Genomic DNA, 227380 nt, shown 5'->3' on the forward strand with positions numbered 1-227380 from the left:
GGAGGGCGGGCTGGTAGTAGTAGGCGCCGGAGCGGAAGAGGGCTTCGGCGCGGTTGAGGCCCAACGCCTCGACCCGGACGGCCACTTGGCCGGGGCCGGGAGCGGGCACCAGTACGTCCTCGATGGTCAGTACCTCGGGTCCGCCGATTTCATGAAAGAGCACGGTACGTGCGGTAGTTGGCATGGTGTCCACGCTAGGAGCCCCGGACGAGACGATCCATGTCTGCTGATCTCCGTTTCCTGTCTCAGCGTCTCTCCCCTCCAACTCCCGGCTACGGTGGTGGACATGGACGTACTCAGCGACGCGATCGCCGCGATGCGCACCGGGCGCCCGCACTCGGGGCGGCGGGACAAGTACGCGCCCTGGGGAATGCGGATCGAGGACTCGGAGGGCGCCGGGTTCCATGTGGTGCTGCGGGGGTCGGCCTGGCTGTTGCCCTCGGCGGGCGAGCCGGTGGCGCTCGCGCCGGGCGACGTGGTGTTCCTGGCGCACGGACGGGGGTACGCGCTGACCAGCGGTCCGGACGTGGAGCCGACGATCGTGAGGTTCCAGCCGGACGCGCCCCCGTCCCCGCCCCCGCCTCCCGTACGGGACGCCGCGCCGGACACGGTGCTGCTGTGCGGTGCCTACTGGCTGGACCGCAGCCGGGCACACCCCCTGCTCACCGAGCTGCCGGAGGTCGTGCATCTGCCCGCCACGGTCGGCGCCCACCGGTCTCTGCGGGCGACCGTGGAGCTGCTGGGCAGCGAGCTGGAGGAGCCGCGGCCGGGGTCGGACGCCATCGTCGCAGCGCTCCTGGACACCCTGCTGCTCTACATCCTGCGCGCCTGGTGGCAGGGCGAGGCCCGCACCGACCGGCATCCCACGGGCTGGGCGGCGGCGCTCGCCGACCCCGCGGTGACGGCGGCGCTGCAAGCCGTCCACGCCGCGCCGGACCACCCCTGGACGGTCGAGGAACTCGGCGCCCACGGCGGTCTGTCCCGGGCGGCGTTCGCCCGGCGGTTCACCACGCTGGTGGGGCGGCCGCCGCTCGCGTATCTGACGTGGTGGCGCATGACGACGGCCGGCCGGCTGCTGCGCGAGGCGGACCTGCCGCTCCGCCAGGTCGCCCAACGCACCGGCTACACATCGGAGTTCGCCTTCGCCAAGGCGTTCAAGCGGGAGTACGGGGTGGCGCCGGGACAGTACCGCAGACACGCTTCCTAAGCCGCGAAGGGGTCCTCCAGCTCGGCCCGCACCACCTCCGCCGCCGCCTCCGCGTCGCCGTCCGCGACCGCCCGCACCAGCGCCTCATGGGCCTCGTCGGCCGTGTTGGGGTCGTGGGTGCGCAGGCCGGTCAGGGTCAGGAGTTCGAGGAGGCCCTGTCTGAGGACCGGGGTGAACTCCGTGAACAGATCGGCGAGTACGGGGTTGTGGGCGGCCCCCACCACCGCCGCGTGGAAGGCGATGTCGGCGTCGATGAACGCCTCGTCGTCCAGGAGGGAAGCCGCCCTGCGGCCCCGCAGCGCCAGCTCCATGGCCGCCACGTCCTCCGGTGTCCGGCGCCGGGCGGCGAGGCGGGCGGCGTGCACTTCCAGCCCCATCCGCACCTCGTAGACATCCGTCACCGCGGCCCGCCGCAGCCGGGTCGGCCAGTCCGCCGTCGGTTCCGTGGCGAGGACGAACACCCCGGCGCCCTGCCGGGGTTGGACCAGCCCCGCGCCGGCCAGGGCGCGCAGGGCCTCGCGGACCGTGGAGCGGCCCACGCCCAACTCCTTGGCGAGGGTGGTCTCGCCGGGCAGCTTGCCGCCGACCGCCCAGTGGCCGGCGGCGATCTGCGCGCGCAGGCGTTCGGCGGCCTGTTCCACCAGCGGGCTGGGCCGGAGGGGGCCCAGGGGTGATGACGACGTACTCATTTCACGTTTCCCACTTGTCTGAGGACCTGAGGAGTGGCTAGCGTACTCCCATGATCTTCCGTGGTCTCCTTCTTCTCGGCTGCCGCGGCGGGGCCTGACGCGACCGGCACCCCGCCGCGGGCGCCGTGCTGCCGCCGGTCTCTTCCGACCGAGCCGAAGGAAACGCCGAAGCCATGACCAGCGTCTGGAATCCGCAGCGCCCGAGTCCCATGCCGTACCACCGCTACCGCCCGTACGACGAGCGGGTGAACGTCCCCGTGGCCGACCGGAGTTGGCCCTGCGCCCGTATCGAGCGCGCCCCGCTCTGGGTCCCCGTGGACCTGCGCGACGGCAACCAGGCGCTGGCCGAGCCGATGGACACCCCGCGCAAGCGCCGCCTGTACGACCTGCTGGTCGCGACCGGGTTCAAGGAGATCGAGGTGGGCTATCCGTCCGCCAGCCGCGCCGACTTCGACTTCGTCCGGCATCTGGTGACCAGCGACGCCGTGCCCGACGACGTCACGCCGGTCGTCTTCACTCCGGCCAGGGCCGATCTCATCGACCGGACCTTCGAGTCGATCGAGGGGCTGCCGAGGGCAGTCGTCCATCTGTACATCGCCACGTCACCGGTGTGGCGCGAGGTCGTCCTCGGCCGCGACCGGGCGGACATCCGGCGGACCGTACGGGAGGCCGCCGAGCGGATGGCCCGGCTCGGACAACACCCCGGTGTCCGCTTCCAGTTCTCCCCCGAGACCTTCAACCTCACCGAGCCGGACCTCGTCCTGGAACTGTGCGACATGCTGACCGTGCTGTGGGACGCGAGCCCCGACCGCCCGGTCACCCACAACCTCCCGGCGACGGTGGAGATCGCGACCCCGAACGTGTACGCCGACCAGATCGAGTACGTCCACCGCAATCTGTCCCGACGTGACTCGGTCATCCTCTCCGTGCACCCCCACAACGATCGCGGCACCGGCGTCGCCTGCGCCGAACTGGCGGTCCTGGCGGGCGCGCAGCGCGTCGAGGGCTGCCTGTTCGGCAACGGCGAGCGCACCGGCAACGTCGACCTGGTGACCCTCGCCATGAACCTGTACGCCCAGGGTGTGGACCCCATGGTCGATTTCAGCGACATCGACCACGTCAAGGAGACCGTCGAGCACTGCAATCGCCTGCCGGTACACCCGCGCCACCCCTACGCCGGTGACCTGGTCCACACCGCGTTCTCCGGCACCCATCAGGACGCGATCAGCAAGGGTTTCGCGCATCGGGCCGCGCACCCGGACGAGCACTGGAGCGTCCCGTACCTGCCGATCGACCCGGCCGACATCGGCCGCTCCTACGAGGCGGTGATCCGGGTGAACTCCCAGTCGGGCAAGGGCGGCATGGCGTACCTGCTGAAGACCCACCACGGCGTCGACCTGCCGCCGCGCATGCGCCCGGACTTCTCCCGCGTCGTGCAGGCGGCCACGGACGACAGCGGGCGGGAGATGACGCCGAAGGAGCTGTACGACCTGTTCCGCTCGACGTATGTCGTCGCGGACGGCGAGGTGGCGCTGGAGACCTGGTCCGTCCACCAGGACGGTCCGGACGCGCACCGTTTCGTCTGCACCCTGCGCACCGGTGACCGGGCCGGTGACTACGAGGGCACGGGCGCGGGCCCGGTGTCCGCCTTCGTCGACGCCCTCGCCGGCGCCGGGTTCACGGTCCGCGTCCTGGACTTCACCGAGGACGCCGACCGGACCGCCTACGCCGAGGTCGAGGTGAACGGCCGCACCGCGTGGGGCGCCGGGGAGAGCGCGACGGCGGCGGTGCTGTCCGCGGTGAACCGGGGGCTGCGGTGACGGAGGTGCTGCGCGCGGAAGGCGTGGATGTCGTACGGGAGGGGCGGCCGATCCTCCAGGAGGTGAGCCTGACCGTCCGGGCCGGCGAGCACTGGGCGCTCCTCGGCGCCAACGGGGCGGGCAAGTCGACCCTGCTGAGCCTGCTGGGCGCCGTGGTCCATCCCACGCGCGGGACGGTGGAGGTGCTCGGGCGCCGCCTGGGCCGGGTCGACCTGCGGGAACTGCGGGCGTACGTGGGTCATGTCGATCCGCGTCATCCGCTCACGCGGCCGCTGCGCACCCGGGACGTGGTCCTGACGGGGCTGACCAATTCCGTTGCCCCGCTGCCGCGTTGGCGTCCGACTCCCGCGCAGGAGGAACGGGCGGACCGGCTCATCGCCACCCTCGGTCTCGCCGACCTCCGCGACGCCCGCTGGCCCACGCTGTCGCAGGGGCAGCGCGGGCGCACGCTGATCGCGCGGGCGCTGATGCCGCAACCGCGCCTGCTGCTCCTGGACGAACCGGCGACCGGCCTCGATCTGCCGGGCCGGGAGCAGCTGATCGCGGCGCTGGACGAGCTGCGCCGGGAGCATCCGACGCTGGCGACGGTCCTGGTCACCCACCATCTGGAAGAGCTACCGGGCGGCACCACCCACGCCCTGCTGCTGCGCGAGGGCCGGGTCCTCGCGCGGGGTCCGGCCGCCGAGGTCCTCACCGGTGACCAGGTGGGCAAGTGCTTCGACCTGCCCCTGGTGCTGGACCGGCGGGACGGCCGCTGGAGCGTGCGCCGGGCATGACGAAGGGGGCGCCCCTGGAAGCCTCTCCCAGCTTCTCGGGCGCCCCCTTCCGCGTGCGTCACTTGCTCAGGTAGGCCCAGAACTCGTCGAAGGAGAGCACCTTGTCGCCGTTGAGGTCACGGGTCTTGATGATCACCTCGGCGACCGACTCGGTGACGTTCCAGTCGCCTTCCTGGGCGAGGGCGGTCTTGAACTCAGCGGCGGTGATGAAGCCGTCACCGTCCGTGTCGATCCGCTCGAAGTCCTTGCGTGCCTCGTCGATGTTCGCCACCGATCCGCCCCTTTTCGTCGTACCTTGCTGGCTTGTTGCCGGAGGTCAGGTTAACCGGCGGCCCGAACACGCAGTGCGGCGACCACCCACGCGAACTCCTCCTCGTACGCCGCCTGCGGCCCGAGCCCCTTCACCGTCGCCCACAACTGGCGATACCGGGCCACCCGCACGTTGGAGCCCGCCTCCAGCCGGGTCAGCACCTCGGCCGGGTCCGCGTCACCGAGCAGCCCGCGCAGCAGGTCGGCGGCCTCGGGCGCCTCGGGTGCGACACCCCGCTCCAGCGCCTCCCCCGCGAGCTGCACCAGGCGGCTCATGAACCACAGCGAGGTGCCCGCGGGCACGTCCGGGCCGCGGTCCGCCGCGTTGAACTCGATCATCCTGCGCATCAGCGTCCGGAACTCGGGGTCCTGCATCATCTCGGCGAGCTCGACCCACGCGTCCACCTGCTCGGGCGTCGGGTCGTCCGGCAGGTCGGCCGGGGCGAACCGCAGCCGCCTGCGGATGTCGGGGTCGGCGGTGTCGAGTCCCTCGAAGATCTCTGTCGTGAAGTCCTCGACGATCCGGGCCCGTTCGGCCGCCGACAGCCGTGCCAGCTTGTTCATCAGGGTCATCTCCTCTGCGGTCGAACCGCGTCGCGCCACGGTCGACAGCACCGCCCGGGTCACCCTCAGCTGCCGGATCTGCGCGTCCAGCGCCGTGACATGCGCCGCCGCCACCTCCGCGACGGTCCGCTCCCCGTCCAGCACCTTGCGTACGTCGTCCAGGCCGAGGCCCAGCTCGCGCAGGGTGCGGATCAGTTCCAGGCGGGCGGCGCACGAGGTGTCGTACAGCCGGTAGCCGCCCGTCGAGCGGGTCACCGGTTCCAGGACCCCCTCGTCCGACCAGTAGCGGATGGTGCGCACGGTCAGTCCGGTGGCCCGGGCCAGCTCGCCGATGGTGAAAAGTCCGGTGCCGTCGTCGATCATGTGTGTGAGTCTGGGCCTTCCAGTGGGTGGAGACTCAAGGGCGGGTGCGGTGGAGACTCTTCGGCACGTTCTCGACGCGGCGGCCCGCGGTGTCTTCCCGCCGGCGGACGGCCGTACGACGGTCGTACCGCAGGCGTCACCCCGGGACGCCGGGGTCCTCGCCTTCACCGCGCACTCCGTCGTCTTCACCGACGAGGACCCGGACTGGGTGTACGCGACGCTGCGCGGCCTCGACTGCGACCCTCTCGCCGCGAGCATGAACCCACGCTTCCTGGCGGCCTTCCTGGCGCGGACGGGGCGTACGGCCGAGACCATCGACACGATGCTGGTCGGCCCGCCCCTGCCCGGCGAGCCGCCGCTCGCGCTGCGGGAGATCGAGGACGCCGGTCATCCGCGGATCGTCTACGCCCGCGGGCGCCGCGACGACGTGCGGGCCTGGACGGCGGACGGCGGGGTGCTGGTCATGGGACGCGGGATCGGTGGACGCCTGGAGGTCTCGGTCGAGGTCGACGAGGACGTACGGCACCGGGGGCTGGGGCGGCGGCTGGTGACCGCCGCCCGGCAGCTCGTCGCCGAGCCGCTGTGGGCGCAGGTCGCGCCGGGGAACGCCCGCAGCGCGCGGGCGTTCCAGGCGGCCGGTTACCGGCCGGTGGGGGCGGAGTTGCTGCTGCTCAGTGCCACGCCTCGTAATGCGGGTTGCTCTGACAGCCGCTCATGATCTCGACCTTGGTGGTCTTGTTCACCGGACAGACACCGATGATGTACTTCCGGGCGATGCCACCGGGGAAGGCCACCTCGACCTGGTCGGCCCATTTGTGGGTGTCGCCGATGGTCTTGTTGACGTCCACGCCGCCCGGGGCGTCGATGTAGTAGTTGTAGCCGGACTTCCACCACGTCTTGTACAGGTCGTGGTCGTAGGTCGTGGAGACGTACGGGGAGGGCTGGTTGACCAGGACGTACTTCTCGATGTCGTACTGGCCGTCGACGACGTCCCTGGGCTTGAAGCCCTCCGCGAAGACGATCTCCGGGCCGCGGCCGTCGCTGCGGTAGAGGGTGCCGCAGCTCTTGCGCCAGACCGGCTCGGGGGTGATGCGGCTGACGTCGACGGTGCGGTCGGCGGCGGCCTTGACGGGGTCGTCGTACTGGACCTTGCAGTCGGGGGTCGCAGGGGCCTTCGAGGGGACGGTGGCCGCCGTGGTGGCGAAGACGGCGGCGAGGGACAGAGCGGCGGCAGCGACACGCCGCCGCAGGCGAGTGGTGATCATGGGAGCACCCTCCCGGCCCGGCCGGGGTGGGTCGGGGATCTTCACTCGTGCGGCGGCGTGTCAACTGACCGAAGATCAGCGGAAGATGCCGGTGTGGCCCAGTGAGTAGCGTCCGGGCTGCGGGTAGACGGCGAGTCCGTGCGGTCCGCTGCCGACCTTGACGCGGGCCAGCTGGGTGCCGGTGCGGGTGTCGATGGCGTACACCTCGGCGTCGTACCGCCCCGACAGCCACAACACCTTGCCGTCGGCCGAGACGCCGCCCATGTCGGGGCTGCCTCCCTGGGGCAGATGCCACTTCTTCGTCACCTTGTCCTTGGCGAAGTCCCAGACGGAGATGGTGCCCTCGCCCCGGTTGGAGACGTACATCTCGCGTGAGTCGCGGCTGACGTAGAGACCGTGGGTGCCCTTGCCGGTGGGGATGAGCTTCGGCTTGTCGAACTTGTCGCCGTCCAGGACCCACATGCCGTCGGCCATCATGTCGGCGACGTAGAAGCGCTTGCCGTCGGGCGAGATCTTCACGTCCTGCGGCATGGCCCCGTCGAAGGGGAGTTTCTGCTGTCCGACGACCTTCATCTTCTCGGTGTCGACCTTGAGCAGCTCGCCGCTGAACTCGCAGGACACGATGAAGTACCGGCCGTCGAGCGAGAAGTCGGCGTGGTTGACGCCGTAACAGGTGACCGGGACGGTCTTCTTGCGCTCCATGGTGTGCGGGTCGCGGAAGACGAGCTCGCGGTCGAGGGAGGCCATGACGACGGCGTACTTGCCGTTGGGCGTGAAGTAGAGGTTGTACGGGTCGTGCACCTCGACCGGCTTGCCCGCCTTCCCGGTCCTCGGGTCGATGGGGGTGAGGGTGTGGCCACGGTTGTTGTTGACCCACAGCGTCTTCATGTCCCAGGAGGGGACGACGTGTTGGGGCTGACGGCCGACACGGATCGTCTCGATGATCCTGTACGTCTTCGGGTCGATGACGGAGACCGTGTCGGACTCGGTGTTGGGGACGTACACCCGCGACGGGAAGTCCTTGACCACCGGGGAGAGCTTGCCCGGGCGGTCGGCGGCGTACACGTCCTGCGGATCGAGGACCGGCGGCATGCCGGGCAGGCCCTGGACGGGCTTCTTCTTCGGCGGCGCGGGGACGGCCGCCCGGGTCGGGGTGTGCTCGGGCGCGGCATGGTCATGGGTCTCGGTGCCGCAGGCGGCGAGGGCGGCGAGGACGGCCCCCGCGGCCAGGGTCTGCTTCACAAGGCGGTGCATCAGCTGAACAGCTCCGTGGTGGTCACCGCGGACAGGCCGCGGCGGTCGAGTGCTTCCAGTACGGCGGGGAGGGCGGCGACCGTGTCGGCGTACCCGAAGTGCAGGCTCACCACGGACCCGTTCCGGACCTCGCCGAGCACCTTGCGGGTGATCGCGGGGGCGCCGGGCGAGGTGAAGTCCAGGGAGTCGACGTCGTACGACAGGACGTGCGGGTAGCCGACGCGGTGGGCCAGCCGTTCGACGAGCGGCGAGGCCCGGGCGGCACGCGAGGGCCGGAACCAGCTGCCGATGGAGCCGGTGAGTCGGCGCAGCCGGTCGGCGCAGCCCTCGATCTCGGCGAGCGCGTCGGCCTCGGACATGTCGTTGACGCCGAGGTGGTGCAGGGTGTGGTTGCCGAGGTCATGGCCGCCGTCGAGGATGCGGCGGGCGAGCTCGGGGTGCTCGTCGAGCCAGGTGCCGACGGCCAGGACGGTGATGCGGGCGCCGTGTTCCTCGGCTGCGGAGAGCAGTGCCCTGGCGGTGGCGGGGTCGCCGTTGCCGTGGAAGGTGAGGGCGACGCGGGGGTGGGTGCGGGGGCCGTGGGTGAGTTGGGCGGGGCGGCCGGGGAATCGGCGGGGGCCGGGGGCGGGGGGTCCGGCCGAGGGGCCGGCGGACCGGGAGGGGGCCGGATGAGCGACGGCACCATGGGTGGCGCACCCGGCGGTGAACGCGAGCCCGGCGGTGGCGCGGAGCACTGTCCGACGATCGGTAGTGGTCACTCGCCCCATTTAAGGGCGGTTTGCCCTGGCTACCGGTCAGCGACCCGCATCTCTACCGATCGGCGACCCGCATCTCGAACCACGTCGTCTTCCCCCGCGGCAGCAGATCGACGCCCCAGCGGTCGGACAGCTTGTCCACCAGGAACAGCCCCCGCCCGCTGATGTCCATCTCCTGCACCGGCATCAGACACGGCAGCCCGCGCGAGGGGTCGCGCACCTCGACGCGGATCCAGCCCCGCCGCCGGCGCATCCGGAGCCCGAACACCCGCGCGCCCGTGTGCCGGACCGCGTTGCCCACGAGTTCGGAGACGAGTAAAACGGCATCCTCGGTCATCTTCGGGGTGAGCCCCCACTGGCGGAGGACGACGACCTGGGTCAGCCGGCGGGCCGTGGCCGCGGACTCGGGGCGGGACGGAAGCGGAACCTCCGCCTCGGTGGGATCTCCGAACAACTCCAGCGCCTTCTGCGCGTGTTCGTCCTCGACCGTGGGCGACCAGCGCGCCGCGGTCGCACGGCCGTGTCCCCGCGGCTGTTCGATACCCTCCAGCCCCGCCATGCCCCCATCATGGCCGCAGCGGACGCCCGCCGGGGCCGTTCCTGCCGAATACGCCCCCCGGAATCCACCATTCCGCTGTTTCCGATCGGCATATGCCAGCGGCAGTTCGGGGCCGTCGACAGCCTCGCTGACCTGCGGCGGAGGCTCGGTTGGTGGCAATCGACGGTCCCCCTCGACAAGGCAGACTTAAGGTTGCGTTAAGGCTCCCATAAACCGCCCCATCGAGGGACCCGGATCAGACATCGCGTCAATTGCAAGTGGTTCAGGGAAGTTTCACCACCGGCTTCCCCACCCCGGTTCTCAGAGGAACTTCGCCTTCCCGGGGCCCTCCTCGACGAAGCTGCGCATACCGATCTCACGGTCGGCGGTGGCGAACAGGCCCGCGAACCAGTTCCGTTCGACGGCGAGCCCGGTGTCGATGTCCGTCTCCAGACCCGTGTCGATCGACTCCTTCGCGGCCCGCAGCGCGATCGCCGGACCCTGCGCGAGCTTCGCCGCCCACGCCCGCGCCTCGCTGTACACCTCGGCGGCCGGGACGACCCGGTCCACCAGACCCAGCCGCTCCGCCTCGTCGGCCTTGACCATCCGGCCGGTGAAGATGAGGTCCTTCGCCTTGGACGGGCCGATGAGCCGGGCCAGGCGCTGGGTGCCGCCGGCGCCCGGGATCAGACCGAGCAGGATCTCGGGCTGGCCCAGCTTGGCGTTGTCGGCGGCGATCCGGAAGTCCGCGCACAGCGCCAGCTCGCAACCGCCGCCCAGCGCATAGCCGGTGACGGCCGCGACGACCGGCTTGGGGATGCGGGCCACGGCCGTGAACGAGTCCTGGAGGGCGCGGGCGCGCAGGACCATCGCGGTGTGGTCCATGGCCTGCATCTCCTTGATGTCCGCGCCGGCCGCGAACACCTTCTCCCCGCCGTAGACCACCACGGCCCGCACATCGTCACGGCGCGTGGCCTCCTCGGCGAGCTCCTTGAGCCGGTCCTGGGTGGCGACGTCCAGCGCGTTCATGGGCGGACGGTCGAGAAGAATGGTGCCGACGCCGTCGGCCACTTCGAGAGTCACGGTCATGCAGGCAGGTTAACGGTGACTAACGGCGATGGGCCAAGGTGCGGTCGGTCACACCCGGCCGGGGGTCTGGGGGTTGCCCCCAGGCAGACACAGCACGGGGACCAACGGCGATGGGCCAAGGTGCCGTCGGTCACACCCGGCCGGCAGACACAGCAAGGGGACCAACGACAACGGCCCCGGTGGAGTAGCTCACACCGGGGCCGGGCCGTACGCGATACGGGCGTGCTACTTCTTCCACTCCGCCCAGGACATGTTCCAGCCGTTGTAGCCGTTGTCCGGGGCCACCGTGGCGTCGTTGGAGTGCTTCACGACCACCACGTCGCCGATGATCGAGTGGTCGAAGAACCACGCGGCCGGCGCGGAGCGGTCGCCGCCGCCGCGGTTGTCGCGCAGGCCCACACAGCCGTGGCTGGCGTTGTAGTTGCCGAAGGCGTCGCCGCCCCAGTAGTTGCCGTGGATGAAGGTGCCCGAGTTGGTCAGGCGCATGGCGTCGGGGACGTCCTTGATGTCGTACTCGCCGCCGTAGCCGACCGTCTCGCCGTTCATGCGGGTCACCCGGAGCCGCTCGCTGATGACCATCTGGCCGTTCCAGGTGTCGTAGCCGGGCTTGCCGGTGGTGACCGGGAGGGTCTTGACGACCTTGCCGTCCTGCATGACCTTCATCGTGTGCTTCTTGGCGTCCACGACGGAGACCTGGTTGCGGCCGATGGTGAAGGAGACCGTCTTGGCCTGCTTGCCGTAGACACCGTCACGGCCCTCGACGCCGTCGAGGTTGAGGTCGACGGTGACCTTGGTGCCCTCGGCCCAGTACTCCTCAGGGCGGAAGTCGAGGCGGTCGTTGCCGAACCAGTGGCCCTCGACGTCGACGGCCGGCTCGGTCTTGATGCTGATGGCCTTCTCGACGTCGTCCGGGTTGGTGATGCCCCGGGTGAAGCGGATCGAGAAGGGCATTCCGACGCCGACCTTCGAGCCGTCCTCCGGCGTGAAGTTGCCGACGAAGGTGTTCTTCGGCGTCAGAGTGGTGAAGCTGGAGTCCTCGGCGGCCTCACGGCCCTCGGAGTCCTTCGCGACCGCGTGCACCGCGTAGGTGGTGGCACCGGCCAGGTGGGTGGACGGCGTCCAGGAGGCGCCGTCGGCGGATATCTTCCCGTCGACCTTGTCACCCTTGGCGGTCTTGACCTCGACCGTCGTCAGCTTGCCCTTGGTGGCGCTCACCTTGAGGGCGCCACTGGTCTCCACGGACTTCGCGCCGTCCTTGGGCGCGATGGCGACGACGGCCGCCGACTGCTTGCTCTCCGTGGCGCTCGCGTCCTCGCCCTTGCCCGCCCCGGCCTTGCCGTCCGAGTCCCCGCCGCCACCACCGCACGCGGTGACGGCGACCAGCATCACTCCGGACACCACGGCCATCCAGCCCTTGCGTCGCCGCACGCGTGCGTCAACCGACGCCCCCGATATCGGTCGCACGTTCAAGTCCTTCTCCCCTCGCCGGGCCCGGTCCAGGCCCGCAACCCCCTGCGCGTCCCGCGCACTCGGCGCATATTAACCGCAAGATCCCGGCCGTCGGCGGGGTGTGATTGTCACCGTTCGGTCCCAACCGTGACCCCCCGCCCCGCCCGTCAACCCGGCCCCCCACCTGGTTACTTCACCGCACTGCCCGCCTTCCACTCCTTCCATCCCATATTCCATCCTCCGAGCCCGTTGTCGGGAGCGACCTTTTTGTCATCACTGTGGACGACCTCGACGACGTCACCGATGAGGCTGCGGTCGAAGAACCAGCCCGCGGGGGTGTCCGAACCGCCCCCCTTCACATCCCGCAGACCGACACAGCCGTGGCTGACATTGACCTTGCCGGGGGCGTCCGGCGCCCAGTAGTTGCCATGCAGGAAGGTGCCGGAGTCGGTGAGCCGCAGGGCGTGCGGGACGTCGGGGATGTCGTACTCGCCGCCGAAGCCGACCGTGCGGCTGTTCATACGCGTCACTTCGAGCATCTCGGTGATGACCATCTTGCCGTTGTAGGTGGTGGTGCGGGGTGCCCCGGCCGTGATCGGCACCGTGGCCAGCAGCTCGTCGTCCCGTCTGACCTGCATGGTGTGCTTGGCGGCGTCGACCAGGGAGACCTGGCTGCGGCCGACGGTGAAGGAGAACGTCTTGTACTGCAAACCGTAGACACCGGGGGCGCCCTCGATGTCCCGGAGGCGGAGCGAGACCGTCACCTGGGTGCCGGGCTTCCAGTAGTGCTCGGGGCGGAAGTCGAGGCGGCCCTTGTCGAACCAGTGCGGGCGGATCTCGACGGGCGGCTTGGCGGTGACGTGGACGGCGCGTTCGACGGCCGCCCGGTTCTCGATGTCGCGGTTGAAGCCCAGCGAGACGATCATCCCGGTGCCGACCGTGGAGCGGTTCTCCGGGGTGACGTAGCCGATGAAGCGTTCGTCGGGGACGTAGGTGGTGAACGTGGTGTGCCGGGCGGAGCGGCGGCCGTGGCCGTCGAGGGCGACGGCGTCGACGGTGTACTTCGCGGCGAGGGCGAGCCGCCCGTCGTCCGGCTCCCACCTCAGCCCGTCCTCGGAGATATGACCGGGCACCGGGGTGTCCTGCGCGTCCTGGTACTTCACCACCCTCACCGATTCGAGCCGCCCGCTGGGCACACGCACCCGCAGCCGGCTGTCCTGCTCCACGCCCTTGGTGCCGTCGTCCGGGGTGACCCGGATGACCTCCTGCGGTGCGGGCGGTTTCCCGAGCCCGCCGAGGTCGAGCCCGCCCGACTCCGAAGTGCAGCCGGCCAGCAGTCCTGCCCATGTCAGTACGGCGGCCAGAGCGGCCCCTGCGCGCCGAGCGCGCCCATGTACATGCCTCACAGGGGGCCCAACGACGGGGCCCGCCCTGGGGAAACGTGAGTGCGAGCCTAGGTCTGGGCAGAACAGTGGGGAGGACGACGCGACGGGGAGCCGGGGCCGGGACGCCGTGCGCTCATTTTCGCGTCGTTCCGCGAGCCGTGGGAGGCCTGAGGTGTCCAGCGCAGCCGAGCAGGAGGCGGTGGCCGACGACGTACGTCCGGCTGTCGTGAACGGTGCGCGGCGCACGCCGTCGGCGCCGGCCGTGCCCGTGTGGCCGGGTGCGCCCGTGCCGTTGGGGGCCCGGTTCCGGGTGGGTCCGGACGGGGTCGCGGGCACCAACTTCGCGTTGTGGGCGGGCGGTGCGGAGGGCGTCGAGCTGTGTCTCTTCGACGAGCACGGCAAGGAGACCCGGGCCCGGCTGACCGAGCTGACGCACGAGATCTGGCACGGGTTCGTGCCGGGCGTCATGCCGGGTCAGCGGTACGGCTATCGGGTGCACGGGCGCTGGGACCCCTGGACCGGCGGGCGCTGGAACCCGGCGAAGCTGCTCCTCGACCCGTACGCCCGTGCCGTGGACGGCGACTTCAGTCTGCCGCCCGAGGTGTACGGGCATGTCCGCGACTGGCCCCAGCAGCAGGTCGCCGACACCGTGCGCGACGACCGGGACTCGGCGCCGTTCGTCCCCAAGGGCGTGGTCGTCCACGACGACGCCCCCGACGACGAGTGGGCGGACGACCGCCGCCCGAAGACACCGTGGGCGGACTCGGTCATCTACGAGCTGCATGTACGGGGCTTCACCAAGCTGCACCCCGGCATTCCCGAGGAACTGCGCGGAACCTACGCGGGGTTGGCGCATCCCGCCGCCATCGAGCACCTCACCAAGCTCGGTGTCACGGCCGTCGAGCTGCTGCCCGTCCACCAGTTCGCGCACGAGGACCATCTGCTGCGCCGCGGCCTGAAGAACTACTGGGGCTACAACTCCATCGGCTACTTCGCCCCGCACGCCGCCTACGCCGCCTCCGGCACCACCGGCCAGCAGGTCGGCGAGTTCCGCGCCATGGTGCGCGCACTGCACGAGGCCGGGATCGAGGTCATCCTCGACGTGGTCTACAACCACACTGCGGAAGCGGGGGAGTTGGGCCCGACGCTGTCGTTGAAGGGCATCGACAACCGGGGCTACTACCGACTCCAGTCGGACGCCCGCAGGTACGCCGACTACACCGGCTGCGGCAACACCCTGCACGTCGTACAGCCGCACGTCCTGCGCCTCATCACCGACTCGCTGCGCTACTGGGTCACCGAGATGGGCGTCGACGGCTTCCGCTTCGACCTGGCCGCGGCGCTGGCGCGCTCGATGCACGACGTCGACATGCTGTCCCCGTTTCTCGCGGTGATCGCCCAGGACCCGGTGCTGCGGCGGGTGAAGCTGATCGCCGAGCCGTGGGACGTGGGGTCGGGCGGGTATCAGGTGGGCGCCTTTCCCCCGCTGTGGACGGAGTGGAACGACCGCTATCGCAACGCCGTACGGGACTTCTGGCGCGGTGCGCTGCCGGACGTACGGGACCTGGGGTACCGGCTGTCGGGGTCGAGCGACCTGTACGCGTGGGGCGGGCGACGCCCGTACGCGTCGGTCAACTTCATCACCGCGCACGACGGTTTCACGCTGCGCGACATGGTGTCGTACGAACGCAAGCACAACGAGGCCAACGGCGAGGGCAACCGGGACGGTTCGAACGACAACCGGTCGTGGAACTGCGGCGCCGAGGGCGAGACGGACGAGGAGCGTGTACGGGCGCTGCGGCGGCGGCAGTTGCGCAATCTGCTCACCACGCTGCTGCTGTCGACGGGCGTGCCGATGCTGGTCGCGGGTGACGAGTTGGGCCGGACCCAGCGCGGGAACAACAACGCCTACTGCCAGGACAACGAGATCAGCTGGCTGGACTGGGGGCTGCTGGAACAGCCGGGCTGGAAGGCGCTGTTCGAGCTGACGTCCCGGCTGATCGCGCTCCGGCACCAGCACCCGGTGCTGCGTCGGCGGGCCTTCTTCTCCGGGCGGGCGCACTCCGCCGACGGGCTGCGCGATCTGGCGTGGTTCACCGCGCGGGGAGCGGAGATGACGGAACGCGACTGGTACGCGCCGGCCGCCACGCTCGGCATGTACCTCTCCGGGCGGGACATCCCGGGCCGCGACGAGCGCGGGGACGCCGTCCTCGACGACAGCTTCCTCGCCGTGCTGCACGCCGGGGACCGTCCGGCGAGCTTCGTGCTGCCGGGTCCGCCGTGGGCGGAACGGTACGAGGTCGTCGTCGACACCTCGCGGGAGGAGCAGGGGACGGCGCCGGAGGTCGTGCACCGGGCGGGGGCGGCGATCACGGTTCCGGCGCGGGCGGTTCTGCTGCTGCGCGTGGGGTAAGAGTCGGCGGTGACCAACGGGAACACGTACTTCCTGCGGAACAACGACCGGTCGCCGCGCGGGCGACAGGACCGTGCCGTGGGGCGGCGGCTGATCGCCGTCGGGTGGGTGCTGCGGGTGGGCGGGGCCGTCCTGGGGCTGGGGAGCGTCTTTGTCGCCCAGGCCTGTGTCCGGCACCTTCTCGAAGGCACCTCGCACCAGGGCGGGTGGCTGCTGGCGCTGCTGGTGTGCGTCCCCGTCTTCTTCCTCGGCTGGTGCGGGTTCGCCCTCGGCCGGGTCTGGGCGCAGAGCGGCCGACGGCACACCGCCGAGATCCTCGACCCGCTGCGGGCGGCCCACTCGGCCGGGCACGTGCTGTATCTGCGCCCCTTCGATCTCGACCAGGTCATGTCCGCCATGCCCCTGGAACTCTCCGGCGGCGGGGCGGGCGCCGCCAACCTCTTCTTCCTCTCCGGACGCACACAGGAGGAGGACATGGTCCGGCGCTTCCGGCGGCTCGGCCGGGTCCTCGCGATCGGCCGCCCCGGGGAGGTGCTGCCGGAGGCCGGCGCCGAGCGCATGTACGTGGCCGACGACGAGTGGCAGCGGGTGGTGAGCGGGCTCATCGCGCGGGCGGGGGTGGTGACGCTGTCGGTGGGCACGGGGCGGGGCACGGTGTGGGAGTTCATGGAGTCCCTGCGCGTACTGCCGCCCGAGCGGCTGGTGCTGTTGATCTACTGCGACCGGACGGCCTACGACGAGTTCCGTGCCGTCGTGGCGGAGCAGTGCGCCCTGCCCGAGTACCCGCCGCCCGCCCGTCCGGAGCGGCCCCGGTGGGAGGTCCTGATGAACGGCGGCCGCAAACGGCTGCTCTGGGACTTCGCGTTGAAGGGCGTGATCGTCTTCGGTCCGGACTGGCAGCCGCGGTTCGTGCGCTTCGATCCGTCGACGCTGCGGGTGCCGAGCGTGTTCTCGGTGCGCAAGCTGCTGAGGCGTGAGCTGGACCCGGTGCTGGACCGGCTGAAGGCTCTCCCGGCCCGCCGCTGAGGACCGCGTTGCGGGACCGTTGCAGCCCCATGAACTCCGCCTGTGATCCCTGGCCAGGTCACCTGTCCGGCGATCAGACTCGGCCGTATGCCGAAGATCTCCCGCCGTACGTTCGGTGGTCTCGTCGGCGGCGGTGCCGTGACCGCTGTCGCCGGTACGACCACCGCCGCCGAGGCCGCCGAAGCCGAACCCGCCCCCGCCGAGCGCCCGTTCAAGGCGCGGTCCGGTTCCCCTGGCCGGCGCCCCAACATCCTCGTCATCCTCGGTGACGACCTCGGCTGGGCCGACCTCTCCTCGTACGGCGCCCCGCACATCAAGACGCCGCACCTCGACCGCCTGGCCCGGCAGGGCGTGCGGTTCACGGACGCGTACTCGGGGTCGGCGACCTGCTCACCGACCCGGTTCAGCCTGTACACCGGCCGCTATCCGGGCCGTACGCCGGGCGGGCTCGCCGAGCCGATCGGCAACCGGACGCAGGGCCTCGACCCGAACCACCCCACTCTCGCCTCCCTGCTGAAGAAGGCCGGTTACGCCACCGCCCTCATCGGCAAATGGCACTGCGGCTGGCTGCCCGACTACAGCCCCACCAAGTCGGGCTGGGACGAGTTCTTCGGCAACCACGGAGGCGTGCTGGAGTACTTCTCCAAGCTCGGCCAGCTCGGCGACTACGACCTCTACGAGGGCGACGCCACCTACAAGGACCTGCGCTACTACACGGAGGTCCTGACCGAGCGGGCCGTCGAGTACGTGGGCCGGAAACACGACAGGCCCTGGCTGCTGAACCTCAACTTCACCACCCCGCACTGGCCCTGGCTCGCGGAGGGCGACGAGGAGACCGGCGCCGAGATCGAGGCGAAGATCCGCGCCGCCACGTCCCAGGCGGAGGTCGTGGCCGCGCTCAACCACTACGACGGCGGCTCGGTCGAGAAGTACGCGGAGATGGTGGAGTCCCTGGACGCGGCCGTCGGCGAGGTGCTCGCCGCGCTGCGCCGCTCCGGGCAGGAGGAGAACACGGTCGTGGTGTTCGCCAGCGACAACGGCGGCGAGCGCTACTCCTACAACTGGCCGCTCAGCGGCGAGAAGTTCGTCCTCCTGGAGGGCGGTATCCGCGTCCCGACGATCCTGCGCTGGCCCGCCCGTGTCGACGGCCACCAGGTCAGCCACGAGCCGAACTTCTCCCCCGACTGGACGGCGACCCTGCTGGAGTTCGGCGGCGCCCGCCCCGACCCGGCGTACCCCCTGGACGGCACGAGCCTCGCGGGCTATCTCCTGCGCGGCGAGGAGCTGCCGGAGCGCGACCTGTTCTGGCGGGTGCGGGCCAACCGGGCGCTACGGCGCGGCGACTGGAAGTACTACCGGGACGCCGACAACGACGACCACCTCTACAACCTGGCCGCCGACTCCCGCGAACAGGCCGATCTCGCCCCGGACAAGCCGGAGTTGCTGGCCGAGCTGAAGGCGGCGTGGGAGAAGACCGCGGCCGGCCTTCTGCCCTACCCCGACTAGCCGAGAATCCCCCGCTGGTACGCCGTCGCGACCGCCGCCGCGCGGTCCTTGACGCCCAACTTGGCGTACAGGTGGGTGAGATGGGTCTTCACGGTCGCCTCGCTGATGAAGAGTTCACGGGCGATCTCGCGGTTGGACGTGCCCTTGGCGACGAGTGCCAGCACCTCGCGTTCGCGGGCGGAGAGCGGCTCGTTGCCGGGAGCCCCGGGCGTCCTGACCGCTGACACCAGGCGGGAGGCGACCGCCGGGGACAGGACCGTGCGGCCCTCCGCCGCCGCGCGGACCGCGGTGAACAGCTCGTCGCGCGGGGCGTCCTTGAGCAGATAGCCCGTCGCACCCGCCTCGATGGCGGGCAGGGTGTCGGAGTCGGTGTCGTACGTCGTCAGGACCAGGACCTTGGCGCGGGCGGCGCGGCGGGTCAGCTCGCGGATGGCGTCGACTCCCCCGCCGCCCGGCATCCGCAGGTCCATCAGGATCACGTCCGGGTCGAGGGCGGCGGCGCGCTCCAGCGCCTCGACGCCGTTGGACGCCTCGCCGAGGACCCGGAAGCCGGGGGCGTTCTCGAACATGCCGCGCAGACCGTCCCGTACGACGGGATGGTCGTCGACGATCAGCAAGGAGACCTGGTCGTTCAGGGCGGAGTCAGTCATGGCGGACCAACGGTACGCGAGCCGACAGGGCCGTGCCGTGCCCCGGCTCCGACTCCACGGTGAGGGAACCGGCGATGCGTTCGGCGCGAGCGCGCATGCCGTCGAGGCCGAAGCCTGCGGTGCGGGTGCGTTCGGGGACGGTGGCGGGGTCGAAGCCCCGGCCGTCGTCGCGGATGTCGAGGATGACCTCGTCGCCGAGGTAGGTCAGGGTGACGCCGACCCGGTCGGCCCGGGCGTGCCGGGCCGCGTTGGACAGGGCCTCCTGGACGATCCTCAGCAGGGTCGCCGAGACCTCGTCGTGGAGTTGCTCGGCGGTGCCGGTGACGGTGAACTCGGCGCGTACGCCGGTCCGTTCGCCCCAGTCGGCGACCGTCTTCTTCAGGGCCTCGGCGAGACCGGCGTTCTCCAGCGCCACCGGGGCGAGGTTGTGCACGGAGCGGCGGGCCTCGCCGAGGCTGTGCCGGGCCAGGTCGGAGGCGCGGGCCAGATGGGTGCGGGCGATGTCCAGGTCGGGGGCGTTCGCGACGACCTGGAGCTGGGCGATGATGCCGGTCAGGCCCTGGGCGATGGTGTCGTGGATCTCGGCGGCGAGCCGTCGGCGCTCGTCGGCGACGCCCGCTTCCCGCGCCTGGACGAGGAGTTGGGAGTGCAGCGAGGCGTTCTCGTCGAGCGCCTGGCGCAACGCCTCGATGGTGGCCGCCCGTTCCCGGGACCGCTGTTCCTCCTGGTAGGTGAGGTGGGCGACGGCCATCAGCAGCGCGTTGTTGGCGACCAGCAGTCCGCAGAACACCGCGACCTGGGCCCAGCTGCGGAACGGCAGCCCGCCGGACTGGGAGCCCGCCACCACGATCGAGGTGGCGAACAGCCCGAGCCGCTGCCGTCGTACGCCCGGGATGACCTCGTCGGCGTCGAAGTAGCCGGTGACCGCGTAGAACGCGAAGAACGGGTTGATCCAGGTGAGGACGAAGGCGATGGCCCAGCGCAGGACGTAGTAGACGACCCCGCGCCGGGACGGGACGCGGCGGCCCCGGCGGGGTCCGTGCCACAGCTGGAGCACGAGGGCGGCGATCACCAGGGCCCCGGCCGCGTACCACTCGGCGGGCCCCATCATCAGGTCGCCGGTGACGGCCGAGAGGAAGGTGCCGATGGCGAGCAGCCCGTAGGCGCCCCAGGTGTGGAACTGGTTCCAGCGCCGCTCGATCTGCTCGTCCACCGCGGTCATCTCCCCAGTCTGCACGGTGGACCGCCTACTCCCAGCGGAACCAGCGCGCGGCGCCGGCCGTCAGCAGGACCGTCCAGGCGACGAGGACGCCCAGATGGGTCCAGCCGATCCAGTCGCCCGCCGCGGCCCGGTTCAGCGCCTCGGCCGCCGCGCCGAACGGGGTGTAGCCGACGATCCGGGCGAGGACGTCCGGCATGGTCTGCACCGGCGCCCACAGTCCCGCGCAGAACATCGCCGGGAAGAACACGGCGGAGCCGATGGCACCGGCGATCTTCGTGGTCCGGGACAGCGCGCAGACCACCGCGCCGAGGGCGAGGGCGACGAGCACGGCCAGGACCAGGGCGAGGAGATAGCCGAGGGGCTGCTCGGGCAGGCGTACGTCGAAGGCGAGCCGGCCGACGGCGAGGGCCAGCAGCGCGGAGGCCAGGGCCGCCCCGGCGAACACCGTCATCTGGGCGGTGAGCAGGGCGGAGGGGCGGACCGGAGTGGTGGACATCCGGCGCAGGATGCCGCGCTCGCGGTAGCCGGTGAGGGTCTGTGGCATCGCCTGCAATCCGCTCACGATCAGACCGAGCAGGACGGCCACGGGCACGTAGACGTCGATGGTCCGCAGCCCGCCGAGGTCGGCCTCCGCGTGCCGGAAGGACGGGACCGAGCCCAGGATCACCAGCAGCAGGGTCGGGAAGAGCAGGATCCAGAAGAGGGCGCCGGGTTCACGGCGGAAGAGGCGGATCTCGGTGCGCAGGACAGCGGTGTTCATGCCGCGGCTCCCCTTCGGTACGGCGGCGGTGCTCATGCCGCTGCCTCCTTCGTCAGGTCGAGGAACGCGTCGTCGAGGGTGGCCTCGGTGACGCGGAGCTGGTGGGCGGTGATGTGGAGCCGGGCGAGGAGCGTCAGTACGGCGCTGACCGTCTCGTCCGTGCCGGACAGGGTGACGCGGCCGTCGTGGTGCGCGCGGGAGGCCAGCCCCGGGAGGCTGTTCAGGTCACGGTCGTCCAGCGGCGCGGACGGGGTGAAGCTGATCACCGTGGCGCCCGCCGAGCGGCGGATGAGACCGGCCGGGGTGTCCAGGGCGGCGACCCGCCCCTTGTCGATCACCGCGATCCGGTCGCACAGCCGCTGCGCCTCCTCCATGAAGTGGGTGACGAGCAGGACGGTGACGCCGCCGGCGCGGACGTCCTCGATGAGTTCCCAGGTGTCGCGGCGGGCGCGGGGATCGAGGCCGGTGGTGAGTTCGTCGAGGACGACGATCCGGGGGTCGCCGATGAGCGCGAGCGCGATGAGCAGGCGCTGTTTCTGCCCGCCGGACAGCTTGGCGAACCGGGTGGTGAGTTTCCCGGTGAGGCCGAGGCGTTCGGCGAGGGGCCGCCAGTCGGCGGGGCGGACGTGGAAGGAGGCGTACAGCTCCAGGGCCTCGCGGACGGTGAGCTTGGCCTGGAGTTCGCTCTGCTGGAGCTGGGCGCCCAGGACGCGGGCGACCTTCTCGTGGTCGGCGACCGGGTCGAGGCCGGTGACCCGGACCCGGCCGGCGTCGGGGACCCGCAGGCCCTCGACGCACTCGACGGTGGTGGTCTTGCCGGCTCCGTTGGGGCCGAGGACGCCGAAGATCTCGCCCTCCTCGACGGCGAAGGAGACACCGTCGACGACGGGTCGGCCGTCGTAGGCCTTGCGCAGTTCGCTGACTTCGATGACGGACATGACCTCAGCGTCGCGGGGAGCGGGGTGCGGGCACATCGGCCGTCGCGCTCGAACGGGCATCAACCGATCGGTTGATGCCGCGGTACGACCCCTCGAACACGCAGGTCGTAGGACCAACGCCCGACCCCGGTCCGGCCAAAACCCGGTGGGCGTTGTCAGTGCCGATCCGTAGGCTCGCTGCTGATGCCCACGACACGTGCAACTACCAGGAAACGCTCCGCAGTCAGGACTCTGCTGCGCCTTTGGCCGTACGTCAGACCGGTGCGGGCGCGGCTGTTCACCGCCGCGTTCGTCGCGGTCCTCGCCTCCTGTACCGGCCTGGTGATCCCGCTCGTCCTGAAGTGGATGGTGGACGGCCCGGTCGCCGACCGGGACCCGGCGGGTGTGTGGCTCGGCGCGCTGTTCCTGTTGTTGCTGGGCTTCGGGGAGGCGTTGCTGTTCGGGCTGCGGCGGTGGCTGGTGGCCCGGCCGCTGTCGCATGTCGAGGCGGAGATGAGAGCGCATCTCTACCGGCATCTGCAACGGCTGCCGGTGGCCTTCCACGACCGCTGGGCGTCCGGCCAGCTGCTGTCGCGGGGCACGACCGATCTGATGCTGCTGCGTATGTTCCTCGCGTTCCCGTTGACGTTCCTGCTGGTCAACAGCGTGACGATCCTGGCGGGCGTGATCATCATGCTGATCCAGGACTGGACGCTCGGGCTGGTGATCCTGGGGCCCGCGCTCCCGGTGATCGTCTCCTGTCTGCTCTTCGAGCAGCGGTACTCCTCCGTGGCCCGGCAGGCCCAGGACCAGGTCGGCGATCTGACGACCGTCGTCGAGGAGAGCGTCCTCGGCATCCGCATCATCAAGGGGTTCGGCCGGCATCGCAGCCAGGCGCGGGCGTTCTGGGAACTGTCCCGGACGCTGCGCGGGACGGAGCTGCGCAAGGCGCGGCTGCTCGCGGCGATCCTGACCGTCATCGTGACGCTGCCGGAGGTGGCGATCGGGGCGGCGCTGGTCCTTGGGTCGGTGCAGGTGGCGGACGGGGAGCTGTCGGCGGGGACGCTGGTGGCGTTCCTGTCGACGGCGCTGGCACTGCGGTGGCCGATCGACTCCATCGGCTTCCTGCTGGCGATGAGCCAGGACGCGGCGAGTGCGACGGAGCGGTACTTCGAGGTGATGGACGAGGCGCCGGAGGACACCGTCGTCTCCGGCGCGCGTGCCAAGAGCGCCCAGAGCACCGGCCTCCGGTTCCACAACGTCCGCTTCCGCTACCCCGACGCCGCCCCGGACTCCGCGCCCACCCTCGACCTCGTCGACCTCCACATCCGCCCCGGCGAGTCCATGGCCCTGGTCGGCGCGACCGGCAGCGGCAAGACCACCCTCACCGCCCTCGTCCCCCGCCTCCACGAGCTGACGGAGGGCCGCATCACCCTCGACGGCGTGGACATCGCCGCCATGTCCCGCGAAGAGCTGCGCTCCCTGGTCTCCATGGCCTTCGAGGAACCCACTCTCTTCTCGGCCGGCGTCGGCGAGAACGTCCTGATGGGCGCCGCCGACCATGAACTGGACCGTGCCCTGTCCATCGCGCAGGCCGACTTCGCGCACGCCCTCCCCCAGGGCACCGACACCCGGATCGGCGAGCAGGGCCTGAGCCTTTCCGGCGGCCAGCGCCAGCGCCTCGCACTGGCCCGCGCGGTCGTCGGCAGGCCCAGGTTCCTCGTCCTGGACGACCCGCTGTCCGCGCTGGACGTGCACACGGAGGCCGCGGTCGAGGCCGCCCTGCGCGAGGTGCTCGCGGACACCACCGCCCTGATCGTGGCCCACCGACCGTCGACCGTGCTGCTCGCCGACCGGGTGGCGCTGCTGTCGAAGGGCCGTATCACCGCCGTCGGCACCCACCACGAACTGCTGCGGACCAACGCCGAGTACGCCCATCTCATGTCGGGCTCCGAGGGGCTTGTCAGGTCGGCTTCCGACGATCCCCTCATGTCCGGCTCCGAGGAAACGGAGGACGCCCGATGACCGCGCCGACGACGGCCGCGCCCGCCCCCGCCGACGACGAGGAACCGGAAGTCCCGAAGAACGCGGGCGGCGGCGACCCCTTCGACCGTGACGTCCTGCCCACCCCGCCCCGCGCGACCTCCCTCCTCCTGCGCTCCCTGCTCGCGCCGATGAGGGCCCGGGTGATCGGCACGACCCTTCTGCTGCTGCTCCAGCAGGCGGCGGTGCAGGCGGGCCCGCTGCTGGTGGCGTACGCGATCGACCGTGCCGTACCGGCGTTCCGGGAGGACCGGCACGGGCCGCTGATGGCGGTCGGCGTGGCCTATCTGCTGTGCTCGGTGGCGTCCGGGGGCTTGCAGTACGCGTTCATCCGCGCCTCGGCCCGGATCAACCAGGACGTCCTCCTCGACCTGCGCGGCCGGATCTTCCGCCATGCCCAGGCGCTCAGCGTCGACTTCCACGAGCGCTACACCTCGGGCCGGCTGATCTCCCGCTCCACCACGGACGTCGAGTCGCTGCGCGAACTCCTCAGCGAGGGCCTCCAGGAGCTGATCACGGTCATCCTGTCCTTCGTCTACATCTCCGCGCTGCTGCTCTGGCTGGACCTCGGCCTCGGCGCGGTCGCGGTGGCGTCGTTCGCGCCGCTCTACCTTCTGGTACGGCGGTACCGGCAGCGCGCGGGCCGTGTGTACACGCTGCGGTCCACGGCCATCGCCGCCGTGATCGTGAAGTTCGTTGAGACGATGAACGGCATCCGCCCGGTGCGGGCGTTCAGGCGCGAGGCCGCCAACGACGCCGACTTCGCCGTACTGAACAAGCGTCACGAACGCACCAACGGCGACGCGCTGCTGGAGATGGCCCGCTATGTCGTCGGATCCCGGCTGGTCGCCAACACGGCGGTCGCGCTGATCGTGCTGTGGGGCGCCTACCGGGTGGCGGGCGGCTCGCTGGAGCTGGGGGTGCTGGCGGCGGCGGTGCTGTATCTGCGCCGGCTGTACGACCCGATCGACCGCCTGGGCATGTTCCTCAACTCCTACCAGTCGGCGGCGGCCTCGCTGGAGAAGATCGCGGGCCTGCTGGCACAGACCCCGTCGGTCCCCGAGCCGGCCACGCCCCGCGAACTCCCGCCCCTGGAGTCCGAGCACCCTGGCCGCGAGGTCGTCTTCGACGACGTCCGCTTCGCCTACCGCACCGGCGGCGAGGTCCTCCCCTCCTTCGACCTCACGCTCCCGGCCGGGCAGACGGTGGCGGTCGTCGGCTCCACGGGCGCCGGCAAGTCGACTCTCGCCAAGCTCCTCGCCCGCTTCTACGACCCCACCGAGGGCCGGGTCCTGCTCGACGGTGTCGACCTGCGCGACCTGTCCGTGCCCGAACTGCGGCGCGGGGTCGTCATGGTGACGCAGGAGGCCTTCCTCTTCTCCGGCACGGTCGCCGACAACATCGCCATCGGCCGCCCCGACGCCTCCCGCGAGGAGATCGAGCGGGCCGCGAAGGCGATCGGCGCCCACGAGTTCATCAGCGCCCTGCCCGACGGCTACGACACGGACGTACGCAAGCGCGGCGGCCGTATCTCGGCGGGTCAGCGTCAACTGGTGGCCTTCGCGCGGGCGTTGCTCGCCGATCCGGCGGTGCTGATCCTCGACGAGGCGACCAGCTCCCTCGACATCCCCGGCGAACGGGCGGTGCAGCGCGCCATGTCGACGGTGCTGCACGGCCGGACGGCGGTCGTCATCGCGCACCGGCTGTCCACGGTGGAGATCGCCGACCGGGTCCTGGTGATGGAGCACGGCCGGATCGTCGAGGACGGCTCTCCGGCCGAACTCATCGCGGGCACGGGCCGGTTCGCGGATCTGCACCGGGCGTGGCGGGACAGCCTGGCGTGACGCTCCTCGCCAGAGGTCGGATCACCGTTTTGACCGCGGGCGGATTTACCTAACCTTTTCCTCCGCCAGGGCGGGGGGTTACATAGGGCTTTACCCCTTTCAAGGGTGCCCGTTTTGACGCGAGTTCACCTTTCTGGGAGCGAATCCGCCGCTATTTATCGCCGTTGACTCGGCGATCGTTGAAGCGCTTCGATCCAGTGTTCGGATGGCAGTCACCTTCTCCTCCGGACCCAGGAGCACTCTTGAGGCTGAGACGTAGAGCACATCCGTCCCTCGTACTGACGGCCGCGGCCCTGACGGTGTTCGGCCTCGTACCGGCCGCCACGCCGGCACTCGCCGCCGAGACGACACCGCCCTCGTCACCGGAACCGTCCGCCTCGTCCGCGCCGCCCGCGGCCGGTGTCGACGATCCGGGCAAGACGCTCGGCACAGGCTGGAAGGCGTCCAAGGACCGGGCGGTGACCAGCGCAGCCGACACCGACGGCCTGAAGATCCTGGTCGCCGACTCGTCGAAGGCGTACGCCTGGAAGACCGTCGCCTCCCTGGCGGAGCCGACGCTGACGGCGGACACCTGGATCGGCAACCAGTGCGTCATGGACGCCGGTCATGTCGCCGTCGTGTACGCGCCGCGCACCTTCACCAACAAGCCCGACCTGATGCAGGGCGGCGCGTTCGCGGCCGTCGTCAACACCTCCACCGGCGCGGTGGTGAAGCTGCCGTTCACCGCGTCGCTCGCGTACTTCGACCCGTCCTGCAACACGGTCACGCACACGGCCGCGTTCACCGCCTTCCGCGACATGAACGACCCGGCGAAGACGAAGAGCCGGGTGGTCACGGTCGACACCGCCGGGAAGACGGTCGGTTCGGCCGTGGCCAAGGGCGAGATCACCAGCGCGGTGCCCGTCGAGGACGGGGCGATCGGCGCACGCGGCGACCAACTGGTCCATCTCGATGAGAAGGGCCGGGCGACGACGCTCGCCACCGCCGACAGCCCGCCCTTCGACATCCGGCCCACCGGCGACGGGCACGTCGCCTTCCTCGACCGCCAGGGCGACTCCACCGCACGCGCCAAGCTGTGGCGCGGGCAGGGCAACCCCTCCGTGATCGCCTCCGGCAAGCTCGGCGACATGGATCTGCGCCAGGGCGTCGAGGGCCGGGTCTTCCTGACCGGGAAGCCCGCCGGCACCCGGCTGAAGGACACCGGCGTCACCCTCCTGGACGCCCCCGCCCACACAGAGGTCTCCACCCTGGGACGGCTCGCCGTCGACCCCGTCCTCACCCCCGGCGTCCGCCACGGCCTGACCCGGATCAAGGACGCGGGCAAGGGCTTCGCGCAGAGCGGCTCCGCGTCGGAGAGCACCACGGAGGGCGCACCGGACACCGTGGCCGACGGCGAGCCGACCACCGTGACGTCCACCGCCACCACCACGGGCGAGGAGATCACCCAGTCGGTGGCGCAGACCACGGCGGACAGCGGCGACACCTCCGTGTCCCCCGCCCTCACCGGCACCGCCGCCTCCGCCGGCCTCACCGCCGCCGACTCCCGGGCGAACGACCCGATCGACACCGACCGCTGGTGCTCGGTCCCCCGCAACGACGTCAACTCCCAGGCCCTTCAGCCCACTCCGAACCAGGTCGAGTGGGCCGTCGACATGGCCGTACGCTACGAACTGCGCGCGAGCCGGATCACCCAGGGCGGCTGGCGTGACCAGATCGGGATCGGCACCATCGACCCGCAGGGCCTCTTCCCCCGCCCGACCCTGAACGGCACCAGCGGCCGTATCCCGGCGAACGTGCTGCTCGGCGTGATGGCCCAGGAGTCGAACCTGTGGCAGGCCGAACCGGGCTCGATCCCGGGCCAGATGGGCAACCCGCTGGCCTCCTACGCCGGCTTCTACGGCCACAAGGGCGACGACCCGGCGTCGTACTGGAAGATCAACTGGGCGAACTCCGACTGCGGTTACGGCGTCGGACAGGTCACCGACGGCATGCGGCTGGCGGGCCACGAGAAGGACGGCGAGACCGCCCTGCCCGCCTCCACCCAGCGCGCGGTCGCCCTGGACTACACGGTGAACGTCGCCGCCTCGCTGTACATCCTCGCGGACAAATGGAACGAGCTCCACGAGTCGAACCAGACGATCACCGTCAACAACGACGACCCGGCCAAGCCCGAGAACTGGTTCGCCGCCCTGTGGAACTACAACCTCGGCTTCAATCCCCGCTCCGCCGAGACCCAGAACGGCAACTGGGGCCTGGGCTGGTACAACAACCCCGCCAACCCGGCGTACCCGCCGGACCGCGACCCGTTCATGGACATGTCGGTGGACCCGGGCAACTGGCCCTGGGACGCCGCCCATCCGCAGTACTGGCCCTACGAGGAGAAGGTGCTGGGCTGGTCCGCCTGGTCGATCGACACCGGCTTCTCCTACGCCACCTCCGGCCGCCAGGACTGGCCGGGTGAGACCGGCTACTCCTCGGCGGGCTTCCGCCCCGCCTGGTGGGCCACCGAGGCCGACCGCAGCCGCATCAAGCCGCCCCTGAGCACCTTCTGCAACTCCGCCAACAACTGCGACTCCGACAACCCGCCCGACTGCCCGGACGCCGACTGCTACACGCAGTACTGGTGGCACCAGTCCAACGTGACCTGGAAAGACGACTGCATCTCGACCTGTGGCAACGAGAACATCAAATACCAGACCCTGGTCTCCGAACCGGGCCGCGGCTACCGGCTCCAGTACGGCACCCCGACCTGCGCCGGCGACAGCGCCAACAAACTGCCCTCGGGCGCGCTGATCGTGAACTCCGTAGCCGACAACACGAACACCTACAGCACCTGCGGATCGACCGGCACCGACGACGGAAGCTTCCAGTTCACCTTCAACAACGACGGCTCGGTCGGGCCCGGTCTCGGGCAGTACGAGGCGAAGGGCGACCTGTACCAGATCGGCGGCGGCTACGACGGCCACTTCTGGTACGCCCACACCCGTAACAGCGCCCACCTCGGCGGCGACACCGGGGTGATGACCGTCAAGGGCACCTGGACCCTCGGCCAGAACCTGAACGGCTGGGCCCGGGTGTTCGTGCATCTGCCCGACACCGGCGCCCACACCCAGCAGGCCCACTACACCATCCACGGCGTGGCGGGCGGCGACCGGCAGCGCTACCTCAACACCCACTACGGCGAGAACACCTGGGCCGAACTCGGCGTGTACCACTTCACCGGAACACCCCAGGTGGAACTCACGAACACCACCGACGACGGCACCGCCGACGAGGATGTGGCGTTCACCTCGGTCGCCTTCCAATCGCTCCCGGGCAAACCGCAGGACATGGTGGTCGCCATGGGCGACTCCTACACCTCCGGCGAGGGCTCGGGGGACTACTACCCCGTCAGCGACCGCGATCACGGCGAGACCAGCTGGAACGCCTGCCGGCGCAGCCCGAACGCCTGGCCGCGCAAGGTGACCCTGCCGAACCAGACGCAGACCGTCGCGGCGCTCGCGGACAGCTACGACGCCAGTCTCGACTTCCAGTTCGTCGCCTGTTCCGGAGCCAAGACATGGCAGGCGGCGTCGGGCTCACCGATAGACAGCAGCACGGGGAAGGAGACCTGGGGCTTCGACGGCAACTTCCACGAGAAGTTGCAGCTCGACTCGGGGGTGCTCAGCTCGGACACGACCCTGGTGATGCTGACCATCGGCGGCAACGACGCCCAGTTCGACAGGAAGATCCAGGCCTGTGTGGAGAGCGGATGTCCCTCCGAGGCCTCGATGCAGGCGGACATCGACGCGACCGTGGCGAAGACCGCGACCTTGCTGAGCGACATCCATGCCGCGGCGCCGAACGCGTCGATCTCCCTGATGGGGTACCCGCTGCTCTTCAGTCGCACGGAGGCCTGCTCCACCCTGGTGAGTGCGTCGCAGCGTGTCATCCTCAACGACATGGCCCAGTACTTCGAGGACAAGCAGAGCGCGCTCGCGGCCTCCATGTCCGCGGAGAACGTGCACTACCGGTCCCCGCAGTCCGCGTTCGAGGGCAAGCGCATCTGCGACGCGACGGAAGGCATCAACGGGGTGGTGGCCGGGCCGAACGGTGACGGCGACTTCCACCATGACGACCCCAAGACGCCACTGTGCTGGTGGTTCTGGGGGGACAGCTGCCTCAGCAGGGAGAGCTACCACCCGAACAAGACCGGCACCAGCGCCTACGCGCAGGCGTTCATGACGCTGGGTCCCGCCTCGCTCAGACGAGAGAACCAGTGAGTCGGGCTCTCTCTTCCGCCGGTACCCCGTCGCGGCCCCACCGCGGCGGGGTGCCGGCCCCCGGTTGCCTGGTGGCCCTGATGGCGCCTTTCGTCCTCGTGCTGCTCGCGGCGGGGACGCTCATGATCATGGCTCACCGGCAGAACAGCGCCACCGAGCGCCATGAGAAACAGGCACTGGAGCAGCTGGCCCGGCACGTGGAGTCCTACGAGGACGTGGTGCGGGGCGAGCTGCGGACCGGCGACCCGAGCCGGCCGTGGACGCGAACCGTCGCCCAGCGGAACTACGGCACCCTCGTCTCCTATGTGCGGTCGGACCGGTCGCTGACCACCCTCGTCGAGTTCTTCGCGACCTACGAGGAGACCAGCTTCTTCGGCACCTCGACCGCACGCGCCTACCGCTGCTACTCCTTCCGATTCCAGGAAGGCGCCGAGGGCGGACCGGACAGGACGGCGCTTCCCCTTCAGCAGTGCAATCCCATCTGACCGGACACGACGGAAGAGGAATTTTGAAGAAGGCCCACATATCTCTCGCGGTGCTGGCGTGCACGCTCCTGGCCACCTCGTGCGGGGGAAGTGGCGCACCCGTCGACACGTCCCGTCTGACGGACCGGGAGAAGGAATGGGTGGAGTTCTCCTATGCGCACGAGAAGAACGAGGACGTCAAACGGACATGGGAAGACCTGACCGCTGACGGTGTCAAGGCCTACCTCGACCGGCAGCGTTCCGTCGTGTGCGGCGACACGGCGTCACTGATGCAGAGCCTGAAGGAGGCGGGCTGGGAGGCGGGCGACATGCAGGAGTACAAGGAGAAGTCCGACACACTGATCTGCTCCCCCATCTAGGCGGACCGCCGCGAAGGCAGGTCCCCGCCGACCTCGGCAGGGACCTACGCTCGCTCGATGGGCCGGCCGCCTTCCCTACGCCACCGCACCTCCGAGGATCCTCAGCGAGTACCTGTCGTACGCCCGGTGCAGAATCATCGTCACCGGCCCCGAGACGAACACGCCGCTGACGACGTACTCCTTCTTGTTTCCGGTCTCGGCAACCCTCTTCTTGTACAGGGAATCGGTCTCCCGCTTCGCCTGCTCAAGCCATGAGGACGCCTTTCCGTGGTCGACTCCCGACACGTCGATCCGGGTGCAGGCCGCCAGGAAGTCGACACCGCCGGATTGGTCCGTGCCGGTTCTGCACAGGAGCGAGGACATGTCCTCGTGATCGGCGTATCCCGCCGAGAGCGTCATTGCGTTCCCGCGATGTCCGTGGACGTAGGTTCTCTTCTTTCCGTCGGGCATCTCCTCCTCGACGGGTTTGTCCAGCTTCAGCTTCCAGTCCTTCGAGAGTCCGGCGAGGAAATCCTTTCCGGAGTATCCGGCGGCCATCGTGTCCGCCTCGCCGAAGCTGGGCTGCTGGTCGCTCGTCACCGCGTGCTTGGGCAGCTCGGCGGCCCGCGGCGCGGTCCGCGACGGGGACGGCTCGGCCCGGGGCGCCGCGGCCGTGGTGCGCTCGGACGCTGCCGGCTCGGGGGTGCTCCGGCTGCACGAGACGGCTCCCGCCGTGCCGATGACGACGGTCATCAGCACGACGGGAACACGCAGGGCCGCGCGCATCACACGCCACCGTCGACGAGGTTGCACGGGCCGGGATCGGCGGTGGTGAACGGAACGAAGGCGATCGCGTCGAACACCACGTTGTCGTCCCCGGTGCCGGCGGAGTGGAGGTTGTCCGCCTCGATCCGGCCGCCCTTCCAGAAGCTGAACGTGCCCATCTCGAACCAGGTCTCCTGGCCGTTGCTTCGGGTCCCCTGGTTGACGTTGCAGTAGTCCGGCTTGGCACCGGCCGTGTTGTCGCCCGGGATGAAGTTGTAGCGGACGACCGCTTCGGCGCCGTGGCTGGGCAGATGGACGAAGACCTTGTAGCGCTGCCCGAAGTCGTCTCCGGCGGGGAGCTTGTTCGGGTTGACCTGCCACCGGCCGGTCACCTTGTGGAAGTAGTCGGTGTCCGGGTAGTTGTGCGTGAAGTAGACGTGGTGGTCGTACCCGGCGCCGAGCTGGTGCAGGTCGATGGGGGCGATGTAGGGGGTCGCGCGGTAGGAGCCGTTGTCCCGCTGCGTCGTGATGTTGTCACCGACCTGGAGGGTGAACTTGCCGTCCCAGGCTCCCTCGAAGTCCCCGCAGCCGTAGGTGTCCTCGTGCTCACCGAGGTCATCGACGATGATCGCGTTGGTGTAGACGCTCGGGTGGTCGATGCACGGCCCGTGACCGTACTTGCTCTGGAGTTCGGGCTCGCCCGAGCCGAGGGAGTAACGGAGGGTCTCGGTAGTGGAGTTGGCGGTGCTCTGCGAACCCATCCAGTCCACGCTGCTGTCCCAGTAGCACGCCGCGTCCCAGCTCGGGCAGGGATCGGCCGCGTCCGGGTTGCACGCGTTGACGGACGGGGAGCAGAACGCGTCGAGCGGGGCGACCGTGATGACGTCGAACGGCATGTCCGGTTTGACGTACGACGCCACGCCGTCCCAGGTCATCTGCGGGACTTCCGCCCAGCCCAGGATCTTCTCCTGGTAGCTCCAGTCGCCGGGGTGGGAGGCGTCGTCATAGCTGTAGCGCAGGAAGGGGTCGCGGTCGGCCGGGTACTCGGGCTTGATCGGGTTGTTGAAGTAGCCCAGACCGACGGAACCTGAGGTGTAGACGCCGGAGTTGTAGCCCCACAGCGCCATGTACCAGTTCTCGATGTAGGCGGGGTCGCCGGTGTTGGCGTTCATGCCCAGGGCCTTGAGCTGGTTCCACTTCTCGCCCAGGATCTCCAGGCCGGCGGCGATGTTGGCCGCGTAGTCGGTCGTGATGGCACCGGAGTGCAGGGCGTCGTACTGCTCGGTGTCCTTCTCGGACATACGGGTCGTCACCTGGGCGATGCCGTAGCCGCAGTCGGCTGAGGCCCGGTCGGGGTAGTAGTGGATGCCGTTTCCGTTGCCGAACCAGTCGGACTTGGTGACATTGCCCGAGTCACCGTTCACGGAGTGCCAGGACGCCTGCTTGAAGTTGGACTCCTGGGCGAGGACACCCAGCATGATCTGTGCGGGAATCTCACCTCCACCGGTCAGTTTCGGCTTCGGGAACAGGCCCTGCGGGGTGTAGGCGCCCAGACCGGTGTCGTGCCAGTCCGCGGGGCGGGACATCGTCAGCTCTCCGTGCACGGCCTGGTCGACCGCCCACTCGACCATGTTCGCGCTGGCCTGGAGCGCCTGGCGCTTGGGGTCGTTGCGCTTGACGATGCAGGGGGTCTCCATGTCCGCGATTCTGCCGTGGACCTCCGCTCCGGATCCGGACAGGCACTGCGATTCCGGGCCGCCCTCACCGCAGGTGAGAGGGTCGGTGTCATCGGGGCCGTCCATGACGAACGCGGCCGGGTCCATCGACGACGAGGAATCCGGCTTCGGCCGTTTCCGGTCGGCGTCCACGAGTGTCGTCGCCTTGGCGCCGGTCCTGAGCGCGGTCGCCTTGACGGACAGTGATCCGGCGCCCTTGGCCGAGGGCGAGCCGATCGTGGTGGTGATGCCCTTCATCTGCTCGGAGAACACCGAGTTGGTCACCAGGTGCCCCTGCCGGGAGATCCCGGCCACACGGCCGCTCACCGCGTGCTTGGCGAGCCCCGGTGCCTCGCTGGTGTCGATGCCCGCCACATCGCCGACGACGGCGTCGCCGTCGGCCACCGGGAGGAGTTTCACCTTCCCCTTGGGGGCGCGGCCGAGTTCGGTGAAGTCCTTTCCGTCGAAGCGGGAGATGACGCTGCTCTCGCCGTCGACGGTGCCGATGTCCACGGTGCCGTTCTTCGAGGCGGTCAGGGCGAACATCGGGCCCGGCACCGCGGCGAGTTTGCGGGCGGACAGCTTCTTGCCGTCGCCCTTCAGGTCGACGAGGTCGCTCCCGAGCACGCCGACGGTGCCCTTCTGTGTGGGCGTGACGTGCGTCAGATGGCCCTTGATCGTGCGGCGGGAGGACACGGATCCGGTGGCCGCGTCGACCGTTGTCACGGTCGTCGAGCCGATGGTCCGGTCGGTGGCCGAACTGGAGGTGAAGGCCACCTGGTCGCCGGCTCCGCAGCCGGGTGCGTAGTAGGCCAGTTGCACCCGGTCGGGAATCTCGGTGACCTTGCCGTCGGAGAGCCGGATCACCGCGGCGAACGCGCCGCTCTCGTACGCACCGGGCTCGTTGGACCAGGCCGACGGCGCGTAGACCGCCGCCGCGTAGTTCCCCGATGCCGTGGTGCAGACGTAGCCGGTCCACGGTCCGACCTCGGACAGTTCCTTGCGGTCGAGCCGGGCGATCTCGTAGAAGGAGAACCCGTCGCTCTCCCGCGCCGCGAGGATGTGCAGTCCCTCGGCGTCACCGGTCGCCTGCACGATCTCGTCCGAGGACGAGGCGTAGCCCGAACCCAATTCCTTGCCGGGTGCGGAGAACAGGCGAGGCGTCGTGCCGTCCGCGGCGGTGGGGGCCGTCCGCACGGCGGGGTCCGAGGAGGCCAGGGGGACCAGGGTGGCCGATGCCGCCACCACGCTCAGGGCCAGCAGGGGGTTCGCGGAGAAGTATCTCCTGAGACGTCTGTTGCGCATCTTCTCCCCTACATCCAGTCCGTGCATGAGCCGTGCAGGAGCGGAAGGCTGGCGTCGTTGTTGTTCTTGATGTACCGCAGCGGCGCGGGGTCGAACTGGGCATCGACGTCGTTCCAGCACGCCTTCGCCGTCGTGGCCTTCCAGTTCTGCATCTTGGTGTAGGCACCCGCCACACCGTCGCCGAGAAGGCCGGTCGTGTCGTACTCCTGGATGCCGCCGTCGGGAGCGCGGGTCGTCCACAGCGTCCCGTAGACGTAGTCGGGAGACGTGTCGAGATCGCGTGAGATCTTCGCCCACACCCCCTGGCAGAGCGGCGACCACATCAGCCGCACGGCGACCGACTCGTCCGCCTCGGTCACCTGCTGAAGCAGCTCGGCGTCGTCGTCACACCCCATCGCGATGGGGTCCTTGCCCGCACAGGTGGCCCGGAAGCAGTCGACCGCCGCCGCCGGCGTGGCCTGAATCCCCTGGAAAGCTCCGGCCAGCAGCGACAGAGCTGCCGCTGCCGGCCCCCATCTGCGTATGCCGTGCACACACATCACCTCAGACCCTTCGTCAATTGACCAATACATGACATGTTCGACCGTGGCCTCCACCGACCGACCAACAAGATCCCACAGGAACACCCACACTGGTGGTGGGTTCATCAAGTCGTCCACAAGTCGTGGTCCGGACCCGTGCATTGCCCGCGCAACCGTGCGGTTGACGTATCGGCAGCGACGAAACGGCAGTACGACGCCAGGGGGACGAGTGATCGACGCGTACGAGGATCCCGGCACACCCGACCGCCGGGGCGGCTGGCACTTCCTGTGGTGGCTCGTGCGCTGCCAGCCGGGCCGCTCCGCCCTCGGGGCGCTGATCGCCAGCACCTGGATGGTGCTGCTGGCGGCGACGCCGTACCTGATGGCGAAGGCGATCGACGAGGGCCTGGAGCCGGGCGACCTCGGCCTGCTCACCGCCTGGTCGGCCGCGCTGTTCCTGGTCGGCGCCTTCAACGCGTGGCTGAGCATCATGCGGCACCGCACGATGACCCGGGTCCGGATGGACGCCAACTTCCGTACGGTGAAGGTGGTCGTGGGCCACGCGGTCCGGCTGGGCGCCGCGCTCTCCCGCCGGGCGGGCGCCGGGGAGGTCGTCACCATCGGGGTGGGCGACGTACAGACGATCGCCTCCGCGCTGACCGTGGTCGGCCCAGGCGTCGGGGCGGTGATCGCCTATCTCGCGGTCGCCGGACTCCTCGTCTCGGTCTCACCGCTGATCGCCGTGGTCGTCCTGCTCGGCATGCCGCTGATCGTCGGCGTGGTCGGCCCGCTCCTCACCCGCCTCCAGGGCACCGAGACCGAGTACCGCGAACGCCAGGGCATCCTCACCGCCCGCATCGCCGACCTCGCGGGCGGCCTGCGCGTCCTCAACGGCCTCGGCGGCAAGGGCCTGTTCGCCGACGCCTTCCGGCGCGACTCCGGGCGGCTGCGCGAACAGGGCTACCGGGTCGGCGCGGTGACCAGCTGGGTCCAGGCCCTCGGCGTCGGCCTTCCGACGCTCTTCCTCGCGGTGGTGACCTGGCTGGCGGCCCGCCTGGCCGCCCAGGGGCACATCAGCATCGGCGAGTTGGTGTCCGTGTACGGCTATGTCGCCGTCCTGGTGGGCCCGGTGGCGTTCTGGGTCGAGTGCGGTTACATGCTGAGCCGGGGTGTGGTGGCGGCACGCAGGGTCGTACGTTTCCTGAACCTGGAGCCGATGGAGGACAGGGGCACGCGAGACGCCCCGGCAGAACCCTCACCCCTGCACGACCCGGAGTCGGGGGTACGGATCCTGCCGGGCCGGTTGACGGCCTTGGCGGGGGCCGTTCCTGCGGACGCAGCGGCGGTCATGGACCGCTTGGGCCGATATGTGGCGTCGAGGGCGACGTGGGGCGAAGTACCGCTGGACGAAATCGTCTTGGCACAGATCAGACAGCGCATCCTGGTGGCGGACCACGAGGCGGACGTGTTCGCAGGCACCCTGCACGAGGTGATCGGCGGTGCGTACAGGGCTTTCAGGGGCGCGGGGCTGTATCGATCTGCGGCTCCGCCGCGGGGCGCGACAAACCACGACGGCGCCGCACCCGCCACCCCACCCCACGAGGCACCCCCTGAGGCGCACACAACCCAAGCCCTCCACACAGCCGCGGCGGAAGACATCGTCCAGTCCCTCCCCGACGCCCTCGACTCCCCCATAGACGCGAACGCCCGCAACCTCTCCGGCGGCCAACGCCAACGCATCCGCCTCGCAAGAGCCCTCGCCGCCGACCCAGAGGTACTCCTCGCCATAGAACCCACCTCGGCCCTGGACGCCCACACAGAGGCCCGAGTAGCCACCCGCCTCAAAGCAGCCCGCACCGGCCGCACCACCGTCGTCACCACCACGTCCCCCCTCGTCCTGGCCCACGCGGACACCGTCATCCACCTGGTGGACGGCAAGGTCGCGGCCACCGGCACCCACCGCGACCTCCTGGACACCGACCCGGCGTACAGGGCCCTCGTCGCGAGGGACACCGACACAGAGGAGGCCGTACGGTGACGAATTCCGGCCACCTCCCCGTAGCCGACCCCGCCGACGTCCGCCGCGCGGCGCGCCGCCTCATCCGCGCCGACCGACGCGCCTTCGCCGCCACGCTCGCCCTCAACGCGGCCACGGCCGTCGCAGGACTGGGCGGCCCCTGGCTGCTGGGCCGCATCATCGACGAGGTGCGGGCGAAGGCCGGCGTCGGCGCGGTGGACCGCCTCGCCCTCGCCCTCCTCCTCTGCGCCGTGGCGGAGCTGCTGCTCGCCCGCTGGGCCCGCTTCGTCGGCCACCGCTTCGGCGAACGCACCCTCGCCCGGGTACGCGAGGAGTTCGTGGACCGCACGCTCGCCCTGCCCGCGTCGACGGTCGAGAGGGCGGGCACCGGTGACCTCACGGCACGTGGCACCGCCGACGTCTCCACCGTCGGCACCACCCTGCGCGACGCCGGTCCCGACCTCCTCATCAACGCGGTCCGTTTCCTGATCGCGCTCGTCGCGGTGTTCGTGCTCGCCCCGCTGCTCGGCGTGGTCGGCCTGTTCTGCCTGGCGCCGATCTGGCTCGCCCTGCGCTGGTATCTGCGCCGGGCCCGGGACGGCTATCTGGCCGAGGGCGCGGCCACGTCGGACGTCGCCGAGATCGTCGCGTCGACCGCGTCGGGGGCGCGCACGGTGGAGGCGCTGCGGCTGGAGGGGGAGCGGATCGCGGCGAGCCGGGACGCGCTCGCGACCGCGCGCCGCACCCGCCTCCACACCCTCTACCTGCGCAGCGTGTTCTTCCCGTCGGTCGAGGTGTCGTACGTCCTGCCGATCGCCGGGGTCCTGATCGTCGGCGGTGTGCTGCACACGCGCGGGGCGATGAGCCTGGGGGCCGTGGTCGCGGCGGCCCTGTATCTTCAGCAGCTCACCGGCCCCCTGGACCAGATCCTGGTCCGGGTCGAGCAACTCCAGAGCAGCGGCGCCTCGTTCGCCCGGGTGGAGGGTCTCGCCCGAGCCCCGCACGCCGTCCACGGCGACTCCCCGGCCCCCGCCGACGACCGTATCGACGTGACCGGGGTGCGCTACTCCTACGGCCGGGGCGGCGAGGTGCTGCACGGGGTGGACCTGACCGTGCGGCCCGGGGAGCGGCTGGCGATCGTCGGTCCGTCCGGTGCGGGGAAGACCACGCTCAGCCGGCTGCTGGCGGGCGTCGACGCGCCCACCGAGGGCACGGTGACCGTCGGCGGCGTCCCGGTCGGCGCGCTCGGTCCCGAACAGCTGCGCCGCCAGGTCGTGCTGGTCACCCAGGAGCACCATGTGTTCCTGGGCACGGTCCGGGACAACCTCCGTATCGCCGAACCCGACGCCGGGGACGAGGAGTTGTGGGCTGCGCTGGCCACCGTCGGCGCGGATGCCTGGGTGCGTGAGCTGCCCGACGGCCTCGACACCCCGCTCGGGGAGGGCGGTTGCCGCACGGACGGCTCGCAGGCCCAGCAACTCGCGCTGGCCCGCGTGGTGCTGGCCGACCCGCACACGCTGATCCTCGACGAGGCGACGGCGTTGCTGGACCCGACGACGGCTCGGCACACCGAGCGCGCGCTGGCCGCCGTACTGGAGGGCCGTACCGTCATCGCGATCGCGCACCGGCTGCACACCGCGCACGACGCGGACCGGGTGGCGGTGATGGCGGACGGCCTGCTCACCGAGCTCGGCACGCACGAGGAGCTGGTGGCGGCGGACGGGGCGTACGCGGCGCTGTGGCACTCGTGGCACGGGGACCGGTCGACACCGCTCTGACCTGGGAGTGACATTCAACTTCTGTCACTTCACGGCACTTTGAAACTTGTGGCGGCGATTCAGAGTGCCCGGCCTCTAACCTCCCGGCCATGAGGGGACGCGGCGCGTACGGCCCGCTGGGCCAGGCGGTACTGGTGGTGTACTGGGCTCTGGCCCCGGTGTCGTTCGTGTGGGCCGGGTGGTGGTGCGGGGTCAACGGCTGGGTGGTGGGTGGGCTGGTCCTGGCCACGGTTGTGGTGCGGCCGGTCCACTTCGGTCCGCTCACGCGGATCGTGTTCGTGGTGCCGACGATGGCGTTCTGGATGTTGCTGCCGAAGGAGTTCCTCGCACCCTGTGCGCTCTGGATGAGGGGCTTTCCCTTCATGGTCGGATACACCCTGTGGACGTGGCTCGACCCGGTCCCGTTCGTCCTCCGGCTGTTCCTGCTGCCGCTGCTGGTGGCGGTCACCCTGGCGGTGACCTTCGTCGCGTGCACGCTGGGTTTCCTGCTGACGCTCCCGTTGTTCGGGCTCTTCCACGCGGAGAACCACTGCCGCCAAGCGGCCCGGGACCGTGCGGCCGAGCGCATTCTGCGGCAGGCGCTAGCCCATCCGGGAGCGGGCGGCGACGTTCCCCGGTTCTCGCTGTATCTGCGGCCGTTCAAGACCTCCGGGAAGGTCGACACCCGGGTCACCGGCGTCCAGGGGGCGCCCGGCACCCAGCCCGGCAACGTTCAGCTGGACCTGGAGTCGGTACTGGCGGGCGCCTTTCCCGCGCATCGTCCGCTCATCGCGGCCGGCGGGCCGGGGCGGCTGCTGTCGACCACGCCGAAGCACTCCGTCTCCTGGCCCGTCTCCTTCACCTGGGGCGCGCCCGGCACGGGCAAGTTCCGCTGCACGGACCGGAACTGGAAGGAGCGGGTGAGCGTGCTGGCCCGCCACGCCGACCTCATCGTCATCGTGCCGCTGGCCTTCAAGGGGACGATGTGGGAGATCCAATGGCTGCGGGAGCAGGGGCTTCTTCACAAGTGCGTGTTCTTCATGCCGCCCTCGCCGCAGGGCTCCGACTCCTATCGCGAACAGTGGAGGAAGGTCCGGCCGTTCCTCCGCCGGCTGGGCCTGCACGCCCCTGAGTACGACTCCGACGGCCGGCTGCTCGTCGTAGGGGACGACGACGGTCTCATGACCACACCCCCCGCCCTGCTGAGCAAGGCGCTGCCCGGCTCCCTGCCGCTCCTCATCGACTTCGCGCGCCTTCGGACCCGAACGGGCCGACGCGCCATGAACTCCGCATAACGAACATGAACTCCCGGACAACGGACGATTTCCAGCCAACTTGCTGACGCGGTCCTGACAGAAACCGCAAACTCCTGCGACTCTTCCCACGGCCAGGACACAGCAACCCCACAGCACCTGCACAGTGCTGTGTTCGCGGCCGAACTCCCGCACGCGCAATGCCTGTTCTGCCCGGCCGGCCCACCAACCGACCGGTCTCCCCCGGCCGCGCGACCCGCGGCCCGCTGAAGGAGTCAGTGTTGAGAGAGAGTTCCTCCCACAGACGCACCTCCCACACCGCATCGCGCACCACTCTGCACCGCCGGGCCGCCGCTGTCGCGCTCGTCGGTGTGTCCGCCCTGATCGCCGCGGCCGTCCAGTCGGGCGCCGCGTCCGCGGCCCCGGAGAAGGCACCGTCGGCCGCGGGCAAGGTCATACCGGGCGCCGAGTCGGTCAAGCTGACGCCCGCCCAGCGTGCCGAGCTGCTGCGCACGGCCAACGTCGGCAAGGCGGACACGGCCAGGGAACTCGGCCTGGGCGCCAAGGAGAAGCTGGTCGTCCGTGACGTCGTCAAGGACGGCAACGGCACGGTCCACACACGCTACGAGCGCACCTACGACGGTCTGCCCGTCCTCGGCGGCGACCTGGTCGTCACGAGCACCAAGGCCGACGCCACCGCGGCCGTCACCAAGGCGACCCGCGCCACCATCAAGGTGGCCTCGGTGAAGCCGCAGCTGTCGACCGCCAAGGCGGAGCGGCAGGCGCTGAGCGCGGCCAAGGCGGAGAAGGCCAAGAGCCCCGACGTCAGCCACGCCCCGCGCAAGGTGATCTGGGCGGCCGACGGCAGGCCGACGCTCGCCTACGAGACGGTCGTGGGCGGCTTCCAGCACGACGGCACCCCGCAGGAGCTGCACGTCATCACCGACGCGGCGACCGGCGCGCAGCTGTACTCATGGGAGGCCATCGAGACCGGCACCGGCAACACGGTGTACTCGGGGACGGTCAACCTGACGACGACACAGTCGGGTTCGACGTACAACCTCACCGACGGCGCCCGCGGCGGTCACAAGACGTACAACCTCAACCGCGGCACCTCCGGCACCGGCACGCTGTTCTCCGGCCCCGACGACGTCTGGGGCAACGGCAGCGCGTCGAACGCGGAGTCGGCGGCGGCGGACGCGCACTACGGTGCCGCGCTGACGTGGGACTACTACAAGAACATCCACGGCCGCAGCGGCATCCGCGGTGACGGGGTGGCGGCCTACAGCCGCGTGCACTACGGCAACCAGTACGTCAACGCGTTCTGGGACGACAGCTGCTTCTGCATGACCTACGGCGACGGCACGGGCAACACCAACCCGCTCGTGTCGATCGACGTGGCCGGCCACGAGATGACACACGGCGTCACCTCCAACACCGCGGGCCTCAACTACAGCGGTGAGTCCGGCGGTCTGAACGAGGCCACGTCCGACATCTTCGGCACGGCGGTCGAGTTCTACGCGGCGAACTCCAGCGACGTCGGTGACTACCTCATCGGCGAGGAGATCAACATCAACGGCGACGGCACGCCGTTGCGCTACATGGACAAGCCGAGCAAGGACGGCGCGTCGAAGGACAGTTGGTACTCCGGTATCGGCTCGGTCGACGTCCACTACTCCTCGGGCCCGGCCAACCACTTCTTCTACATGCTGTCCGAGGGCAGCGGCGCCAAGGTCATCAACGGCGTCAGCTACAACTCGCCCACCTCGGACGGTCTCCCGGTCACCGGCATCGGCCGCGACAAGGCGGAGAAGATCTGGTTCCGCGCGCTGACCACGAAGTTCACCTCCACCACCAACTACGCGGCGGCCCGCACGGGCACCCTCGCGGCGGCCGGTGAGCTGTACGGCACCACGAGCGCCGAGTACAAGGCGGTGCAGGACGCGTGGGCGGCCGTCGCGGTCGGTTCGCGCTCCGGTGGCGGTGGCGGCGGAGGCACGTCCTTCGAGAACACCGCCGACGTATCGATTCCGGACAACGGGGCCGCGGTGACCTCGTCGATCACGGTCTCCGGGCGGACGGGCAACGCGCCCTCCAACCTCCAGGTCGCGGTCGACATCGTGCACACCTACATCGGTGACCTCCAGGTCCAGCTGGTCGCCCCCGACGGCTCGGCGTACACCCTGAAGGCGTACGGCACCGGTGGCAGCGCGGACAACATCAACACCACGTACACCGTGAACGCTTCCTCCGAAGTCGCCAACGGGACCTGGAAGTTGAGGGTCCAGGACAACGCGGCCATCGACACCGGCTACATCAACAGCTGGAAGATCACCTTCCCGTAGGCCGTCACCTTCTGAGGCCTCCTGGACAGGGCGCCGCCCCGGTGGTTCGACTCCCCGGGGCGGCGCCCTCTTTTTGCCGTCCGCTTACCGGCGGCTTGTTGGGCCTTTGCCGAGGTCAAGTCGCTTTACATGGCGGCAACATTCACCCGACAGTCGACTTTCGGCCAACATCACTTCAGGGTCCTGACATGTACGCGCCCTTGGTGCCAGGCTTCCTCACACCCGCCGCACAACTTCACAACTACCCCGGGCCGACTACCCCAACGTCAGTCCGGGCTCCCCCACGAAGGAGCTTGTGTGACCCCCGTCTACGCGCGTCACAAGCGCACCACTCTGGCCATCGCCACCGCCGTTGCCGCCGGAGCCCTCCTCACCACCGGTCTGGCCACCGGTACCGCCGCCGCCCAGACCCCGGCGGAGACAAGCGGCAAGGCCACCCTCGCCGCTGCGCCCCTCCAGCTGTCCCCGGCCGCACGCACCACGCTCATCAAGCAGCAGCAGGCCGGCGCCGCCGACACCGCCGCGGAGATAGGCCTCGGCGCCAAGGAGAAGCTGGTCGTCAAGGACGTCGTCAAGGACGCCGACGGAACGGTCCACACCCGTTACGAGCGCACCTACGGCGGTCTGCCGGTCCTCGGCGGCGACCTGGTCGTCCACGAGTCCAAGTCCGGTGCGACCAAGGGCGTCTCCAGAGCGACGACCAAGAGCATCAAGGTCGCCTCGCTGACCCCGAAGCTCACCGTCGCCAAGGCGGAGAAGCAGGCGCTGACCGCCGCCAAGGCCGCGGGCTCGGAGAAGACCGCCGCCGACGGCGCGCGCAAGGTCATCTGGGCCGGCTCGGGCACCCCCGTCCTCGCCTACGAGACCGTCGTCGGCGGCTTCCAGGACGACGGCACCCCGAACCAGCTGCACGTCATCACCGACGCCGCCACCGGCAAGAAGCTCTTCGAGTACCAGGGCATCGAGAACGCCACCGGCACCGGCAAGAGCCTCTACTCGGGCACGGTCAGCCTGGAGACCACCCTGTCGGGCTCGACGTACCAGCTGACCGACGGCACCCGCGGCGGCCACAAGACGTACAACAAGGCCCACGCCACCACCTCCTCCGCGGGCACGCTGTTCACGGACGCCGACAACACGTGGGGCACCGGCGCGGCCTCCAGCTCCACCACCGACCAGACCGCGGCCGTCGACGCCGCCTACGGCGCGGCGAAGACCTGGGACTTCTACAAGTCCACCTTCGGCCGGAGCGGCATCAAGAACAACGGTGTCGCCGCCTACTCGCGTGTGCACTACGGCAACCAGTACGTGAACGCGTTCTGGGACGACAGCTGCTTCTGCATGACGTACGGCGACGGCGAGGGCAACGTCAGCCCGCTGACCTCGCTCGACGTGGCCGGCCACGAGATGAGCCACGGCGTCACCTCGAACACGGCGGGCCTGAACTACTCCGGCGAGTCCGGTGGCCTCAACGAGGCGACCTCGGACATCTTCGGCACAGGTGTCGAGTTCTACGCGGCCAACTCCAGCGACGTCGGTGACTACCTCATCGGCGAGGAGATCGACATCAACGGCGACGGCACCCCGCTGCGCTACATGGACCAGCCCAGCAAGGACGGCGGCTCCGCCAACTACTGGTCCTCGTCGGTCGGCAACCTGGACGTCCACTACTCGTCCGGTGTCGCGAACCACTTCTTCTACCTCCTCTCGGAGGGCAGCGGTTCGAAGACGATCAACGGCGTCAGCTACAACTCGCCGACCTACAACGGCTCCGCCGTCACCGGCATCGGCCGCGCCAAGGCGCTCCAGATCTGGTACAAGGCGCTGACGACGTACTTCACGTCGACGACCAACTACAAGTCGGCGCGCACGGGCACCCTGTCCGCGGCGGCCGCCCTGTACGGCTCCGGCAGCACCGAGTACAACGCGGTCGCGGCGGCCTGGACGGCCGTGAACGTGAGCTAGCCCGAGGGGGGTCCGACGGGCGGCACCCGGGAGGAAGGCGTTCCGGGGTGCCGCCCTACCCTTGTCTCCCATGCCGTCGAATGAGCCCCCGAGCCCCTTCACCTACACCGACGTGGGCGCGACCCGCCGCCCCGGCTTCTGCCCCCCGGACTTCCACCCCCTCCACGTCCGCACCCGCATAGGCGAGGGCCACGATGTCTTCGACCGCGCCTCGGAAGCGGTCCTGACCTGGGAGATGCACCGCGCGATGGGCGTGGGCATCGACGCGGCGGCGGACCGGGCGGCCCCGGACGTGGATGTCACGGTCACCCTGGCCGGGGTCATCAAGGCCCCCTGCCGGGTGGTGTGGACGGTCGAGGAACCGCGCCGGGCGGGCTGGGCCTACGGGACGCTTTCCGGCCACCCGGAGTGCGGCGAGGAATCCTTCGTCGTGGACCGCACGGGGGACGGCACGGTGTGGCTGACGGTGTCCGCCTTCAGCCGGGGCGCCAAGTGGTACGCGAAGGCGGGCGGACCGGCGACGCGCGGGCTCCAGCACGCCTACGCGCGCCGCTGCGGAGTGGTCCTGCGCCGGTTGTCCGGCGGGGAGGAGGACTGAGCCGGGCCCAGTCCTCCGGCCGTCACCGCATCAGCACCCCCGCAGCCTCCACCGCCTCCTCGGAAGGCACCGCCAGCAGCCCCAACTCCGCCCCGGAGGCGAGCAGCCGGTGCGCCGGCAGAATGCGGACGGTGTACCCGAAGGGCCCCGTGCGGTCGAGGGACAGCGGCCCCTCGTACACCCACCGCCCCTCCGGATCAGGCCCGCCGACCGGCTTCAGGGGCACGGTCAGCGCGTCCGCGATCCGGTCCTCCTCGTCGACCCGGCCCGACAGGGCCTGGACGTCCACGTCCTCGGGGCCGAGCTCCCCCAGGCCGACCCGGACCCGCAGCCCCAGCGTCGTCCCCAGCTCCGCCGTCGCGGTCGTCACGGACGTCTCCACATGGTCGACGGTCACGCCCTGCCACGCCGAGCGGACCCGTGCCTTCCAGCCCGCCAGCTCCCGCGCCGCCTCCGGATGCATCGCGCGGTGCGCGTGCGCGGCCGGGGTGTAGAGGCGCTCCACGTACTCGCGGACCATGCGTCCGGCCAGCACCTTGGGGCCGAGCAGGGTCAGCGTCTGGCGGACCATCTCGATCCAGCGGTCGGGCAGACCGCCCTGGCCGCGCTCGTAGAAGCGGGGGGTGACCCGCTGTTCCAGCAGGTCGTACAGGGCCGCGGCCTCTATGTCGTCCCGGTGGTCGGGATCCGTGCCCGTCCCGTCCGCCGTCGGGATCGCCCAGCCGAAGTCCGGCTGGAACCATTCGTCCCACCAGCCGTCCAGCACCGACAGGTTGAGGCAGCCGTTCAGCGCCGCCTTCATGCCGGACGTGCCGCAGGCCTCCAGCGGGCGCAGCGGGTTGTTGAGCCAGATGTCGCAGCCCGGGTAGAGCTTCTGCGCCATCGCCATGCCGTAGTCCGGCAGGAAGACGAGGCGATGGCGGACCCGCGGGTCGTCCGCGAACCGCACCAGCTCCTGCACCAGCCGCTTCCCGCCGTCGTCCGCCGGGTGCGCCTTGCCCGCCACCACGATCTGGATCGGCCGCTCGGGGTGGAGGAGCAGCTCCATCAGACGGTCGCGGTCGCGCAGCATGAGGGTCAGTCGCTTGTACGACGGGACCCTGCGCGCGAATCCGATCGTCAGGACGTCCGGGTCCAGCACCCCGTCGATCCACCCCAGCTCCGCGCTGCCCGCGCCCCGTTGCCGCCAGGACGCGTGCAGCCGCCGCCGTACCTCCACCCCCAGCTGCTCGCGCAGGTTCCGCCGCAGCTCCCAGATGTCCTGGTCCGGGATCTCGCCCACCGCGTCCCAGCGGTCCGAGGCGCCGACGGTCAGCGCGTCCTCGGTGCGCTGGGCGCCGATCTGCCGGGCACCGAGGCGGAAGACCTCCGGGGCGACCCAGGTCGGAGCGTGCACCCCGTTCGTCACGGACGTGATCGGAACCTCGTCCGCGTCGAAGCCCGGCCACAGGCCGGAGAACATCTCGCGGCTCACCTGGCCGTGCAGCAGCGAGACCCCGTTCGCCCGCTGTCCCAGCCGTAGGCCCATCACCGCCATGTTGAAGAGGTTCGGCTCGCCTCCCGGGTACGTCTCCATGCCCAGGCGCAGGACGTGCTCCACGTCGATGCCGGGGAGTTCGGCGTCGGGGCCGAAGTGGTGGGCGACCAGTTCGCGGTCGAAGCGGTCGATGCCGGCGGGGACGGGGGTGTGGGTGGTGAAGACCGTTCCGGCCCGGACCGACTCCAGTGCCGCGTCGAAGTCCAGCCCTTCGGCGACACACAGTTCGGCGATCCGCTCCAGGCCCAGGAAGCCCGCGTGCCCCTCGTTGGTGTGGAAGACCTCGGGCTGGGGGTGGCCGGTCAGGCGGCAGTACGTCCGCACCGCCCGTACCCCGCCGATGCCCAGCAGCATCTCCTGGAGCAGCCGGTGTTCGCTGCCGCCGCCGTACAGCCGGTCGGTCACTCCCCGCTCGCCGAGGTCGTTCTCCTCGACGTCCGAGTCGAGCATCAGCAGCGGCACCCTGCCCACCTGGGCCAGCCAGACACGGGCGTGCAGCTGCTTGCCGCCGGGCAGGGCCAGGGACACCTGCGTGGGGGTGCCGTCCGCCTCCCGCAGCAGCGCCACCGGCAGCTCGTTGGGGTCGAGGACGGGGTAGTGCTCCTGCTGCCAGCCGTCCCGGGAGAGGGACTGGCGGAAGTAGCCGTGCCGGTAGAGCAGGCCCACACCGATCAGCGGTACGCCGAGGTCGCTGGCCGCCTTCAGATGGTCACCGGCCAGGATGCCCAGGCCGCCGGAGTACTGCGGGAGCGCGGCCGTGATGCCGAACTCGGGTGAGAAGTAGGCGACGGCGGCGGGGAGTTCGCCGGGCTGGACCTGGTACCAGCGCTCGCCGGAGACATAGTCGTGGAGATCGTCGGTGACCGCCGTCAGCCGGCGCAGGAAGCGGCGGTCCTCCGCCAGCTCCGCGAGCCGCCGGGGCGGCACGCTGCCCAGCAGCCGTACGGGGTCGCCGCCGGAGGCGGCCCACTGCTCGGGGTCGACCGACTGGAAGAGGTCGCGGGTCTCCGTGTGCCAGGACCAGCGCAGATTGCGCGCCAGGTCGCTCAGCGGGCGGAGGGGTTCGGGGAGTACGGGTCGGACGGTGAAACGACGGATAGCCTTCATTGCCACTGCCACCTCGTCAGGCGTCTCGTCAGGCGTGCGGAAGCGGACGCACCGCGTTGTGCGTCCCGTCGTCGACACCGACGGTATCGGTGAGGGGCCTCCGTAACCACGGTGCCGTGGAAGCAGGCAGAACGGAATCAGACCAGAAATCGCCGCAACCTTCACGCGCCCCCCATGGCCGATATGGCCGATTCCGCCCCCGTAGGCGTCCTTGTGGTGACTTCACACCCCACGAGAGGCTGCACATGGCGTACCGGTCACCCGCCGGTGACTCCTGGCGCACCACGACCGCCGTACGCCGAGCCAAGGAGGGGAACTCACACCATGGCACGGACGCGAACCCGGCGTCTGCGCCGGGCGGGTGGCTTGACCGCGGTGGCCTGTGCCGCCGCGCTTTCGGCCATGACCCTGCCCGCGCAGGCCGCACCGGAGGGGCGGATACTCGGCGCCGGAGCCCCGGGCTCCGTCGGCGGGAGTTACCTGGTGACACTCAAGGGGGGTACGGAGGCTCCGTCATCGGCGGGAAAGAGCCTCGCCGAGAAGTACGGGGCGAAAATCAGCCACACCTACGGCACGGTCCTCAACGGCTATGCGATCAGGGCTGACGAGAGACAGGCGAGGCTCCTCGCGTCGGACTCCCGGGTCGCCTCGGTCGTCCAGGACACCCGGGTGACCCTCGACCGCACCCAGCCGAACCCGCCGTCCTGGGGCATCGACCGCGTCGACCAGCACGATCTCCCGCTGGACAAGAGCTACACCTGGCCGGATTCCGCGGGCGACGGCGTCACGGTGTACGTCATCGACACCGGCATCCGCATCTCGCACAAGGACTTCGGCGGACGGGCGGCTTACGGCTGGGACTTCGTCGGCAACGACAAGTACGCCGGTGACGGCAACGGCCACGGCACGCATGTCGCCGGTACCGTCGCGGGCACCAGATACGGCGTCGCCAAGCAGGCCGAGGTCGTCGCCGTCCGTGTCCTCGACAACGCCGGATCCGGTACGACGGCCCAGGTCATCGCCGGCATCGACTGGGTCACCAAGCACGCGAGGAAGCCCGCCGTCGCCAATCTCAGCCTCGGCGGTTCCCACAACGCCCAACTCGACGCCGCCGTACGCAACTCGATCAAGTCCGGTGTCACCTACGCGGTCGCGGCGGGCAACGACGGGCTGCCGGCCGGCCTCTACTCCCCCGCGGACGTGAAACAGGCGATCACGGTCGGCGCGACCGACTCCACGGACACCCGGGCGAGCTTCTCCAACTACGGCTCCGCCCTTGACCTGTTCGCCCCGGGCGTCGCGATCACGTCATCTTCCAACAAGGGTGACAGGGCCAAGGCGACCTACTCGGGTACGTCGATGGCGACCCCGCACGCCGCGGGGGCGGCCGCGCTCTATCTGGCCGACCACCCGAAGGCCACGCCCGCTCAGGTGTCGAAGGCGCTGGTCACGCTGGCGGCGTCCGGCGAGGTCTCCGGACGCGGGCTCGGTTCACCGGACAGACTCCTACAGGTTCCGGGCTCGTAGCACGCGTGGGCGAGGCTTCAGGCACGGTACGCGGACACCGGTCCCGTTCGTTTCGGACGGGGCCGGTCTTGTGTGTAGACATACGCGTGAGTAGTTAACAAAGTGCCGGATTGCCCACCCGAATAGGGTGGGAAGGCTCCTCCGGTACACCCCCAGCCACATCACGGGAACACACGGCACCACTCGGGATCACCACGCAGGACCCACCTCCCCACAGCCATCCGCCCACCCCCAGTTGACGCGGACAGGAGCGGTCATGCCCGCCACGCACCACTCGTCAGCACCCCCGACGTCCAGCACGCGGCCCGCCGTCACCGGGCCACCGTCCCCTCCGGAGCCACCCTCCGCGGACGACACCCCTGACACCGGCCGGACCTCCGGCACCGGACAGACCTCCGGCGCCGGCCAGGCCCCCGGCATCGGTCAGACCCCAGGCGTCGGACGGATACCCGTCCTGGACGTCCGCCCGGTCGTCCAGCAAGGGCGCCGCCCGGCCAAGGCGGTCACCGGCGAGACCTTCCAGGTCACCGCCACCGTGTTCCGCGAGGGCCATGACGCGGTCGCCGCCAACGTCGTCCTGAAAGACCCCGAGGGCCGGGCCGGCCCATGGACGCCGATGCGTGAACTCGTCCCCGGCACCGACCGCTGGGGCGCCGACGTCACCCCCGGGGCCACGGGCCACTGGACCTTCCAGGTCGAGGCGTGGGGCGACCCGATCAGCACCTGGCGCCATCACGCCGGCATCAAGATCCCGGCGGGCATGGACACCGAGCTGGTCCTGGAGGAGGGCGCGCGCCTGTACGAGCGGGCCGCCGAAGGTGCCCCCAAGGGGCGGCGCAAGATCCTCCGGGCCGCCGTGAGCGCCCTCAGGGACGAGTCCCGCCCGGCCACGGCCCGGTTGGCGGCGGCGTTGACGCCGGAGGTGGACGCGGTGCTGGCCGCGTATCCGCTGCGGGAGTTCGTCACCGCCTCCGAGCCGCTGCCGCTGCTGGTGGAACGGGAACGGGCCCTGTACGGGTCCTGGTACGAGTTCTTCCCCCGCTCCGAAGGCACTCCTAAGCGTCCGCACGGCACCTTCCGCACCGCCGCCCGCAGGCTCCCCGCGATCGCGGCGATGGGCTTCGACGTCGTGTATCTGCCGCCGATCCACCCGATCGGCACCACCTTCCGCAAGGGGCCCGACAACACGCTGTCGGCCCGGCCCGAGGATGTCGGGGTGCCGTGGGCGATCGGCTCACCGGAGGGCGGGCACGACGCCGTCCACCCGGACCTGGGCACGATCGAGGACTTCGACGACTTCGTCGCCACCGCTCGACGGCACGGCCTGGAGATCGCCCTCGACTTCGCCCTCCAGTGCTCGCCGGACCACCCCTGGGTCCACAAACACCCCGAGTGGTTCCACCACCGCCCCGACGGCACCATCGCCTACGCCGAGAACCCGCCCAAGAAGTACCAGGACATCTACCCCATCGCCTTCGACGCCGACCTGGAGGGCCTGGTCGCCGAGACGCTGCGGGTGCTGCGGCACTGGATGGACCACGGGGTGCGGATCTTCCGCGTCGACAACCCGCACACCAAACCGGTCGTCTTCTGGCAGCAGGTGATCGCGGACATCAACGCCACCGACCCCGACGTCATCTTCCTGGCCGAGGCCTTCACCCGGCCCGCGATGATGCACACCCTCGGACAGATCGGCTTCCAGCAGTCCTACACGTACTTCACCTGGCGCAACACCAAACAGGAACTCACCGAGTACCTCACCGAGCTGTCCGGGGAGGCGGCCGCCTACATGCGGCCCAACTTCTTCGCCAACACCCCCGACATCCTGCACGCCTACCTCCAGCACGGCGGACGCCCCGCCTTCGAGGTCCGCGCCGTCCTGGCCGCCACCCTCTCCCCCGCCTGGGGCATCTACAGCGGCTACGAACTCTGCGAGAACACCCCCCTGCGCGACGGCAGCGAGGAATACCTCCACTCCGAGAAATACCAACTCCGCCCCCGCGACTGGGAAACGGAGAACGACAACATCACCCCCCTGATCACCCGCCTCAACGAGATCAGGCGGGCCAGTCCCGCCCTCCGCCAACTGCGCGATCTCCACTTCCATCACGCGGACAAGGAAGAGGTGATCGTCTACTCGAAACAGAGCGGTTCGAACACGGTTCTGGTGGTGGCCAACCTCGACCCCCACCACACCCAGGAAGCCACGGTCTCGTTGGACATGCCGCAACTCGGCCTGGAATGGCACGAGTCGGTGCCGGTGCGCGACGAGCTCACCGGCGAGACCTATCACTGGGGCAGGGCGAACTACGTGCGTCTCGAACCGGGCACTCGTCCCGCGCACATCCTCACCGTCCTGCGACCGTCCACCCCGCAGATCGGAGGGTCACCCACAACATGATCGTCAACGAGCCCGTCCAGGACACCTTCGAGGACACCCCGGCGAAGGACCGGGACCCCGACTGGTTCAAGCGCGCCGTCTTCTACGAGGTGCTCGTCCGCTCCTTCCAGGACAGCAACGGCGACGGCGTCGGCGACCTCAAGGGCCTCACCGCCAAACTCGATTACCTGCAATGGCTGGGTGTCGACTGCCTGTGGCTGCCGCCCTTCTTCAAGTCGCCGCTGCGCGACGGCGGTTACGACGTCTCCGACTACACCGCCGTCCTGCCCGAGTTCGGCGACCTCGCCGACTTCGTCGAGTTCGTCGACGCCGCCCACCAGCGCGGCATGCGCGTCATCATCGACTTCGTCATGAACCACACCAGCGACCAGCACCCGTGGTTCCAGGAGTCGAGGCGGGACCCCGACGGCCCCTACGGCGACTACTACGTCTGGGCCGACGACGACAAGCAGTACGCGGACGCGCGGATCATCTTCGTCGACACCGAGGCGTCCAACTGGACCTTCGACCCGGTCCGCAAGCAGTACTACTGGCACCGCTTCTTCTCCCACCAGCCGGACCTCAACTACGAGAACCCGGCGGTCCAGGAGGAGATGATCTCCGCCCTGCGGTTCTGGCTGGACCTGGGCATCGACGGTTTCCGGCTCGACGCGGTGCCCTACCTCTACCAGCAGGAAGGCACCAACTGCGAAAACCTTCCGGCAACCCATGAGTTCCTGAAGCGGGTCCGCAAGGAGATCGACGCCTCCTACCCGGACACGGTGGTGCTGGCGGAGGCGAACCAGTGGCCGGAGGACGTCGTCGACTACTTCGGCGACTACGCCACCGGCGGCGACGAATGCCACATGGCCTTCCACTTCCCGGTCATGCCCCGCATCTTCATGGCGGTCCGCCGCGAATCCCGCTACCCCGTCTCGGAAATCCTCGCCAAGACCCCCGCGATCCCCTCCAATTGCCAGTGGGGCATCTTCCTGCGCAACCATGACGAGCTCACCCTCGAAATGGTCACCGACGAGGAACGCGACTACATGTGGGCCGAGTACGCGAAAGACCCGCGGATGCGCGCCAACATCGGCATCAGGCGGCGGCTCGCGCCCCTCCTGGACAACGACCGCAACCAGATCGAGCTGTTCACAGCTCTCCTGCTGTCGCTCCCCGGCTCGCCGATCCTCTACTACGGCGACGAGATCGGCATGGGCGACAACATCTGGCTCGGCGACCGCGACGCCGTCCGCACCCCCATGCAGTGGACCCCGGACCGCAACGCGGGCTTCTCGTCCTGCGATCCGGGACGCCTGTATCTGCCGACCATCATGGACCCCGTCTACGGCTACCAGGTCACCAACGTCGAGGCGTCGATGTCGTCGCCCTCCTCGCTGCTGCACTGGACCCGCCGCATGATCGAGATCCGCAAGCAGAACCTGGCGTTCGGCCTGGGCTCCTACACGGAACTCCCGTCGTCCAACCCGGCGGTGATCGCGTTCCTGCGGGAGTACGAGGACGATCTCGTCCTGTGCGTGCACAACTTCTCCCGCTTCGCGCAGCCCACGGAGCTGGACCTGAGCACCTTCAACGGACGGCATCCGGTGGAGCTGTTCGGCGGGGTGCGGTTCCCGGCCATCGGTGAACTGCCGTACTTGCTGACACTGGCAGGGCACGGCTTCTACTGGTTCCGGCTCCGCAAGGACGCCGCCTGAGAGACCCGGCGGGGCGGCTGGTTCCCGGTTTCTCCCGCCCCGCCCTGGGCACGCATCAGTAACACCCCGACCATCCGGGGAAAGGACGCGACGCCATGTCGGAAGCCGTCATCCGTACTGCCACGACACATCCGGGCCTGCTTGCGTCACTTGATCCACTGCTGCGGGAATGGCTGCCGCGGCAGCGCTGGTTCGCCGGCAAGGGCCGTCCGGTCACCGGCTTCACGCTGGTCGCGGCGACCGAACTGCTGCCGGCCGACCGCAAGCTGGGCCTCTACCACCTGCTCGTGCAGGCCCATCAGCCGGCCGCGCCCTGGGACTGCTACCAGCTCCTCATAGGTGTGCGCGAGGCGCTGCCACCCCATCTGGCGCCCGCGCTGATCGGCCATGTGGAGGAGGGCCCCCTCGCCGGACGCACGGTGTACGAGGCCCTGTACGACCCCCGGCCCGCCGAGGTGCTCCTGGAGGCGCTGCGCTCCCGGACCCGCATCGGCGGGCTCCGCTGTGAACGGGACCCGGACCAGGAGATCCGGTCAGGTCTGGTGCCCCGGGTGATGACCGCCGAGCAGTCCAACACGTCGGTCGTCTACGGAGATACGTTCATCCTCAAGCTGCTCCGCCGGGTCGTGCCGGGCGTCAACCCCGACCTGGAGCTGCCGCTGGCGCTGGCCCGCGAGGGCTGCCCGCGGGTACCGGCACCGACGGCGTGGATGAGCGCCGATCTGGACGGGGAGTCGTACGTCCTCGGTGTGCTGCAACCCTTCGTGAAGGGCGCGGCGGACGGCTGGGAGCTGGCGCTGCGCCAGCTGGCCAAGGGCGAGGACTTCAGCGCGGAGGCGCGGGCGCTGGGGCGGGCCACCGCCGAGGTGCACACCGCGCTGGCCCACGCCCTGCCCTCGGTGACCCTCGGCGCCGCGCAGCTGCGCCTCCTGGCCGACGGCATGATCGAGCGCCTCGACGCGGCCGTCCAGGCGGTGCCCGCGCTCGCCGCGTACGGCCCTGGGCTGCACTCGGCGTTCAGCGCGCTGGCCGACCTGGCCGCGGAGGGCCGTACCTGGACCGCGCAGCGCATCCACGGCGATCTGCATCTCGGCCAGTGTCTGCGCTCGCCCACCGGACCGTGGTCGCTGATCGACTTCGAGGGCGAGCCGTCGAAGCCGCTGGCCGAGCGGCGGATGCCGCAGCCGCCCGCCCGGGACGTCGCCGGCATGCTCCGCTCCTTCGACTACGCGGCGCTCTCCGCCGACCCGCCCGCGCCGGGCTGGGCCCATGCCTGCCGGGCCGCGTACTGCTCCGGGTACGCCGAGGTCAGCGGCACGGACCCGCGGACCGACCCGGTCCTGCTGCGCGCGTACGAGACGGACAAGGCGATCTACGAGGTCGTCTACGAGGCCAGGCACCGCCCGGACTGGCTGCCGGTGCCGATGGCGGCGATCGAGCGGTACGCCACATCCGACCTGTTCTGACTTCACGCTCGCCGAGGAGGCTCCCCCGTGACTCCGCCCACGCCCACGCCCAGCGGATCGGACCCGAAGAAGAAAGCGACCGCGAAGAAGGCGTCAGCAAAGACGGCCACGGTCAAGAAAGCCACGGCCGAGAAGACGACGACCAAGAAAGCGACGGCCAAGAAAGCGACGGCCAAGAAAGAAGCGATCAAGAAGACCGCCGCGAAAACGAAGAAGGCCGTCGCCCCGAAGTCCGCCCCCGCGCCTGTGTCCGTGTCTGTGCCGGAGACCCCCGTCTCCCCCGCCATCGACGCCCACGACCGCGACCGTCTCCTCTCCGCCACCCACCACGACCCGCACTCCGTCCTCGGCGCGCATCCCGTCCCGGGCGGCACGGCCTTCCGCGCCTTCAAGCCGTACGCCCTCTCCGTCACCGTCCTCGCCGGCTCCCTGCGCGCCGAGCTGCACGACGACGGGGACGGGTTCTTCAGCGGTCTCCTCCCGCTCGGGGAGGTCCCGGCCTACCGGCTGCTGGTGACGTACGAGGGCTCGGAACAGGAGATCGAGGACGCGTACGGCTTCCTGCCCGCCGTCGGCGACCTGGATCTGCATCTGATCGGCGAGGGCCGGCACGAGGAGCTGTGGAAGGCGCTCGGCGCCGAGCCCATGACCCACCAGGGCGTGGCGGGCACCCGCTTCACGGTGTGGGCGCCGAACGCCCGCGGCGTCAGCCTGGCCGGCACCTTCAACTTCTGGGACGGCACGGGCCATCCGATGCGCTCCCTGGGCGGCTCCGGCATCTGGGAGCTGTTCGTGCCCGGCATCGGAGAGGGCGAGCTGTACAAGTTCGCGATCACGCGTCCGGACGGTTCGAGGACCCTGCGGGCCGACCCGCTGGCCCGCCGCACCCAGGTCCCGCCCGAGACGTCGTCCATCGTGCACGCCTCGCACCATGTGTGGCAGGACGCGGCCTGGCTGGAGTCCCGGGCGGCCGTCCCCGCGCACGAGGCGCCGTTCTCGGTGTACGAGGTCCATCTCGCCTCCTGGCGACCCGGACTGACCTACCGTCAACTCGCCGAGCAGCTCCCGGCATACGTGAAGGATCTGGGTTTCACGCACGTCGAGCTGATGCCGGTCGCCGAGCATCCCTTCGGCGGCTCCTGGGGCTACCAGGTCACCGGGTTCTACGCCCCGACCGCCCGCCTCGGCACCCCCGACGACTTCAAGTTCCTCGTCGACGCCCTGCACCAGGCCGGGATCGGCGTGCTGATGGACTGGGTCCCGGCCCACTTCCCGCGCGACGACTGGGCGTTGGCCGAGTTCGACGGGCGGCCCCTGTACGAGCACGCGGACCCGCTCCGTTCCGCCCACCCCGACTGGGGCACCCTGGAGTTCGACTTCGGCCGCCGTGAGGTGCGCAACTTCCTGGTCGCCAACGCCGTGTACTGGTGCGAGGAGTTCCATATCGACGGGCTGCGGGTCGACGCCGTCGCCTCGATGCTCTACCTCGACTACTCGCGCGAGCCGGGCCAGTGGCTGCCCAACGAGCACGGCGGCCGGGAGAACCTCGACGCGGTGGCGTTCCTCCAGGAGATGAACGCGACCGTGTACCGGCGGGCCCCGGGAGTCGTCACCATCGCCGAGGAGTCCACGGCCTGGGACGGCGTCACCCGGGCCACCCACCACATCGGCCCGGGCGGCTTCGGCGGCCTCGGTTTCGGCCTGAAGTGGAACATGGGCTGGATGCACGACTCGCTCGGCTACGTCCAGCACGAGCCGGTGCACCGCAAGTACCACCACCACGAGATGACCTTCTCGATGGTCTACGCGTACAGCGAGAACTACGTCCTTCCCATCTCCCACGACGAAGTCGTCCACGGCAAGCGGTCGTTGGTCTCCAAGATGCCCGGCGACTGGTGGCAGCAGCGCGCCACCCACCGCGCCTACCTCGGCTTCATGTGGGCCCACCCCGGCAAGCAACTCCTCTTCATGGGACAGGAGTTCGCCCAGGGCGCCGAATGGTCCGAGGCGCACGGACCGGACTGGTGGCTGCTGGACCCGGCCTACGGCGCCGAGCCCGACCATCGTGGTGTCCGGGACCTGGTCCGCGACCTCAACCTCGTCTACCGCCACACCCCGGCGCTGTGGCAGTGCGACACCACGCCCGACGGTTTCCAGTGGGTCGTCGGGGACGCGGCGGACGACAATGTCTTCGCCTTCCTGCGCTACGACGCGGAGGGCACGCCCCTGCTCGCGGTCTCCAACTTCGCCCCCGTCGTCCGCCACGACTACCGCCTCGGCGTCCCCGACGACATCCCCGCCTGGCACGAGGCCCTCAACACCGACCTCGGCAGGTACGGCGGGGGCGACGTCACCAACCCGGACGCCGTGAAACCGGAGGCGACGCCCTGGCACGGCCGCCCGGCCAGCATCCAACTGACCCTGCCGCCCCTGGCAACGGTCTGGCTACGGCCCGCGTAGCCGAGAGCGGCACTCTTTAGAGTGGTCCGGGTCGGTGTGAGTGCCTCACGCGGGAGTTGAGGGTTGAAGCGATCCGGAAGCACGCGCGGGGCGGCTGCGGCCGCCCTGCTCTGCGCGCTCGCCGTGCTACTGCTAGGCGCGTGCGGGACTCAGGTGGCCGGTCGGGACGACACCACCCCGTCGGCCACCGCCCTGCCGTGGACCCTGTCCGCGCCCATCGGGATCACCGGCGCCACCCTCAGCCCCGACCAGCGCACGGTGACCGTCGCCGCGACGGTGCCCAGTGGTCCGAAGCCATGCGTGCGCCACCTCAGAGCCGTGCTCACCGAGCCCGTGCGCAACACCGTGAACGTCCAGGTCACCTACGACTCACCGGCGGGCGACCGAGCCTCCGGCTGCACGAGGACCACCACGGCCAAGGCTCGGGTGAAGCTCACCGAACCGCTGGGCGGGCACGAGTTGGCGGTCGGCTACCCCGGCACCGTCTTCACCGCCGACGGCGCCGGCCTGCCCGCCCTGCGCCTCTGCGGCGACCTGGGCTGCACCCCGCCGGCCACCGGCTGCACCACCGGCTCCTACGAGCAGGCGGTGAAGGCGGTCGACGCGCCCGCGCACACCTACCGTGACGCCGAGCACTGCGACGGCAAGTGGCTGGTCCTGGACATCTCCTGGCGCACCGGCCCGGTCTGCGGCGACCCGGCGGACAGTGCCTGCACGTCCCGGCTGGGCGACCGCTGGTTCTACCGGGCCGAGAAGTCGGGCTGGAAGCCGTTCTTCCGGACGACGGAAGGGGGCTGCCGGGCGGTGCGGGACAGGGAGCCGGACTTCCCGACCGCCCTGTGCGCGTCCCTGGAGCCCCTCGCCCCGTCCCTGCACCCGACCTACTCCCCCTCGCCCACGGCGACCCCGTCCTCCTGACCGGCCAGCGCCCCGGGCAGCCGCCCCGTGTGCACCACGCCCAGCCGCTGGGTCGCCCGGGTCAGCGCCACGTACAGGTCGCTCGTGCCGTACAGCCCCGGTTCGACCACCAGCACCGAGTCGAACTCGAGGCCCTTGGACTGACGCGGTTCGAGGAGTACGACGGTCCGTGTGAGGTCGGGCTCGGCGCCCGCCGTGACCCCGTCCAGCTGTGCCGCGAGCCTGCGGTGCAACTGGCGCGGGGCGATGACCGCGAGCCGGCCCTCCGCGGGGGTCAGCTCCTCGACCGCCTTGGCGACGGCGCCGGGCAGGTCGTCGGTGGCGCGGACCCAGGGCCGTACACCCGTCGAGCGGACCGAACTCGGCGGCTCGAAGTCCGGGTTCTCGGCCCGTACGACGGCCGCGGCGAGGTCCATGATCTCGGCGGGGGTGCGGTAGTTGACGCCCAGCCGGGTGTGCTCCCAGCGGTCCTCGACATACGGCTCCAGGATGTCCGACCAGGAGCCGACACCGGCCGCCTCCGCCGTCTGGGCCGGGTCGCCGACCAGGGTCATCGAGCGGGTCGGGCTGCGCCGCATGAGCAACCGCCAGGCCATCGGCGACAGTTCCTGCGCCTCGTCGACGATGATGTGCCCGAAGGCCCACGTCCGGTCGGCCGCCGCGCGCTCGGCGGCGCTGCGGTGGTCGTCCTCCTCCTGTCGCTCGGCGAACCGTTCGGCGTCGATGATGTCGTGCGCCGACAGCACCTCGGAGTCCTCGTCGTCGATGTCCTCGAACTCATAGGTACGGGAGGCGTACGACACGTCAAGGACGCCCTGCGCATACGCCACTTGTGTCTCCCGCTCCTGCTCGGCGCGGGCCCGCGCCACCCGCTCGTCCACGCCGAGGAGTTCGGCGGCCTCGTCGAGCAGCGGTACGTCCGCCACCGTCCAGCTGCGGGTCACCAGGCGGCGAATCGCTGCCGCGTCCTCGTCGGGGAGATAGCCCACCGGGTCGGCGAGGAAGTCGGCGACCAGCCGCTGCGGGGTCAGCCGCGGCCACAACTGGTCGATGGCGGCCCATACTTCGGGGTTCTCGGCGATCTCGTCACGGATCTGGGTGATGTCGGCCGGGTCGAGGAGGCTGCTGCCGTCGTACGGGTCGGTGCCGACGCGCTCGGCGTACAGCTCGGTGAGGGTGTTGAGGATGTGGCCCTCGAAGTGCTCGCGCGCCACGTTGTGCGGCAGCCGCGCGGCCCGGGTCCGCTCCCGGGCCACCTTCACCAGCCCGTCGTCGAGCATCAGCACCTCCCGGTCGTGCTCGATCGCGATCACCGGGTCGGGCAGCGCCTGCCAGTCGCGTACGGCGTCGGCGAGGACGTCGGCCATGTCGGCGCGCCCCTTCACCGCCGCCGCGGCCCGGGTGTCGGCGGCCGTCGCCTTCACCCCGGGGAACAGCTCCCCGACCGTCGCGAGCAGCACGCCCGTCTCACCGAGCGAGGGCAGCACCTCGCCGATGTAGCCGAGGAAGGCGGGGTTGGGGCCGACGATCAGCACGGCGCGCTTGGCGAGCAACTCCCGGTGTTCGTAGAGCAGATACGCGGCGCGGTGCAGGGCGACGGCCGTCTTGCCGGTGCCGGGGCCGCCCTCGACCACCAGCACGCCGCGGTGCGGGGCGCGGATGATCTCGTCCTGTTCGGCCTGGATGGTCTGCACGATGTCGTGCATCCGGCCGGTGCGCGCGGCGTCCAGCGCGGCGAGCAGCACGGCGTCGCCGGTCGGGTCCTCATGGCCGGTGCGCTCCTGGTCGCCGAGGTCGAGGATCTCGTCGTGCAGGGTGGTGACCGTACGGCCCTCGGTGGTGAGGTGGCGTCGGCGCCTGAGGCCCATCGGGGTGTGGCCGGTGGCCAGATAGAAGGGCCGGGCGACCTCCGCGCGCCAGTCGATCAGGATCGGGGTGCGTTCGGCATCGTCGGTGCGCAGTCCGATACGGCCGATGTGATGGCTGGTCCCGGACGTCAGATCGATCCGGCCGAAGCACAGCGAGCCGTCGACCGCGTTGAGCGCGGCGAGCAGCCCCGAGCGCTCGGCGACCAGGATGTCCCGTTCCAGCCGGGCCTGCATGGGCGTGTTGCCCTGGGCGAGGGCGTCGGTGACTCCGACCTCGGTGTCTGCGCGCAAGGCGTCCACATGCGCGTACAGGGTGTCGATGAATTCCTGCTCACCGCGAATTTCATCGCTGTTTGACAATTCCACTCCCACGCAGATATACTGTGCCTACTGAACTTCTCCACGACTCAATTCCCGTAAAGTCGCGAACCATTGAGTCTAAGCAAACGAATCCCCCCGGCGCAATTGCCGAGGGGATTTTTTCGTGTTCAGAAGTCGCGGGTCATCAGATCACGTCGGCGAGTTCCTCCAGCAGCCGCCGCTTCGCCCGGGCACCCACCATGGACTTCACCGGCTCACCGTCGCAAAAGACCATGAACGTGGGCATCGAGAGGACCTTGTAGGCGTTCGTGGTCAGCGGATTGTGGTCCACGTTCAACTGCACCACCTTGAGCCGGTCGGCCTCCTCGGCGGCGAGCGCGCGCAGCACCGGCCCCATCTGCCGGCACGGCGGGCACCAGTCCGCCGTGAACTCCACCAGTACCGGAAGCTCCGCCCCGATCACCTCGTCCGCGAAGTCCGCGTCCGTCACATCCATCACAGTTCCTGCCCTCCCAGTTCGCACAGGGGCGGCTCGCCCCCGGCCGTGGCCAGCCGCACGCCGATCTGCGCCCGCACCGCCTGGAGCTCGCCGATCAGCTCGTCCAGCTCCGCCAGCTTGCGCCGGTAGACGTCGATCGAGGCGGGACAGGTGTCCCCCTCGGGGTGACCGGCCTGTAGGCATTCCACGAAGGGCCGGGTTTCCTCCAGGTCGAACCCGAAGTCCTGGAGTGTCCGGATCTGCCGCAGCAGCCGCAGGTCGCTCTCGTCGTAGGTCCGGTATCCGTTGCCGCCCCGCCGGGCGGGCAGCAGCCCGCGTGACTCGTAGTACCGCAGCGTCCGGGTCGTGGTCCCGGCCCGCGCGGCCAGCTCGCCGATGCGCATGTCCACGAACGTAATCCTTTACGCCGACGTCAAGGCAACAGTGGCTTCCGCTGCACCGGGGAGGTCAGCACGATCGAGGTCGTGGTGCGGCCGAGGACGGAGACCTCCTCGAGCACCTCCTCCAGATGGACGGTGTCCCGGACGGCGACCTTGAGGATCCAGCAGTCCTCGCCGACCGCGTGGTGCACCTCGATGATCTCCGGGCGCTCGATCAGCTCCAGGGTCCTCGGGTGCTTGAGGTTGTAGCCGCCGTGCGGGTTGACCCGGATGAACGCCTGGATGCCGTACCCGAGCCGGCTCGGCACCACATGGGCGCCGTACCCGCTGATCACACCCGCCGCCTCCAGCCGCCGCACCCGCTCGGTGACGGCCGCCGGGCTCAGCCGGACCCGGCGGCCCAGCTCGCTCAGCTTGATCCGGCCGTCGGTCTGGAGCAGCTGGAGGATCTCCCGGTCCAGCGCGTCGAAAGCCGCCGAGGTTTCACTGGCGGCGGGGCGCAACGGCCGCGGTTCTTTCGGTGTCTCGGCCTGAACTCCCATGGTTCCCCCTTCAGGACGCGGGTGTATGCCAGGAGAATTATGGTCATGGAAAAGGCACGAGAGGTACTGGTCATCGGCGGCAACCGCTATTTCGGCAAGCGGCTGATATCGCGGCTGCTGGCCGCCGGGGACCGGGTGACGGTCCTCAATCGCGGCTCGTCGGCGCCGCCGCCCGGCGCGGTGCGTCTCGTGGCCGACCGCGACGACGAGAAGTCCCTTCTGGAAGCCCTCGGTTCGCGCACGTTCGACGTCGTCGTCGACCAGGTCTGCTACACCCCGCGCCAGGCGGCGATCGCCCGCCGGGTCTTCACGGGCCGCACCGGCCGCTATGTGATGACGTCGACGGTCGAGGTGTACGAGTACGAGGACTCCATCACGCCCGTACGGGAGGACGCCGTCGACCCGTCGACGGTCACCGTCGATCTCGAACTCCCCTGGGAGGACCCGGAGTTCCTGGACGCCCACTACGGCGAGGGCAAGCGGCAGGCGGAGGCGGTGTTCGCCGCCGCGCCGGACTTCCCCTACGTGGCCGTGCGCGTGGCCCATGTACTGGGCGGCGACGACGACTTCACCGGGCGCCTTGAGCACTACGCCTCCCGGATCCGGGCCCACGAACCGATCGCGGTGCCCTTCTCCAACCAGCCCGCCACCTTCATCCACGTCGAGGAGATCGCCGACTTCCTGGCCTGGACGGTGGGCGAGGACTTCACGGGCCCGGTCAACGCGGCCTCCCACGGCCCGTTGACCACCGTCGACCTGTGCGAGGCGATCGTCGCGCGGATTCCCGCCGGCAAGGTCGTGCTCCAGCTCGTCGAGGTCGGCGAGGTCTCGCCGTTCTCCTTCTTCCGCTCCTACGCCATGGACAACTCCCGTGCCAGACGGCTCGGTTTCACCTTCCGCGCGGCACCGGCATGGCTGTCGACGGCCGTCGCGGAGACCCTCGGGAAGGACGGCGACTGACATGCGGTACCGCAGACTCGGAGATCTGAAGGTGAGTGCCGTGGGACTCGGCGCGATGCCGCTGTCCATCGAGGGCCGGCCGGACGAGCAGCGTGCCCTGGCGACCGTGCGGGCGGCGCTGGACGCCGGGGTGACCCTCTTCGACACGGCGGACTCGTACCACCTGCCCGGCGCCGAACCCGGCCACAACGAACGGCTCGTGGCCCGCGCCCTGGCCGGCGCCGACGTGCTGATCGCCACGAAGGGCGGCCGGGGCCGCCCTGCCGACGGCAACTGGACGGTGAACGGCGACCCACGCCACCTCAAGCGCGCCGCCGAGGGCTCGCTGAAGCGGCTCGGCGTCGAGGCCATCGGCCTCTACCAGCTCCACAAGCCCGATCCCGCCGTCCCCTTCGAGGAGTCGGTCGGCGCGCTGCGCGAACTGCTCGACGAGGGCAAGATCCGGCTGGCCGGCGTCTCCAACACCGACGTCGACCAGATCCGCGCGGCGCACGGCATCCTGGGCGACCGCCTGGTGTCCGTCCAGAACCGGTACTCGCCAAAGGTCCGCGACAGCGAGGCCGAACTACGTCTGTGCACCGAACTCGGCCTCGCCTTCCTCCCCTGGAGCCCGCTCGGCGGCCTCTCCCGCAGTTCCCTGGACGGCCCGTCGGGCCTCGCGGGTTCCCTGCGGTTCGGCGCCTTCCACGAGATCGCGGCCGAACGCGGGGTCAGCCCCCAACAGGTGGGCCTCGCCTGGCTGCTGGCGAAGTCCCCGACCGTGATCCCGATCCCGGGGGCGAGCCGCCCGGAGACGATCCGGGACTCGGCCGGGGCGGCGGAACTGGTGCTGAGCGGGGCGGAGTTGGCGCGGCTGGAGCCGCTCGGCTAGTCCTCGGTCCGCTCGTCCTCCGTCCGCTCCTCCAGCGTCCACTCCTCGTCCTCGATGTCCCTCGCGCCCCGCACTCCCAACAGGCGTCGGGTCAACCGGTCACGGTCGGAGAGCAGTTCGTCAAGGGCCTCGCGGACGTCCCGTGCCTCGGTGCGCGCCGATTCCCGTTCGGCGGCGATCAGCACGGAGCGTCGTACGAGCTCCTTGGTGAAGGAGGCGGTCGTGCCCTCGGTGCGGGCCACGACCTCGTCCGTGATCTCCCTGCCGAGGCCGACTCCACCCCCGTACAGCGCCAGCAGGGCCGCGCGGCCCTCGGCGTCCGGGAGCGGGATCTCGACGGCGAGATCGACGCGTCCCGGGCGCTGGACGAGGGCGGGTTCCAGCAGGTCGGCGCGGTTGGTGGTGAGGAGGAAGGCGACATCGGCGTCGTCGCCGAGACCGTCCATCTCGTTCAGCACCTGGAAGAGCAGGGGCTGTTCACCGCCGCCGTAGTCGCGGGCCTCGGCGATCAGGTCGCAGTCCTCCAGGACGACGAGGGCGGGCTGGAGCATCCGGGCGAGGGAACAGGCGGGGCCGATGGCCGAGATGCTCTCGCCGGACAGGATCACCACGGTGAACTGCGGCAGGTGGGACAGGAGATACCGGATGGTGTGGGTCTTGCCGGTGCCGGGCGGGCCGTACAGCAGCAGACCGCGGCGCAGGTGCTGGCCGGCCGCGCGGAGCTGCTCGCGGCGCCGGGCCACCCCCACGACCTGGCGTTCCACCCGCTCCAGCAGCCCGGCGGGCAGCACGATGTCGGCGCGGGTCAGACCGGGGCGACGGTGGAAGCGGAACGGACCGAGGCCGTGGCCGAACTCGGAGCCCTCGAAGGACAGAACCTGGCCGCGGAAGACGTTGTACTCACGCACGAGCACATCGACCTCGGCGAGCACCCGGTCCCCGAACTCCTTGTCTGTGGCGAGGACTTCGACCTCGACCTTGTTGCGTCCGTACTCGTCCTGCGGGCCGCGCAGCAGGACGACGAACCGCTCCTCGCCGTCCGTGCCGAGGTAGAAACCGCAGGAGACACAGGCCAGTTCGGTGTCCGGGGAGACCGGCAGCTGGGCGTAGTCGACGGCGCCGACGACGAAGCGGTCGTAGCGGTCGGCGGCGTCGATGATGTCGCCGAGGGTGAGCTCGCCGTGGTGCTGGGCGCCGCGCATGCCGATCAGCTCATGGGTGCGGCCGTCGGCGGCGAACCAGCGCTCCAGGGCGAGATGGACATTGGGCAGCTCGAAGGAGGCGTACGCGGCCTTCACCACGGGGCGGTCCGTGGGGGCCGCGCCGAGATGGTCGCGGAGGCGCTTGGCGAGGTCGCGACTGCCGTCCGGATCGGCGCGTTTGGGGCGGGCGACGGCCATGAGGAACTCGGAGAACAGCTCGTTGACGCGGTCGATCGACAGGGGCGAGGGTTCCCGGTGCTCGCCGTACCTCGCCTCGTACTCCTTGCTGCCGAGGATCTCCACATCGCCCGGTTCCCCCATGCCCACCTCCGTGTGTCGCGACGTTGCCCGACCGTGCCCGTCATGGCTCTCCAGCGTGGGCCTCGCGCGACGGCGGGTCAAAGCATTTGGGGCAAGTGGTCGCGAAGAGCCCGGAAAGGGTCAGGGGGCGTCACCGCGTCACCGAGGGAGCCACGTCACCGGGGACTCCCGTCACCAGGGAGTTCCGTCACCGGGGAGTCGTGACCCCCGTCCACGGCTCCCCGGTGCGCCCCGCCCACTCGCGGGCTCCCTCCGGGCGGCCGGTGAGCAGCAGGAGCAGGGCGGCGATCGGCCCCCGGATCTCGTCTCCGGCCCCGCGCGTCCACGCGATGTCGGTGGCGACGAGCCGGGCCTTCGGCAGGGGCCAGGGCCGGGGCGGGAGCCGCATGGTCCAGACGCGCTCGGCGGCGGCGCGGGCGGCCGTCGGCGACACCTCCCGTTCCCGGCCCAGCGCGAGGGCGATGTCCTGGCCGTGGACGAGGAGGTCGAGCAGGGGTTCGTGCGGCGAGGTCATGGGCGCGAGACGCCGGGAGCCGATGATCGACCGCAGATGGCCGACGATCACCTCGACGGGGGCCTCTGCCTCGCGGACGGCCGTGTCATGGATCATCCGGTTCCAGTCGCCGCGGGCGCGGATCATCTCCCGTACGGCCTGACCTCGGGTGATGCGGGCCGCGAGGGTCAGATGGGCGGCGACGTCCCGCACCCGCCAGTCCCCGCAGCGTGTGGGCGTCTCCCACTCCTCGGCGCCCAGGCTCTCCAGCAGGTCCGCGAGGCTCGCGCGCTCACGGTCGACGACCTGCCACAACTCGTCGGTCTCCAGCATGACGCCCAAGGGAACCACCCACTCAAGTGGTAAGCTTCTCTGACCAAATTAGTCAGAGCCTCTGACCAATGTCAAGCAGTTCAGGACAGACCGAGGGAGCGTCGACGATGGTGGCGGAGAGCGAGCTCAGCACGGGCGTGCTCCTGTTCCTCCCGTACCGGGCTCTGGAGAACCGTGTCTTCGCCGCGCTCGCCGAGGCCGGTTTCGACGACTTCACGCCCGCCCAGGCCCGGGTCATGCAGCGCATCGGCCCACACGGCACCCGGCTGACCGAGCTGGCCGAACAGGCCCAGATCACCAAGCAGACCGCGGGCTTCCTGGTCGACCAGCTGGAGAAGACGGGCTATGTGACACGGATGCCGGACCCGACGGACAAGCGGGCCCGGCTGGTGTGCGGGGCGCGGAAGGCGTGGGAGGCCAAGGAGGTGGCCGACGGGGTGGTGGCCGAGGTGGAGAGGGAATGGGAGGAACACCTCGGCAAGCGACGTATGAAGCAGCTGCGGGAGGCGCTGACGCTGCTGCGGGAGATCACCGACCCTTGGGCCTGACACACTCCCGCCGGGCCCGCCTGAACGGGTAGGGCCGCCGCCTACTTCCGCCCCGCCTGGACGGGTACGGCAGCCGCCTCCTCCACCTCCAGCAGCGAGGCGCTCCGCCGCTCCTCCTCGAAGGCTCGGTGGCCGCCGCGCAGGCCGAACAGGCGCTTGGCCAGCAGGATGTAGAGCACGGCGAGGATGTTCAGCACCAGGGTGCCGATCTTCAACCAGCTGATGTGCTCGGTGAGTTCGTAGATCTCCAGGGGGAGGAAGGCGGCCGTCGCGACGACCGTCAGATACTCCGCCCAGCGCTTGGCGTACCAGAGGCCGACCGCCTCGACGAGCTCGATGAGCGCGTAGGCCAGGAGCAACACCGCTACCAGGACCAGGGTGTTGTGCCGGTACCCGAAGGTCTTCTGGATGGTGCCGACGACCGGTGAGTGGTCGAGGTCGTAGTGGAAGTGCCGGAAGACGGGGCGGAAGACGTCGAGATACTCGTCGAAGAGCCGGCGCACCGCGTCCTGGGAGTTGCTGAACTTCCATACGGCCGCCGCGACCAGCACGATGAACACCCCGCGCACGGCCCGCTCGATCGCCAGGAAGCGCAGTACGAACAGATCCCGGAGCACCTTGCCGCGCGGCACGAGGGGCGCCTCGGCGGCCGGACCCGAGCCATGGGGCACGCCGAGGACGAAGTCACCGCAGCGCAGACAGCGCCAGACCTCGCCGAGCGCGGTGTCGGCACGCAGCCGGATCCGCAGCCGGGGATCGTCCGGCGCGTACGTCACATGCCCGCGGCGGGCACATGTCCGCCGGTCCCAGTCGATCGTCATCCCCCGTGCTGCCTTCCACTGAATGAGCCTGCCGCGCCTGTAGGGGGCAGGCGCGGCAGGCTAGTGGGGGCGGGTAAGAGTTCGGTGAGGCGACGGCCCTCGCGGTGGTGTGGCCCGGGCGGCTGAGCGACGGGGGAGTTGTTCAGCCGCCCGGAGTTTCAGCGGGCGCTCACGCCTTGGCGAGTTCCTTCTCGCCGCCCTGCTCCGGCACCTGGGCATGAACGTCGTCGCCGTCCTCGTCGAGCAGCGTCTTCTCGTCGAAGGGCAGCTGTCCGGCGAGCACCTGGTCGACCCGGGCGCGGTCGATCTCCTTGGTCCAGGTGCCGATCAGCACCGTGGCGACCGCGTTGCCCGCGAAGTTGGTCAGGGCGCGGGCCTCGCTCATGAAGCGGTCGATGCCGACGATGAGGCCGAGGCCGTCCACCAGGGCGGGCTTGTGCGACTGGAGACCGCCGGCGAGCGTGGCCAGACCGGCACCGGTGACACCGGCGGCGCCCTTCGAGGCGACGAACAGGAACAGGAGCAGCGGGATCTGCTCACCGAGCGACATCGGCGTACCCATGGCGTCGGCGATGAACAGCGAGGCCATGGTCATGTAGATCATGGTGCCGTCGAGGTTGAAGGAGTAGCCGGTCGGGACGGTGATGCCGACGACGGGCTTGCTGACGCCCATGTGCTCCATCTTCGCGATGAGCCGCGGCAGCGCGGACTCGGAGGAGGAGGTGGAGAGGATCAGCAGGAACTCGCGGCCCAGGTACTTGAAGAGCTTGAGGATGTTCAGGCCCGCGATCACCCGCAGCAGCGCGCCGAGCACGATGAAGACGAACAGGAAACAGGTGATGTAGAAGCCCACCATGAGGAGGGCGAGGTCCTTCAGCGCGTCCACGCCCGCCGAACCGACGACGGCGGCCATCGCACCGAAGGCGCCGATCGGGGCGGCCCACATCACCATGGAGAGGATCCGGAAGACGAGCCGCTGGATGTGCTCGACACCGCGCAGGATCGGCTGCCCGGTGGAGCCCATGGCCTGGAGCGCGAAGCCCGCCAGCAGGGCGATGAGCAGGGTCTGGAGGACCTCGCCCTCGGTGAAGGCGGAGACGAAGGTCGTCGGGATGATGCCGAGCAGGAACTCGGTGGTGTCCTTGGCCTCCGCGTCGACCTGGGCGTGGCCGACGTCCTTGACGGCGTCGGTGACGGCGAGGCCCGTACCCGGGTCGAGGATGTTGCCGACGACGAGGCCGATACCGAGCGCGACCAGCGACATGACCATGAAGTAGCCGAGGGCGATACCGCCGACGGCGCCGACCTTGGCGGCCTTCCGTACCGAGCCGATACCCAGGACGATCGTGCAGAAGATGATCGGCGAGATCATCATCTTGATCAGACTCACGAAGCCGGTACCGATCGGCTTCAGCTCGACGGCGAAGTCCGGTGCGACCATGCCGACGAGGATGCCGAGGGCGACGGCAACGATCACCGCGATGTACAGATAGTGGGTGCGGTCCTTCTTGACCACGGGTGCCGTATCGGGTGATCCAGTTGATCCGGGGGTGCTGGCGGCCACGGCTGCCCTCCTTGACGTCTTCGTCGGCATGACCGGCGTGCGGCTCACGTCCGGGCTGTTTAAGGAATGCGGTGACTATCTCCTGCCCTGTGAGGGCGGTCACCCTTCCGTTCATTTAGTTCACGCGGGCCTGTCCGGCGGATCAGGTCGCAGGGGAGCGGCGGCACCGCACTGGCGCCGGTGAGCGGGGTCTGGTGCGTCGAGCTGCAAGGCAGAGGAGGGCGGCGACGCGGAGCGTCGGCAACCGACGACAACGCGGCAGATCGGCGTGCCAGACCCCGCGTCTGCGGCATGAGCCGGCGGACAGGCCCGGACCGGGGAGGCACACTGGCGACATGCGCATCCCCGTCCCCCGCCCCCGCAGCCTGGCCGGCCAGCTCTTCGCCATGCAGGCCGTGCTGATAGCGGTGCTCGTGGCCGGATACGCGCTGTTCACGTACGTCAGCGACCGCAGCCAGGCCGAGGAGGCGGCGGGCCGCCAGGCCATGGCGGTGGCGGGTACGGTCGCCGACTCCCCCTCCGTCCGGGCGGCGATCCACACCTCCGACCCCTCGGCACGGCTCCAGCCGTACGCCCTGCGGGTCATGCATGACGCGGACGTCGACTTCGTGACGATCATGAACACGCACGGCATCCGCTGGACCCACCCCACGGAGTCGGAGATAGGCAAGAAGTTCCTGGGCCGGATCACCCCCGCCCTGGCCGGCGAATCCTTCACGGAGACCTACAAGGGCACCCTGGGCCGCTCGGTCCGCGCGGTCACGCCGATCATGGAGGACGGCAAGGTCGTCGGCCTGGTCAGCGCGGGCATCAAGGTGGAGGCGATCAGCAAGCGGGTCCAGGGCCAGCTGACGGCCCTGCTCGGGGTCGCGGCGGGCTCGCTGGCGCTGGGCGCGATCGGCACGTACGCCATCAACGCCCGCCTGCGCCGCCACACCCACAACATGAACGCGGCCGAGCTGAGCCAGATGCACGACTACCACCAGGCGGCCCTGCACGCGGTGCGCGAGGGGCTGCTGATGCTGGACGGCCAGTACCGGGTGGCGCTGATCAACGACGGCGGCCGGGAGTTGCTGGGCGTCGCCTCGGAGGCCGAGGTCGTCGGCAGCTCGGTGGCGGAGCTGGGGCTGCCGGCGCCGCTGACGGGCGCGCTGCTGGCGTCGGAACCGAGGGTGGACGAAGTGCACCTGGCGGCGGACCGGGTGCTGGTGGTGAACACGTCGCCGGTGTCCGGGGGCGAGCGGCGGGGCACGGTCGTCACGCTCCGGGACGTGACGGAACTCCAGTCGCTGATGGGCGAGTTGGACTCGGAGCGGGGCTTCACGCAAGCGCTGCGCTCGCAAGCGCACGAGGCCGCGAACCGCCTCCACACGGTGGTCTCGCTGATCGAGCTGGGGCGTGCGGAGGAGGCGGTGGACTTCGCGACGGCCGAGTTGGAACTGGCGCAGGCGCTGACCGACCAGGTGGTCGCGGCGGTGAGCGAGCCGGTGCTGGCCGCGCTGTTGCTGGGGAAGACGGCACAGGCGAACGAGCGGGGCGTGGAGCTGGTGGTGTCGGAGGACAGCCGGTTGGATGACGGTCTACTGCCGCCATCGCTTCCTGCCCGGGACCTCGTGACGATCCTCGGGAACTTGATCGACAACGCGGTGGACGCGGCGCAGGGGAGTGTGGGGGCGCGGGTGACGGTGACGGCGTACGCGGTGGACTCCGCGCTGGTGCTGAAGGTGTCCGACACGGGGACGGGCGTGGATCCGGCCCATGCCGAGGCGGTGTTCGAGCGCGGCTTCACGACCAAGCCGACGGGGCCGGGTGGGCGCGGGCTGGGCCTGGCCCTCGCACGACAGGCGGTGAACCGGCACGACGGGACACTGACGGTCGCGGAAGCGGCCGGGGGCGGAGCGGAGTTCGAGGTGCGGTTGCCGTTGCGGACGGCGGGTGCGGGTGCTTTGGGTACGGCCCGGCCGGTGACGGGAGGCGGCGCGCGATGAGTACGGAGCCGGGTGGAGCGCCGATCCGGGTGCTGGTCGTCGAGGACGACCCGGTCGCCGCGGACGCACATGTGATGTACGTGGGGCGCGTGCCGGGGTTCGTCGCGGTCGGCAAGGCGCACACGGGGGCGGAGGCGCGCCGGGTGCTGGACCGTACGGCGGTGGATCTGCTGTTGCTGGATCTGCATCTGCCGGATGTGCACGGGTTGCAGTTCGCGCGGTCGCTGCGGGCGGCGGGGCATCAGGCGGACGTCATCGCGGTGACCTCGGCCCGGGATCTGACCGTGGTGCGGGAGGGGGTCTCGCTGGGGGTCGTGCAGTACGTGCTGAAGCCGTTCACGTTCGCCACGCTGCGGGATCGGCTCGTGCGGTACGCCGAGTTCCGGGGGGCCGCGGGTGAGGCGAGCGGGCAGGACGAGGTGGACCGGGCGTTGGCGGCACTTCGGTCGCCTTCGCCGGCTGCGCTGCCCAAGGGGTTGAGCGCGCCGACGCTGGAGCGGGTGACGGCTGCGTTGCGGGAGGCGGCGGAGGGACTTACGGCGACGGGGCTGGCCGAGGGCGTGGGGATCTCCCGGATCACTGCTCGGCGGTATCTGGAGCATCTGGTGGAGGCGGGGAGGGCTGAACGGGCGCCGGTTTATGGGCAGGTGGGGAGGCCGGAGTTGGTTTATCGGTGGGGTCGGGGGGTGGGGGGGCGGCGAGGTTAGCGGCGCGGGTGCGGGCCTCGGCGGCATCGGTTGGGGCGGTGGCATGAGTGAAGGCGTCGGCGGCCTCAAGGTAGGCGGCGCGGGCCAGGGCCGGGCGGCCGGCGGTCTCGTGGAGGTCGGCCAGGTTGTAAAGGGCTGCTCCCGCGCCGTACCAGTCCTCGCACTCCCGACAGATCTCCAGAGAGGTGCCGCACGCCTCGACCGCCTCCTCCACCCGGCCCGCCGCCTCCAGGGCGAGACCAAGGCTGTTCCACGCCATCGCCTCACGGGGGCGGTCCCCGACGGCCTGGAACACGTCGCGGGCCCGGGTGAGGGCCTGCACCGCCTCCTCCACCCGGCCCACCTCCCGCAGTGCGATGCCGAGGCTGCCCCACGTGCTCGCCTCACCTGAGTAGTCCCCGACGGCCTGGAACACGTCGCGGGCTCGGGTGTGGGCCTGCACCGCCTCCTCCACCCGGCCCACCTCCCGCAGTGCGATGCCGAGGTTGTTCCACGCGATCGCCTCACCGGGACGGTTCCCGGCAGCTTGGTACAGGTCGCGGGCCCGGGTGAGGGCCTGCACCGACTCCTCCACCCGACCCACATACCGCAGGGCGAGGCCGAGGTGGCTCCACACGATCGCCTCCCCCAGCCGGTCACCCGCCCGCCCGGCCGCCTCCCACCCTGCCTCCGCCACCGCAATCCAGTCATCGAAATACCGCCGCCACTCCAGATACACCCCCAGACGCACGGCCAGCCGCACCGCCGCCTCCGCGAACCGCTCCTCCCGACCCCACTCCACCGCCGCCACCAGCCCCGCCCGCTCCCCGTCCAACCACGCCAACGCCTCCCCCCGCTCCCTGAACCGCTCCGGCACCTCCATCCCCGGCAGCCACCGCAACCGGTCATCCGCCGCATCCGCCCACCGCAGATACCACTCCAGCACCCGCTCCCGAGCCCCCTCCCCCTCCTCCCTCAACCCCACATCCCCCACCACCACACCCACCCCGAACACCCGCACCAAGTCATGCAACCGCCACCGCCCACGCCCACTCCCCCGCTCCACGAGATGCGCACGAGCCAGGGCCCTCAGTTCCCGTACCGGCGGTACCTCCGCACCAACCAGCGCAGCGACGACCTCGTCGCTCGCCTGGGGCCCCGGTGCCAGCGCGAGCAGGCGCAGCAACCGGGCCTGCTCGGGCGGCAGTCGGCGGTACGAGAGGTCGAAGGCGGCGCGGACGCTGCGCTCGCCGTCGTCGAGGTGGCCGAGCGGGTCGCGGGACTCCGTCAGCTCCGCGACGAGGTCGGTCATCGCCATGCCCGGGTCCTCGGCCAGCAGCGCGGCCACGATCTGGAGGGCCAGCGGGAGATGCCCACACAGAGCGGCGAGTTGACCGACCGCGTCGCGGGACTGGGTGGCCCGGTTGTCGCACGGGTTGGCGATCCGCAGAGCACGGTCGAGGAGTTCGTACGCCTCGTCCGGGGTGAGCTGGTCCAACGGGACGAGTCTGGCGCCGAGTTGGGGCAGGCGGTCTCGGGAAGTGACCAGGACGCGGTGGCAGCGATGGCCGGGCAGGAGGGGGCGTACCTGGTCCGGGGAGGAGGCGTTGTCGGCGAGGACGAGGACGGGACCGCGTTCCCGGGCTCGGGCGGCCAGGGCGGAGCGGTAGAGGGCGGCCCGCTGGTCCGCTGCGGTGGGGATGTGCTCGGGCCGGGTGCCGAGGGCCCGGAGCAGCGCTTGCAGGGCCCCGTCGGCGGTGACGGGGTCCTGGTCGTAGCCGTGCAGGTCGAGAAAGAGGACGCCGCCGGGGAACCAGCCCCGTTCGCAGGCAAGGTGTGCGGTCTGTACGGCGAGCGCGGTCTTGCCGATGCCGCCGAGGCCGGACACGGCGGCGACGAGAACGGCGGCCGAGGTCTCCGCCGCTGCCTCCTCCCCGTCCGGGTCCAGCGCAGCCAGCAGCGTCGCCGTCTCGTGCTCCCGCCCGGTGAACCCACCGGGCCTCGGCGGCAGACCGGCCATCGCCTCGGGTACGGCGGCAGCCCCCTGGACCACCACCTGTACGCCGACCACCTCACGCAGAAAGACCCCGCCCCGGAAGTCGGCGTGATCACCGTCGTACCAGGAGGCCGCGCTCCCCGGCGCATACCGCTCCATGCCCCGCGCGACGGCACCGGCGACGCCGCCCTGAGGATCGGCGGCGAGCAGGTCGGCCACGCCCTCGCCCCACTCCCGCACCGCATCCCGCCGAACCGGAACCGCCGCCGCCTCGGCAATCGCCCTGGCGGACGCCCCGGCATCCAGCCCCACAGCCTGCGCCAGCTTCTCCACCGCCCGGCGCCCGCCGTCCCCGCCCGCGCCCTCCACCAGAGCCGTCAGAAGAGCCGTAAGCCACGCTGCTTCCATCCACCCGCCCCGCCGTCCCGTACCCGGTGCCGTACGGTCAAAGGTAGGGCGTCCTACGGGAGTTCACGCGCCATTCGCATACCACACCACCTGCGAGGCGAGCCCACCCACGGCAAGCGCCTCCAACCCCGACAAGGCGACGAGCAACCCACTCCCCCCGGCGGCCCAGAACACCACCAGCGCGGCCAACGGCACCCCGCAGAACGCCAGCAGATCCACCGCCAACTGCAGGGCCTTCCGCGACCCCCGCCGCGCGTCCCCCCGATGAGCGTTCTCCCACCCGAATACCTGGAGCTCACTCCCCGGTTGGACCAACTCCGCGAGCTTCGGAGCGAGTTCGCCCCGCACATACGCTCCGATCGCGGAGATCTTCTGGTCGTTCACGAGATAGGTCCACCCCAGCACGACACACACCGGCGGCAGCGCGAGCAGCATCGACGCCTGCTTGGCCTGCGCGGCGGCGGCGATGACGGCGGCCACGACCGTCAGGGTCACGTAGAGCAGGTTGTCGCGGAACCCGATCCGCGCCTTCTGCTCGTCCTTGACCGTCTGATACTCGGCGAGCAGCAACTGCCCGACGGTGACGTCCTGTTCAGCCACGCGTTCCCCTTCCCCGGCGTACCTTATGAGTGTGCCGGAGACCGTATCCACCGCTCTCGTCCTGACCGCGCTTCCCCTCGAATACGCCGCGGTACGCGCGCACGTCGAGGAGCGGCACGAGCGCGTCCACCGCGACGGAACCCGTATCGAGCAGGGCCGACTGCCCGGCACGGCATGGCAGCTCGCCATCGCCGAGCTGGGCGTGGGCGCCGACCGGGCCGCCGCGCTCACCACGCAGCTCATCAACTGGCTGCGCCCGGAGGCCGTGTTCTTCGTCGGTGTCGCCGGCAGCCTGAAGGACGATGTCGAGATCGGGGACGTCGTCGTGGGCACGCAGGTGTACGAGATCCACGGCGGCAAGCAGACGCCGGAAGGCTTCCTTGCCCGCCCGAGGTCGCTGCCGGGTTCGCACGCGCTGGAGCAGGCGGCCCGTTTCGCCGTCCGGGACATGCCCGACGTACGGCCCCACTTCTCGCCGATCGCCACGGGCGACGTGGTCCTGGCCGACGCCGACTCCGAGATCGCCCGGTTCATCCGCAGGAACTACAACGACGCCGCGGCAATCGAGATGGAGGGCTACGGAGCCACCCAGGCCGCCCATCTGAACGGCCGGTTGGACTCCTTGGTCGTCCGCGGCATCAGCGACCACGCCAACACCGACAAGCACGCGGCCGACGCCTCGGGTTCACAGCCGCTCGCCGCCAAGCAGGCCGCCGCGGTGACTGTGGCAGTGCTCCGCAGGCACGCGCCACGCGGCGGTTCCTCCGACCAGGAGGGTCCCCATGCACGAGGGGACGGCGGAGCAACGCACGGCGCAGACCACATCGACTTCCGGGGCGGGACCTTCTACGGCCCCGTCACCGGCAAGAGAACCGAGCGGCGGGGGTAGGGGCACCACCCACGGCCCGGCCCCCCACGCAAGCGCGACGCTGCCACCGCGTCCCCCGGGCTTCACCGGCCGCTCGAAGGACCTCGACCGCCTGCTCCCCCACCTCGCTCCGGCAGACGACGACGCGCCCGCGCCCCCGCTCCTCATCTTCGCCGTCACCGGCATGGGCGGCATCGGCAAGACCGCGCTCGCGGTCGAGACGGCCCACCGGGCGCGGGTGGAAGGCTGGTTCCCGGGCGGAACGCTGTTCGTGGACCTGCGGGGTTACGACGACGTCCCGGTGACTGCCGATCAGGCCGTCCTGGCCCTGCTGGACGCGCTGGGCGTACGGAACCAGGACCTGCCGACGACGGCCGAACGCCGGTACGACACCTACCGCACGCTGCTCACCGAGCGACGGGAGCGGATGCTGCTGATCCTGGACAACGCCTCGGACCCGTCCCAGTACTTGCCGCTGCTGCCCGGCACGGACCACCACCGGGTGATCATCACCTCCCGGGACCGCTCCGACGCCCTCCCGGCCCGACTCATCGACCTCGAAACGCTCACCCCGGACGACTCGGCAGCGCTGCTGACCCGCGCCCTGCACGACACCGACGAACGCGACGACCGTCCGGCACGGGAGGCAGGCGCGCTGGGCGAACTGGCGCTCCTTTGCGGCCACTTGCCCCTTGCGCTGCAGATCGCCGCTGGCATGCTACGGCGGCGGCGCCATCGGGGCATCGCCTCGCTGGTGGCGGAGATCCGAAGCGCCGGAGACCCGACGGCCGTTCTCGACCAGGGCAGCCCCGGGACGGACCTGTACGGCCGGTCCCTGGTCCTGCGTCCGGTACTGGAGACGTCATACCGACGGCTGCCGCCCGAGCAGGCCCGGCTGCTGCGCTTGCTCGCGCTGGCTCCGGGGACAGAAATCGCCACGGAGGCGATCTGCGCCCTGGCCGACCTCGAAGAGCCCGTGACGCTGCGGTTGCTGGAGGACTTGGCCGCCGTTCATCTCGTCACGCCGGTGCCTTGCGTCGACGGCACGGCCGCTGCCGTGCGGTGGCGGTTGCATGACTTGGTGCGGGTGTTCGGGGTGGGTGTGGTGGTGGGGGATGTGGGGTTGAGGGAGGAGGGGGAGGGGGCTCGGGAGCGGGTGCTGGAGTGGTATCTGCGGTGGGCGGATGCGGCGGATGACCGGTTGCGGTGGCTGCCGGGGAGGGAGGTGCCGGAGCGGTTCAGGGAGCGGGGGGAGGCGTTGGCGTGGTTGGACGGGGAGCGGGCGGGGCTGGTGGCGGCGGTGGAGTGGGGTCGGGAGGAGCGGTTCGCGCCGGCGGCGGTGCTGCTGGCTCAGTGTCTGGCGGAGTATCTGGAGTGGCGGCGGTATTTCGACGATTCGATTGCGGTGGCGGAGGCGGGGCGGGAGGCGGCCTGGCGGGCGGGTGACCAGCGGGGCGAGGCGAGCGCGTGGAACAACCTCGGACTCGCTCTACGGGAGGTGGGCCGGGTGGAGGAGGCGGTGCAGGCCCACACCCGGGCCCGCGACCTGTACCAGGCCGCAGAGGAACGTCCCGGTGAGGCGACGGCGTGGAACAACCTCGGACTCGCCCTGCGGGAGGTGGGCCGGGTGGAGGAGGCGGTGCAGGCCCACACCCGGGCCCGCGACCTGCACCAGGCCGCCGGGGACCGCCCCGGTGAGGCGACGGCGTGGAACAACCTCGGACTCGCCCTGCGGGAGGTGGGCCGGGTGGAGGAGGCGGTGCAGGCCGACACCCGGGCCCGCGACCTGTTCCAGGCGGCCGGGGACCGCCCTCGTGAGGCGACGGCGTGGAACAACCTCGGACTCGCCTTGGAGGAGGCGGGCCGGGCGGTGGAGGCGGTCGAGGCGTACGGCACTTCCCTGGCGATCTGCCGGGAGTGCGAGGACTGGTACGGAGTGGGGCGGGCCCTCTACAACCTGGCCGACCTCCACGAGACCGCCGACCGCCCGGCCCAGGCCCGCACCACCTACCTTGAGGCCGCCGACGCCTACACCCGAGCCAACGCCCCCACCGATGCCGCCGAGGCCCGCACCCGCGCCACCGGCCTACCGCAATAGCCCACCGCCCCTCACCCCGCCCTCAAATACCCCCGAGCCCCCCGCCAAGGCACCACCGCCCACATCCGAGTCCCACCCCCAGGCTCCCGCGCCTCCCCGAACCCCCACTCCCCATCACACGCCCGCACCACGCACCCGAGCACCCGCAGCGCCGCCCGCCTACGCGCGTCGCAGGCCGCCGTCAGCCGGGGATGAGAGTGCCGGGCGTGCCCCTCGTAGAGGATCACCCGCACCTCCCCGTCCCGGTACCGAAGGGACACGTACACCTCGCTTCCGGGCGTGAACCGGCAGGCACAGGCGGCCAGTTCGGCAACGATCTGCACCACCGCGTCGGTCATGTCGGCCAGCCCATGCGTCTGGAGGACAACTCGCGTGGCCGCCCGGGCGATGCGCGGACTGGTCGGACCGGCAGGCAGCGTGAAGCTGTAGGCGAGCGTGTCGGGGGACGGAGGTGGCGCTGGTCGATCGTCGAAGGAGAGCGGGCAGGCCGAGACTCCGGCAGAGGTGACCGATACAGACATGGGGGGACTCCTTCACACTCGCGTGAGTTCAGACGTGCGTATACCGAATGAGCCGACGACCCGACCGACGCCCGGTGGCTTGTCTCCCTGGCGCAAGCCCGCCCCTCCCAGGGAAGGAGAACGCGGGCAGGCTCACGCGATGCGCTTCCGGAAACGCCTTTTCGTAACCGACTCATCACTGACTGTAGAGGATGGGAGGAGTACACGTACTACTCTTCGCTGAACTCCCTGTTGGACCGATCCGTCATGCCGACGGCAGACTGTCCCCGTCCCACACGGCCGAACGGGAGGGCGGATGCCACCGAGGAGCGCTCCGACGGAGCGTCAGCGACGGCTCGGCACCGAGTTGCGTAGGTTGCGCGTCGCGGCCGGGATGACGACGGAGCAGGCGGCCGCGCTGCTGGGGGTGCCGCGCACGAACGTGCCCAACATGGAGTCGGGGCGCTCCGGCATCAGCCCCGAACGCGTACGCACCCTCGCGAGCAACTACGGCTGCACGGACCGCGCCCTCGTCGAGGCCCTCGCCACCATGGCCGCCGGACGCGAGAAGGGCTGGTGGGAGGCGTACCGGGGGCAACTCCGCGACGGTTTCCTGGACATCGCCGAGTTGGAGTGGCGCGCCACGCGTCTGCGTATCGCCGTCACCGTGCACCTGCCGGGGCTGCTCCAGACCGGGGAACACGCCCGTGCCGTCTTCGAAGCCGTGATCCCACGCCTGTCCCCGAACGACGTCGACGTCCGCGTCGCCCACCGGATCGACCGGCAACAGGTACTCGACCGACCGAGTCCCCCGGCGCTCGACGTGATCCTCCACGAGGCCGCGCTCCGGATGGAGTTCGGCGGCCCTGCGGTGGCCCGGCGGCAGCTGGAGCACCTGCTGCACATGTCCGAGCGCGAGACCGTGATCCTGCGGGTCATCCCGTTCAAGGCGGGCGGCTTCCCGGGGGCCGGACAGTCCGTCGTCTACGCCGAGGCGCCCGTCCCCCGCCTCGACACCGTGGAACTCGACAGCACACACGGTCCGGAGTTCATCGACTCGGAGACCCAACTCGGCAAGTACCGAGCCCAGTTGGATGCCGCCCAGGCCGTCGCGCTCACCCCCGCCGCCACGTACGACTTCATCAACGCCCTGGCCGACGACCTCTAGGAGCGCCACCATGACCGACGTCACCTGGGAAGACCCCTTCTGCGGAGAGGGCGCCAACTGCTTCCGCATAGGCACCGACCCCCAGGGCAACGCCTACATCGCCGTAACCGGCCAGGAAGACCACCCCCTGACCGACTCCCGCGAAGCCCTCCGCGCCCTCATCCGCGACATCAAGGCAGGCAAAGCCGACCACCTCCTCTAATCTCCCCGTCCTCAATCCCGCGCACGCACACGCATTGACCTGACTAGACCACCCCACCTACGTTCACCAGGCACCCATCCCGCGCCCCACCCCACGTGAGCCCGCAGGAGGTCATGCCCGTGCGCCCCACCGCCGCCCTCCCCGCACTCCTCGCAGCCGCCCTCGCCGCCACCGCCCTCACCGCGTGCGGCAGCGGCTCCGGCAGCGACCCGGACACCCTGAAGGTCTCCTTCAAACAGTCGACGGACAACTCCATCAAGGTGATGGACGACTACCTCGCCGGCATCAAGAAGCAGTTCGAGAAGGCCAACCCCGGCAAGAAGGTCGAACTGATCCCCATCAAGGCCCCGGACTCGGAGTACTACACCAAGGTCCAGCAGATGCTCCGCTCCCCCAAGACCGCCCCGGACCTGGTCTACGAGGACACGTTCCTCATCAACTCCGACATCACCAGCGGCTACTTGAAGCCCCTCGACACCTACCTCGCCAAGTGGCCCGACTGGAACCAGTTCATCGACACGGCGAAGACGGCGGCCAAGGGCGAGGACGGAAAGACGTACGGCGTCCCGGACGGCACCGACACCCGCGGCCTCTGGTTCGACAAGGGCATCTTCGCCAAGGCCGGTCTCCCCGCCGACTGGCAGCCGAAGACCTGGGACGACGTCCTCGACGCGGCCCGCACGATCAAGGCGAAAGTCCCCGACGTCACGCCCCTCAACGTCTACACCGGCAAACCCGCGGGCGAGGCGGCGACGATGCAGGGCTTCGAGATGCTCCTGTACGGCACGGACACCGGCGGCACCGACCCCCTCTACGACTCGACCTCCAAGAAGTGGATCGCCGGCGGCCAGGGCTTCAAGGACGCCCTCACGTTCGTCGAAACGGTCTACAAGGAGAAGCTCGGCCCGGACGTCGAGACCGCCCTCGACCCCAACATCCAGACCATCGTCCGCGGCGACCTCCTCCCCAACGGCAAGCTCGGCATCGACCTCGACGGCTCCTGGCTCCCGCAGGACTGGCTGGAGGGCAGTGGCCACGAATGGCCTGAGTGGTCAAGCAAGTTGGGCCTCGCCCCCATGCCCACCCAGCACGGCCAGGCACCCGGCAAGGTGAGCATGTCCGGCGGCTGGACCTGGGCGATCCCCGCCAAGGCGGCCAACCCCGACCTCGCCTTCGACTTCATCAAGACCATGCAGACCAAGGCCAACGCCCAGAAGTGGTACATCGCCAACTCCGGCATCGCGGTCCGCAAGGACGTCGCCGAGGACCCCGCGTACACCGCCGCGCAGCCCGGCATCAAGTTCTTCACGGACCTGGTGGCGAGCACCCACTACCGCCCGGCGTTCCCGGCGTACCCGAAGGTCTCCACGGCCATCCAGGAGGCGATGGAGGGAGTCACGACGGGCGACAAGTCGGTGGCGGACGCGGCGAAGGGCTACGACGAGGAACTGAAGTCGGCGGCCGACGGCCAGGTGATCCAGAAGTGAGCGGCGGCACCGCATGAAGCGAACCGTCGCCCGCATCCTCCCCCTCACCCCCGCCACCCTCCTCCTGCTCCTCTTCCTCGCCGGCCCCATCGCCTACTGCGCCTACATCGCCTTCACCGACCTCCAACTCACCGGCCAGGCCCATGAGTCGTTCGTCGGCTTCGACAACTTCCGTACGGCGTTCGGGGACGAGGCGTTCCTCAACGCGGTATGGCTGACGCTGGTCTTCACGGTCGTATCGGCGCTGCTCGGCCAGAACACCCTGGGCCTGGCCCTCGCGGCGCTGATGCAGCGCGCCTCGAAGCCGGTGCGCACCCTGACAGGCGCGATAGTCATCACCGCGTGGGTGCTCCCGGAGGTGGTCGCCGGCTTTCTCCTCTACGCCTTCTTCCGCAAGGAAGGCACCTTGAACGCCCTCCTCGACTGGCTCCATCTCCCCACCCAGAACTGGCTGTTCACGCTCCCGATCCTCGCGGTGTCCTTCGCGAACGTCTGGCGGGGTACGGCCTTCTCGATGCTGGTGTACTCAGCAGCCCTGAACGAAATCCCCAAGGAGATAACCGAAGCCGCCGAGGTCGACGGCGCCGGCGGCTGGCGTCGCCTGTGGCACATCACCCTCCCGATGATCCGCCGTTCCATCGCCACGAACCTGATGCTCATCACCCTCCAGACCCTGTCCGTCTTCGGCCTGATCTGGGTGATGACGAGAGGCGGCCCGAGCGGGAAGAGCCAGACGCTGCCCCTCTTCATGTACGAGGAGGCGTTCCAGAAGAGCATGATCGGCTACGGCACGGCGGTGGCGTTGCTGCTCCTGCTGGTCGGCGGCCTGTTCTCGATGGTCTACGTACGTCTGCTACGGACGGAGATCTGACGCCATGTCCGCCCCGACATCCCGCAGAACAACGCACCGTCTCGCCGCCGACGCGGGCCTGCTCACCCTGGCCGCCGCGTTCCTGCTCCCCCTGGCCTGGGTCCTGCTCTCCGCCCTCGACCCGGACGCGAACCTGAAGGTGAAGCTCCCCGACAGCCTGACCCTGGACAACTTCGACGCGATCCTGAAGCCGGACATCACCTTCACCCCCCTCCTCAACAGCCTCCTCCTCTGCGGCGGCGGAACAGCACTGACGGTGGCTTGCGCGGCGCTGGCGGCGTACCCCCTGTCCCGCTTCCGCTCCCGTCTGAACCGCCCGTTCCTCCTCACCATCCTCTTCGCGACGAGCCTGCCCATCACCGCGATCATGGTCCCGGTCTACGCCCTGTTCGTCCGCGTGAACCTCATCGACACCATGCAGGGCACGATCTTCTTCTTCGCCGCCTCCCAACTCCCCTTCGCCATCTGGCTGATGAAGAACTTCATGGACGGAGTGCCGAAGGAGTTGGAGGAGGCCGCGTGGACGGACGGCGCGTCGCCCTTCCAGTCCCTCCTCCGCATCGTCCTCCCCTTGATGGGCCCAGGAGTGGCGGTCGTGACCGTCTTCTCCTTCGTCATGATGTGGGGCAACTTCTTCGTCCCGTTCATGCTCCTGCTCACCCCGGACCAGATGCCGGCGGCGGTGAGCATCAACGAGTTCTTCGGGAACCGGGGGATGGTGGCGTACGGGCAGTTGGCGGCGTTCTCGGTCGTGTACTCGACGCCGGTGATCCTGCTCTACGTACTGGTGGCCCGACGGCTGGGCGGAGGGTTCGCCCTGGGCGGGGCGGTCAAAGGCTGAGATCACCCTGGTCCGGCAGAACCCCAGGACGGAACGGCTCCACCCCCACCACCCTCCGCACCCGCACCGGCTCGATCAGCAGCATCACCCGCCGCTCCCCGGGAAGCAGCCACGGATACCGCTCCTCCCCGATGTACTTCCGCGTCAGCCGGTCCATCGACCGCTCCGCCTCCTCCCCCTCCACGAACCGCACCACCCGCCCCCGGATCTCCACCCGGTCGTAAGGGTTCTCGGGGTCATGGTGAGACAAGGAGACGGCGGGATTGCGCCGCAGGTTCTCTTCCTTCACGCGTCCGATTGCCGTGTTGACCATGACGTACTCGCCTTCGAGATCCGCCCACATGGGCGAGATCTGCGGCGTGCCGTCGGCCCCGACCGTCGCGAGGTGCCAGAAGTTGGGCGCCAGCAAGCGCTCGCGAATATGCCCCTCTACCTTGCCGTTCACTTCGTACACGGAGCCGCCGTCCTTCCGGTCAAGCACTCACAAGCCGTTCCGCGCCATCCTCACCACCGCGCCCGCCCCGCCGACAGCCGATCTCCGGACACCCGAACCCCTGGCCGAAACCGTACGTTCCTACAATCCGTGATCCTGGCCGAACAGACCGTAGTCACCACCGGCGCACGCCCCTACGTTGTGCCCCGTGCGCCGACCCCCAGCTCTTCCGAACCAGCCAGGCCCTCCCTTCAACGCCCCCGCCGCCCGCCGCCTCCGAGCCGCCCTCAACATGGGGCCCGAGCATGTCGCCTACGGCATGCGGGCCTCGTACGGGATGCCGTACGTCACCCCGGATCTGGTGATCGCCTGGGAGCGCGGCATGGTCTCGCCGACCAGCCCGGAGCTGACCGCCCTCGCGGGCGTGCTGTGGTGTTCCCCCGGTGAACTCATCGGGCGGCCTCGGACCCTGCGCGAGCACCGCATCACCCGCGGTCTCGCCCCCGACGACGTCGCCCGCGCCCTCGGCCTGGAGATCCTCGCCTATCTGCGGATGGAGGAGAACAACGACTGGCGCGGCACCGAACGCCAGGCCTCCGCCCTCGCCGAGCTGCTGGAACTCGACCTGCCGGACTTCGTGACCGTCACCGGGCGCGAGCCACGCCTCGCCGAACACCTCCGCAGCGCGGTCACCACGCGCTGGCAGGCCTATGTCCGCCCGGTCGGCAAGATCGTGCCCCTGGACCGGCGGCTCCTGGAGGACGCCCTTCAGGAGCTGCACCGGAAGTACCAGGGGCAGATGGTGGCCACCCTCAGCTGGGGCACCAACAGTGGCGGCGACAGCGGCGCCGACGCGTCCGGTCAGGACTTCCTCGACCGGATCGTCGAGCACTTCTGGACGAACGTCCAGGAGATCACCGGCTAGCCGGACCGAGAAACGACCTAGAAGACCGACTCCGCCTCGTCCATCCGGTCCTTCGGCACCGTCTTCAACTCGGTCACCGCCTCCGCCAGCGGCACCATCACCACGTCGGTCCCGCGCAGAGCCGTCATCCGGCCGAACTCGCCCCGGTGGGCCGCCTCCACCGCGTGCCAGCCGAAGCGGGTGGCGAGGACACGGTCGTACGCCGTCGGTACGCCGCCGCGCTGGACGTGTCCGAGGATGACCGGCTTGGCCTCCTTGCCGAGGCGGCGCTCCAGCTCGTACGCCAGTGCCGTGCCGATGCCCTGGAAGCGCTCGTGGCCGAACTGGTCGATCTCGCCCTTGCCGTAGTCCATCGAGCCCTCGGCGGGGTGCGCGCCCTCGGCGACGCAGATGACCGCGAACTTCTTGCCGCGGGCGAAGCGCTCCTCGACCATCTTCACCAGGTCGGTGGGGTCGAACGGCCGCTCCGGCAGGCAGATGCCGTGCGCGCCCGCCGCCATGCCGGACTCCAGGGCGATCCAGCCCGCGTGCCGGCCCATGACCTCGACGACCATCACCCGCTGGTGGGACTCGGCGGTCGTCTTGAGGCGGTCCATGGCCTCCGTGGCCACACCCACGGCCGTGTCGAAGCCGAAGGTCCGGTCCGTCGAGGAGATGTCGTTGTCGATCGTCTTCGGGACGCCGACCACCGGCAGACCGGCGTCGGACAGCATGCGGGCCGCCGTGAGCGTGCCCTCGCCGCCGATCGGGATCAGCGCGTCGATGCCGAAGTCACGGGCGATGTCAGGGGCGTTGTCGCAGGCCTCGCGAAGACGGTCACGCTCCAGGCGGGAGGAGCCGAGGATGGTGCCGCCGCGGGCCAGGATGCCACTCACCGCGTCCAGGTCGAGACTGCGGTAGTGGCCGTCCAGGAGGCCGGCGTATCCGTCCTCGAAGCCGATGACCTCGTCGCCGTACTGCGTGACCGCTCGGTGCACGACCGACCGGATCACTGCGTTCAGGCCAGGGCAGTCGCCGCCTGCGGTGAGAACTCCGATGCGCATCGTGCTGTGTCTCCTGCTCGCTGTTGATACCGGTGAGCCTTGTCCGATTGTTCCACGTCCCACAGTGCGCTGCCGCATCCGGTCCTGACGGGCGCCTTAGCTACCGGGAGAGGTATTGTCAAGAGGGTTCTGCTCACCCCGGTGGGCGATTTTGCGCTCACCTCGGTGGGCGATTTTTATGACAGTGACGACAGTGACGCCGAGCCCCAGCGATTGGAGAGCACGCGTGACCCGCAGCGTGTACGTGACCGGTATCGACCGCGGCGACGGCCGCCAGGTCGTCGAGCTGGGGGTCATGGAACTCCTGACCCGGCAGGTCGACCGGGTGGGTGTCTTCCGGCCCCTCGTACATCACAGTCCCGATCGCCTGTTCGAGCTGCTGCGCGCCCGCTACCGCCTCTCCCAGGACCCGGCCACGGTCTACGGCATGGACTACCACGAGGCCTCCGCCCTCCAGGCCGAACGGGGGACGGACGAGCTGGTGTCGACGCTCGTCGACCGGTTCCATCTCGTCGCGCGGGACTACGACGTCGTCCTCGTCCTCGGCACCGACTTCGCCGACACCCAGCTCCCGGACGAGCTCAACCTCAACGCCCGCCTCGCCAACGAGTTCGGGGCGTCCGTGATCCCCGTCGTGGGCGGCCGCAAGCAGCCGGCCGAGTCCGTGCTCGCCGAGACCCGCAACGCCTACCGCGCCTACGACGGCCTCGGCTGTGACGTCCTCGCGATGGTCACCAACCGGGTCGCCCGCGAGGACCGCGACCTCATCGCCGAGCGGCTGACCGCCTCCCGGCTGCCCGTGCCCTGCTATGTGCTGCCCGACGAGCCCGCCCTCGCGGCGCCGACCGTCGCGCAGGTCACCCACGCCCTCGGCGCCAGGGTGCTGCTCGGCGACGACGCGGGGCTCGCCCGGGACGCGCTGGATTTCGTGTTCGGCGGGGCCATGCTGCCGAACCTCCTCAAGGCCCTGACCCCGGGCTGCCTGGTCGTGACGCCGGGCGACCGGGCCGATCTGGTCGTCGGCTCGCTCGCCGCGCACAGCGCCGGCACCCCGCCGATAGCCGGGCTGCTGCTCACCCTCGACGAGGTGCCGAGCGACGACGTCCTGACCCTCGCCGCCCGCCTCGCCCCCGGCACCCCGGTGCTATCGGTGCCCGGCAACAGCTTCCCCACCGCCGAGCAACTCTTCTCCCTGGAGGGGAAGTTGAGCGCGGTCACCCCGCGCAAGGCGGAGACCGCGCTCGGTCTGTTCGAGCGGCACATCGACACCGGCGACCTGCTCAAGCGGGTCTCCGCGCCCAGCAGCGACCGGGTCACGCCGATGATGTTCGAGCACAAGCTCCTGGAGCAGGCCCGCTCCGATCTGCGCCGTGTGGTCCTGCCGGAGGGCACCGAGCCCCGGGTGCTGCACGCCGCCGAGGTGCTGCTGCGCCGCGGGGTCTGCGCGCTCACCCTCCTCGGCCCGGTGGACCAGATCCGCAAGAAGGCCGCCGACCTCGGTATCGACCTCGCCGACGCCCAGCTGATCGACCCCGCCACCTCCGAGCTGCGGGACGCCTTCGCCGAGAAGTACGCCGGCTTTCGCGCCCACAAGGGCGTGACGGTGGAGCTGGCCTACGACGTCGTCTCCGACGTGAACTACTTCGGGACCCTGATGGTCCAGGAAGGGCTCGCGGACGGCATGGTGTCGGGGTCCGTGCACTCCACGGCCGCGACCATCCGGCCCGCCTTCGAGATCATCAAGACCAAGCCGGACGCCGACATCGTCTCGTCCGTCTTCTTCATGTGCCTGGCCGACAAGGTCCTCGTCTACGGCGACTGCGCGGTCAACCCCGACCCGAACGCGGAGCAGTTGGCCGACATCGCCATCCAGTCGGCCGCGACCGCCGAGCAGTTCGGCGTGGCGCCGCGGATCGCGATGCTGTCGTACTCCACCGGTACGTCCGGCTCCGGCGCCGACGTCGACAAGGTGCGCGAGGCGACCGAGCTGGTACGGCTGCGGCGGCCCGACCTGAGGATCGAGGGGCCGATCCAGTACGACGCCGCGGTCGAGCCGACGGTGGCCGCCACCAAGCTGCCGGAGTCCGAAGTCGCCGGGCAGGCCAGCGTGTTGATCTTCCCCGACCTCAACACCGGCAACAACACCTACAAGGCCGTGCAGCGCTCGGCCGGCGCGATCGCCGTCGGGCCGGTCCTCCAGGGGCTGCGCAAGCCGGTCAACGACCTGTCCCGGGGCGCCCTCGTCCAGGACATCGTCAACACCGTCGCCATCACGGCCATCCAGGCCCAGTCCCCCGACCCGTCCCCGATCGAGAAGGCCACCGCCCAGTGAGCTCGTCCCGCGTCCTCGTCCTCAACTCCGGCTCCTCGTCGGTGAAGTACCAGCTGCTCGACATGGGCGACAGCAGCCGGCTGGCCGTGGGGCTCGTCGAGCGGATCGGCGAGGAGACCTCCCGGCTCAAGCACACCCACGTCGAGTCCGACACCTCCCGCGAGCGGACCGGGCCGATCCCCGACCACGAGGCCGCGCTGAAGGCCGTGGCCGAGGAGCTGGCCAGGGACGGGCTGGGCCTTGACTCGCCGGAGCTGGCCGCCATCGGACACCGGGTCGTGCACGGCGGCCAGACCTTCACCGCGCCGACCGTCGTCGACGACGCGGTGCTCGCCGAGATCGAGCGGCTGATCCCCGTCGCCCCGCTGCACAACCCCGCCAACCTCACCGGCATCCGCACCGCCCAGGCGCTGCGCCCGGACCTGCCCCAGGTCGCCGTCTTCGACACCGCCTTCCACACGACCATGCCGGAGTCCGCCGCCCGCTACGCCATCGACACCGAGACCGCCGACGCCCACCGCATCCGGCGCTACGGCTTCCACGGCACCTCGCACGCCTATGTGTCCCGGGCGACGGCGAGGCTGCTGGGCAGGGCGCCCGAGGAGGTGAACGTCATCGTGCTGCACCTGGGCAACGGGGCCTCGGCCTCCGCCGTACGGGGCGGGGAGTGCGTGGACACCTCCATGGGGCTGACGCCTTTGGAGGGGCTCGTGATGGGTACGCGCTCCGGTGACATGGATCCGGCCGTCATCTTCCATTTGATGCGTGTTGGCGGAATGTCCACGGACGAGATCGACACTCTTCTCAACAAGAAGAGCGGTCTGATCGGCCTGTGCGGTGACAACGACATGCGGGAGATCCGCCGCCGGGTGGACGAGGGTGACGAACAGGCGCAACTCGCCTTCGACATCTACATTCACCGATTGAAGAAGTACATCGGCGCCTATTACGCGGTGCTCGGCCGGGTGGACGCCGTCGCCTTCACAGCGGGAGTCGGCGAAAACGCTAGCCCGGTGCGGGAGGCTGCCGTGGCGGGCCTGGAGGAACTGGGCCTCGCGGTGGACGGCGAGCTGAACGCCGTACGGAGTGACCAGCCGCGGCTGATCTCGCCGGAGGACGCGCGCGTGGCCGTCGCCGTGGTGCCGACCGACGAGGAACTGGAGATCGCGACACAGACTTACGCACTGGTCGGAAGGAACAACTGAGGCATTACACGGCAGTAACACGCGTGAGCGCATTGCCGCCCATTTGTATCTTCCGCCAGACGGAATATTCCGTTGCGAAACAAACCGATAGGATCGCCCCATGCGCCGTTCGAAAATCGTCTGTACTCTCGGCCCCGCGGTCGACTCCCACGAAATGCTCGTGTCCCTGATCGAAGCCGGCATGAACGTGGCCCGCTTCAACTTCAGCCACGGCAGCCACGCCGAGCACCAGGGCCGGTACGACCGCGTCCGTGCCGCGGCCAAGGAGACCGGTAAGGCCATCGGTGTCCTCGCCGACCTCCAGGGCCCGAAGATCCGTCTGGAGACCTTCGCCGAGGGCCCGGTCGAGCTGGAGCGTGGTGACGAGTTCGTCATCACCACCGAGGACGTCCCGGGTGACAAGTCCATCTGCGGGACGACCTACAAGGGCCTGCCGGGCGACGTCTCGCGCGGCGACCAGATCCTCATCAACGACGGCAACGTCGAGCTGAAGGTCCTGGACGTCGAGGGCCCGCGGGTCAAGACGATCGTCATCGAGGGCGGTGTCGTCTCCGACCACAAGGGCATCAACCTGCCCGGCGCGGCCGTCAACGTGCCCGCGCTGTCCGAGAAGGACGTCGAGGACCTCCGTTTCGCGCTGCGCATGGGCTGCGACATGGTCGCGCTCTCCTTTGTCCGGGACGCGGGCGACGTGCAGGACGTCCACAAGGTGATGGACGAGGAGGGTCGTCGCGTCCCGGTCATCGCCAAGGTGGAGAAGCCGCAGGCGGTGGCGAACATGGAGGACGTCGTGATGGCGTTCGACGCCGTGATGGTCGCCCGTGGTGACCTCGCCGTCGAATACCCGCTCGAGAAGGTTCCGATGGTGCAGAAGCGCCTCATCGAGCTGTGCCGCCGCAACGCCAAGCCGGTGATCGTGGCGACCCAGATGATGGAGTCGATGATCACCAACTCCCGCCCCACCCGCGCCGAGGCCTCCGACGTGGCCAACGCGATCCTGGACGGCGCGGACGCGGTCATGCTGTCGGCGGAGTCCTCGGTCGGCGCCTACCCGATCGAGACCGTCAAGACGATGTCGAAGATCGTCCAGGCGGCCGAGGAAGAGCTGCTGAGCAAGGGTCTCCAGCCCCTCGTCCCCGGCAAGAAGCCGCGCACGCAGGGTGGTTCGGTCGCCCGCGCCGCCTGCGAGATCGCCGACTTCCTCGGCGGCAAGGGCCTGATCGCCTTCACCAAGTCCGGTGACACCGCCCGCCGGCTGAGCCGCTACCGCGCCGCCCAGCCGATCGTCGCGTTCACCACTGACGAGGGCACCCGCAACCAGCTGACGCTCAGCTGGGGCGTGGAGTCGCACGTCGTGCCGTTCGTGAACAGCACCGACGAGATGGTCGACCTGGTCGACGGCGAGGTCTCCAAGCTGAACCGCTTCAGCGACGGCGACGTCGTCATCATCACCGCCGGCTCACCCCCCGGCGTCCCCGGCACCACCAACATGGTCCGGGTCCACCACCTGGGCGGCGAGAAGTAGCTCCAGAGAGCTCTGTACGACGCTGAGGGCGCCCCCTGCGACAGGGGGCGCCCTCAGCGCTTGTGCGGCTCCCGAACGGGCTTGCAGGGGCGCTCAGTCGATGTACTGATGCAGCCCGGGCACGTGCAGGGTCCCGCCGAACTGGCCGGCCTGCACGACCTTCACCTTGGTGAAGTAGATCAGCGGGATGTTGAGCGGCGGCGGGTTGTCCGGGTCGAACGTGATCGGGATCAGGCCCAGCAGGTTCCCGGAGATGGACTCCGTGTACATCACCGTCTCGCCGTCCCGGATGGTCGACGTCGAGCCCTTGGCCGCCTGCACGTGGTAGGTCTTGCCGGACTGCTCGTCGTTGACCGTCTGGTGCAGGTCGCCGATGTCGGTGCCGTCGGAGATGACGTACTTCAGCACCTTCTTCTTGGTGCCGTTGGCCGTCTTCACCTCGACGATGCCCTTGTAGTCGGCGCCCTTCAGCAGCAGCGAGCTGGCGTTCAGGTACCAGGGGTCGTCGGGCAGCGGCACGGTGTTGTCGATGCCGCTCTCCGCGTCCGTGGCGACCGGGCAGTCGTCCGGGTCCGTGGTGGAGCTCGCCGACGGGCTGGCGGTGGCCTCGGCGGCCGCCTCCTTCACCGCGTCGGTGGTGTCCTCGGCCGCCTTGGTCGCCGTGTCGGTCGTGTCCTTCACGGTGTCCTCGACCGTGTCGGTGACCTTCTCGGTGGTGTCCTTGACGGCGTCGGTCGCGTCGTCCTTCGAGTCGTCCGCGGCGTCGTCGGTCGCGGAGGCCGACGGCGTCGGGCTGGCACTCGCGGACGGGGACGCGCTCTCGCCACCCGTGAAGATGCCGGTGATCGCGTCGCCGATCTCGTCCAGCACGTTGCCGCTGCTCTCGGAGGCCGAGGGCGAGGGCGTGGCCGTGCTGCCCGACTGCGCCTCGTTGGAGGCGGACGCGGACGGCGTGGGCGTGGCCTCGTCGTCGGAACCTGAATCCGACGAAGAGCCGCTGCCCGAAGAGCCGCTGTCCGAGGAGTCGCTGTCCGAGGAGTCGGAGGAGCCGGAGTCCTTGGACTCGGAGGCCGAGGGGGTCGGCGTCGCCTCGTCGTCGGAGCCGCTCGCGGACGGCGAGGCCGACGCGGACGCGCCGTCCTCCAGGGCCGCGACACAGTCCTTGTACTCGTCCGCCGTGAGGCTCTTCGCGGCGGGCTGGTCCTCGGCGTTGGCGAGCGTCGGCGTGAATCCCATCCCCATGAGGACCGCCGTCGGCATCGCCGCCAGGGCTATCGCCTTGCCTGCCGGCATGTGGAACCGGGTGAACAGCGGCTTCTTGGGTGCCGCGTGCCGCGGCCCGGTTCTCACACGGGACTCGTCCACATCAGTCCCGTGGGTCACCTCGTCAGCCGGCACTGTGCCTCCCGTTCGCCCCGTTCGCCGGGCTCGTTCCTGACAGATCGTTCGGCTCACCAACGTCGTACGCGTCCTTGGAGAGCGTGGGGACCGCGCCCTGCGGCGCGTCACTCTCCCCCGCACCGGCCTGCGGTACCGTCGGCGCCTCGGGCGCCTCGCCCGGCACCCACGCCACGGCCATCGCTCCGCCGACGAGGGCGAAGAGGAAGCCGATGAGGAAGCCGCCGAGGTTCGAGACCGGGATGGACACCAGGGCCAGCAGGATCGCCGCGACGCCCGCGAAGGTGCGGACGTGCTTCTGGAACCAGAGGCTGACGCCGAGAACGACCAGCAGCACACCGATGATCAGGGATCCCGCGCCCGCGGTGGTGGCCATCGCCAGCGTCAGATGGCCGATCTGGAGGTTCGCGTACGGGAAGTAAGCAATGGGGAGTCCGCCGAGCATGACGAACAGGCCGGCCCAGAACGGCCGGTCACCCCGCCAGCCGCGGAACTTCCGCTTGGCGACCCGGAGGTAGTGCTCATCGTGGCCGGGTACGGCAGGAGTCTCGGCGCTCATGGAAAACAGCTCCCTGTCACGGTGTTGCTGTGGTGGTGAGTTGTGCTTCGTGCGACCGCTTGTGGAGAACGTGCGAACAGCGGCCGGAGAGGGGACGGGCGGGGGTGCCACCGGCTCCCCCGCCCGTCAGCGAGTGCTTAGTAGCACTCCTTGACACCCGTGGCCAGCGACATCTTCAGGCCGCTGAGCTTGAAGGTTCCGGCGGTGGTCGCCCACGCCGTCTGCTTCACACCGGTCAGGGTGACCGAGTCGGCCTGCTGGGCGAACCCGTACGGGTTCGCGGTGTCGCCCTTGGCGATACCCGGGCCCTTGGCCGCGTCCTTGGCCGCGACGCCGATGTCGATGCCACGGAAGGTGGCGTCGGCACTGAGGTCGGCGACGTCGATGTACAGGTTCTCGGCCTCGACCGGGGTGTCGCCACCGCCGGCCTTCAGGATGAGGCTGACGGAACCGAGCAGCGGGATGTCAGGGGTGACAACCGACTGGCACAGGTTCTTGATGGTCGCGGACTTGAAGCCCGACACCGCGACCGGGTGGGCCGTCTTCTGGCCGCTCATCGTGTAACCCGAGTCAATGGCTCCGTACTGGACGAAGCCCTTGCCGTCGAGCTGGTCGGTCGTCACCTTGAACGACTGACCCGACACACTGAACGACGCGGCGAGAGCGCCCTGCGCGAGGGCGACACCTATCGCAGCCGTGGCGGCCACGCTGGGCACCATGACGACGGCGAACCGCTTCCATCTGGTCCCGCCACGCACCTGGGACTCCATATTTCCTCCTTCTCGGACGTACATCTCCTGACCCTGACTGCCCCTGTCGAACAAGACGGCTCAGCCGGGCAGGGATGGGAGAAGTGCTACGTCCTCGGGAAGGGGAGCGCCCGTACTCAGGCGCGAACCGCGCACCGATCACCGGCGATCACCCCCGAGCGACAACCACTGGTCGCGCCTGACGCACATCACGCACAACCTGGACAGGCTTCGCCGAGTGGACGAAGACCCCCCTGTCCAAGAGCCGGCTCCACTGCCGTCGGCTCTGCTCGGTGGGGACCCAGGAGTTCCCGCGGGCCCGACCGGCTGTCGGGGTACGGGGAATGGACCGAGCGTCGCCGATCGTGGTGCATTCTCGCCGCCCGCACAAGGGGCTTCGTTACTCGGTAGTAACGGCCGGATAACCGAACAACGACCCGCTGGTCTCGGTCGACGACTCCCGGTAGCACTCCGGGGCCGGACAAAGCCGTTGACGGCTGGACATAGTCCGACAGAACAACGTCCAGAACTTACTTCCAGTAACAGCGGCCGCGATTACCAAGATTTGGTAAAGCGCGGCCGCAGTGATGCTCCATCGGCAAATCTTTCACTCGGGCACCACATGCCCGGGTGTTTAGAGGCTGCTCAGAACGGGGTCCTCGCCCCGGTCAGAACAGCGCCCGCGCGAGCGCCCGGCGCGCCGCCGTCACCCGCGGGTCATCGGGCCCGACGACCTCGAACAGCTCCAACAGCCGCACGCGTACGGCGTCCCGGTCGTCGCCGGTCGTGCGACCGACGGTCTCGATGAGCCGCCCGAAGGCGTCCTCGACATGCCCGCCGACCAGATCCAGGTCGGCCGCGGCGACCTGGGCCGCCACGTCTCCCGGCTTCGCGGCCGCGTCCTGCCGCGCCTGCTGCGGGTCGAGTCCCTGCACCCGGTGCAGCAACTCGGCCTGGGCGAGGCCCAGTTTGGCCTCCGTGTTGCCCGGGTCGTCGCTCAGGACGTTCTTGTACGCCTGCACCGCACCGCCGAAGTCCCCCGCGTCCAGGGCCTGTACGGCGGCCTCCAGGAGGGCGTCGTAGGGCCCGGCCGGAGCGGCCGGAGCGGCGGCCCGCTCGGCACCGGGCGCGGCGTCGGGGTCGACGGCGAGGCCGGTGAGACCGAAGCGCTGCTCGGCGACCTGGACCAGCTGGTCCAGGGTCTGCTGGATCTGCTCCTTGCCGGCGGCGCCCTGGAAGAGCGGCAGGGCCTGCCCGGCGACGACGGCGAAGACGGCCGGGATCCCCTGGACCCCGAACTGCTGCATCAGCATCTGGTTGGCGTCGACGTCGATCTTGGCGAGGAGGAGGCGTCCGTTGTACTCGAGGACGAGCTGCTCGAGCACCGGGCTGAGCTGCTTGCAGGGCTCGCACCACTCGGCCCAGAAGTCGATGACGACCGGCACCTCGGTGGAGCGCTGCAAGACCTCGAGCTCGAATCCGGCCTCGTCGACGTCGATGACGAGATCGGCGGGCGAGACGGCACCCGGGCCGCCGCCCTGCCGGGCCGCCTCGGCCCGCGCCTGCTCCGCCTTCGCCTTGGCCTCCTGGGCCGCCTTCACCGCGGCGAGGTCGACGACTCCGCTCATGGACATGTTCCGTGGCTGCATGCGCCTATCCTCCCCCGTTCGCGCGCGTACGTGAAAAGCATCATGAAAGCTGGTCAGACTCTGTACCGGTCCTGCGGTGCGCTGTTCGACGCCGGGTCCCCACCCCACGCCAGTGGTTTCGCTACGAGTCGTAGCGTAATGGCACTCAGTGCCTCCTCGCGACCACTCCCCGGTGATCTCCCTCACGGCTTCACAGGAAAGGCCGGTTATGGTCGGTGGATGCAGAGCCGCACTCCCGTCCCGCGCGCCACCGGACGCCCCCGCTCCGCCGCCGCGGACGCCGCGATCCTCGCGGCCACCCGGGAGGCGCTGGTGGAGCTGGGCTGGTCCAAGCTCACGCTGGGAGACGTGGCGACGAGGGCGGCGGTTGCGAAAACGACTCTGTACCGCCGCTGGCCGGGCAAGAACGAACTCGTCGTCGACGCGGTGGCGGAACTCTTCGACGAACTGCGCCTCCCCGACCGCGGCACCCTGGCCGCCGACATCGAGGGCGTGGTCCTCCAGTTCGCGGCGATCCTGGCCCGCCCGGAGGCGAAGAGCGGCCTGATGGCGGTCGTGGCGGAATCGACCCGCGACGACGCCCTGCGCGAACGTATCCGCGCCTCGATCGTCGACCGCCAGAAGCGCCTGGTCCTGGAGGGCCGGGCGCGAGCACAGACGCGCGGCGAGCTGCCCCCCGAGACCGACCCCGGGGAGGCGTCCCGCACGGTCGACCTGATCTTCGACGTGGTGGCGGGCGCGGTGGTCCACCGGACCCTGGTGAGCGCGGAACCGGCGGACGAGGAGTGGGTCCGGGGGTTCACACGGGTGCTGTTGCTGGGTCTGGCCGGGGCGTCACAGACGGCGTGACACCCCGGCCGGCGCTCTCCGTCAGAACCCGGCGGGCTCCGTGTACACCCCCCACTCGTCCCGCAGCACCCCGCAGATCTCGCCCAGCGTCGCCTCGGCCCGTACGGCGTCGAGCATCGGCCCGATCATGTTGGACCCGTCCCGCGCGGCGGCGAGCATGGCGTCCAGCGCCCCCCGCACAGCGGCGTCGTCCCTTCCCGCCTTACGGGCGCCCAGCTCCCGCACCTGATCCCGCTCGACCTCGTGGGAGACCCGCAGGATCTCCAGGTCCCCGGTGACGGAGCCGTGGTGGACGTTGACGCCCACCACCCTCTTGTCGCCCTTCTCCAGGGCCCGTTGGTACTGGAACGCGGACTCGGCGATCTCCCCGGTGAACCATCCGTCCTCGATGCCGCGCAGGATCCCGGAGGTGATCGGCCCGATGGGGTGCTGCCCGTCGGGGTGCGCCCGCAGCCCGCGCTCCTTGATCTGCTCGAAGATCTTCTCGGCGTCGGCCTCGATGCGGTCGGTCAGCTGCTCGACGTACCAGGAACCGCCCAGCGGATCCGCGACGTTGGCGACCCCGGTCTCCTCCATGAGGACCTGCTGGGTGCGCAGCGCGATCTCGGCGGCCTGCTCGCTGGGCAGCGCGAGGGTCTCGTCGAGGGCGTTGGTGTGCAGGGAGTTGGTACCGCCGAGCACGGCGGCGAGCGCCTCGACGGCGGTCCGTACGACGTTGTTGTAAGGCTGCTGAGCAGTCAGCGAAACACCCGCGGTCTGCGTGTGGAACCGCAACCACTGAGCCTTTTCCGACTGGGCCCCGTACACATCCCGCATCCACCGCGCCCAGATCCTCCTGGCCGCACGGAACTTGGCGATCTCCTCGAAGAAATCGACGTGCGCGTCGAAGAAGAACGAGAGGCCCGGAGCGAACACATCCACGTCGAGCCCGCGCGAGAGCCCCAACTCCACGTACCCGAACCCGTCGGCGAGGGTGTAGGCAAGCTCCTGCGCGGCGGTGGAGCCGGCCTCCCGGATGTGATACCCGGAGACGGAGAGCGGCTTGTAGGCAGGAATGCCCGCCGCGCAGTACTCCATCAGATCCCCGATGAGCCGCAGATGGGGCTCGGGCTGGAAGAGCCACTCCTTCTGGGCGATGTACTCCTTGAAGATGTCGGTCTGAAGCGTCCCGTTGAGCACACCGGGATCAACCCCCTGCCGCTCAGCGGCAACGAGGTACATACAGAAGACCGGAACAGCGGGCCCACTGATGGTCATGGAGGTGGTGACGTCCCCGAGCGGGATGTCCTTGAACAGCACCTCCATGTCGGCGGCGGAGTCAATGGCGACCCCGCAGTGCCCGACCTCCCCGAGCGACCGCGGATCATCGGAGTCCCGCCCCATGAGGGTAGGCATGTCAAAAGCAACGGACAGCCCGCCCCCACCATTGGCGAGGATCATCTTGTACCGCTCGTTGGTCTGCTCGGCGTTCCCGAACCCGGCGAACTGCCGGATGGTCCACGTCCGCCCCCGGTACCCCGTGGCATACAGCCCTCGGGTGTACGGGTACTCCCCGGGCCACCCGATCCGCTCGAACCCCTCGTACCGATCCCCCGCCCGAGGCCCGTACACCGGCTCCACGGCATCCCCGGAGAGCGTGGTGAAGTCAGCCTCCCGCGTACGGGAGGAGTCATACCGGGCCTGCCACCGTCGGCGGCCCTCTTCGATGGCGTCAGCGTCCATACCTCTGAATTTACTAGGACGTCCTAGTAAATGTCGATGGGCAACCGCCGCGAGCCCTGGAGGGTCACTCTCGCGGCGGTGGAGTCACGCCTTGGCGACGACCGCGCTGTCCTCGGAGACCCGGGCCTCCAGCTCGCGCGTGACCTTGCGCTCCACGAAGAACGCGGCCGTGGGAATCGTTCCTGCAAGAAGCACCCAGAGCTGCTTCTTGACCGGCCACTTCGCCTTGGACCCCAGGTCGAAGGCGAAGACCAGGTAGATGACGTACAGCCAGCCGTGGGCGATGCCGACCACGCTGGTGAAGCTGTCCGCGCCGTCCATCTTGAACAGGTACTTGGCGATGACGCCCAGGGTCAGCAGGACGAGCAGCACGCCGGTGACGTAGGCCATGACGCGGTAGCGGGTCAGCACGCTCTTTTTCATGCGTTCGAGCGTAACCGGCGGTTCCGGGAGATCTTGGCCCGGGTCAGTCCTCGTCGAAGTCGTTCGCTGCTACTCGCAGGGGTCTCAGCATCGCGAAGATCTCGCCGCACTCCTCCGCGTCGTACACCCCGAGGCCGAAGTCCATGGCCATGAGGTCGCGGGTCGCGGCCTCGACGACCTCGCGGCCCTTGTCGGTGATGACGGCGAGCGTGCCGCGCCCGTCGTTGGGGTTGGGCTTCTTGTCGACCAGGCCCGACTTGACCAGGCGGTCCACCGTGTTCGTCACCGACGTGGGGTGCACCATCAGGCGTTCGCCGATCTTGGACATGGTCAGCTCGCCGGCCTTGGAGAAGGTGAGCAGGACCAGGGCCTCGTACCGCGCGAAGGTCAGTCCGTAGGGCTTGACCACCGCGTCGACCTCGGCGAGGAGGATCTGGTGGGCGCGCATGATCGACGTGATCGCGGCCATCGACGGCACGTTTCCCCAGCGCTGCTTCCAGAGTTCGTCGGCGCGGGCGATGGGATCGAAGGGAAGACTGAGGGGCTTCGGCACGGCACCGACCTTACCGGCCGGTCACATGGTGGTCAGCCCCGTCTTGGTATTCGGTCCGCGCGGTCCCGAGCCGCCCGGTCGTGCGGGCCTCGACGGCCAGCAGCACACAGCATCCCGCCCCCAGCACCCCCGCCCCCGCGACCGTCCACGCCACCCCCGCGAACTCCGCCGCGACCCCCGCGAGCGCCATCCCCACCCCCTGGATCGTCATCAGCCCGGCCGTGAGCAAGGTCATCGCCCGCCCGCGCAGCCCCTCCGGCACCGCCCGCACGAACCACTGGTCCAGCCCCAGCGTGTACGCCGACCCGGCACCCGAGACGAAGAGGAGCAGGAGGGCGAGCGGCAGGCCGGGGTGCAGGGCGTAGCCCACGTACGGGAGCAGCGTCACACACACCAGCGGGAGCGCGATCCCTTCCCTCGCCGCGGGACGCAGCCGCGCCCCCGCCCACAGCTCGCCCACGATCGTGCCCACCGGCAGCGCGCACATCAGCAGCCCGAGCCCCACCGAACCGACGCCCAGGTCATCGGCGTACGGCGCCGCCAGCGCCTCCGGCACCACCGAGAACATCGGCGGCACCCAGAACAGGAACAGCAGCACCCTGGTCCTGCGGTCCGCCAGCACCTGCCTCGCGCCCTTCAGGGAATCCGTCACCAGCGAGCCTCCGCCCGCCCGCGCCGGCCGCCGCCGCGTACCGAGCCGCAGCAGTCCCGCCGAGGCACAGAAGGTGACCACCGTGATCAGCAAGGCGTGACGTGGGGATACGGCCGTCAGCAGCAGCCCCCCGACCCCGTACCCGGCGAGCAGCGCCCCCTGCGACACGATCCGCAGCAGCGAGCGGCCCAGTACGAACAGGTCACCGTCGCCGAGGATGTCGGCCAGTGTCGCCATCCGCGTCCCGGCGAACACCGGCGACACCACGGCCAGCGCACACCGCAGCGCGAGCAGCACCGCGATGTGCGCGCCCGGCAGCGTCATCGGCAGCACGCACGCCGCGCACACCAGGTCGCACAGCACCAGCACCCGCCGGGCCGGGAAACGGTCGGCGATCCCCGCGAGAAGGGTGCCGCCGACGACGTACGGCAGGAAACCGAGCGCGAACGCGAGCGCGCTCAGCAGGGGCGAGCCGGTCAGGTCGTAGACGAGGACGGACAGCGCGATCTCGGCGACCACCACACCCAGGAGCGAGAGCAGGTGTGCCGCGAAGACCGCGCGGAACTCCCGTACGGCGAAGACGCGGGCGTAGCCGGTGGGTGGGGCGCTGAGGGTGTCCGTCATGGGCAGCAGCGTGACCGGCGCCGGGCCCGCGCCCTAGAGTTTCGGCGTCAGCCGAATCTTCCCCTTCTCTGATACGGACGGCCCCCATGCCCTCTCGTCTGCATTTCGGGGAGGACGACTTCCTCCGCTGCCGCTTCGCCGTGTCGCCGTTGTGGGAGACGCAGGACGCGGTCCGTACCCTCAAGCGGCCGGACCGGCACGGCTATCACGCGCCCTGGCTGCGGCGGATCCGGGACGCCGCCGCCACGCTCGACCTCACCCCGCTGTGGCTGCTGATGCCGCGCCGCGGGCACTCCCCCGACTGGCTGTGCCCACCGCCGAGCAGCGCGGCCGGCTTCGAGGAGGAGATCGCGGCGGTCCGGGCCGCCGATCCCGAGGCCGCCCGGGAGGACACCGCCAAGTCCCTCGCGGACACCCCGGGCGCGCTGGACTCGCCGTACGGGCGGGCCTGGCTGGCCGATCCGGCGCGGATGGTGCGGGAGCTGGCGGACGCCATGGAGGAGGCCTGGCACCGGCTCATCGAACCGGACTGGCCCCGGCTGCGCGCCCTGCTGGAGGCCGACGTGGCGTTCCACTCACGGCGGCTGGCCGAGGTGGGGCTGGGCGGTCTGCTGCCGGAGATCAACCGGCGGTGCGGCTGGGACGCGGGGACGCTGACGGTCGAGAGCAACGGTCGGCACGAGCGGCGGCTCGCCGGGCAGGGGCTCGTGCTCATGCCCAGCGTCTTCGTCTGGCCGGACGTGGTCAGCGCCTTCGATCCGCCGTGGCAGCCGATGCTCGTGTATCCGGCGCGCGGCATCGGCGGCCTGTGGACGGAGCCCGCCGACCGTACGCCGGACGCGCTGGTACGACTCCTCGGGCGGGGCCGGGCAGCGGTCCTGACCGCCCTCGACGAACCCGCCACCACCACGGCACTGGCCCACCGCCTGGGCCTGGCCCCGTCGTCGGTGTCGGCCCATCTGACGGTCCTGCGCGAGGCTGGCCTCCTGACCTCACGGAGATACGCCCACCAGGTCCTCTACGAACGAACCCCACTGGGAATCGCCCTCAGTACAACGCCGTGAAAAAGGGGGCGCGGGGAACTGCGCGAACAAGCCCCACGGACCCGCACCCGACACACAACCCTCCGACCCGAGCTCCTAGTCGGAATCAAACCCACCCCACATGTAACGATGGGTTACATATCGTCGCTAAACGCCCACCCTCGCGCAAGGGAGCAGCATGTCCCGGCTGACCCACACCCTCGCCGCCCTCACCCTCTTCGCTCTCACCGCCGGCTGCTCATCCGCCTCCGTGGACGAGGCCTCCGTAGCCGCCGCGGCCAGCGCGAACGCGAGCCCGGACCCGGACTCGCCCTTCTGGGTCGACCCGGCCGGACCCGCCGCCGAGCAGATCGAGCTGTGGCGGCGCGAGGGGCGTACGGCGGACGCGGCGCTGCTGCGGAAGATCGCCGACCAGCCCGCCGCGCTGTGGCCGGCCGGGGAGATCGACCCCGGCCCCACCGTGCGGGCGGCGACCTCGGCGGCGAAGGCCGAGGACCGTACGGCGCTCTTCGTGGCGTACAACATCCCGCACCGGGACTGCGGTCAGCACTCGGCGGGCGGAGCCGCGGACGCGGACACCTACCGGGACTGGATCGGCAGGTTCGCTCAGGCGCTCGGCGACGCCAAGGCGCTGGTGGTGCTGGAGCCCGACGCCGTCGCGCACATCGTGGACGGCTGCACGCCCGGCGAGTACCACGCCGAGCGGGAGCGGCTGCTGGGCGAGGCGATCGACCGGCTCAAGCAGCAGCCGAACACCAAGGTGTACCTGGACGCGGGCAACCCGTCCTGGATCCGGGACCCGGAAAAGCTGGTCGAGCCGCTGAAGCGGGCCGGGCTGGAGACCGCGGACGGGTTCTCGCTCAACGTCTCCAACTTCCAGACCGACGCCGTCACCAAGAAGTACGGCCTCCGGCTGTCCCAGGACCTCGGCGGCAAGCACTTCGTCATCGACTCCAGCCGCAACGGCAACGGGCCGCTGCCGGGCGCCTGGTGCAACCCGCCCGGCAGGGCCCTGGGCACCCGGCCGACCACGAGGACCGACGAGCCCGCCCTCGACGCCTATCTGTGGGTGAAGCGGCCCGGCGAGTCGGACGGCACCTGCGAGGGCGGTCCGGCCGCCGGACAGTGGTGGCCGGAGTACGCCCTGGGCCTCGCCCGCAACGCCCAGGGCTCGTAGGTCACTTCACCTGGATCCACTTCGCCTCCGACGGCGTGCCGTCCGCGTCCGTCACGAACAGCATGTACCAGCCGGGCGGGACGAGGCTCGGGTCCTTCGGCACCTCGACCGTCACCGAGTGGGCGTCCTTGGTCAGGCCCAGTTCGATGGAGCGCTGCTCGACGTCGGTGGTGTGGGTGACCGCGCTCGGCCGCATGAGCCGGGCCTTGACGATCCGGTCGGGGTGGTCGGTGCGGTAGGTCGCGCGGTGGTTCTCGCCGAGGACCTCCGTGCCGCCCCGCAGTACGGGCCGGTCGGCGCCGCCCCGGTGCAGGGCGGGCGGCGTGAAGACCTCCATGCGCTGCTCGAAGTGACCGAGCTTGGTGTTCTGCTGGTCGTCGAAGAGCGGGTCGGAGCCGAAGGTGGCGACCCTGCCGTCGGGCAGCAGCAGCGCCTCGGAGTGGTAGTTGCGGCCGACCGTCGGGGACGCCGCCTCATGGAAGACGTTGTCCTTGGGGTCGTAGAACTGCGCCTTGAGGATGTTGCTGGCACTGCGACCGCGGTAGTCCTCGGAGCCGTTCGAGGTGAAGACGGTGTCGTCCGGCATGATCACGCTGTTCAGGTAGCGCGTGCCCTGGGGGAGGTTGGGGCCGTCCTTGAAGACGGGGTTCTCCTCCTTGAGGTCGACGACCGCGGTGCGCGGGGTCGACTTCTTGGACTCGCCGACGCCTCCGCCGCCGAGGATCATCACCTTCTGGTCCTGCGCGGGCGGCAGCAGCAGGGAGGCCGAGGTCTCGGTCTCGTCGGCGTCGCGCAGGCCCGGGATCTTCTCGAAGGTGTTGGTCTTCAGATCCCACAGGCCCGGCTCGCGGCCCTTGTCGGCGGGCCCGTAACCGGCGTTGGAGGCCGGGTAGAAGAGCTTGCCGCCCTTGGTGAGGAAGAGCGCGGGGTAGGTGGGGAAGTACCGCTTGGGGCCGCGGGACCACTTCTTGGTCTTCGGGTCGTAAATCTCGTTGTCACCGGGGTCGATCACCCCGACGTCGTCCAGTCCGGAGACGGCGAGGACCCGGCCGTCGTCCAGGCCGACGAGGGTGGGGTACCAACGGGCCTTGTCCATCGGGTCGACGGGGATGTACCGCTCGGCGACCGGGTCGAACTCGTAGGCGGCGCGGATGCCCTGGAAGTCCTGCTTGTCGAGGGTGATCTTCTCCGACAGGCCGTACGTGTTGGCCGCGTCCTTGCCCTTAAGGCCGACCACCTCGTACTGGGCCTGCTTCTCGGTGACCGACATCGGGCCCTTCTCCACAGCTTCCACGAAGACGCGGGCCTCGGAGGCCGTCACCTTCGTCTGCCAGGGCTGCATCACACCACGGGCGTTGTAGGTGACCTTGAACTTCTTCTTCGCCTTCGGGACGGTGACGTCGAACCTGGTGACGTACTCGACTCCGGCGGGCGAGCGGAAGCGGGTGCCCTTCTTCAGGACCATGGCCTTGTCGGGGTTCTCGTTCTTCACCCGCATTCCGCCGCCGGCCCGGTCGATCTCGCCGTCGAGGAGTTCGTAGCGGGCGGTGCCCCCGGCCACGAGCATGCGGCCGTCGGGGAGTTGGGCGTGGCCGGAGCAGAAGAAGTCGTCGGGTGTGGGGATCTTCTTGAAGGTGTCCGTCTTCGGGTCCCACAGGATCGTGTCGAAGGAGCCCTCGTCGAATTTCTTCTGCTCGTTGCCGGAGCCCGCGACGATCAGGACCTTGCCGGTGTGCAGGAGCGCCGCGTGGATGGCGTTGGTGCGGTACTGCTCCGGGATGTCGACCGTCGCCCAACTCCCGTACTTCGCCTGGTACTCCGGCTGCGCGATCTTGTACGCGTTGTACTGCTTCCCGGCGAAGTCCAGTGCGGCCGGGGCGTTGAGGCCGGCGAGGATGGCGATGCCGCCGATACCGAGAACGGTCTTCTTGGTCTTCTGGGACGGCTGGTAGGCCATGGCCTAGTTGCCTCCTGTCGTGGTGCTGGAGGTGGTGGCGAGGGCGGGCTCGCTGCCGTCGACGACCCGGGCGGAGGCGTGCAGCGACTGCCGCTCGCGGCGCTCCTTCAGCAGGGTGGCCGCCCAGACCCCCACCGGGGCCAGCGAGATGACCATCGCGAGGACCGCCCAGGTGCGCATGGCCACATGGGTGTGGTCGAGGACGACCGAGGCGGCCAGCGAGGTCCCGAGGAGGACCGCCCAGAAGAGATGGATGCGGAAGGTGAGGAGCCGGTCCGGGCTGGCGTCCCCGCCCTTGGGGGTGACGACGAAGCGGCTGGGGCGGCGGAGCAGGGCCGCGCCGAAGGACTTGAGGTAGATGGGCGCCGAGAGCGCCGACATCGCCATGCCCGCGAGGCCGCCCGAGCCCTCGGGTTCGTGCGGGGAGACGTTGTGGCGGCGGTTCCACAGGTAGAGGCCGATCTGGAGGGCGGCGGCGTCGCTGTAGAGCATCAGCCAGACAGAAGCGGCGACCTGGGTGCCGGACGCGCCGAACCAGAGGAAGAGGAAGCAGCTGAGGATGCCGAGGAACCAGTTGACGGCCGTCATCGGGTAGTAGACGAGCATCAGCGTGTACGAGAACAGCCGCCCGGGCGGCATCGTGAACGGCGCCTTCCAGTACTGCTTGAACAGCGTCTCGTACGTCCCCCTCGACCAGCGCATCTGCTGGGTGAAGAAGTCCGTCCAGGAGGCCGGCCCCTCGCCGACGGCGAGGACGTCCGGGGTGTAGACGGAACGCCAGTGGTGGCGGGTCTTCGGATTACGGTGCCGGTGCAGCTCGAAGCCGGTGGCCATGTCCTCGGTGATGGAGTCGTACAGCCCGCCGATCTGCTTGACGGCCGCGATCCGTACGACGTTGTTGGTGCCGACGAACATCGGTGCGCGGTAGCGGTTGCCGGCCCGCTGGATCAGCGCGTGGAAGAGGAACTGCTGCGACTCGGCGGCCTTGGTGACGGGGTGGTGGTAGTTGCCGTACACCTGCGGTCCGACGACGAAGGAGACGTCCGGGTCACGGAAGTAACCCATCATCCGCTCAAGGAAGTTGGGCAGCGGCACATGGTCGGTGTCGACCGAGGCGAAGAACTCGTACTCGGCGCCGTGCATGGCGATCCACGCGTTGTAGTTGCCGTGCTTGGTGCGGGCCTTGTGGACGCCCTTGGAGCGGTTCCACTCCGGGACGCCGTGGCGGGTGAAGTGCCGGACGCCGAGTTCCGCGCACAGGGCCCTCGCCTGTTCGTCGTCCCCTTCGTCGAGGAGCCAGACGTCGAGCGGGCCGGTGTGGGTGACCTTCGTGGCGCCTTCGAGGGTGGCGCGGACCATCGAGAGGGGTTCCTTGCCCGGGACGTACGTCGTGAGGAAGGCGACGCGGGTGCCGGGTTCGGGGGTGACGGGTACGGGGTCACGGGCGACGAGGGTCGCGTGGGCCACGGAGACCACGTTGACGACCATGAACAGCTCGATGAGCCCGATGGCTATGAGCATCGTGATGTCGAGCCAGACCATCCACGCGTCGCCGCCCTCGCGCTCGACCCAGTGGGTCGGCCAGACGAGGTACACGAGCAGGGCGCCGGTGAGCACCGGTGCGAGGGACATCAGCAGGATGGCGCGTATTCGGTGCGGCTCGCCGGAGAGGAGTGAGGTGTACTGCACCCGGTAGGACGTGCCGGACGGCTCCGTCAGCGGTCCGGCGAGTCGGCTGTAGGTGTCGTAGTCGTAGCCCTCCGGCCGCACAGCGCCCTCCAGTGATCGAAACATCCGTTATGCCCGATAGAGACACAAAAGTGGAGTTTCCTGGGTGTGTCGAACTGGGAGGGTCCAGCCGGGCGACCGTGGACTCAGAGGCGCGGGGCCCCGGTCACGGACATCACCAGCGAGTACAGCGAGGTGGTGGCGGCGATGAACAGACGGTTGTTCCGGGGCCCGCCGAAGGCGATGTTGGCGACCGGCTCGGGCACCCGCAGCCGGCCGATGAGGGTGCCGTCGGGGTCGTAGCAGTGGACCCCGTCGGCGAGCGCGGCGGCCCACAGGCGGCCCTCGTCGTCGAGCCGGATGTTGTCGAAGTGCACGCCGTCACGGGCCTCGGCGAAGACCTTCCCGCCGGAGAGCGTGCCGTCGTCGTGGACGTCGTACACGTGGATGCGCGCGGCGCGGGAGTCGGAGACGTACAGCCGCCGCTCGTCCGGGGACAGGATGACGCCGTTGGGCCCCTCGAACCCGTCGGCGGCGAGGTGCACCCGCCCGTCCACCGGGTCGATCCGGTAGACGTTGCAGGCGCCGATCTCGGACTCGGCGCGATGCCCCTCGTAGTCGCTGACGATGCCGAAGTCCGGGTCGGAGAACCAGATCGTGCCGTCGGAGCGGACGACGGAGTCGTTCGGCGAGTTGAGCCGCTTGCCGCTGTAGTGCGTGGCCAGGACGGTGACCGTCCCGTCGGCCTCGGTACGGGTGACCCTCCGATTGCCCTGCTCACACGTCACCAACCGCCCTTGCCGGTCGAGGGTGTTGCCGTTGCTGAACCCGGCCGGACTGCGGAACACCCCCACCGCTCCGGAGGCCTCGTCCCAGCGCAGGATGCGGTCGTTGGGGATGTCGCTCCAGATCAACTGCCGCCACGCGGGCAGATACAGCGGCCCCTCGGCCCAGCGGCAGTCGTCGTACAGCACCTCCAGCCTGCTGTCGCCGTTCGTGCAACGCCCGCTGCGGAAGCGGTCGTCCAGGATCTCGTACAGGCCGTCGGTGGACATGGGGTCCTCTCGGGTACAGGTGTTGCGGGTCAACGGCGGTTCGTGCGCCGCAGATGAAGTCGTACCGCACGCTGGGCCACCGGGCCCAGTTCCTCCAAGGCGGCCACCAGCACACCGAGTTGCTCCAGGGCGTCCAGCGCGGCCGTCGCGCCCGGCAGGTCCACGCCCTCGTACAGTTCGATGCCCACGAAGGACGCGGCGACCGCCCTCGCCAGGCCCGCCGGATCGGTGAACTCCTCGAAGGGGGTACCCGCGAGGACCCTGCGGAGGACCTTCTCGATCTCGGTGATCCAGGACTCGAGACCCGCAGCCGTGGCCGCCGCGAGGCTCTCATGGGTCTGGGCGCCGGCCAGGAGCTGGCCGAGGAGGGCGACATGGCCGCCGGAGCGCTCCTCCTCGTGGATCTGCCGTCCCACCACGAGGAGTTCGGAGAGCGAGCCCACCTGGTCGAAGCGGGGGCGGTAGCGGGCCACGGCCTGCTCGGCGCCGTACCGGCAGGCCGCCGCGAGGAGTTCGTCGACCGAGCCGAAGTGGTAGAAGACCAGGGCCTGGTTGACGCCCGCCGCCGAGGCGATCGTACGGGCCGACGCCTTGGCGATCCCCTGGTCGACGAGGGTCCGCAGCGCGCCTTCCAGCAGCTTGGTCTTCGTCTCCGCCGACTTCGCGGTCTCCGGGCTCACGCGCGCGACTCCTCGCGGACCGGGCGCAGGCCGGGTCGGACGCCGCAGGTGCGGATGTCGCTGTACGTCGCCTTGAAGGAGCCCTCGTAGCCGAAGAGGGGCCCGAAGTACTTGTTGACGACCCTGACCCGGATACGGAAGCGGCCCGTCACGTCGTCGTACGACTCGCGGACCTCGGCCGTCGCGCCGATCAGCTCGGGCACGCGGACGTCCACCACGCCCTCCCTGAACCGGTGTTCGCCGGAGCGGATGAGGAGCGAGCCGTCGGGCTCGGCGTGGAAGTGGAGGTCGGTGGCCAGGTGCTGGTGGGTGCCGAGGTAGTCGAGGACCCGGTCGCCTTGGGGTCCCAGGACCATCTGGGCGTCGAAGCGACGGGAGCGGCCGGGCAGGTCGAAGGTACGCACGAAGGTCACCGTCTCACGGCCGTAGGTGTCGGCGTACGGCACGTTCTCGATGACGAAGGGAATGTTCCGGCCGGTGCGCGGGACAAGGATGTTGCGGGTGGTGCCGAGCGCAAGAAACGGCTTCACCAAGGCCCCACCGTGCCAGATCCGATCCATGACACCCCGGCCCGTACAGGCCTCCCCACTCGCCAGACCCACCGAGAAGCGGCGCTGGAGCTGGGGGTGGAGGGCCTCGAAGGCCGGGCCCATCGCGGTACGGAAGATCGAGGTCGCGGCGGGCGACGCAAGGGAAGCGGGCTTTTCGGAGTGCACGGGAGGCATGGTCATCGCGGGGTCTCCTGGGTACGCAAGGGCGCGGTCGTCGCGGGATTTCTCGGGTGCGTGGGGGCGCGGTCGCCGGGGGTCTGTCCGGGGGGCAGGCGCGGTCGCCGGGGGTCCGTCCGGGGGAAGGCGCGGTCGCCGCGCCTGTCCGGGGGGAAGGCGCGGTCGCCGCGGGGTCTCTCGGGTGCACGGGAGGCGCGGTCGCCGCGGGCCGTCCCCGTGCGCGGCCGGCGCGGTCACTGCGGGGTCCGTCCGGTGCGACGGCACAATCGCCGCGAAATCCCTCCGGTGCGAAGAAGACACGATCGCCGCGGGCCCACCCCCGTGCGCGGCAGGCTTGGTCATCGCGGGCTCTCCAAAGTGCGCAGGAGCCGGGGTGCGTGGACGCGGCTCGGTGGGCGGCGCAGGCAGCGGCGGGCGGCCGGGGTGCCGGGCAGGGGCGGGGCGAGGAGGGCCAGGGCGAGGGCGACCAGGGCGAGCGCGGGCATCCAGTAGAAGAAGAGCGGCGCCAGCGGCCCGGTCAGGCGCAGCAGGCTGCCGTAGCCGAAGCCCGTGCAGGCGAGGACGATCACCAGGGCCCGCAGCAGCAGTTCGGCCAGCCAGTTCGCGCGCGCCCGCTCCGGGGTGATCCCGCGCTCCAGCCACAGCCGGAGCCGGTCGAAGGACCAGGCCGTGGCCCAGCCCATGAGCGGACGGAACAGCAGCCGGTCGGCGCACGCGCCGAAGGCGCCCCAGCGGGGCCGGTAGTCGTAGCCGGTCAGGAAGCGGACCCCGTCGCCGTCCGGGACGTACCGCCAGTAGCCGCTGCCCTCGGCGAGCAGCGAGAGCGGATGCGGGGAGGAGAAGCGCAGGGCGGAGGTGCGGGTGCCGTCGGGGCGCTCCTTCTCACCGGCCGAGACGCCGGTCCCGGCGATCGAGAGGCCGGGCAGGAGGCGCGTGGCGTACCGGAAGTGCTGCGGTTCCCCGTCGGCCCGCGGGAGGTAGTCGATGTCGGTGAAACGGAGGTCCCAGCGCTGATGCTCGGACGGCTCCTGGGTACGCGCCCACAGCTCGTCGAGATCGGCACGGATGCGCGCCTCCACGTAGAGATTGATCTGACCCATCTGATTCCCCCAGGTCAACCTGATGTTTGAGCGATCGCTCAAATTCTCTGGGGCAGAAGTTACACCTGTTTGAGCGATCGCTCAAACAGTGGGCACAAGAGAACCCCGGCCCGCGCGGGCCGGGGTTCACCAAAAAACGGGACCTCAGGGCTACTCGGCGAGATGCCGCTCCACCGTCGCCACCTTCGACGTCAGACCGTCCGTCACCCCGGGGCGGATGTCCGCCTTGAGAACCACGGACACGCGCGGGGCACGCGCCTCGACGGCCGCGACGGCGCGCTTCACCACGTCCATCACCTCGTCCCACTCCCCCTCGATCGAGGTGAACATCGCGTCGGTGCGGTGAGGCAGACCGGACTCGCGGACGACGCGGACGGCGTCGGCGACGTACTCCCCCACCTCTTCGCCGACCCCCAGCGGCGTCACGGAGAAGGCGACGATCACGAGGTCTTCACCGCCTGCTCCTGCCGGGCGCGGGAGGCGATGACCGCGTCCTCGGCCTCACGCCGGAGCTTGCGCTCGGCGAAGAAGCCGCCGGTCGGCAGGACCGAGAGGACGAAGTAGAGGGCGGCGGTGCTGGCGGACCACTTCGTGCGGTTCCAGGCGTCCGCCCAGAAGACCACGTACAGGACGAAGAGAACGCCGTGGACCATGCCCATGACCGGGACCGCGTTGAAGTCGGTGGTCCGCTTCAGCACCGAGCAGACGAGCAGAAGCAGGAAGGAGACCGCCTCCGGGGCGGAGACGAGACGGAGGCGGCGGAGGGCGCTGGCGGTCTTGAGGTCCACGGGTCACCTTCGGTGGGAGTTGCGTCGAGAGGGGGCCTGCCGGTTTGTGAACACATGCACAAACGTTCGTCCATTGTGGCAAACGGTTGAGCGGAGACAGCCCCGGGGGTCGGTGGAGACCGTGAGGAGTGGCTGTGCGATTCGTCTCCCTCATGACCCTGCCGGGCCTCGTGGCGCTGCTCACCCCGCTGGCCCCGGTCGACCAGCCGCCGCTCGGGACCGGCCGGTTCGCGCGCTGCCCTTAGGGGCTCGATCAGGGTCCTTCTCCACCCTCGGGCCCTGTCGGCAAGGCCTTGCCGCGGGCTACCTTCGCAGCGTGGCGATGTTCCGACTTCAGGGCAGCAAGGTGCTCGCCGTCGAGATGACCGGGGACGCCGTGAAGGCGAAGAACGGCTCGATGGTCGCGTACGACGGACAGATGGCGTTCAAGAAGCTCAGCGGTGGCGGTGAGGGCATCCGGGGAATGGTGACCCGGCGGATCACCGGTGAGCAGATGACGGTGATGGAGGTGAGGGGCCAGGGGACCTGCTGGTTCGCCGATCGCGCCTCCGAGATCAATCTCGTCGGTCTCCAGGGGGACAAGCTGTACGTGGAGTCGAGCAATCTGCTCGCGACCGACGCAGGGCTCAGGACGGGCACGAGCTTCACCGGGCTGCGCGGGCGCCTCGCAGGGCAACGGACTGTTCACGACGACCGTCGAGGGCCACGGCCAGGCGGCGATCACCTCGGACGGCCCGGCCGTGGTGCTGCGGGTCAGCCCGCAGTTCCCGCTGACCGTCGACCCGGGGGCGTACATCGCGCACCAGGGAAATCTGCGGCAGTCGTTCCAGTCCGGCGTGACGTTTCGCACGCTCATGGGCGAGGGCGGCGGCGAGGCCTTCCAGATCCGCTTCGAGGGCGACGGCCTGGTGTACGTCCAGCCCAGCGAGCGGAACACGATCGCGGGGGACGTCTGACATGACCTTCCGGGAGCTCAACTCGAAGATGGTCGAGGCGACCGTCGCGCCGGGACAGCGGCTGTTCAGTCAGCGCGGGGCGATGCTCGCCTACCGGGGCGAGGTGTCCTTCACCCCCAACATGAGCGGCGGCCAGGGCGGGCTGATGTCGATGATCGGTCGCCGGGTGGCGAACGAGGCGACACCGCTGATGACGGTCGAGGGCAGCGGCACCGTGCTGTTCGGGCACGGCGGCCATCACATCCAGGTGATCAACCTCGCCGGCGACACCCTCTGTGTGGAGGCGGACCGTCTCCTCGCCTTCGAGGGCACGCTGGAGCAGGGCACGATGTTCATGGGCTCCCAGGGCGGCGTCATGGGCATGGTGCGGGGCCAGGTCTCCGGGCAGGGGCTGTTCACCACCACGCTCAAGGGCCGCGGCGCGGTGGCCGTGATGGCGCACGGCGGAGTCATCGAGCTCCCCATCACCCCCCAGCGCCCGGTCCACGTCGACCCGCAGGCGTACGTCGCCCACCACGGCGACGTGCGCAACAAACTGTCGACCGCGCTCGGCTGGCGCGACATGGTGGGCCGCGGCTCCGGCGAGGCCTTCCAGCTGGAGCTCAGCGGCAACGGAGCGGTGTACGTCCAGGCCTCGGAGGAGAAGCTGTGAGCCACCACCCGGGCGCGGGTCCAACCGTGCACGACCCGACGACGCTGCCCTGCGACGACAACGTCAACAACTACACCTTCTGCGTGGAGCTCAAGGGGAGCCAGTGGTTCCTCCAGAAGGGGAAGATGATCGCCTACTACGGCTCGATCGACTTCAACGGCGTCGGGCACGGGCGACTGGACCGACTTGTCCGTACGTCCTTCCATTCGCCTCTGCACGCGAGCGACTGGGTCGTGGCGGAGGGCTCGGGCAAGATGCTCCTCGCCGACCGGGCCTTCGACGTGAACTCGTACGACCTGGAGAACGGCAATCTGACCATTCGCTCGGGCAATCTGCTCGCTTTTCAGCCAAGTCTCGCGCTCAAGCAGTCGATCGTGCCGGGATTTCTGACGCTGATCGGAACCGGAAAGTTCGTGGCCGCATCTAACGGCCCGGTGGTGTTCATGGAACCGCCGATCCGGGTGGACCCGCAGGCGCTGGTCGGCTGGGCCGACTGCCCGTCGCCGTGCCATCACTACGACCACGGCTACATGACCGGCCTGATGGGCGGTCTACGTGCGATGACGGGCCTCGGCGGGGCCTCCGGGGAGGAGCACCAGTTCGAGTTCGTGGGCGCCGGCACCGTACTGCTCCAGTCGTCCGAGACGCTGATGGCGGAGCAGGCGACGGGAGCCGTCCCGCATCAGGCCGGAGTACCCGGTTCCGGAGTGCCGCCCACAGGCCCTTCACAGCCTGCGGGCACACCGCGCCTTCCCGGACAGCTAGGAGACCTCCAGCGTCGCTTCGGGCTGTGAGCGGTAGTCTGCGGAGTGTGACGTCGAACGTGTGCACGCCGTCACGAACAAACCCTCACTAGTTCGCCTTTCAACTTCTTAGGTAGACTTCATTCATGGAGACCGAGACGGCCACGCGCTGGCTGACCGATGCGGAGCAGTGCGCCTGGCGCACCCACCTGGAGGTCAACAGGCTGTTGACGTACCAACTCGAGAAGGACCTACAGCCGTTCGGCCTGACTATGAACGACTACGAGATCCTGGTGAACCTCTCCGAGTCGGAGGACGTCCGGATGCGGATGAGCGATCTCGCGTCCGCCACCCTCCAGTCCAAGAGCCGGCTCTCGCACCAGATCACCCGGATGGAGAACGCGGACCTGGTGCGCCGGGAGAACTGCGAGTCCGACCGCCGCGGCCTGTACGCGGTGCTGACCGAGCACGGCTTGGAGACGATGAAGAAGGTCGCGCCACACCACGTGGCGTCCGTGCGGCGGCACTTCATCGACCTGGTCTCCCCCGAGGCGCTGGCGGAGCTGGACAAGTCCCTCAAGCCCATCGCGGAGCACCTGCGGGGGCACCGCGGGCGCCCGTGACGCACTGATCACGCGAGCGGCAGGCGGAGCGCGAACAGCGCTCCGCCTGCCGGCGCGTCGCGGACCGTGAGGGTGCCGCCATGGCGGGCGGCGACGTCCCGGGCGATGGCGAGACCGAGCCCGGCGCCGCCGTCGTCGCGGCTGCGAGCCTCGTCGAGCCGGACGAACCGCTCGAAGATCCGCTCCCGGTCGGCCTCGGCCACCCCGCCCCCGTCGTCGGCGACCTCGGCCACCGCCCAGGCCCCGTCCCGGCGCACGGACACGGTGACCGCGGACCGGGCGTGCCGCTGTGCGTTGTCCAGCAGATTGCCCAGAATCCGCCCCACCTGCCCCCGGGATCCGGCCACTTCGACGGCCTCCGCCCCGACCGACACCCCGTCCCGCCCCCGGGCCTCCCGCCGCGCCACCTCCCCCAGGTCGAACCGGCCGTCCCCGGGCCGCTCCCCCGCGTCCAGCCGAGCGAGCAGCAGCAGATCGGCGGCGAGCCGCTGGAGTCGTACGGTGTCCTCGACGGCCCCTTCCAGATCCAGCAACTCGGGGTGCGCGGTGCCCACTTCGAGCTGGGTGCGCAGGCTGGCGATGGGGCTGCGGAGTTCGTGCGAGGCGTCGGCGACGAAGCGGCGCTGGCGTTCGACGGAGGCCTCCAGGGCGGAGAGCGTCTCGTTGGTGGTGCGGGCGAGCCTCGCCACCTCGTCGTGCGTGTCCGGCTCCGGCACCCGCCGGGCGAGGTCCTCGGACGCGGTGATCGCGGCCATCTCGCGCCGGATGCCCTCGACCGGGCGCAGCGCCCGCCGGGTGACCAGCCAGGTCACGGCGGCGACGACCCCGAGCAGCAGCGGGAAGCCCACCAGCATGACGGAGAGCGCGGTGTGCACGGCGCCCTGCTCGGCCTCCAGGGACTCCCCGGCCCAGACGGTGAGCGGGACGCCGTCCCGGGTCTCCACCTCCAGGGCCGCGAAGCGGTAGTCGGCGCTGTCGCCGTCGATCGTCGCGGTGCCGTCGGAGAGCACGGCGTCGTCACCGATCTCGCCGGGTTCGAGGGAGGCGCTGTCCTCGTCCGTGTTGTCGTCATCGGAGCCGCCCGCGCCGGAACCCGAGCCCGTCTGCGGCTTCACCGCGTCGGTGGCGGTGCCGCCGATCCGCTCCAGGCCCTCACTGACCGCGACCACCCTGCCGTCCTCGTCGACGACCTGCACCGGGTTGTCGTCGTCGAGGTCCAGTTCGGCGTACGAGGTCCCGTTGCTGATCGGCGTGGCGACGCCGCGCGCCGAACGTTCCGCCTGGGTGCCCGCCTGGTCCACGAGGTTGGCCCGCAGCGACAGCAGCACGGCCGCGCCGGCCGCCACCAGGGCGACGGCCACGACCAGGGCGGCGCCGAGCGTGGCCCGCGCCCGGACGGACCCGAAGAGACGTCTCATCGCTCCTCCGCCTCCAGCCGGTACCCGGCGCCGCGCACCGTCCTGATGAGCCCGGCGCGCAGCTTGCGCCGCAGGGTACTGACGTAGACCTCCACGATGTTGGGATCGCCGTCGTACGCGAAGTCCCAGACGTGCTCCAGGATCTGCGCCTTGGACACCACCTCGCCCGCGCGCGTGACGAGCTGCTCCAGGACCGCGAACTCCTTGGTGGTGAGCGCCACTTCGCCCTCTCCGAGGTAGACCCGGCGGGCCGCGGTGTCGACCTTGAGGTCACCGTGCACGAGCACCGGCGACGCCGTGCCGCCCCGGGGCCCGCGGCGGCGCAGCAGCGCCTTGACGCGGGCGACGAGGACGACGTACGAGAAGGGCTTGGTGAGGTAGTCGTCGGCGCCGGTGTCCAGCCCCTCCGCCTCGTCGTACTCGCCGTCCTTCGCGGTGAGCATCAGGATCGGCACGTCGTGGCCCGCGGCGCGCAGGGCGGCGCAGACGCGGTAGCCGTTGAGGCCGGGCAGCATGATGTCGAGGATCACGAGGTCGTACGACCCCTCCGTGGCCCGGTGCAGGCCCTCGCGGCCGTCGTGGACGACGTCCACGGCGTATCCCTCGGCGGTGAGTCCCTTGGCGAGCGACAGGGCCAGCCGCTTCTCGTCCTCGACGATCAACAGACGCATGCGTACAGCGTGACAAAGCGAAGCTGAAGATCCCTTCAGGTGGCTTCAGGTTCCCCTCAGCGTCGGTCGGCGACGGTGGTGCACGTCGAAAGCGAAACGAGCCGTGACTTATCTGGAGGAACTCGCATGAAGCGCAACATCGTGATCGCCGCCCTCACCGCGACCGCCCTGATCGGCGGAGGTACGGCCACGGCCCTCGCGGTGGCCTCGGACGGGGAGAGCGCGTCGCAGCGGGCGGACGTGCGGGTGGCGGCGGACGACGGCCATGACGACGGGGCCGAGTCCGTGGTCGCCGGAAAGAGCGGCGTGACGGCCGCCGACGCCGTCACCGCGGCGCTGAAGCACACCCCGGGCACCGTGGTCTCCGTGGACCTGGAGGACGACGGTGCCGGGGTGTGGGACGTGGACGTGCTGAAGGGCGACGGTACCGAGTACAGCGTGACGATCTCCCCGGACACCGGAAAGGTCGTCAGCGCGCACAAGGACAACGACGACGACACCGACGACGCCGACGACCGCGCCGAGCTCACCGCCCTGAAGAACGCGAAGACCGACGCCCGGGCGGCGGCACTGGCGGCCGCCGCCCACGGCACGGTCACCGAGGTCAGCCTCGACGACGATGACGACAGCCGCGCGGTGGTGTGGAGCGTGGACACCACTCAGGGCGAGTGGAAGGTCGACCTCCGGACGGGCGAGCTGACGGCGGACCGGGACGAGGACTGACGGGCCGGGAGGGGTGACGCGGAGGTTTGTTCTCGCCCCCGCCGCCCCTACCCGTCCCATCCTCCAGGGGCTGCCGCCCCTTCGACCCCGCCCAGGGGGCTCCACCCCCGGACCCCCGCTCCTCAGACGCCGGACGGGCTGACTAACCAGCCCGTCCGGCGTTTGAGGACGAGGCCCCTTCAGGGCCGACAGCGGGGGTCCGGGGGCGGCAGCCCCCAGTGATGGGACGGGTCGGGGCGGCGGGGGCGTGGACCCCCAGGCCCGCCACCCCCGCCGCCCCCAGCGCCACACCCCCCGCGACCACGAAGCACACCCCCAGCGGCAGCCGCTCCACCAGCAGCCCCGCCGTCGCCGCCCCCGTCGAACTCCCGGCGTTCACCGCGGTGTTGACCCAGGCGCCGGCCCGCGTACGGAACCCCTCCGGAGCGGCCTCGTCGGCGATCAGATACGCCGTGGTCAGCGCCGGTGCGACGAAGAACCCGGCACAGGCGGCGGCAACCGCGAGAACGCCGACGCCCGGGGCGAGCCCCGCGAGACACAGGGTCAGGCCCAATCCCGCGGCGAGAAGGGCGAGGCGGGCCCGGGCGGGCGAACGCCAGTCGACGGCACCGTTCAGCAGACCGCCCACCGCACTGCCCGCCGACAACGCCGCCAGCACCCAGGCCACCGTGTCGTCCCCCTGCCGGCGTTCCGCGGCGAAGGCGACCACCAGCAGGTCCACGGCGCTCAGCGCGAGCCCCGTGCCGGCCGCGACCACCACCGGCTGCAACAGGCCCCGCCCACGCAGCGAACCCTCAGCGCCCGAAGGGGACTTGGGAGGCCCCGCGGGACGTACCGCTGCAATCGCCGGCGAGGTGACGAAGACGAGCGTGCCCACCGCCATCAGCAGCGCGCCCAGCAGGACACCGGCCGCCGGTGACGCGATGCCGATCAGCGCGCCGACCAGCAACGGCCCGATGACGTACAGCAGTTCCTCGGCGACCCCGTCCAGGCTGTACGCGCGCTGCAACAGCCGCCGGTCGCCGACGAGTTCGCCCCACACGGCACGCATCGTGGGGCCCAGCGGCGGCGCACAGGCGCCCGCGACGGCGGCCACCGCGCCGAGCACCACGGCGGGCGCACCCGGCCGCAGGCTCACCACCGCGAGTCCGCAGAGCAGGCCGGCGTGGAGCAGTGCCATGGGGAGGAGGGCCCGCCTGGGGCCGTACCGGTCGACGAGCGCCGCGCGCCAGGGCGACAGGAAGACGACCGCGGCGCCGAACAGCGCCATGACGACGCCTGCGACGGCGTACGACCCGGTGGCGCGGGTCACGGCCAGCATCACGGCGATGGGGGCCACGCCGTAGGACAGGCGGCCGACGAGGGCCGCGGCGAAGGTGCGGCGGGCATGGGGAACGGACAGCACGGCGGCATACGAGGGCCGCCGCGTGGAGGGCGCGGACATGGGAGAGGTTCCTCTGCGGGAGGCATGAGCAAGGGACGCCGGAGGCCGCGACGGCTGTGGTCAGCGGGTCGCGGGCGGGGGCGCGCTCTATGCCATGAGGAGGAACATACGGATCAACGTACCCGCATCAGCAGCGGGTTGACCAGAGGATTTCAGCCCTCCGTCAGGCCCGCCACCAGTTCGTCCGCCGCCCGGTACGGGTCCAGCTGCCCCGCCACGATCCGTTCCGCCAGTGCGTCGAGGCGGCGGTCTCCGTGCAGGTCGCCGATGCGTTCGCGCAGGGCCGTGACCGCGATGGTCTCCACCTCGCGGGCGGCGCGGGCCTGGCGGCGCCCGGCCAGGACGCCGTGCTCCTCCATCCAGGCACGGTGCTTCTCCAGGGCTTCGACGACCTCGTCGATGCCCTCCGCGCGGGCGGCGACCGTCTTGACGATCGGGGGGCGCCAGTCGCCGGGGCCACGGGACTCGCCCAGGCCCAGCATGTGGTTGAGCTCGCGGGCGGTGGCGTCGGCGCCGTCGCGGTCGGCCTTGTTGACGACGTACACGTCGCCGATCTCCAGGATTCCGGCCTTGGCCGCCTGGATGCCGTCACCCATGCCCGGGGCCAGGAGAACGACCGAGGTGTCCGCCTGGGAGGCGATCTCGACCTCGGACTGGCCGACGCCGACCGTCTCCACCAGGATCACGTCGCAGCCCGCCGCGTCCAGGACCCGGATCGCCTGCGGGGCGGCCCAGGCCAGTCCCCCGAGGTGGCCTCGGGTCGCCATCGAGCGGATGTAGACGCCGGGGTCGGAGGCGTGGTCCGACATCCGGACGCGGTCGCCCAGGAGCGCGCCGCCCGAGAAGGGGGACGACGGGTCGACGGCCAGGACGCCGACCCGCTTGCCCTGCTTGCGGTACGCGGTCACCAGGGCGGACGTCGACGTGGACTTGCCGACGCCCGGTGAGCCGGTCAGGCCCACGACATAGGCCCCACCCGTGAGCGGGGCCAGCGCCGCCATGACCTCACGCAGCTGCGGGGACGCCCCCTCCACGAGGGAGATCAGCCGGGCCACGGCCCGCGGCCGGCCTTCCCTGGCCTGGGCCACCAGGGTGGAGACGTCCTGCATCACAGCTCCGATCAGATCGAGAACGTACGCGTCGAGAACGGTCGAGACGTACGAGAACTCAGGCCTTGGGTACCCGCACGATCAGCGCGTCACCCTGACCGCCGCCACCGCACAGCGCCGCCGCGCCGACGCCACCGCCGCGCCGCTTCAGCTCCAGCGCCAGGTGGAGGACCAGACGGGCGCCGGACATGCCGATGGGGTGGCCCAGGGCGATGGCTCCGCCGTTGACGTTCACCGTTTCGGTGGAGACCCCGAGGTCCTTCATTGACTGGACCGCGACGGCGGCGAAGGCCTCGTTGATCTCGATCAGGTCGAGGTCGGAGACCTCCAGGCCCTCCTTCTTGAGGGCGTGCAGGATCGCGTTGGAGGGCTGCGACTGGAGGGAGTTGTCCGGGCCCGCCACATTGCCGTGGGCGCCGATCTCGGCGATCCACTCCAGGCCCAGCTCCTGCGCCTTGGCCTTGCTCATCACGACCACGGCCGCCGCACCGTCCGAGATCTGCGAGGAGGTGCCGGCCGTGATCGTGCCGTCCCGGGTGAACGCCGGGCGGAGCTTGCCGAGCGACTCCGCCGTGGTGTCGCCGCGGATGCCCTCGTCCTTGCTGAAGACGACCGGCTCACCCTTGCGCTGCGGGATCTCCACCGGGGTGATCTCGGCCTCGAAGATGCCGTTCTTCTGCGCGGCGGCGGCCCGCTGGTGGGACAGGGCGGCGATCTCGTCCTGCTCGGGGCGCTGGATGCCGAGGCGGGTGTTGTGCTTCTCCGTGGACTCGCCCATGGCGATGCCCTCGAAGGAGTCGGTCAGGCCGTCGTACGCCATGGCGTCGAGCATCTCGATGGCGCCGTACTTGAAGCCCTCGCGGGACTTGGGGAGCAGGTGCGGGGCGTTGGTCATGGACTCCTGGCCGCCCGCGACGATCACGTCGAACTCGCCGGCGCGGATCAGCTGGTCGGCCAGCGCGATGGCGTCGAGGCCGGACAGACAGACCTTGTTGATGGTCAGCGCCGGGACGCTCATCGGGATGCCGCCCTTGACGGCGGCCTGGCGGGCCGGGATCTGGCCCGCGCCGGCCTGGAGGACCTGACCCATGATCACGTACTGGACCTGGTCGCCACCGATCCCCGCACGGTCGAGGGCGGCCTTGATCGCGAAGCCGCCGAGGTCGGCCCCGGAAAAGGACTTCAACGAACCGAGCAACCGTCCCATGGGCGTACGAGCGCCCGCGACGATCACTGATGTAGTTCCGGAAGACATGAGGTGCGATCCCCTTCCAGCTGGACAGCCGAGGAGTGAACGAGGGTTTACTTCGAATGTACTGAGTGGCACTCCGTGCCGTCACCGGCCCGTCGGTGTGATCGCTGGCACGTTGCGTAACCATCTCCCGAGCGCTGCACTAACACCATGCTGACGCGAATCGACCACATCGGGATCGCCTGCTTCGACCTCGACAGGACTGTCGAGTTCTACCGGGCCACCTACGGCTTCGAGGTCTTCCACTCCGAGGTCAACGAGGAGCAGGGCGTGCGCGAGGCCATGCTCAAGATCAACGACACGTCCGACGGCGGCGCCTCCTACCTGCAACTTCTGGAGCCGACCCGCCCCGACTCCACCGTCGCCAAGTGGCTGGACAAGAACGGCGAAGGTGTCCACCACATCGCTTTCGGTACGGCGGACGTGGATGCGGACGCCGCGGACATCAAGGACAAGGGCGTACGCGTGCTGTACGAGGAGCCGCGACGTGGCTCCATGGGGTCACGAATCACCTTCCTGCACCCCAAGGATTGCCATGGCGTACTGACAGAACTGGTCACTTCGGCGCCGGTTGAGTCACCTGAGCACTGACCCTCGTACATATGGGCCGGTAGGGTTGGGGGCGGTCGCTCCCGGAAAGGGGGGTGTCCGCATGCCGGGGCCCGGTTTCGGGGGGCGAGCGTCGGGGCAGCAGCCCGTGCTCCGCCGTTGATCTGACACCATTCCCCGGGGGCCCCGTTCGGCGGACGGACGGAGCTCGTTTGGCCAGACTTGCGACCAGGGGACGGATGGGACCGCGCAGTGCGGGGCTACGAACGCCAGGAGCGAGAGCCGGCGGCTGACGTCGACCACCTCTCTCGGTTCGAGGCCGAGATGGATCGGCTGAAGACCGAGCGGGAGAAGGCGATCCAGCACGCCGAGGACCTCGGCTACCAGGTCGAGGTGCTGCGCGCCAAGCTGCACGAGGCGCGCCGCACCATCATGTCCCGGCCCGAGTTCACGGGCGGCGACATCGGCTACCAGGCCGAACAGCTGCTCCGTAACGCCCAGATGCAGGCCGACCAGCTGCGTCAGGACGCCGAGCGTGAGCTGAGCCAGGCGCGGGCGCAGACCCAGCGCATCCTCCAGGAGCACGCCGAGAACGCGGCGCGGCTCCAGGCGGAGCTGCACCAGGAGGCGGTCACCCGCCGCCAGCAGCTGGACCAGGAGCTCGCCGAGCGCCGCCAGACCGTCGAGTCGCACGTCAACGAGAACGTGGCCTGGGCCGAGCAGCTGCGCGCCCGCAGCGAGCAGCAGGCCCGCCGGCTCGTCGAGGAGGCCCGCGCGGAGGCCGAGCAGGCCATGGCCGCGGCCCGCGCCGAGGCCGAGCGGGTCGCGAACGAGGCCCGGCAGCGCCTGCAGAGCGAGGCCGAGGCGGCCCGCGCGGAGGCGGAGCAGCTGCTGCGCCGGGCCCGCACGGACGCCGAGCGGCTGCTGAACGCGGCGTCGACGCAGGCCCAGGAGGCCACCGACCACGCCGAGCAGCTGCGTACGTCCACGGCGACCGAGTCGGACACCGCCCGCCGTCAGGCCACCGAGCTGAGCCGCGCCGCCGAGCAGCGGATGACGGAGGCCGAGGAGGCGCTGCGCACGGCGCAGGCCGAGGCCGAGAAGGTGCTCACCGAGGCCAAGACGGCCGCCGAGAAGGCTCTGTCCAGCGCCGAGTCGGCGAACGAACAGCGCATCCGTACGGCGAAGGAGCAGGTCGCCCGGCTGGTCAGCGAGGCCACTCAGGAGGCCGAGACCACCAAGGCGGACGCCGAGCAGGTCGTCGCGGACGCCCGCGCGGAGGCCGAGCGGATCGTCGAGGAGGCCTCAGAGAAGGCCCGCACGCTCACCGCCGAGGAGAGCGCGACCCAGTTGTCGAAGGCGGCCAAGACCGCCGAGGACGTCCTCAACAAGGCGCAGGAGGACGCGCAGAACACCACCAAGGCAGCCGCCGAGGAGGCCGAGCGGATCCGTCGTGAGGCGGAGGCCGAGGCCGACCGGCTGCGGTCCGAGGCGCATGACATCGCCGAGCAGCTCAAGGGCTCCGCGAAGGACGACACCAAGGAGTACCGCGCCAAGACGGTCGAGCTCCAGGAGGAGGCCCGTCGGCTGCGCGGCGAGGCCGAGCAGCTGCGCGCCGACGCGGTCGCCGAGGGCGAGAAGATCCGCGCGGAGGCCCGCAAGGAGGCCGTCCAGCAGATCGAGGAGGCGGCCAAGACCGCCGAGGAGCTGCTGGCCAAGGCCAAGGCGGACGCCGACGAGCTGCGTCAGACGGCGACGACGGACAGCGAGAAGGTCCGCACCGAGGCCATCGAGCGGGCGACCACCCTGCGCCGGCAGGCCGAGGAGACCCTCCAGCGCACCCGGCAGGAGGCCGAGCGCCACCGCGAAGAGGTCATCGAGCAGTCCGAGGGCATCAAGAACGACGCCGAGCAGGCCGCGCGCGAGCTGCGCGAGGAGACCGAGCGGGCGATAGAGGCCCGGCGCGCCGAGGCCGCCGAGGGGCTCACCCGGCTCCAGACCGAGGCCGAGGAGCGGCTCACCGCTGCCGAGCAGGCGCTGACCGAGGCCCGTGAGGAGGCCGCGCGGATCCGCCGCGAGGCCGCCGAGGAGAGCGACCGGCTGCGTTCCGAGGCCGCCGACCGCATCCGCAGCCTTCAGCAGCAGGCCGAGGCGGAGGCGGAGCGGCTGCGCACCGAGGCCGCCGCCGACGCGTCCGCGTCCCGGGCCGAGGGCGAGGCCGTCGCCGTACGGCTGCGTTCGGAGGCCGCGGCCGAGGCCGAGCGGCTGAAGTCGGAGGCCCAGGACACCGCCGATCGTGTACGGACGGAGGCGCAGGCCGCCGCCGAGCGCCTGGCGACGGAGGCGTCCGAGACGCTGGCCGCCGCGCAGGAGGAGGCCGTACGGCGTCGTCGCGAGGCCGAGGAGACGCTCGGCGCGGCCCGCCAGGAGGCCCACCAGGAGCGCGAGCGGGCCCGCGAGCAGAGCGAGGAGCTGCTGGCCTCGGCGCGCAACCGCGTGGAGGAGGCGCAGGCCGAGGCGGTGCGGCTGGTCGAGGAGGCCGACCGGCGCGCCACCGAGATGGTGTCGGCGGCCGAGCAGCACGCGCAGCAGGTACGGGACTCGGTGGCCGGGCTGCACGAGCAGGCCCAGGAGGAGATCACCGGGCTGCGCAGTGCCGCCGAGCACGCCGCGGACCGTACCCGGCGCGAGGCCGAGGAGGAGGCGGACCGGGTCCGCGCCGACGCCTACGCCGAGCGGGAGCGGGCCAGCGAGGACGCGGGCCGTGTCCGGCGCGAGGCGAACGAGGAGTCGGAGGCCGCCAAGTCGCTCGCCGAGCGCACCATGGCGGAGGCGATGGCCGAGTCCGAGCGGGTGCGCACGGACGCGGCCGAGTACGCCCAGCGGGTGCGCACGGAGGCTTCCGACGCGCTTGCCGAGGCCGACCAGGCCGCGTCGCGGACCCGGGCGGACGCCCGTGAGGACGCCAACCGCATCCGCTCGGACGCGGCGTCGCAGGCCGACACCCTCATCACCGAGGCGCGCAACGAGGCCGAGCGGCTCACCACCGATACGCTCCGGGACACCGACCAGCTGCGGCAGGACACGGTCGCCGACGCGGAGCGGCTGCGTCAGGAGACCATCGCCGAGGCCGAACGGGTCCGGTCCGAGGCCGTCAGCAAGGCCGAGCGGCTCATCGCGGACGCCACCGACGACGCGGAGCGGCTGCGGGCCGAGGCCGCCGAGACGGTCGGCTCCGCCCAGCAGCACGCCGAGCGCGTCCGCAGCGAGTCCGAGCGGGTCAAGGCCGACGCGCTGGCCGAGGCGGAGCGCATGCTCAACGCGGCGCGTGCGGAGGCCGAGCACACCCTCGACGAGGCCCGCAAGGACGCCAACAAGCGGCGTCAGGACGTGGCCGAGCAGGTGGACACGCTCATCAACGAGACCGCCGCCGAGGCCGACAAGCTGCTCACCGAGGCGCAGCAGCAGGCCCACAAGACCACCGCGGACGCGGAGGGCCAGGCCGACACGATGGTCGGCGCCGCCCGCAAGGAGGCCGACCGGCTGGTCTCCGAGGCGACGGTCGAGGGCAACTCCCTGGTGGAGAAGGCCCGTACGGACGCGGACGAGCTGCTCGTCGGCGCCCGCCGGGACGCCACCGCCATAAGGGAGCGGGCCGAGGAGCTGCGCGACCGCATCACCACCGAGATCGAGAGCCTGCACGAGCGGGCCCGCCGTGAGGCCGCCGAGACGATGAAGTCGACCGGCGACCGCTGCGACGCGCTCATCAAGGCGTCCGAGGAGCAGCTGGCGAAGGCTCAGGCCAAGGCCAAGGAGCTGGTGTCGGAGGCCAACTCGGAGGCCGGCAAGGTCCGGATCGCCGCCGTGAAGAAGGCCGAGCTGCTTCTGAAGGAGGCCGAGCAGAAGAAGGCGGCCCTCGTGAAGGAGGCCGAGGAGCTCAAGGCGGAGGCGATCCGCGAGGCCAAGCGCACGGTCGAGGAGGGCAAGCGCGAGCTGGAGATCCTGGTGCGGCGCCGCGAGGACATCAACGCCGAGATCTCCCGTGTCCAGGACGTCCTGGAGGCGTTGGAATCCTTCGAGGCTCCCACGGGAGGCAAGGACGGGGGCGTCAAGGCCGGCGTTTCGGTCGGCGCCCCTCGTTCGGGTAAGCCTTCGGACAGCTAACCGACAGGTTCCGACCGGTTACGACCGGTCGAACTCCGGTGCCGTCTGGGGCCTTTGACCAAGTTTTTGGCAAGTGGTCCGAGGGTTAGCCACTCAAAAGGGGTGTCATTCTCCAGATCAAACACGTATCCGCTCGATGACACACCGCTTCGGCCCCTAGGATTCCCCCTATCACCTCACCGGTCTCATTTGACAGGAACCCCATGAGCGACACTTCCCCCTACGGCTTCGAGCTTGTGCGGCGTGGGTACGACCGCGCTCAGGTGGACGAACGGATCTCCAAGCTCGTCTCCGACCGTGACAGCGCTCTCACCCGCATCACCGCTCTGGAAAAGCGCATCGAGGAGCTCCACCTCGAAACGCAGAACGCCCAGGCCCAGGTAAGCGACGCTGAGCCGTCGTACGCCGGTCTCGGCGCGCGTGTCGAGAAGATCCTCCGCCTCGCCGAGGAGGAGGCAAAGGACCTGCGCGAGGAGGCTCGTCGCGCGGCCGAGCAGCACCGCGAACTCGCCGAGTCGGCGGCCCAGCAGGTGCGCAACGACGCGGAGTCGTTCGCGGCCGAGCGCAAGTCCAAGGCCGAGGACGAGGGCGTCCGGATCGTCGAGAAGGCCAAGAGCGACGCGTCGCAGCTGCGCGCCGAGGCCCAGAAGGACGCCCAGTCGAAGCGCGAGGAGGCGGACGCCCTCTTCGAGGAGACCCGCGCCAAGGCCGCTCAGGCCGCCGCCGACTTCGAGACGAACCTCGCCAAGCGCCGCGAGCAGTCGGAGCGCGACCTGGCGTCCCGTCAGCAGAAGGCCGAGAAGCGTCTCGCGGAGATCGAGCACCGCGCGGAGCAGCTCCGCCTGGAGGCCGAGAAGCTGCGCACGGACGCCGAGCGCCGCGCCCGCCAGACGGTGGAGACCGCTCAGCGTCAGGCCGAGGACATCGTGGCGGACGCCAACGCCAAGGCCGACCGGATCCGTTCGGAATCCGAGCGCGAGCTGGCGGCTCTGACGAACCGCCGCGACTCGATCAACGCTCAGCTGACGAACGTCCGCGAGATGCTGGCGACGCTCACGGGCGCCGCGGTGGCCGCGGCCGGCACCCCGGCCACGGACGACGAGCCGATCTCCCGTGGGGTTCCGGCTCAGCAGACCCGGTAACACCGCCTGACGGCAGCGACAAGGGTCCGCACCCTCTCCCCCGAACGGTGCGGGCCCTTTGTCGTGCCTGCGGCCCTGTCCCGCCCCGCGGCCGCCGCTCGCGTCGCGCTCCGGCTCCCGGCTCAGGTGGCAGCGTCCCAGGGCCCGTCTTAGCGTGGCCGCATGATCGAGCTCGAGGGCCTGACCAAGCGGTACGGCGAGAAGGTCGCGGTCAACAACCTGACCTTCACCGTCAGACCGGGCATCGTCACGGGCTTCCTCGGGCCCAACGGCGCCGGCAAGTCGACGACGATGCGCATGATGCTCGGCCTCGACCGGCCCACCGCCGGGGACGTCCGCATCGACGGCCGGCACTACGACCGGCTGAAGGACCCGCTCACGTACATCGGCGCCCTGCTGGACGCGAAGGCCATGCACGGCGGGCGCAGCGCCTTCAACCATCTCCTCTGTCTCGCGCAGAGCAACGGCATCCCGCGCAGCCGGGTCGCCGAGGTGCTCGACACCGTCGGACTGACGGCCGTGGCGAAGAAGAAGGCCAAGGGGTTCTCGCTCGGCATGGGCCAGCGCCTCGGCATCGCGGGCGCGCTCCTCGGCGACCCGCGGATCCTGATGTTCGACGAGCCGGTGAACGGCCTCGACCCCGAGGGCATCCACTGGATCCGCAATCTGATGAAATCGCTGGCCGCGCAGGGCCGGACCGTCTTCGTGTCGTCCCACCTCATGAGCGAGATGGCGCTGACCGCCGATCACCTCGTCGTCATCGGCCAGGGGCGGCTGCTCGCCGACACGTCCATGGCCGAGTTCATCGAGCAGAACTCACGGTCGTACGTCCGGATCCGCTCGCCCCAGCGCGAACGGCTGCTTGACGTGCTGCACGGGGCCGGGATCACGGTCGTGGAGACCGGCGCCGGCGCGCTGGAGGTCGACGGCGGCAAGCCCGAGCACATCGGCGAGCTGGCGGCCCAGCACCAGATCGTGCTGCACGAGCTCAGCCCCCAACAGGCCTCCCTGGAGGAGGCGTTCATGCAGCTGACCGCCGAGTCGGTCGAGTACCACGCGCACAGCGAGCCCGCTCAGGAGCAGCAGCCCTGGGGCGACGGCTGGAAGGGGAACTGACCATGCCGGCAGCCCAGGTCGTCCGGTCCGAGTGGACCAAGATCCGGTCGGTGGCGTCCACGGTGTGGACGCTCTCGCTCGCCGTGGTCGTCACGCTCGCCCTCGGCGTGCTGATCTCCGCCCTGTCGAAGAACGAGTTCGACAAGATGAGCCGCAAGGACCAGCTCTCCTTCGACCCGACCTTCATCAGCTTCGCCGGGATGAGCCTCGGCCAGCTCGCGATGATCGTGTTCGGGGTGCTCGTCGTCTCCAACGAGTACAGCACCGGCATGATCCGCACCTCGCTGGCCGCCGTACCGCAGCGCGGCACCTTCCTGTTCAGCAAGATCGCCGTCGCGACCGGCCTCTGCCTCGTCGTCGGCCTCGTCACCAGCTTCGTCGCGTTCTTCCTCGGGCAGGCCATGCTCGGCGAGCACCGGGCGCACATCGGCGACCAGGGCGTGCTGCGCGCGGTCATCGGCGGCGGCCTCTACATGACGCTCATCGCGATGTTCTCCATGGGCGTCGCCGTGATGCTGCGCTCGCCGATGCTGTCGCTGGGCATCCTGATGCCGTTCTTCTTCCTGATCTCCAACATCCTCGGCAATGTCTCGGCCACCAAGAAGATCGGCCGGTTCCTGCCGGACCAGGCCGGCAGCAAGATCATGCAGGTGGTCACCCCGCTCGACGACGACACTCCCTACGGCCCCTGGGGCGGGCTCGCGATCATGGTGCTGTGGGTGGCGGCGGCGATCGCGGGCGGGTACGTGCTGCTGAAGAAGCGAGACGCCTGAGGCTTTACGGCCTCTTGAGTGGAACCGTCAGCGCCCGGATAAGCTCCTAACCCTTACGGGGGCGTGCGCCCTGCTGTCCTGAACCTTTCGATGGGTGCGGAGCATGATCGAGGCAGTCGGCCTGACCAAGCAATATGGCGACAAGACCGCTGTGTACAACCTTTCCTTCCAGGTGCGGCCCGGTTCCGTCACCGGCTTCCTGGGCCCCAACGGCTCGGGCAAGTCGACGACGATGCGGATGATCCTGGGTCTGGACAACCCCACGTCGGGGCAGGTGACGATCGGCGGCTACCCGTACCGCAAGCTGCCGAACGCCCCCCGTCAGGTCGGCGCCCTCCTCGACGCCAAGGCGGTCCACGGCGGCCGGCACGCCCGCAACCACCTCCTCTGCCTCGCCCAGCTGTCCGGCATCCCGGCCCGCCGGGTGGACGAGGTGCTCGGTGTGGTCGGCCTCCAGGACGTGGCGCGGAAACGTTCCAAGGGCTTCTCCCTCGGCATGGGCCAGCGGCTCGGCATCGCCGCCGCGCTCCTCGGCGACCCGCAGGTCCTCCTCTTCGACGAGCCGGTCAACGGCCTCGACCCCGAGGGCATCCTCTGGGTGCGGAACCTGATGAAGTCCCTGGCGGCGGAGGGCCGTACGGTCTTCGTCTCCTCGCACCTCATGAGCGAGATGGCGCTGACCGCCGACCACCTGATCGTCATCGGGCGCGGCCAGCTGCTGGCCGACATGAGCGTGAACGACTTCATCGCGGCGAACTCCGCGGGCTTCGCACGCGTCCGCACGCCCGACACCGAGCCGCAGCTCCGCGAGAAGCTGACGTCCGCGCTGACGGAGGCCGGCGGCCATGTGCTGCCCGAGCAGGACGGCGGGCTGCGGATCACAGGGCTCCCGCTCCCCCGCATCAGCGACATCGCGCACGACACGGACGTACGTCTGTGGGAGCTGTCACCGCACTCCGCCTCCCTCGAAGAGGCGTACATGCGGATGACGCAGGGGGCCGTCGACTACCGCTCGACCATCGACCAGAAGGCCGGGCTGCAACGCCCCCTCCCGCCCGGCGCCCAGCCCCCGATGCCGGTCCCGGGCCAGGGCCAGCCCGACTGGTACGCCCCGCCGCCGCCCCAGCAGCAGTACACCCCGCAGGGCCAGGCCCCTACGGGCCCGTACGCCGCGGGCCAGCCCTCAGGGGGCCCGTACGGCGCCCCGGGCGCCCCCGTCCCGGCCGCAGCCCCTTACGGCGCTCAGGCCGCCGGCGCGGGCACCGCCAACCCGTACGCCGCCGCGCCCCCTCAGGCCGCCCCGAGCGACGCTCCGGCACCCCAGCCCCCGGCCCAGGCACCCGACCTCACCAAGCAGCCCACAGCAGCCACACCGCCCGCTCAGCCCGCCGCAGGCGCCGCCCCGGCCGCAGCTCCCGCGTCCGCGCCCGCCGCCCCGGCCCCGGCGCAGCCCGCCACCCCGGCATCCGCTGCTGCCGCCCCGGCCCCCGCGCCCACCCCGTCCGCTGCCGACCTGACCAAGCCCGAGGACGCCCGATGAGCACGCCACAGCCTCAGATGCCGCAGGCCGCCGCGCCCCAGCCTCCGATGCCGCAGGCCGCCGCACCTCAGCCTCAGATGCCGCAGGGCCCCGCGCCCCACTGGCAGGCGGCGCCGGCTCCCGCGTACGCCGGGTACACCTCGCCCATCCCCGTCGTGCGCACGCACCTCGGGCACGCGATCGCCTCGGAGTGGACGAAGATCCGGTCCGTGCGGTCGACGATGTGGACGCTCGGCGTGTTCATCCTGCTCGTCGTCGGGATCGGGCTGCTGGCCGCCGTGGTCGTGTCGAGCAGTGCCGGCGAGACCGACCTGGCCGGTGAGAACCCGCTCTCCTTCGGCTTCTTCGGGCTGCTGCTCGGCAGCATGTGCGTCATGACGCTCGGCGTGCTGACCACCGCCTCCGAGTACGGCACCGGCATGATCCGCACCACCACGACCGCGTGCCCCAGCCGGGTCCGCGTGCTCGCGGCGAAGGCGATCGTGTTCTTCACCGTCGCCTTCGTGGTCACCTTCACGTCGGTCCTGCTGGTCGCCCTCGCGGACGTGGCCCTGCTCGACAGCAGCGGCGTCCGGGACCCCTCGGGCGGCGAGTGGCTCAAGGGCACCCTCGGCATCTCGCTCTACCTGGCGCTGCTCGGCCTGCTCTCGCTCGTCATCGGCTCGATCATCCGGCACTCGGCGGGCGCGATCACCATCATGATCGGCGTGGTGCTGGCCCCGCTGGTCATCGCGCTGTTCATGTTCTCGTCGTCGCTGGAGAAGCTGCGCGAGGCCCTGTTCGAGTACTCGATCCCGAACCAGCTGAGCGTCTTCTACTCCAACTCCCTCACCGAGAGCGGCCCGTCCGGCTGGGACCCGCTGTGGATCATGCTCGGCGTGACGGCCGTCGCGTTCGCGGGCGCGTGCGCACTGCTGGAGAAGCGGGACGTCTGAGCGACGTACCTAGAACTTCGGCGCGTTACGGGACCGCTGCACCCGCGTGGTGCGGCGGTCCTTCGCGTTCCAGCACGCCTTGTGCCAGTGCCGCCGCTCGTCGACACCCGAGTGCTCCGGCCAGGCCACCACATGCGGGACGCCGTCCGGGATCAGCTGGTCGCAGCCCGGGCAGCGGTAGGCCTTGCCCTGGGCACTCGCGCCCGCCACATGACGGATGTTCCACTGGTCGCCCTGCCAGCTCTCCATGGACTGCCAGCCGCCGTACCGGCCGGACCGGTCGTCCTCGGCGCTCCGGCCGGAATCGGAACCCTTGGGTCGGTTGCGACGCGGGGACACGGAACACCTCTCGGGGTTATACAGGAAGCACGGGCCGTGTCCAGCCTACGCGGCACGGACAGGGGTACGCGAAGGGCACCAACCCTCGCAAGTCCCCCTCGCGGACGCCGCATTCGGCAGACAATCCGCAAATCTCTTCGCCAGGCCGTGTCCTCGGCACGTGTCAGACGGTTATGCCGGGTGGGGGAGCTCCGCGTCGGAGCCAAGGAAGCAGGAAAAGCACATGCGTGTCGGAACTTTCGTGTTGGCTGCCCAGTTCCCGGGACAGGGCCAGGGGGAGGCACTGCACCGCGCGGTCCGCTCGGCCGAGGTGGCCGAGGAGGCGGGTCTCGACTCGGTCTGGCTGGCCGAGCACCACTTCGTGCCGTACGGCACCTGTCCGTCGGCGATCACCCTGGCCGCGTTACTGCTGGGCCGTACCCGCCGGCTCCGGGTCGGCACCGCGGTCAGCGTGCTGCCCACCGCCCACCCGGTGGCCCTGGGCGAGCAGGCCGCGCTGCTGCATCTCACCTCGGGCGGGCGCTTCTCGCTCGGCGTCGGCCGCGGCGGGCCGTGGGTCGACCTGGAGGTGTTCGGGTCCGGGCTCTCGGCCTACGAGAAGGGGTTCCCGGAATCACTCGATCTGCTGGTGCGCTGGCTGCGCGAGCCCTCCGTGGCGGCCGACGGCGAGCGCTACCGCTTCCGTGAGGTCCCCGTCGTACCGCGCCCGTCGGAGGCCCTGGCGGAGGAGCCCGGGTCGGGCCCGGAGGTCGTCGTCGCGTGCACATCACCGGCGAGTGTGCGGCTGGCGGCCGAGCGCGGGCTGCCGATGCTGCTCGGGATGCATGTGGGGGACGAGGAGAAGGCGGAGATGGTCGGCCTGTGGCGGCAGCACGCGCGCGCGGCGGGCCGTCCGCGGGACGAGATCCTGGGCGCGGGCCATGTCTCCGCCGGCGTCTGCCAGATCGCGGACAAGCGCACGGACGCCGTCGAGGCGCTGGTGAAGGCGATGCCGGGGTGGCTGCGGCAGGGCCTTGAGGCCCATGTGACGGTCGACGGCCGTCATCGCTCGATGCGCGATCCGCTGGCGTACACCGAACTGCTCTGCGGGCTGCACCCGGTGGGTACCCCCCGGCTGTGCGCCGACCGGCTCGCCGCCACCAGTGAGCGGACCGGCATCTCCCGCTTCGCCCTGCTCGTCGAGGGCTCGGGAGACCTCGCGGCGACCGAGGAGAACGTACGACGGCTGGGCGCCGAGGTCCTCCCCCACCTCGGCTGACCGTGAGACCCGCGCAGAGCTTGCCGCCCCGGTACTGAATGCACCTCCCGCGTACGGAGCGGCAAGCGAACGGCTCGCTGCGTCAGCAGTCCCGGAACTCCGGAGACTGGTTCAGCAGCTGACTGCGGACCGAGGTGAAGCGGACCAGTGTCTCGTCCACCGAGGCGTCCAGCGGGAACACCGCCACCCGGTGGCAGTTCTGGAAGGCCAGCCGTACTCCGAAGTGCCGTTGCAGCGCGCCGCGTATCGCGTCACTCGCGAGCGTACGCAGCAGCTGACCGCGTGCCTGCTCGTCCGGCGGAGGCGTCTGGTTGTCGGCGAACGCACCGCCGTCGACCTTCAGCTGGGCCACCAGGGAGCTGATCATCTCCCATGCGTAGGGCAGGGAGGTCCGGACGCAGTCGACGAATTCCGCTTCGTCGACCTCGCCTCGCTCGGCCTTCTCGAGTAGGGCCGGTGAGACGTCGAGCGACATGGGTTCTCCTCTCGCACCCCCAAGCAACAGGGGTTGCCGGACAGTTGAGGGAGTCCGCGACGCCGAACACGCTGAGTACATGGCTCGCGACCTCCCGTTTACTACGGTAGGCAACGGGCCGTGACGGCACCAGGAGATTGCGTACATAGAGGGTCCCCAATGGGCACACAATCGGCCACAAACGAACACGGGTGGTTCCGGGTGGTACGGGCCGAATCGCTTCGACGGCAGGCCGTCGAGTAGCGTTGCCCACCATGCGTCTCGTCATTGCCCGGTGCTCCGTCGACTACGCGGGCCGGCTCACCGCCCACCTCCCGTCCGCGCCCCGCCTGATCCTCGTGAAGGCGGACGGCAGCGTCTCGATCCACGCGGACGACCGGGCCTACAAGCCCCTGAACTGGATGTCGCCGCCCTGCACGTTGAAGGAGGGTTCCGGCGACGAGGACGGCGTCTGGACCGTCATCAACAAGGCCGGCGAGAAGCTGATCATCACGATGGAGGAGATCCTCCACGACTCCTCGCACGAACTGGGCGTCGACCCCGGCCTGATCAAGGACGGCGTGGAAGCACACCTCCAGGAACTCCTCGCCGACCGCATCGACACCCTCGGCGACGGCTACACCCTCATCCGCCGCGAGTACATGACCGCCATCGGCCCGGTCGACATCCTCTGCCGGGACTCCGAGGGCCAGACCGTCGCGGTGGAGATCAAGCGGCGCGGCGAGATCGACGGCGTCGAGCAACTCACCCGCTACCTGGAGCTGTTGAACCGCGACCCCCATCTCGCCCCGGTGCGCGGCATCTTCGCGGCCCAGGAGATCAAGCCCCAGGCCCGTGTCCTCGCCACGGACCGCGGCATCGGCTGCACGGTCCTCGACTACAACGCCCTGCGCGGCATCGAGGACGACAAGCTGCGGCTGTTCTGACAGCGGCTTTCGAGGCTCTACGACGATGAGGGCCGGGTTCCCGCGGGGAACCCGGCCCTCACTGCTGGCGCAGGCGCGTCAGATCACCGTGTCCGACGCCGAACCCGAGGTGCTGGGCGTCCCGGCGGCGCTGCTCTCCGGGGCGCCGGCGGGCGCGCTGGAGGAGGCCGAACCACTGGCCGAGGTGGAGGTGGACGGGTCGTCCGTGGGGGTGGGCGTCGGGGTCGGCGTCGGCGAGTCGGTGGGCTCGGTCGGCGTCGGCGTCGGGGTGGGAGTCGGCGTGGACGACGTCGGCGGCTTCGTCGACGAGGACGGCGGCTTCGTCGTGGGCGTCTTCGACGGCGAACTCGACGACGACGGCTTCTTCGTCCCGCTCGGATCGTCCGAGGGCTCCGCGCTCTCCGTCGGCGTCGGGTCGTCCGATGTGCCGAACGTGCCGTCGGGGCCCGGGTCGGTCGGGCGGCTGGTGGCCGTGCCGGTGTCGCTCTTGCCGTCGTCGTTCTTCGGCACGTCGGCGCCGAGGCTGCCGTCGTCCGCGCCCTGACTGGCCGACGGGTTGACGCCGACCTTGTCGGAGGGGTTGTTCGCGTCGTTGTCGGACGTCGCGCCGAGCGTCACCACCGTGCCGAGCACGGCCGCGAGGAGCGCGCCCGCACCGGCCGCGACGAGGTTGCGCCGGGCCAGGCCCTTGAGGCCGCCGCGGGCCTTGCGGTTCGGGACGGGGCCCGCGGGGGCCGCGGCCCGGTGGGTGACCAGGGTCGCCGTCTCGTTCGGCGGCTGGAGCGGCGGGAAGGCCATGGGGACGCCGCCGGGCGGCGACTGCGACTCCTCACGGCGGGCGTCGGGCACCTCCTCGCCGGCGGTCGCGGTGATCCCCAGCGGCACCCCGGACCGGTCGGCGACCAGGGCGAGGGCACGGCGGCCCGCGACGGTGCCGCGCTTGTCGGCGAGGGCGCCGCGCAGCGCGATGGCGGCCTCCAGCTCGGCGCGGGCCCGGTCGAGCTGGTCGGCACAGAGTGCGAGGACGCCCAACTCGTGGTGGAAGTAGGCCTGTTCGCCGACCTCGCCGGCGGCCCGGGCGGCTTCGGCGCCGAACCTCAGGGCCCGCTCCCAGGCGCTCCAGAGCAGCCCCGCGGCGAAGGCGGGCGCCGCGGTGCGGGCCAGCTGGACGGTGACGTTCTCCTCGTCCTCGGCGGGCGGCTCGGCGACCGGCACGAGCACGGCGAGGGCGGCGAGCACGGCGTCGGCCTCGGCGCACACGCGCTCGGGCGTGACCGAGGGATGCCCGGCCCACCAGGCGTAGTGCCGGCCCGCGGCCAGCGCCCGGGCCTCGATGTCATCGCCGTATCCGGCGCCCTCCAGCTGGGTCTGCACCCCCGCGGCGAGCCGGTAGCGGGCACCGACCGGGGTGATGAGCGCGCAGCTCAGCAGCTCCCCCAGCGCGGCGTCGGCGTGTGTGTCGCCGACGAGGGCGGGCAGATGGGCCTGGTGCGGCACCTCGCCGCCGAGCGCCACGGCGAACCGCAGGGCGGTGCGCGCCGATTCGCTGAGCCGCCCGGCGAGCAGCGTGGCCGGTGCGGCGCCCTCGGCGAGCGAGGGCAGCGGTACGTCGTGGCCGTCGCCGGCCTCGAAGGGGGCGTCGATCTGGGCTTCCTGGAAGACGCCGAACTCGTCGAAGGCCTCGGCGCTGGCGCGCAGTTCGTCGCGCTGCCGCAGCAGGGCGCCGGCCTGCACGAAGCGCAGTGGCAGGCCCTCGGACTCGAACCAGAGGTCGCCGGCCCAGTTGGCCTCGTCCTCGGTGAGGACCCGGCCGACGGCACGCTCCAGGAGCTCCACTCCCCCGGCCCGGTCCAGGCCGCCGAGGAAGACCTCTTCGAGGGCCGAGTCGGCGGACGGGGCGGGGACGTCGGGGGTCGCGGCGACCAGGAAGGCGCACTCGGGGGTGGCGTCGAGCAGGTCGTCGAGGGCGGCGCCGCCGAACTCGACGTCGTCGAGGACGACGACCGCGCCGATCTCCCGGACGAGGGCCGGCAGCTCCTCATGTCCGGGCCGGTGCAGGGGTGCGTCGTAGACGGCGTAGAAGAGGTCGTGGAGGAGGTCGTCCGGGGTGCGGTGGAAGCCGCTGAGGCGGACGACGCCGTCGGGCGCGAGGTCCGAGCAGTCCTCGGCGACGACGTCGAGGAGGCTGGTGCGGCCCGATCCGGCGGGGCCGGTGAGGCGGACGGAGCGGCCGCGGGCGAGCAGCCGCACGAGGCGCTCGCGTTCGTCCTGGCGGGCCAGCAGCGGCAGCCTGGGCGGGGTGGGGCCCGGCGGGACCGGCGGGCGGGCCGCGCGGTCGCTCTCGGCACGGTCGGCGGCGCCGAGCTTCCGCGGCCGGGCGGGCCGTTCGCCGGGCGGGCAGGCCTCTATCTCGCTGCCGTCGACGGGGTTGACGGTGAGCAGGTGGTCGCCGGCGACCAGCTGCACGGTGCGGGCCAGGGCGGGTGTGCTCTGGCCGAAGTCGGGTGTGAGCGGATCCCGGGTCGGACGCTGGCGCGACGGGCTGCCGTCACCGTCGTGGCCGTACTCCTCGGGTCCCCGGTTGTTCGGGTCCATAGGTTTCAAGCCCCCCAAAAGCGTCTCGTGTGTCGTGGGTCCTCCGGGACCCAGGCCCCCTCCGGCCTGCTGCACACCGCGCTGTCGCTTCTGGTCCGGGCCCGCTCGTTCAGGGATGTACATCCAGCGGGCGACCGAACCCTAAACCTTCGCACAGTATCTACGACAGCCCGGGGTACCGCGCCGTCCGAGACGTCACAGTCTCGTGAGGATTGTGCGCGTCGCGGCTTTCACCATTGCAACACCGGGCGCTCACACCGCAGGCACACGAGGGTTCACACCCGGGGCAGCGACTCCACCCCGATGCCGCCCTCGATCGCCAGGATCCGGTGCAGCCGGGTGGCCACCAGCAGGCGCTGCATCTGCGGCGGTACGTCGCGCAGCACCAGGCGTCGGCCGCAGCGGCCGGCCCTGCGGTGGGCCCCCATGATCACCCCGAGTCCGGTGGCGTCCCAGGAGTCGAGCTCGGACAGGTCGAGCACGAGATCGCCGACTCCGTCGTCGACGGCCGTGTGCAGGACTGTACGGGCGTCCGCCGCGCTGCGGACGTCGAGGCGGCCCCCGACGACCAGCTCGACGTGGTCGCCCCTGATGAACATATGCGCTCCCCGTGGTGCGTCTCGTGCTCCGCGAATGTGATGTCCGGTGATGCAACCTCTGACTGCGCGAGGCGGTCAGAGGTTGCCGTCTGTAAGCGAACCGATACCGAATTCACCCCTCGGTGTGACACCTGAGGGGCGTATGTGCATTCGGGCGTTGATCAGTACGTGTACCGGGTGCCGATCAGTACGTGTACCGGATGGTGATCAGTACGTGTAGAAGCCCTGCCCGCTCTTGCGCCCGATGTCACCGGCGTCAACCATCCGGCGCATCAGCTCCGGCGGAGCGAACTTCTCGTCCTGGGACTCTGTGTAGATGTTGCCGGTGGCGTGCAGCAGGATGTCGACGCCGGTGAGGTCGGCCGTGGCGAGCGGGCCCATGGCGTGCCCGAAGCCCAGCTTGCAGGCGAGGTCGATGTCCTCGGCCGTGGCCACGCCCGACTCGTAGAGCTTGGTGGCCTCGACGACGAGGGCGGAGATGAGCCGGGTGGTGACGAAGCCGGCGACGTCCCGGTTGACGACGATGCAGGTCTTGCCGGTCGACTCGGCGAACTCCCGCGCCGTGGCGAGGGTTTCGTCGCTCGTCTTGTAGCCGCGGACGAGCTCGACGAGCTTCATCATCGGCACGGGCGAGAAGAAGTGGACGCCGACGACCCGCTCGGGGTGCTCGGTGGCCGCCGCGATCTTGGTGATCGGGATGGCGGAGGTGTTGGAGGCGAGAACGGCGTCCGGCCGCACGATCTTGTCGAGCGCGCGGAAGATCTCGTGCTTCACTTCGAGCTTCTCGAAGACCGCCTCGACGACGATGTCGGCGTCCGCGACGGCGTCCAGATCGGTGGTCGCGGTGATCCGGCCGAGGGCGGCGTCGGCGTCGTGCGCCTCCATCTTGCCCTTGCTCACGAACTTGTCGTACGAGGTCTTGATGCCGTCGGTGCCACGCTTGAGAGCCTCGTCGGTGACATCCCGCAGGACGACGTCCCAGCCCGCCTGAGCGGAGACCTGGGCGATCCCGGAACCCATCAAGCCGGCGCCGATGACGGCAAGCTTCCGTGCCACTGTTGCGACTCCCCTTTGTACGCCTTACCCGCTGTTTGGATTGCCTCTTCGGCGGACCTTAGCGTTCGTGAGGTGCTGTGTGACCGGTAAGTAATGCGCGTCACGTCTCATCTGACGGACATCACACCGGCAGACGTCACGACGGGTCCCGTACGGCGTAGTTGAGCACCTTCTGGCTCAACAGCCCCTCGATCTCGTCGAGCAGTACGAGCACCTCACGGGACACTTCATCCGGATTGCGGCCCTTGACCATCTCACGCCCGATAACGCCCATGACGGTGTGGTGGATCCAGTTGAGCTGACCGGCCATCAGCGTGGGGATCGGGTCGTCCTCGGCGGCGGCGGTCTCCTCGCGCAGGGCTGTCTCCAGATTCTCCTGGACCTCCTGCTGGATGCTCCACAGTCGCGACTGAAGCGGTGGCGCGGCATGGATGACCCGCATGAACCGGTCGTACCCGGCCATCAGCCCGACCCGGGGCGAGACCGCCTCGACCTCGTCGCGCAGCTCCCGCAGCAGGGCGGCGGCGGCCGACTCGCCGGCGTCCCGGCCGCGCACCCAGCGGGCCAGGCGGTCGACGACGCCCTTGCTGCGGTCGAGGAAGAGGTCCTCCTTGGTGGCGAAGTAGTTGTAGACGGTGTTGACGGAGACATCGGCGGCCTCCGCCACGTCCGCGATCGTCACGTCCATGAAGCCGCGCTCCAGGAACAGCCCGGTGGCGATGTCCGAGATCCGCTGTCTCGTCTCGCGCTTCTTCCGCTCCCTGAGCCCCTCTGTCATGGTCCACATCCTAACTTCGGTGGTGTCTCTTAAATTTTGGGGCCATTGCAAAATTTAAGGCTCTCTGTTTTTCTGGGCGCATGACCGTCATCAGTACGGCCGGACTGGCCCGTACCTTCCAGACCAAGCGCGGCCCCGTGGAGGCCGTGCGCGGCATCGACCTGACCGTCCGCGAGGGCGAGATCCTCGGCTTCCTCGGCCCGAACGGCGCCGGGAAGACCACCACCCTGCGCATGCTCACCACCCTGCTCGCCCCGACCGGCGGAGCCGCGACCGTCGCCGGTCACGACCTCGCCACGGACCCGGCCGGGGTCCGCCGGGCCTGCGGATACGTGGCCCAGTCCGGCGGCGTCGACCCGCAGATCGGCGTGCGCGAGGAGCTGGTCACCCAGGGCCGCCTCTACCGGCTGACGAAGAACCAGGCCGCCGACCGCGCCGAGGAGTTGGCCCACGACCTCGGCCTGACCGAGCTGCTCGACCGCAAGTGCGGGGAGCTGTCGGGCGGCCAGCGCCGCCGCCTGGACATCGCGATGGCGCTGACCCACCACCCGAAGGTCCTCTTCCTCGACGAGCCGACCACCGGCCTCGACCCCGGCAGCCGCGCCGACCTGTGGGACCTGATCCGGCGCCTGCGCGCCCAGCACGGCACGACCGTCTTCCTCACCACCCACTACCTCGACGAGGCCGACGCCCTCTCCGACCGCCTGGTGATCGTCGACCGGGGCGTGGTCGTGGCCGAGGGCACCCCGACCGCGCTCAAGCTGGAGTACGGCGGCTCGATCGACGCCACGCTCCAGGACACGTTCCTCGCCATCACCGGCCGCAGCGCGCCTGAGGCCGACGCCGCCCCCGTAGCCGTATAGGAATCCCCCGAAGATGCTTCTTCACGACACCGCGCTCATCTACGGCCGCTATATGCGCCAGTCCCTGCGCTCGCGCTTCGCGCTGCTCTTCGGCGTGCTGATGCCGCTGCTCTACCTGCTCTTCTTCGGCCCCCTCCTGACCGATCTGCCGCTCGGCGGACAGGGCAGTTCCTGGCAGGTCCTGGTGCCCGGACTGCTCCTCCAACTCGGGCTGTTCGGGGCCCTGTTCGCCGGGTTCATGATCATCCTGGAGAAGGGGGCGGGCATCGTCGACCGGATGCGGGTCACGCCCGTCAGCCGGCTCGGGCTGCTGCTCGGCAGGGTGCTGCGGGACGCGACCGTCTTCGTCTTCCAGGCGGTGCTGCTGGTGCTGGCCGCGCTGGTGATGGGGCTCAGGGCGCCGCTCGCCGGCATCCTGATCGGCTTCGCCTTCGTCGGACTGCTCACGGTCTCGCTCGCCTCGCTGTCCTACGCGGTGGCGATGAAGGTCCGCACACCCCAGGAGTTCGGTCCGCTCATCAACGCCGTGTCGATGCCCTCGATGCTGCTGTCCGGGCTGATGCTCCCGATGACCCTCGGCCCCGCCTGGCTGGACGTCCTGTCCCACTTCATGCCGTTCCGCTATCTGGTGGACGCGATGCGGGACGCGTACGTCGGTGAGTACACGACGGCCCACATGGCGTACGGCGTCCTGGTCGCCCTCGGCTTCTCGGCGCTCGCCGTGACAGTGGGCACACGCGTCTTCCGGACGGCCGGAGCGTAACTAGGCTGGTCGCATGGTCAATCTGACGCGCATCTACACCAGGACCGGCGACCAGGGCACCACCGCCCTCGGCGACATGAGCAGGGTCGCCAAGACCGACCTGCGGATCTCGGCGTACGCCGACGCCAACGAGGCGAACGCGGTGATCGGGACGGCGATCGCGCTGGGCGGGCTCGCCGAGGAGGTCGTGAAGGTGCTCACGCGCGTCCAGAACGACCTGTTCGACGTCGGCGCCGACCTGTCCACGCCCGTCGTCGAGAACCCGGAGTTCCCGCCGCTGCGGGTCGAGCAGTTCTACATCGACAAGCTGGAAGCCGACTGCGACCACTTCAACGAGCAGTTGGAGAAGCTGCGGTCCTTCATCCTGCCCGGCGGGACGCCTGGTGCCGCCCTGCTGCACCAGGCCTGCACGGTCGTACGGCGCGCCGAGCGCTCCACCTGGGCGGCGCTGGAGGTCCACGGTGAGGTGATGAACCCGCTCACCGCGACCTACCTCAACCGCCTGTCGGACCTGCTGTTCATCCTCGCCCGCACCGCCAACAAGGACGTCGGTGACGTGCTGTGGGTGCCCGGCGGGGAGCGTTGACGGCGTTAACGCTCGCGCTTGGGAAACAGCGTGTAGCTGCCGGCGATGACCACGTTGATGCCGACCACCCAGAGCATGCGCTGCTGCCACGCCTGGAGCGAATCGGTGTCGCCGGCGCCTCCGACGTACCAGATCGCGGCCTGCAACAGGGCCATGGCGACCACCGCGGCGGCGATCCAGCGGCCCGCGACCCTCCACTCGTGGACGGCGCGGGCCGTGCCGTACTTCGGCGGCCGCACCGGCGGCGGGCCGCCCGCGAAGCGGTGGGCGAACTGGGCGTCGGCCCAGCGGATCGTGGAGTGGCCGAGCCCCACGGTGAAGCCGATGTAGACAGCGGCCAGCCCGTGCTTCCAGTCGGGTTCCGCCCCGTTGCGGAGGTCCACCGCCGTAACGGTGAACAACACCAACTCCAGCAAAGGCTCGCACAGCAGCAGGGCTAGCCCGGTACGCGGCATCTTCAGCACGTACCGGAAGGCCAGCCCGGCGGCCAGTAGCGCCCAGAACGCCACCTCGCAGGCGATGATCAAGGCGACCAGCACGGCTCGCTCCTCACAGAAAAGTCCGTCACCCCTCCAGGCTCGGGCCTCGATCCCCCGCCTTCCTCGTCGTCACCGACGAACTCGCCGTACATCGAAAGATGCAGTCCAGGACCGTCCCCGGGGATCAGGCGGGCGGCGCGGCGGCCGTGTTTCATGGGGACATGGCTGTACGACTCCCCCGCCCGCACCGCTTCGACGTGTACGTCGCGGCCGGCGGGCTGCTCGGCGGCCTGCTGCTCGTGCTGCTGGGGCTCGGCACCCGGCGCTCCGACGACCCGATCACCCTCTTCGACGGCCCCTGGCCGGTACTGCTGCCGCTCACCGTGCTGGCCGGCTGCGAACTGCTGCGCCGCACGGCACCCCGCGCGGCCCTGCTCACCGGCACGGCCGCGATCTGCGCGGACCTGACCACGCAGGGCAGCCTGGCGTCGGTGCTGATGTTCACCGACCTCGTCTACGCGGCCGTCCTGTACGGCCCGCTCGCCTCGGCCCGCCGCATCCAGTGGATCACCGGTCTGCTCACCGTGGTCGCGACGCTGGTGCCGTTCGCGGTGTGGCGGGTGCCGGAGGCGCTGCTGATCGGTGTGGTCGTCGGCGTCGTGGCGTACGGGCCCGCCGCCACCGGCTGGATCGTCCGCAACCACCGTGACGCCGCCGAGGCCGCCCGCCTGCGCGCCGAACAGACCGCGCTGCTCGCCGAGATGGACCGCAGCCAGGCCGTCGTCGCCGAACGCGCCCGGATGGCGAGGGAGTTGCACGACATGGTCGCCAACCACCTCTCCGCGATCGCGATCCACTCCACCGCCGCGCTGTCGCTGGACGACCCGAAGACCTCCACGGAGGCCCTCGGTGTCATCCGTGAGAACAGCGTCAAGGGGCTGGCGGAGATGCGCCGGCTGATCGGCATCCTGCGCGACGGTGACGAACAGCCGAGCGCGGTCCCGACCCTCGACGGCCTCACCGCCCTCGTCGAGGACGCCCGCACCAACGGCCTCGACGTCACGCTGGACTCCGGGCCCGGCACGACCGTGCCCGCCCCCGTCGAGCTGGCCGCCTACCGCATCGTCCAGGAGTCCCTGACCAACGCGCTCAAGCACGCCTGCCCCGGCCGGGTCACCGTCACCCTGGCCCGGCGGGACGGTTCGCTGGACGTGCGGGTGAGCAGCCCGTACGGCCACCGGGAGGGCCCGAGAGCCCGCGGTTCCGGCGCGGGTCTGATCGGGATGCGGGAGCGGGTCGCGCTGCTGGGCGGCACGTTCGAGGCCGGTCCCGAGGGCACCCTGTGGGCCGTACGCGCCACCCTCCCCCTCACCGATGGAGACCCCGCATGATTCGTGTGCTCGTCGCCGAGGACCAGTCCGCCGTCCGTGCCGGGCTCGTCCTCATCCTGCGCAGCGCCCCGGACATCGAGGTGGTCGGCGAGGCCGCCGACGGGGAGCAGGCGGTGGCACTGGCCCGGGAGGTGCGGCCGGACCTGGTCCTGATGGATGTGCAGATGCCGCGTCTGGACGGGGTGTCGGCGACCCGGAAGGTCACGGAGGAGGGGCTCGCGGACGTCCTCGTGCTGACCACCTTCGACCTCGACGAGTATGTGTTCGGGGCACTGCGGGCGGGCGCGGCCGGGTTCCTGCTGAAGAACACGGAGGCGAAGGACCTCGTCGAGGCCGTCCGCACGGTGGCCCGCGGGGAGGGGATCGTGGCCCCGGCCGTCACCCGGCGGCTGATCGCCGAGTTCGCGGCGAAGCCCGTACGGCGGTCGAGCGCGGACCCAGCCGTCCTGGACGCCCTCACCCGCCGTGAACGCGAGGTCCTGTCCTGCCTCGGCGAGGGGCTGTCCAACGCGGACATCGCGGGACGCCTCGACATGGCGGAGGCGACGGTAAAGACGCACGTCAGCCGCCTTCTGGGCAAGCTGGAGCTGCGGAGCCGGGTGCAAGCGGCCGTCCTCGCGCAGGAGTTGGGTGTCTGAGCGGTTGCATACGAGAGTGGTCCAGACCTATTGACCCGTGGTCCAGACCTTTCTATTCTCGCGGCACCGTGGGCACGAAGGCTCAGTCGTGCCCCCATCCCCGAGAAGGAGGCGCGGTATGCGCTTCAGACACAGAGCCGCGGCAGCGTTCGCGACGCTGTTGCTCCCCTTCGCCGGACTGGTCGGGCTGGCCAGTCCCGCCCAGGCCGCGACGTCCGCGACCGCGACCTTCGCCAAGCCCCAGGACTGGGGCACCGGATTCGAAGGCAAGTGGACCGTCAAGAACACAGGCGACACCACCCTCAGCTCCTGGACCGTGGAGTGGGACTACCCCTCCGGCACCTCGGTCACCTCCGCCTGGGACGCCGACGTCACCTCCTCCGGCACCCACTGGACCGCCAAGAACAAGTCCTGGAACGGCACCCTCGCCCCCGGCGCCTCCGTCTCCTTCGGCTTCAACGGCTCCGGCTCCGGCTCCCCGTCCAACTGCAAGCTGAACGGCGGCAGTTGTGACGGCGGCACCACCACCCCCGGCGACGCCGCGCCCAGCGCCCCCGGCACCCCGACCGCATCCGGCGTCACCGACACCTCGGTGAAGCTCTCCTGGAGCGCGGCCACCGACGACAAGGGCGTGAAGAACTACGACGTCCTGCGCAACGGCACCAAGGTCACGACGGTGACGACGACCTCGTACACCGACACCGGCCTGACCGCGGGCACCTCGTACTCCTACACCGTCCAGGCCCGCGACACCGCCGACCAGACCGGCCCGGTCAGCGGCGCGGTCTCCGTGACGACCACGGGCGGCGGCACCACCGACCCGGGCACCGGCGGCAACAAGGTCAAGCTCGGCTACTTCACCGAGTGGGGCGTCTACGGCCGCAACTACCACGTCAAGAACCTGGTGACCTCGGGCTCCGCCTCGAAGATCACCCACATCAACTACGCCTTCGGCAACGTCAAGGACGGCAAGTGCGTCGTCGACGACACCTACGCCGCCTACGACAAGGCCTACACCGCCGACCAGTCGGTCAGCGGCGTCGCCGACACCTGGGACCAGCCGCTGCGCGGCAACTTCAACCAGCTGCGTGAACTGAAGGCCAAGTACCCGAACATCAAGGTCCTCTACTCCTTCGGCGGCTGGACCTACTCCGGCGGCTTCGCCCAGGCCGCCGCCAACCCGGCCGCGTTCGCCGCGAGTTGCAAGTCCGTCATCGAGGACCCGCGCTGGGCGGACGTCTTCGACGGCATCGACATCGACTGGGAGTACCCCAACGCCTGCGGGCTGACCTGTGACACCTCCGGTGCCGCGGCCTTCAAGAACCTGGTGGCGGCGTTGCGTTCGGAGTTCGGCAGCGACTACCTCGTCACCGCCGCGATCACCGCGGACGCCTCCAGCGGCGGCAAGATCGACGCGGCCGACTACGGCGGCGCCTCGGCGTACCTCAACTGGTACAACGTGATGACGTACGACTACTTCGGCGCCTGGGACAAGACCGGCCCCACCGCCCCGCACTCCCCGCTCACCTCGTACTCCGGCATCCCGAAGGCCGGCTTCAACTCGGCCGACGCGATCGCCAAGCTGAAGGCGAAGGGCGTGGCGTCGAGCAAGCTCCTGCTCGGCATCGGCTTCTACGGCCGCGGCTGGACCGGTGTCACCCAGGCCGCCCCCGGCGGCACCGCCACCGGGCCGGCGACCGGCACCTACGAGGCCGGCATCGAGGACTACAAGGTCCTCAAGACGTCCTGCCCCGCCACCGGCACCGTCGGCGGCACCGCGTACGCCTACTGCGGCAGCAACTGGTGGTCGTACGACACCCCCGCCACCATCGGCACCAAGATGACCTGGGCCAAGAACCAGGGCCTCGGCGGCGCCTTCTTCTGGGAGTTCAGCGGTGACAGCTCCAACGGCGAGCTGGTGAGCGCCATCAACAGCGGGCTCAGCTAGCGGTACCCGTACTACGCGACATTGACGCGCTGACCGGGCGGGGCTGCCTCAAGCCACGCGAGAAAACCGGTCAGCGCGTCTTCGCTCATGGCGAGCTCCAGGCGCGTGCCCCGGTGGAGACAGGTGAGGACGACGGCGTCGGAGAGCAGCGCCAGCTCCTCCTCGCCCTCGGGGAGACGGCGGCCGGCGACCTCGATCGCGGCGCGCTCCAGGACGCGGCGCGGGCGGTAGGCGTAGGAGAAGACGCGGTACCACTCGATACGGTCACCGTTGTAGCGGGCTACGCCATAGCTCCAGCCTTTGCCGCTGGTGTCGGTTTTCTCCGGGACGTCCCAGCGCAGGGAACAGTCGAAGGTGCCGCCCGAGCGCTGGATCAGTCTGCGGCGCAGGCCGAAGACGAACAGGCCCAGGACCACCAGGGCGACCACGATTCCGCACACAGTCAGAGCGAGGACCATCGACACCGACCTCCTCGTCTACTCGGTAACGGAATGGAAAAAACATCCACATTTGCCTCAGCCGCGACCGGGGCCGGATTTCTCCGGTCCCAGCCGCGGCTGAGTGACGTCATACGGTCTCGCGCAGGCTAGCGCGTCGCCGCCGCACGGATGCGTACGTCGGCGCGACGCTCGGCGGCGGCGTCACCCTCCGCCTTCGCGCGCTCCAGCTCCCGCTCGGCGCGCTGGACATCGATCTCGTCCGACAGCTCGGCGATCTCGGCCAGCAGCGACAGCTTGTTGTCCGCGAACGAGATGAAACCGCCGTGCACAGCGGCGACGACCGTTCCACCATCACTCGTACGGATGGTCACCGGGCCCGACTCCAGCACACCGAGCAGCGGCTGGTGACCGGGCATGACGCCGATGTCGCCGGACGTGGTGCGCGCGACGACCAGGGTGGCCTCGCCGGACCAGACCTCTCGGTCGGCCGCGACCAGCGCGACGTGCAGCTCAGCAGCCAAGGTGGCTCCTCGGGTCACCACCCGGCTGTTCGGCCGGGTGTTGGTTACAAGTCTAGTAGGCGTGAAAGAGGGGGCGGGACGTGCCCCGCCCCCTCAGGTGTGAGCCGCAGGGCTCACTTCGAACTCAGTGAGTTCAGGAGACGCCCAGCTCCTTGGCGTTGGCCTTGAGGTCCTCAATGCCACCGCAGAGGAAGAACGCCTGCTCCGGGAAGTGGTCGTAGTCGCCGTCGATGATCGCGTTGAACGCGGTGATCGACTCGTCCAGCGGTACGTCCGACCCGTCGACGCCGGTGAACTGCTTGGCGACGTGGGTGTTCTGGGACAGGAAGCGCTCCACGCGACGGGCGCGGTGGACGACGAGCTTGTCCTCTTCGCCCAGCTCGTCGATACCGAGGATCGCGATGATGTCCTGAAGGTCCTTGTACTTCTGGAGGACCGTCTTGACGCGCATCGCGGTGTTGTAGTGGTCCGCCGCGATGTAGCGGGGGTCGAGGATGCGGGACGTCGAGTCCAGCGGGTCCACGGCCGGGTAGATGCCCTTCTCGGAGATCGGACGGGAGAGAACCGTCGTCGCGTCGAGGTGGGCGAAGGTGGTGGCCGGGGCCGGGTCGGTCAGGTCGTCCGCGGGGACGTAGATCGCCTGCATCGAGGTGATCGAGTGACCACGGGTCGAGGTGATGCGCTCCTGGAGGAGACCCATCTCGTCGGCCAGGTTCGGCTGGTAACCCACCGCGGAGGGCATACGGCCGAGCAGGGTCGAGACCTCGGAACCGGCCTGCGTGAAGCGGAAGATGTTGTCGATGAAGAACAGCACGTCCTGCTTCTGCACATCGCGGAAGTACTCCGCCATGGTCAGACCGGCGAGGGCCACGCGGAGACGGGTGCCCGGGGGCTCGTCCATCTGACCGAAGACCAGGGCGGTCTTGTCGATGACGCCCGAGTCGGCCATCTCCTCGATGAGGTCGTTGCCCTCACGGGTGCGCTCACCGACACCGGCGAACACGGAGACACCGTCGTGGTTGTTGGCGACGCGGTAGATCATCTCCTGGATGAGCACCGTCTTGCCGACGCCGGCACCACCGAACAGACCGATCTTTCCACCCTTGACGTACGGGGTGAGAAGGTCGATGACCTTGACGCCGGTCTCGAACATCTCGGTCTTCGACTCGAGCTCGTCGAAGTTCGGGGCCTTGCGGTGGATGCCCCAGCGCTCGCCCTCGTACTGCTCGTCGACGTTGAGCACCTCACCGAGGGTGTTGAACACCTTGCCCTTGGTGAAGTCGCCGACCGGCACGGTGATGGAGGCACCCGTGTCGGTCACCGGGGCCTGGCGGACCAGACCGTCGGTGGGCTGCATCGAGATGGTGCGGACCAGGCCGTCACCCAGGTGCTGGGCGACCTCCAGGGTCAGCGTCTTCTTCGCGCCGTCGAGGGCCGGGTCGGCCACCTCGACGTGCAGCGCGTTGTAGATCTCCGGCATCGCGTCGACGGGGAACTCCACGTCGACGACCGGGCCGATGACCCGGGCGACGCGGCCCGTGGCCGTCGCGGTCTCAACAGTGGTGGTCATTAGCGGTCACTCCCCGCGGTCGCGTCGGCCAGGGCTGCGGAGCCTCCGACGATCTCGCTGATTTCCTGGGTGATTTCGGCCTGGCGGGCCGCGTTGGCAAGCCGGGAGAGCGTCGTGATGAGCTCTCCGGCGTTGTCGGTGGCCGACTTCATCGCGCGGCGGGTGGCGGCGTGCTTGGAGGCAGCCGACTGGAGCAGCGCGTTGTAGATACGGCTTTCGACGTACCGCGGCAGAAGGGCGTCGAGGACGTCCTCCGCCGACGGCTCGAAGTCGTACAGCGGAAGGATCTCGCCCTTGGGCGCCTCCGCCGCAACCTCTTCGAGGCTGAGCGGCAGCAGACGGTCGTCGAGCGCCGTCTGCGTCATCATCGAGACGAACTCGGTGAAGACGATGTGGAGTTCATCCACGCCACCCTCGGCCGTGTCCTTCTCGATGGCCTCGATCAGCGGACCCGCGACCTTCTTGGCGTCCGCGTACGTGGGCTCGTCGGTGAAACCCGACCACGACTCCACGACCTTGCGCTCGCGGAAGTTGTAGTGGGCCAGACCGCGGCGGCCGACGATGTACGTGTCGACCTCCTTGCCCTCGGCCTCAAGACGCGCGGTCAGCTGCTCCGCCACCTTGATGGCGTTGGAGTTGAAGGCGCCGGCGAGACCACGGTCGCTCGTCAGCAGCAGCACCGCGGACCGCACGACCGTCTCGGCCTGCGTGGTCAGCGGGTGCTTCGTGTTCGAACCGGTACCGACCGCCGTGACCGCGCGGGTGAGCTCGGTCGCGTACGGCGTGGAGGCCGCCACCTTGCGCTGCGCCTTGACGACGCGCGAGGCGGCGATCATCTCCATCGCCTTGGTGATCTTCTTGGTCGCGGTGACGGATCGGATGCGACGCTTGTAGACCCGGAGCTGGGCTCCCATGAGTCAGGTCCCTTCCTTACGTCACTTGGCGGCGGCCGGAGCGTCCTCGCCGAGAAGCTTTCCGTCCGAGGTCTCGAACTGCTTCTTGAACTCGGCGATCGCGTCGGCAACAGCGGTGAGGGTGTCGTCCGACATCTTGCCGCCCTCCTTGATGGAGGTCATGAGGCCCTGCTCCTTGCGGTGCAGGTACTCAAGCAGCTCCTTCTCGAAGCGGCGGATGTCGGCGACCGGGACGTCGTCCATCTTGCCGGTGGTACCGGCCCACACGGAGACGACCTGGTCCTCGGTCGGCATCGGCTGGTACTGCGGCTGCTTGAGCAGCTCGACCAGACGCTGACCACGCTCCAGCTGGGACTTCGACGCGGCGTCCAGGTCGGAACCGAAGGCGGCGAACGCCTCCAGCTCGCGGTACTGGGCCAGGTCGAGGCGCAGTCGGCCGGAGACCTGCTTCATCGCCTTGTGCTGCGCGGAACCACCGACTCGGGAGACGGAGATACCGACGTTCAGCGCGGGGCGCTGACCGGCGTTGAACAGGTCCGACTCCAGGAAGCACTGGCCGTCGGTGATGGAGATGACGTTGGTCGGGATGAACGCGGAGACGTCGTTGGCCTTCGTCTCGACGATCGGCAGACCCGTCATCGAACCGGCGCCCAGGTCGTCGGAGAGCTTCGCGCAGCGCTCAAGGAGACGGGAGTGCAGGTAGAAGACGTCACCCGGGTAGGCCTCACGCCCCGGCGGGCGGCGCAGCAGCAGGGACACGGCGCGGTAGGCGTCGGCCTGCTTCGAGAGGTCGTCGAAGATGATGAGGACGTGCTTGCCCTCGTACATCCACTGCTGACCGATGGCCGAACCGGTGTACGGCGCCAGGTACTTGAAGCCGGCCGGGTCGGACGCCGGGGCGGCGACGATGGTCGTGTACTCCAGCGCGCCGGCCTCTTCGAGGGCGCCACGCACGGAGGCGATGGTCGAACCCTTCTGACCGATGGCGACGTAGACGCAGCGGACCTGCTTCGACGGGTCGCCGGAGCGCCAGTTGTCGCGCTGGTTGATGATCGTGTCGACGGCCAGGGCGGTCTTGCCGGTCTGGCGGTCACCGATGATCAGCTGACGCTGGCCACGGCCGATCGGGGTCATCGCGTCGACGGCCTTGTAGCCGGTCTCCATCGGCTCGTGCACCGACTTACGGGCCATGACGCCCGGAGCCTGAAGCTCAAGGGCGCGACGACCGCTGGTCTCGATCTCGCCGAGGCCGTCGATCGGGTTGCCGAGCGGGTCGACGACGCGGCCGAGGTAGCCCTCGCCGACGGCCACGGAGAGGACCTCACCGGTACGCGTGACCGGCTGACCCTCCTCGACGCCGCTGAACTCGCCGAGGATGACGGTACCGATCTCGCGCTCTTCGAGGTTGAGCGCAAGACCGAGGGTGCCGTCCTCGAACTTCAGCAGTTCGTTGGCCATGGCCGAGGGCAGACCCTCGACCTTCGCGATGCCGTCGCCGGCAAGGGTGACCGTACCGACCTCCTCGCGCGAGGCCGCGTCCGGCTTGTACGACTGGACGAAGTTCTCCAGCGCGTCCCGGATCTCCTCCGGCCGGATCGTGAGCTCCGCCATCTGGGTTCCCTGCTCTCCTTGTTGGGCCCGAAGTTTCACTTTGGGGGTCTGGGGGCGACCCCCAGGATTCTTCATGTACGGCCCAACCAGGGCCGTCGTAAGTACGTACTGCTATGAAGTTGCTGCTCAGCCCGCCAGGCGGCGGCCGGCGTCCTCGATGCGGTCCGCGATGGAGCCGTTGATGACCTCGTCGCCGACCTGCACCCGGATACCGCCGAGAACCTCGGGGTCCACGTCGATGTTCAGGTGGACCGGGTGGCCGTAGAGCTTCCCGAGTGCGGCGCCCAGGCGCTGCTTCTGCGCGTCGCTCAGCGGTACCGCCGAGGTGACGACGGCGACCAGACGGTTGCGTCGGTCCGCGGCGAGCTTGGACAGGGACTCCAGTCCCGCTTCCAGGCTACGTCCCCGCGGCGCGGTCACAAGACGCGTCACCAGACGCTCGGTGGCAGCGTCGGCGCGACCGCCGAGCAGGCTGCGCAGCAGCTCGCCCTTGGCCGAACCGGTCGCGGCGCGGTCGGTCAGCGCGGCCCGCAGCTCGGTGTTCGAGGCGACGATCCGGCCGAACCGGAACAGCTCGTCCTCCACGTCGTCGAGCGCGCCGGACTGCTGCGCGGCGGTGAGGTCGGCGAGAACCGCCAGCTCCTCAAGGGCGTCCACCAGGTCACGCGACTGCGACCAGCGGGAGCGCACCATGCCGGACACCAGGTCCGCGGTCTCGCCGCCGACCTGGCCGCCCAGGAGACGCCGGGCCAGTTCGGCCTTGGCCTCGCCGGCCTGCGCCGGGTCGGTCAGGACCCGACGCAGCGACACCTCGCGGTCGAGCAGCGCGGTGACGGCGGCCAGTTCCTCGGCGAGCGTGCGGGCGCTCACGGACGTGTTGTCCGTCAGCGCGTCCAGACGCTCACGTGCGGCTGCCAGGGCCTCGCGGCTCGCTCCGTTCATCGCGCGGCCTCGGCCTTCTCCTCGAGCTCGTCGAGGAAGCGGTCGATCACGCGGGACTGCCGGGCGTGGTCCTCGAGGGACTCACCGACGAGCTTGCCGGCCAGGTCGGTGGCGAGCTTGCCGACGTCCTGGCGCAGCGCGGACGAGGCGGCCTTGCGGTCGGCCTCGATCTGGGCGTGACCGGCGGCGACGATCTCCTCACGCTGCCGCTGGCCTTCCGCGCGCATCTCGGCGATGAGCGTGGCGCCCTGCTCCTGTGCCTCCTGGCGCAGGCGCGCGGCCTCGTGGCGGGCCTCGGCGAGCTGTGCCTTGTACTGCTCAAGGACGCTCTGGGCCTCGGTCTGTGCGGCCTCGGCCTTCTCGATACCGCCCTCGATGGCCTCGCGCCGCTCTTCCAGAACCTTGTTGATGGTCGGGAGGAGCTTCTTGGCGAGGAAGCCGAAGACGATGACGAAGGCGATCAGGCCGATGACGAGCTCCGGCCACGGCGGAATGAGGGGATTCTCCTTCTCCGCCTCGGCCGCCAGCTGAACCAGTGCGTGGTTCACATCAGTGCCTTTCGTCTAATTACGGTTGGTCGCTTGGTTCGTCTTAGTAGACGAACGGCATGACCAGACCGATGAGGGCGAGCGCCTCACAGAAGGCGAAGCCGAGGATCTGGTTGGCGCGGATGAGGCCGGCCGCCTCGGGCTGGCGGGCGAGGGCCTGCGTGCCGTTACCGAAGATGATGCCGACGCCGACGCCCGGGCCGATCGCGGCGAGGCCGTAACCGATGGAGCCGAGGTTGCCTTCGACCGCAGCGAGGGTCTGGAGAGCGGACATGCCGGTTCTTCCTTCTCTTTCAGTGACCGGTGGGGGTTGGCCACCGGATGTCTCTAGGGGGTGTCGCAGGGGGCGGTGCTCAGTGGTGCTCGGCGAGCGCGCCCTGGATGAAGGTGCAGGTCAGGAGGACGAAGACGTACGCCTGAACCGCCTGGATGAAGAGCTCGAAGGCGGTCATGATGATGACCATCACGAACGAGACGCCGGAGTAGGCGATGCCGATGCCGTTCAGCATGTACCAGCTGGCGATCGTGAAGAGCAGCAGCAGGGTGTGGCCGGCGAACATGTTCGCGAACAGTCGCACCGCGTGCGTGAACGGGCGGACGATCAGGTTCGAGGCGAGCTCGATCGTCATCGACAGCGGGAGGACCGCGCCCAGCGACTTGTCGTAGCCGGTGAAGTTCTTGAAGGCGCCGACGAAGCCGTGCCGCTTGAACGTGAGCGAGACCCACAGGATGTAGACGATCGCGGCGAGGACCATCGGGTAGGCGATGATCGACGTCACCGGGAAGGAGGCGACCGGGATGATCGACCAGAGGTTCATCACCCAGATGAAGAAGAAGAGGGAGACGGCGAGCGGTACGTACTTCTCGCCTTCCTTCTTGCCGATCGTCTCGTAGACGATGCCGCGGCGGATGAAGTCGTAACCGGCCTCGGCGACCATTTGCAGCTTGCCGGGGACGACCTTCGGCCGGGCGAACGCGGCCCAGAAGAAGCCCACGATGATGATGGAGCCGAGAAGCGCCAGCAGCATCGGCTTGTTGAAGTAGAAGCCGTTGCCGTCCGCGTCGCCGAGGAGCGGCTCGAACAGGAACGAGTGGAGGCCCGGAGCGACCGTGTCGAAACCACACCCGTCGAACAGGTGACAGCTCGTGTCGAAAGCGAGCGTCTGCGTCGGGTCAGCACTCACCGCGGGCTCCTTCATCGTGGCGCATAGGTACGGCAACCTCGTTGTGTCGGCGCGGCGCAGGGCCGCGGTTCGGCACGGGACTGGTGTTACGGATGTGGGGGCGGCTGGGGGGCATCTCGCCTCGCGAGTGAGATTGAGCAGGCGTCAGCTCAGATGCCCGCGCCCGCGATGCCGCAGTTGGCACCGGACGATAGCAGGACTTCTCGTGCGCCTTTATCCCGCCCCTACCCCTCACGACGAGTGCCCCGTTTTTTCGGGCTTGTCGCCCGAATCGGGTTCTACGTAGAGGATCTTGGACTTCATGTGTGCACGTGTCTGTGCGGCGATCCACGCGAGGGTGCCGGCGACAAGAGTCAGTGCGAAAGCCTTGGGGTTGAACAACGTCGTGTTCTTGAAAACCGCGACGAAGACGAACAGCAGCAGGATCTGAGCCGCGTAGAGCATCAGGCCCATCGCCTGGAACAGGTGCGGAAGCGATTTGGCAGTGCGCTGCAAGACGTAGAGACCGATTCCCATGAAGAGGATCACGATCAGCGTCGCGACGCCGGCCCCGATCGCCCCTTTGCCGCCGGCGACCACACCACTGACGACGGCGGCAATCGCGCCGACGGCAGCTGTGGGCACAGCAGCCTGGGCCAGGATCCGGACGTCGTTGGACGGCATGGCGGCAACTCCGCTTTCAAAGGGGGAAGGGGTGTCGTCATGGACGAGCGTAGTCCCGGGTCGAGAGGGGACCTCACACCAATGGACCGTCGCACTACGGTCCTTCGGCTCTACCCCGGGTTCTCGTGAACCGTATCACAAACTATTTGATGAGGTCTTTACCTGGTTGGTGTGCTCGCTGTCACACATGAGAGTGACAGTGCGCGTCTGTGCAAGAACACGGCCAACATGTCTGGTATTGGGGTGCTTTGCACCCCCAACTCACTCCCACGACTTGGCAATGCTCTAGTCAGATTCTTACCTTGCCGCGTCAGCGCGACGATTCGGCTTTCCGCCGGTCCAGGAAGCGCGAACGGGCGCCGATGGCGGTCGCCCCGTTGACGCCGGACACCCCGATCGCGACCGGAGTGCGCTCTTCCTCCTCCGCCTCGGCAGAGACCGGCTCCGCGACCGGCGCGGATTCCGCAACGGCCTTGCGGCGACGGCGATATCGCGGCGGCACGACGGCCTGCGCCCACATCGGGGCACGCGGCGTGAAGCGCGGCAGCAGCAGCAACAGCAGCCCGATCGCCGAGAGGATCACCACACCGAGCACGATCCACATGGACGCGGAGTTCACGGAGTAGGCGAGGGCGCCGAACGCGATCAGCGCCGACCAGAAGTACATGATCAGGACGGCCCTGCTGTGCGAGTGCCCGATCTCCAGCAGCCGGTGGTGCAGATGCCCCCGGTCGGCCGCGAACGGCGACTGACCGCGCCAGGTGCGCCGCACGATCGCCAGCACCAGGTCGGCGGCCGGGATGGCGATGATGGTCAGCGGCAGCAGCAGCGGGATGTAGACCGGCACCGTCTGGTGCACGGCCGCCTTCTCGGACCCGGCGAACAGCTTGAGCGCGTCCGGGTCGACCTGCCCGGTGATGGAGATCGCGCCGGCGGCCAGCACCAGCCCGATCAGCATCGAGCCCGAGTCGCCCATGAAGATCCGCGCGGGATGCATGTTGTGCGGCAGGAAGCCCAGGCACATGCCCATGAGGATCGCCGAGAACAGCGTGGCCGGAGCGGCGGCTTCAATGCCGTACGAGACCCACACCCGGTAGGCGTACAGGAAGAACGCGGCCGAAGCGATGCACACCATGCCGGCCGCGAGACCGTCGAGGCCGTCCACGAAGTTGACCGCGTTGATGGTGATGACCACCAGCGCCACCGTCAGCAGGGTGCCCTGCCACTGGGTCAGCGCGACCGAGCCGAAGCCCGGGATCGGCAGCCACAGGATCGTCAGACCCTGCATGACCATCACGCCGGCGGCGATCATCTGCCCGCCGAGCTTGATCAGGGCGTCGATCTCGAACTTGTCGTCCAGGACGCCGATCAGCCAGATCAGGGCGGCGCCGGAGAGCAGCGCGCGCGGCTCGTTGGACTGGGAGAAGACCCCGTTGAGGTTGGTCAGGTGATCGGCGACCAGCAGTCCGGCGCACAGGCCGAAGAACATGGCGATACCGCCGAGCCGCGGAGTCGGTTCCCGGTGCACGTCACGGGCCCTGATCTCCGGCATCGCTCCGGCCACGATCGCGAACTTCCGTACCGGCCCTGTCAGCAGATACGTCACCGCGGCCGTGATGCAGAGCGTCAGCAGGTATTCACGCACAGGCTTCCCCACAGGTCTCGCTGGCCATCTCAGCCCCACACCCTAGCGACGGTCGCATATGGTTGGGGACTTCCGGGTAGCGACGATGGTTGCACGTGTGGCTGTGCACCAGGGTTGAAACCAGGTGTCCGACCGGGTTCCACGGGGTGCGCGTACCCCCTACTGACCGGGATACGGCGGAAATCTGCCCGCCAGCTCCCGCACTTCTTCACGGGCCTTCTGCCCCTCGGTCTCCCCGCGCAGCACCCCCGCGAGCAGGGCGGCGACCCCGGCCATCTCCTCCTCCCCCATGCCCTGCGTGGTCAGGGCGGCGGTCCCCAGCCGCAGTCCACGGACGTCCCCGTGCGGCAGCGCACAGCAGTCGAGGACCATGCCGGCCGCGGCGAGCAGCCCCCTCGCGGTGCGCCCGTCGACGCCGAGCGGCGCGGGATCGACGGTGAGCAGATGCGTGTCCGTCCCGCCGGTGGTGACGACGAGCCCCTCGGCGGCCAGCCCCGCCGCGAGAACCCTCGCATTGGCGACCACCTGATGGGCGTACACCGTGAACGCCGGGGTTGCCGCCTCTCCGAAGGCGACGGCCTTGGCGGCGATGGTGTGCATCTGCGCACCACCTTGGGTGAACGGAAAGACAGCCCGGTCGACCCGCTCGGCGAGCTCGCTTCCGCACAGGATCATCCCGCCGCGGGGCCCGCGCAGCACCTTGTGCGTGGTGGCGCAGACGACATCGGCGTACGGCACCGGGCTGGGCGCCGCTCCCCCGGCGACGAGCCCGATGGGATGGGCGGCGTCCGCGATCAGATAGGCGCCCACCTCGTCGGCGACCTCGCGGAAGAACGCGTAGTCGATGTGCCGGGGGTAGGCGATGGACCCGCACACGATCGCCTTGGGCCGATGGCTTCGGGCCAGCGTCCGCACCTGCTCGTGGTCGATGAGCCCGGTCTCGGCGTCCACGCCGTACCCGACGAAGTCGAACCAGCGGCCGGAGAAGTTCGCGGGCGACCCGTGCGTGAGATGCCCCCCGTACGGCAGCCCGAGGGCCAGCACGGTGTCCCCGGGCCGCAACAACGCGGCGTACGCGGCGAGCACGGCGGACGAGCCCGAATGGGCCTGCACATTGGCGTGCTCGGCCCCGAACAGCGCCTTCGCCCGGTCCACGGCGATCCGCTCGGCGACGTCCACGATCTCGCAGCCGCCGTGATGCCGGGCACCGGGATATCCCTCGGCGTACTTGTTGGCGAGCGGCGACCCCAGGGCGGCCAGCACAGCGGGCGACGAAAAGTTCTCGGCGGCGATCAACTGCAACGACGTCGACTGCCGCTCCAGCTCCCCGAGCAGGATCTCAGCCAGCTCGGGATCCTGCCGCCGCAGCACATCGGCGGTCTCGGGCGCATGGGTGACCGACATGGTGGCCTCCGGGGCGTCGACGATGACGTACGACCAATGTAGGCCCGCCACCCCCGAGGTGCTCTGCCGTCACGCCCGCGCGGCAACCCCCGTCAGCGCCGTCACCACCGGATCCACCGCCTGATGTATCTCGTCCCCGATCGACCGGAAGAACGTCAGCGGTGCGCCATAGGGGTCGTACACCTCGTCCGCCTCCGCCGTCGGGGCCAGGAGCCACCCGCGTAGAGCCGCTGCCGCACGGACCAGGGCGCGGGCACGGTCGACCACACCGTCCTCCAGGGGAGGCAGTGTGGTCGGGTCTATGGCGCGGACCAGGCGGGTGAACTCCTTCAGGGTGAAGGTGCGCAGGCCGGCCGAGTGGCCCATGGAGATGACCTGGGCGCGGTGGTCGCGGGTGGCGGTCAGGACCAGGTCGGCCATGATGACGTGCTCGTCGAGGAGCTCCCGGCCGGTGAAGCCGGTGGCGTCCGCGCCGAAGTCGGCCAGGACCGCCTCGGCGTTGGCCTCCATGGGGGCCCCTTCGTGGCCCCAGGTGCCCGCGCTCTCCACGACCAGGCCGCCCCACAGGGGGTCGCCGAGCCGGTTCGCCAGGGCATGGCGAGTCAGCCGCTCGGTGATCGGCGAGCGGCACACGTTGCCGGTGCTGACGTGGAGGATGCGGAAGGTGTCACGCGGGAGGCCGGTGAAGGTCCGCGTCTCTTCCATGTCCCATATGCCACGCCCCGCGTCAGGGGCCGTCAATTCGCCACCTCGAGGTCGGGTACGACCTTCCTCAGCTCCTCGGCCGAGATGGCACCCGCGCGCAGCAGCAACGGCACCTCGCGCGTCACGTCGACGATCGACGACGGGACGTTGCCGGGGGTCGGGCCGCCGTCCAGGTACACGGACACCGAGTCGCCGAGCATCTCCTGGGCCGCGTCACAGTCCTCCGGCGCCGGGTGGCCCGTCAGGTTCGCCGAGGAGACCGCCATGGGGCCGACCTCGGTCAGCAGCTCGATCGCGACGGGGTGCAGGGGCATGCGTACCGCCACCGTGCCCCTCGTGTCGCCCAGGTCCCACTGGAGGGACGGCTGGTGCTTGGCGACGAGCGTGAGCGCGCCCGGCCAGAACGCGTCGACCAGTTCCCACGCCATCTCGGAGAAGTCCGTGACAAGGCCGTGGAGCGTGTTCGGGGAGCCGATCAGGACGGGCGTGGGCATGTTGCGGCCCCGGCCCTTGGCCTCCAGCAGATCGGCGACGGCCTCCGAGGAGAACGCGTCGGCGCCGATGCCGTACACCGTGTCGGTCGGGAGGACCACCAGCTCGCCACGACGGACGGCGGACGCGGCCTCGCGCAGACCCGTCGAGCGGTCGGTCGCGTCGTTGGTGTCGTATCGCCGTGCCATATCTAGCGGGCCTCCTCGTACACGTACTTCTGGTCGAAAGTCTCTACGGCGCTCACGGCAGCGCCTTGCGTGCCGTGGCGAACCTCGGGCGGTTGTTGAGGTCGGGATGGTCGGCCGCGTCGGCCCAGCCCCGTTCCTCGGTGAAGATCCACGGCACCTGGCCGCCCTGGGTGTCGGCGTGCTCGATGACGACGACGCCCCCGGGGCGCAGGAGCCGGTGCGCTGTGCGTTCCAGGCCGCGGATGAGGTCGAGGCCGTCCTCGCCCGAGAACAGGGCGAGTTCGGGATCGTAGTCCCGCGCCTCGGGAGCGACGTACTCCCACTCGGTCAGCGGGATGTAGGGCGGGTTGGAGATGACCAGGTCGACCTGGCCGTCGAGGTCGGGGAAGGCGTCCAGGGCGTTGCCCTGGCGCAGGTCGACCCTGGAGCCCTCCACGTTCTTGCGGGTCCACCGGAGGGCGTCCTCGGACAGCTCCACGGCGTGCACCCGGGAGCGCGGGACCTCCTGCGCGAGGGCGAGCGCGATGGCGCCGGAGCCGGTGCACAGATCGACGATGCACGGCTCGACGACGTCCATCGCGCGGACGGCGTCTATCGCCCACCCGACGACGGACTCGGTCTCGGGCCGGGGCACGAAGACACCGGGGCCCACCTGGAGCTCCAGGTACCGGAAGAACGCCCGCCCCGTGATGTGCTGGAGCGGCTCGCGCTGCTCACGGCGGGCGATGACCTCCCAGTAGCGGGCGTCGAAGTCCGCGTCCTTCACGGAGTGCAGCTCGCCCCGCTTCACGCCGTGCACGAACGCGGCGAGCTCCTCCGCGTCGTTGCGCGGCGAGGGCACGCCGGCGTCGGCCAGCCGCTGGGTGGCCTGGGCCACCTCTGCGAGCAGCAGGTTCACGCAAGTCCTCCGTGTCGTACTCGGTCGTGCGTAGGTCCCTCTTACGCGGCCGCCAGCTTCGCCGCCGAGTCCGCGTCGACGCAGGCCTGGATCACCGCGTCGAGGTCGCCGTCCAGGACCTGGTCCAAGTTGTACGCCTTGAAGCCGACGCGGTGGTCCGAGATGCGGTTCTCCGGGAAGTTGTACGTACGGATCTTCTCGGAGCGGTCGACGGTACGGACCTGGCTGCGGCGGGCGTCGGCGGCTTCCCGCTCCGCCTCCTCCTGCGCCGCTGCGAGCAGCCTGGAGCGCAGGATACGCAAGGCCTGCTCCTTGTTCTGGAGCTGGCTCTTCTCGTTCTGGCAGGAAGCGACGACTCCGGTGGGAATGTGCGTGATGCGCACGGCGGAGTCGGTGGTGTTGACGGACTGTCCGCCGGGTCCTGAGGACCGGTAGACGTCGATGCGGAGGTCGTTCGGGTTGATCTCGACGTCCACCTCCTCGGCCTCGGGCGTGACCAGCACACCGGCGGCGGAGGTGTGGATACGGCCCTGGGACTCGGTCGCCGGGACGCGCTGCACGCGGTGCACGCCGCCCTCGTACTTCAGCCGCGCCCAGACACCCTGACCGGGCTCGGTGGCACCCTGGCCGCCCTTGGTCTTCACGGCGACCTGGACGTCCTTGTAGCCGCCCAGCTCGGACTCGGTGGCGTCGATGATCTCGGTCTTCCAGCCGACGCGCTCGGCGTAGCGCAGGTACATGCGCAGCAGGTCGCCGGCGAACAGGGCGGACTCGTCGCCGCCCGCGCCCGCCTTGACCTCCAGGATGACGTCCTTGTCGTCGTTGGGGTCACGCGGCACGAGAAGAAGCCGCAGCTTCTCCGTCAGCTCGTCGCGGGCCTTCTCCAGCTCCTTGACCTCGGCGGCGAACTCCGGGTCGTCGGCGCCCAGTTCACGCGCGGTCTCGATGTCGTCGCCGGTCTGCTTCCAGGAGCGGTACGTGGCGACGATCGGGGTGAGCTCGGCGTAGCGCTTGTTCAGCTTGCGCGCGTTGGCCTGGTCGGAGTGGACCGACGGGTCGGCGAGCTTCGTCTCCAGGTCGGCGTGCTCACCGACGAGTTCCTCGACGGCCTCGAACATCTCAGGGCTCCTGTACTGCGAACGAAAGGGGAAGGCGGGCGACCAAAAACGCCGGTCCCGGCGCGCTCCGAGGAGCGCGACCGTGGACCGGCGCTGGTGGCTCGCTACTTCTTGGCAGCAGCCTTGCCGAAGCGGGCCTCGAAGCGGGCCACACGGCCACCGGTGTCGAGGATCTTCTGCTTGCCCGTGTAGAACGGGTGGCACTCGGAGCAGACCTCGGCACGGATGGTGCCGCTGGTGATGGTGCTCCGGGTGGTGAACGAGGCGCCACAGGTGCAGCTGACCTGCGTCTCGACGTACTCGGGGTGGATCTCGCGCTTCAAGGTGTCTCCTAGTTTCGGGAGGGCACCGGGTCGCCGTCCGCGGGTTGCGGGGGCGTGAACCGGGGCCGACGTACCAGTCTGCCAGGACTGGCCGCATCCCCCAAAACGGGGGGTGGCCGTGAACTATTCCCGACCCGCCTAGGAGGCGGTGACCACGCCCTCGGCCTGGCCCGTGGCCGTGCCCTTGGTCGCGCTCTTCGGGATCGCCCGGTCGTTCTCCAGGGCCTTCCAGACCACCTTGGCCTTGGCCTCGTCGACGAGGACGCGGTTGGCGTCCGCCGAGTCGTACTGGACCGGCATGGTGACCATGGTCATGTTCTTGGAGCTGATGCCCTTGAGGCCGCCCGCGAAGGACATGAGTTTCTTGACGGAGCCCAGGTCGGAGTCGGTCGTCACGGCCTTGGTGGCGGTGTTGGCGAGGTCGTACAGCTTCTTCGGGTTGCCGAACACGTCGACGTGCCTGATCTGGTTGATCAGCGCCTTGATGAACGCCTGCTGGAGCTGGATGCGGCCGAGGTCGGAGCCGTCGCCGACGCCGTGCCGGGTGCGGACCAGGCCGAGGGCCTGCTTGCCGGTGAGGGTGTGCGTGCCGGCCTTCAGGTTCAGGTGGCTGTCGGAGTCGGTGATGTTCTTGGTGGTCGTCACGTCGACGCCGCCGAGCTCGTCGATGAGCTTCTGGAAGCCGGAGAAGTCGACCTCCAGATAGTGGTCCATGCGGATGCCGGTGAGCGACTCGACGGTCTTCACGGCACAGGCGGCGCCGCCCGTGGAGTACGCGGAGTTGAACATCACCATCGACGCGGCGTCGTGCTCGGTGCCGTCGGTGTCGGTGCACTCGGGCCGGTCGACGAGGGTGTCGCGGGGTATGGAGACCACGCTGGCCTTCTTGTGGCCCTCGTAGACGTGCACGATCATCGCGGTGTCCGAGCGGGCGCTGCCGTCGTCGGCGCCGCCGCCGAGCTTCTTGTTGGTGCCGGAGCGGGTGTCCGAGCCGAGGACGAGGATGTTCTCGGAGCCGTTGTCGACCTTGGTGGGCCGGTCGGTGCCGAGGGCCTGGTCGATGTCGATGCTCTTGATGTTGCCGTTGAGCTTGAAGTACAGATAGCCGGCGCCGGTGCCGCCCACCACGACGATGCCCGCGGCGGTCCAGGCCGCGATCTTCAGGCCTCGGTGGTTGCCGTGGGTCTTGCGGCGGCGGCCCTTGGCGCGGTGGCGCGGGCCCGTGGTGCCGGAGTCGCCCGGTATGCCGGGCTCCGGCGTGCTCTCGGCGGTCATGTGCTCCTCGTTCTCGTCCGGTCGGTTACCCCCTGCTTTCAGGGTCAGACGTGGTCGCAAGCGACCCGGACCTCACCATGGTCGCTCCGTCGGGTCAGACGGGGAAACCGGGGAAAGGGTTGCACAACGCACTGTGCCCACCCGGTGGACGGGTGGGCACAGTGCGTAGTCGCCGAGCCGGGGTCGGACCCCGCTCACCAGCTATTTCAGCCGAAGATGTCGTACTGCTTGAAATCGGTACCGACCGAGATCCTTGTGGCGAAGATCTCGCTGGTGGCCTTGCCGGTGCCCTTGTACAGGTAGAGCGTGCCGCCGGGCGTACGGGCCAGGAAGTCGGCCTTGCCGTCGCCGGTGACGTCACCGATGGCGTCGAAGGCGTTGTACGTGGTGTTGCTCCACGTACGGACCTTCACCCGGGCGGAGAAGGGGGCGGAGGCCTTGCCGGTGCCCTTGTAGAGGTAGATGGCGCCGGTGCTCTTGTTGCGGGCGATCAGGTCGGCCTTGCCGTCACCGTTGAAGTCGCCCTTGCCGCGCAGGGTGTTGTACTGGTTCCAGCCGGTGCCGGTGCCGATCTGCACCCGCGCCGAGAAGGAGCCGTTGCCCTTGCCCGGGTAGAGCCACGCCTTGCCGGCGGAGTCCACGGAGACGACGTCCGGCAGGTAGTCGCCGGTCAGGTCGCCCGGGGTGACGATGCGGGTGCGGGTCTTCCAGTTGTCGAAGATCTGCTTCTCGGCCCAGGTCCCGTCGTCGGCGGGATCGGCCGGGAACACGTAGTGCAGCCAGTAGACGTCACCGGTGGACGCGACGCGGTACACGAAGTCCTGGACGCTGTCCCGGTTGAGGTCGGTCTGGAGAACCAGGTTGACGGCACCGAAGTTGCCGAGGCTCTGCCGGGCGCCGAAGGACGTGCCCTTGGAGTCCTTCTCGTAGGCGGTCTTCGTGGAGGCGTTGCGCACGAAGAGGTCGGCCTTGGCGTCGGTGTAGCTCATGTTGGCGTCGTCGACCTGCGCGTAGGCGGCACCGATGTACGTCTTCACCTTCGAGAAGACGCTGTACGCGCCCTTCTCCACGCAGTCCGTGACGCCCCACGAAACGACGCCGACGATGCGGCCGTTGACGACCAGCGGGCCGCCGGAGTCACCGTTGCACGCGGACGTCGTACCGGAGTCGCTGCCGGTGGCGGGGTTGCCCGCGCAGACCATGTGGCCCTTGATGAAGTCCGTGCCGTAGTAGCCGGCGCAGGTGGTGTCCGACTGGACCGGCAGCGTGGCCACCTTCAGCGTGTCGGAGATGTCCTGCGTGGTGGAGCTGGTGCGGCCCCAGCCGTAGACCTTGGCGCTGGTTCCGGCGGTGTACGCGGCGGTCTCGGTGGACGTCGTCATCTTGATCGGCGTCGCCTTGACCGGCCAGCCCAGGGTGATGACCGCGATGTCGTTGTCGATGGTCGTGGAGCTGTACGACGGGTGGTTCCACTGGCGTACGACGCCCGTGACCTCGCCGGTGGTGTTGCCGTTCTCGTCGGGCAGCGACGTGGTGCCGGTGACGATCGCGCCGTTCTTGGCCCAGTTGTAGCCCTTGACGCAGTGCGCGGCGGTGAGGATCTTCGTCGGCGAGACGACGGAACCGCCGCAGAAGAAGCCGAGGTCGTCCGAGGTGTCGGTGGTGCCCTTGTCGTCGTAGTACCAGAGCTGGGCCATCCACGGCGCCGAGGAGATCGTGGTGGTGGAGCCACCGATGATCTTCGGGTCGACGGTGCCGCTGCTGGTGCTCGCGCTCAGGGACGACTTGGAGGTCGTCTCCCCCGCGGTGTCGTCACCGGCGACGGCGCCCGCGACCCGCTTCGTCAGCTCGGCCTGCGAGACCGCGGAGACGGCGGGCTTGGCCGTCGGCTCCGGCAGCGCGGTCGCGGCCCCCGCCGACGTGGTCATCAGGGCCGCGGCGACGGCGGCGGCGACACCGGCCGCGGCCACGGGCAGCCCGATCCGCATCCGACGTCTGTGGCGGCCTCCGGACATGGGTGTACCCACGCAAGTCCCCCCTCGGGATCAGAAGTTCGACGGTCGGAAAAGTGACCGAAGAGCGCGATCGTACACCGGTCACACAAAGCAGAAAGGGCCACCCCTGCAACAGGGGCGGCCCTTTACCAAGACGTACGTCAGTCGCCGTTACCGGGCGTCGGCGTGGTCTTCTGGATCTGCATCAGGAACTCGGCGTTCGACTTCGTCTGCTTCATCTTGTCGAGGAGCAGTTCGACCGCCTGCTGCTGGTCGAGGGCGTGCAGCACCCGGCGCAGCTTCCAGACGATCCCGAGCTCGTCGGGAGCGAGCAGGATCTCTTCCTTACGGGTGCCGGACGCGTCCACGTCCACCGCCGGGAAGATCCGCTTGTCGGCGAGCTTGCGGTCGAGCTTGAGCTCGGCGTTGCCGGTGCCCTTGAACTCCTCGAAGATGACCTCGTCCATGCGGGACCCGGTGTCCACCAGCGCGGTGGCGAGGATGGTCAGCGAGCCGCCGTCCTCGATGTTGCGGGCCGCACCGAAGAAGCGCTTCGGCGGGTACAGGGCGGTCGAGTCGACACCACCGGACAGGATGCGGCCGGAGGCGGGCGCGGCGAGGTTGTACGCACGGCCCAGACGCGTGATCGAGTCGAGCAGCACGACCACGTCGTGGCCCAGCTCCACCAGACGCTTGGCGCGCTCGATGGCGAGCTCGGCGACCGTGGTGTGGTCCTCGGCCGGACGGTCGAAGGTCGAGGAGATGACCTCGCCCTTGACCGACCGCTGCATGTCGGTGACCTCTTCCGGACGCTCGTCGACCAGGACGACCATCAGGTGGCACTCGGGGTTGTTGTGCGTGATCGCGTTGGCGATCGCCTGCATGATCATGGTCTTGCCGGTCTTCGGCGGGGCCACGATCAGACCGCGCTGGCCCTTACCGATCGGCGCGACGAGGTCGATGATGCGGGTGGTGAGGACGCCCGGGTCCGTCTCCAGACGGAGGCGGTCCTGCGGGTACAGCGGCGTCAGCTTGTTGAACTCCGGCCGCCCGCGCCCGGATTCGGGCGCCATGCCGTTGACGGAGTCGAGCCGCACGAGCGCGTTGAACTTCTCGCGACGCTCGCCGTCCTTGGGCTGACGGACCGCACCGGTGATGTGGTCGCCCTTGCGCAGGCCGTTCTTGCGGACCTGGGCGAGGGAGACGTACACGTCGTTGGGGCCCGGCAGGTAGCCCGACGTACGGATGAAGGCGTAGTTGTCGAGGATGTCCAGGATGCCCGCGACGGGGATCAGGACGTCGTCGTCGGCGAGCTGCGGCTCGGGGGCGCCGATCTCGTCACGGCCGCGACGGCCACGACGGTCCCGGTAACGGCCCCGACGCCCACGGCGGCCGCCGTCGAAGTCGTCGTCGTCCTGCGGGCCGGCGTTGCGGTCCTGACGGCCGCCGCCCTGCTGCTGGTTCTGCTGCTGGCCGCGCTGGCCGCCCTGCTGGTCGTCGCCCTTGCCACGGCGGTCGCGGTCGCGGCCACCACGGTCACGGTCGCCACCACGGTCACGGTCGCCACCGCGGTCGCCGCGGTCACGGCGGTCGCGACGGCCCTGACGGCCCTCGGCGTCACCGGCGTCGCCCTTGGCCTCGCCCTGCGCCTGCGGGGCGGGCGTCTCGGCCTTCGGCTCGCTCTTCGCCTCGGCGACCACGGTCTCGGGGCTGCCCGCCTCGGCGGTGGCACGGCGACGGCGGCGCTCCACGGGGGCGTCGTCGGAGGCCGGCTGGCCGGGGATCTCGATCTGCTGCTGGGCCGTCGCCTTCTCGGCGGGGGCCTCGGCCTTCGCCTCCGCCTTCTTCTCGGCGGTCTCGCCGGTACGGGCCTTGGAGGTGGCGCGGCGCTTGGGCTTGGTCTCGGCAGCGGCGTCGGCCTTGGGAGCCGCGGCACCGCCTCCCGCCTGCGCCTCCTTGATGACCTCGATCAGCTGGCTCTTGCGCATACGCGCGGTGCCCCTGATGCCGAGGCCGGATGCGACCTGCTGCAACTCGGCCAGCACCATGCCCTCGAGGCCGGTACCGCGGCGCCGCCGGGAGCCGGCACCGCTGGCAGGCGCGGAGGCGTCCGTGGCGGGCGCGGCAGCGGTCTCCTCGACACGTGCGCCCATCAGATCGGTGGTGTCGCTCACGAAGGGTCCTTCCCTGGAGCGGACGTCGGCCTGTCTGGCTCGGCGACCGGTTGTGCTGTCCGACGTCGGTCCCATCTTTGTGGACCGTGCCGGGGCGGTGGTCCGCCTGGGCGGCGGAGGAATCTGGTGATGGCGCTTCCCAGAGCAGCGACGCCGACTAGCTGCGTCGCGTGGCTCGGTCGCACCGGTTCCGGAGCGTGCCCGGCAAGTCGCTCAGTGCTCGCGTACGAGGTACTGCCCGCGTACGTCGTACGAAACACAGTGCGGCTTGGGAGGCTCCCGGAAGAATGTCTGTCCCGGACGGGGACGTGAAGCACCTCGCCATGGTGGGGTCGGGTGCAGACTTGAGGTTAACACTACCGGATCCAACAAACATTCCCCCTCTCGAAATCCGGCAACCGCGCGCTTTTAAATGTCGCCGGAAGGTGCCAGTGGCAACACGCTCGCCCCTTGGGCGTCGAGTTCCAGCCGGTTGGCGGCCCAGCCCTCGCCTGCCAGGTGGGCGACCTTGTCGGCGCTCTCCTCGTCGACGAGGGCGAGAACGGTGGGACCGGCTCCGGAAATCACCGCCGGAACTCCGTCCGCCCTCAAGCGCTCCACGAGAGCGGCGCTTTCCGGCATGGCCGGAGCCCGGTATTCCTGGTGCAGCCGGTCCTCGGTGGCGGGCAGCAGCAGCTCGGGGGTCCGGGTGAGGGCCTCGACGAGCAGGGCGGCGCGGCCCGCGTTGGCGGCGGCGTCGACGTGCGGCACGGTGCGCGGGAGGAGACCGCGCGCGGTCTCCGTCAGAACCGGCTTTCCGGGCACGAAAACCACCGGAACGATGGAATCGGCGGGCTTGAGCCTGATGGCCCGGGCGGCGCCGGCCTCCATCCAGGCGATCGTGAAACCGCCGAGCAGACAGGGGGCCACGTTGTCGGGGTGGCCCTCGATCTCGGTCGCCAGCTCCAGGAGAGCGGCGTCGTCGAGCCTGGACTCGCCGCCTATGGTCACGGCACGCGCGGCGACGATGCCGGCGCAGATGGCGGCGGAGGAGGACCCCAGTCCGCGGCCGTGCGGAATGCGGTTGGCGCACACGATCTCGAGGCCGCGCGGCTGTCCGCCGAGCAGGTCGAAGGCGGTGCGCAGGGACCGTACGAGCAGGTGCTTCTCGTCGCGTGGGAGGGTCTCGCTGCCCTCACCCGCGATGTCGATGTGCAGCCCTGAGTCGGCCACCCGGACGACGACGTCGTCGTAGAGCCCCAGCGACAGGCCCAGGGCGTCGAAGCCCGGACCGAGATTGGCGCTGGTGGCGGGGACGCGCACCCGGACGGCGGCGGCGCGGAACGCTGGACCGGCCATCGCTCGATGACTCTCCTTGAGCTGCGTGATTGTCGAAGACATTCGATACGTACGTGGAGACCCCGCGGGCCGCGGAGATGCCGCGGCTCCCGGCCATGCGCGCGGGCATATGCGGCGGGCGGGTTCAGTACAGCCTATCGAAGGAAGGTTCTGTGGCGACATAGGGCGCACAGGAGGCGCACGATGCGTGTCGTAAGCCCCCTGTGCACCCCCTGGAGGGATGCCGCTCGGGAATGCCCTATGCGAGGCCGAGGCGCTCGGCGGCCGTCGCCGCGTCGACCGGGACGGTGACGGGCTGCGGGGCGCCCGCGACGGCCCAGTCGGGGTCCTTGAGGCCGTTGCCGGTGACGGTGCACACGATCCTCTGGCCCGGGTCGACCAGGCCCTGCTCGGCGGCCTTCAGCAGACCGGCCACCGAGGCGGCCGAGGCGGGCTCCACGAAGACGCCCTCCTGTGCGGCCAACAGGCGGTAGGCGCGCAGGATTTCACGGTCCGTCACCTCGTCGATGAGGCCGCCGGACTCGTCCCGCGCGGCGAGCGCGTACTGCCAGGACGCCGGGTTGCCGATGCGGATGGCGGTGGCGATCGTCGAGGGGTCCTTGACGATCTCGCCGCGCACGATCGGGGCGCTGCCGGACGCCTGGAAGCCCCACATACGGGGGGTCTTCGCGGCGATGCCGTCGGCGGCGTACTCCTTGTAGCCCTTCCAGTACGCGGTGATGTTGCCCGCGTTGCCGACCGGGAGGACGTGGATGTCGGGGGCGTCGCCGAGCATGTCGACGATCTCGAAGGCGGCGGTCTTCTGGCCCTCGATACGCACCGGGTTGACCGAATTCACCAGCGCCACGGGGTAGTTGTCGCTCAGCGCGCGGGCCAGGGTGAGGCAGTCGTCGAAGTTGCCGTCGACCTGGAGGATCTTCGCGCCGTGGATGAGCGCCTGGCCCATCTTGCCGAGCGCGATCTTGCCCTGCGGGACGAGGACGGCGGAGACCATGCCGGCGCGCACGGCGTAGGCGGCGGCGGAGGCGGAGGTGTTGCCGGTGGAGGCGCAGATGACCGCCTTGGCGCCCTCCTCCTTGGCCCGGGTGATGGCCATGGTCATGCCGCGGTCCTTGAAGGACCCCGTCGGGTTCGCGCCCTCGACCTTGAGGTGGACCTCGCAGCCCGTGCGCTCGGAGAGCACCTGCGCGGGCACGAGGGGCGTGCCGCCCTCGCGGAGCGTCACGACCGGCGTGGTGGCGGAGACCGGCAGCCTGTCCCGGTACTCCTCGATGATTCCGCGCCACTGGTGGGTCATTGCTGGTTACTCTCCTTCAACCCGCATGATGCTGGCGACACCGCGCACGGTGTCGAGCTTGCGCAGCGCCTCGACGGTCCCGCCCAGGGCGGCGTCGGAGGCTCGGTGGGTGACGACGACGAGGGAGGCCTCGCCGTCCTTGCCCGTCTGGCGAACCGTATCGATGGAAACCCCGTGTTCGGCGAACACGGTCGCGACCTGGGCGAGAACACCCGGTTTGTCCGCGACATCGAGACTGATGTGATACCGCGTGACGACCTCACCCATCCCCGAGACGGGAAGGGCCGCGTACGCGGACTCGCCGGGACCGGTCGCGCCGTTGAGCCGGTTGCGGCAGACGGCGACGAGGTCGCCGAGGACTGCGGAGGCGGTCGGGGCGCCGCCGGCGCCGGGACCGTAGAACATGAGCTGACCGGCCGCGTCGGACTCCACGAACACGGCGTTGTACGCGCCGCGCACGGAGGCCAGCGGGTGGGTGAGCGGGATCATCGCCGGGTGCACCCGAGCCGTGACCGATCCCCCGTCCTCGGCGCGCTCGCAGATGGCGAGCAGCTTGATGGTGCAGCCCATGTTCTTCGCGGAGGCGAAGTCGGCGGCGGTGACCTCGGTCATGCCCTCGCGGTAGACGTCGTCGAGACGCACGCGCGTGTGGAAGGCGATACCAGCGAGGATGGCGGCCTTGGCGGCGGCGTCGAAGCCCTCGACGTCGGCGGTCGGGTCGGCTTCCGCATACCCGAGGGCCGTGGCCTCGTCCAGAGCCTCTTGGTAGCCGGCCCCCGTGCTGTCCATCTTGTCGAGGATGAAGTTGGTCGTGCCGTTGACGATGCCGAGCACGCGGTTGACCTTGTCGCCGGCGAGGGACTCGCGCAGCGGGCGGATCAGCGGGATGGCGCCGGCGACGGCGGCCTCGTAGTAGAGGTCGGCGTCGTGCTCCTCGGCGGCGGCGTGCAGGGCGGCGCCGTCCTGGGCGAGGAGGGCCTTGTTGGCGGAGACGACCGAGGCGCCGTGCTCGAAGGCGGTGGTGATGAGGGTGCGGGCGGGCTCGATACCACCGATGACCTCGACGATGACGTCGATGTCGCCACGTTTGACGAGGGCGGTGGCGTCGGTGGTGACGAGGGCGGGGTCGATGCCCTCGCGGACCTTGGACGGCCGCCGTACCGCGACCCCCGCCAGCTCGACGGGGGCGCCGATGCGCGCGGCGAGGTCTTCGGCGTGCGTCGTCATGATGCGCGCCACCTCTGAGCCGACAACCCCACAGCCCAGCAGCGCCACCTTCAGCGGACGCGTACGCATCATCCGACCTCGTTTCCTCATACCGTCTACGGTTGGTCCAGTCTCACTCACCGGACGGGAGTTTCTACCCTTCGTCCGGATCGTGAGACATCTATTTCATTTGTACGGGGGTGGAAGACAGGAGATCTTCCGCCCTCCGGTGTCGGGGGCTTGTTGGGGGCTCACCCGACGTCGAGACGCAGGAGGTCCTCCTCCGTCTCCCGGCGGACGATCACCCGCGACTCACCGTCACGCACGGCCACGACCGGCGGGCGCAGCACGTGGTTGTAGTTGCTCGCCATGGAGCGGCAGTACGCACCGGTCGCCGGTACGGCGATCAGGTCGCCCGGCGCGATGTCGGCGGGCAGGAACGCGTCCTTGACCACGATGTCGCCGCTCTCGCAGTGCTTGCCGACGACGCGGGCGAGCATCGGCTCGGCGTCGCTCGTCCGTGACACGAGAACGACGCTGTACTCGGCGTCGTACAGCGCGGTCCGGATGTTGTCGGACATGCCGCCGTCGACGGAGACGTAGGTGCGCAGGCCGTCGAGGGGCTTGATGGTGCCGACCTCGTAGAGGGTGAACGCGGTGGGGCCGACGATGGCGCGACCGGGCTCGACGGAGATACGCGGCGTCCGCAGCTTGGCACCCTCGCACTCGCGCGTGACGATCTCGGTGAGCGCCTTCGCGATCTCGTGCGGCTCGCGCGGGTCGTCGTCGGAGGTGTAGGCGATCCCGAGCCCACCGCCGAGGTCGATCTCGGGCAGCTCGACGCCGTGCTCGTCACGGATGTCCTTGAGCAGTCCCACCACCCGGTGGGCGGCGACCTCGAAGCCGGACATGTCGAAGATCTGCGACCCGATGTGGCTGTGAATGCCGATGAGTTCGAGCGAGTCCAGCTGGAGCGCACGGCGCACGGCCTCCGCGGCCTGGCCGCCGGCGAGCGGGATCCCGAACTTCTGGTCCTCGTGGGCGGTGGCGATGAACTCGTGGGTGTGCGCCTCGACACCGACGGTGATCCGGATCTGCACGCGCTGCCGCTTGCCGAGCTCCGCGGCGATGTGGGCGACGCGGACGATCTCCTGGAAGGAGTCGAGCACGATCCGCCCGACGCCCGCGTCGATGGCCCGGCGGATCTCGTCCTTGGACTTGTTGTTGCCGTGGAAGGCGATGCGGTCGGCGGGCATGCCGGCGGAGAGGGCGGTGGCGAGTTCGCCGCCGGAGCAGACGTCGAGGTTGAGCCCCTCTTCGTGCAGCCACCGCACGACGGCGCGGGAGAGGAAGGCCTTGCCCGCGTAGAAGACGTCGGCGTCGTGCCCGAAGGCGGTGCGCCAGGCACGCGCACGGGCGCGGAAGTCGGTCTCGTCGAGGATGTAGGCGGGGGTGCCGTGCTCCTCGGCGAGCGTCTTGACGTCGATACCGCCGACGGTGAGGACACCGTCCTCGTCACGGGTGACCGTCTGGGCCCAGACCTTGGGGTCGAGGGAGTTGAGGTCGGCGGGCGGCGCGGAGTAGTGGCCCTCGGTGAGGACGTCTGCGTGGCGGGGCCCGGCGGGGTGGGCGGAACGGCTCATGTTCTTCGCTGGCTCTCTGTTCGCTGTCTCAGAGGTGTTCGGGTGCGTCGATGCCGAGCAGGGACAGGCCACCGGCCAGCACCGTCCCGGCGGCTTCGGCGAGGGCGAGCCGGGCGCGGTGGGCGGCCGAGGGTTTCTCGTCGCCGCGCGGCAGCACGGTGGGCAGGACGGCGAGCACGGCATCGGCGACGGTGACGAGGTGCCGGGCAAGACGGTCGGGGGCACGGTGGGCCGCCGCCTGGGCCAGGATCCGGGGGTGGTCGGCGAGGAGGGGGGTGAGGGTGTGCCGGGGGTCGGCGGGTTCGCCGGGTTCGGCGGGCGCCGCGGATACGGCGGGTTCGGAGGGCGCCACGGGTGCCGCAGGTACGGCGGGTTCGGCGGGTTCGGCGGGCGCCGCGGACTCGGCGGGTTCGGCGGGCGCCGCGGATACGGCGGGTTCGGAGGGCGCCACGGATACGGCGGGTTCGGAGGGCGCCACGGGTGCCGCAGGTACAGCGGGTTCGGCAGGCACCGCGGGTTCGGCAGGCACCGCAGGTTCGGCGGGCGCCGTGGACCTGGTGGTGAAGCCCAGGTCGGCGGCGTTGCGGGTGAGGGCCCGGGTGCGGGCGTGGGCGTAGCGCACGCGGAAGAGGGGGTTGCCCTCACGCTGGACGAGGTGCTCGTCGGTGATCCGGGGCCGGTCGTGGGCGGCGGGGTGGAGCAGGGCCCAGCGGGCGGCGTCGCGGCCGAGGGAAACGGGGTCGGCGGGGGCGGGCACAGGGCGGATGCCGACGTCGAGGGGGGCGGGGGCCTCGGGGGTGCCGTGGGCGTCGACGCGCACGCCGAGGACGTCGGTCCACTCGGCCGCAGGAGGTCCTTCACAGCTAGTGCGGACGAGGGCGCCCTGGGAGCGGAGGATGCGGGAGACGGCGTCCATGACGACGACGGCACGCACCTCGCGGGCCGCGTGCAGCTGCACGACCTGGCCGCTGAGGCCATCCCCGAACCCGTACCGCGCACCGCTCCCCAGGATCTCCTCCACGAGGGCGGTGGGCAGGGCATGGGCGTCGCTCAGGCTGAAGTTGAGGAAGCCGGGCCCGGTGACGACGACGTCGGCGATGCCGTCGGTGCCGCTCAGATGCGGCCGCAGGATCTCGGCGACACGGCGGGGCAGCTGTCCGGCGGGGCGGGCGAGCTGGAGGGCGATGTTGGTGGCGTAGTCACCACAGCCGCCGGGTCCGGGGGGTGTGACGACGGCCCGTCCCGGCACGGACACGCTCAGCTCTCCACCGTCGACAGCGCGACGGACCGCGCGCAGCACGGTGCGGGAGAGCTCGACGGGGGTCACGGGACAAGCGTATGGGAGGAGGGGGGTGGGTAGGCGAGTCGGTTTAGCGGAAGGTCCGGGATGTGGACGCGCATGGACGCGCATGGACGCGCGTGGGCAGTCGCAGCCAGCCACAGACAGCCATGGAGTACCGATCCACACAGCGGAGCGGCAGCGCTGATCAGCCGCCGGCCCGCCCGGCCCCCTCGGTCTCACCGGCGCCGAGGACACTGTCGAAGACCGCGTCGTCACTCCCGTCCGCCTGGTCCGCACCGTGCCTGCGGTCCATCAACTGCCGCACGAGCTGGACGAGTTCGGCGGGCTCGAAGGGCTTGGCGAGGAAGGCGTCGACACCGACGTCGAGGCCGCTCTCGACCTCGTACTGCGTACAGGCGCTGACGATGGCGAGCGGCAGATCACGGGTCCGGGGGTCGGAGCGCAGCCGAGCGGCGGTACGAAGCCCGTCAAGACGGGGCATCACCACATCAAGGGTCACCACATCGGGCCGCACCTGATGCACGATATCCAGACACTCGGCACCATCGGCCGCGGTCACGACCTCGAGACCCTCCAGCTCGAGATTGACCCTGATCAACTGCCGGATGACCTTGTTGTCGTCCACAACAAGCACCCGGCCCGACGCGCCTGGCACAACTCGAGAGTAGGTCCGGACCGGCCACCGCGTCCGGGTTTTCCCGACTTCCACCCCTACCGGGGACCGTGAGCCCCTCTGACCGCCGGAAATACCTGTTCATGAAGACCTCATCGAAGCTGGTAGGGTTCTACCCGTCGCCGCGCACAGTGCGGCGGACGCCCGCGTAGCTCAGGGGATAGAGCAACGGTCTCCGGAACCGTGTGCGCAGGTTCGAATCCTGCCGTGGGCACTTGCCGGTCAGAGACTCCAAACCAGGGTCTGACCAGGGCATACGCCGAGAGAAGAGGGCGGGAGTCAGTCTCACTGACTCCCGCCCTCTCTCGTTGTCTCTCAGTGTTCCCGACACACCTCCGACACAGTCGTCAGGTCGTGTCGCGGCCCCCGCTCTCGGAGCTCTCAGGCTCCCAACCCATGGTCTTCTCGATCTTCTTGTTGTTCTCCTCCTCGCTGTTGTCGACGCAGCCCGCGTAGTGGCGGTCGATGACCTCTGGAGAGGTGCCCGCCCGGCGGGCCACCTCCGCCACGGGGAGGCCGGAACGGAGCCAGTCCGTGATGCAGGTGGCGCGTCCGTCGTAGGGCTTCCGGGCGAGCGGCGACGCGTACTTGTACGGCGGGAACGCGTACTGCCGAGCCTCCTGCCAGACGCGCCAGTAGCTGGACGTGCCGACCAGTCCACCCCGCTCGTTCTGGAACAGCCGGCCGTCCGCCGCGGTGCCGAACTCCTTCACGTGCGCTCGAAGCATCGCCACCAGGACTGGTGGAATCGGCACGGGGCGGTCTGCGGCGGGGTCCCGCATCTTGAGGCCGCGCTTGTCGTGCCGCTCGCCGGAATCGGTCCACTTCTTGCCGGATACGGGGCGGGTTTCCCGGAGGGTGAGCACGCCCCAACCCGTCTCTGGCAAGTGGCAGTTCTCCAGCTTCAGCCCTACGACTTCAGCGGGGCGCATCGCGGCGTAGAGGATGCAGCCGAAGAAGGCGACGAGACGTCTCCCCCGGTTTCGGTGCACCGACCCCACGTAGGAAACGGCCGTCAAGAACTCCCGCCCCTGCGCTGCGTTCATGAGGACGCGCGGGTCGATAGGGCCGCTCGCAGCAGTGGACGGCCGTTCCAACTCCGCGATCGGGTTTTCCTTCAGATATCCCTTCTGGACTGCGTACGCCATGGACATGTTGAACCCGCGGCGACGACGCTTGTAGGTGTCCTTTGCCGCCAACTTGCCGTCGAGCTTGTAGGCGAGCCGGTAGTGGACGTCTTCCGCAATGCTGGAGTTCGCCAGGGCCGACAGCGGTAGGGAGTTCTCCCGCAGCCACGTGCAGACCTTTTCCAGGTCCGGCGGCGGCTCCTCGTTCGCATGCGCTGGCACGATGCCCCATCTCACAGCCCGTCGCACGGCGCGGAGTTCAGGAGCATCCGCCCCCTCTCCCATCATGCCTAGGGCCGCCGATGCAAGGCTGTCCGCGTACCCTTCCCGCGTCTTCGCCGCGGCGGTGCGCCAGCGACGTTGCATGAACTCACGCGAGAATTCCCACCATGTGGGGTCCAACTTCGCCTCGGCCTTTGCCGCTTCTGCCGCTTCCGCCTGTCGCACTTCCGACTCGGGCAGACCCGATTCGATCTCGAATGGCTCGCCGCGCCGGTTCATCGCGTGCAGCAGCTCATTGCGTCGACTCTCGGCGAGCGGGAGCGTGGCGAATGTGTCGCCCCATACTCGACCAGCCACCACCCAACGAACTCTCCATGGGCGGGACTTGCGGCCGGTCTTGGCGATTTTCCAGAGCTTGACATCAAAGGTGTAGCCCGGCCGGGCAGACCCACGAGGGCGCCCGGCCGGGGTGTCGTTCTCAGTGCTCACGCAGCGTCCTCCCGCTCCGCAAGCCAACGCTCATACTCGGATCGGCGAATTCGTACGTCCCCGTTCGGCAGCTTGATTGAGCGGGGGCCTTTCCCGAGTTGGCGCCACCTGTAGAAGGTAGCCGGGGCTACCTTGAGGTCCGCGAGGACCTCCTTGATGGTCAGCTTTTCGTCCCGCGCGGGGGCGCTCATGCTGCCGTCCTCTCTTGAGTTGTGCTCTGAATCTTGGGCCCGCCCCTCAGGGAGTCCGCATCTGTCCTAAGTGCGGATTTCTGCGTCATTGCGTCATCAGCGTCATTCGCGCTTCTGACCAGCGGCTTTGTGTGACGCAGCAGTTTGGGCGTGCGTCATCGGTGCGTCATGGCCTGCGTCATCGGTGACGTAGCCCATGACGCAGATGACGCAGGATGACGCAGGCGCGGCCGTCTGCGTCATGGTCGTAATCGCAGGCCAGGGGCCGTTTTCCGGCCCGCATGACGCAGATGACGCAGCGTCTTTCCACTTAGGACAAAACAGGGGGTGTCTGTTGGGGTGCGGTGGCGCTTCAAGCGTGAAGAGGGAGCCGCTTCGCGGCGCGACCCGTGGGCGGCGTTCCGCCGAACAGTAAGAAGAGCACGCGCCGCCGGTGCTCTTCTTACTTGTCCGGGACGACCCAGCGGAGCGCGGGTCAGAACATCCGCTTCTGGTCGTGCGGCGGCGGGGCCGCGAGGCGGGTCATTTCGAGGTAGCGGCCCTCAGCGGTGCGGCCGGAGTCGATGAGGACCCCGCGGGCGGCCAGGGTGGGTTGGAGCCGCTTGAGCCGGTCGGAGAGGACCTTTCCCGTGGTCGGCCACCCCTTAGGCAAGGGGCGGCAGTCTTCGCCGCTGTAGAGGCCGCTGAGGAGGTGCAGCCACTCCGTGGACGTCATCCGCTGTTCGGCGCCCGGTTCGAGGCTGTCAGCATGCCTGAGGACGGTCTGGGCAAGTAGGTCGCCCTCGATGACGTCGTCGTTGAGGTCATCCAGACTGGCACGGTAGGCCGTGAGCGCCCCCCAGCCGGTCGCGGCATCGAGCTGCGCGCACAGGTGCGCAAAGTCCGCCATCCGCAGATCGGTCGGGGTCTCCGCTTCCACCGCGCGGACCTTGACCGTGAGGTCCAGGAGCGAGCCGAGGACGACGGGCAGCGCTTCCGCGTACTCCGTCCACAGTTCGGCCTCGGTCCGCCGGACTTTGGGCCGTTCCAGTCGCAGCGGCAGGAGCCGTTCGGCGAGGTCGGGCCGGATGACGCCGACGTCGATGCCGGTCAGCAGCAGCGGGCGGCGGTAGCGGGCGCGGAAGACGTCCCCGTCGGTGAACAGGGCCCGCTTGACGTTCTCGGCGCCGGTGACGATGCAGCACATTGCGTCGGACAGGTCCGGGGTCATGTGGGACAGGTTGTCGAGGGCGGTGACCCATCCGGCGGCCACGGCCGCGATCAGGTTCTCCTCATCCTTCGGCGCGCGGCGCAGGTCGCCGCTCATGCCCTCGATGATGCGGATGAGCATGCGTCCGCCGGTGGACTTGCCCGCGCCCTGGGGGCCGGTGAGGAACGGGGCGGGGACGGGCACGGACGGTCCGAGGCAGCCGATGAGCCAGGCGATGGCCAGGCACTCGGTCTCGGCGTTGGCGAAGTTGCACAGCCCCAGCAGCAGGTCGATGCCTTTGCCGTTGGTGTCCTTGGCGGGCAGGGGCAGTTCCCCGGTGAGCTGCGTGCGCCGCCAGCACACCTCGCGCGGATCGGGAACCTTGATGTCCCAGCCGGTGGGGTGGATACGGACGGACTGCCCGTCGGCGCGGCCCAGGTCCAGCCACGTCGCCCCGTCGAAGCCGGGGGCAACGCGAATGTGCACGGGCTGTACGTTCTCGGTCAGTGCGAGTGCTTCGATCAAGTCCAACGCCTCCTTGAGGGCGGTTCCGTTGAACACGCCGCGCCCGTCTTTGAACAGGCCGACCATGAGTTCTTGGCGGTGGCTGCCTGTGGTGCCCTGGGAGCGGATGGGGCGGGCGACGGGGTGGCCGTTGCGCTGGGCGTAGACGGTGCCGTCGGCGGTGCGGAAGTACCGGAAGTTGGCTTGCGCGTAGGCCGTGATGATCTCGCGTGCAGGGTTCTTCTCGTCCTCGGACATGATCAGAGTCCCAGCCGGGCGCGGGCGTTGGCCCACGCGTCGGTGCAGTGCCGGGCCGTTTCGCCCTTGGTCTGCGCGGCGGTGAACAGGCGCGTGATGTGGGCGTCGGTGAGGCAGCCGCACCGGCCGTGCGCGGACAGCACCGCGAGGAAGGTGCGGTAGACGGTGTGGTGGATCGCGCTGCGCGCCGCGGTGATCTGCTGTTCCGCGATGGTGATGCCGCGTTCCAGGTAGGCGGGTGTGCGGTGGGGGCACTCCCCGCCCCCGCCAGGCACGGTGACGGTCTGCGGCGTCGGCCGGATCGTGGGTGTCCTCGCGGTGAGCGCACGGACCGCGTCCGGCAGGGCGGCGATGCGGCCAGTGCCGGGCCCGAGATAGCGGGCGTAGGCCATGGAGGACTTGATGTCCACGCCGGGCCGGACGCCGTTGCACGAGCGCATGACGCCCTGGTAGATCCAGTGCTGGCCGCGTGTGGTCGGCACGGTCCGCGTCGCGGGCAAGTTCCGCTGTGCCCACGCGACGGCGTCCCGGGTGTCGAGGTCGACCACGGTGAGGCGGGCGCCACCGGGGTGGTAGCCCACGCTCGCGGCGCCCTGCCATGCACTCGCCCACGCCGGCGAGATGATGACGCTGGTGTCGGCGGTGGCGGCGGCCCAGCCGTGGCAGGGAGCGGGGCAGGTGCAGGGGCCCGAGGTCTTCATGTGCGGGCGCCCGCCGCACGAGGTGTACAGGCATGCGGGGCAGTTGGCGAAGGGCACCTTGCCCTTGCGCAGCGGCAGCACGGGCAGCCCCTCGGCCGCGAGCCGGAGGGCGGTGTGCAGGTGCTTGGTCATGCTGCCGCACCGTCCGTCCACAGGTTGAGGATGCGGGCGCTGTAGGCGTCCATCGCGGCGGCGAAGTCGTCGTGGTCGCCGCTGTTGAGCGCGTTCAGCAGGGCGGCGGTCTCGGGGTTGGGGCCGGGGGGTTCGAGGCCGTTCAGGTCGCGGGTGAGGGTGTGCAGCAGGGCCCAGGTCAGGTAGCGGTCCAGGTGCATGCGGTGTTCGATCAGGACGAGTGGCGGGCCCGCGGTGAGCAGGACCAAGACGGTGCTTCCGTCGGGACGGGGCTCGGTGCGGACAAGGGTCACCCGCTCCGGGCCGTCCGGCACTCGCGGGATGTCGGTGTGGTCGGTCATGCTGTAGGTCTCCTGCTCTCTTGGAGGGACTGGAGAACCGGGGCGGGCGCAGGCTTGTGGTGAGACGGCGCCCGCCTCGGGCGTAGCTAGAAGGGCGGCTCGCTGCTGTAGCCGTCGGACGCCCACGGGTCGCGGGCGGTGCGGCGGCGCCGCAGCCACCGGGGCCGACGCGGCAGGGGCAGCAGGGGCAGGGCCCATGCCGTCCAGCAGGGACAGAACTCGTAGTCGGTGCCCTCGTACTCGCCGGTCTCGGGGTGGCCGTAGTCGTGGGCGACGTCGCCCACGCCCTGGCAGTTGGGGCAGTTTGGGTCGGGGGTGTCGGTCAGAGCCACGGCCCGGCGGGGACAGCCGACGATCCTGAAGCGGAGACGGAGCATGGGCGTTGGTTCCCTTCGTCAGGCTGCGTCGAGGGCGGGTTGCTGCCAGGTGGGCAGCGCATCGAGGACTCGGGTACGCCAGCGCAGGGCGTAGTCGATGCAGTTGGCGCAGTTCTTGTGGGTGTGGCCGGGCAGGGCCGGACGGCGGCGGGCGTGGTAGCTCCATGCGGCGGAATCGGCCGAAGCGAGCAGATGGCCGACGCGTTCCAGACCGAGGGTCTTGAAGCCGAAGCCGTGCAGGCGCAGCCCGTGTGCGGCCATCGCGGTGACGATGGCGGCGCCCTCGCGGGTGGACTGCAAGCGGCAGACCGAGCCGAGCCCCACCGTGGGTTCTCGGGTCAGGTCGACCCCGGCGCGCTCGTACAGTTCCGCGCACAATTCGTAGTCCGCGACCGTCCGCCCCTGAAGCACCGGGGCTATGCGCAACTCGGGCGCGAGGGAGCGCAGTTCCAGGAAGTTGGCGACGGTGCGGCGGATATGTTCCGGCACGCTCAGGTGGGTGCCGGTGAAGGTGTTCGGCCCGGCCGTGCCGCCGTGGATGATGAGGTCCTCGCACATCCAGTCCTGCGGGGCGGCCCAGTCGTAGGGGCCGACGCATTCCCAGATGCGGCGCAGGTCCTCGATGTACTGCCGCGGGGTGCGCGTCCACCGGCCGTGGCGTTGGAGCTCCGAGAATCCGCCGGAATCCACCGCGTACGGACCTTGCGCCTCATCGAGCTTGACCGCGTTCACGAAGTGCTCGGACTTCAAGAACAGCGGCACGTTGGTAAGGCGCACCCAGTGCCGCTTGTGAGTGGTGAGGTAGAACCTCATCGATCACCCTGCGGCAGCTCCGGCAGGCCCGCGCGTTCCAGGGCGAGGGGGTCGTAGCCGGGCAGGGCGGCACGGTGGATGAGGGCGGCGGCGAGCTGTTCGGCGTAGATGGCACCGGCGGCCTGCGCGACCTCAACCTGTGCGGTGGCGCGGATGGTCTCTACGCGTTCGAGGTGGGCGTATTCCTCGCGCCGCTCGCTGGTCTCGCGCTGGAAGGCGACGGTTTCGCGGCGGTCGGTGCGCCAGTAGCGGGCGGCGAGCCCATAGGCGCCGGCGGTGGCCAGCGACCACAGCAGCAGCGGCAGGGACAGACCGTCCGCGTATCCGGCCACCCCGGCGAACGCGAGGGCGCCGGAGGCGGCGAACGCGGTGCCGACAAGGACGGTGTCGCCGGTGGCGTTGCCCGCGACCACGCCCGCGGCAGCGGCACCCATCGAGAGGGCGGTCATGAGCACGGCGTTGCCGAAGGAGTGTTCGGCGCCGTGGGCGTTCCAGATCCGGGCCAGGATCAGCACGGTGGAGGTGGCCAGCGCAGGCGCGGCCTTGGGCAGCGCTGCGGCCACCCAGTGCGGGGCAACAGTGGTCTCATGCACGGGAGTTGTTCCCTTCAGCCGAGTTGGGACAGGAAGCGGACGAAGGACGCCACGAGGTCGCGGATGGGGCCGTAGGCGCCGGTCCCAGCGGTGAAGAACCCGAACAGGAACAGCACCACCGCGGCGCCCGCGTTGCTGGCGCGGGTCTTGACGGCGACGACGGAGGCGAGGGCGAACAGCAGCACCGCGGAGAGGGTCAGGGTCATCGCGACACCTCCGAGCGCGGGGTGTCGGTGCCTGCGCGGTAGATGCGGGCCCACCGGTTGTAAAGCCAGCGGCCGATGCGTATCCGCTTGCCGGTGGCGTTGCAGCGGCGGCAGTCCTTGCCGCGCTTGAGGCGTCCCTTGCGGTCGGACTTCATCTTGAAGCCCCAGCCGGAGCACTTGCGGCAGGTGCCGAACGGCGACACCGCACACACCGACACGTAACACAGGGTGACGCCGATGAGGAGGGTGATAGCGAGCAGGACAGGGGTCATCACGAGCCCTTCCAGGCGGTTTTCAGGGGTTTCCGCAGGTGGGCCGCTATCCGCTAGCGGCCTGATCAGAGTGGGTTTGTGGCGCTAGCGGGGCCGCTAACGTTAGCGGGGTGTGCCGCTAGCGCTAGCGGCCCCGGAGCGTCAGCCCGCGTCCCGGTTTCCGTCACGCTCCGCAATCGCTGCGGTGATGTGGGAGCGGTCGATGCCGCGCCGGTTGACGACCTTGCCGTTGACCCGGCGGCCCACCTGGATGGTGGAGATGCCGTGCGGCTTGAGCGCGGCGGCGAGGGCCTCGGGGTCCCAGCCGTCGTAGACCTCGGGCCGCAGTTCGGCGAGCCGGGCGACGACGGTTTCGGACCAGACTTTGGGTTCGTCGGCGGGGACCACGGCGAGGATGTCCCGCAGTAGGTCATAGCTGCTGCCGGTGTCCTCCGGCTCCTCCCCGAGAGCGTGCCCGGTGAGGGTGCCGGCGAGTTCGCGGGCCTTGCGGGCGCGGGCGCCGATGGCCTCCGCGGCGGGGGCGTCCACGTACACGGAGCCGACGATGCGGGCGTCGGAGCCTTCACCCACGAAGTAGTGGATGCCCTTGTCACCCCAGCTGAACATGGTGGCGCGCACGCCGCGCTTGTAGGCGGACGTGCCGAGCACCATGTCGTTCTCCAGCTGGCCCATCACCTTCAGGCAGAACCGGGCCGACGCGTTCGCGCTGATGCCGGTGGGCAGTGCCTTGGCGTCCGGGCGCTGCGTGGCGAGCAGGAGCACGATCCCGGTGGCGGGGCCGCGTTTGACCAGGTCAGTGCAGATCTCTTCGAGTTCCTTGCCGTGCTTGTCGTGCTCGAACCACACCTGGCACTCATCCACCCCGACCACGATCGGGTGCAGTCCCAGGTTCTTCATGTCCGCGAGCTGGGAGGTCACCTTCGACTCGGGGCAGATGTCCCGCGGCAGGGTGCGGATCATCTTGGCGCGGCGGCGCAGTTCCTCGCGCAGCGCGCGCAGGTCCCGCACCGCGTACTCGATGTCCTCCTCTTCGTCACCGGCGCGGTGGCGGTGGGAGACGGCGTTGCCGACCGGGTCCAGGTCGCCGGTTCCCTTCAGGTCGTAGGTGTGCAACTCAGCGCGCGGATCGAGGGCGGCGATGAGCAGCAGCAGGCGCAGGAGGAAGGTCTTGCCCATGCGGGGGATCGCGCCGATGACGGCCGCGATGTACATGAGGGTGATCTCCACCCAGCGTCCGCGCTGGTCGGTGCCGAACGCGACCGGCTTGAACAGGTCCGTGGTGCCCGCCTTCAGCAGCGGCCATACCGGCTTCTTCGCCTTGGACATGTCCTGGTCCCCGACCCACAAGACCAGGTGCCCGGTGTGTTCCTCGGCCACCGCTTCCGGCCACACGCACCCGAGCGGGCGGCGCAGGCCGGACGCGAGCCGCTCACGGCGCTCGATGATGTCGGTCACGGTGACGCCGTAGGGGAGGTTGCCCTCCGCACGCCAGCCGGGGCCGTCGCGGGTGATGGGGGCGGTGAACTCGAACCCGTCCCGGCCCTTGCCCTGCGCCTGGTTGATGGCGGGGATGCCGAGTGAGCCGAGGGCCCGCAGCACGATGTCACTGGTGAGCTTGACCGCGGTCGGCAGTTCCACCGCCCGGTGGATGACTGGTGCGTCGGCGCGGCGGCCGTACGTCCCGAGCGCCATCACCACGGCGCCGACCGACAGGGCCTGAAGCCAGCCGGGGGCGAGCACGTAGATGGCGAGAGCGGAGCCGAGCCCGACGAACATCGCGAGCACCGCCACCAGGGTGCGCAGCCTGACGCGTCCGTCGCGCTGCCGCGACAGCTTGAGGTACTCGGCTGCGTCCTCGCGGCGCACCGCGGCGAGCCGGACCGGCTCGCCCTCGCGGTCGGCCACCCACCGCATAGTGCCGCCGACGAAGCGGGCGGCGCCGGTGGGGGCCTGGAAGGTGAGACGGACGGCGTAGATGGGGGAACGCAGCGCGTGATAGCCCATCGAGTGGGCGTAGTGGCGGGCCACCCACCGGGCCGCGGTGCGCAGTTCGGTGAGGGAGCGCAGCCACTCCGGCACGACCGCGCGGCGCCGGGCACCGGCGAGCCGACCGAGGTAGCCCGGCCCGGTCGCGGCCGGAGCCGACCCATCGACTATCACGCGGGCGGTCGGGTCGCCCGACTCGCCACCCGACCCACTGCCGTGGGAGTCGGGCGACCGGTCGGCGTCGGGTCGGGCGGTCGGGTCGGCCGACTCGGTCCGGGCCGACCGTGCCTTGTCGAGGTCGACTACCTCTCCCCCAGGGTCGGGGCGGGAGTCGGCAGCCATCTCGGCTTCCAGTCGGTTGAAGAGTTCGTTGTCGTCGTCGGGGTGCTTCACTGAGAGTCCTTCCAGATCTGCGGGAGGGTGGGCCCGGCCGAACGCTGTAGGAGGTGAGCGGTCGGGCCCGTTGGGTTACAGGCCGGGCGGGAGCGCGCTGCCTGCGGGGAATTCGAAGACCGTGACCAGGACGTCCATGCCGGGGTCATCGGCGTAGGCAACGCGGGTGTAGATGACCGTCAACGGGATGCCGTCGCGGCCGGTGGTCGGATAGGCGCGGACATCGTGTCCCCAGGCCCGGCGTCGGCTGACCGTGAACCGGGCGTAGGACGCCGGGATCACGCCGTGCATGCCGAACTTGCTGCCGGACAGGCACACCGCCCGTGCTGAGTCGGCAGGTAGCGGCTGACCGAGCGAGCCGCCCGAGCCGCGGAACAGGCGACTGATCCGTTTCAGGTTCATGCCTGAACTCCTCCTTGGCGGGCGGTCACCACCAACTGGACTTCTTCTTGGGCACGGGGTTGGGGCAGCCGTTGACCATGTGGTCCACGCACGCCGGGCAGTCCTCACGCGGCCGGAGCCTGCGGTGGATGCTCCGGTCGCGGGCGTGCTGCCAGCACTGCGGGCACTCGCCCGGAGGCGTCTCTGTGCGCGCCATGGTCACCACCAACTCGATGACTTCTTGGCGGCCTTGGCGGCGGCGAAGTCGTTCACGACCCGCTGCCGTTCCTTCTCCAGCGCGGTCAGCTCCGCGGTGAGCCGCTTCATCACCGACTGCGTCAGCATCTCCAGCTTGCGTTCCGCACGACTGGCGCTCTTGTGCCGCGCCACCTTCAGCGCGCCCCCGGCGAGGGCGGCCATGATCTGGCGGCGCTCGGAGCCGGTCAGCGGCCACCACTCCTGCTTGCGGACCGCCGCGATCTTGCGCTGTGCATGCAGGATGTCGCGGTCCAAGCGGCGGGTGTCGGGCTTGCCCATGAGTCAAGTCCCCCTTGTCTGAGTGGAGTTGGCGTCGATGCAGAGCCCGCACAGGCCGTACCTGCGCGAGATGCAGTAGCTGTAGGTGATCCGGCACTGCGGGCAGGTGCGGCGGGCGAGCATCGCCAAGGCGAGCGCCCCCCACTTGCGCGATGTCATCGGCCGGACCGGCATGGCGCGGTCGACGCGGTAGAGGTAGGCGACGCGCACGCCGCCGGCTCGCCGGTTGACCCGCATGACTTGTGCCGCGATCGTCTGGCCACCGGGACGCAGCCCCATCGCACGGAGCTGCCGGCGGGTGGCCAGACCGTCCGGGGCCAGGCGCCACGGGTAGGTGGGAACGCCGTGGAACACGCCTTTCGGGTCATAGCACTTGCCGAACACGGCGGACATCAGGCCGCGTCCGCCGGTCGCCGTGACAGGTCGGCCGCGCGCCGGAGCAGAGCCCGGACGGCGTGGTCGGCCTGGAGCGGGAGCACGCCGTTGCCCAGCGCCTTGAGCTGTGCGGAGCGGGTCAGGCCAGGGACGTTGGTGACGTGGCCGGCGCGCAAACCCATCATCCATTCGACGAACGCGGGGCTCAGGCGTCCTCGATCGTCAGTTGCCCGGGGGGCACGGCGGCCGGTGACCGCCTCCCACCGCGCGACCGCCGGGGCGTACTGCCCCCACTCCAGGACGGAGGCGCCTCGTCGAGGCTGTTCAGTTCCCTCGGCACCTCCCCGCTCGCCAACTCCACTGCCTGTTCCAGACTCGGCGATGAGCTGGAATTCAGGACTGCCGACCGCCCCGTCCGGGCGGCTGCCACTCGCGGCGTCGGGAGCAGTTGCACCACTGCGGACGACAGCGCCAAGTCCCCCTTGCTGCCCCGCTGGTTCGGGCCACCCTTGTCCCCGTCCGACGCTCGCGGCGTGGGCAGCAGGGCCACTGCCGTCCGCAGGTCCGGGCCGCCCTCCCCGTGCGCTCCCGCTCCGTTCGTGTCCGAGGTCCGGGGCGTCGGCAGCAGCGCCACCACGTTCGGCAACGCATCCTCGAAGCCCTTCCCCCGCGAGTCCCTCGCGCGGGGCGTCGGCAGATGTGGCGAGGAAGAAGAGCCGGCGCCGCTGGTGGCAAGCGCCGACCTCGTCCGCACGTACAACGCACCACTCCGCATCGAACCCGAGGTCGGCAAGGTCGCACAGGACAGTGTCGAAGCCGAGTCGAAGGTGGTTCGCGACGTTCTCAAAGATCGCGATTCGGGGTCGTAGAACCCCAAGGGCACGGGCAATGAAGGGCCAGAGATGCCGCTCATCGTCGGTTCCTTTCAGCTCACCGGCGAGAGAGAAGGGCTGACAGGGATAGCCACCGATGAAGACGTCCACCGGCTCCACCGCACGCCAGTCGACGGCGGTCAGGTCCCCGAGGTTCGGCATGCCGGGATGGTGGTGGGCCAGGATGCGGCTCGCGCCCGGGTCGTTGTCCGCCACCCACGCCAGCGAGCCGCCGAAGACGCCCAGGACGGCCATGTCCAAGCCGCCGTAGCCGGTGCACACAGACCCGATCCGCAGGCCCCTCACGCGGCGGCCTCCTCCGGGCCGTCGACGGAGTGCAGCGGGCGGCTCTCGGCACGCTCCGCCTTGAGGGTGTCGCGCAGGGTGCGGGCGTTGGCCTGCGAGACGTGCAGCGTGGTGCGGATGCGGTCTGCGGTCAGCTCCGCATCCGACCAGTCTTCGGTCTCCTTGCGCGCCTCGGTCAGCAGCTCCTCGAAGGTGCGCTGCGTCTTGGGCTTGCTCTTGGCGGGCCGCTTGCGCAGTGCCTTGGGCGCTGCGCTCTGAGGCTCCTGCGGGACCTGCTCCGGCTCCGGCTCCGGCTCCGGGGTGACCGGCAGCGCAGTGGTGGGGGTGAGGTCGCCCATGCGCAGCATCACGCGCTCGCGCCGCGGGGTCTCGCGCCGCCAGCCGCGGCCGTAGCGCTCGCGCAGGTCCGCGCGGGCCAACTGCCGCTCCTTCTCCCGCGCCAGCGCCTCGGAGTAGGAGGTGATCTCCCACAGCGTCATGCGGCGCCACAGCAGGAACGTGGAGGGGAAGGCGAGCAGCCAGCGGGAGAACCGGATCTTCTCCATGCGGCGGCCGGTGGCGGCGCCGATGCGGACGGCGTAGATGTGCGCGCCGATCTCGGAGAACACCACCCACAGCAGCGGCATGGTGCCGTGCGCGACCCGGGCCCACAGACTCTGCCCGGCGGCGATGTTCAGCCCGCAGGTGATCAGGGTGAGCACCCAGGGCACGAACCGCACCCAGGCCAGCGCCATGTCCATCCGGATCAGCAGCAGGTTGGCGACGGTGAACACCGGGATGGCCACGTCGATACCGACCGGCAGCATCCACGGCTCACCGAACCCCCAGCGCAACGCGGCAGCGGACACGGCGTCGAAGGAGGAGATCAGACCGAGCGCGCCGACCCCGGCCGCGGCGAGCGCGCCGATACCGGCGAGCCCCATTTCCGGGCGGGTCAGCGGCGGCACCCCGGAGACCGGCGCCTGCGGGGCGGCGGGCGTCGTGGTCATGCCGCAACCCCCTTGCGGACCGTGCGGCGGCGCCGGGCGGTGCGGGGCAGCGGGACGACGTCGACCAGGCCGGGGTGTTCCTCGATGACCTGCGCGGCCATGCGGATCAGGCCGTCGTACATCTCGGGGTGGTCGGCGAGGATGTCCCGGGCCGCGTCCTCGCGGGCCGCGCGCTCCTCGTCGGTCTCACCCTCGACCCCGAGCCACAGTTCAACCGGGGTGCCGAGCGCAAGTTCCGCGAAGTCCTCAGCAGTAACGGCCTGTTGGCGGCCGATGTACGCACGCATGAAAGCTCCTGAAGTGGGAGGGACGGGAAGGGCCGCAGCAGCCGCAGGCGTGTTGGTGAGACGGCGACTGCTGCGGGAGGACCCCCGGGCCGCAGCGCGGGTGGGGAGAGTGCCCCGGCCGGGAGTCGAACCCGGCGCTTGCGACCATCGGGGCGGTGGTGCGAGGGGTCAGACGGTGGCGATGACCAGCGCGGCAATCAGCAGCCACAGGTGGTGGAAGGACTGGTCAAGGGCGTAGGCGCCGGTGCCGATGTGCGGGTTGTCGTCGTGGCCGGCGCGCGGGGTGCCGAGCCGGTGGAACCCGCCCAACCCGAGCACCTCAGCGAGCCGGGCCAGCGTGCTGCGCCGGTCCGCCCACCAATGGGTGAGCGCGTCGACACCCAGTCCCAGCACGGTGCCGAGCACCGACAGGCGCAGATCAAGCAGCCACGCGACCGGCAGCAGCACGGCAACCTTGGTGAGCGTCAGGGTGGCGACGTGCCGGGCATCCGCGAGACGGCCGACCCAACCCGGACGGCCCTTGGTGAGGGACTGGTGGGAGGTCTGCACCCAGTGGTCACCCACGCTGTGAGCGACGTACAGGGCAGCGAACACAGCGGCGAACACCGCAGCTTCCACGGCGGTCACCGGCTCTCGTCACGGGACTGGACAAGCTGAATGGCCAGACGGGCGAAGTGGGCGACCGCGTCGAAGTCGGCGAACGTCACACCGTGCGTCTCGGCCGCCTGGATCATGTCCCGCAGCACCGATGCGGCATCCGCCTTCTGCTTGGGCGTCGGCTGGTAGCCGGGGCCGAACTCGGCGGCAGCAGACGCCACGCGCTCACCGATGGAGTTCAGGTCGTGCTGGTCCATTACTGCTCCTCAAGTGGAGAGACGGGAAGGGCCGGAGCAGGCGCAGGCGTGGTGGTGAGACGGCGCCCGCCCCGGCAGAACCCCAGCCGCGGCACGGCGAGGGGGAAGTGCCCCGGACCGGAGTCGAACCGGTCCTGCGACCATCGGGGCGGTGTCGGCTTCACCGGCCCGCCATTGCGTAGCGGACCGGCCCCGAGCCGGTGAATCGGGTGCGTCATCGTCACTGCTCTGACGCCAGCAGGCGGCCTGCACGAAGCGATGCAGGGTGGCGTGCCGCCGACGACATCACCCGGTCGCCGCGGGGGCGGTCTCACTCTTGCCGCCACGTGCGTTGGGGCCCCGCTGTACTTCCCCACACCCGAGATCGGGTGGCGCCTGCCAGGCGCGTAGGGGAGAACCGACGTCCATCACGGCGGTTTGCCCCCGGACCCTCGCCCTAGGCACCTGCCGCGACCGCCGACTCTGCGTCAGCCCCGCACGATCACTATTCAGTTCTTCGTAGCGCTTGCTCCGGGCCTTGCCTCCGGGCGCTTGGTGATGCAGTACCTGTTTTACAGGTACTGCATGGGAGGCCGTCAAGTACAGCGGCCCGACTTCTTGGCTTCGCACCGGGATTTCTTGGTGCACCATCAGAATCGGTGCAGGTCAGGGGAGTTGGTCACCCTCTACGTGGACAGCGCAAAATCATCTGGGTACCGTCAAGAGCTCCCAAGACGTCCCATCGGGGGTTGAGATGTCCAACGAGCGTCTACGCACGGCCCTCTTGGCGCAGGGCATGACCGTGCAGCAACTCGCGGAGAAGATCGAGGTCAACCCGAAGACGGTTGAGCGCTGGATCACCCAGGGCAAAGTGCCGTACCGGCGCCATCAGTACGCGACCGCGGCCATCCTGAACGTCGACGTGACGATGCTCTGGGAGGATGACCGCTCCCTCGACAGCGCGGCCGACCTGTCCAAGGCAGAGATCGTCACGGTCTACCCGCACCGCCACGTCGTACCCACCGACCTGTGGCGGGAGATGTGCGAGCGCGCGAAAGAGCGCATCGACATCCTTGTCTACGCGGGCATCGGCCTAGCCGAAGACCCGCGCTTCCTGTCCGTACTCAAGGCCAAGTCGAAGAGCGTCACCATCCGTGTCCTGATGGGAGACCCCGCCTGCGAGGCAGTCATCCGGCGGGGTATCGATGAGGGGCACCGCATCATGGACGGCAAGATCCGCAACGCGCTGGTCAACTATCGCCCTCTGTTCACCAGTCACCCCGAGATCGTGTTCCGCCTGCATGACACCGTGCTCTACAACTCGATCTACCGTGTGGATGACGAGATGCTGGTCAACACGCACGTGTACGGCATCGGCGCCTATTTGGCCCCGGTGCTGCACCTGCGGCGACTTCCCGGCGGTGGGCTCTTCGACACCTTCGCCAATAGCGTGCAGCAGACGTGGGAAGGCGCACGGCCAGTGACCGAACACGACTTCACGGGAGCATGAGCCATGGGACGCATCGACTACCTTCACGACCCCGACGCCCCGCCGGCCAACTCCGTCGTGCCATCTGTCGTGGCGTTCGTACAGAACGACGCGGGACAGGTGCTGATGATCCAACGGTCCGACAACGGACGTTGGGCACTGCCCGGCGGTGGACACGACGTCGGGGAGTCAATCAGCGACACCGTGGTGCGCGAGGTCTGGGAAGAGACCGGCATCAAGGCGGAAGTCGTCGACATGTCCGGGATCTACACCGACCCAGGCCACGTGATGCAGTACGACGACGGGGAGATCCGGCAGCAGTTCAGCATCTGCTTCCGGGCCCGTCCGGTCGGCGGTGAGGTGCGTACGAGCAACGAGACGACACAGGTCCGCTGGGTCGACCCAACGGACCTGGAGAAGCTAGACGTCCACCCCACGATGCGGCTCCGGATCGAGCACGCCATGGACCGGACGCGGCCCACCCCCTATATCGGCTAACGCTTGGCTGCGGAGACGCGCTCCAACACTCGGGCCGTACACGCGAGAATCTCCGGCTCAGCACGCCGGATGAACGTTCCGATCAAACTGTCCGGCCCGTACCGCCCCGCGATCTCGTTGACTCGGTCGACAGGGTTCGTGGGCGTGCCGTCCGGCGTCGTGTTCATGTCGCAGTAGCAGAGCGCATCGTTAAGGTGCCCGCTCTCGCGGGGGAACTCGCCCTCCAGCTCGTCTCGCAGGCCTCGGGCTTCCGCCTCCATCCATGCGCACGAGTGGTGAGCCACCAGGTTGATGACGCGTTCGTCGGCGTTGGCTACGTCTCGGAGGTAGCGCGCACCGTCCAACGGGTGGAAACCGGTCTTCGCCAGGTCCGGGGCGTAGCCGATGTCGTGCAGCACCGCCGCCGCCTCCAGTAGATCCGCATCCTGGTCAAGGATGAGCGCGATGGTGCGCGCCCTCTCCGCGACTCCTAGACAGTGCTTCCAGCGCCGCGGCAGCGGCTCCGCAAGCAAGGACTCGGCCAGCGGGTACGCCCACTCCGTCAAGGTCGGCAAGCTAGGAACGCTCCTCTCGCGTCGGCACGGCGCGGACTCTCCGCACCTTGCCCTGTCCTCCGTCGGCCAGCACGCCGGCCGTCTCCAACTTGCTCAGCGCTTTGGCCACAGTCGGCCGCGATACGCCGAACCGCACGGCAAGCGCCGAAGCGCTCGGGAACGCTTCCCCTACTTCGAGCCCCTCAGCCGTGATGATGTCCGCGAGTTGTTGATCGAGCGGACGCCGGTCCACCTGCGCACCCGCCCGAACGACGCGCCACCGTCCGCCCGGCGCAGGTTCGGCGACGCCTTCCTGCCGCAGAACACCGAACGCGCGGAGGGCAACTCCGCGCGAGACGTCGTGATCGCGCATGACATCAGCCAGGGCCGGGAGTTCCGTCACCCCCGGGTCCCCCTCGATCTGCCGCTTCAGCGAATCGGCGATCTTCATGAACGTCCCCCGTGGGTTGGCCTGCTGCGGCACCCGCTCTCCCTCTCCGCTCGTCCGCCACCTCAAGACTCCAAGACTTCAAGACTCCCACGACCCGCGACCGCTGTGGAGAGCGGCTGAACGGCCAGCGCCGCGGCCACGCCTAGTCTGTATGCGCGGTAGTACCCAGGCGAACTGCTACCTGAGGATCGGCGGCCACCTGTGACGGCAGCCTTGAGCCTTCGCCCAGCTTGGCAACGAGAACCTGCGCGACGCTGACGGATGCTGTTTGCAGATCTGCACCGACGAGATCCGCTCTCGTCAGATTCGCCTCTCTACCCTCGGGAATATCCGACGAATGCGAATCCCGGAGGTCAGCCCCATCCATAAGCGCTCCTGTGAGATCTGCATCAGTCAGGTCCGACGCACCCATCACCGCGTCGGTGAGATCTACTGCTGCCAGTTTCGCCTTTACCAGCTCCGCCTCTCTCAACCAGGTGCGGGAAAGATTCGCCTTCTCTAGCCACGCATTTGTCAGCGTTGCTCTCCAAAGCCTTGCGTTACTGAGATCCACTTTCGTGAGGGTGGCCCAGGATAGGTCTGTTTCCGCTAGATCCATCCTGCTGAGATCAGCTCCGCTGAGCCTGACCCTAGACAGATGAAGGCCGCTAAGGTCGATGGTTCTCATCGAGCCGTCAATCTCTATGAGAGCTCGAAACGTGGGCCGCGTGAGCGCAGTCAGCGCAGCCTGAATGTCTGGAGCAGGCTCTCTCGGCAGTTCGGGTGCGACTTCCGGAAACGGCACACGCAGGCGCGCGGCTCGCCGGATAGCAGCGATCGACTGCCGCTCCTTCTTAGCGTTTCGCCGTTCCGTCCGGGGCGCTCGATCCCTAATGAAGGCCACAAGAACATGCGCCGCATGGGTCGCCTGATCGGGAGCATCGTGCACAATTTGCTCCAGCGCGAAGATACCTCCAATGCGTACATACATTTGATCCGATCCAAGCCGCTCCAGTGCCTTGGTAAATCGGTCAGTGACCTGCCCTCTACGCGTCAACCGATAGTTGAATGCAGTGAACAGAAGAGCAACTGCCGCGCCTAGGGCGGCGGCCACCTGCACGAGCGCGATCCTGAACTGCCCAAGGGCTGCGGAGCGTGCCGCACCGTCCATGCCCTCCCAATCTGGCCCGGAGATCCACTCCACGACTGTCCGGATCAGGGGAGTGAACACGATCGCCAGGACACCTGCCGCCGCTGCCGCGCCCAATCCAGCCCAAGCGACGCCCCGCACTTGCTTCCAACTGAACCCCATAGCCTCACCCTGCCGGTGAGCATCCCCGTTGCACAACGGTCGGAGAGTCGCCTGATCGGCGTCGAGGCGACACACCTCCGACAACCTCCGACACCCTCCGAGTCGCCCGAGACCGAGAGAGGCTCCCGCCGCAGGTCAGAGAACGCCCAGGAGCAAGATCAGGCACTCCTTCCGCCAGCATCGCGACGCTTCCAGTTCAACGCGATGCGTTCACCGGTGCTGAGGTGGCCTCCAAGACGACTCGCCGAAGCTCCGCTACTTTTGCTAAGAGACACCCGCAGGCGGAGATGCGGCAGTACTCTCGGAATCTTCTGAGTATTCGATGAGCAAGGGAATCGTTGTATGTCTCTGCCCGCCGCTCGCCCATACAGCAACTGGTTGCTTCTACCCCCATACGACCCAGGTAGAGGGTTTCATGCATGGTCGGAGTCTGCGAGTTCCGTTGCTGCTAGAAAATTTGCGGCGTCACGCCGAAATCAAGACAGTGGGAAGGTCGAGGTTCCCCGGTTCACTGAACAGAAAGAATGCACTCTGGAAAGAGTACCGAAACTTTCTTCGTCAGGCTTTGAGCAACTTTGAAGCGGCGATCACCGTTCCTAATCGGTCGGCATGCCTTCTGTATTATTATGCGATGTTGAACTTCGCCAAGGCGGAGCTTCTCAGCACCGTTCCAAATAGCATCACCGGTAAATTCGTTGGCCATGGGCTGAGTTTCAGTCCTAGTCGTGCGAAATCGGTTGCGGGTGATGTCTTGGTAGTTAAGGATGGGGTATTCCCCTGGCTCTACGAATCCCGCACCGGACACAAGCTTGGCGTTGGCACCAAGCTTTCCGTAAAGCGATTGCTTGCCCAAATCCCGGAAATCTCTACGCAGGTCACCGATGCCGCTCTGGGTGAGAGTGTAATTGCAGCCGTGCACCACATGGTGGCGGCGGATGACGACAAGAGCTGGACGGTGCTCCTGACTGAGGGAAGTATTCCTACCGGCAGCAAGACGGAGCGATTGCTTCTCACTCACTTCCGTGAAGTCAGCGTCCCGCTAAATTGGCGCGATCACTTCGCTATGAGCAGGCGACACATCAGCAAAGTCAGATTGTTTGAGTCTATCGATACATGTTTGAGGCCATCACCAGGGCAAATTGACCTAAAAGGCAGCATGAGGCTTACGCAAAAGATCCAGGACATTCTAGGCATGAGGACCTCGGAACATATGGATGCAAATATTTGCCCCAGCCTTTTCAAAACTCAAATGTTTCCCATGCCGTCATCTCTGGCGCGATATGCGATCACATATTACGCCTCATCACTCGTCAGATATAAGCCGTCAGTCTTCGACTTGCAAATTGCACCCGAGCAGGCTTATATGTTTGACGCCATTGCCAGGGAGTGTGCACTCCCTATGCTCATTGACACTCTTTCCGGACTCGAAGGACAGGACCAGCTCTTCTTTGCCGCAGGCGCCCATCGCAATTAGGGCGATTGAGTGTGGGTAGGAGCGGGCGCAGCGGTGTCGGGCCGTCTGCGGACTGCCAAACGGCGGCCGACAGTCGGTCAGCACGCCGGCGGCCTCCCTCTGCGATCTATTCCAGCACCTTCGCGATCCGGACGTCGTCGGCGATCCTGTCGAGCAGCTCCGTGAGCAGCACCTCACCGCTATAGATGTATTACTTCATGCATTAAGTGCCTTCCGCACCGATTTCGCCGTATTAGTGCTTTCGATCCCGATTGCGAATGTGACCTTAATCACACTAGCTCGTCGCTAATTACCTTGATCGCATGACACTGAACGCGAGCTTCCGCTTGCCTGTCGCCGCAGGCCATGCGCCTCCTGAAAGGTGACACGAAGGGGTTCCAACGCGACCGCAGGTTGCGGCGACGAGTAAACCGCCGAAGATCGAGTTACGTCCGTTAACCGATCTAACCCGCGATCTAATTATCCGAGACGCGGAAAGGGCCGCCCCGTGATGGGAGGCGGCCCCTTGTGCTCCGCGTGAATTCGAGGGATCGAGATCAACACCGGAGGTGTGTCCAGCATGTCAGAGCGTTCCAGTGCTGAGGAACCAGGCTTTCTGACGATCTTCAGGCCGTCTCCCGCCGCTGCGGGACTGTGCGCCTACGTTGTCGTCGAGGCGACCGCGTGGTTCAGTGGCCTCCCCGCGAGCGCGACGATGACCGCGAAGTTCGGAATCGTCGCGACGGTTCTGATCAAGGAGTGTGTCCGCAGAGGACGTTGATCCGGGCGCCGGGCGGCGGCTCATCCTCCCCTGCCCGTGGTGACTACCATCAGACGGTCTCCGACACACCTCCGACACAGGGAGCGCCGCCCGCACCCCCGGCGAGGTTCGACCGCAGGTCAGAGGCGGTGTAGCGCCATGATCAGGCACGGTCTCCGGAACCGTGTGCGCAGGTTCGAATCCTGCCGTGGGCACATCACTGAGAGCGGGACCCAGTCAGACTGGGTCCCGCTCTTTTTTGTTTTGGGGCCGGGGTGGGGTCAACCGGGGTGGTGGCAGGGGGAGTTCGTTGGCTGTGCTCGCTCAGCGTGTGGTCGCGTTGGTGGTGGTGAGGGGGGCTCCGGCGGATCGGGGGCGGTTCGAGGAGGAGTGCGGGCGGCTGGGGTGGGTCGTGCTGGAGCGGCCGGGTGAGAGGGCGGACGGGGCGGAGGTCTCGTACGTCGTCGGGCTGCGGTTGTTCGGGGTCGGGTGGCCGAGGGGGCCCGGGAGCAGGTGAAGGGGGTGGCCGGGCGGCTCGATCTGGGTGTGCGGGTGGTGGCGGCGGAGCGGGTGCGCGGCGGGGGCGATGAGCGGCTTCCGATGTGGCGGACGGTGGGCCACTCGCCGGAAGTGGCGGCGACGGCGTCGGGGGCGTCCTGGAGGGCGTGGGGTTCGCGGCTGGGAGGCTTGCGGCGGCGGGTCTGGGCCGTCGATGAGGCGGAGGCCTTGCGGTTGGCGCGTCGGCCGTTGCCGGGGGGCGAGCTGGCGCCGGCCGGGGTGAAGGTACGGAGTGCGGTGCCGGAGGCGGACGGTGCCGGGGTGCTGCCGCGGGACATCGGGCCGGTGCTGGTCGCTTGGGTGGCGCTGCTCGGTGTGGCCTACGGAGTCGTCGCCGCTCATTCCGGTCTGCGGGGCGGCAACGCTCTTCAGGTGACCGTCGGGCCGGTGGCGGTCGCCCTGGGCTGTGCGGGTGCGCGCTGGGCGATCCGCAGGCTGTGGTTGACCAGGGACTTCGCGTGGACGTTGCTCGGGGGCGCCGGTACCACGTCGCTTCTGTGCCTGCTCGCCCTCGGCCTCGGTCTCGGTCTGGGCGGCAGGGCGGACGACGGCGGGGCGGAGCTCTTCGCCGACCTGGCGCACACCCTGTGGATTCTGATGACCGGCTTGTTGCCGGCCGTCCTGCTGTCGGGCGGACTGTTCCTGCTCTTCTACTCGTCGGGGTGGCGGTCCCTGACGCCCTGGCTGCTGCCCTTCGTGATCCCGGTCGCTCTCGGGCTGCTGCCGGGGGCGGGCGGGCTGGTGGTGCGTCAGTATCTCGACGCGTTCGGCACGGAGCCCGCGGCCGTGGGGGTCTCGTGGTACTGGCAGTTGCGCGCCACCGCCTCCTGGATGCCGCGGCTGGCGCTGGTACTGGTGGTGCCGTCCGCCCTGGGCTACCTCCGGGCTCTGCACCAGCCTGTGCGCACTCGGGCCATGATGGTCGCGTCCGGGATCGTCGCGGCCTTCCTGGTGTACACCAGCCTCACCAATCATCTGCTCGACCCGGCCCGCGCGGCAGGCCGCGACGCCGTCTCCGCCGCCTCGCACTGGCGCACCCCCTCCCCCTTCTACGGCATCGAGCCGACCTGGGTGTGCGCCGCTCCCCTCGCCGGCAAGACCGTTGGTGATGTGCCCGTCGTGGGTGGGGTCTTCTCGGCCGAGCGGGCGTATCTCATGCTCGGGGACTCCGAGGGCACCGTGGTGTTCTGGGCCCCTCTGGGCGAGGGGGCGGCGGAGACGTTGGAGATGCCGTTGGACGCGTTGCGGATACGGGGCGTCCGGCGTCCTTGGGCGGGGTGTGGGCGGCCGTGAGCTTTCCCACAGATCGTTTGCAGGTGGGATGACAACTTCGTTTCCGGTTCGATCAGTTGAGGTTCTTCTCCGTCGGCTCACCGTTTGCGGAGTGTAAGAAACTGGGCAGGTTTTCCTTTCAACAATGGTCTTTCCGGCTTTCGTCCCGTTCACTCGGAACCGTCCCCCGTACGGCAGTTCAGACCTGGGAAGCGTGTACGGATATGTCCAATTCATCCGAGACGTCTGAAGTCCCGATAAATCCGCACACAGTTAGCGTCGCCGAGGTGATCCCGGGCGACCTGGTCGCCCTGTCGCCCGGCGACGTGGAACAGCAGCGCTGGTACGTCGTCACGCACACGCTGCCCGAGTCGCCGGAGACGATCCGGGTGTCGCTCCGGCCGCCGCTCGGCGGGTTGGACCACGACGAGGTGCTCGGCCGCGAGCGGACCGTCACCGTCGCCTGCCACCGGCTGGACGTGGCGGCCGTGCCCCGGCTGTCCTCGCCGCCGCTCGACGACGTCGAGTTCCGGGACGGCGACCGGGTGGGCTCGGTGCGGGCCGTCGATCCGCGGGCCGTCGAGGTGACGTACGTACGGCGTTGGGGCGTCTGGCACCGGGACCTCGACGTCTGCGCGGAGGAGCCGGTGACGGACGGGGAGGTGCGGGGGTGGGCCCGTGACGCCGACCGGGAGGGGTATGTCGTACGGCATCACCCGCGGCCGGCGCGGGAAGCCGCTGCCAATGGGCCGCGGCGGGTGGTCGTCACCGGGCTCGGGGCCGTGACTCCGCTCGGGGTCGGGGTGGATGCGTTGTGGCGGGGGCTGCTTGAGGGGCGGCACGGGATACGGGAGTTGGCGGGGGACGAGTTCGGTGAGCTGCCCGTACGGGTGGCCGGGACCGTGCCCGTCGACCCTGCCGAGTTGCTGCCACGGGCCGCCGCGCGGCGGATGAACCGGGCCGCTCAGTTCGCCGTGCTCGCCGCGCGGGAGGCGTGGGCCGATGCCGGGTTCGTGGACGGTGGAACCCTGGAGAGCGGGCTCGCGCCCGAGCGGGTCGGGGTGAGTCTGGGGGCGATCCTCGGGGACGCCTCCGTGCTGGTCGGCGGGGATCGGAAGCTGCGGGAGAAGGGACCCCGGGGCGTCTCACCGCTCACCACGCCGATGACCGTGCCCTCGCAGGCCGCCTCGCAGGTCTCCCTCGATCTGCACATCACCGGTGAGGCCCGGACCGTGACCAGTGCGTGTGCCTCCGGCACCGAGGCGATCGGGCAGGCCATCGACCGCATACGGTACGGCCGGGTCGACGTCGCCCTCGCGGGCGGTGCGGAAGCCGTCGTGACGCCGGCGATCATGGCGTCGTTCGCCTCGATGCGGGCGTTGTCCCAGGCCGGGCTGGAGGACGGGCGTTCGCCCTCACGGCCGTTCGCCAAGGACCGGGGCGGGTTCGTGAACGGCGAAGGGGCGGGGGTGCTGGTGCTGGAGGCCGAGGAACACGCCCTCGCCCGGGGCGCGCGCGTCTACTGCGAGGCCGCGGGGTGGGGGCTGTCCGCCGACGCGCATCACATGGCCGCGCCCGATCCGTCGGGCAGCGGGGTCGCGCTCGCACTGCGGCGGGCGGTGCGGGATGCCGGGGGGCATGTGGTGGACGTCGTCCATGTGAACGCGCATGCCACGGCGACCGTGGAGGGGGATCTGGCCGAGGCGGGTGCGCTGCGGGCCGTGTTCGGGAACCGGTCGACGTCCGGGGCCGTGCCGGTGACCGCGCTCAAGGGGCACCTCGGGCATTTGCAGGGGGCCGCGGGCGGGGTGGAGGCCGTGGCCACCGTACTGACGCTGCATCACGGAGTCGTGCCGCCGACCGTGGGGTGTGCGGAGGTGGACGACGACGTGGAGCTGGATGTGGTGACGGGGGCTCCGCGGGAGTTGCCGGGGGACGGGGATCTGGCGCTCAGCAATTCGTTCGGGTTCGGGGGGCACAACGCGGTGCTGGCCCTGCGGCGGACGGGCCGCGAAACGCGTTGAGGGGCGGCCGGGCTCAGCGGAGTTCGGCACCGCCGGCCAGCGAGGTGGTGGCTGAGCGCCGTCGCCGCGGAAGGACAAGACGGCAGACACCCCGACAGGCGTCGGCATCAGGCCGAGCGTTTGCGGGGAGTGGTCTTCTTCGCTGACGTCTTCTTCGCCGTCGATGCCGACGCGGTCTTCTTCGCCGCCGCCGTCTTCTTGGCCGAGCCCGCCGCCGTCTTCTTCGTCGCCGTCGACTTCTTCGCCGATGCCGATGCCGACGCCGACGCCGACGTTGTCTTCTTCGCCGTCGTCTTGGACGTCGACTTCCTGCCGGTCGCCGGCTTCGGGGTCGTGCGGGACGTCTTGCGCGGCGGGAGCTGTCTGACCTCCGCCGGTTCCTCGCCGCGGGACTCCTTCGCCTCGCGCACGCTCTTCTCCAGGGCGGCCATGAGGTCGAGGACCTTGCCGCCCTTGCCCGGTTCCGGGGCCTCCGGCGGAGTCTCGCCGGCGGCCTTCGCGGCGACGACCTCCTCCAGGGCCTCGCGGTACTCGTCGTGGAGGTCTTCGAGGTCGATCTCGCCCAGGGTGTCCATGAGGGCGTCGGCGAGGTCGAGTTCCTTGTCGTTGACGGTGACCTTGGTGTCGGGGGCGACGCCCTGGGGGGCGCGGACCTCGTCCGGCCACAGCAGGCCGTGCATGGCGATCGCGTCGTCGACCACCCGCAGCATCCCCAGCCGCTCCCTCCCCCGCAGCGCGTATTTGGCGATCGCCACCTTGTTGCTGCGCTTCAGTGCCTCCCGGAGGAGCGTGTACGGCTTCGCCGCGGGGGCGCCGCCCGCCGCCAGGTAGTACGCGGCGTCCATCTGGAGCGGGTCGATCCGGTCGGCCGGCACGAAGGCCACGATCTCGATCGTCTTCGCCGTCGGCAGCGGGAGGTGGGAGAGGTCCTCGTCGGTGATGGGGACGATCGTGCCGTCCGCGTCCTCGTAGCCCTTGCCGATCTCGGCCCCGCTGACCTCCTTCTCCTCCAGCTCGCACACCTTGCGGTAGCGGATGCGGCCGCCGTCCTCCAGATGGATCTGGCGGAAGGAGATCGAGTGGCTCTCGGTGGCGTTGACCAGCTTGATCGGGATGCTGACCAGCCCGAACGAGATCGCACCGTTCCATATGGATCGCACGGTCAGTACCCTTTCGACGCATAACGGTCGGTATCACGTTATTTGCGTGAGATTCTCATCGTATGACGCCGATCACGGAGGTGGAGGGCCGCCGGCTCGCGCTCAGCAACCTGGAGAAGGTGCTGTATCCCGCGACCGGGTTCACCAAGGGCGAGCTGCTGCACTACTACGCCACGACCGCCGACGCCCTGCTCCCCCACCTGCGGGACCGCCCGCTGTCCTTCCTGCGCTACCCGGACGGGCCCGACGGGCAGGTGTTCTTCGCCAAGAACGTGCCGCCGGGTACGCCCGACTGGGTCACCACCGCCGAGGTGCCGAGGTCGGAGGGGCCGGCCCGGATGGTCGTCGTACAGGATCTGCCGTCGTTGATGTGGGCGGCGAACCTGGTGACCGAGTTCCACACGCCGCAGTGGGTCGTCGGCGCGCCGGCCGAGGCCGATCGGGTCGTCTTCGACCTCGATCCCGGGCCGCCCGCCACCGTCGTCGAGTGCTGCGAGGTGGCGCTGTGGCTGCGGGAGCGGCTCGCGGCGGACGGGATCGCGGCGTACGCCAAGACGTCCGGGTCGAAGGGGCTGCATCTGCTGGCGGCGGTGCGGCCGACGTCGTCCGAACAGGTGTCGGAGTACGCCAAGGAACTCGCCGTGGCCGCCGAGCGGGCGCTGCCGAAGCGGGTCGTGCACCGGATGACGCGGAGCCTGCGGCCCGGGAAGGTGTTCGTCGACTGGAGTCAGAACGCCGCCCGGAAGACCACCGCCACCCCGTACACCCTGCGCGCCCGCCCCGAGCCCAGCGTCTCCGCGCCGGTCACCTGGACGGAGGTCGAGGAGTGCCGGTCGGCCCGTCAACTCGCCTTCCTGGCACCGGACATCGGGCCTCGGTTGCAGGACTACGGCGATCTGCTCGCGCCACTCCTCGACACGCGGTCCGCCGGACGGCTGCCCCGGCTCGGTTGACGGTCCGACCTCGCGCCCGAACCACGCGCTCCGCCCCGCCTCACACCCGAGCCACACCGCCCGCCCCACCTCACACCCAAGCCACACGGCCCGGCACCGACCCCGTGACGGCTCAGCCTGCGGACGTCCAGGTGGTGCGGTCCCGGGCCATCGCGTGGAGCGCCTCCACGTCCGCCGGTTTCAGCACCCCGCCGAGCCGGGCCAGGGACTCCACCTCCGTGTCCGCGATGACGCGGACCTCGCGCAGCGGGGCCGTGACGCGTACGTCCGTCGGGCCGACTAGGGCGAGGACCGGGTGGACCTCGGCGGTCAGGGCGTAGGAGGCGCGGTCGGCGTCGGCGCGGACGCGGCGCAGCAGCGGGTGGGGGTCGTGGCGGCCCAGGGTGACCATGGGGTCGGCGACCGTCACCCGTTGCTTGCGGGCGTACAGGGTGTGGATCGCGAAGAGGCCGCCCGGGCCGATCGCGAGGTGGTGGACGCGGTCGCCGCCCGGGAGCGGGAGCGAGTGGAGGGCGTGCCAGCCCGCCCCGTCGAGCCGGTCGAGAGCGTCCCCCACCGCCTGCTCGGCCAGCAGGGCCCTGCGGCGCGGGTCCGGGCGGAGCCGGTGCGGCGGGCCGGGGTCGCGGTCGAGGGCGATCTGGAGGGCCTCGCCGGGACGGTTGGGCGCCAGGTCGTCGTCCGGGTGGAGGGTGAGCCGGGCCAGTTCCGCGGGGGTCGGCACGGGGGGCGGTCCAACCGCGACCGGGCCCGTCAGGAACGGGCCGAGCACTTCCAGTACGTCCTCCCTGCTCGCCTCGCTGAGCAGGTTGACCCGGGCCGCCTCCCTGTCGTACCAGGCGACGTTCCGCCCGTCCGTCAGGCACACGTAGAGCCGCTCCTGACCATGCCGCCAGGTCGGTATGACGCGCAGTCCGCTCATGCACCATCACCCCCTGACCATGGGAACAGGCGGGGTGCTCCAGGGGCAAGAAGGCGGTTACCTTTGGGGGTGGTTGGGAGGTAGTTGGGAGGGGGACTTGGGGAGGCGTTATTGCGTACCCGCAGGAAGCAGCCCGACGTACCGGCCCCGGACCGTCCCTGGAACGAGATCGTGCCCGGCCTGTGGATGGGCGGGCACGAGTTCAGGGGACACTCGGGGCAACGGGAACTGGCCGTCGTACGGGACGAGTTCGATCTCGTCCAGACTCTGCTGAGGCTGCCGGGGCACGGGCCCGACCCCGGCGTGGAACACCATGTGTGGCCGATACCGGACGGGCCTTTGGACGGGACCCAGCTCGCGGGTGTGATCCGCCTGGCGCAGGCCGCGAGCGATGCCGTCGACGAGGGCCGCAAGGTCCTCGTCCGCTGTTTTCACGGTTACAACCGCTCGGGGCTGGTCGTGGCGCACGCCCTGATCCGGGCCGGGCGCTCCGCCGAGGAGGCGATCCGCACGGTCCGGGAACGCCGCTCGCCCTGGGCGCTGCACAACGACCTGTTCGTCGACTATCTGCGGGCCGGACTGCCCACGGCACGGCTGCTGGAGGAGCTGGCCGAATAGTTCCCGTCCTGGGCGGGTGCGACGGGCGCGACGGGTGCGCAAAAAGGACTTGCGTACGAATAAGGTGTACGGGCCGGTAGTCGTCCCCCGCCTGGTCCGGCCCCGACCGCCCCGACCGCCCGCCCCTGGAGCACAGTGCCACGCCCCGTCCGTACCGCCCTCGCCACCGCCCTGCTGCTGGCCACCGCCGCGGGCTGCGGTGACGCGGGCGGCCTCCAGGGCGCGGGCTCCACCCCGACCGCGACCAGCCCGGCCAAGCTCTGGCCGCAGCTGACCCCGGCGGCCAGCCCCGCCTGGAACTACGACGACGGCGAGGCCGAGGTGATGAAGGGCGTCGCCGTGCCCGGTGACGACGTCCGCGAGGTGGACCCGGTGGCCGTGGTGAAGGCGGAGATCCTCCAGCACCCGGACGCCTACTCCGGCACCAAGGCGACCTACCGGGAGACGACCCGCCGGATGGCGTACTGCGGCGAGACACCGGCGGACAGCCGGTGCCCCGTCCTCAAGGCGTACTACCGCGACCTCACCGGCGACGGACACGCGGATCTGACGCTGGGCTTCCGGCTGCTGCCGGGCAACCAGACCGCCGTACGCGTCTACACCGTCCAGGGCGGCCGGCTGGTCCAGGTGATGAGCAACGACGACGCGGTGAGCGAGGTCGAGCTGGCCGGGCACTCCGTGATCATCCACGCGCCGTCCGACCTCGCGGACTACGAGTACCGGTTCCAGTGGACCTGGGACCCGGACCAGCACGTCATGCTGCTCACCCATGACGAGATGCTGCACATCGGCAAGCGCCGGTCGCCGTCCCCCTCCGCTTCGGCGAGCCCCTGATGAGGCTCGCGCTGCCGCGGTGGACCGGCACGCTCGCCCTGAAGGCCCTCGTCTTCATCACCGTCATGTGCTGTGCGCTGGCCGCGCTGCTCGGCATCCTGGTGCATGTCTCGGTGACCAACCAGACCGTGGGGCAGGCCCGTGACCTGGCGCTGTCCCGGCTGGCGGACGCGACCTCGGCGTACGAGGCCGGGGACACGCTGCTGCCGGGCGCGGGCGTCGACCCGCCCGGGCTGCCCGCGTCGCTGCGGGCCCTGGCGGTGGCGGGCGACCGGGGCACGATGGTCGCCGACCACGAGGGGCGCCCCACGATGTGGGCGGCCGGTCCCGCCGACGGTGACCGGGCCCTGGCCGTCGTCGTCGACTACTCCCAGCAGGCCCGTACGATCAACGCCCTCGACCGGGCGATCCTGTGGTCCTCGGCCCTCGCCATCGGGGCGACGCTGCTGGTCGGCGCGTTCGCGGTGACCCGGGTGACCCGGCGGCTGCACGCCACCGCGCGGGTGGCCCGGCGGATCAGCGGCGGTGACCTGGACGCCCGCGTCGAGGACCCGCGCACGAAGGATCCGTCGCGGCCTCAGGACGAGGTCGCCGCGGTCGCCGCCGCGCTGGACTCCATGGCGGCCTCGCTTCAGGGCAAGCTGCTGAGCGAGCAGCGGTTCACGGCCGACGTGGCGCACGAGTTGCGGACGCCGCTGACCGGGCTGCACGCGGCGGCGGAGCTGCTGCCGCCGGGGCGGCCGACGGAGCTGGTGCGGGACCGGGTCGCCGCGCTCAGGACGCTGACGGAGGATCTGCTGGAGATCTCGCGCCTCGACACCGGGCGGGAGCGGCTGGATCTTGACGCGGTGCCGCTGGGGGCGCTGGCGGAGCGGGTGGTGCGGGCGTCGGGGACCGACACCGAGGTCAGGGTCGTGCGGAGTGTCGTCGTCGAGACGGATCGGCGGCGCCTTGAGCGGGTGTTGGGGAACCTGGTGGCCAACGCGCATCGGCATGGGCGGACGCCGGTGTCACTGACGGTCGACGGGGCGATGGTGACCGTTCGGGATCACGGGGACGGGTATCCGGAGTATCTGGTCGAGCATGGGCCGCAGCGGTTCCGGACGGAGGGCGGGGCCAAGGGGCACGGGCTGGGGCTGACCATCGCGGCCGGGCAGGCTGAGGTGTTGGGGGCGCGGCTCTCGTTCTCCAATGCGGTGGACGGTGGGGCGGTCGCGACATTGGAGTTGCGGTCGTTCGCGGGCTGAGGGCCGAGTGTGGCTGGTCGCGCAGTCGCCCGCGCCCCTTCAGGGCGTTCCCTTATGGCCCAGCTCAAAAGGTGCGGCCCGTACAGCCCTCCTAATGTGGCGATTAGTCAAGTTCGCCCCCTTCGTGGAGGTTCCGCCATGTCCCTGCGCTCCCGTCTCTCCATATCTCTCGTCGCCGGCGCCCTGATCGCCGCCGCTGCCGCCGTGCCCGCCGTCGCGAACGACGACTGGGACGGTGAGCGCGGCGACTGGGGGAACCACCAGCAGCACGAGAACCCGCGCCTGTACCGGGGCGTCGTCACGGCGAGCACGCTGAATCTGCGCAGCGCGCCGAACCGCGGGTCGCAGATCATCCGGACCGCCTACCGGGGCGAGGTCGTGTCGATCTTCTGCAAGACGCCCGGGCAGACCATCCAGGGCAACCCGCTCTGGTACCTCCTCACGGACGGCACCTGGGCCTGGGGCGCCGCGCGGTACATCGACAACATCGGGGCGGCACCACGCTGGTGCTGACACCACGGGCAAACAGGTAAGACATCACGCCCTATTTGGGTAAGTTCCGGACATGACCAAGGCCGGAACCACCGTGGCTCAAGCGGATCCCCCCGCTCCCGCTGTACGCCTCCCCCGGCGCCGTGGCATCGAACTCGCCCTCCTCGTCGTCGCCGTACTGCTCTCCGTGTACGGCTACTGCGCGGTCGGCCTCGCCCGACACGGCACCGTCCCGCCCGGCGCCGCCGGTTACGGCGCCGGGCTCGGCGTGCTCGCGCTCGTCGCGCATCTCGTGGTGCGCTACCGGGCGCCGTACGCCGATCCGCTGCTCCTGCCGATCGGCGTGCTGCTCAACGGCCTCGGCCTGGTCCTCATCTACCGGCTCGACCTGGAGACCCCGGACGACCGGGCGGCGCCCACCCAACTCGTGTGGTCCACGGTCGGAGTGGCGCTGTTCATCCTGACCGTGCTGTTCCTGCGGGACCACCGGGTGCTCCAGCGGTACGCGTACGTGTGCGTCGCCGCCGCGCTCGTGCTGCTGGTCCTCCCGATCGCCTTCCCCGCCGTGAACGGGGCCCGGATCTGGATCCGGATCGCCGGATTCTCCATCCAGCCGGGCGAGTTCGCGAAGGTGCTCCTCGCGGTGTTCTTCGCCGCCTACCTCGCCGCCAACCGCAACGCGCTCGCCTTTGCCGGCCGCCGCGTCTGGCGGCTCCAGCTGCCGACCGGGCGGGTGCTCGGGCCGATCATGGCGATCTGGCTGCTGAGCGTGGTGGTGCTGGTCCTGGAGCGGGACCTCGGGACCTCGCTGCTGTTCTTCGGACTGTTCGTGGTGCTGCTGTACGTCGCCACGGGGCGCACCGGCTGGATCGCGGTGGGGCTGCTGCTGGCCTCGCTGGGGGCGGTCGCCGTCGGCTGGCTCGAACCGCATGTGCACAGCAGGGTGCAGGACTGGCTGCATCCGTTCGCCACCATCGAGGCCGGTCAGGGCCCCAACCAGCTGTCGCAGTCGCTGTTCGCCTTCGCCGCCGGCGGGACGATGGGCACCGGGCTCGGACTCGGCCACTCCACCCTCATCGGCTTCGCCACCAAGTCGGACTTCATCCTGGCGACGGCCGGCGAGGAACTGGGCCTCGCTGGCCTCTCGGCGATCTTCCTGCTCTACGCGCTGCTCGTGGAGCGCGGCTACCGGGCGGGCCTCGCCCTGCGTGACCCCTTCGGGCGGCTGCTCGCGGTCGGGCTCGCGTCGATCGTGGCGTTGCAGGTGTTCGTCATCGCGGGCGGGGTGACCGGGCTGATCCCGCTCACCGGCATGGCGATGCCGTTCCTGGCGCAGGGCGGCTCGTCGGTGGTCACCAACTGGGCGATCGTCGCCCTGCTGATCCGGGTCAGCGACTCGGCCCGCAGCCAGTACGACGGAAAGGCCGCCGCGTGACACGGAACATCCGGATGACGCGCTACATCCGCCACGCCGCCTGCTTCTGCGCCCTGCTGCTGGTGGCGCTCCTCGTCAACGCCACCCGCGTCCAGGTCTTCCAGGCCCAGTCCTACGACGACAACGCGGCCAACCGCCGTACCGAGATCGCCCGTTACCGCCAGCCGCGCGGCGACATCCTGGTCGACGACACCGCGGTCACCGGCTCGAAGGACACGGACGGGCGGCTGCGCTATGAACGGACGTACCCGAAGGGCCCGTTGTACGCGCCGGTGACCGGCTTCGCCTCGCAGATCTACGGCACGACCTTCCTGGAGCACGCCGAGGACGGCCTCCTCTCCGGCACCGACCCGATGCTGTCGGCGTTCCCGCTGTGGAACGACCTGACCCGGCGCCAGAACCCGGGCGGCAACGTCGTCACGACCATCAACCAGGCCGCACAGCGGGCCGCTTACGAGGGACTCGCCGGGCGGAAGGGCGCGGTGGCCGCCGTGGAACCGTCGAGCGGACGCATCCTGGCGCTGGTGACGAGTCCCTCGTACGACCCCCAGGTGCTGTCGGGGAACGACGCGGCGGTGGAGCGGTCCTGGGCGCGGCTGAACGCGGACCCGGACAAGCCGATGCTCAACCGGGCGGTACGGCAGACCTATCCGCCGGGGTCGACCTTCAAGGTGGTCACCCTGGCCGCCGCGCTGGACGCGGGGGTGGTGACGGACGTCGACGAGGCGACCGACTCCCCCGACCCGTACACCCTGCCGGGCACCACGACCTCGCTCACCAACGAGGCCACGGGGTGTGAGGACGCGCCGATCCGGGCCGCGTTCATGTGGTCCTGCAACACGGTGTTCGCACGGCTCGGCGTCCGGGTGGGCGTGGCCGACATGGCGGCGACGGCGGCGCAGTTCGGTTTCAACGACACCGGGCTCGGGATCCCGTACTCCGTCGCCGAGTCGACCTTCGACGTGTCCGTGGACAAGGCGCAGCTCGCGCTGTCGTCGATCGGGCAGTACAACACACGGGCGACGCCGTTGCAGATGGCGATGGTGTCGGCGGCCGTCGCGAACGGCGGGCAGATCCGCTCGCCGTATCTCGTGGAGCGGACGACGCGGTCGGGCGGGACGACGGTGGCGACGGCGGGTTCGCGTCCGGTGCGCCAGGCCATGCATCCGGCGACCGCGGTGCGGTTGAAGGAGCTGATGGAGGAGGTGGTGACCGAGGGCACCGGCACGAACGCGGCGATCCCCGGGGCGACCGTGGGCGGCAAGACCGGTACCGCGCAGCACGGCGTCGACAACTCGGGTACGCCGTACGCCTGGTTCATCTCCTGGGCGCAGGGCGAGCGTGATCTGGAGCCGAAGGTCGCGGTCGCCGTGGTGGTGGAGGACGCGGAGGCGGATCGGGGGGAGATCAGCGGGGGCGGGGACGCGGCGCCGATCGCGCGGGCGGTGATGGAGGCGGTGCTCACGTCCTGAGACGGGGGTACCGTCGGCCGGGGCCCCGACCTACCGTTCGGTACATGACTTCCGCCGCCGCGTACGAACTCGCCCAGGTCAACATCTCCCGCCTCAAGTTCCCGCTGGACTCACCGGAGTTGAAGGACTTCGTCGATGCGCTGGACCCGGTCAACGCCTCTGCGGAGGCCGCCGACGGCTATGTCTGGCGTCTACAGTCCGAGGGCGGCGACGCGACCGACATCAAGGTCTTCGGCGACGACTGGCTGATCATCAACCTCACGGTGTGGCGGGACCCCAACGCCCTCACGGCCTTCATGTACCAGGGACAGCACCGTGAGCTGCTCTCCCGGCGGCGCGAGTGGTTCGAGAAGGTGGCGGAGGCGATGACGGCCCTGTGGTGGGTACCGGCCGGCCACCGCCCGACGGTCGCCGAGGCCGAGTCCCGCCTGCTGCATCTGCGCGCCAACGGGCCCACACCGTACGCCTTCACGCTCCGGACGTCCTTCCCCGCGCAGGGGGCGGAGCCGGTGTCGCTCGCGGTGCCGGAGGGGCTGGGCTGCGGGGTCTAGGCCGCGTCGTTCGGATCGGCCCGACCCGGAGTCGCGGGGTTCACGGAGTCCCCTGGTCGATCGTGTCCCGCACTTCGGCGGCCCGGTCATGCTCCTCCGCCGCGAACCGCTCCGCGTCCAGTTTCTCGGCGATCTCCTCGTCCTGCGCCATCAGCAGGTCGAGGTTCGAGTCGCCCATCCCGAAGACGCCCATGTCGACGTACGCCTGCTGGAGCCGTTTGCCCCACAGGCCGATGTCCTTGACGCACGGGACGATCCGGGAGAACAGCAACTGGCGGAAGAGGGCGAGGAACTCGGACTGTTCGCTGTACTCCTCGGCCTCGGCGGTGGGGATGCCGAAGTTCTCCAGGACCTCGACGCCCCGCAGGCGGTCGCGCATCAACCAGCAGCCCTCGATGACGAATTCCTCGCGCTCGCGGAGTTCGGCGTCGGACAGTTGCCTGTAGTAGTCGCGCAGCGCCATGCGCCCGAAGGCCACATGCCGCGCCTCGTCCTGCATGACGTACGCGAGGATCTGTTTCGGCAGCGGCTTGTCGGTGGTGTCGCGGATCATGCCGAAGGCGGCGAGCGCGAGGCCCTCGATGAGGACCTGCATACCGAGGTAGGGCATGTCCCAGCGGCTGTCCCGGAGCGTGTCGCCGAGCAGGGACTGGAGGTTGTCGTTGATCGGGTACAGCATCCCGATCTTCTCGTGCAGGAACCGGCCGTAGATCTCCGCGTGCCGGGCCTCGTCCATCACCTGGGTCGCCGAGTAGAACTTCGCGTCGAGGTCGGGGACGGACTCGACGATCCGCGCGGCACAGACCATGGCTCCCTGCTCACCGTGCAGGAACTGGCTGAACTGCCAGGAGGCGTAATGCTGTCGCAGCTCGCCCTTGTCCTTCTCGGTGAGCTTCGCCCAGTGCTTGGTGCCGTAGAGGGACATGGACTCGTCGGGGGTGCCGAGGGGGTCGGCGGGATCGACCTCCAGCTCCCAGTCGATGCGCTTCTGCCCGTCCCACTGCTTGTCCTTGCCCTTCTGGTAGAGGGCAAGGAGGCGGTCGCGACCAGAGCCCTCCTTTTGGCCGACAAACATGGCCTCCCAGCTGAAGCGCGCCGCGCCGGTCGCCGGCACCTGCCAGTGGGGGTCTCCCGGATCTGTGGCGTACAGGTCGAAAGTCGGCATGTTCCGTAGGCTGCCCCTTTGTAGACCGGCGGTCAACAAGTCGTGCGCAAGGGATTGACGAGCTTGCTGACAAGCAGTCTCATAACCTCATGACGACGCTCACGGAAGCCGATGCGCTCGCGGGGCTGCGCGATGCGCTCGGCCTGCTCAAGGACCGGGAGCAGGTGGCCGAGCGGCTGCTCGACTCCTCCGCCAAGCACTCCTTCGACCCCGACAAGGAACTCGACTGGGACGCGCCCTTCGAGGAGGGCAAGTGGTTCTGGCCGCCCGAGCTGGTGTCGCTGTACGACACCCCGCTGTGGAAGCGGATGAGCGAGGAGCAGCGGATCCTGCTCTCCCAGCACGAGGCCGCCGCGCTGGCCTCGCTCGGGATCTGGTTCGAGCTCATCCTCATGCAGCTGCTCGTGCGGCACATCTACGACAAGGCCGCCACGAGCGCGCATGTGCGCTACGCGCTGACCGAGATCGAGGACGAGTGCCGGCACTCGAAGATGTTCGCGCGGCTGATCTCGCACGGGGACACTCCGTGGTACCCGGTGAGCCGGGCGCACCAGCAGCTGGGCCGGCTGTTCAAGACCATCTCGACGACGCCGGGGTCCTTCACCGCCACGCTGCTCGGTGAGGAGGTCCTCGACTGGATGCAGCGGCTGACGTTCCCGGACGAGCGGGTGCAGCCGCTGATCCGGGGGGTCACGCGGATCCATGTCGTGGAGGAGGCGCGCCATGTCCGGTACGCCCGCGAGGAGCTGCGGCGGCAGATGGTGACCGCGCCTCGCTGGTCGCAGGAGTTCACGCGGGTGACGTCCGGGGAGTTCGCGCGGGTGTTCTCGGTGGCGTTCGTGAATCCCGAGGTCTACACGAACGTGGGGCTGGACCGGCGGGAGGCGCTGGCCCAGGTGAAGGCGAGTGGGCACCGGCGGGAGGTCATGCAGACCGGGGCGAAGAAGCTGACGGACTTCCTGGATGACATCGGGGTGCTGCGGGGGGTGGGGCGGCGGCTGTGGAGGTCGTCGGGGTTGCTGGCCTGAGTGTGTTGGCTGCGGGTCCGGTGGGGGCTGGTCGCGCCCCAAAGGGGCGCGGGGAACTGCGCGACCAGCCACGACGCACCCGCGGACGCACGACTACGCTGCACCCATGACCCCTGCCGCGCCCGCCTACCGTCGTCTGAGTGTCGAGGAGCGACGCAGTCAGCTCCTTGAGGCCGCCCTCGGTCTCTTCGCGCACCGTGTGCCCGAGGACGTCTCCCTCGACGACGTGGCCGAGGCGGCCGGAGTCTCCCGCCCCCTCGTGTACCGGTACTTCCCGGGCGGCAAGCAGCAGCTCTACGAGGCTGCCCTGCGGTCCGCCGCCGAGGAGCTCCAGCAGTGCTTCGACGAGCCTCACGAAGGTCCGCTGCTCGACCGCCTCTCCCGGGCCCTCGACCGCTACCTCGCCTTCGTCGATCAGCACGACGCCGGTTTCAGCGCGCTGCTCCAAGGCGGGAGTGTCGTCGAGACATCCCGTACGACGGCCATCGTGGACGGCGTACGGCGGGCCGCCGCCCAGCACATCCTCAGCCATCTCGGGGTCACCGAGCCCAGCCGGCCGCTGCGGATGACCGTACGGATGTGGATCACGGCCGTGGAGGCGGCTTCGCTGATCTGGCTGGACGACGACAAGGAACCGCCGGTCGAGGAGTTGCGGGACTGGCTGGTGGAGCAGTTCGTCGCCGTGCTGTCGGTGACCGCGCGGCGCGACCCGCAGACCGACGCGCTGGTGCAGGCCCTCGGGGCGGATGGCTGACACTGGTGCCGTGAAGAGCGAAGACACCCCCTTCGAGGGCGGACCCATGGACGGCCGTGTCCTTCCGGTCCTCCTCGGCCCGACCGGGCACCCGCCCAAGCAGTACCGCATCCCGGTCCCGGACCCGGACGGCGGTCCGCCCACCCTGCTGATCTACCGCCGGGTACCGCGCGGGCACAGCAGGCTGGGGCTTCAGAAGGGGTGGAAGTACGCGTACGACCCCGAGGGGAAGCCGAGCCGGCCGAAGTGGCCGTGGTCCAAGCCCGACGCCACGCCGGGCGGCAAGCCGGACGACACCGACGGGTGACCTCGTTGCGCCGAACCGCGTACACCCGGCGCGCGCGGGCGGGGCTGCCGTCCCATGCTCGCGGTGCGGAGCAGAGGGGCTGCTCCGCACCGGAGGTGATGACGTGTCAGGAAGGCTTCTGCGTCTGGTGTGCACGGCGGCGGTGGCGGCCGGCACCGTCCTCGCGCCCTTGCCCGCGGCGGCCGTACCGGAGCCGTCGGCGCCCGGCGAGCGGAGCGTCTCCGAGCTGCTGACGGATCTTCAGCGGCTGTACCAGGAGGCCGAGGAGGCGACCGAGACGTACAACGCCACCGCGGAGAAGCTGAAGGATCAGCGGGCGGAGGTGCGCCGGCTCGACGGCCGGCTGGCGCGGGCCCGGCTCTCGCTCCACGACAGCCGGGGCGCCGCGGGCCGTCTCGCCCGGCAGCAGTACCAGAACAGCACCGACATCTCGCCGTACGTACGCCTGCTCCTGGCCCGTGATCCGCAGCACGCGCTCGATCAGGGCCATGTGATCGGGCAGTTGGCGCGGGAGCGGGCCGAGACGGTGGGCCGGCTGACGGGGAGCGAGAAGAAGGCCGACGGGCTGGCCCGGAAGGCCCGCGCGGCGCTCGACGGTCAACTCACCCTCGCCGTACGGCAGAAGAAGGACCGGGACGCGGTACGGAGGAAGCTGGACGACGTCGAGGAGCTGCTCGCCTCCCTGACGGAGGAACAGCTCGGCGCCGTCGCCGAGTTGGAGCGGACCGATGTCGCGGCGGCGCAGGAGGACCTTGTCACCTCGGGCGCCCTGGGCAGCGGCGAGGGCGAGCCCTCGCGGGCTGCCGACCGGGCCGTGCGGTACGCCGTGCAGCAACTCGGGAAGCCGTACGAGTGGGGGGCCGAGGGGCCCGAGGCGTACGACTGTTCAGGGCTGACGTCGCAGGCCTGGGAGCATGCGGGCAGGCCCATCCCCCGCACCAGTCAGGAGCAGTGGGCCCGGCTGCCGCGGATTCCGCTGCGCGAACTGCGGCCCGGCGACCTGGTGATCTACTTCCCCAAGGCGACCCACGTGGCCATGTATCTGGGCGGCGGGCAGGTCGTGCAGGCCCCGAGGACGGGTGAGAAGGTCAAGGTCTCGCCTCTCGCTTCCCACCCGATTCTCGGTGCCGTGCGTCCGGACAAGGGTCAGGAGGACAGGGACGCGAGGTAGGCCGCCGTCTTCTCCGGCTCGTAGAAGAAGTTCTCGAAGTCGGACGGGTCGTTGAAGGCGTTGGCGAAGCGGTCGGCGGCGGGCTGCAACTGGCCCGCCGCGCCGATGAGGTTGAGGATGTGCTCCGGCGGCGGGGCCAGCATCGCGTTCGTCCACTTGGTGACGTGCTGGGCGGTGTCCCAGTAGCGGTCGAACGTGCCCTGCATCCACTCCTCGTCGAACTCCTTCTCCCCGCGCTCCAGGATCGAGGCGAGGTAGGAAGCCGCGCACTTGGAGGCCGAGTTGGAGCCCTGTCCCGTGATCGGGTCGTTGGCGACGACGACGTCCGCGACACCGAGGACGAGTCCGCCGCCGGGGAGGCGGCCGATCGGGTTGCGGACCGTCGGGGCGTAGCGGCCCGCCAAGGTGCCGCCCGCGTCGGTGAGTTCGACGTTCGTGGCCCGCGCGTACTCCCAGGGCGTGTACCGCTCCATGAGTTCCAGGGTCAGGGAGAGGTGCTGCGCCGGGTCCTTGACGCCGTTGAAGACGTCGAGCGGGCCGCCGGGTATGCCCTCCCAGAAGAGGATGTCGGCGCGGCCCGAGGTGGTGAGCGTCGGCATGATGAACAGCTCGCCGACGCCGGGGACGAGGTTGCAGCGGACCGCGTCGAACTCCGGGTGCTCGGGGCGCGGGCCGAGGCCGTGGACGTAGGAGACGGCGAGGGCGCGCTGCGGCTCGCTGTAGGGGGAACGCTCCGGGTCCCGGGCGAACATCGAGACCAGCTCGCCCTTGCCCGCCGAGACCAGCACCAGGTCGTACGTACGGGAGAAGTAGTCGAGGTCGGAGACCGCCGCGCCGTGGATGACGAGCTGGCCGCCGCGCTGGGCGAAGGTCTCCATCCAGCCGGCCATCTTCACCCGCTGGTCGACCGACTGCGCGTACCCGTCGAGCCGGCCCACCCAGTCGATGGCACGGGCGGCCGGGCCCTCGCCCCACGACCCGGGGGCCGCGACCGAGACGCCGAGTCCTTCGATCTTCGGGGCCTGGGACTCCCAGAAGTTCAGCTGGAGATCGCGCTCGTGCTGCAATGCCGTGTGGAACATGCACTGCGTCGACATGACGCGCCCGGAGCGGATCTCGTCCGCCGTCCGGTTCGACATCAGGGTGACCTCGTACCCGTGCGACTGGAGTCCGAGGGCGAGCTGGAGTCCGGACTGGCCGGCTCCTACGACGAGTATCTTCCGCATACGGGGCAGTTCTCCTACTCGGGGTGCTACTCGGGGGTTTCGTCCAGGGCGTGGCCGACCAGGGAGAGAAGGGTCTCGATCACCGAGATCCGGCGGCGCGCGTCCATGATCATTACAGGTATGTGCGCCGGGATCGTCAACGCCTCCCGCACGTCCTCCGGTTCGAAGAGCTCGCTGCCGTCGAAGTGGTTGACCGCGACGACGTACGGCAGCCCGCAGCTCTCGAAGTAGTCCAGCGCCGGGAAGCAGTCCTTCAGGCGCCGGGTGTCGGCCATGACGACCGCGCCGATCGCACCGCGCACCAGGTCGTCCCACATGAACCAGAACCGCTGCTGGCCCGGCGTGCCGAACAGGTAGAGCACCAGGTCGTCGTCGAGCGTGAGGCGGCCGAAGTCCATGGCCACGGTGGTCGTCAGCTTGCCGGGCGTGGCGCTGAGATCGTCGGTCTCCTCGCTCGCCTCGGTCATCAGCGCCTCGGTCTGCAAAGGCGTGATCTCGGAGACGGCGGTGACGAGGGTGGTCTTGCCGACGCCGAAGCCACCGGCGACCACGATCTTCGTCGCGACCGGGGCCCGGGTGCGGTCCGTCTGCCAGGACTTCAGGTCCTCGTCGGTGTCCACGCCGAAGGCGGTGTCCGCGCCGAAGCCGGTGTCCGCGCCGTAGCCAGTGTCCGCGCCGTGGCCAGTGGCCGCGCCGACGCCGGTGTCCGCACCCACGCCGGTGTCCGCGCCGGCGTTCTCAAAGACGACGGAGTCCATTCAGCACCCTTTCGAGCAGAGCGCGGTCCGGACGGCCGGTGCCGTGACCGGTGCCGGTGCCGTACACACGGATCTTTCCCTGGTCCGCGAGGTCGCTGAGCAACACCCGGACCACACCGAGCGGCATCTTCAGCAGCGCGGCGATCTCGGCCACCGTGCGCATCCGGCGGCAGAGTTCGACGATGGCCCGCAGCTCCGGCATGACCCGGGTGTTGAGGGAACCATTCATCAGTTCCTTGCGCTCCTCGGCGGCCTCGAGCGCGTTGGTGCTCGCCACGAACGTCTCCACGAGGAGGACGTGGCCGAAGCGGGTACGGCCGCCGGTGAGCGAGTAGGGGCGGACGCGGGCGGGCTTGCGGTCGCCGCCGCGGACGGGGAGGTGGGGACGATCGGTCATCGGGGACTCCCTGCCGACTGGGTCTCGCTCTCCAGGGATTTTCGGAGCTCGCTGCGGAGTTCGGGGGTCAGGACATGGCCGGCGCGGCCCACGAACAGGGCCATGTGGTACGCCACGACGCTCATGTCGCAGTCGGCGGAGCCGTGCACACCGAGCAGCGAGCCGTCGCTGATCGACATCACGAACAGGCTGCCCTCGTCCATCGCGACCATCGTGTGCTTCACCGGGCCGGACTCCATGAGCTTGGCGGCGCCGATGGTGAGGCTGCCGATGCCGGAGACGATGGTGGCGAGGTCGGCCGACGATCCGCGCGGGCCCTTGGGCCCGGGGGTGGGGGTGCGGGCCTCGTCGTTTCGGCCGGGGTCGGAGGAGAGCAGGAGCAGGCCGTCCGATGAGACCACCGCTACTGACTGGATGCCCGGCACCTCCTCGACCAGGTTCGTCAGCAGCCAGTGCAGGTTGCGGGCTTCACTGCTCAGTCCGAAGGTACTGGGCGCGGTCAACTGCTTGCCTCCTCGGGAGTGCCCCCCGTGGCTTCTTCGGAATGTGCGGGCGTCCTCGTCTGCCCCGTCTGTTCGGCGATCTCTGCTTCCACGTCGCGGTAGCCCGCCTCCGCCCCCCGGCGGAAGCCACCGAGCCTACGGCGGAGGGCGTCGGCGTCCACGGATGCCGTGCGCTGGCGGGGCGGTTGATCTGATGGTGCCGTGATCTTCGGGGTGCGCTTGGGGAGGCCCTTTGCGGTGAGTTGTTCGTCGTCGGCGCGGTCGTGTTCCGTCTCGGCTTCGCCTTCGACGGAGTTGTTCCCACCCGTACCACCCGTACTGCTTTCGTCGTCGGGTGCGGGTGGCCCCTGCGGGGCGGATTCGCCGTCGGCGGCCGCGGGTTGTTCGTCGGTCTTCGCCGGGCGCTCGTCGGTGGGGGCCGGTACCGGGGCCAGGAGTTCCATCGTCGTCTCCGACGCGGACTCCGACTTCCGTACGGTCTTCTCCGCCAGCTCCACCAGCGGGTCGCCCGCACCCACCGAACGGCCCGGCAGGACATTGGAGTTGGCCTCCGCGTCGGCGCCCGGGAGGGAGAAGGAGTGGGTCGTGGCCGACAGCGGGGAGGTCGCGGAGGTCGCGGACGGGACCGCTGCCGCCGGTGCCGCCGCCAGCAGCGGCTTCGGCAGGACCACCACCGCCGCGATACCGCCCTGCTTCTGCTCGCGCAGCCGGACGCGGACGCCGTGGCGGTGGGCCAGGCGGGCGACGACGTAGAGGCCGAGGCCGAGACCCTCCTCGCCCTCCTGGTCGTACGGGGAGTCCGGGTCGAACTCGGCGAGGCGGGAGTTGAGGCTCGTCAGGCGGTCCTCGGTCATGCCGATGCCCTCGTCCTGGACGGAGAGCATGACCTCGCCGCTCTCCAGCAGCCAGCCGGAGACCTCGACGGGCATGTCCGGCGGGGAGAAGGACGTGGCGTTCTCCATCAACTCCGCGAGGAGGTGGGAGAGGTCGTCGGCGGCGAAGCCCGCGACGTGCGCGTGGGGCGGGAGCGCGGCGATGCGGACCCGCTCGTAGCGCTCGATCTCGCTGACCGCGGCCCGGACGACGTCCACCAGCGGGACCGGGCCCGCGTGCTGCTGGACGTGTTCCGTGCCGGCGAGGACCAGGAGGTTCTCGCTGTGGCGGCGCATGACGGTGGCGAAGTGGTCGAGCTTGAAGAGGGTCGCGAGGCGGTCGGGGTCCTGCTCGCGCTCCTCCAGGCCCTCGATGACGGCGAGTTGGCGCTCGACCAGACCGAGCGTGCGCAGTGCGAGGTTGACGAAGGTGCCGCCGATGCTTTCGCGCAGGCGGGTCAACTGAGCTGCGGACTCGGCGAGTTCGGCGCGCAGTTCCTCGCGGGCGTCGGCCATCTTCTGACGCTGGGCGACGAGGTGCTTGCGGTCGGCCTCAAGGGTGGTGATCCGCCCCTGGACGCCGGCGACATGCGCGTGCAGGGCGTTGACGGAGCGGACGACCTGGGCGAACTCGTCGTTGCGGCCGGTGAACTTGACGGGTTCCGCGGTGGCCGGGTCCGCCGCCGTGGCCAGCCGCGCGGTGCCCAGCCGCAGGACCGCCAGCGGGCGGGTGAGCGTACGGGCCATGGCGGTGGCGATGCCGACGGTGAGCAGCATGAGGGCGCCCAGGACCGCGATGCGGATCTCCCAGGCGGTGACGTCGTCGTCGCGGAGCTGGGCGAGGTCCTCGGTGCGCTGGTGGTAGAGCGCGGACTCCACGCCGCGCATCAGCTCGACGCGAGCGGAGAGGGCGGCGTCGAGCTTCTTGGCGCTGGTGGCGAACTCGCGGTCGGAGAGGGTGGGCTGGTCGGTGAGGGAGGCCAGGTACTTCTCGGCGGAGTTGACCTCGGGGCCGGTGACGGTGGAGTCGTACCGGGCGGCGGTGTCCTTGGGCGCGGTCTCGTGGAAGTCGGCGAGCGCGGCGTCGGAGCGCAGTCGGGCCTGCTGGGCGGCGGCGGTGAGGGCGGCGCGCTGCTTGGCGTCGGCGTCGGAGGTGGTGGTGACGGTGGAGGCGATCCCGGTGATGGGGTCGGTGACCGTCTGGGTGCTGCTGGGCACGCTGAGGGCGGCCAGGAGCAGGCCGCGGGTGGCGGCGGCCTGCTGGACGGCGGAGTCCAGCTCGGCGAGGGAGTACGCGCCGGAGCCGGCGCGGGGCGGCAGCTGCTCGGCCAGTTGCTCGGCGAGGCGGTGCAGCTCGGTGATGGTGGCGGAGTAGGAGGCGTGCACTTCGAGAGCGGTGCTCTTGCCGGTGAGCACCGCTCTGCGCAGGGCGGCGATCCCGTCGAGGTCGGCACGGAGGTCGGCCGGGGTGTCGGTGTCGGCGCGCATTTCCTCGACCTGCCGGTCGACGCGGGCGCTGCGCTGCTCTGACGGCGCCTTGGACCGGGGGCGCCCGGCGGCGACGTAGGAGGTGACCTCGTCCCGCTCGTCGGCGAGCGCGTGGGCGAGGGCGAGGGCGTCCTGGGTCTGCTCGGCGAGGGTCACCAGGTCCTGGGAGTCGCTGAGGTCCTGGGAGGCGGCGAGCACGGAGGGGGCTCCGGCCCCGGCGATGGCGGCGGCCACGACGGCGACGGCGACGATGAGCCGGTTGCGTACGTGGGTGGGACGGCCCTTGCCCACGACGGCCCCGTCAGGGGCGGTGGCGGAGGTGGTGTCGGCGGAGGCCGTCTGCTTGCTCGTACGACGAGGCCGCGTCTTCTGCACCGGTGCTCGCATTCCTGACTCGTGTACCCATGGGCCCGGGTGACGCTCCGTCAACTGACGGGTACTCCCGGTACGGTTCCCGACCCTCCCAGCGCCAGTGGGCAGTGGTCGGGCATCACCCGACCCGCCACTCGAAGGAGTGAACCCCGGAGGGGAGTTGGGGAGCAAGTTCCCGTGGCACAGTCAGGGGCCTTGTGCGGCGGGCCGGTTGGACGTCCCGGGCGCACGATGGCATGATCTGCCGCCACGCGCGGCCGGAGTGAAGCATTCCACCCCAAATCAGACGCCTGACCTGCGCGCCTGCACCGATTCGGCAACCGATGCCAGCCTTTCGTGAACGCTGTGAAGGGCTCGTGCAGACTGGCTGGATGCGTACTGAACTCGTCTCGGAGCCCGGCGATCCGACCCGCCCCAACGAGGACTTCGCGAGCGTGAGCCTTCCGGCGTCCGGCGGGGGCGGGGCGCTGGTGCTCCTCGACGGCGTGACACCGCCGAAGGGCCCCACCGGCTGTCTGCATTCCGTCCCCTGGTTCGTCTCACGTCTGGGCGGCGCACTGACCGAACTGACCGTTTCCCTCCCGGATGTGCCGCTGAGCGAGGCACTGAGCCTCGCGATTGCACGTACCGCCGATTCCCATGCGCACACGTGTGACCTTTCTCACCCACGCACACCTCAGGCCACGGTGGTGGTGGCGCGATGGTCGGCCGCGTCGCTGGAGTACCTGGTCCTGTCGGACTCGGTCCTGCTGGTGGAGGCGCCGGACGGGGCGGTGACGGCCCTGGCGGACGACCGCCTGGCCCTGCTGCCGCGGACGTCTTTGACGAGCGACGCCTTCATCGACGCGCACCTCCGCAACAAGGAGGGCGGCTTCTTCACCGCGGCCGCGGATCCCTCGGTGGCGGGGCTTGCGGTGACGGGGCTGCTGCCGCGGTCGTCGGTGCGGGCGTTGGCCGCGATGACGGACGGAGCGACTCGGTGGGTGGAGAAGTTCCGGGAGGGGGGTTGGGGGGACTGCTTCACGTTCGTACGGAAGGAGGGGGCCGCGGCGTTGGTGGGGCGGGTGCGGGAGTTGGAGGAGGCGGATGTGGAGCGGGCGTTTCTGGGGCGGAGCAAGCGGCATGACGATGCTTCGGTGGTGTTTGTGGAGTGGTGAGTCAGGGGGTGGGGGCAGTGTCGGGCTCTGGGGGGTCAGCGCTCGGAAGAGTGGCCGACATGATGATCTCTGCATCCCTTTCGGCGGACCGGCCAGGAAGAGCGTGGGGATGGACCAGTCCAACGCAGGCCGCCAGTTCGGTGGCGTAGGGGTCGGTGACCGCCTCGGTCATGGCCAGCACGCTCGGCACTCCTCGACCCAGCAGCTCCCGGGCCAGCCCTGCCCTGGCCTCGGCCGCCGCGTCCTCGACGGCGGGTTCCGGTGCCTGTGCGGTGGATGGGGGTCACCACGGCCACCACCGCGGCGGAGCTCGCCAGCCCCTCCTGCAACCGCATGGGCACCAACTGCCCGCCGACCATCTCCCAACGGTCGAACCAGACCCTCAACCCGAGCCGCTGAAGATTCTCCGCGAGCGCGACGGGCCACTCCCCGTCGCCGTGTGCGTAGGAGAAGAAGACGTCGTACCGCTCGGCCCCGGCTAGGGCGCCACCAGGGCACCGGCACTCGTAACGGCCCAATTCCCCCTACGAGGTGCGATGTACCGCCGGCCGGCCGCCTATTTCTCCATGCCCAGGTTCAGTTGGTTCAGCAGCCGGGCCAGTTCCGAGACCTCCCGCGGGTCCCAGTCCGCCAGCCGCCCCGCATACCGAGCCCGCCGAGCGTCCCGTACCCGCCCCACCCGTGACCGCCCCTCCTCCGTCAACTCGACCAGCCACGCCCGCCCGTCCGCCGGATCGGGTGCGCGGGTGACGAGGCCGAGGTCTTCGAGGGCCCGGAGCTGGCGGGACATCGTCGCCTTGCCCACGCCGATGTACGCGGCGAGTTCCGTGGCCCGTTGGCGGCCGTGCTCGTCGAGGCGGACCAGGAGGCCGTACGCGGAGGACTCCAGGTCCGGGTGGACCTCGCGGGCCATCTCGCCCTGGTTGGCGCGGGCGCGCCGGAGCAGGACGGTCAACTCCCGTTCCAGTGCCAGGAACTCGGGCTGGTCCACACCACTCCCGGGCAGGGCGGAGCCGGCTCCGCTTCCGCCGCCGTTCGCGTCTTCGTGCACGTCAGTCCCTGCCTCGGTTTCCGGGTCGTGAAAGTTTCCGCCAAATGCCGTCATCGCCGCAGCTCGGTCAGTATTTCGCAGGTCAAGACCAACGGCAGCCCCCAGCCCCTCTTCCCCCGCGCTCTTCTACGTGCGTAGCTTCTTTACCAGGCACTCGCTGGCATGACCACGCCAGGACGTACACGAGAACACCCCCCACACCCCCAGTTCAGTTCCGGCACGTCCCCCCACCGAGCCTCCGGAGGCACGCATGCCCGTGCGCAGACCCAGACTCAGACCCAGACCGGTCCGCCTGTTCCTCACCGCCCTCGTCGCGACCCTCCTCGCCGCCGTCTCCCTCCCCACCACCGCTTCCGCCGCCGACACCCCCGCCCGCGGCTCCGCCTACATGGGCATCGGCGTCCTCGCCCACGACGGCCAGAACGGCACCCCGCGCGACACTCGTGCCGCTCAGACCGAGGGCGTGGACGTCTCCAGCCATCAGGGCAACGTCGCCTGGTCCACGCTGTGGAGCAGCGGGGTGAAGTGGGCTTACGCGAAGGCGACCGAAGGGACGTACTACACGAACCCTTACTTCGCCCAGCAGTACAACGGCTCCTACAGCGTCGGCATGGTCCGCGGCTCCTACCACTTCGCCACCCCGGACACGACCGGCGGCGCCACCCAGGCCGACTACTTCGTCGACCACGGCGGCGGCTGGTCCCAGGACGGCAGGACGCTGCCCGGCGCGCTCGACATCGAGTGGAACCCGTACGGCGCCTCCTGCTACGGCAAGACGCAGAGCGCGATGGTGACGTGGATCCGCGACTTCCTGAACCGGTACAAGGCGCGGACCGGCCGTGACGCCGTCATCTACACCGCCACCACCTGGTGGACGGAGTGCACGGGGAACTACGGCGGGTTCGCCACCGCCAACCCGTTGTGGATCGCGCGGTACGCGTCCACCGTGGGGACGCTGCCCGCCGGATGGGCCTACCAGACCATCTGGCAGTACACCTCCTCCGGGCCGACCGTCGGCGACCACAACAAGTTCAACGGGGCTCTCGACAGGGTCGTGGCGCTCGCCAACGGATGAAACACAGTGAAGGCCCGGGCCTCTCTCTTGAGAACCCGGGCCTTCATCTCATCCGGTCGCGTCCGTCACGCCGCGACCGGAAGTCACGCCGCCACCGGAACCTCCGGCGTCGCCCCGGCCGTCGCCGGGGACAGCGCCAGCTCCAGGACCTGGCGGACGTCGGTCACCGGGTGGACCTCCAGCTTGTCCAGCACCTCCGACGGGACGTCGTCCAGGTCGGCCTCGTTGCGCTTCGGGATGATGACGGTCGTGACGCCCGCCCGGTGCGCGGCCAGCAGCTTCTGCTTCACACCGCCGATGGGCAGGACCCGGCCGGTCAGGGACACCTCGCCGGTCATCGCCACGTCCGTGCGAACCTGGCGTCCGCTCAGCAGCGATGCCAGGGCCGTCGTCATCGTGATGCCCGCGCTCGGCCCGTCCTTCGGGACCGCGCCCGCCGGGAAGTGGATGTGCACGCCCCGGTCCTTCAGGTCGGCGACCGGCAGTTCGAGTTCGGCGCCGTGCGAGCGCAGGAAGGACAGGGCGATCTGCGCGCTCTCCTTCATCACGTCGCCCAGCTGACCGGTGAGGGTCAGCCCCGCCGCGCCCGTCTCCGGGTCGGCCAGGGACGCCTCGACGAACAGGACGTCACCGCCGGCTCCGGTCACCGCCAGGCCGGTCGCCACGCCCGGCACCGCCGTGCGGCGCTCGGCCGGGTCCTGGGCGGACTCGGGGACGTGGTGCGGACGGCCGATCAGGTCGCGCAGCTCCCCGTCCGTCACGGTGAACGGCAGCTTGCGCTCGCCGAGTTCGTGCTGGGCGGCGACCTTCCGCAGCAGCCTCGCGATCGCCCGCTCCAGGGTGCGGACGCCCGCCTCGCGGGTGTACTCGCCGGCGAGCTTGCGCAGCGCGCTCTCCTCCAGCGTGACCTCGTCCTTGTCGAGGCCGGCCCGCTCCAGCTGGCGCGGGAGCAGGTGGTCACGGGCGATGACGACCTTCTCGTCCTCGGTGTAGCCGTCCAGGCGGACCAGCTCCATACGGTCGAGCAGGGCCTCCGGGATGGCCTCCAGGACGTTCGCCGTCGCCAGGAACACCACGTCGCTCAGGTCGAGTTCGACCTCCAGGTAGTGGTCGCGGAAGGTGTGGTTCTGCGCCGGGTCGAGGACTTCGAGGAGCGCCGCGGCCGGGTCGCCGCGGAAGTCGGAGCCCACCTTGTCGATCTCGTCCAGCAGGACCACCGGGTTCATCGACCCGGCCTCCTTGATGGCCCGCACGATCCGGCCGGGCAGCGCGCCGACGTAGGTCCGCCGGTGGCCGCGGATCTCCGCCTCGTCGCGGACGCCGCCGAGGGCGACACGGACGAACTTGCGGCCCATGGCGTGCGCGACGGACTCACCCAGGGACGTCTTGCCGACGCCGGGAGGCCCTACGAGCGCCAGTACGGCACCGCCGCGCCGCCCGCCGACCACACCGAGCCCGCGGTCATTGCGGCGCTTGCGCACCGCCAGGTACTCGGTGATCCGCTCCTTCACGTCCTCCAGGCCCGCGTGCTCGGCGTCGAGCACGGCCTGGGCGCCCTGGATGTCGTACGCGTCCTGCGTGCGTTCGTTCCACGGGAGTTCGAGGACGGTGTCCAGCCAGGTGCGGATCCAGGAGCCCTCCGGGGACTGGTCGCTGGACCGCTCCAGCTTGTCGACCTCCTTGAGGGCCGCCTCGCGGACCTTCTCGGGCAGGTCGGCGGCCTCCACCCGGGCGCGGTAGTCGTCGGACTCCTCGGCCGCGTCCTTGGCGTCGCCGTTGAGCTCGCGCAGTTCCTTGCGTACGGCTTCCAGCTGGCGGCGGAGCAGGAACTCGCGCTGCTGCTTGTCGACGCCCTCCTGGACGTCCTTGGCGATGGTCTCGGCGACGTCCTGCTCGGCAAGGTGGTCGCGCAGCTGCTGGGTGGCGAGCTTGAGGCGGGCGACCGGGTCGGCGGTCTCCAGCAGCTCGACCTTCTGCTCGGTGGTCAGGAAGGGCGAGTAGCCGGAGTTGTCGGCGAGCGTGGAGACGTCGTCGATGGCCTGGACGCGGTCCACGACCTGCCAGGCGCCGCGCTTGCGCAGCCAGGCGGTGGCAAGGGCCTTGTACTCCTTGACCAGTTCGGTGACATGGCCGGGCTGCGGCTCGGGAACCGTCTCGTCGATCCGCGTGCCCTCGACCCACAGCGCCGCGCCCGGGCCGGTGGTCCCGGCGCCGATCTGCACACGCCCGCGACCGCGGATGAGCGCGCCCGGGTCGCCGTCGGCGAGCCGGCCGACCTGCTCGACGGTGCCGAGGACACCGGTGCTCGCGTAGGTGCCGTCGATCCGCGGCACCAGCAGGACCTTGGGCTTCCCGGGCTCGGAACGGGCGGCGGCCTGGGCGGCCTCCACCGCGGCACGCACATCGGCGTCGTTCAGATCGAGCGGGACCACCATTCCGGGCAGCACGACCTCGTCGTCGAGCGGCAGCACAGGCAGAGTGAGCGGTGTGGACGTCGAAGCCATGATCTCCCCTTCGGCACTCAAGTTGAGCTATGCCGACTCAATGCACGTGAGCCCCTGAATGTTCCCCCAGGCGCGTTCGCTGTGAGCGATCACGTCTGTCGGGCTGCGTGACGGGCCACGTATCGTCCACAACGGTAATAGCCGAAGAAGCATTCCAACTGTTACGGGGAGATGTCGTGGACGAGACCGTGCGGGCCTGGGTGGACGGGTGGGTCGTCTCGCGCGGGGCCGCCCCGCCGGTGCTGGAGCCCTGGGGCTGCACGATCGACATGGGCATGGACGGACACGTCACCCGGCACGTCCTCGGCGCGATCGGCGAGGGCGTCGAGGCGGCGGCCGTACGGAAGGTCGCCGAGGCGGTGACCGGGGCCGGGGTCTGGCTCAAGGCGTTCCGGCATCCGGCCGTCGTCTCCGGCTGGCTGGACGACCGCTGGTGGGTCGACCCCGAGCCCGGCTATCTGATGACGCTCCCCCTCACCCCGGCGACCGCCGAGGTGCCCCCGCTCCCGGAGGGTTACCGGCAGCACACCTGGTCGCGCGGCGGAGTCGTCCGCACCATGGTCGCCGGTCCCGACGGCTCCTGGGCGGCCCGCGGCCAGCTCGCCCCGACCGGCGTCACCGCGGTCGCCGACCAGATCGCCACCTCCCCCGCCCACCAGCGCCGCGGCCTCGCCACCCTCGTCATGCGTACCCTCCAGCGGGCGGCGCTGGAACAGGGGGCGGAACGATGCGTGCTGGCGGGCACGCCCGCGGGAAGGGCGCTGTACGCGTCGCTGGGGTGGTCGGTGTCGGCGGTGCTGACGAGCGCGAAGTACACCGGGAACTGAAACAGGCGGCGGGGAAAAGAAGTTGCCCCGTCCCCGCGCCCGCGTACGTTCACCCCGTGACCGATACACAGACCTACCTCGCCGCCTACGACGACCAGATGCGCGGTGTGCCGCCCACCCCGCCGGCCGGGGTGACGTACGACAAGGACGGGCCGCTGCTGCGGATCGTCGGGCAGTTCCGGGGGTTCCTGAGCGGGCCGCGCGACCTCGGGACGGACGGCGCGGAACTGGACCGGCTGATCGCCCGGCAGCGGGACTTCTTCGCCGCGCGGGGTGAGGCGGTGGAGTGGAAGACGCGCGCCCACGACACCCCCGCCGACCTCACCCGGCGACTCCGCGCCGCCGGGTTCGTGCCGGAGGACCGGGAGACGGTGCTGATCGGGCGCGCGGCCGAGATGGCCGTACAGGAGTCCGTGCCGCCGGACGGGGTCACCCTGCGGCGGGTGACCGCCGACGCGGACATGCGGCGGATCGCCGCCATGGAGTCGGCCGTGTGGGGGCAGGACCGGGGGTGGCTCGCCGACGATCTCATCGGCCGGGTCGCCGCCGCTCCCGACGAGATCGCGGTCTACGTCGCCGAGGCGGACGGCGAGGTCGTCGCCGCCGCCTGGCTGGCCTTCCGCGCGGGCACCGACTTCGCGAGCCTGTGGGGCGGCTCCACGCTCGCCGCGTGGCGGGGCCGCGGGATCTACCGCGCGCTCGTCGCCACCCGCGCCGCCCTCGCCGCCGCCCGCGGCGTGACCTATCTGCACGTGGACGCCTCCGACGACAGCGCCCCGATCCTGCGCCGGCTGGGCTTCACGGCGGTGACGACGACCACGCCGTACGTGTGGACGCCGGAGGCGTCCGGGGATCGCTGACCAGCCCCGATCTCCACGTCATCGCAAGGCCGCCGCGACATCCCCGCAACGCCGTTCACAGGAAGTCCCTGCACACTGCAAGCTCATTCACAGCTCGATTGAGCGTTTATACGGGGTTTTACGGGGACTTGGGGCAACGGATGAGCGGTGGGGAGCGGCGGCGCGGGCCGGGGCGGCGCGCGGTGATGACCGGAGCGGCCGTGGCGGCGACGGGGGCGGCTATACCGTTCGTCCTCAAGGCCACCGGCGGCGGCTCGCCCACGGCCACCGCCACCGGCCCCGGCCGCACCGCCGCCCCCGTGGCGAGCCGGCCACCCGCCTCCCCCGTGCCCCGCGGCAGCGACCGCCCCAACATCCTCCTGGTCCTCACCGACGACCAGCCGAAGGACACGGACTGGGCCCTCCCCCAGACCCTGGACTGGCTCGGCGGCCACGGCACGACCTTCGGGCGCGCGCACGCCAACACCCCGCTCTGCGCCCCGTCCCGGGCGTCGATCATGTCCGGCCGGTACGCCCACAACCACGGCCTCCTCGACACCCGCCACCCCGGCCATCTCGACCAACGCACCACGGTCCAGTGCCGGTTGCACGAGGCGGGCTACCGCACCGGCCTGTTCGGCAAGTACCTCAACTACTGGCCCACCGGCCACAACCCGCCCCACTTCGACGAGTGGCTGCTCCAGGAGCCGGTGCGCTACTACAACGGCCACTACAACGACAACGGCACCGTCCGGACCCTCCCCGGCTACAACACCACCGTCATCAAGGACCGCGCCCTCGACTTCATCGAGCGCTCGCGCGACGACAGCCGCCCCTGGTTCGCGTTCGTCGCCACGCGCTCCGCGCACGAGGTGAACATCCCGGAGCGGAGGTACGCCCACACGCGCGTGCCCGAGTGGCAGGGCCGCCCGTCGGTGTTCGAGCCCAGCAAGGGCGACAAACCGCCCTACCTCCGCCGGGCCCACCACACCTTCGCCGAGGGCAGCGCCCTGCGCACCCGTCAGCTGCGCACGCTGCTGTCCGTGGACGACGCGATGCGCGACTTCCGCGACAAGCTGCGCGCGCTCGGCCAACTCGACAACACGCTCGTGCTGTTCACCAGCGACCACGGCCTGTGCTGGGGCGACCACGGCTGGCTGCGCAAGTCGGTGCCCTACCGGCCGAGCCTCGAAGTGCCCTTCCACCTCTCCTGGCCCGCCGGCGGGCACGGCGACGCCCGCGCCGACGACCGGCTCACCGGCCACGTCGACATCGCGCCCACCCTCCTCGCCGCGGCGGGCGTCGCCCCGGACACCCCGCAGGACGGCCACTCCCTGCTCGACCGGGACAGCGACCGCAGCCATCTGCTCGCCGAGTGGTGGTGGAACCGGCAGGACAAGCAGCCGATCCACACCTGGGCGTCGTACGTCGGCAAAACCGAGCAGTACACGGAGTACTACCGCACCCGCCTCGGCACCGACGGCCGCCCGCACGGCGACGGCAAGGTGCTCTTCCGCGAGTACTACGACCTGCGCGCCGATCCGTATCAGCTGCGGAACCGCCTGCACGGCGCCGGCCCGGAGGACGAACAGCGGCTCGGCATCCCGGCGTTGGCGGCAGGGCTGGCCAAAGCCCGTTTGCGGGACGGGAACTGACGGAAGGGAACTTCCTGCGCGCCGTGTTCCAAGCCGGCGTGGAGGGGGGATGGCCGATGGGGCCGTTGATCGCTGTGCTGGGGAGTGCGGATCCGGGGCGTTCGTACGACCCCCCGATGGGCGACACCGAGGCCGCGCTGACGGCCGGTGAGGAGATCGGGACGGCGCTGGCCGCGGCCGGGTGCCGGATCGTCGTGTACTCAAGCGAGGCGCAGTTCGTGGAGGACCGTGTCGTCACCGGATACCTCACCCGCGAGGACCTGCCGCCGGGCTCGGTCCAGGTACGGCCGCCCTACGACGACGACGCCGAGACCGACTTCCCGCACCTCGTCGAGCGGCCGGAGGTCTTCGACGTACGCAACGATCCGGGTGCCGACTGGGAGGTCGGCTTCTACCGGTCGCTGCGCGAGGTCGACGGGGTGGTCCTCGTCGGTGGCGGACGTTCCACGCTGGTCACCGGGATGATCTGCCTCGCGTTCGGGATACCGGTGTATCCGGTGGCGTGGTTCGGGGGTGCCTCCCGCAAGGTCTGGGACACCATGAACCGCTCCACCCACCACGCCACGCCGGACGAGGTCTCGGCCATGGGCGCGCCCTGGGGCAGGGACAGCGCACAGCGACTGGTCAGGGTGCTGGGCACCCAGCGGGAACGGCGTGCGCAGAAGCAGCGCGAGGAGGCCAGGTCCCGGCGGGGCGCCACCCTGCGGGCCGGGCTCGGCGCGGTCACCGGGATGCTGCTGCTCCTGCTCGGCTTCGCCACCATCCCGCTCACCTACGCCGTCGAGTCGAGCACCGCGGTCAATCTCAGCGCGCTCATCGTGGGCGCGCTGGCCACCGGCACCTCGGGGGCGATCACCCGCACCGTCTTCGACCGCGAGACGCACTGGGCGCGGACGGCGGTCCTCGGCATGTCGGCCGGCGGAATCGCCTTCCTGCTCTTCGTCTCCGCCCAACTCGCCGCGTCCCCCGACATCCTGGCCGGTGAGGGCGTCCGCCGGCTGCTCTTCTTCGTCCTCGCCGTCGGCTATGTCTCGGGCTTCACGTTCGACGCGGTCTACAACCGTCTGAAGCAGACGGAGCCACCCGCACCGCCGGTGGTTCCGGGGCTGCCGACGGGGGTGCCGGGCGGGGCGACGCCGCCGCAGAGCCCCGGGGGCGTCTGATGGAGTCACCGGCCCGGCTCAACGTCTTCCTCAGCCACCGGTACCACTCCCCCGCCGAGAACCTCTACTTCTGGGAGCTGCTCAGCTCCGCCGAGGACATCTCGTTCCGGGTCGACGAGGCGCTGTCCTTCACCAGCCCGGTCCGTCTGGAGCGCATGATCCGGGACGCGGACGGGTTCGTCGGCATCCATCCGCTGCCGGGCGGGGCCCGTGAGGTGCATCTGCTGCCCCGGCTGCGGCACATGGCCCGCTACTTCCGGCTGGAACTGGGCATGGCGGTACGGGCCCGCAAACCGGCCGTCGTCTTCCACGACCAACGGCTGCTGCCCGCGTTACGGGCCCCCGAGAGCGTCCGCCTGGTGCCCTACGACGCCCAGGAGACCGAGGCGGCGAACCAGTCCGCGCTGCCGGGGAAGGTCGAGTCGGTCTACCGGGGGTTCCTCGCCGAGGCGCACGCGTCGGCGTCGGCGCAGCGGCGGCGGTCGCACCACCAGC

The 227380-nt window shown here is 70.1% G+C and carries 205 protein-coding genes, 1 tRNA gene and 3 pseudogenes (2 of these 209 cut by a window edge); 88 read left to right on the plus strand and 121 right to left on the minus strand.

The window, feature by feature from the left end:
• Positions 1–184, minus strand: partial view of a zinc-dependent alcohol dehydrogenase family protein gene (locus OG866_RS13290; RefSeq protein ID WP_329334461.1) — the start only. 815 nt of this gene lie to the left of the window's left edge; the window shows 184 of its 999 coding nt (coding positions 1–184); the start codon lies at positions 182–184; the stop codon falls past the left edge of the window.
• Positions 185–286: 102 nt separating this feature from the next.
• On the opposite strand from OG866_RS13290, the gene OG866_RS13295 reads away from it, so the two are divergent.
• Complete coding sequence (locus OG866_RS13295) at positions 287–1207, plus strand: AraC family transcriptional regulator (RefSeq protein ID WP_329334462.1); 921 nt, start codon at positions 287–289, stop codon at positions 1205–1207.
• Here the strand turns inward: OG866_RS13295 and OG866_RS13300 are convergent.
• Positions 1204–1896: a FadR/GntR family transcriptional regulator gene (locus OG866_RS13300; RefSeq protein WP_329334463.1), complete on the minus strand. Its 693-nt coding sequence runs from the start codon at positions 1894–1896 to the stop codon at positions 1204–1206. The two genes, OG866_RS13295 and OG866_RS13300, sit on opposite strands and share 4 nt — an antisense overlap.
• Positions 1897–2069: 173 nt before the next feature.
• On the opposite strand from OG866_RS13300, the gene OG866_RS13305 reads away from it, so the two are divergent.
• Both OG866_RS13305 and OG866_RS13310 read left to right on the plus strand, forming a co-directional pair.
• Entirely contained in the window at positions 2070–3716 is a 1647-nt protein-coding gene (locus OG866_RS13305; RefSeq protein ID WP_329334464.1) for a 2-isopropylmalate synthase, read from the plus strand.
• Entirely contained in the window at positions 3713–4492 is a 780-nt protein-coding gene (locus OG866_RS13310; protein WP_329334466.1) for an ABC transporter ATP-binding protein, read from the plus strand. Before OG866_RS13305 ends, OG866_RS13310 begins: the two co-directional genes overlap by 4 nt.
• A 58-nt stretch (positions 4493–4550) precedes the next feature.
• On the opposite strand, the gene OG866_RS13315 is transcribed toward OG866_RS13310, so the two are convergent.
• Together OG866_RS13315 and OG866_RS13320 are read right to left on the minus strand one after the other, a co-directional pair.
• A complete protein-coding gene (locus OG866_RS13315) occupies positions 4551–4763 on the minus strand; it encodes an EF-hand domain-containing protein (protein WP_126274470.1) in 213 nt (70 codons plus the stop codon).
• Positions 4764–4813: 50 nt separating this feature from the next.
• Positions 4814–5728 carry a MerR family transcriptional regulator gene (locus tag OG866_RS13320; protein WP_329334470.1) on the minus strand — a complete coding sequence of 305 codons (915 nt, stop codon included), beginning with the start codon at positions 5726–5728 and terminating at the stop codon, positions 4814–4816.
• Between the two features lie 49 nt (positions 5729–5777).
• Here OG866_RS13320 and OG866_RS13325 point away from each other — a divergent pair, with 49 nt between their 5' ends.
• A complete protein-coding gene (locus OG866_RS13325) occupies positions 5778–6446 on the plus strand; it encodes a GNAT family N-acetyltransferase (protein ID WP_329334472.1) in 669 nt (222 codons plus the stop codon).
• Here the strand turns inward: OG866_RS13325 and OG866_RS13330 are convergent.
• From OG866_RS13330 to OG866_RS13360, 7 genes are all read right to left on the minus strand, one after another.
• A complete protein-coding gene (locus OG866_RS13330) occupies positions 6400–6993 on the minus strand; it encodes an ADP-ribosyltransferase (protein WP_329334474.1) in 594 nt (197 codons plus the stop codon). The genes OG866_RS13325 and OG866_RS13330 overlap by 47 nt on opposite strands.
• 75 nt (positions 6994–7068) lie before the next feature.
• On the minus strand, positions 7069–8247 hold the full coding sequence (locus OG866_RS13335) for a YncE family protein (protein WP_329334475.1): 1179 nt from the start codon (positions 8245–8247) through the stop codon (positions 7069–7071).
• Positions 8247–9014: a polysaccharide deacetylase family protein gene (locus OG866_RS13340; RefSeq protein WP_329334477.1), complete on the minus strand. Its 768-nt coding sequence runs from the start codon at positions 9012–9014 to the stop codon at positions 8247–8249. The genes OG866_RS13335 and OG866_RS13340 overlap by 1 nt, the downstream gene beginning before the upstream one ends.
• Before the next feature lie 43 nt (positions 9015–9057).
• Complete coding sequence (locus OG866_RS13345) at positions 9058–9561, minus strand: ATP-binding protein (RefSeq protein WP_329334479.1); 504 nt, start codon at positions 9559–9561, stop codon at positions 9058–9060.
• A 300-nt stretch (positions 9562–9861) separates the two neighbouring features.
• Positions 9862–10629 carry an enoyl-CoA hydratase/isomerase family protein gene (locus tag OG866_RS13350; RefSeq protein ID WP_329334481.1) on the minus strand — a complete coding sequence of 256 codons (768 nt, stop codon included), beginning with the start codon at positions 10627–10629 and terminating at the stop codon, positions 9862–9864.
• 225 nt (positions 10630–10854) lie between these two features.
• A complete protein-coding gene (locus OG866_RS13355) occupies positions 10855–12099 on the minus strand; it encodes a L,D-transpeptidase (protein ID WP_329334482.1) in 1245 nt (414 codons plus the stop codon).
• A 167-nt stretch (positions 12100–12266) separates the two neighbouring features.
• On the minus strand, positions 12267–13484 hold the full coding sequence (locus tag OG866_RS13360; RefSeq protein ID WP_329334484.1) for a L,D-transpeptidase: 1218 nt from the start codon (positions 13482–13484) through the stop codon (positions 12267–12269).
• A 151-nt stretch (positions 13485–13635) separates the two neighbouring features.
• On the opposite strand from OG866_RS13360, the gene glgX reads away from it, so the two are divergent.
• The 3 genes from glgX to OG866_RS13375 all read left to right on the plus strand — a co-directional run bounded on the left by glgX (position 13636) and on the right by OG866_RS13375 (position 18408).
• Positions 13636–15876 carry a glycogen debranching protein GlgX gene (glgX, locus tag OG866_RS13365; RefSeq protein ID WP_329334486.1) on the plus strand — a complete coding sequence of 747 codons (2241 nt, stop codon included), beginning with the start codon at positions 13636–13638 and terminating at the stop codon, positions 15874–15876.
• A 9-nt stretch (positions 15877–15885) separates the two neighbouring features.
• A complete protein-coding gene (locus tag OG866_RS13370) occupies positions 15886–16902 on the plus strand; it encodes a hypothetical protein (protein ID WP_329334488.1) in 1017 nt (338 codons plus the stop codon).
• 87 nt (positions 16903–16989) lie between these two features.
• A complete protein-coding gene (locus OG866_RS13375) occupies positions 16990–18408 on the plus strand; it encodes a sulfatase family protein (protein WP_329334490.1) in 1419 nt (472 codons plus the stop codon).
• On the opposite strand, the gene OG866_RS13380 is transcribed toward OG866_RS13375, so the two are convergent.
• Genes OG866_RS13380 through OG866_RS13395 form a run of 4 tightly spaced genes read right to left on the minus strand, consistent with a single transcriptional unit; the run spans position 18405 to position 21978 of the window.
• Positions 18405–19058 (minus strand): response regulator transcription factor, encoded by a 654-nt coding sequence (locus OG866_RS13380; RefSeq protein ID WP_329334492.1) that lies wholly within the window; start codon positions 19056–19058, stop codon positions 18405–18407. The two genes, OG866_RS13375 and OG866_RS13380, sit on opposite strands and share 4 nt — an antisense overlap.
• On the minus strand, positions 19051–20280 hold the full coding sequence (locus OG866_RS13385; protein ID WP_329334494.1) for a sensor histidine kinase: 1230 nt from the start codon (positions 20278–20280) through the stop codon (positions 19051–19053). The genes OG866_RS13380 and OG866_RS13385 overlap by 8 nt, the downstream gene beginning before the upstream one ends.
• 25 nt (positions 20281–20305) lie before the next feature.
• Positions 20306–21040, minus strand: coding sequence for an ABC transporter permease (locus OG866_RS13390; RefSeq protein WP_329344074.1), 735 nt, complete (start codon positions 21038–21040; stop codon positions 20306–20308).
• A 32-nt stretch (positions 21041–21072) separates the two neighbouring features.
• Positions 21073–21978: an ABC transporter ATP-binding protein gene (locus OG866_RS13395; protein ID WP_329334496.1), complete on the minus strand. Its 906-nt coding sequence runs from the start codon at positions 21976–21978 to the stop codon at positions 21073–21075.
• A 183-nt stretch (positions 21979–22161) separates the two neighbouring features.
• Here OG866_RS13395 and OG866_RS13400 point away from each other — a divergent pair, with 183 nt between their 5' ends.
• The 5 genes from OG866_RS13400 (at position 22162) to OG866_RS13420 (ending at position 30950) form a co-directional block, all read left to right on the plus strand.
• Positions 22162–23982, plus strand: coding sequence for an ABC transporter ATP-binding protein (locus OG866_RS13400; RefSeq protein WP_329334498.1), 1821 nt, complete (start codon positions 22162–22164; stop codon positions 23980–23982).
• Positions 23979–25844: an ABC transporter ATP-binding protein gene (locus OG866_RS13405; protein ID WP_329334500.1), complete on the plus strand. Its 1866-nt coding sequence runs from the start codon at positions 23979–23981 to the stop codon at positions 25842–25844. The genes OG866_RS13400 and OG866_RS13405 overlap by 4 nt, the downstream gene beginning before the upstream one ends.
• A 242-nt stretch (positions 25845–26086) precedes the next feature.
• A complete protein-coding gene (locus OG866_RS13410; RefSeq protein ID WP_329334502.1) occupies positions 26087–30106 on the plus strand; it encodes an SGNH/GDSL hydrolase family protein in 4020 nt (1339 codons plus the stop codon).
• 80 nt (positions 30107–30186) lie between these two features.
• A complete protein-coding gene (locus tag OG866_RS13415) occupies positions 30187–30591 on the plus strand; it encodes a hypothetical protein (protein ID WP_329334503.1) in 405 nt (134 codons plus the stop codon).
• 23 nt (positions 30592–30614) lie between these two features.
• The gene (locus tag OG866_RS13420; RefSeq protein WP_329334504.1) at positions 30615–30950 is read left to right on the plus strand and encodes a hypothetical protein; all 336 of its coding nucleotides are present in this window, start codon (positions 30615–30617) and stop codon (positions 30948–30950) included.
• A 75-nt stretch (positions 30951–31025) separates the two neighbouring features.
• Here OG866_RS13420 and OG866_RS13425 read toward each other — a convergent pair whose 3' ends face one another.
• From OG866_RS13425 to OG866_RS13435, 3 genes are all read right to left on the minus strand, one after another.
• On the minus strand, positions 31026–31529 hold the full coding sequence (locus OG866_RS13425; protein ID WP_329334506.1) for a hypothetical protein: 504 nt from the start codon (positions 31527–31529) through the stop codon (positions 31026–31028).
• 185 nt (positions 31530–31714) lie between these two features.
• On the minus strand, positions 31715–34714 hold the full coding sequence (locus tag OG866_RS13430; RefSeq protein ID WP_329334508.1) for a hypothetical protein: 3000 nt from the start codon (positions 34712–34714) through the stop codon (positions 31715–31717).
• A gap of 8 nt (positions 34715–34722) precedes the next feature.
• Entirely contained in the window at positions 34723–35247 is a 525-nt protein-coding gene (locus OG866_RS13435; protein ID WP_329334510.1) for a DUF2690 domain-containing protein, read from the minus strand.
• Positions 35248–35464: 217 nt separating this feature from the next.
• Between OG866_RS13435 and OG866_RS13440 the strand changes: the two genes are divergently transcribed.
• The 6 genes from OG866_RS13440 to OG866_RS13465 all read left to right on the plus strand — a co-directional run bounded on the left by OG866_RS13440 (position 35465) and on the right by OG866_RS13465 (position 45170).
• A complete protein-coding gene (locus tag OG866_RS13440) occupies positions 35465–37273 on the plus strand; it encodes an ABC transporter ATP-binding protein (protein ID WP_329334512.1) in 1809 nt (602 codons plus the stop codon).
• On the plus strand, positions 37270–39030 hold the full coding sequence (locus OG866_RS13445) for an ABC transporter ATP-binding protein (RefSeq protein WP_329334514.1): 1761 nt from the start codon (positions 37270–37272) through the stop codon (positions 39028–39030). Before OG866_RS13440 ends, OG866_RS13445 begins: the two co-directional genes overlap by 4 nt.
• Positions 39031–39119: 89 nt before the next feature.
• Positions 39120–40304, plus strand: coding sequence for a hypothetical protein (locus OG866_RS13450; RefSeq protein WP_329334516.1), 1185 nt, complete (start codon positions 39120–39122; stop codon positions 40302–40304).
• A 239-nt stretch (positions 40305–40543) separates the two neighbouring features.
• Positions 40544–42607: a M4 family metallopeptidase gene (locus OG866_RS13455; RefSeq protein WP_329334518.1), complete on the plus strand. Its 2064-nt coding sequence runs from the start codon at positions 40544–40546 to the stop codon at positions 42605–42607.
• Between the two features lie 297 nt (positions 42608–42904).
• On the plus strand, positions 42905–44572 hold the full coding sequence (locus OG866_RS13460) for a M4 family metallopeptidase (RefSeq protein WP_329334519.1): 1668 nt from the start codon (positions 42905–42907) through the stop codon (positions 44570–44572).
• Between the two features lie 70 nt (positions 44573–44642).
• Positions 44643–45170 (plus strand): DUF1990 family protein, encoded by a 528-nt coding sequence (locus tag OG866_RS13465; protein WP_329334520.1) that lies wholly within the window; start codon positions 44643–44645, stop codon positions 45168–45170.
• A 22-nt stretch (positions 45171–45192) separates the two neighbouring features.
• On the opposite strand, the gene OG866_RS13470 is transcribed toward OG866_RS13465, so the two are convergent.
• Positions 45193–47814 (minus strand): glycosyltransferase family 1 protein, encoded by a 2622-nt coding sequence (locus OG866_RS13470; RefSeq protein ID WP_329334522.1) that lies wholly within the window; start codon positions 47812–47814, stop codon positions 45193–45195.
• 324 nt (positions 47815–48138) lie between these two features.
• Here OG866_RS13470 and OG866_RS13475 point away from each other — a divergent pair, with 324 nt between their 5' ends.
• The 6 genes from OG866_RS13475 (at position 48139) to OG866_RS13500 (ending at position 58283) form a co-directional block, all read left to right on the plus strand.
• A complete protein-coding gene (locus OG866_RS13475) occupies positions 48139–49341 on the plus strand; it encodes a S8 family peptidase (protein WP_329334523.1) in 1203 nt (400 codons plus the stop codon).
• Between the two features lie 256 nt (positions 49342–49597).
• Complete coding sequence (locus OG866_RS13480; protein ID WP_329334524.1) at positions 49598–51742, plus strand: alpha-1,4-glucan--maltose-1-phosphate maltosyltransferase; 2145 nt, start codon at positions 49598–49600, stop codon at positions 51740–51742.
• Positions 51739–53439 carry a maltose alpha-D-glucosyltransferase gene (gene treS / locus OG866_RS13485; protein ID WP_329334526.1) on the plus strand — a complete coding sequence of 567 codons (1701 nt, stop codon included), beginning with the start codon at positions 51739–51741 and terminating at the stop codon, positions 53437–53439. Before OG866_RS13480 ends, treS begins: the two co-directional genes overlap by 4 nt.
• A 95-nt stretch (positions 53440–53534) precedes the next feature.
• On the plus strand, positions 53535–54905 hold the full coding sequence (locus tag OG866_RS13490; protein ID WP_329334528.1) for a maltokinase N-terminal cap-like domain-containing protein: 1371 nt from the start codon (positions 53535–53537) through the stop codon (positions 54903–54905).
• Positions 54906–54932: 27 nt separating this feature from the next.
• Positions 54933–57365 (plus strand): 1,4-alpha-glucan branching enzyme, encoded by a 2433-nt coding sequence (glgB, locus tag OG866_RS13495; protein ID WP_329334530.1) that lies wholly within the window; start codon positions 54933–54935, stop codon positions 57363–57365.
• A 63-nt stretch (positions 57366–57428) separates the two neighbouring features.
• A complete protein-coding gene (locus tag OG866_RS13500; RefSeq protein ID WP_329334532.1) occupies positions 57429–58283 on the plus strand; it encodes a hypothetical protein in 855 nt (284 codons plus the stop codon).
• On the opposite strand, the gene OG866_RS13505 is transcribed toward OG866_RS13500, so the two are convergent.
• The 4 genes from OG866_RS13505 to OG866_RS13520 all read right to left on the minus strand — a co-directional run bounded on the left by OG866_RS13505 (position 58247) and on the right by OG866_RS13520 (position 61893).
• On the minus strand, positions 58247–60493 hold the full coding sequence (locus OG866_RS13505) for a HelD family protein (protein ID WP_329344076.1): 2247 nt from the start codon (positions 60491–60493) through the stop codon (positions 58247–58249). The genes OG866_RS13500 and OG866_RS13505 overlap by 37 nt on opposite strands.
• 163 nt (positions 60494–60656) lie before the next feature.
• Positions 60657–60971 (minus strand): thioredoxin family protein, encoded by a 315-nt coding sequence (locus OG866_RS13510; protein WP_329334534.1) that lies wholly within the window; start codon positions 60969–60971, stop codon positions 60657–60659.
• Entirely contained in the window at positions 60968–61354 is a 387-nt protein-coding gene (locus tag OG866_RS13515) for a MerR family transcriptional regulator (RefSeq protein ID WP_329344077.1), read from the minus strand. The genes OG866_RS13510 and OG866_RS13515 overlap by 4 nt, the downstream gene beginning before the upstream one ends.
• A gap of 29 nt (positions 61355–61383) precedes the next feature.
• On the minus strand, positions 61384–61893 hold the full coding sequence (locus OG866_RS13520) for an Lrp/AsnC family transcriptional regulator (protein WP_329334536.1): 510 nt from the start codon (positions 61891–61893) through the stop codon (positions 61384–61386).
• Positions 61894–61938: 45 nt separating this feature from the next.
• Here OG866_RS13520 and OG866_RS13525 point away from each other — a divergent pair, with 45 nt between their 5' ends.
• Both OG866_RS13525 and OG866_RS13530 read left to right on the plus strand, forming a co-directional pair.
• Positions 61939–62853 carry an NAD-dependent epimerase/dehydratase family protein gene (locus OG866_RS13525; RefSeq protein WP_443063522.1) on the plus strand — a complete coding sequence of 305 codons (915 nt, stop codon included), beginning with the start codon at positions 61939–61941 and terminating at the stop codon, positions 62851–62853.
• 1 nt (position 62854) lies between these two features.
• On the plus strand, positions 62855–63724 hold the full coding sequence (locus OG866_RS13530; protein WP_329334538.1) for an aldo/keto reductase: 870 nt from the start codon (positions 62855–62857) through the stop codon (positions 63722–63724).
• Here OG866_RS13530 and OG866_RS13535 read toward each other — a convergent pair.
• Both OG866_RS13535 and OG866_RS13540 read right to left on the minus strand, forming a co-directional pair.
• Positions 63721–65247 (minus strand): ATP-binding protein, encoded by a 1527-nt coding sequence (locus tag OG866_RS13535; RefSeq protein ID WP_329334539.1) that lies wholly within the window; start codon positions 65245–65247, stop codon positions 63721–63723. The genes OG866_RS13530 and OG866_RS13535 overlap by 4 nt on opposite strands.
• Before the next feature lie 187 nt (positions 65248–65434).
• Positions 65435–66073 carry a maleylpyruvate isomerase family mycothiol-dependent enzyme gene (locus tag OG866_RS13540; protein ID WP_329334541.1) on the minus strand — a complete coding sequence of 213 codons (639 nt, stop codon included), beginning with the start codon at positions 66071–66073 and terminating at the stop codon, positions 65435–65437.
• A 107-nt stretch (positions 66074–66180) separates the two neighbouring features.
• Between OG866_RS13540 and OG866_RS13545 the strand changes: the two genes are divergently transcribed.
• Positions 66181–66621 (plus strand): MarR family winged helix-turn-helix transcriptional regulator, encoded by a 441-nt coding sequence (locus tag OG866_RS13545; protein ID WP_329344078.1) that lies wholly within the window; start codon positions 66181–66183, stop codon positions 66619–66621.
• A 41-nt stretch (positions 66622–66662) separates the two neighbouring features.
• On the opposite strand, the gene OG866_RS13550 is transcribed toward OG866_RS13545, so the two are convergent.
• Both OG866_RS13550 and OG866_RS13555 read right to left on the minus strand, forming a co-directional pair.
• Complete coding sequence (locus OG866_RS13550; RefSeq protein ID WP_329334543.1) at positions 66663–67442, minus strand: DUF2127 domain-containing protein; 780 nt, start codon at positions 67440–67442, stop codon at positions 66663–66665.
• A 169-nt stretch (positions 67443–67611) separates the two neighbouring features.
• Positions 67612–69036, minus strand: coding sequence for a cation:dicarboxylate symporter family transporter (locus OG866_RS13555; protein ID WP_329344080.1), 1425 nt, complete (start codon positions 69034–69036; stop codon positions 67612–67614).
• Positions 69037–69341: 305 nt separating this feature from the next.
• Between OG866_RS13555 and OG866_RS13560 the strand changes: the two genes are divergently transcribed.
• Positions 69342–70994 (plus strand): sensor histidine kinase, encoded by a 1653-nt coding sequence (locus tag OG866_RS13560; protein ID WP_329334545.1) that lies wholly within the window; start codon positions 69342–69344, stop codon positions 70992–70994.
• Positions 70991–71701 (plus strand): response regulator, encoded by a 711-nt coding sequence (locus OG866_RS13565; protein ID WP_329334547.1) that lies wholly within the window; start codon positions 70991–70993, stop codon positions 71699–71701. The genes OG866_RS13560 and OG866_RS13565 overlap by 4 nt, the downstream gene beginning before the upstream one ends.
• Here OG866_RS13565 and OG866_RS13570 read toward each other — a convergent pair.
• Both OG866_RS13570 and OG866_RS13575 read right to left on the minus strand, forming a co-directional pair.
• A pseudogene (locus OG866_RS13570) lies at positions 71694–74084 on the minus strand (ATP-binding protein); the annotation flags it as partial. The gene OG866_RS13565 and the pseudogene OG866_RS13570 overlap by 8 nt on opposite strands.
• A gap of 63 nt (positions 74085–74147) precedes the next feature.
• Positions 74148–74684 carry a hypothetical protein gene (locus OG866_RS13575; protein WP_329334548.1) on the minus strand — a complete coding sequence of 179 codons (537 nt, stop codon included), beginning with the start codon at positions 74682–74684 and terminating at the stop codon, positions 74148–74150.
• A 25-nt stretch (positions 74685–74709) separates the two neighbouring features.
• Here OG866_RS13575 and OG866_RS13580 point away from each other — a divergent pair, with 25 nt between their 5' ends.
• Both OG866_RS13580 and OG866_RS13585 read left to right on the plus strand, forming a co-directional pair.
• A complete protein-coding gene (locus OG866_RS13580) occupies positions 74710–75573 on the plus strand; it encodes a 5'-methylthioadenosine/S-adenosylhomocysteine nucleosidase family protein (RefSeq protein ID WP_329334550.1) in 864 nt (287 codons plus the stop codon).
• A gap of 91 nt (positions 75574–75664) precedes the next feature.
• Positions 75665–77650: a tetratricopeptide repeat protein gene (locus OG866_RS13585; RefSeq protein ID WP_329344082.1), complete on the plus strand. Its 1986-nt coding sequence runs from the start codon at positions 75665–75667 to the stop codon at positions 77648–77650.
• An 11-nt stretch (positions 77651–77661) separates the two neighbouring features.
• Here the strand turns inward: OG866_RS13585 and OG866_RS13590 are convergent, their stop codons facing one another.
• Positions 77662–78171 (minus strand): ATP-binding protein, encoded by a 510-nt coding sequence (locus tag OG866_RS13590; RefSeq protein WP_329334553.1) that lies wholly within the window; start codon positions 78169–78171, stop codon positions 77662–77664.
• A gap of 373 nt (positions 78172–78544) precedes the next feature.
• Here OG866_RS13590 and OG866_RS13595 point away from each other — a divergent pair, with 373 nt between their 5' ends.
• The 5 genes from OG866_RS13595 (at position 78545) to OG866_RS13615 (ending at position 82719) form a co-directional block, all read left to right on the plus strand.
• A complete protein-coding gene (locus OG866_RS13595; RefSeq protein WP_329334555.1) occupies positions 78545–79318 on the plus strand; it encodes a helix-turn-helix domain-containing protein in 774 nt (257 codons plus the stop codon).
• Between the two features lie 10 nt (positions 79319–79328).
• Positions 79329–79520, plus strand: coding sequence for a hypothetical protein (locus tag OG866_RS13600; protein WP_329334557.1), 192 nt, complete (start codon positions 79329–79331; stop codon positions 79518–79520).
• Positions 79521–79633: 113 nt separating this feature from the next.
• Positions 79634–81007, plus strand: coding sequence for an extracellular solute-binding protein (locus tag OG866_RS13605; RefSeq protein ID WP_329334559.1), 1374 nt, complete (start codon positions 79634–79636; stop codon positions 81005–81007).
• 13 nt (positions 81008–81020) lie between these two features.
• Entirely contained in the window at positions 81021–81878 is an 858-nt protein-coding gene (locus OG866_RS13610; RefSeq protein ID WP_329334560.1) for a carbohydrate ABC transporter permease, read from the plus strand.
• Positions 81879–81882: 4 nt separating this feature from the next.
• Complete coding sequence (locus OG866_RS13615; protein ID WP_329334561.1) at positions 81883–82719, plus strand: carbohydrate ABC transporter permease; 837 nt, start codon at positions 81883–81885, stop codon at positions 82717–82719.
• Here OG866_RS13615 and OG866_RS13620 read toward each other — a convergent pair.
• On the minus strand, positions 82709–83173 hold the full coding sequence (locus tag OG866_RS13620; protein ID WP_329334562.1) for a PPOX class F420-dependent oxidoreductase: 465 nt from the start codon (positions 83171–83173) through the stop codon (positions 82709–82711). The genes OG866_RS13615 and OG866_RS13620 overlap by 11 nt on opposite strands.
• A 187-nt stretch (positions 83174–83360) precedes the next feature.
• On the opposite strand from OG866_RS13620, the gene OG866_RS13625 reads away from it, so the two are divergent.
• Entirely contained in the window at positions 83361–84077 is a 717-nt protein-coding gene (locus OG866_RS13625) for an XRE family transcriptional regulator (protein ID WP_329334564.1), read from the plus strand.
• A gap of 17 nt (positions 84078–84094) precedes the next feature.
• On the opposite strand, the gene OG866_RS13630 is transcribed toward OG866_RS13625, so the two are convergent.
• A complete protein-coding gene (locus OG866_RS13630; RefSeq protein ID WP_329334565.1) occupies positions 84095–85120 on the minus strand; it encodes an ATP-dependent 6-phosphofructokinase in 1026 nt (341 codons plus the stop codon).
• A 226-nt stretch (positions 85121–85346) separates the two neighbouring features.
• Between OG866_RS13630 and pta the strand changes: the two genes are divergently transcribed.
• From pta to pyk, 3 genes are all read left to right on the plus strand, one after another.
• Complete coding sequence (pta, locus tag OG866_RS13635) at positions 85347–87452, plus strand: phosphate acetyltransferase (RefSeq protein ID WP_329334567.1); 2106 nt, start codon at positions 85347–85349, stop codon at positions 87450–87452.
• A complete protein-coding gene (locus tag OG866_RS13640; protein ID WP_329334569.1) occupies positions 87449–88657 on the plus strand; it encodes an acetate kinase in 1209 nt (402 codons plus the stop codon). Before pta ends, OG866_RS13640 begins: the two co-directional genes overlap by 4 nt.
• Before the next feature lie 100 nt (positions 88658–88757).
• Positions 88758–90182, plus strand: coding sequence for a pyruvate kinase (gene pyk, locus OG866_RS13645; RefSeq protein ID WP_329334571.1), 1425 nt, complete (start codon positions 88758–88760; stop codon positions 90180–90182).
• Positions 90183–90275: 93 nt separating this feature from the next.
• On the opposite strand, the gene OG866_RS13650 is transcribed toward pyk, so the two are convergent.
• The 4 genes from OG866_RS13650 to OG866_RS13665 all read right to left on the minus strand — a co-directional run bounded on the left by OG866_RS13650 (position 90276) and on the right by OG866_RS13665 (position 94537).
• The gene (locus tag OG866_RS13650) at positions 90276–91580 is read right to left on the minus strand and encodes a hypothetical protein (protein ID WP_329334573.1); all 1305 of its coding nucleotides are present in this window, start codon (positions 91578–91580) and stop codon (positions 90276–90278) included.
• A complete protein-coding gene (locus tag OG866_RS13655) occupies positions 91570–92139 on the minus strand; it encodes a DUF6114 domain-containing protein (RefSeq protein ID WP_329334575.1) in 570 nt (189 codons plus the stop codon). Before OG866_RS13655 ends, OG866_RS13650 begins: the two co-directional genes overlap by 11 nt.
• 137 nt (positions 92140–92276) lie before the next feature.
• Positions 92277–92909 (minus strand): DUF6230 family protein, encoded by a 633-nt coding sequence (locus tag OG866_RS13660; protein WP_329334577.1) that lies wholly within the window; start codon positions 92907–92909, stop codon positions 92277–92279.
• A gap of 647 nt (positions 92910–93556) precedes the next feature.
• Entirely contained in the window at positions 93557–94537 is a 981-nt protein-coding gene (locus tag OG866_RS13665) for a tetratricopeptide repeat protein (protein ID WP_329334579.1), read from the minus strand.
• A 219-nt stretch (positions 94538–94756) separates the two neighbouring features.
• Between OG866_RS13665 and OG866_RS13670 the strand changes: the two genes are divergently transcribed.
• Positions 94757–95386, plus strand: a complete 630-nt coding sequence (locus OG866_RS13670) for a TetR/AcrR family transcriptional regulator (protein WP_329334581.1) — start codon at positions 94757–94759, stop codon at positions 95384–95386.
• Between the two features lie 21 nt (positions 95387–95407).
• Here OG866_RS13670 and OG866_RS13675 read toward each other — a convergent pair whose 3' ends face one another.
• The 4 genes from OG866_RS13675 to OG866_RS13690 form a co-directional block, all read right to left on the minus strand.
• Entirely contained in the window at positions 95408–97108 is a 1701-nt protein-coding gene (locus tag OG866_RS13675; RefSeq protein ID WP_329334583.1) for an acyl-CoA mutase large subunit family protein, read from the minus strand.
• 84 nt (positions 97109–97192) lie between these two features.
• Positions 97193–97531 (minus strand): DUF3817 domain-containing protein, encoded by a 339-nt coding sequence (locus OG866_RS13680; RefSeq protein WP_329334585.1) that lies wholly within the window; start codon positions 97529–97531, stop codon positions 97193–97195.
• A gap of 43 nt (positions 97532–97574) precedes the next feature.
• Entirely contained in the window at positions 97575–98084 is a 510-nt protein-coding gene (locus OG866_RS13685; RefSeq protein WP_097269112.1) for a MarR family winged helix-turn-helix transcriptional regulator, read from the minus strand.
• 10 nt (positions 98085–98094) lie between these two features.
• Positions 98095–99360: an MFS transporter gene (locus OG866_RS13690; protein WP_329334588.1), complete on the minus strand. Its 1266-nt coding sequence runs from the start codon at positions 99358–99360 to the stop codon at positions 98095–98097.
• 86 nt (positions 99361–99446) lie between these two features.
• On the opposite strand from OG866_RS13690, the gene OG866_RS13695 reads away from it, so the two are divergent.
• Both OG866_RS13695 and OG866_RS13700 read left to right on the plus strand, forming a co-directional pair.
• The gene (locus tag OG866_RS13695; protein ID WP_329334590.1) at positions 99447–100424 is read left to right on the plus strand and encodes an ArsR/SmtB family transcription factor; all 978 of its coding nucleotides are present in this window, start codon (positions 99447–99449) and stop codon (positions 100422–100424) included.
• A gap of 157 nt (positions 100425–100581) precedes the next feature.
• A complete protein-coding gene (locus OG866_RS13700; protein WP_329334592.1) occupies positions 100582–101580 on the plus strand; it encodes a glycoside hydrolase family 6 protein in 999 nt (332 codons plus the stop codon).
• Between the two features lies 1 nt (position 101581).
• Here OG866_RS13700 and OG866_RS13705 read toward each other — a convergent pair whose 3' ends face one another.
• From OG866_RS13705 to OG866_RS13740, 8 genes are all read right to left on the minus strand, one after another.
• Positions 101582–103537, minus strand: a complete 1956-nt coding sequence (locus OG866_RS13705) for a kelch motif-containing protein (protein WP_329334594.1) — start codon at positions 103535–103537, stop codon at positions 101582–101584.
• Positions 103538–103540: 3 nt separating this feature from the next.
• The gene (locus tag OG866_RS13710) at positions 103541–105307 is read right to left on the minus strand and encodes a glycosyltransferase family 2 protein (RefSeq protein WP_329334596.1); all 1767 of its coding nucleotides are present in this window, start codon (positions 105305–105307) and stop codon (positions 103541–103543) included.
• Between the two features lie 104 nt (positions 105308–105411).
• The gene (locus OG866_RS13715; protein WP_329334598.1) at positions 105412–106320 is read right to left on the minus strand and encodes an SMP-30/gluconolactonase/LRE family protein; all 909 of its coding nucleotides are present in this window, start codon (positions 106318–106320) and stop codon (positions 105412–105414) included.
• 29 nt (positions 106321–106349) lie between these two features.
• Entirely contained in the window at positions 106350–107000 is a 651-nt protein-coding gene (locus tag OG866_RS13720) for a TetR/AcrR family transcriptional regulator (protein ID WP_329334599.1), read from the minus strand.
• Positions 106997–107725, minus strand: coding sequence for a DUF4166 domain-containing protein (locus OG866_RS13725; RefSeq protein ID WP_329344083.1), 729 nt, complete (start codon positions 107723–107725; stop codon positions 106997–106999). The genes OG866_RS13720 and OG866_RS13725 overlap by 4 nt, the downstream gene beginning before the upstream one ends.
• Positions 107726–108066: 341 nt before the next feature.
• Positions 108067–108819, minus strand: a complete 753-nt coding sequence (locus tag OG866_RS13730; protein WP_329344085.1) for a hypothetical protein — start codon at positions 108817–108819, stop codon at positions 108067–108069.
• A 159-nt stretch (positions 108820–108978) separates the two neighbouring features.
• Positions 108979–109272: an MTH1187 family thiamine-binding protein gene (locus tag OG866_RS13735; protein WP_329334600.1), complete on the minus strand. Its 294-nt coding sequence runs from the start codon at positions 109270–109272 to the stop codon at positions 108979–108981.
• The gene (locus OG866_RS13740; protein ID WP_329334601.1) at positions 109269–109616 is read right to left on the minus strand and encodes a DUF3817 domain-containing protein; all 348 of its coding nucleotides are present in this window, start codon (positions 109614–109616) and stop codon (positions 109269–109271) included. Before OG866_RS13740 ends, OG866_RS13735 begins: the two co-directional genes overlap by 4 nt.
• 322 nt (positions 109617–109938) lie before the next feature.
• Between OG866_RS13740 and OG866_RS13745 the strand changes: the two are divergent.
• The 4 genes and pseudogenes from OG866_RS13745 (at position 109939) to OG866_RS13760 (ending at position 112590) form a co-directional block, all read left to right on the plus strand.
• A pseudogene (locus OG866_RS13745) lies at positions 109939–110572 on the plus strand (AIM24 family protein).
• A gap of 1 nt (position 110573) precedes the next feature.
• Positions 110574–111224: an AIM24 family protein gene (locus OG866_RS13750; RefSeq protein ID WP_329334603.1), complete on the plus strand. Its 651-nt coding sequence runs from the start codon at positions 110574–110576 to the stop codon at positions 111222–111224.
• On the plus strand, positions 111221–112018 hold the full coding sequence (locus OG866_RS13755; protein ID WP_329334605.1) for an AIM24 family protein: 798 nt from the start codon (positions 111221–111223) through the stop codon (positions 112016–112018). Before OG866_RS13750 ends, OG866_RS13755 begins: the two co-directional genes overlap by 4 nt.
• Positions 112019–112113: 95 nt before the next feature.
• Entirely contained in the window at positions 112114–112590 is a 477-nt protein-coding gene (locus OG866_RS13760) for a MarR family winged helix-turn-helix transcriptional regulator (protein WP_329334606.1), read from the plus strand.
• Between the two features lie 8 nt (positions 112591–112598).
• Here OG866_RS13760 and OG866_RS13765 read toward each other — a convergent pair whose 3' ends face one another.
• Together OG866_RS13765 and OG866_RS13770 are read right to left on the minus strand one after the other, a co-directional pair.
• On the minus strand, positions 112599–114008 hold the full coding sequence (locus tag OG866_RS13765; protein WP_329334608.1) for a sensor histidine kinase: 1410 nt from the start codon (positions 114006–114008) through the stop codon (positions 112599–112601).
• On the minus strand, positions 114005–114679 hold the full coding sequence (locus OG866_RS13770; RefSeq protein WP_329334610.1) for a response regulator transcription factor: 675 nt from the start codon (positions 114677–114679) through the stop codon (positions 114005–114007). Before OG866_RS13770 ends, OG866_RS13765 begins: the two co-directional genes overlap by 4 nt.
• Positions 114680–114805: 126 nt before the next feature.
• On the opposite strand from OG866_RS13770, the gene OG866_RS13775 reads away from it, so the two are divergent.
• Positions 114806–115402, plus strand: coding sequence for a PepSY domain-containing protein (locus tag OG866_RS13775; RefSeq protein ID WP_329334612.1), 597 nt, complete (start codon positions 114806–114808; stop codon positions 115400–115402).
• 142 nt (positions 115403–115544) lie between these two features.
• On the opposite strand, the gene OG866_RS13780 is transcribed toward OG866_RS13775, so the two are convergent.
• From OG866_RS13780 to OG866_RS13790, 3 genes are all read right to left on the minus strand, one after another.
• A complete protein-coding gene (locus OG866_RS13780) occupies positions 115545–116846 on the minus strand; it encodes an MFS transporter (protein ID WP_329334614.1) in 1302 nt (433 codons plus the stop codon).
• 152 nt (positions 116847–116998) lie between these two features.
• A complete protein-coding gene (gene meaB / locus OG866_RS13785; RefSeq protein ID WP_329334616.1) occupies positions 116999–117955 on the minus strand; it encodes a methylmalonyl Co-A mutase-associated GTPase MeaB in 957 nt (318 codons plus the stop codon).
• Positions 117956–118013: 58 nt separating this feature from the next.
• Positions 118014–119210: an acetyl-CoA C-acetyltransferase gene (locus OG866_RS13790; protein ID WP_329334618.1), complete on the minus strand. Its 1197-nt coding sequence runs from the start codon at positions 119208–119210 to the stop codon at positions 118014–118016.
• 147 nt (positions 119211–119357) lie between these two features.
• On the opposite strand from OG866_RS13790, the gene mce reads away from it, so the two are divergent.
• The 7 genes from mce (at position 119358) to OG866_RS13825 (ending at position 129426) form a co-directional block, all read left to right on the plus strand.
• On the plus strand, positions 119358–119798 hold the full coding sequence (gene mce / locus OG866_RS13795; protein ID WP_329334619.1) for a methylmalonyl-CoA epimerase: 441 nt from the start codon (positions 119358–119360) through the stop codon (positions 119796–119798).
• Between the two features lie 210 nt (positions 119799–120008).
• A complete protein-coding gene (scy, locus tag OG866_RS13800) occupies positions 120009–123920 on the plus strand; it encodes a polarized growth protein Scy (protein ID WP_329334620.1) in 3912 nt (1303 codons plus the stop codon).
• A 203-nt stretch (positions 123921–124123) separates the two neighbouring features.
• The gene (locus OG866_RS13805; protein ID WP_329334622.1) at positions 124124–125062 is read left to right on the plus strand and encodes a cellulose-binding protein; all 939 of its coding nucleotides are present in this window, start codon (positions 124124–124126) and stop codon (positions 125060–125062) included.
• Between the two features lie 162 nt (positions 125063–125224).
• Positions 125225–126178: an ABC transporter ATP-binding protein gene (locus OG866_RS13810; RefSeq protein ID WP_329334624.1), complete on the plus strand. Its 954-nt coding sequence runs from the start codon at positions 125225–125227 to the stop codon at positions 126176–126178.
• Positions 126179–126180: 2 nt separating this feature from the next.
• Positions 126181–126951 carry an ABC transporter permease gene (locus OG866_RS13815; protein ID WP_329334625.1) on the plus strand — a complete coding sequence of 257 codons (771 nt, stop codon included), beginning with the start codon at positions 126181–126183 and terminating at the stop codon, positions 126949–126951.
• Between the two features lie 103 nt (positions 126952–127054).
• Positions 127055–128491 carry an ABC transporter ATP-binding protein gene (locus OG866_RS13820; protein ID WP_329334626.1) on the plus strand — a complete coding sequence of 479 codons (1437 nt, stop codon included), beginning with the start codon at positions 127055–127057 and terminating at the stop codon, positions 128489–128491.
• A gap of 77 nt (positions 128492–128568) precedes the next feature.
• On the plus strand, positions 128569–129426 hold the full coding sequence (locus OG866_RS13825; protein ID WP_329344087.1) for an ABC transporter permease: 858 nt from the start codon (positions 128569–128571) through the stop codon (positions 129424–129426).
• Positions 129427–129435: 9 nt separating this feature from the next.
• Here OG866_RS13825 and OG866_RS13830 read toward each other — a convergent pair whose 3' ends face one another.
• Entirely contained in the window at positions 129436–129765 is a 330-nt protein-coding gene (locus OG866_RS13830) for an ATP/GTP-binding protein (protein ID WP_329334628.1), read from the minus strand.
• Between the two features lie 223 nt (positions 129766–129988).
• On the opposite strand from OG866_RS13830, the gene OG866_RS13835 reads away from it, so the two are divergent.
• Entirely contained in the window at positions 129989–131023 is a 1035-nt protein-coding gene (locus OG866_RS13835) for an LLM class flavin-dependent oxidoreductase (protein WP_329334630.1), read from the plus strand.
• Between the two features lie 82 nt (positions 131024–131105).
• Here OG866_RS13835 and OG866_RS13840 read toward each other — a convergent pair whose 3' ends face one another.
• A complete protein-coding gene (locus OG866_RS13840) occupies positions 131106–131498 on the minus strand; it encodes an SCO5389 family protein (RefSeq protein ID WP_329334632.1) in 393 nt (130 codons plus the stop codon).
• 254 nt (positions 131499–131752) lie between these two features.
• Between OG866_RS13840 and nucS the strand changes: the two genes are divergently transcribed.
• The gene (gene nucS, locus OG866_RS13845; RefSeq protein ID WP_329334634.1) at positions 131753–132424 is read left to right on the plus strand and encodes an endonuclease NucS; all 672 of its coding nucleotides are present in this window, start codon (positions 131753–131755) and stop codon (positions 132422–132424) included.
• Between the two features lie 78 nt (positions 132425–132502).
• Here the strand turns inward: nucS and OG866_RS13850 are convergent, their stop codons facing one another.
• The 4 genes from OG866_RS13850 to OG866_RS13865 all read right to left on the minus strand — a co-directional run bounded on the left by OG866_RS13850 (position 132503) and on the right by OG866_RS13865 (position 137452).
• Positions 132503–135019 (minus strand): ATP-binding protein, encoded by a 2517-nt coding sequence (locus OG866_RS13850; RefSeq protein WP_329334636.1) that lies wholly within the window; start codon positions 135017–135019, stop codon positions 132503–132505.
• 275 nt (positions 135020–135294) lie between these two features.
• A complete protein-coding gene (locus OG866_RS13855; protein ID WP_046262498.1) occupies positions 135295–135618 on the minus strand; it encodes an STAS domain-containing protein in 324 nt (107 codons plus the stop codon).
• Between the two features lie 207 nt (positions 135619–135825).
• Positions 135826–136674, minus strand: coding sequence for a 3-hydroxyacyl-CoA dehydrogenase family protein (locus tag OG866_RS13860; protein ID WP_329334639.1), 849 nt, complete (start codon positions 136672–136674; stop codon positions 135826–135828).
• A gap of 136 nt (positions 136675–136810) precedes the next feature.
• The gene (locus OG866_RS13865; protein WP_329334641.1) at positions 136811–137452 is read right to left on the minus strand and encodes a TetR/AcrR family transcriptional regulator; all 642 of its coding nucleotides are present in this window, start codon (positions 137450–137452) and stop codon (positions 136811–136813) included.
• Positions 137453–137532: 80 nt separating this feature from the next.
• Between OG866_RS13865 and OG866_RS13870 the strand changes: the two genes are divergently transcribed.
• Genes OG866_RS13870 through OG866_RS13880 form a run of 3 tightly spaced genes read left to right on the plus strand, consistent with a single transcriptional unit; the run spans position 137533 to position 139664 of the window.
• Positions 137533–138315, plus strand: a complete 783-nt coding sequence (locus OG866_RS13870; protein ID WP_329334643.1) for an ABC transporter ATP-binding protein — start codon at positions 137533–137535, stop codon at positions 138313–138315.
• Positions 138316–138328: 13 nt separating this feature from the next.
• Entirely contained in the window at positions 138329–139078 is a 750-nt protein-coding gene (locus tag OG866_RS13875; RefSeq protein ID WP_329334645.1) for an ABC transporter permease, read from the plus strand.
• Between the two features lie 13 nt (positions 139079–139091).
• Complete coding sequence (locus OG866_RS13880; RefSeq protein WP_329334647.1) at positions 139092–139664, plus strand: cob(I)yrinic acid a,c-diamide adenosyltransferase; 573 nt, start codon at positions 139092–139094, stop codon at positions 139662–139664.
• 5 nt (positions 139665–139669) lie between these two features.
• On the opposite strand, the gene OG866_RS13885 is transcribed toward OG866_RS13880, so the two are convergent.
• Positions 139670–140203, minus strand: a complete 534-nt coding sequence (locus OG866_RS13885) for a hypothetical protein (protein ID WP_329334649.1) — start codon at positions 140201–140203, stop codon at positions 139670–139672.
• A 161-nt stretch (positions 140204–140364) separates the two neighbouring features.
• Here OG866_RS13885 and OG866_RS13890 point away from each other — a divergent pair, with 161 nt between their 5' ends.
• From OG866_RS13890 to OG866_RS13900, 3 genes are all read left to right on the plus strand, one after another.
• On the plus strand, positions 140365–141534 hold the full coding sequence (locus OG866_RS13890) for a sensor histidine kinase (protein ID WP_329334651.1): 1170 nt from the start codon (positions 140365–140367) through the stop codon (positions 141532–141534).
• A complete protein-coding gene (locus OG866_RS13895; RefSeq protein ID WP_329334653.1) occupies positions 141531–142172 on the plus strand; it encodes a response regulator transcription factor in 642 nt (213 codons plus the stop codon). The genes OG866_RS13890 and OG866_RS13895 overlap by 4 nt, the downstream gene beginning before the upstream one ends.
• Before the next feature lie 118 nt (positions 142173–142290).
• Positions 142291–144120, plus strand: coding sequence for a glycoside hydrolase family 18 chitinase (locus OG866_RS13900; RefSeq protein WP_329334655.1), 1830 nt, complete (start codon positions 142291–142293; stop codon positions 144118–144120).
• Between the two features lie 11 nt (positions 144121–144131).
• Here OG866_RS13900 and OG866_RS13905 read toward each other — a convergent pair whose 3' ends face one another.
• From OG866_RS13905 to OG866_RS14030, 26 genes are all read right to left on the minus strand, one after another.
• Positions 144132–144578, minus strand: a complete 447-nt coding sequence (locus tag OG866_RS13905) for a DUF2550 domain-containing protein (protein WP_329334657.1) — start codon at positions 144576–144578, stop codon at positions 144132–144134.
• A gap of 128 nt (positions 144579–144706) precedes the next feature.
• Positions 144707–145081, minus strand: a complete 375-nt coding sequence (locus OG866_RS13910) for a F0F1 ATP synthase subunit epsilon (RefSeq protein WP_046262507.1) — start codon at positions 145079–145081, stop codon at positions 144707–144709.
• Between the two features lie 133 nt (positions 145082–145214).
• Entirely contained in the window at positions 145215–146651 is a 1437-nt protein-coding gene (atpD, locus tag OG866_RS13915) for a F0F1 ATP synthase subunit beta (protein WP_329334661.1), read from the minus strand.
• The gene (locus tag OG866_RS13920; protein ID WP_329334663.1) at positions 146651–147565 is read right to left on the minus strand and encodes a F0F1 ATP synthase subunit gamma; all 915 of its coding nucleotides are present in this window, start codon (positions 147563–147565) and stop codon (positions 146651–146653) included. The genes atpD and OG866_RS13920 overlap by 1 nt, the downstream gene beginning before the upstream one ends.
• A 21-nt stretch (positions 147566–147586) precedes the next feature.
• On the minus strand, positions 147587–149176 hold the full coding sequence (gene atpA / locus OG866_RS13925) for a F0F1 ATP synthase subunit alpha (RefSeq protein WP_329334665.1): 1590 nt from the start codon (positions 149174–149176) through the stop codon (positions 147587–147589).
• A gap of 126 nt (positions 149177–149302) precedes the next feature.
• Positions 149303–150118 carry a F0F1 ATP synthase subunit delta gene (locus tag OG866_RS13930; protein ID WP_329334667.1) on the minus strand — a complete coding sequence of 272 codons (816 nt, stop codon included), beginning with the start codon at positions 150116–150118 and terminating at the stop codon, positions 149303–149305.
• The gene (locus tag OG866_RS13935) at positions 150115–150666 is read right to left on the minus strand and encodes a F0F1 ATP synthase subunit B (RefSeq protein WP_329334670.1); all 552 of its coding nucleotides are present in this window, start codon (positions 150664–150666) and stop codon (positions 150115–150117) included. The genes OG866_RS13930 and OG866_RS13935 overlap by 4 nt, the downstream gene beginning before the upstream one ends.
• 43 nt (positions 150667–150709) lie before the next feature.
• Entirely contained in the window at positions 150710–150940 is a 231-nt protein-coding gene (gene atpE / locus OG866_RS13940; protein WP_006381669.1) for an ATP synthase F0 subunit C, read from the minus strand.
• 79 nt (positions 150941–151019) lie between these two features.
• Positions 151020–151865 carry a F0F1 ATP synthase subunit A gene (gene atpB, locus OG866_RS13945; protein ID WP_329334672.1) on the minus strand — a complete coding sequence of 282 codons (846 nt, stop codon included), beginning with the start codon at positions 151863–151865 and terminating at the stop codon, positions 151020–151022.
• A gap of 216 nt (positions 151866–152081) precedes the next feature.
• Positions 152082–152513 (minus strand): hypothetical protein, encoded by a 432-nt coding sequence (locus OG866_RS13950; protein ID WP_329334674.1) that lies wholly within the window; start codon positions 152511–152513, stop codon positions 152082–152084.
• Between the two features lie 310 nt (positions 152514–152823).
• Complete coding sequence (locus OG866_RS13955; RefSeq protein WP_329334676.1) at positions 152824–154158, minus strand: MraY family glycosyltransferase; 1335 nt, start codon at positions 154156–154158, stop codon at positions 152824–152826.
• Between the two features lie 159 nt (positions 154159–154317).
• Positions 154318–155562: a serine hydroxymethyltransferase gene (gene glyA / locus OG866_RS13960; RefSeq protein WP_329344089.1), complete on the minus strand. Its 1245-nt coding sequence runs from the start codon at positions 155560–155562 to the stop codon at positions 154318–154320.
• A gap of 69 nt (positions 155563–155631) precedes the next feature.
• The gene (locus tag OG866_RS13965) at positions 155632–156303 is read right to left on the minus strand and encodes an arsenate reductase/protein-tyrosine-phosphatase family protein (RefSeq protein ID WP_329334678.1); all 672 of its coding nucleotides are present in this window, start codon (positions 156301–156303) and stop codon (positions 155632–155634) included.
• Positions 156300–156947, minus strand: a complete 648-nt coding sequence (locus OG866_RS13970; protein WP_329334680.1) for an L-threonylcarbamoyladenylate synthase — start codon at positions 156945–156947, stop codon at positions 156300–156302. The genes OG866_RS13965 and OG866_RS13970 overlap by 4 nt, the downstream gene beginning before the upstream one ends.
• Positions 156948–156999: 52 nt before the next feature.
• Complete coding sequence (gene prmC / locus OG866_RS13975) at positions 157000–157845, minus strand: peptide chain release factor N(5)-glutamine methyltransferase (protein ID WP_329334682.1); 846 nt, start codon at positions 157843–157845, stop codon at positions 157000–157002.
• Between the two features lie 41 nt (positions 157846–157886).
• Complete coding sequence (gene prfA / locus OG866_RS13980; RefSeq protein WP_329334684.1) at positions 157887–158963, minus strand: peptide chain release factor 1; 1077 nt, start codon at positions 158961–158963, stop codon at positions 157887–157889.
• A gap of 104 nt (positions 158964–159067) precedes the next feature.
• A complete protein-coding gene (rpmE, locus tag OG866_RS13985) occupies positions 159068–159286 on the minus strand; it encodes a 50S ribosomal protein L31 (protein WP_059192332.1) in 219 nt (72 codons plus the stop codon).
• A gap of 138 nt (positions 159287–159424) precedes the next feature.
• On the minus strand, positions 159425–160561 hold the full coding sequence (locus tag OG866_RS13990; RefSeq protein WP_329334688.1) for an LCP family protein: 1137 nt from the start codon (positions 160559–160561) through the stop codon (positions 159425–159427).
• Positions 160562–160767: 206 nt separating this feature from the next.
• On the minus strand, positions 160768–162549 hold the full coding sequence (locus OG866_RS13995) for a trypsin-like serine protease (protein WP_329334690.1): 1782 nt from the start codon (positions 162547–162549) through the stop codon (positions 160768–160770).
• Between the two features lie 167 nt (positions 162550–162716).
• Positions 162717–164729 carry a transcription termination factor Rho gene (gene rho / locus OG866_RS14000; RefSeq protein ID WP_329334691.1) on the minus strand — a complete coding sequence of 671 codons (2013 nt, stop codon included), beginning with the start codon at positions 164727–164729 and terminating at the stop codon, positions 162717–162719.
• Between the two features lie 408 nt (positions 164730–165137).
• Complete coding sequence (thrB, locus tag OG866_RS14005; protein WP_329334693.1) at positions 165138–166067, minus strand: homoserine kinase; 930 nt, start codon at positions 166065–166067, stop codon at positions 165138–165140.
• A 238-nt stretch (positions 166068–166305) separates the two neighbouring features.
• A complete protein-coding gene (thrC, locus tag OG866_RS14010) occupies positions 166306–167364 on the minus strand; it encodes a threonine synthase (protein WP_329334695.1) in 1059 nt (352 codons plus the stop codon).
• Positions 167365–167370: 6 nt separating this feature from the next.
• On the minus strand, positions 167371–168663 hold the full coding sequence (locus OG866_RS14015) for a homoserine dehydrogenase (RefSeq protein WP_329334697.1): 1293 nt from the start codon (positions 168661–168663) through the stop codon (positions 167371–167373).
• A 158-nt stretch (positions 168664–168821) separates the two neighbouring features.
• Complete coding sequence (gene lysA, locus OG866_RS14020; RefSeq protein WP_329334699.1) at positions 168822–170213, minus strand: diaminopimelate decarboxylase; 1392 nt, start codon at positions 170211–170213, stop codon at positions 168822–168824.
• A 28-nt stretch (positions 170214–170241) separates the two neighbouring features.
• Entirely contained in the window at positions 170242–171540 is a 1299-nt protein-coding gene (gene nrtL, locus OG866_RS14025) for an ArgS-related anticodon-binding protein NrtL (RefSeq protein WP_329334701.1), read from the minus strand.
• A 160-nt stretch (positions 171541–171700) separates the two neighbouring features.
• The gene (locus OG866_RS14030; protein ID WP_443063523.1) at positions 171701–172225 is read right to left on the minus strand and encodes a response regulator; all 525 of its coding nucleotides are present in this window, start codon (positions 172223–172225) and stop codon (positions 171701–171703) included.
• A gap of 106 nt (positions 172226–172331) precedes the next feature.
• Between OG866_RS14030 and OG866_RS14035 the strand changes: the two genes are divergently transcribed.
• A tRNA-Arg gene (locus OG866_RS14035) sits at positions 172332–172403 on the plus strand.
• 133 nt (positions 172404–172536) lie between these two features.
• Here OG866_RS14035 and OG866_RS14040 read toward each other — a convergent pair.
• From OG866_RS14040 to OG866_RS14140, 21 genes and pseudogenes are all read right to left on the minus strand, one after another.
• Positions 172537–174027 carry a tyrosine-type recombinase/integrase gene (locus OG866_RS14040; protein ID WP_329334704.1) on the minus strand — a complete coding sequence of 497 codons (1491 nt, stop codon included), beginning with the start codon at positions 174025–174027 and terminating at the stop codon, positions 172537–172539.
• Positions 174024–174218 carry a helix-turn-helix transcriptional regulator gene (locus tag OG866_RS14045; RefSeq protein WP_329334706.1) on the minus strand — a complete coding sequence of 65 codons (195 nt, stop codon included), beginning with the start codon at positions 174216–174218 and terminating at the stop codon, positions 174024–174026. The genes OG866_RS14040 and OG866_RS14045 overlap by 4 nt, the downstream gene beginning before the upstream one ends.
• 475 nt (positions 174219–174693) lie before the next feature.
• The gene (locus tag OG866_RS14050; RefSeq protein ID WP_329334707.1) at positions 174694–176169 is read right to left on the minus strand and encodes an ATP-binding protein; all 1476 of its coding nucleotides are present in this window, start codon (positions 176167–176169) and stop codon (positions 174694–174696) included.
• A 2-nt stretch (positions 176170–176171) separates the two neighbouring features.
• On the minus strand, positions 176172–177002 hold the full coding sequence (locus tag OG866_RS14055; RefSeq protein ID WP_329334709.1) for a bifunctional DNA primase/polymerase: 831 nt from the start codon (positions 177000–177002) through the stop codon (positions 176172–176174).
• Positions 176999–177343: a hypothetical protein gene (locus tag OG866_RS14060; protein WP_329334710.1), complete on the minus strand. Its 345-nt coding sequence runs from the start codon at positions 177341–177343 to the stop codon at positions 176999–177001. The genes OG866_RS14055 and OG866_RS14060 overlap by 4 nt, the downstream gene beginning before the upstream one ends.
• A gap of 86 nt (positions 177344–177429) precedes the next feature.
• The gene (locus OG866_RS14065) at positions 177430–177720 is read right to left on the minus strand and encodes a hypothetical protein (protein ID WP_329334711.1); all 291 of its coding nucleotides are present in this window, start codon (positions 177718–177720) and stop codon (positions 177430–177432) included.
• An 18-nt stretch (positions 177721–177738) separates the two neighbouring features.
• Positions 177739–178533 carry a deazapurine DNA modification protein DpdA family protein gene (locus OG866_RS14070; RefSeq protein WP_443063524.1) on the minus strand — a complete coding sequence of 265 codons (795 nt, stop codon included), beginning with the start codon at positions 178531–178533 and terminating at the stop codon, positions 177739–177741.
• Positions 178530–179126 (minus strand): hypothetical protein, encoded by a 597-nt coding sequence (locus OG866_RS14075; RefSeq protein ID WP_329334715.1) that lies wholly within the window; start codon positions 179124–179126, stop codon positions 178530–178532. Before OG866_RS14075 ends, OG866_RS14070 begins: the two co-directional genes overlap by 4 nt.
• A gap of 14 nt (positions 179127–179140) precedes the next feature.
• Entirely contained in the window at positions 179141–179332 is a 192-nt protein-coding gene (locus tag OG866_RS14080; protein ID WP_329334717.1) for a hypothetical protein, read from the minus strand.
• Complete coding sequence (locus OG866_RS14085) at positions 179329–179604, minus strand: hypothetical protein (protein WP_329334719.1); 276 nt, start codon at positions 179602–179604, stop codon at positions 179329–179331. The genes OG866_RS14080 and OG866_RS14085 overlap by 4 nt, the downstream gene beginning before the upstream one ends.
• Positions 179605–179745: 141 nt before the next feature.
• Positions 179746–181983 carry a cell division protein FtsK gene (locus OG866_RS14090; RefSeq protein ID WP_329334721.1) on the minus strand — a complete coding sequence of 746 codons (2238 nt, stop codon included), beginning with the start codon at positions 181981–181983 and terminating at the stop codon, positions 179746–179748.
• A 75-nt stretch (positions 181984–182058) separates the two neighbouring features.
• On the minus strand, positions 182059–182385 hold the full coding sequence (locus OG866_RS14095) for a hypothetical protein (RefSeq protein ID WP_329334723.1): 327 nt from the start codon (positions 182383–182385) through the stop codon (positions 182059–182061).
• A 25-nt stretch (positions 182386–182410) separates the two neighbouring features.
• The gene (locus tag OG866_RS14100) at positions 182411–182581 is read right to left on the minus strand and encodes a pRL2-8 (RefSeq protein WP_329334725.1); all 171 of its coding nucleotides are present in this window, start codon (positions 182579–182581) and stop codon (positions 182411–182413) included.
• Between the two features lie 2 nt (positions 182582–182583).
• The gene (locus tag OG866_RS14105) at positions 182584–182901 is read right to left on the minus strand and encodes a hypothetical protein (RefSeq protein WP_329334727.1); all 318 of its coding nucleotides are present in this window, start codon (positions 182899–182901) and stop codon (positions 182584–182586) included.
• Positions 182902–182904: 3 nt separating this feature from the next.
• Positions 182905–183294, minus strand: a complete 390-nt coding sequence (locus OG866_RS14110; protein WP_329334728.1) for an RRQRL motif-containing zinc-binding protein — start codon at positions 183292–183294, stop codon at positions 182905–182907.
• A complete protein-coding gene (locus OG866_RS14115; RefSeq protein WP_329344596.1) occupies positions 183294–183452 on the minus strand; it encodes a hypothetical protein in 159 nt (52 codons plus the stop codon). Before OG866_RS14115 ends, OG866_RS14110 begins: the two co-directional genes overlap by 1 nt.
• A 570-nt stretch (positions 183453–184022) precedes the next feature.
• A pseudogene (locus OG866_RS14120) lies at positions 184023–184403 on the minus strand (DNA cytosine methyltransferase); the annotation flags it as partial.
• 47 nt (positions 184404–184450) lie between these two features.
• Positions 184451–185443 (minus strand): DUF2637 domain-containing protein, encoded by a 993-nt coding sequence (locus tag OG866_RS14125; protein WP_329334730.1) that lies wholly within the window; start codon positions 185441–185443, stop codon positions 184451–184453.
• On the minus strand, positions 185440–185730 hold the full coding sequence (locus OG866_RS14130) for a hypothetical protein (protein WP_329334732.1): 291 nt from the start codon (positions 185728–185730) through the stop codon (positions 185440–185442). The genes OG866_RS14125 and OG866_RS14130 overlap by 4 nt, the downstream gene beginning before the upstream one ends.
• Positions 185731–185898: 168 nt before the next feature.
• Positions 185899–186348, minus strand: a complete 450-nt coding sequence (locus OG866_RS14135; protein ID WP_329344091.1) for a transcriptional regulator — start codon at positions 186346–186348, stop codon at positions 185899–185901.
• A gap of 5 nt (positions 186349–186353) precedes the next feature.
• Positions 186354–186584, minus strand: a complete 231-nt coding sequence (locus OG866_RS14140) for a hypothetical protein (RefSeq protein ID WP_329334733.1) — start codon at positions 186582–186584, stop codon at positions 186354–186356.
• A gap of 733 nt (positions 186585–187317) precedes the next feature.
• On the opposite strand from OG866_RS14140, the gene OG866_RS14145 reads away from it, so the two are divergent.
• Together OG866_RS14145 and OG866_RS14150 are read left to right on the plus strand one after the other, a co-directional pair.
• Positions 187318–188073, plus strand: coding sequence for a helix-turn-helix domain-containing protein (locus OG866_RS14145; RefSeq protein ID WP_329334735.1), 756 nt, complete (start codon positions 187318–187320; stop codon positions 188071–188073).
• A 3-nt stretch (positions 188074–188076) separates the two neighbouring features.
• Positions 188077–188550, plus strand: a complete 474-nt coding sequence (locus OG866_RS14150) for an NUDIX domain-containing protein (protein WP_329334737.1) — start codon at positions 188077–188079, stop codon at positions 188548–188550.
• Here the strand turns inward: OG866_RS14150 and OG866_RS14155 are convergent.
• The 3 genes from OG866_RS14155 to OG866_RS14165 form a co-directional block, all read right to left on the minus strand.
• Positions 188547–189104, minus strand: coding sequence for an HD domain-containing protein (locus OG866_RS14155; protein WP_329334739.1), 558 nt, complete (start codon positions 189102–189104; stop codon positions 188547–188549). The two genes, OG866_RS14150 and OG866_RS14155, sit on opposite strands and share 4 nt — an antisense overlap.
• Before the next feature lies 1 nt (position 189105).
• Positions 189106–189567 (minus strand): GntR family transcriptional regulator, encoded by a 462-nt coding sequence (locus tag OG866_RS14160; protein ID WP_329334741.1) that lies wholly within the window; start codon positions 189565–189567, stop codon positions 189106–189108.
• A gap of 109 nt (positions 189568–189676) precedes the next feature.
• Positions 189677–190744, minus strand: coding sequence for a pentapeptide repeat-containing protein (locus OG866_RS14165; protein ID WP_329334743.1), 1068 nt, complete (start codon positions 190742–190744; stop codon positions 189677–189679).
• A 496-nt stretch (positions 190745–191240) separates the two neighbouring features.
• Between OG866_RS14165 and OG866_RS14170 the strand changes: the two genes are divergently transcribed.
• The 3 genes from OG866_RS14170 to OG866_RS14180 all read left to right on the plus strand — a co-directional run bounded on the left by OG866_RS14170 (position 191241) and on the right by OG866_RS14180 (position 196892).
• Positions 191241–192299, plus strand: coding sequence for a YaaC family protein (locus OG866_RS14170; RefSeq protein ID WP_329344093.1), 1059 nt, complete (start codon positions 191241–191243; stop codon positions 192297–192299).
• A 1228-nt stretch (positions 192300–193527) separates the two neighbouring features.
• A complete protein-coding gene (locus OG866_RS14175) occupies positions 193528–194889 on the plus strand; it encodes a hypothetical protein (protein ID WP_329334745.1) in 1362 nt (453 codons plus the stop codon).
• Positions 194890–195092: 203 nt separating this feature from the next.
• Positions 195093–196892, plus strand: coding sequence for a beta-ketoacyl-[acyl-carrier-protein] synthase family protein (locus OG866_RS14180; RefSeq protein ID WP_329334747.1), 1800 nt, complete (start codon positions 195093–195095; stop codon positions 196890–196892).
• A 107-nt stretch (positions 196893–196999) separates the two neighbouring features.
• On the opposite strand, the gene ku is transcribed toward OG866_RS14180, so the two are convergent.
• A complete protein-coding gene (ku, locus tag OG866_RS14185) occupies positions 197000–198052 on the minus strand; it encodes a non-homologous end joining protein Ku (protein WP_329334749.1) in 1053 nt (350 codons plus the stop codon).
• A gap of 62 nt (positions 198053–198114) precedes the next feature.
• Here ku and ligD point away from each other — a divergent pair, with 62 nt between their 5' ends.
• Positions 198115–199005 carry a non-homologous end-joining DNA ligase gene (gene ligD, locus OG866_RS14190; RefSeq protein WP_329334752.1) on the plus strand — a complete coding sequence of 297 codons (891 nt, stop codon included), beginning with the start codon at positions 198115–198117 and terminating at the stop codon, positions 199003–199005.
• Between the two features lie 112 nt (positions 199006–199117).
• Here ligD and OG866_RS14195 read toward each other — a convergent pair whose 3' ends face one another.
• The gene (locus OG866_RS14195; protein ID WP_329334754.1) at positions 199118–199924 is read right to left on the minus strand and encodes a nuclease-related domain-containing protein; all 807 of its coding nucleotides are present in this window, start codon (positions 199922–199924) and stop codon (positions 199118–199120) included.
• Between the two features lie 111 nt (positions 199925–200035).
• On the opposite strand from OG866_RS14195, the gene OG866_RS14200 reads away from it, so the two are divergent.
• The 7 genes from OG866_RS14200 to OG866_RS14230 all read left to right on the plus strand — a co-directional run bounded on the left by OG866_RS14200 (position 200036) and on the right by OG866_RS14230 (position 206573).
• On the plus strand, positions 200036–200542 hold the full coding sequence (locus OG866_RS14200) for a protein-tyrosine phosphatase family protein (protein ID WP_329334755.1): 507 nt from the start codon (positions 200036–200038) through the stop codon (positions 200540–200542).
• Between the two features lie 135 nt (positions 200543–200677).
• Positions 200678–201376, plus strand: coding sequence for a hypothetical protein (locus OG866_RS14205; protein WP_329334757.1), 699 nt, complete (start codon positions 200678–200680; stop codon positions 201374–201376).
• Positions 201376–202623, plus strand: coding sequence for a HAMP domain-containing sensor histidine kinase (locus OG866_RS14210; RefSeq protein ID WP_329334758.1), 1248 nt, complete (start codon positions 201376–201378; stop codon positions 202621–202623). The genes OG866_RS14205 and OG866_RS14210 overlap by 1 nt, the downstream gene beginning before the upstream one ends.
• Positions 202624–202761: 138 nt before the next feature.
• A complete protein-coding gene (locus OG866_RS14215; protein WP_329334759.1) occupies positions 202762–203136 on the plus strand; it encodes an SH3 domain-containing protein in 375 nt (124 codons plus the stop codon).
• A 52-nt stretch (positions 203137–203188) separates the two neighbouring features.
• Positions 203189–204550 (plus strand): FtsW/RodA/SpoVE family cell cycle protein, encoded by a 1362-nt coding sequence (locus tag OG866_RS14220; protein WP_329334760.1) that lies wholly within the window; start codon positions 203189–203191, stop codon positions 204548–204550.
• 14 nt (positions 204551–204564) lie between these two features.
• Complete coding sequence (locus OG866_RS14225) at positions 204565–206022, plus strand: penicillin-binding transpeptidase domain-containing protein (protein WP_329334762.1); 1458 nt, start codon at positions 204565–204567, stop codon at positions 206020–206022.
• A 44-nt stretch (positions 206023–206066) separates the two neighbouring features.
• Complete coding sequence (locus OG866_RS14230) at positions 206067–206573, plus strand: DUF3291 domain-containing protein (protein WP_329334764.1); 507 nt, start codon at positions 206067–206069, stop codon at positions 206571–206573.
• 40 nt (positions 206574–206613) lie between these two features.
• On the opposite strand, the gene OG866_RS14235 is transcribed toward OG866_RS14230, so the two are convergent.
• Positions 206614–207738: a ferritin-like domain-containing protein gene (locus OG866_RS14235; protein WP_329334766.1), complete on the minus strand. Its 1125-nt coding sequence runs from the start codon at positions 207736–207738 to the stop codon at positions 206614–206616.
• A gap of 89 nt (positions 207739–207827) precedes the next feature.
• Here OG866_RS14235 and OG866_RS14240 point away from each other — a divergent pair, with 89 nt between their 5' ends.
• The 4 genes from OG866_RS14240 (at position 207828) to OG866_RS14255 (ending at position 210998) form a co-directional block, all read left to right on the plus strand.
• Entirely contained in the window at positions 207828–208766 is a 939-nt protein-coding gene (locus OG866_RS14240) for an AurF N-oxygenase family protein (RefSeq protein ID WP_329334768.1), read from the plus strand.
• Between the two features lie 106 nt (positions 208767–208872).
• The gene (locus OG866_RS14245) at positions 208873–209520 is read left to right on the plus strand and encodes a TetR/AcrR family transcriptional regulator (protein ID WP_329334769.1); all 648 of its coding nucleotides are present in this window, start codon (positions 208873–208875) and stop codon (positions 209518–209520) included.
• A gap of 10 nt (positions 209521–209530) precedes the next feature.
• Positions 209531–209827, plus strand: a complete 297-nt coding sequence (locus OG866_RS14250) for a hypothetical protein (RefSeq protein ID WP_329334771.1) — start codon at positions 209531–209533, stop codon at positions 209825–209827.
• Positions 209828–209930: 103 nt separating this feature from the next.
• A complete protein-coding gene (locus tag OG866_RS14255) occupies positions 209931–210998 on the plus strand; it encodes a C40 family peptidase (RefSeq protein ID WP_329334773.1) in 1068 nt (355 codons plus the stop codon).
• Here the strand turns inward: OG866_RS14255 and OG866_RS14260 are convergent.
• The 5 genes from OG866_RS14260 to OG866_RS14280 are packed head-to-tail and all read right to left on the minus strand — an operon-like array spanning position 210974 to position 216617.
• Entirely contained in the window at positions 210974–212224 is a 1251-nt protein-coding gene (locus OG866_RS14260) for a styrene monooxygenase/indole monooxygenase family protein (RefSeq protein WP_329334775.1), read from the minus strand. The genes OG866_RS14255 and OG866_RS14260 overlap by 25 nt on opposite strands.
• A gap of 26 nt (positions 212225–212250) precedes the next feature.
• Positions 212251–212982, minus strand: coding sequence for a GTP-binding protein (locus OG866_RS14265; protein ID WP_329334777.1), 732 nt, complete (start codon positions 212980–212982; stop codon positions 212251–212253).
• A complete protein-coding gene (locus OG866_RS14270; protein WP_329334779.1) occupies positions 212963–213379 on the minus strand; it encodes a DUF742 domain-containing protein in 417 nt (138 codons plus the stop codon). Before OG866_RS14270 ends, OG866_RS14265 begins: the two co-directional genes overlap by 20 nt.
• The gene (locus OG866_RS14275; RefSeq protein ID WP_329334781.1) at positions 213376–213882 is read right to left on the minus strand and encodes a roadblock/LC7 domain-containing protein; all 507 of its coding nucleotides are present in this window, start codon (positions 213880–213882) and stop codon (positions 213376–213378) included. Before OG866_RS14275 ends, OG866_RS14270 begins: the two co-directional genes overlap by 4 nt.
• Positions 213879–216617 carry a sensor histidine kinase gene (locus tag OG866_RS14280; protein ID WP_329334783.1) on the minus strand — a complete coding sequence of 913 codons (2739 nt, stop codon included), beginning with the start codon at positions 216615–216617 and terminating at the stop codon, positions 213879–213881. The genes OG866_RS14275 and OG866_RS14280 overlap by 4 nt, the downstream gene beginning before the upstream one ends.
• A gap of 368 nt (positions 216618–216985) precedes the next feature.
• On the opposite strand from OG866_RS14280, the gene OG866_RS14285 reads away from it, so the two are divergent.
• Positions 216986–217771, plus strand: a complete 786-nt coding sequence (locus OG866_RS14285; protein WP_329334784.1) for a hypothetical protein — start codon at positions 216986–216988, stop codon at positions 217769–217771.
• 35 nt (positions 217772–217806) lie between these two features.
• Here OG866_RS14285 and OG866_RS45235 read toward each other — a convergent pair whose 3' ends face one another.
• Positions 217807–218289: a toll/interleukin-1 receptor domain-containing protein gene (locus tag OG866_RS45235; RefSeq protein ID WP_443063525.1), complete on the minus strand. Its 483-nt coding sequence runs from the start codon at positions 218287–218289 to the stop codon at positions 217807–217809.
• Positions 218290–218327: 38 nt separating this feature from the next.
• Positions 218328–218822 carry a MarR family winged helix-turn-helix transcriptional regulator gene (locus OG866_RS14295; RefSeq protein ID WP_329334788.1) on the minus strand — a complete coding sequence of 165 codons (495 nt, stop codon included), beginning with the start codon at positions 218820–218822 and terminating at the stop codon, positions 218328–218330.
• Between the two features lie 250 nt (positions 218823–219072).
• Here OG866_RS14295 and OG866_RS14300 point away from each other — a divergent pair, with 250 nt between their 5' ends.
• Positions 219073–219897 (plus strand): lysozyme, encoded by an 825-nt coding sequence (locus OG866_RS14300; RefSeq protein ID WP_329334790.1) that lies wholly within the window; start codon positions 219073–219075, stop codon positions 219895–219897.
• Between the two features lie 83 nt (positions 219898–219980).
• Here the strand turns inward: OG866_RS14300 and lon are convergent, their stop codons facing one another.
• Positions 219981–222401: an endopeptidase La gene (gene lon / locus OG866_RS14305; RefSeq protein ID WP_329334791.1), complete on the minus strand. Its 2421-nt coding sequence runs from the start codon at positions 222399–222401 to the stop codon at positions 219981–219983.
• Between the two features lie 176 nt (positions 222402–222577).
• Here lon and OG866_RS14310 point away from each other — a divergent pair, with 176 nt between their 5' ends.
• The 5 genes from OG866_RS14310 to OG866_RS14330 form a co-directional block, all read left to right on the plus strand.
• Positions 222578–223228: a GNAT family N-acetyltransferase gene (locus tag OG866_RS14310; protein ID WP_329334792.1), complete on the plus strand. Its 651-nt coding sequence runs from the start codon at positions 222578–222580 to the stop codon at positions 223226–223228.
• A gap of 98 nt (positions 223229–223326) precedes the next feature.
• Positions 223327–224088, plus strand: coding sequence for a GNAT family N-acetyltransferase (locus OG866_RS14315; protein ID WP_443063640.1), 762 nt, complete (start codon positions 223327–223329; stop codon positions 224086–224088).
• Between the two features lie 140 nt (positions 224089–224228).
• On the plus strand, positions 224229–225722 hold the full coding sequence (locus OG866_RS14320; protein WP_329334795.1) for a sulfatase family protein: 1494 nt from the start codon (positions 224229–224231) through the stop codon (positions 225720–225722).
• A 116-nt stretch (positions 225723–225838) separates the two neighbouring features.
• Positions 225839–226885, plus strand: a complete 1047-nt coding sequence (locus OG866_RS14325) for a hypothetical protein (RefSeq protein ID WP_329334797.1) — start codon at positions 225839–225841, stop codon at positions 226883–226885.
• Positions 226885–227380: the 5' portion of a toll/interleukin-1 receptor domain-containing protein gene (locus tag OG866_RS14330; protein ID WP_329334799.1), read on the plus strand. The gene runs 839 nt beyond the window's last position; 496 of the gene's 1335 nt are visible here — the first part of the coding sequence; it begins with the start codon at positions 226885–226887; its stop codon lies beyond the right edge, outside the window. The genes OG866_RS14325 and OG866_RS14330 overlap by 1 nt, the downstream gene beginning before the upstream one ends.

Source organism: Streptomyces sp. NBC_00663 (assembly GCF_036226885.1).
In the GTDB taxonomy this organism is placed as follows: domain Bacteria; phylum Actinomycetota; class Actinomycetes; order Streptomycetales; family Streptomycetaceae; genus Streptomyces.

What these genes read in the sequence shown, in the direction of transcription:
- OG866_RS14150 (WP_329334737.1), top strand. Translation starts at nt 188,077, where the DNA reads ATGGGACGCATCGACTACCTTCACGACCCCGACGCCCCGCCGGCCAAC.
- OG866_RS13520 (WP_329334536.1), bottom strand. Translation starts at nt 61,893, where the DNA reads ATGGGAGTTCAGGCCGAGACACCGAAAGAACCGCGGCCGTTGCGCCCC.
- OG866_RS13750 (WP_329334603.1), top strand. Translation starts at nt 110,574, where the DNA reads ATGACCTTCCGGGAGCTCAACTCGAAGATGGTCGAGGCGACCGTCGCG.
- OG866_RS13565 (WP_329334547.1), top strand. Translation starts at nt 70,991, where the DNA reads ATGAGTACGGAGCCGGGTGGAGCGCCGATCCGGGTGCTGGTCGTCGAG.
- OG866_RS13490 (WP_329334528.1), top strand. Translation starts at nt 53,535, where the DNA reads ATGTCGGAAGCCGTCATCCGTACTGCCACGACACATCCGGGCCTGCTT.
- atpD (WP_329334661.1), bottom strand. Translation starts at nt 146,651, where the DNA reads ATGACCACCACTGTTGAGACCGCGACGGCCACGGGCCGCGTCGCCCGG.
- OG866_RS14235 (WP_329334766.1), bottom strand. Translation starts at nt 207,738, where the DNA reads ATGCCGACTTTCGACCTGTACGCCACAGATCCGGGAGACCCCCACTGG.
- OG866_RS14170 (WP_329344093.1), top strand. Translation starts at nt 191,241, where the DNA reads ATGCATGGTCGGAGTCTGCGAGTTCCGTTGCTGCTAGAAAATTTGCGG.
- OG866_RS13295 (WP_329334462.1), top strand. Translation starts at nt 287, where the DNA reads ATGGACGTACTCAGCGACGCGATCGCCGCGATGCGCACCGGGCGCCCG.
- OG866_RS13880 (WP_329334647.1), top strand. Translation starts at nt 139,092, where the DNA reads ATGGTCAATCTGACGCGCATCTACACCAGGACCGGCGACCAGGGCACC.
- OG866_RS14315 (WP_443063640.1), top strand. Translation starts at nt 223,327, where the DNA reads ATGCGCGGTGTGCCGCCCACCCCGCCGGCCGGGGTGACGTACGACAAG.
- OG866_RS13590 (WP_329334553.1), bottom strand. Translation starts at nt 78,171, where the DNA reads ATGTCTGTATCGGTCACCTCTGCCGGAGTCTCGGCCTGCCCGCTCTCC.
- OG866_RS13400 (WP_329334498.1), top strand. Translation starts at nt 22,162, where the DNA reads ATGCCCACGACACGTGCAACTACCAGGAAACGCTCCGCAGTCAGGACT.
- OG866_RS14050 (WP_329334707.1), bottom strand. Translation starts at nt 176,169, where the DNA reads ATGTCCGAGGACGAGAAGAACCCTGCACGCGAGATCATCACGGCCTAC.
- OG866_RS13555 (WP_329344080.1), bottom strand. Translation starts at nt 69,036, where the DNA reads ATGCCGACGAAGACGTCAAGGAGGGCAGCCGTGGCCGCCAGCACCCCC.
- OG866_RS13605 (WP_329334559.1), top strand. Translation starts at nt 79,634, where the DNA reads ATGCCCGTGCGCCCCACCGCCGCCCTCCCCGCACTCCTCGCAGCCGCC.
- OG866_RS14270 (WP_329334779.1), bottom strand. Translation starts at nt 213,379, where the DNA reads ATGACCGATCGTCCCCACCTCCCCGTCCGCGGCGGCGACCGCAAGCCC.
- OG866_RS14080 (WP_329334717.1), bottom strand. Translation starts at nt 179,332, where the DNA reads ATGACCCTGACCCTCTCCGCGGTGCTGCTGTTCGCCCTCGCCTCCGTC.
- OG866_RS14095 (WP_329334723.1), bottom strand. Translation starts at nt 182,385, where the DNA reads ATGAACCTGAAACGGATCAGTCGCCTGTTCCGCGGCTCGGGCGGCTCG.
- OG866_RS14105 (WP_329334727.1), bottom strand. Translation starts at nt 182,901, where the DNA reads ATGGGCAAGCCCGACACCCGCCGCTTGGACCGCGACATCCTGCATGCA.
- OG866_RS14245 (WP_329334769.1), top strand. Translation starts at nt 208,873, where the DNA reads ATGACCCCTGCCGCGCCCGCCTACCGTCGTCTGAGTGTCGAGGAGCGA.
- OG866_RS13550 (WP_329334543.1), bottom strand. Translation starts at nt 67,442, where the DNA reads ATGACGATCGACTGGGACCGGCGGACATGTGCCCGCCGCGGGCATGTG.
- OG866_RS13715 (WP_329334598.1), bottom strand. Translation starts at nt 106,320, where the DNA reads ATGTCCACCGACGGCCTGTACGAGATCCTGGACGACCGCTTCCGCAGC.
- OG866_RS14015 (WP_329334697.1), bottom strand. Translation starts at nt 168,663, where the DNA reads ATGATGCGTACGCGTCCGCTGAAGGTGGCGCTGCTGGGCTGTGGGGTT.
- OG866_RS13835 (WP_329334630.1), top strand. Translation starts at nt 129,989, where the DNA reads ATGCGTGTCGGAACTTTCGTGTTGGCTGCCCAGTTCCCGGGACAGGGC.
- OG866_RS13600 (WP_329334557.1), top strand. Translation starts at nt 79,329, where the DNA reads ATGACCGACGTCACCTGGGAAGACCCCTTCTGCGGAGAGGGCGCCAAC.
- OG866_RS13770 (WP_329334610.1), bottom strand. Translation starts at nt 114,679, where the DNA reads ATGCGTCTGTTGATCGTCGAGGACGAGAAGCGGCTGGCCCTGTCGCTC.
- OG866_RS13865 (WP_329334641.1), bottom strand. Translation starts at nt 137,452, where the DNA reads ATGACAGAGGGGCTCAGGGAGCGGAAGAAGCGCGAGACGAGACAGCGG.
- OG866_RS13825 (WP_329344087.1), top strand. Translation starts at nt 128,569, where the DNA reads ATGCCGCAGGGCCCCGCGCCCCACTGGCAGGCGGCGCCGGCTCCCGCG.
- OG866_RS14215 (WP_329334759.1), top strand. Translation starts at nt 202,762, where the DNA reads ATGTCCCTGCGCTCCCGTCTCTCCATATCTCTCGTCGCCGGCGCCCTG.
- OG866_RS13330 (WP_329334474.1), bottom strand. Translation starts at nt 6,993, where the DNA reads ATGATCACCACTCGCCTGCGGCGGCGTGTCGCTGCCGCCGCTCTGTCC.
- OG866_RS13515 (WP_329344077.1), bottom strand. Translation starts at nt 61,354, where the DNA reads ATGCGCATCGGCGAGCTGGCCGCGCGGGCCGGGACCACGACCCGGACG.
- OG866_RS14260 (WP_329334775.1), bottom strand. Translation starts at nt 212,224, where the DNA reads ATGCGGAAGATACTCGTCGTAGGAGCCGGCCAGTCCGGACTCCAGCTC.
- OG866_RS13390 (WP_329344074.1), bottom strand. Translation starts at nt 21,040, where the DNA reads ATGAACACCGCTGTCCTGCGCACCGAGATCCGCCTCTTCCGCCGTGAA.
- OG866_RS13815 (WP_329334625.1), top strand. Translation starts at nt 126,181, where the DNA reads ATGCCGGCAGCCCAGGTCGTCCGGTCCGAGTGGACCAAGATCCGGTCG.
- OG866_RS14225 (WP_329334762.1), top strand. Translation starts at nt 204,565, where the DNA reads ATGACGCGCTACATCCGCCACGCCGCCTGCTTCTGCGCCCTGCTGCTG.
- OG866_RS14145 (WP_329334735.1), top strand. Translation starts at nt 187,318, where the DNA reads ATGTCCAACGAGCGTCTACGCACGGCCCTCTTGGCGCAGGGCATGACC.
- OG866_RS14210 (WP_329334758.1), top strand. Translation starts at nt 201,376, where the DNA reads ATGAGGCTCGCGCTGCCGCGGTGGACCGGCACGCTCGCCCTGAAGGCC.
- OG866_RS13675 (WP_329334583.1), bottom strand. Translation starts at nt 97,108, where the DNA reads ATGGACGCTGACGCCATCGAAGAGGGCCGCCGACGGTGGCAGGCCCGG.
- pyk (WP_329334571.1), top strand. Translation starts at nt 88,758, where the DNA reads ATGCGCCGTTCGAAAATCGTCTGTACTCTCGGCCCCGCGGTCGACTCC.
- OG866_RS14195 (WP_329334754.1), bottom strand. Translation starts at nt 199,924, where the DNA reads ATGAGCGGACTGCGCGTCATACCGACCTGGCGGCATGGTCAGGAGCGG.
- OG866_RS13695 (WP_329334590.1), top strand. Translation starts at nt 99,447, where the DNA reads ATGCCCTCTCGTCTGCATTTCGGGGAGGACGACTTCCTCCGCTGCCGC.
- OG866_RS14240 (WP_329334768.1), top strand. Translation starts at nt 207,828, where the DNA reads ATGACGACGCTCACGGAAGCCGATGCGCTCGCGGGGCTGCGCGATGCG.
- OG866_RS14265 (WP_329334777.1), bottom strand. Translation starts at nt 212,982, where the DNA reads ATGGACTCCGTCGTCTTTGAGAACGCCGGCGCGGACACCGGCGTGGGT.
- meaB (WP_329334616.1), bottom strand. Translation starts at nt 117,955, where the DNA reads ATGCAGGACGTCTCCACCCTGGTGGCCCAGGCCAGGGAAGGCCGGCCG.
- OG866_RS13405 (WP_329334500.1), top strand. Translation starts at nt 23,979, where the DNA reads ATGACCGCGCCGACGACGGCCGCGCCCGCCCCCGCCGACGACGAGGAA.
- OG866_RS13810 (WP_329334624.1), top strand. Translation starts at nt 125,225, where the DNA reads ATGATCGAGCTCGAGGGCCTGACCAAGCGGTACGGCGAGAAGGTCGCG.
- OG866_RS13905 (WP_329334657.1), bottom strand. Translation starts at nt 144,578, where the DNA reads ATGGTCCTCGCTCTGACTGTGTGCGGAATCGTGGTCGCCCTGGTGGTC.
- atpB (WP_329334672.1), bottom strand. Translation starts at nt 151,865, where the DNA reads ATGAAGGAGCCCGCGGTGAGTGCTGACCCGACGCAGACGCTCGCTTTC.
- atpE (WP_006381669.1), bottom strand. Translation starts at nt 150,940, where the DNA reads ATGTCCGCTCTCCAGACCCTCGCTGCGGTCGAAGGCAACCTCGGCTCC.
- OG866_RS13535 (WP_329334539.1), bottom strand. Translation starts at nt 65,247, where the DNA reads ATGGGGGAACCGGGCGATGTGGAGATCCTCGGCAGCAAGGAGTACGAG.
- OG866_RS13840 (WP_329334632.1), bottom strand. Translation starts at nt 131,498, where the DNA reads ATGTCGCTCGACGTCTCACCGGCCCTACTCGAGAAGGCCGAGCGAGGC.
- OG866_RS14125 (WP_329334730.1), bottom strand. Translation starts at nt 185,443, where the DNA reads ATGACCACGACGCCCGCCGCCCCGCAGGCGCCGGTCTCCGGGGTGCCG.
- OG866_RS13855 (WP_046262498.1), bottom strand. Translation starts at nt 135,618, where the DNA reads ATGTTCATCAGGGGCGACCACGTCGAGCTGGTCGTCGGGGGCCGCCTC.
- OG866_RS13560 (WP_329334545.1), top strand. Translation starts at nt 69,342, where the DNA reads ATGCGCATCCCCGTCCCCCGCCCCCGCAGCCTGGCCGGCCAGCTCTTC.
- OG866_RS14065 (WP_329334711.1), bottom strand. Translation starts at nt 177,720, where the DNA reads ATGCTCCGTCTCCGCTTCAGGATCGTCGGCTGTCCCCGCCGGGCCGTG.
- OG866_RS13385 (WP_329334494.1), bottom strand. Translation starts at nt 20,280, where the DNA reads ATGACCGCGGTGGACGAGCAGATCGAGCGGCGCTGGAACCAGTTCCAC.
- OG866_RS13615 (WP_329334561.1), top strand. Translation starts at nt 81,883, where the DNA reads ATGTCCGCCCCGACATCCCGCAGAACAACGCACCGTCTCGCCGCCGAC.
- OG866_RS13340 (WP_329334477.1), bottom strand. Translation starts at nt 9,014, where the DNA reads ATGGGGCGAGTGACCACTACCGATCGTCGGACAGTGCTCCGCGCCACC.
- OG866_RS13990 (WP_329334688.1), bottom strand. Translation starts at nt 160,561, where the DNA reads ATGACCGCCGAGAGCACGCCGGAGCCCGGCATACCGGGCGACTCCGGC.
- OG866_RS13670 (WP_329334581.1), top strand. Translation starts at nt 94,757, where the DNA reads ATGCAGAGCCGCACTCCCGTCCCGCGCGCCACCGGACGCCCCCGCTCC.
- OG866_RS13300 (WP_329334463.1), bottom strand. Translation starts at nt 1,896, where the DNA reads ATGAGTACGTCGTCATCACCCCTGGGCCCCCTCCGGCCCAGCCCGCTG.
- OG866_RS13470 (WP_329334522.1), bottom strand. Translation starts at nt 47,814, where the DNA reads ATGAAGGCTATCCGTCGTTTCACCGTCCGACCCGTACTCCCCGAACCC.
- OG866_RS13480 (WP_329334524.1), top strand. Translation starts at nt 49,598, where the DNA reads ATGCCCGCCACGCACCACTCGTCAGCACCCCCGACGTCCAGCACGCGG.
- ligD (WP_329334752.1), top strand. Translation starts at nt 198,115, where the DNA reads ATGACGCCGATCACGGAGGTGGAGGGCCGCCGGCTCGCGCTCAGCAAC.
- OG866_RS14230 (WP_329334764.1), top strand. Translation starts at nt 206,067, where the DNA reads ATGACTTCCGCCGCCGCGTACGAACTCGCCCAGGTCAACATCTCCCGC.
- OG866_RS13820 (WP_329334626.1), top strand. Translation starts at nt 127,055, where the DNA reads ATGATCGAGGCAGTCGGCCTGACCAAGCAATATGGCGACAAGACCGCT.
- OG866_RS13375 (WP_329334490.1), top strand. Translation starts at nt 16,990, where the DNA reads ATGCCGAAGATCTCCCGCCGTACGTTCGGTGGTCTCGTCGGCGGCGGT.
- OG866_RS14070 (WP_443063524.1), bottom strand. Translation starts at nt 178,533, where the DNA reads ATGAGGTTCTACCTCACCACTCACAAGCGGCACTGGGTGCGCCTTACC.
- OG866_RS13870 (WP_329334643.1), top strand. Translation starts at nt 137,533, where the DNA reads ATGACCGTCATCAGTACGGCCGGACTGGCCCGTACCTTCCAGACCAAG.
- OG866_RS13660 (WP_329334577.1), bottom strand. Translation starts at nt 92,909, where the DNA reads ATGGAGTCCCAGGTGCGTGGCGGGACCAGATGGAAGCGGTTCGCCGTC.
- lon (WP_329334791.1), bottom strand. Translation starts at nt 222,401, where the DNA reads ATGGCTTCGACGTCCACACCGCTCACTCTGCCTGTGCTGCCGCTCGAC.
- OG866_RS13775 (WP_329334612.1), top strand. Translation starts at nt 114,806, where the DNA reads ATGAAGCGCAACATCGTGATCGCCGCCCTCACCGCGACCGCCCTGATC.
- OG866_RS13970 (WP_329334680.1), bottom strand. Translation starts at nt 156,947, where the DNA reads ATGGCACGGCGATACGACACCAACGACGCGACCGACCGCTCGACGGGT.
- thrB (WP_329334693.1), bottom strand. Translation starts at nt 166,067, where the DNA reads ATGGCCGGTCCAGCGTTCCGCGCCGCCGCCGTCCGGGTGCGCGTCCCC.
- treS (WP_329334526.1), top strand. Translation starts at nt 51,739, where the DNA reads ATGATCGTCAACGAGCCCGTCCAGGACACCTTCGAGGACACCCCGGCG.
- OG866_RS14140 (WP_329334733.1), bottom strand. Translation starts at nt 186,584, where the DNA reads ATGGACCAGCACGACCTGAACTCCATCGGTGAGCGCGTGGCGTCTGCT.
- OG866_RS13995 (WP_329334690.1), bottom strand. Translation starts at nt 162,549, where the DNA reads ATGCGGATCGGGCTGCCCGTGGCCGCGGCCGGTGTCGCCGCCGCCGTC.
- OG866_RS13450 (WP_329334516.1), top strand. Translation starts at nt 39,120, where the DNA reads ATGAGGGGACGCGGCGCGTACGGCCCGCTGGGCCAGGCGGTACTGGTG.
- OG866_RS13595 (WP_329334555.1), top strand. Translation starts at nt 78,545, where the DNA reads ATGACGACGGAGCAGGCGGCCGCGCTGCTGGGGGTGCCGCGCACGAAC.
- OG866_RS13690 (WP_329334588.1), bottom strand. Translation starts at nt 99,360, where the DNA reads ATGACGGACACCCTCAGCGCCCCACCCACCGGCTACGCCCGCGTCTTC.
- OG866_RS14060 (WP_329334710.1), bottom strand. Translation starts at nt 177,343, where the DNA reads ATGACCGACCACACCGACATCCCGCGAGTGCCGGACGGCCCGGAGCGG.
- OG866_RS13850 (WP_329334636.1), bottom strand. Translation starts at nt 135,019, where the DNA reads ATGGACCCGAACAACCGGGGACCCGAGGAGTACGGCCACGACGGTGAC.
- OG866_RS13725 (WP_329344083.1), bottom strand. Translation starts at nt 107,725, where the DNA reads ATGCCTCCCGTGCACTCCGAAAAGCCCGCTTCCCTTGCGTCGCCCGCC.
- OG866_RS14285 (WP_329334784.1), top strand. Translation starts at nt 216,986, where the DNA reads ATGCGTACTGAACTCGTCTCGGAGCCCGGCGATCCGACCCGCCCCAAC.
- OG866_RS14180 (WP_329334747.1), top strand. Translation starts at nt 195,093, where the DNA reads ATGTCCAATTCATCCGAGACGTCTGAAGTCCCGATAAATCCGCACACA.
- OG866_RS13305 (WP_329334464.1), top strand. Translation starts at nt 2,070, where the DNA reads ATGACCAGCGTCTGGAATCCGCAGCGCCCGAGTCCCATGCCGTACCAC.
- OG866_RS13920 (WP_329334663.1), bottom strand. Translation starts at nt 147,565, where the DNA reads ATGGGAGCCCAGCTCCGGGTCTACAAGCGTCGCATCCGATCCGTCACC.
- OG866_RS13395 (WP_329334496.1), bottom strand. Translation starts at nt 21,978, where the DNA reads ATGTCCGTCATCGAAGTCAGCGAACTGCGCAAGGCCTACGACGGCCGA.
- lysA (WP_329334699.1), bottom strand. Translation starts at nt 170,213, where the DNA reads ATGAGCCGTTCCGCCCACCCCGCCGGGCCCCGCCACGCAGACGTCCTC.
- OG866_RS13780 (WP_329334614.1), bottom strand. Translation starts at nt 116,846, where the DNA reads ATGTCCGCGCCCTCCACGCGGCGGCCCTCGTATGCCGCCGTGCTGTCC.
- OG866_RS13545 (WP_329344078.1), top strand. Translation starts at nt 66,181, where the DNA reads ATGGTGGCGGAGAGCGAGCTCAGCACGGGCGTGCTCCTGTTCCTCCCG.
- prfA (WP_329334684.1), bottom strand. Translation starts at nt 158,963, where the DNA reads ATGTTCGAGGCCGTCGAGGAACTCGTCGGTGAGCACGCCGACCTGGAG.
- OG866_RS13700 (WP_329334592.1), top strand. Translation starts at nt 100,582, where the DNA reads ATGTCCCGGCTGACCCACACCCTCGCCGCCCTCACCCTCTTCGCTCTC.
- OG866_RS13465 (WP_329334520.1), top strand. Translation starts at nt 44,643, where the DNA reads ATGCCGTCGAATGAGCCCCCGAGCCCCTTCACCTACACCGACGTGGGC.
- OG866_RS13680 (WP_329334585.1), bottom strand. Translation starts at nt 97,531, where the DNA reads ATGAAAAAGAGCGTGCTGACCCGCTACCGCGTCATGGCCTACGTCACC.
- nucS (WP_329334634.1), top strand. Translation starts at nt 131,753, where the DNA reads ATGCGTCTCGTCATTGCCCGGTGCTCCGTCGACTACGCGGGCCGGCTC.
- OG866_RS13610 (WP_329334560.1), top strand. Translation starts at nt 81,021, where the DNA reads ATGAAGCGAACCGTCGCCCGCATCCTCCCCCTCACCCCCGCCACCCTC.
- OG866_RS14045 (WP_329334706.1), bottom strand. Translation starts at nt 174,218, where the DNA reads ATGAGCGCCCCCGCGCGGGACGAAAAGCTGACCATCAAGGAGGTCCTC.
- OG866_RS13900 (WP_329334655.1), top strand. Translation starts at nt 142,291, where the DNA reads ATGCGCTTCAGACACAGAGCCGCGGCAGCGTTCGCGACGCTGTTGCTC.
- OG866_RS13875 (WP_329334645.1), top strand. Translation starts at nt 138,329, where the DNA reads ATGCTTCTTCACGACACCGCGCTCATCTACGGCCGCTATATGCGCCAG.
- OG866_RS14110 (WP_329334728.1), bottom strand. Translation starts at nt 183,294, where the DNA reads ATGTCCGCCGTGTTCGGCAAGTGCTATGACCCGAAAGGCGTGTTCCAC.
- OG866_RS13790 (WP_329334618.1), bottom strand. Translation starts at nt 119,210, where the DNA reads ATGTCTTCCGGAACTACATCAGTGATCGTCGCGGGCGCTCGTACGCCC.
- OG866_RS13380 (WP_329334492.1), bottom strand. Translation starts at nt 19,058, where the DNA reads ATGACTGACTCCGCCCTGAACGACCAGGTCTCCTTGCTGATCGTCGAC.
- glyA (WP_329344089.1), bottom strand. Translation starts at nt 155,562, where the DNA reads ATGTCGGTCACCCATGCGCCCGAGACCGCCGATGTGCTGCGGCGGCAG.
- OG866_RS13665 (WP_329334579.1), bottom strand. Translation starts at nt 94,537, where the DNA reads ATGCAGCCACGGAACATGTCCATGAGCGGAGTCGTCGACCTCGCCGCG.
- OG866_RS14300 (WP_329334790.1), top strand. Translation starts at nt 219,073, where the DNA reads ATGCCCGTGCGCAGACCCAGACTCAGACCCAGACCGGTCCGCCTGTTC.
- OG866_RS13475 (WP_329334523.1), top strand. Translation starts at nt 48,139, where the DNA reads ATGGCACGGACGCGAACCCGGCGTCTGCGCCGGGCGGGTGGCTTGACC.
- atpA (WP_329334665.1), bottom strand. Translation starts at nt 149,176, where the DNA reads ATGGCGGAGCTCACGATCCGGCCGGAGGAGATCCGGGACGCGCTGGAG.
- OG866_RS14085 (WP_329334719.1), bottom strand. Translation starts at nt 179,604, where the DNA reads ATGACCCCTGTCCTGCTCGCTATCACCCTCCTCATCGGCGTCACCCTG.
- OG866_RS13580 (WP_329334550.1), top strand. Translation starts at nt 74,710, where the DNA reads ATGAGTGTGCCGGAGACCGTATCCACCGCTCTCGTCCTGACCGCGCTT.
- OG866_RS13655 (WP_329334575.1), bottom strand. Translation starts at nt 92,139, where the DNA reads ATGAGCGCCGAGACTCCTGCCGTACCCGGCCACGATGAGCACTACCTC.
- OG866_RS13350 (WP_329334481.1), bottom strand. Translation starts at nt 10,629, where the DNA reads ATGACCGTGACTCTCGAAGTGGCCGACGGCGTCGGCACCATTCTTCTC.
- OG866_RS14320 (WP_329334795.1), top strand. Translation starts at nt 224,229, where the DNA reads ATGAGCGGTGGGGAGCGGCGGCGCGGGCCGGGGCGGCGCGCGGTGATG.
- thrC (WP_329334695.1), bottom strand. Translation starts at nt 167,364, where the DNA reads ATGACCCACCAGTGGCGCGGAATCATCGAGGAGTACCGGGACAGGCTG.
- OG866_RS13335 (WP_329334475.1), bottom strand. Translation starts at nt 8,247, where the DNA reads ATGCACCGCCTTGTGAAGCAGACCCTGGCCGCGGGGGCCGTCCTCGCC.
- OG866_RS13705 (WP_329334594.1), bottom strand. Translation starts at nt 103,537, where the DNA reads ATGGCCTACCAGCCGTCCCAGAAGACCAAGAAGACCGTTCTCGGTATC.
- OG866_RS13765 (WP_329334608.1), bottom strand. Translation starts at nt 114,008, where the DNA reads ATGAGACGTCTCTTCGGGTCCGTCCGGGCGCGGGCCACGCTCGGCGCC.
- OG866_RS13805 (WP_329334622.1), top strand. Translation starts at nt 124,124, where the DNA reads ATGAGCGACACTTCCCCCTACGGCTTCGAGCTTGTGCGGCGTGGGTAC.
- OG866_RS14055 (WP_329334709.1), bottom strand. Translation starts at nt 177,002, where the DNA reads ATGACCAAGCACCTGCACACCGCCCTCCGGCTCGCGGCCGAGGGGCTG.
- OG866_RS13525 (WP_443063522.1), top strand. Translation starts at nt 61,939, where the DNA reads ATGGAAAAGGCACGAGAGGTACTGGTCATCGGCGGCAACCGCTATTTC.
- OG866_RS13890 (WP_329334651.1), top strand. Translation starts at nt 140,365, where the DNA reads ATGGCTGTACGACTCCCCCGCCCGCACCGCTTCGACGTGTACGTCGCG.
- OG866_RS14130 (WP_329334732.1), bottom strand. Translation starts at nt 185,730, where the DNA reads ATGCGTGCGTACATCGGCCGCCAACAGGCCGTTACTGCTGAGGACTTC.
- mce (WP_329334619.1), top strand. Translation starts at nt 119,358, where the DNA reads ATGCTGACGCGAATCGACCACATCGGGATCGCCTGCTTCGACCTCGAC.
- OG866_RS14100 (WP_329334725.1), bottom strand. Translation starts at nt 182,581, where the DNA reads ATGGCGCGCACAGAGACGCCTCCGGGCGAGTGCCCGCAGTGCTGGCAG.
- OG866_RS13540 (WP_329334541.1), bottom strand. Translation starts at nt 66,073, where the DNA reads ATGCTGGAGACCGACGAGTTGTGGCAGGTCGTCGACCGTGAGCGCGCG.
- OG866_RS14220 (WP_329334760.1), top strand. Translation starts at nt 203,189, where the DNA reads ATGACCAAGGCCGGAACCACCGTGGCTCAAGCGGATCCCCCCGCTCCC.
- OG866_RS14325 (WP_329334797.1), top strand. Translation starts at nt 225,839, where the DNA reads ATGGGCGACACCGAGGCCGCGCTGACGGCCGGTGAGGAGATCGGGACG.
- OG866_RS13415 (WP_329334503.1), top strand. Translation starts at nt 30,187, where the DNA reads ATGGCGCCTTTCGTCCTCGTGCTGCTCGCGGCGGGGACGCTCATGATC.
- OG866_RS13895 (WP_329334653.1), top strand. Translation starts at nt 141,531, where the DNA reads ATGATTCGTGTGCTCGTCGCCGAGGACCAGTCCGCCGTCCGTGCCGGG.
- OG866_RS13760 (WP_329334606.1), top strand. Translation starts at nt 112,114, where the DNA reads ATGGAGACCGAGACGGCCACGCGCTGGCTGACCGATGCGGAGCAGTGC.
- OG866_RS13345 (WP_329334479.1), bottom strand. Translation starts at nt 9,561, where the DNA reads ATGGCGGGGCTGGAGGGTATCGAACAGCCGCGGGGACACGGCCGTGCG.
- OG866_RS13950 (WP_329334674.1), bottom strand. Translation starts at nt 152,513, where the DNA reads ATGCCGTCCAACGACGTCCGGATCCTGGCCCAGGCTGCTGTGCCCACA.
- OG866_RS13320 (WP_329334470.1), bottom strand. Translation starts at nt 5,728, where the DNA reads ATGATCGACGACGGCACCGGACTTTTCACCATCGGCGAGCTGGCCCGG.
- OG866_RS13430 (WP_329334508.1), bottom strand. Translation starts at nt 34,714, where the DNA reads ATGCGCAACAGACGTCTCAGGAGATACTTCTCCGCGAACCCCCTGCTG.
- OG866_RS13930 (WP_329334667.1), bottom strand. Translation starts at nt 150,118, where the DNA reads ATGAACGGAGCGAGCCGCGAGGCCCTGGCAGCCGCACGTGAGCGTCTG.
- OG866_RS13630 (WP_329334565.1), bottom strand. Translation starts at nt 85,120, where the DNA reads ATGCGCATCGGAGTTCTCACCGCAGGCGGCGACTGCCCTGGCCTGAAC.
- OG866_RS13530 (WP_329334538.1), top strand. Translation starts at nt 62,855, where the DNA reads ATGCGGTACCGCAGACTCGGAGATCTGAAGGTGAGTGCCGTGGGACTC.